Below are 230,686 nucleotides of genomic sequence, written 5' to 3'. Positions count from 1 at the left end.
AAATGTTATCGGCTGGTTTCTTGCAGGAGCATTTTTTGGGTTTATTGGTTTAATTATTCTTCTTCTTCTTCCTGCTCGTCAGAATAATAGTTCAGACAAGCTCCGAGAGGATCCTTTTGATAATTCCTACGTTTTTGATGATCTACAAAAAAAACTAGAAGATGAAAAAGCGACAGAAGAAGATAAATTAACCTCTGCTCAAGATCTTAAAGAAGTCATAATTGATACAGAGAAATGGTTTTATCTAGATAAAGCTAGAAAAACCGTAGGTCCTTTATCTTTTGAAAATTTAATTTTATTTTTAAAAGATCAGGATTATCACTCTAAAGCCAAAACGGTTCCGGAAGAAATTTGGGTCTGGAAAAAGGGAATGGAGGATTGGAAACGGACAAAAAACGTTACAGAACTACAGCAAGCCTTAAAAACATCAAAATAAGCCTCTCATGATTTTTAAAATTAACAATTCGAGGCTCGACAGAGATTAGAAAATAGGTTACCAGCTAGCCTTAATAACTCCAGGAATTTCTCCCATAGAAGCCATTTGTCTAAAACAAATTCTAGAAATAGCAAATTTTCTTAAAAAGCCCCTTGGACGACCTGTCAACAAGCACCTATTATGTAAGCGTGTAGGAGAAGTATCTCGCTTCATTTTATTTAAAGCAATGCGAGCATTCTCTTTTTCTTCTTCGCTAACAGATAAACTTTTTACGATCTTACGAAGGTCTGATCGTTTTTTAAAATTAGCCTCTACCAATCGTCGACGCTTAGCTTCCCTTGCTACTGATGATTTTTTCGCCATGCGTTTTTACCTAAATTTTTTAAATTACTTTTTACGTGCAGGTCCTGCTTGACGCTGCTTTCGATTTGGATCTTTCTTATTAATTACATAGAGGCGACCTTTACGGCGAACCAACTTATCACCTTTAGATGGATCAGCCTTAACAGATGAACTAACTTTCATGAAAATATTCCTTACTTCTCATAACAAGGAGAAGTATACTAAGTTACAATAAGGAACCAATTTAATCTCCCAGAAGCTTTTTTGACAATATTAGACTATCGTCTATTGTAATTTCTTAGATAAGTTTGAAGAAAGCTGATGTCTTCTTATTGATCTTTATTAATGTAATCCTCTAAAATTTTGGGGAAGCCTCTTCTAGTGAGACTAACAAATTACGAATAGAACGAGGTTAAGAATTATAGGAAGACATTGTGAAACGGACTTATCAACCTAGTAAAAGAAAACGTCGTAATTCTGTGGGTTTCCGTGCTCGTATGGCCACAAGAAATGGTAGAAAACTTTTAAATCGCCGTCGCCGTCACGGTAGGCATGCTTTAGTTGATTTATAATTAATATTTCGTGCATCAATTAACTTTACCCAAACATGCTCGTGTATTGAAAAGAAAGCAATTTCTTTATATCACACGTTCGGGTTTTTGTTGTCGTGGTAGCCAAGTGACTTTTTATGTCACCCCTTCTCGGTATTCTGGGAACTGTAAGGTTGGGATTACTGTATCTAAAAAATTTGGGAAGGCTCACGAAAGAAATTATTTTAAGCGTCTTGTTCGCGAGGCATTTCGACATGTACGCCATCAACTTCCTAACTGTCAAATTGTCGTTTTCCCGAAGGCACATAAGCACCAGCCTATTTTTTTTAAGCTTCTTGAAGATTTTGTAAGTCAGATTCCAGAAGGAATGAGTCGTTTCAAGAAAATTAAGGCTACGACTGGTGACGAATGTATTCCAAAGAACGAGAAATGTGCGAACGCACCTCATTAGGGGCAGCTTCAAATGCAACCTCTGCATGTTGTAGAGCATTGTGCCACTGATCAGAGTCTAAATAAAACTGAGCTATCATCATTTCTATACGCCACAAATTATCCTTATCTTGTTGTCCAAAGTGAGCAATATAACTCTCTAAAGGAGCTATAACTTGGCTAGCATCTTGGCGCACGCCTGCCTGCGATCTCTTTGCCAACTCTTGAAACTCAATAAGAGCTACAGTAAAATGTGTTTGCTTTTCATTTTTAGGATCTTTGCTAAGCAATCGTTTTTTAATTCTTTGGCACTCTTCAGAATCCATTTTACCTACTTCTACTAACATGCGGAATTGTTCAGATAAAAAAAAGTAGTCATCACTGCGTACACCAAGCTCAAGAGCATGGTTTAGGAATTCTTTATGCGAAAGTTCTTCAGCAAGTCGATAATACCTTTGTAATTCCGATAAAGATAAGGAGGCCATAACAGGGAAAACATTTCTTAATAAAGAATCACTTTCTACGATATGACAGAGATTATCACCTAAATTGGCACCAGTTTCATTTCCAAAAGAACCTATTCTGTAGATTTCTCTTTCTTCATGTGAGAGCAGAATGATGCTGGGAAGTTCATTAATTTTGAATTTAGATTTCAAGGCTGTATTTTGCTTACGGATACTTTCAACTTGAGATTGATGTTTAAGATAATCAACCTGTAAACAGATAAACTTACCTTGGACTCTTTGGATAAACTCTGGGGATTCTAGAACTTCTTTACGAATTTTCATCGAGAGGCCATTCCAGTCAGAGCCAGAGAAAACAATAAGTAAGGGAAGTTCTGTCTCTTTACTTTTTTGCAAGGCTTCCTGGTAATCTAGGTGCCAAACAATATTTTCTATATCGTTTTTAGTAGCTCCTTCTAAGGTGAGCATACTCACACTGAAAAAGAGAGTAGCCAATACCTTTAATTGCTTTAAGGAATGTCTCTTGATATTTTGTAACAGTATCACGCGCTACCTCCTCCTTTCCTAAGATTAGGACGCAATTTCTTTTCAGGATGGGCCAGATATGCCTTGAGAACATCTTTCTAGCGACTCTTGTTGTATAGTCTTTTTTTTATTAAAACGAAATAAAAAAACACTACTTAAAAAGGTTGAACTTCGCTACTAAAAAATGTAGCTTCTATTGCTTGAATAAATATGAAACTCTAAGAATATTTATGCGATTTTTTATTTCTTTTGAAAAGAAATAAATTTGCTATCTTTTCCTATGTTTCCAAATATGAAAACCATGGATGTAGAAAACTTATTTTGTTAGCATAGGCAGAAGAAACTAATACTAAGCCCTCTTTGTCTCTAAAATAATAAACTTCCAAGTCAAAAGTGATATAGCTATGGCACTTCCCGATATAGAGGGTCTCTATTTTTATAATACAGCATCTCAAAAGAAAGAACTATTCTCTCCGCGCCATAATCCGGTAAGGCTCTATACCTGCGGTCCTACGGTTTATGACCACGCTCATATAGGAAACTTCCGAACATATATTTTCGAGGATATTCTCAAACGTGCTCTATTATTCTTCGGCTATTCTGTAACACATGTAATGAATATTACTGATGTAGAAGACAAAACAATAGCAGGAGCCACTAAAAAAAATATGCCTCTGCAAGACTATACCCAAACCTATAGCGATGCCTTTTTTGAAGATTTAAATACTTTAAACATTGCTAAAGCGGACTTCTATCCGTATGCAACCCATTTCATTCCTCATATGATCCAAGCAATTGAAAAACTTTTGAACCAAGGGGTTGCTTATATAGGCCAAGATAAATCGGTATATTTCTCTCTCCATCGCTTCCCAAACTACGGAAAACTATCGAATCTTGATTTAAATAGCCTACGCTGCTGTGCTCGCGTATCTGCTGATGAGTATGACAAAGAAAATCCTAGTGATTTTGTACTTTGGAAAACATACAATCCTGATCGCGATGGCACAATTTACTGGGACAGTCCTTTTGGGAAAGGTCGACCTGGATGGCATTTGGAATGTTCCGTTATGGCTATGGAAATTCTTGGGGATTCTTTAGATATCCATGCTGGAGGTGTGGATAATATTTTCCCTCACCATGAAAATGAAATAGCTCAATCGGAATCGCTATCAGGTAAGCCCTTTGTCCGTTACTGGTTACATTCAGAACACCTGCTCATTGATGGGAAAAAAATGTCGAAGAGCTTGGGAAATTTTTTCACTTTAAGAGATCTTTTAAATCAAGGATTCACCGGACAAGAAGTACGCTATATGCTGATGCAAAGCCATTACCGTACTCAGCTAAACTTTACAGAAGAAGCTCTTCTTTCTTGTAGATATGCTTTACGTCGCCTGAAAGATTTTGTATCCCGTCTTGAAGACGTTGATCTCTCTGGAGAATCTCCTCTCCCTAAAACCTTGACCTCCGTAGACCAATTCCTTAAGGTTTTCTCAAGAGCTCTTGCTAATGATTTAAATATCTCTATAGGATTTGCAGCTCTTTTTGATTTTGTTCACGAAATTAACAGCTTAATAGACCGCGAGCCTTTTTCTAAGGCAGACTCTCTCTATTCATTAGATACTCTTAAAAAAGTCGATAAGGTATTAGGTGTGCTTCCTTTAAGAACAATGGCGATGATCCCTGAAACAGTGATGGAACTCGTTAGAGAACGTGAAAACGCTCGCAAAGCTAAGAATTGGGCGATGGCAGATACACTACGTGATGAGATACTCGCTGCTGGATTTATTATTGAAGATAACAAATCAGGCCCCAGGGTGAAGCCCCTTTAATTTTAGGGCTTATCACTATCTAAACGTCGCATCACAGGGAAATACAATACATCTCGAATAGATGCCGCATCTGTAAGAATCATGACAAGTCTATCTATACCTATACCAAATCCCCCTGCAGGAGGCATTCCCTGACACAGCGCTTCTAAAAATTCTTCATCAATAGGATGACACTCGCTATCTGGAAGTAGTTCTTTTCTTGCATATTGCTGTTCTAATAGCTCTCTTTGACGGATAGGATCATTGAGCTCAGAATAAGCATTACATAACTCCTTCCCTAAACAGAAGCTCTCGAAGCGCTCCACAAACGCAGAATTTCCAGAACGTAAAGTCTTGCATAAAGGCGTAGTCTCTACAGGATGATCTGTAATGTGATGAGGGGCTATTAAATTATCAGAGACTAGCTCATCAAATAACAAAGCTATTAACATGCCTCTGGGAGCTTTCTCAAATGTAGTTATGGGAAGATTTGTTTTTGTTTTTAATATTTCTCTAAGCTCCCGGTCTCCGTGAAGATCAACATTAATATTTCCATAGGTAGCTATACTTTCTTTCATTGTCATGCGAATCCACGGGGTTTTAAAGTCAACCTCTTGAGGGCCATGTTTCCAGTGGGAATAGACTAAAGATGTTTTATTATTGTTTAGAGCGCGCACAAGGTGCTCGACAAGATTTTCTACAAATGCCATAACCTCAAAGTAATCCATGTAAGCAGCATATGCTTCTATCATGGTGAATTCAGGATTATGGGTTCTATCAATACCCTCGTTTCTAAAAACTTTGCCAATTTCGTAAATGCGCGGAGTTCCTCCAACTAAAATCTTCTTCAAAGCAATCTCTAATGAGATTCTCAAAAACATATCGCAGTGTAGGGCTTCCATCGTTGTCGTAAAAGGCCTGGCTTCTGCTCCTCCATAGACATTTTGTAGTATAGGAGTTTCTACTTCTAAAAACCCATGGGCATCCATATACTGACGAATCAGCTTAATAATACAGCTTCTTTTAACAAAAGTACTACTGACATCCCTTGAAGAAATTAGATCCAACCAACGTTTGCGATAGCGGATTTCTTTATCACTCAGGCCCGCATGCTTATCTGGGAGAGAAAGCAGAGATTTAGAAAGTAAAGTTACGGCCTCAACAAGTACAGTAAGCTCGCCAGAATGCGTAAAGAATAAGTAGCCGTCAATTCCAAGAATGTCGCCTAAATCTAGCTTTTTTTCTATAAACTTAATTGGAGTGATCTCGGCTTCTTTACCAAGTCCGTTTACAGAGGTAAACTCACGGTTAAACATCACCTGAATGGTGTGATTATGGTCTAAAATCTGTCCAAAGGCATTTTTCCCCATAGGACGAAAAAGAATCAAACGCCCAGCTAGCCTGACTTTAGGTGTAAATTTATTCTGTGCAGCTTCACTGTTTCCTAGATCTTGATTAGCAAAATCTTTTTTTATATCTTCACACGAAAGAACTCCAGGAAAGTGATAAGGATAAGGTTCTATGCCCAATGCAGAAAGTTCCTGAAGTTTATTACTTCTATATAAAAAATCTTCATGATCTAAATATTCTGCTCTCTCCGTCATTCTTTCCTCTAGTGTGTTCGTATAAATACTGTTTTTACAACCTAAAACTTCAAAACTGTTCTATTCTAAAATCCCAAGAAGAAACCTATTACAAAAGACAGCGTAGCCGATGCTTAATTATGCCGCAAATTTTATGTAACTTGTTAAACCTTTCGAAGCGCTGAAACGAGCTTGAAATCTTAACGTGATAAAATACTAGTTTGCTACAAGGCAACGTTTCTCCTAAGATTCTGATTTCCTTGCTATTTTCTATCGCTAGCACTTGCCTATTGGAATAAAAATTGCTCACAATGATCTCGATATTTCATCTGATCAACTAAACTTATTTAGCTCCCTTGGTCCTCCAATTCATAACCATCCTGTTCATATATCTTTTATTAAATAATTTCTCTCTGTGAACAAAGATATAAGAACCGATAACAAACTTAGAGATCTTACTATAGAAACTAAGTTTTCATCGTAATATTAAATGCCAAGATAAGCAAAATCAGCCGTTTTTCAAAAATGCGTTATCTCATTATTTACAATATTTAGAGCTTCTTGTGAACGTACAGGTAAAGGTTTAACCCTATGTTTTCAGATAACATGCCTGGTATTTAAGAAAATATTTTATTTAAAAAATTCATTTTTTCATGAGATTTAATTAAAAATAGCTATTTTATAATTAAACAGTTATAATTTTTGTTATTTATTTTTAAATAGCATAAATATAAAATTTTATGAGTTCTTATTCTATAACAACCCCTCCAAGCAATACATTTGCCGGGGATATTTTAAATCCCTCACCACCTCCAAAAGCAACCTATTTTTCCTCGCACGGAGCTAAACAACTGAGCAATTTAAAAAAAAAACATCCTCTGTTTACAGAAATTGTTCAACTTATTGTTAAGATTTTTAAAATTCTAATAGGGCTGATTATCTTGCCTTTAGGAATTTACTGGTTGTTTCAATCAGTATGCGCAAACAGAGTGCTTCCATATGCTCCTAATAAAATTTTCAGAATTTTTAAGAAAAAAACCGATACTAGCGCTTTTAAACGAGCTGATTATCTAAGTGCTCTGGAAAAGTATTCTAAGAAACCTGAGGTTGCCTATATTAGAAGAACACCTATCGAACAAGATAATATTCTTATCGATACTCTAGAAATAAGTCTGCAAAATGCTAAACCGGATCGATGGTTACTCATTTCCTTAGGAAACGACTGTAGCTTGGAAGAAATAGTCCATAGTAAAATGTTCGTATCCTGGAGGGATTTAGCTAAATCAATACATGCCAATATCCTCATTTATAACTATCCTGAGATAATGTCGAGCACCGGAACAGTTGACCTAAAAACCTTGGGATCAGCTCATAATATATGTGCAAAATATCTCAAAGATACAAAACAGGGCTGCGGAGCAAAGGAAATCATTACCTACGGCTATTCTTTAGGAGGCTTAGTGCAATCTGAAGCTTTGCGAAATGAAAATTTGCTTGAGGATAAGGAGGTCCGTTGGGTAGCAATCAAAGATCGCTGCCCCCTCTCTATAGCGTCTGCTGCATTGCTTTACTGTGGGAAGTTAGCAGAAATAATAACAAATATTTGTGGGTGGGGTATAAGCACAACAAAAAATAGCTTTAATCTTCCATGTCCCGAGATTTTTATTTATCCTGCAAATCCCCTGGACAGATCTGTAATTCAGCACGACAACTATTTCCCTCCAGAGTTTACTCTGGCCCATGCGATAAAAAATTCTCAACATGCCAAAAACAAATATTTCATAGGAGAGGTAGGTTTATCTCATACGAGTCCTCTCGATACAAATACAATAGCTCATTTGTCGCTTCAAATTTTGGATAGCCTTTCGAGATAAAAGTATTAGAGAAAATCAACACTCCATTTATAATCTTCTCTGCAAACCTTGGATCTACCTATGACATATGTACCAGACTCACGCACACGCTTGAGCTATCCCATTAATATAACCGGATCTCAGCCTCCGGTAATAATGTTTTCCTCAAACAACGCTCGTATAGCTTGGGAAAGACGTTTGAACCATCCTAGGTTGTTTAAGATTATAAAGATAATCTGGAACATCGTCAAATTGATTATTTGTACCATTCTACTTATTCCTTTAGGAATATTTTGGGTGCTGGAAAAATTATGTCAATTTGCGATTCTCCCTGCTAGCTTTATATCTGAGAGACTATCACCAAAAACTGTAGAAAATATAAAAATATCCTCTAACTCGAATCTACAACATCTCCTGAACGTTAAGGAAATCTCATCATTCAAGCATGTTGTTATGCAATACGATGACCTAACTATAGACAGTTTGTCTATAGAGATCCCTAACGCTCACCCCAACAGATGGATTCTTTTCTCTCAAGGAAATTGTGGAACTATAGAAAAACACTTCAATGAAGAATCCGATGTACTCGAGCTAGCGAAAGCCACTCGATCTAATATTCTTATGTTCAATTATCCTGGCGTCATGTCCAGTCGTGGGTCAGTGACACGAGAAAACCTAATTAAGTCCTACCAGGCATGTGTACGTTATCTAAGAGATGAAAACCAAGGCCCTAAAGCTAATCAAATTATTGCTTATGGATATTCTCTGGGAACTAGCATCCAAGCTGCAGCTTTAGATCGTGAGATTACTGACGGCAGTGACAAGATAAAATGGATCCTTATCAAAGATCGAGGTCCCCGATCCTTTGCTGACGTAGCCTTTCAATTTTATAAACCACTAGCCTGTATCGTGAAATTACTAGGTTGGAACATCGATTCTACGAAGTACAGCGAGAAACTATTGTGCCCAGAAATTTTCATTTACAACTCTGATAATAACGACAACTTGATTGGAGACGGTCTTTTTAACAAGGAAACCTGTTTCGCTGCTCCTTTTTTAGACCCTGATAGAAAGAAGCCTCCTGGTAATAAAATTCCTGTACCAGAACAAGAGCTTCTTCACTATGATTCTCTTTCTACAAGTGCTCTATCGAGAGTTGCTAAGATTGTCTCTGAATACCTCGATGCTGAAGATTAAAAGACTTATTAGTCAGTTTTTTTTATGCACAAAATTATTATGTTATAAGGCTCTTAGAACAAATGAATATCTTGTCCTACAAAAAAGGCCCGGGCTTGACCTGAGCCTTCAAGGTTTTTATTAATGCATGTTAAGAGCAGACTTCACCTTCTTTATATAGGAATTTGCACCACCAGGTTCAAATCCCATACGAGCTAGTACTTCTTCTTCTGCATTTATAAAGACCATTTCAGGGAATCCAGTAACTTTATATTGAACTTTCAGTTCCCTATTTTGGTGACGGTGTTCTTCTGACTGGTTGTTCTTCTGAGGAAAATCAACTTCAACCATATGAAGATATTTATTGGAAAAATTTGCAAACTCAGAAGTTTGTAAAATTTCCTTCTGCATTTTCGTGCACCACATACACCAATCTGACCCTGTGAAAAACAGACACACAGGTTTGCCATCGTGTTTAGAAGACTGAAGAGCCCCCGAATAACTCTCCCATTTTATACTTGCTACTGCTACAGGGCGAGTTTGTGGAAAATTTTCTCCAGAAGCACGCTTTCGCGCAGCACAACAAGGTAGAGTCAATAACAGGCAACCGACAAAAGCACATCCTTGCAACCAAAATTTCATGTTACTATATCCTTTAAAAAACGTATGGTATAAGTTTGCTGAGTATGGTGATACTATTATCTGATTTAGGATAAAATAAGAATAGAAATTCTTCTTTATACAGAACTTCTCCATCAAAAGAAATCGAAAAATTAACCCTTTCTTTAGCATCTTCCGTTAGTTATGGAAAACTCTCAAAATCTTCATGACACGATCTGTGAACTTTTAAATCGTTATTTTGAGCAGCCTTACCCTAATCTTTCGTCTCTATTAGACTTAGAGCTTCGTGATACCCTAATAAGTCCCGAGGAACCTAAACTTACTTCTAAGCAGCCTCCGGAAATGCTTACTACAAAATCCTCTCCGATAGCATTGCCTCCACCTATGCATCCCGGTAAGGAACAATCTAAATCCACGGACTGGTATTGTGTCCCTCTTCATCCAGACCTTTCAAAAGATCATATTTTAAAAGAAAAGTATCATGTGTTACAGGGTTATGTTCTTCCCACTGCGAAAATTCCTTGTTCTATTTTTGTTTATGAAGACAACAACCAAGAAGTCCTTTTCTTCAATAGACTAGCAAAAATTCTTACCTCTCAGCTTTTTCCTACAAAGTTAACTTTGATTCATTCTAGTACTGATATTTTCCTAAACAGCACTAGTCTTTTTTTAGCTCTAGCTCCTTTAAATGTGATCCGCTATAAAATTCCTTCAACTGATTATCATCAATCTCTGAGACAAAATGAATGTATCTTTCTTCCACTTTATTCTTCACTAGAGTATGAAAAAGATGCTCAGCTAAAACGAAATCTATGGGCTATACTGAATCGCTTACCTTTCGCTTATACGCCGAAGTCGTCGTAGGTTCTAATATCAATAAGGTACTCGATTATGGTGTTCCTGAAAAATTAGAACACATCACTAAAGGAACCTCCGTTATTGTCTCGCTACGCGGAGCAAAAAAAGTCGGTATTGTCTATCAGGTAAAAGCAACTACGCGTTGTCAACAAGTTCTACCTATTTTAGGAGTTCCTGAATCAGCAATTATCCTTCCTCAAGACCTTCTTGACTTACTATTCTGGATGAGTCAGTACTACTTTGCTCCTTTAGGCAAGACTTTAAGGTTATTCCTCCCTAGCATTTCCTCAAATATCATCCAACCTAAACAACAGTATCGTGTTGTTTTAAAGGTGAGCAAAGCAAAAGTAAGGGAACTACTCTCGGAGCTAGAAGGTACTCATCCTTCTCAAGGATCTGTATTAAAAATTTTATTAAAAAATACATCTGCTTTAGGTTTATCCTCCCTTATGGAGAAAGCTCAAGTTTCACAATCTCCCATCCATTCTCTTGAAAAGCTTGGTATTGTTGATATCGTGGACGCAGGACAATTAGAACTTCAAGAAGACCTCTTAACCTTTTTTCTTCCTGAGCTTAAGGAATTACATCCTCAGCAGGAAGAGGCCTTAAATAAGATTTCTTATTCACTACAAACATCACAATTTCATACTCACCTACTTTTTGGAATTACAGGAAGTGGGAAAACAGAAATCTATCTTAGAGCAACCACCGAAGCGTTAAAGCAAGGGAAAAGTACTATTCTTCTTGTTCCAGAAATTGCTCTAACAGTACAAACAGTCACACTATTTAAAGCTCGATTTGGCAAGAAAGTAGGTGTGCTTCATCATAAGCTGAGCGATAGCGATAAAAGTCGCACGTGGCTTCGAGCTTCTGAAGGATCTTTACGCATTCTGATAGGGCCTCGCTCAGCTCTTTTCTGTCCTATGAAGAATCTCGGGTTAATTATTGTAGATGAAGAACATGACCCTGCCTATAAACAAACAGAAAGTCCTCCCTGTTATCATGCTCGAGACGTTGCTGTAATGCGTGGAAAACTCAACCGTGCTACTGTGATTTTAGGAAGTGCGACTCCAAGCTTAGAGAGCTATACTAACGCCCTATCTGGGAAGTACATCTTATCACATCTTTCTTCGAGAGCCGGAGCTGCTTATCCTCCAAAAGTTTCCCTTATCGATATGAACTTAGAGCGAGAAAAATCAAAAGCTAAAACATTATTTTCGCAACCTGCATTGCAGAAAATAAATGAACGCCTTCAAGTAGGAGAGCAAGTATTGGTTTTCTTTAATCGTCGAGGATATCATACAAATGTTTCGTGTAAAGTATGCAAACACACATTAAAATGCCCCCGCTGCGATATGGTGTTAACGTTCCATAAATATGCGAATGTTCTTCTCTGCCATCTATGCAACTCTTCACCTAAAGATCTCCCACAATCATGTCCAAAATGTCTTGGAACAATGACATTACAATATAGGGGCTCCGGAACAGAAAAAATAGAAAAAGTACTTCAACAAATTTTCCCCCAGATACGTACACTCCGCATTGACTCTGACACGACAAAACTGAAGGGAAGCCATGAGGCCTTGCTCAAACAATTCGCAACGGGAAAAGCTGATGTTCTTATTGGAACGCAGATGATCGCGAAAGGCATGCATTTCTCTGCAGTGACCTTGGCAATTATCCTAAATGGAGATTCTGGACTATACATCCCTGATTTCAGAGCTTCTGAGCAAGTCTTCCAACTTATCACACAGGTAGCAGGAAGATCCGGGCGTAGCTACTTACCAGGAGAAGTCCTTATTCAATCGTTTCTTCCTGATCATCCGACTATTCACTGTGCTATGCGTGAAGATTACTCTGCATTTTACAATCAAGAAATTTCAGGTCGCGAAGTTTGTGATTATCCTCCCTTTGTTCGCCTTGTCCGTTGCATTTTTATGGGGAAATGTCCCAAGCAGACCTGGAAAGAAGCAAACCGAGTTTATATAAATTTAAAAGAGCACTTAGAAAACACGAGTCAACTTATGCAAGTTACTCCCTGCGGCCACTTTAAAGTTAAGGATATATTCCGTTATCAATTTTTAATTAAGAGTACACATATAATTTCTGTAAATAAAAAGCTACACCATGCCTTAATGTTGGCAAAGCTCTCGCCAAAGGTGAAATTCATGATTGATGTGGACCCTACGACTACTTTTTTCTAAGTACTGTTTCATAATTTGGGCAAGTTGGCTCACTTCATCTACAGTATTATAGGCATGTAGGTTTACACGTAAGAAAGGATATTTAGCAAAAGCCACAAGACCGACACGTATATTCGCCTTTTCTAATACTGATATTACTTCTTCCAAACAGGTCTGCCTTAAAAATATAGGCTGGACACAGCCTGGAGCATGGGAGGAGAAATACCTACTAAAATGCTCTTTTAACTTGAAAAGCTGTTCGCGAGCTTTTTCTCCTTCAGAAGCTAGAAAGTCATAAGCGGTGTCTATAGAAATTAAGGCATATGGTGATAGACACGTAGAATAACGCAAAGGTGGGGAGTTGCACATCAGATCATATTTCACCTCTGATGAAGTTAATAAGGAGGCTCCCATTGTCCCCATAGCTTTCCCAAAGGTAATCAATACAGCATAAAAATTTTCGTAACCTAATGCATGGCAGAACCCTTTTCCCTGTTCTCCGAAAATTCCCATAGCATGGGCTTCATCTACGACTAGATGAGCGTGATATTTTTTTGAAAGTGTTATTATTTCCTCAAGAGGAGCTAAAGTCCCTTTAAAAGAATATACAGAAGATACAAAGATAAAAATTCTTCCTGTTGAGCCCGTTCTATAGCGCTGTAATAAGGACTCCAAGTGCTCCAGATCATTATGGTGAAAGGCATGGTGCTGTCCAGCAATTACCGATACACTGTGTACCACAGACATATGTACTTCTTCATCCCATAGAAGCACATCATTGGATCGGGATAAATGATAACATAGGCCAAGATTAGCCATATAGCCACTATTTACCAAAAACGCATTGGGAGCTCCGTGATAATCAGCTATTTTAACCTCAAGATCATCTATAACTCGAGAAGATCCTATCATAAGACGAGACCCACAAGTCCCTAATTTCTCATTAGGGAACTTATGGCAATGCACATAAAACCGCTTATTTACCTCACAACATATTGTGGGAGAGCGTGCAAACCCTAGAAAATCATTTGTTACAAAATCTACAACACCACTGGTAGTCAAAAAACTCTCCTTGCAAACTCACCATGTGTTAACCTATTTCAGAAAAAAGCTATCTAACCAAATAATGAAACAGCCAAAGCATTTAACGAAGCATAATCAGGTTTCCCAATTCCTAAAATAGGAATGCTTTTAATCTGATGTACATAGGATATCTTGACTATGCTACTAGTTTCAGCGTTTTTTAAGATATCATTTACTTTATGTATTGTTATAGGGAAGGTGGTAAATAAACATAATCTTACCTTATCTCCAGGGACACCACAAACTACTAGGGAGCCGTGATCATAATGAGACTGGTTATCTGCAAAATACTGATACAAAATACTTTCCAATGCTTCTAAACTTACCATTTCTCCGCCGATTTTTATAAATCGGCTGAGCCTGCCTTCTAAAAACAAATCTCCAGTAGGACCTACGTAACCTAAATCTCCAGTCAAATACCACCAGTCTCCTCCTAATAATACGAAGCCCTGGTGTTTGGGACTCCCTAGATATCCTGAAAATACAGAGCTTCCACGGACAACGATTAAGCCCTGTTCTCCTGAAGACATAGGAACATAGGTTTCTTCAGAAATGATTAGGACATCCATACCTAGGATAGGCAATCCGACGCATTCTTGTTTTCTAGGACTTTCTTTAGTAGTAATAGAAATAACAGGAGAACATTCCGTAGCCCCATATCCTTGATACAAAGCAATTTTAGGTTGTAGCCTTTTAGTTTCTTCGTAGAGATCATCTGTCAATGCGTCGCCACCAATAACAACAAGACGTAAGGATTCCAAAAAAGAATTTTGTTTTTTTGCTGTCTTCAAAATATAGTCGAAAAATACAGGAGTACTCCCCAATAAAGAAACCTCTTTATCATCGATAAGATCAACTAATTTTCTAGGATTCAAAGGATTAGAAGCAAATACTACAGGGAAACCAACCAATAAAGGAAATAAACCACAGCTATTGAAACCATAAGCATGAAAAGGAGGTAAAAAAGCCAGCATTACGTCATGTTTATTCGGATCAAAAAATTTCAAACACGCCTTCTGATTAGCGATTAGATTTTTATGCGTTAGAGGAACTGCTTTTGGAAGCTTCTCTGTTCCAGACGTAAACAAAATAACAGCAATATCACTGCTCTCCAATCTTGAAACTCCAAATATTCTAAATAACCAGGGAATTGAGCACTTAGAATATAGTCCCACACAACACTTCTCCCACAAAGAAAGCTGCTTACGCATATCTTCCATATAGATAAGATCAAAAGGATATTCTATAAACCCTTGGACTTCATTTAGATGTTTCACCAGCTGCTGAGAAGTTAGAACTCGAACTACTTGTGCTGTTTTTGTACACGCACGAAGTTCTCTAAGTCCCTGGCTCCAATTCATCATTACAGGAATTTTTCCTGCGAGTAGAATGCCAAAATAGGCAATATAGGCTCCTATAGATGCAGGCATCATAACCCCAATTCTATCCTCAGGGAATTTAGATACCTTGATTGCTACGGCAATCACAGCATTACGGATCTCTTGATAGGAAAGAGCTCCAAGATGTTCATCAAAACAGGCAATCGCCTCATCGAATTCAGAACATAATATTAAAAAACTTTCTAATACTGTAGATCCAGGCCGCAACCCTAAATGATGAGTGTTGTGACGCCTATTCCATTGACCGTGCATACCTCATGACTTCCTTGTTATGCATAAGGAACTTCTATTGGCAAATTGTCATCCTCTTGATTAAACCAGGACGCTAAAAAGGTATTTAAATCCTGCCTGGTTGGGAATTGCTTTAAGAAAAAGTGATCAACTTGACATAGAGTAATTCTTACAAACCTTTTAGGCATAAAAAAAATCCCGCGACGCAATAAAAAACGCAAAGCTTTTTTAAACACAGAGGCTAACTTAGGTGTAGAATCAAGCTTGTAACGAGAAAATGCACTCCCCCATAAACCTGCTATTCTTACCAAAACTACATTGCATTCCGCAATTTTATGTAATAACACATAAGCAGAATACTGATTAACAATTTCTTCCTTCCCTGTTCTTGATAACTTCCCTGAAGGATAGAGAAGAATACTTTCTCCTTTATTTAAAGCTACTGTTGCTTCCTCATAACACTTGTTTATACGTTCCAAAGTGCGTTTATTTTCTTTACCAAGAACAACTTGAGGAATAGGAATAGATCGCACAGAATTTAAAAACCACCGAACAATACGGCTATGGAATAAGTACTCAACAGCCATAGGGCGAACATAAAACCGTCTCCAGAATAGATATTCTAGGATAACAGGATCAATTTCTGCGACATGATTCGCAAGAAATAAACATCCTTGCTTAGGGTTAAGATTCAGGGTCTTCATGCCTTCAACTTGCATACGGTAACGCAACTTCAGCACTGCGCCTACTAAGAATGCATAAATGCCATTATAAGTAGCACGCCACAGCTTTATTAGCATAAGTTCCCCTTACTTATTAGGGAAAAGTTTCAACAGACAAGACCCAAGTTAGCTATAGGGCCCTCCCCTGAAGTTTAACATAATCCTAACTTTTGCTAACATTCTTATCTAGATACTTGAGGAAAATTCTATGCCCTTTCAGTTACCTAACTGTCAGAACATCGTAGAGTCTGTAGTTACGGAAATCATTACGGAATTGTTAAACTATCGAAAAGAACGTCCCCTAATCCCTTCTTGGGGAAAACCAGATGGATCCTTTATTACGGCTGCAGACTATGGCAGTCAATACTACCTCAAACGAGAGCTTGCACAAGCTTTTCCTGATATTCCCTTTATCGGAGAAGAGGTTTTAAGTCCTAACGAAGATCATAAAAAAATCTCAGAAATCTTAAAATTTACTCACCAGTTAGCTCCTCTGACCTCCAGTGAAGACTTATTTTCCAATCTAACTCCTCCCCCTTCTCCAACCTCTCTATTTTGGCTTGTTGATCCTATTGATGGAACGACGGGGTTTATTAAGCATCGTGCTTTTGCTGTTGCCGTATCCCTCATTTATGAGTACCAACCCATCCTATCTGTAATGGCGTGTCCTTCTTATAATTATACATTTAAGGTGTACTCAGCAGCCAAAAGCCACGGGCTTTCTATTTTACATTCTGAAAATTTAGGTAGACGAATACTTTATGATGGAAGAAAGCCGACAAGACAATTCTGCGAAGCTTCATTAGCTGCGTTGAATCAACAACATCATGCAACACGCAAGCTTAGCCTAGGTCTACCCAACACTCCAAGTCCTCGTCGTTTAGAAAGTCAATATAAATATGCATTAGTCGCTGAAGGTGCTGTAGATTTTTTCATTCGTTATCCCTTTATCCATTCTCCTGCCCGTGCTTGGGACCACGTTCCAGGAGCATTTCTTGTGGAAGAAGCTGGAGGTAAAGTGACTGATGCCTTAGGAGTGCCTCTGGAATATAACAAAGAAACTCTATTATTGAATAATCATCCTGTGATCCTTGCTTCTGGAAATCAGGAGATCCATGAGACAACACTAACGGCAATACAAAGCCAACTCAATATTGTCTTTTCCGATAACTTATTGCACTATGAAGTATAGGCTAATAACTTATCTTCTACAAAGGAATCGGATAAAGCTACCAGATCTTTTCCAGTTATCTTACTTTGATTGTATAGCTGACGAAGAACGATAGGAAGGTTTGCAACTTTATTAAGAACTTCTTTAGGCTCGTAGATTTTTCCTTCTATCGCGGCAGTGACATTAAGCAAGCCTCCAGCATTAACCAAATAGTCAGGAGCATAAAGAATACCTCGTTCATGCAGCATGACACCAATAGAGCTGTCCTGCAGCTGGTTGTTTGCTAAGCCTACAATCGCCTTACAACGCAAATCAGCAACATTATCTTTACGAATCACATTGCCACGAGCACACGGCGTGAAAATATCGCACTCTAATGCATGGATGTCTTCTGTAGGAACAATTTTAGCTCCATAGAGTTGCACGGCATCCAGAAGTACTGTTTCTAAAATATCAGAAATATAGAGTTCAGCACCTTCAAAAAAGCAAGAATGTAAGAGACGTCGCCCTACAGATCCAATTCCCTGGATAGCTATCTTTTTTCCTTGAAGAGATGGGGATCCCCAAAGATATTCTGCAGTTTCTTTTATGCATAAAAATCCGCCATGTGCAGTGTATATAGAGGGGTCTCCACTGATGTCAGCAATCCCACAAACATAAGGAGTCTCTTGAGCAATTATAGAAATGTCTTTTATAGACACACCAAGATCTTCAGCACATATATATTTACCCTCCAAGGCATCTACAGCTTGCCCGAAAGCTCTTAGCATGTCTTCAGTAAGATAAGGAAGGTCTTGAGGAAGAATGATCACACTTTTACCCCCTCCTGTATCAGTTCCACTAATTAAAGCCTTGTAAGTCATGCCCTTAGCTAAGCGAAGAGCATCTGTACATGCATCTTCAAAAGAAGAGTATACGGAAGCTCTTACACCGCCCAAAGCTGGTCCTACCGCTGTCTGGTGAATAGCAATAATTGCGTGAAGACGAACTTCTGAACATCTGACTTCAATAACACGTTCATAGTCCTCTATATTTAGCTCTTTGAAAATAAGCGAATATTTCATAAATTAGTAAGGGTTAATTAGCAGATAAAAGTATTGCTTACTTTTAATTAAAAGTCAATTAGCCCTGAACTGCCTCTTCTCTTAAAAATTCCTCCATGCTAGTCTAAATTCGCTAGACTGCTAGCATAGAAAATTTCACGTTGAGAGTTATTTATGTCTAAAAAAGTTTTATATGTTGCTCATCCTTGGCACAGCCCCTCGTTAACTCAGGATAACTATGAATCTCTGTGTTGTTACATAGAGATTACCCCTCATGACTCTGTAAAATTTGAATTAGACAAAACCACAGGACTACTTAAAGTAGATAGACCTCAAAAATTTTCTAATTTTTGTCCTTGTCTTTATGGTTTGCTTCCTCAAACATATTGTGGAGAAGCCTCTGGGCAATATAGCGGAGAGCAAATACGTCGTGAAGGGATCCAAGGAGATAAAGATCCTTTGGATGTCTGTGTGCTTACAGAAAAAAATATCCATCATGGGAATATTTTACTACAAGCACGTCCTATAGGAGGACTTCGGATCGTTGATTCTGGAGAAGCCGATGATAAAATTATTGCCGTTCTAGAAGACGACCTAGTCTTCGCAGAAATCGAAGATATTTCCGACTGCCCAGGGACAGTATTGGATATGATCCAACATTACTTCCTAACATATAAAGCTACGCCCGATCATCTAATTAAAGGTAGTCCTGCAAAAATTGAGATCGTAGGCATTTATGGGAAGAAAGAGGCTCAAAAAGTGATTCAGCTGGCTCACGAAGATTATTTATCCTATATTGGAGAAACTGCCGATGTGAACTAATTTTTAAGGAGGGGGAGATCCCCTCTCCTTAAAAACTAAGAAGAAAAAAGATAATTATTAATAAACTTATCTGCTTCTACAGTAAGATCTCGTAGTTCAGGAAAACTTAATAAGCGCAACCCCTCTTGTAAAGATAGCCACTGATTATCGCTAATTTCCATAGGATCTGCATGGACATCACCACGAACTTCAGCAAGAAAATAAGTCACTTCTTTACGAACGAAGATTTGATCTTCGTTATTGAACGAGTACTGCTCGATAAATACTTTAGGGAAGAAATTAACTATACTCAGTCCAGTTTCTTCTACTAACTCTCTTTCTGCGGCTTCTTGAGGACCTTCCTTATCTTCAGAATGTCCTTTAGGAAATCCCCAATGTTTCCCTCGAGTATGGCAAATAAAACAAGCCCTTAATGTGCTTTTATCAGGAGTCCCAAAAAATTTTATAGGAATAACACCAAAAGAATATTCATATTTTGTCTTCATCATAATTAGGGTACATACCTCGAGAATAATATCGTTGAATTATGTCCACCAAAACCAAATGAGTTGGACATTGCTACATCAATATCCCAATCTTGAGCTTTATTTGCAACTACATCAAAGTCTTCAATTTCTGTAATGGGATTATCCAAATTAATCGTAGGGTGAAGCTTCCCAGTGAGTATCGCTTGAATGGTAACAACTGCTTCAATACCTCCAGCAGCTCCGAGACAATGTCCTATTAAAGATTTAGTGGAGTTCATACGCAGATTTTTTATATGCGAACCAAAAGCTTTTTTCAAAGCTAGGACTTCAGAAATATCTCCTAAAGGAGTCGATGTGCCATGAGCATTCACGTAATTTACCCGTTCTTTAGGAATACCTGCTGAATCCAAAGCACCAAGCACACACGCAGTAATTCCTTCACCATCATCTCTAGGGGCGGTAATGTGGAAAGCATCACATGTGAGATAACTTCCTAAAACTTCCGCAAAGATAGGAGCATGACGACGTAGAGCGTTCTCTAAAGTCTCTAGAATAAGAATTCCGGCTCCTTCTCCTAAAACAAATCCATCACGATCTCTGTCCCAAGGACGTGAAGCCTGTGCTGGGGCATCGTTTCTTTCTGACAAAGCACGATTAGCAATAAAACCCTCTAAACCAATACGATTAACTGCAGCCTCAGTGCCACCACAAATGATCATATCAGCACGTCCAGATACTAAATGTTGATAAGCAGCGTCAATGCAATAATTTGCTGTAGCACAGGCAGTAGATATGGAATAATTAGGACCCATTAAACCAAAGTCCATAGCAATAAGTGCTGGAGCCATATTCGTAATGATATAGGGAATAAAGAAAGGTGAGAGTTTTTTATGAGTAACCAATAATCTTTCCATTCCTTGGTCTAATGTGGAAAGCCCCCCCATTCCAGAACCTATAATAGCGCCACAACGGACAGGATCTGCAGGCAAATGATCTTTATCCCAACGTGACATAGCAATTGCTTTTTTAGCGGCAACCATGGCGTATGTAATGAAAGGATCTACACGACGTGCTTGTTTTTTATCTAAATACGGCTCAGGATTAAATTCTGGAATCCATCCAGCAAAACGAGTAGCATAGTCTTCACAAGGAAAAGCTGTGATCGTACGGACACCACTAACTCCAGCAAGTAGGTTATCATAAAATGTATCTACTTCATTACCGAGGCAAGATACAACACCTACTCCTGTAACAACGACGCGTTTTTTACTCATGCAGGACCTTTTACTCCACTAAGAAGCCAAAAGCTTGGATGTGACAATTAAACCATCTTTCCATAGCTCTTCCAAACGATATTTTCCACGAATTGCACCAACAAATATATGGGTTACAATAAACCCATAATCTATCACAACCCAATTGCCATCAGCGAGACCTTCCACATGAAGAGGACTGACTTGCCACTTTTTTAACTCTTCTATAATAGTATTCGCTAAAGCCTTAACATGAACATTAACACTGCCTTCTGCAAAAACAAAATAATCGGTAAATTCCGAAATAGCTCTAACATCCAGAACTACCAAGTTATTTCCCTTTTTCTGTTCAATGGACTTGGCAACTACTTTCAATAAATTAAAATAAAATAAATCCATAAAAATCGACGTTAGAATACCCCATTATCCAAGATAAGGTCGAGCTTTTTTTTAAACACAATCAAACGATATTCCAATAATACTTTTTAGCCATTTTCTTTAAACGTCCCTGTGGACGAACAACGGTTTTTTCTTCTCCCAACATAAGGAAAGGTAGGTCTAGAATATGGTCAGAAAAAGTGTGGCTTTTTGCTTGATTGATTTTTTTTATATAACTCAAAATTTGAGCTTTTTTATCTCCTGTCAAACATTTTTTATCGATGGTCTGTTCTGCAGACTCATCCCGATAACAAGAGGCATACCATGAGCTAATGCCGAGTTGTTGCGCTATAGGACCTACAATAAAATCTGGAGAAGAAGAAAAAAGAATCACTTGTCCTGTAGTATCTGCAAAGGCTTCTTCTAATTTTTCTAAAACAGGGGTGTAAAAATCAGCTGGAGTCAAAGTATTTACAAAATCTAGTGCAACTCCATAAAGATCTTCAGAAGAAATTGGTGCAAGCAAATGAGTTACAATAGAATAATAGAAGGATGGAAGATCCCAAAAAAAAACTTAAATCTAAAAAAACGATAAATAGATGGGGGCAAAGTTTTATAAGAAAATAAACGCTGAAACAATGCGTAACGATAAAAAAGCCAACTACTATTACCTTTTAATAAGGTTCCATCTAAGTCAAACGCATATATACAATTTCTTCTCATAACAATTGTTGAATCTGTTGCTTCAATTCAAAAATACTCGCATCTAATTCTTCAATTGCACGTTTGTCTTCTTCAACAAGTGAACTGTACTGCATTGCGCGATCAAAATCTAATCCTGAAGAACCTAATAATTTTTTATCTTGTTCTAATTTATCTTTGAGTTCTTGGCGGCGTTCACGTCTTTGTGTAAGGACTTGACGCATATTTGCAAGCTTTTCTCGAGAATCTGGAGAAGAAAGAAGTTGTTCTTCAAAAAAATTTACAATAGCTTGAAGAGCAAGATTGAGTTGATTATCTAAAGAAATTTTTTCAGGAGGGGGTAAAAATGACATTTTAGCTAACGATTCTTTTAATGTTTGCCATTCTTCCCGAGATTCAGGAGTAATTTTTCCTTCAGAACAAGTCTTCGAGAATACTGCGATACGCTCGGCAAGAGAACGAGCAGCCTCTCTTTTTGTTTGTTTATCCTTTGCTAATTGTTCTTGATAGGACTTTTCTATCGCGTCTTGTTTCTCTCGCAACTGATCAAATAACCCCTGAAGATCTTTTTTTAAGAAGATTACGTCATCATGTGTGAGATCAAGAACGCGAATTTTTTTAGAAATGGTATCTAAATCTTTTCGAACTTTGATCAAATCGTTCCCGTCTGCAAGAAGGGAAGCAACTTGCTTCAACATTTCACGGACTTCTTTTGAATTTTCAGCAGATACGGCACGTAAACGACCTTGTTCTTGACGAATTTCTTTTTCCATACCTTTCAGTTGATCCCAGCACTTGCTAAGCTTCAACCTTGTGTCAGAAAAAACATGAGATGAGACAAAAAGCCTTTTTGCTGCATGTTGAAGACTTTTTATTTCCTTTCTTAAAAAAAAAACGGTTTTTTTTAACGAATCTTTATCAGATCCAATAAAATATCTAGAAACAAATGCGTCGACATCTCCGGCAAATGTTTGACTCACACTTTCGATAAGTTCCTTACGTTTGGGAAATACCTGATTCCCTAGAGCGGAAAGGCGTTGAAAAAATTTACTTTTCATCCGCATTCGCATCCCAACATTCATAAGTTCCTTACGAAGATCTATAATTTTTGAAGAGAAACTGCTTAACCATAGTAATAACATATGGTTTTTCTTATAAAAATCCAGATGCTTATTTAAAGCTGTGCTTTCCAAAAACTCATGCTTTTCCTCTTGTTGAGAAATTTTATCCTCTATTCCTTCCTGAAATTCAATAATGTCTTTCTCTAAACACGCGATTGCCAAATCGATTTGGTCTATAATAAAAGACCCTTCTTGATCTTGAAGACTCTTAAGATGACGACCTTCTTTAGTTAGCGCAATATAACGATGCCAGACCTCTCCGCGTTTCACTATATCTTCGATATCATTAAACAGAGGCAAACATTGTTTTCTTAAATCCCAAAATAATCTCAGATCTGGAGATGTTGCAGTTAAAACTTCCTCCATTCTATCCAAGATAAAAGAAACTTTTTGTTCTGGAGAGTTCAAGTCTTTAAACTCTTTAGCAAAAGATAGTAGGGCCGCATTAGAAACGTCAGAGCTTTCTATAGAAGCAACTTCTTCAACTACAAAATCATCGTCCACAAACGATTCCTGCTCTGTTTCCAAAGTATGAAAGCTGTTGTCGGAATTATCCATAATAACAACTTAGGTGTGAGGCTTGACAAATAAAATTGTTAAAAGTTAAAGTCTGCTTTTCGCAATCTTTAACGTCAATTGTTTTATGAATTTATATAAAAGAATTTCGTTTGAAGAGGGCTTAAAAATGTTCCTTTCATCTCCTTTAAATGAGCTACAGGAACTTGCAAATTCTATTCGTCAACAACGATATCCTTCAAATGAAGTTACTTATGTTCTTGATGCTAATCCAAATTATACTAATATTTGCAAAATAGATTGTACTTTTTGCGCATTCTATAGAAAACCTAAATCCGCTGATGCCTATTTGTTATCTTTCGATGATTTTCGTAGCTTATTACAACGCTACACAGAATTAGGAGTTAAAACAGTTCTAATTCAAGGTGGTGTGCACCCAAATTTAGGAATTAATTACTTTGAAGAATTGATTCGAATTACTATTCAAGAATTTCCTTCCATTCACCCCCATTTCTTTTCTGCAGTAGAAATTGAACATGCTTGCCGGGTTTCTGGCATCACTACTGAAGAGGGTCTTTATAGATTATGGAATGCGGGCCAACGCACGATTCCTGGTGGAGGAGCAGAAATTCTATCAGAGAGAGTTAGGAAAATCATTTCTCCAAAAAAAATGAGCCCTGGGGGTTGGATCAATCTACATAAGATGGCTCACCAAATAGGGTTTCGTACAACAGCGACTATGATGTTTGGGCATGTCGAGAATCCTGAGGATATTCTTATACACCTTCAAACAATACGAAATGCTCAAGACAGCTGCCCTGGATTTTATAGTTTTATTCCTTGGAGTTACAAGCCTGGCAACAACCCTCTCCGTTATAAAGTGCCTCAACATGCATCCGCTCAAATGTATTACCGAATATTAGCTCTTGCAAGGATTTTTCTCGATAATTTTGATCATGTCGCAGCCTCATGGTTTGGGGAAGGTAAAAGTGTAGGAGGCAAAGCTTTACATTATGGGGCTGACGACTTTGGGGGAGTTATTTTAAGCGAAAGCGTTCATAAGGCTACAGGATGGTCTATACAAAGCTCTGAGGAAGAAGTTTGCGATATCATCCGATCTGAAGGCTTTATCCCTATCGAAAGGAACACGCTGTACGAGCATATTAGCTGTAAAGGAGGTAGTCTTTAGCTATTTTTTGAGCAATAGCTTCTGAAGAGAGGCCTAGCGTAGGAAGTTCTCGAAATATCGAGCACCGTTTAAACCACGTCTTTTGTTTTTTTGTATAATGCCAACTATTAGATATAAATTTTCTTTTTGCCAAGGCATAGTCCTCATGGTGCTCACCTTGATCTATAAACTCTATCCATTCGCGATAACCAATTGCTTTTGATGCTGAAGGGTTTCCTCGTATACCTTGAGATAATAAGATTTTTACTTCATCTAGTAATCCTGATTCAATCATAGTTTCGCAACGCATTTGAATACTGTTCCGCAAAAATTCGGTTAGAGGAGAGAGAAACCAAGCGCGACAATAATATTCTCTTGAAGCCTTAGGAACCACATCCCATTCATGATCGCTGACTTTTTTCCCCGTAAGTTGAATGATTTCTAATGCTCGAACGATTTTATTTTTATCATTCTTAGTGATTGTTTGAGCATAGTCCGAGTCTTTAAGGCGCAGTTCTTCATAAAGAGCAGTAACTCCATGCTTCTTTATTATAGACTCAAGTTGTTCGCGTATTTGCGGATCTGCAGGAGGGCCTTTAGGGGGGCCAGAAAGAAAAGTATAGAAATAAAATCCTGAGCCACCAACTAAAATAGGCACTTTATTTCTTGATAAAATGTTTTGACATGCCTGAATAGCTTCATAATAGAAATCTATGACATTAAATGGCTCTTGAATATGACAAATATCAATTAAATGATGAGGAATTACTTGTCTGGCTTCTAGAGACACTTTTGCAGTTCCAATATCCATTCCTTGATATACCTGCATAGAATCTACTGATACGATCTCTCCATCAATCATAGGGGCGAGTGCTAAAGAAATTTCTGTTTTTCCAGATCCTGTAGGCCCTGCAAGTAAGATGATTGTGCGCTTAAATAATTTTATAAATAACTTTTGAGGATCAAGACATACATCACATTCAGGAGTAGAGGTTGTACTAGATTGAAATTCAAAAGGAAGCATAGGGATAAACTATAACTTACTAAAACATTCCTGTTCAGACTGACACAATAAAATCATTTGGTCTAAACCTGCAATTCGCATTACCTCTGCTACAGCTGCTTTAACACAGCACAGACACATTTTCCCTCCTAACCCTTGAATTAATTTAAAACTAGATAACAATAGGCGAATACCTGCACTGCTGATATAGAAAACGTCCTGCAAATTCAGAACGATTTTAAGATTGTTATTCTGGACAAACTGATTCAAAGATTGTTGAATATTAGGCACTGAAACAGCATCTAAAGAGCCTTTTAAATAAATAACAATGATCTCTCCATACTGTTTAGCTGATAAGTCCATCAATCATCTCTCCAAGAGTAATCTCGTAAATATTACGGATATTATTTACGATGATAATAAAAAACAATGAACTCATGATAAGACGTTTTCTTAAAACGCTTTTCTCTCCAGGCCCTCAATACACTTTATGTTATGCTGCGACCCTCATAGCACTGAGCACTGTTGTTTGCGTTCCTATATTTTGTTGGTTACTTTTACCTGAAATTTCTTTATTTAAACCCCATCCCTCACCTATTAGGAACTTATTTTTAGTGTCATCGACTTTATCGAGAGTTCCTCCTACTGCAATTGCAGAGCGTTTACATCTTTTTGCAGATTCTCCTACATATCTACACGAATTCTCTATCAAAGAAGCAGAATCTATATTGAATGCTCTTGGAATTTTTTCCTCTTTAGCTATAGAGAAATCACCTGATAATAAAGGGATTATAATTTTCTATACTCTACATACACCGATTGCTTATGTTGGCAATCGATCCAATATGCTTTGTAACCTTGAAGGAAATTATTTTCTTTGCCAACCTTATTTTCACTCTCTTAACTTACCTCTAATTTTTTTTTCTGAAGAAGACTTAGCTATGAAAAAACTACCTGCAGAAAAAATGTCTCTTGTTACTATTCTTATGCAAGAATTAGTTACAGAGTCCCCCAAAATTATAGATCTATCCTTATCCGATTTCTACCCTGGAGAAATTGTAGTTACACTTTCTTCAGGCAATCTTTTAAGGCTTCCAACTAAGACTCTTAACACTGCTCTAGACCTTTATAAGCATATACAAAAAAGTTCTTTAATAGATGTCGAAAATCAGTATATCTATGATTTGCGTTTCCCTAATTTTTTATTATTGAAAACATTATGACTCCTATTCTTATTCTTACATCCTTCCCTTCTCAACAAAGTGCTGAATCTCTAGCAACCTATCTTATCACAAAGCATCTTGCTCGCTGTGTACATATCTTTCCTAAAGGACAATCCATGTATCTGTGGAAAGGCAAAATTTGTAAGTCTGAAGAACACCATATACAAATTAAAACAACGGACTTATGTTTCCCTAAAATTTGTAAAGTTATCAAAGAATTCTGTGACTATGAGGTTCCAGAGATCTTACTCTTTCCTATTCAACACGGAGATCCAAAGTACCTAAGTTGGTTAACTATGGAGACCTGTTCAGAGAATTTTCCAAGGCTAGATTAGACATTGACTTTTTCATTTTGAATATCTACACTTTTGTAAGGAACTTTTAAAGACATAGGATTATGTTTTTGGTTTTCTACATCAATTTAATTTGGACTTTATGGAAGAGTTTGTAGCATATATTGTTAAGAATTTAGTTACTAATCCTGAAGCCGTTGAAATTCGTTCAATCGAAGACGAAGCTAACGAATCTATCAAATTAGAAATTCGTGTTGCAGCTCAGGATATCGGAAAAATTATTGGAAGAAGAGGAAACACAATACATGCGCTAAGAACTATTCTTAGGCGTGTGTGCTCTAGATTAAAAAAGAAAGTACAGATAGATCTAATTCAACCTGAAGATGGAAATGACGTCATTTGTAATGAAGACTATATTTGCGATGACGTCTCTTCTATGCCTATTGAAGATGATTTTCTTATATCTAAAAAGTGTTGTCAAGGGCACTGTAATTGCGAAGATCAAGAAGAAGATCCCGTTATACATCATTCTTGTGAATGTAGTAATCATCACTAGTCTTATTCTATCTCTATAAAAGAAGTGCTAGAGGTTCTTGAATTAGAACGCTCTAACACTTTTTTTAGTTTCTAATCAAGGTTTTGTCTTTATTAAACCCACATTCGACCATCTGTTTCTTATCAAACTTATGTAGAGCTTCGATAACAAGGAAATTGACAACTTGTTCTTTTGTCCACCCTGCACGAACAAAGGCCTGTAAAAATGGGCTACCTGCTGTCATTCCTGGAATAGGATTCACTTCTGATAACCAGTAATTTCCTTCTTCATCTAAGAAAAAATCTATTCGAGATAAGCCTTTTCCATGCAGAGCTCGATAGAGACGGTCTGCAAATTCCTTAACACAATCTAAAGACTCTTGAGAAAGCTGCAAATCAAAAGTAATTTTAGCACTATCAACACCACCAAACCCATACTTCTCTTGGTAGTCAATAAACCCACTAGCACCACGACGTTCATTCGGTCCTTCAATACAATACCAAGTAGAAGAGTCTCCAATACAAGATAGTTCTATTTCACGAGATCCTAAGCGACTTTCCTCAACAAATACGTCAGTATCATATAAAAAAGCCTCTGAGATCTTTTCTCGTAACTGCTCTTCATTATGAACCAAGAATATCCCGATACTAGATCCCAAATGAGAGGTTTTCACAATCATAGGAAAAGCAAAAGTTGCTATAAGGTTATGTATGCATAATTCAGGATTACGCTTCCATAAAGAGAGATTTAAAGGTTGGTAAGGAACTACAGGGATACCAACTGCAGAAGCTATACGTTTTGTTAATAGCTTATCCATTGCAATTGCTGCTAAAGGTAGATTAGGTCCAATATAAGGTTTACCTAAGATTTCAAAAAATCCCTGGATAGCACCATCTTCTCCCAAAGGGCCATGCAAAACAGGAAATAAACAATCGACTTGTGATAAAGCTAAGGTAATTTCTGTCGAAAGTACAGAATAACTCTGAGATTCTTCAATAAGATGAGCAAAATTCTTTCCGGTTCTCCATAAGCCCTGGCGATCTATAATAAAGTAAGTCACATCGTAGAGTGTAGGAGAAATATATCTAGAGATATGTTGAGCAGAAAGTAGAGAAATATCGTGTTCACAAGATTTCCCACCACAGACTAATCCTAAAGATAATTTTCTAGGATTAAAGTCTTTCAAAGAATCTCCTATGGTATAGATATTCCCAGCTCCTAGAGAGACACAAACATCATGAATACGAGTATATGCTTTTAGATAATCTACTAGGTCTCCGTAGGAGATATAATGACAGCGTACATGAGAAGATCTAGCAATATTTTTAGCAAATTCGGCAAGTATTATAGACTGTGTATCTTTTTCTCCAGCGCTGTAAACATCAGTAAGGATGACTTCATCGGCTTCCTGGAACGCAGTTGGAAAGCTATTTAAGCATTCCTGAAGACGAGAAAACCTATGCGGCTGAAAAATTGCGATTACTCTTCGCAAACCTACGGCATCACGCACAGCTCTTAAAGTACTTGCCACTTCTACAGGATGATGAGCGTAATCTTCTAAGAAAAGAAAGCCTTCAGAGTTATTCTTTTTCTCCAAACGTCGACACACTCCTACGAATTCTTTCAGAGCTTTTCGAATGATAGTAATCTCTATACCAAAGGTAAGTGCAATACCACAGGCTGCTGCTGCATTTGCAGCATTATATTGTCCAGGCAAATTGAGTTCGATATCTCGATATTCTTGGCCCAAAAATATAAAGGAGAATTGAGACTGCCATTCCTTCTGAGAATAAGAGACTATACGTAGCTGACAGTCTGGAGAATACCCGAAAGAAATCCCTTTAATCTTTCCTCTTAAAATCGGACAATCGCCATTATAAAATACCTTATTAGAGTCTTGAGCTTTGCTAGAAAAATCCTGAACTACTTTCAAAAGACGTTCAAGACTTCCTCCATAATTGCTTAAATGTTCATTATCTAAATTTGTAATTATCAATGCATCAGGATTATAGTAGTATTTTAAGGAACCATCACTCTCATCTGCTTCGGCAATGAAGACATTTGAAGATCCAGAATAACCATTCAGGCAATTTGAAGTCACCCCCCCAATAGCGTAAGAAGGGTCTTTCTGAGCTTCCTGGAAAATAGCACGAATTAGAGATGATGTACTTGTTTTTCCATGACTTCCTGACACTAGGATGCTTTGATAACCTTCCATAAGCTGACTTAGGAGCTCTGCTCTATGAATTAAGGGTAAGGATTTTTCAACAGCCGCTAGATATTCTACATTATCTGAGGCAATACTGGAGCTATAAACAACGGTGGTACCATCGGAGATATGAGTCGCATCGTGACCTAAAAAACACTCTGCACCTTTAGCTTTAAGCGTATTGATAGTATATCCTGCACTCAAGTCACTGCCAGATACATAATACCCACGATCCAGCAGAATATGTGCTAAGGCACTCATTCCTATCCCACCTATACCAATAAAATGATAATGAGGATTCTCTATCATATGCTTCACCTATAAACATTCACAAATAAACTCATACAACGTTTTTTTCGACCGTTGTTTACTGTAAGCCGCTAGAGAGTCACGTTGTTTTTCTCTAATATGAGAGTCTAAAGCAAACATCACTTTTTCTACCAATAGCTTCTCTGTTAGCTCTTTTTCTAGAATCATACTCCCACCCCCAAGGACCTCTACAAAGAATTTAGCATTAGCTTCTTGATGTCTATAGGCTCCTGGATAGGGAATTAAAATTCCAGGCACTTTCGCCCATAAGATTTCATCTAAAATTGTAGCACCAGACCTACTGATAACTAAATCTGCAGCAAGGAGCACATCGAGCAGCTGTTCTTCAAACTTCTTGACACAACAAAGCACCTCTCCACGATTATACACGTGTTGCACCTCAATAGCATCACTTTTGGGCCCTACAATATGGTGTACATACATGTGTGGGTACTTATTGACTAGTTTAACAAGAGCTTTAGGAACAAAGGTGTTTAAGACCTGTGATCCCTGAGATCCTCCTACTACACAAATTGTAGGGGTGTAGTTTGTACAGCGCTTCATAATAGGACTTCCTAAAGAAAAGCTCCGCTTGGGAAGAAAAACCTCTTCAGCAGGGCAAGAAAAGTATTTGATAACAGGAGAGAAATTTACTCCAACGCCTCGAGCATACCGAGAAAATAGTTTATTGATCTTCCCAGGAACAAGATTTTGTTCATGTAAAAATAAGGGGATCTTCTGAGATAATCCTGCCAACAATACAGGAAGAGAGTGATAGCTTCCAAAGCCTATAACCAAATCAGGATCAAAAATTTTAAGTTCCCTTCTTGCCTTAAGATATCCTGAACATATAGAATAACTTCTTGAAATTATTTTTATGGGATTAATGACTGTAGGGAGTCCTGAAGGAATTTCTCGATAATTGATTCCTTCTTGTAAAGAAGGATGGCGTTCCAGACCTTTTCCAAGTAGGAGCGCATCGATTCCTTCAAGATAAAAAGCTTCCTTTACTGCTAGAGCTGGAACGATATGTCCCCCCGATCCTCCTACAGCTAAGGCTACTTTTCGAATTTTCCTCATCATACACCTTTAATAACAAACTAACGCCACACATATTTGCAATAAGAGAGGATCCTCCTTGGCTAAAAAAAGGAAGGTTTACTCCTTTACTAGGAAGAAGTCCTGAGACTACACCTAAATTCATAAATGCCTGCATACTAATAAGTAAGGTAACAATAATCGCTAAGGTAGCTCCTTCTAATGACGATGCTTTTATAGCGATTGCATAACCTCCGTAGACAAAACACATATACAAAAGTATAAGCAAAAGAATACCTAAAAACCCAAACTCTTCAGCGTATATTGCAGCAATATAGTCATTTTGAGCTTCTGGAAGATAAGTAAGTTTCTGGAGGCTTGCTCCAGGTCCTTTTCCTAGTAATTTTCCAGATCCTGCAGCAATTTTAGCCTGATAGGGTTGATGTCCCCTGCCCTTAATATCTAATTCAGGATGGAGATAGACGTTCAATCGATACCGTACATAAGGCATCCTATAGGCGAAAGCTCCCCCAACTATAGTGATACATAAAAGCGGGAGAAACCAGTAGCGTAACCGCACTGCGGTCATAATAAAAACAGGGATTAAGGATGCAGAAATAACAGCCGCAGAACCATTGTCAGGTTCTATCGCAATTAACAGGATAGGAATAAATAAAACAGCGATAAGTTTGAGAAACATTTTGGCTTGCTTTTGATATAAAGACGAAAATGTTAGGAATTCTAAAGCCACGATAGGAACCAAATACTTAACAAATTCTGAAGGTTGAATGGTAAGCTGACCGAACCCTAGCCAACGTTTCGCGCCATTACGGCAAATCCCCAAGCCTGGAACAAAGACACAGATTAAAGCTATAGTAGCTCCGGCCAATAACACGGGACTAATTTTTAAGAAGTCTCTCCATTCCATCATGTATAAAAGAGATGAGATCCCTATACCAAGGATAAGGTAAGTCACCTGACGGATGAGAGCTCTGTGTGTACTACATTCTAAAGAGCGGTCTAACACTTCTGCTGAAGAAGTATCGAAAACCATAATTAGTCCTAAAGAGAAGATAGCTAACAAACAAGAAATAATAAACCACTTCATGGTAGGAGCCTGCGAAGATCAACGTATACGTAACTGATCCCCAGGCTTAAGACGCCGTGCTTTATACTCATCAAGATCATTCATTTTGAGTAGGTCATCTAATCGAATGTGGTTACGGAGTGCTATTGTCCAAGGACTATCTCCTTCTTGGACTGTATAATAATTTTCGGAGTTAGAAACATTCATTTGAGAATTTTTTTGACTGCCTATCTCTTGAAGTATAGGTACTTTAATGACCTGTCCAATTTTAAGTTGAGTGGTAGTGAGATCATTGATCTGCATTAATTTCGCAACAGTAGTATGATTAGCTTTAGCAATACGCTCAAGAAAATCTCCCTTCTTGACTACGACGGTAGCATAAACTGCTTGTTCCTCTTTAAGGGTCTCGTTAACAGGCTGTGACGGAACAGTTGTAATAACAGACTCAGGAGATTCGCTCACTACAGGCACAGGAAGAGTCGTTACGATAACAGGTTTACTTTCAATAAATTGTGTAGCTAAAGTTTCCTTAACTACAGGACGGACAGGTGCTTCTATAACTGAAGGCTTTTCTAACACCTTTTCCTCAGAAACAAGGCCTTGTGCAACTTTTGTCGCAGCAAAATTACGGTATCCTTCGTTATAGTCTTTAACTCCAACCCGCTTTGATGTTACAAACAAAGCGATCAACAACATCGCATTTACCACGACAGCTGTTATTACCATATCCCTACGATTCATATTTACCTCACAGCCTCCATTTCTCCGATCAACAGCTTAAAATAAGCTCCCCTTTCTTCAAAACTTTGAAATTGATCAAAACTGGCACATCCCGGAGACAATAAAATAGTATCTCCATCCCGTGCTAGAGTTTGAGCTATATATACCGCTTCCTTTAAATCCTTGGCTAAAGTTAAAGGAATTGTTCCCGATAAAGCATGGGCTATCATCTCTCGGCATTCTCCCATAGCAACGACGTGTTTCGTTGTTTGGGACAACAAAACAGTTAGGTCAACGAAATTCCCGCCTTTATTTCTGCCACCTAAAATAACAATAATATTTTTTCCTATAGCCATAAGAGCCTTTTCTACTGCATTCACAGTTGTGGCTTTACTATCGTTAATGTAGTGCACACAATGTTTTTCCCCGAGATACTCTAGTCTGTGGGCAGGTTTTTTAAAGGTCTGAACTGCCTTTAGAAAGTCTTTCGAAGGAATACAACTCACTTCATTAGCTAAAGCATAGGCTGCGCAATAGTTATCCCTATCATGCAAGTATATTGGTTTTAATGCATCCCCTTTGTCTAAAATATTCTGAATTTCCTCAGAGTAGCTTTGATAAAGATTCCCAGAGGAACATTCCATTCCCAACCAGAACGCTCGCGCTTGTTTTAGACATTTTTTTATACGAAGTTTAGCATCTAAATAAGTATCTAAATTGCCATGATAGTCAAGGTGATTAGGAGAAAAATTCAATAATACAGCTCCAGACAATGTAGGGATGTCTTCATCTTGAGTTGCTAGTTGAAAAGAGCTAATTTCTACAACACGGATCCCTGGGTGTATCATCTGGTTCAATATAGGCAAGCCTATATTTCCCATAGCTAAAGCAGGGATTCCTAAAGTATTTAAAAGATGAACAAGAAACAATGTTGTTGTTGTTTTCCCGTTAGATCCTGTGATTCCTAGAGAGGGGTATTGTTGAAATTCTGGAGTTTTCAAAGCAACCTGGATATCGGTAACTACAGGGATATTAAAACGTAGCGCTTGTTCTACCCAAGGATGATATGGTTTAATTCCTGGAGAGCGTACTACAAGGTCGATGTCTCCAGGAAAATCATCTGTTTCTATAAACAGTCTTTCATGCAAACCCTCTGTTGACGTCAAAGATTCTAAAGAATTGTCTGCACCTAAAACATAATGTCCTTGCTTATATAAAAATTTCGATACAGATTTTCCGGTGATCCCAGTTCCCAAGACAAGAATGCGTTGATACATATCTACTTCCATAATACTGCGGCTATGCCTAAACCTGTGCAAATAAAACTGCAAATCCAGAAACGCATAACTATTTTAGTCTCTGCTATTCCCTGATATTCATAATGGTGATGTAGCGGAGAACACAAGAAGATACGTTTTTTCCTTAATCTAGAGCTAGCAACTTGCAAAATTACAGATCCTGCCTCAGCAACAAAGACTCCTCCAATGATAACTAAAATACATTCTGCACGCAGAATAACAGCACAACTACCTAACAGTCCTCCTAAAAGTAAAGATCCCGTATCTCCCATAAAGAGTTGGGCTGGGAAGCCGTTATACCATAAGAATCCTATACAACTTCCCAAAAGCGCAGCTAAAACATAGGCGATATCTTGAGCTATAGGCATTGTAATACTTTGCAGAGCAACGAAAATAAATCCGAGAGCAGCTAAAGACATTGTTCCAGCAGCAAGACCATCAAGACCATCAGTAAGATTTACTGCATTATTCGTTCCTATAATTGCAATAAGGGCAAGTCCTAAACAAAAGAATTTCCCAATCCAAAAAGGCATAGAAATTAGACCCGGGATAAAAGGAATCTTGAGAGCAAATAGAGGCTCAGTACTTCCATAGATATAAGGAAGGCAAATCAAGGTAAGAGACGCTATAAAAATTTGAACTATAAATTTATACTTAGCTTTTAGCCCGTGTCCTTTTTTTCTTTTTATTTTTATTCTATCATCATACCAGCCCAAAGCTGCATAGCAAGTCATAAGTATAATAAAAAACCACGTCGAAACCTTCCCCCAGGGCAACCAAAGGAGTATAGAGAAAAACAATGAAATAAAAAGCAATATCCCTCCTCCAGTAGGAACTTTAGCTTTATCTTTGTGAAGAATTTCAAGTTTTTCACAATGTTCTTTGTTTACATAATCACGATATTCTTTTTTTTGCAGCCATTTGATTATAGGCATTCCCAGAGCCAGAGTGAATAGAAGAGCTGTCATTACTGTTAGGGCTAAAGAAAAAAACAAAGATTGTTTTAAGAAAATAGGAATTAGGGAAATCATAGCTACGCGTAAAGAATTAAAAACAAGCTAATAAAGATTCCAAAGCGAGCGAGCGAGAACCCTTTAATAGAATTACATCTCCGTGTCGGACAACTGCCTTCAAAAGATCCTTGATATCTTGAGCGCTGGAAAAAAAATTTACTTCACAAGAATAGTTCTTTAAAAGGTGTTGCACTGGAATCCACTTCTCCCCAATAAAAAATATCATATGTCCTAGAGAGGCTGCTTTTTCAGCTATTAAAGCATGCCCTGCTTCTGAATATATACCTAATTCAGCCATATGACCTAAAATCAAGATAGTCTTTCCTCCATCACTTGGCAAAGGCAAAGAATCAAGAGCTGCCATCATAGCTTCTGGGCAAGCATTATACGCATCATTGATTACTTGTATTCCATTTCTTATGCTATGTTCAAAGCGCATTGGAGGTAACTTTAATGTAGAGAGAGAGCCTATAATACTCTCTTCTGGAATATCTAAAATCCAAGAAAGAGCTACAGCTATTAACAAGTTACTATACGCAGGTTTATAAGAGAACGCTATCGGGAGATGATAATCTTCATTAGGAGTGTGAATCACTACTGATTCCCTGCTCATAGCTTTATAGTAAAAATCTGCTAGAGGATCATTAAAAGAAAAAGAAAATTTCTCAGCACGAAAAGAACGATGCCATAGATCCGAAAAACATAAAGAATCTTTAGGCAATAGTTGCACTTTACTTTTTTCTAAAATGAGACTTTTTTCTCTTATAATTCCTTGGATGCCTTCAGGGAAGTTGACAGCATGCTGGTCATTTATCTGTGTAATGACAGCAATTTCTGGTTGAACAATGTTCAGAAGATCTCGCATATTCCCGGGCTCAGAAACTCCCATTTCTAAAATAATAAAATCTTCATCCCCCTCTGCCATTAATAAGCTTAAAGGTACAGTCAGTTGGGAGTTATAGCTTTTAGGACTTGCATGAATTTTATAAATAGAGCTTAAGAGTGTCTTCGAGAATTCTTTTGTTGTTGTTTTCCCTATTGACCCTGTGATCCCAATAAGGTTACCTCTGAATAAATTATACTGGCTATTTCCTGCTTCTTGCAAAGCACATTTAGGATCCTGAACACGGATTAGTAGTAAACCAAAGCTATCTCCTTGATATTCAGAAGATACAACAGCTGCAACAGCTCCTGATTGTGCCGCATGTTTTAAAAACTGATGACCATCTGTTCTAATGCCGGGCAGAGCGAAAAATAGATCGCCGGGTTGTACTTGCCTACTATCTATAGCGAATCCTGAGATTTTCTTGTTAGACTTTGGGCAAGAAACGTCTGATAGCATCAGGGATACCCAATCTTCCAGCAATACAGTTCGCATATATTTTGCCTAAAATCTACTATTTTAAAACTCTGAACCCATAGGGAAAGCTTGTCTCCACACTAAAAAAAAACTATATTTAATATGAAGAGAAGAATGCAAACAACCTTATCGGATTATTAGCAAACCTCTTTCTTAAGGAGATTAAAAACAATCTTGCTCTTTAAAAGCTAAGAAATTTTTCTCTCTCTTCTCTTAGAAGAGAATGTACTTCTCGCTTATCATAAAATCTTGTTTCGCTTAAACTAAAGGTTCTCATGGTTTGTTTTGGTGGCATCGCCAAGCGGTAAGGCCGAGGCCTGCAAAGCCTCTATCCCCGGTTCGATTCCGGGTGCCACCTTTCTTACTGAAGATATTGTGAACTAAAAAATGACTTGGTAGTGTAAGAATTTTATATCTACTGGGGGGTTTGCATGTCGGAACAGGGAAAATTATCTAACTATGACGCTAATAAAAAGCTTTTTTCAGGTATAGATAAACTTCTCCAAGTAGTAAAACCATCCTATGGTCCTAAGGGATTCCTATCTCAATCCTCTTTTTTTAAAGAGCGAGGTTTTAATGCTATTTCGCAAATAAAGTTTGCTAATCCCTATGAAAATATGGGTGTAGATTTTGCCAAACTCATGGCAAATAAAATCCATAAGCAACACAGCGATGGTGCCATCACTGGTCTTATTTTACTTCACGCGCTTTTACAGGAAAGCTACTTAGCTTTAGAAAATGGAGTTTCTATCCATAAATTGATTTCCTCCCTAAAATCTGAAGAAGAAAAACTCCAACAAGCATTACAAAAACAAGCTTGGCCTATTAAGGACGCCCAAAAAATTCGAAACATCATTTTCTCTACACTACAAATGCCTGTTATTGCCGACGACTTCTCCAATGCTTTCTCTGTTGTTGGTCCTCAGGGTCTCATTTCTATAACTATCCAAAAAGAAGCACAGAAATCTTCGATAGATGTACTCCAAGGGTTTAAAATTCCTTCAGGTTATGCTTCTAATTATTTTGTTTCTAACAATGCATCCCGTCTCACTACCATTTCTCATCCCCTAATCCTAATTACTGATAAAAAGATCTCTACTATCCATCCCTTGCTTCCGCTACTACATGAGATTTCGGAACGAAATCAACATTTACTGATTTTCTGTGAGGATATTGATAACGATGTACTTGCTACTCTCATTGTCAACAAGTTACAAGGACTATTACAAGCAACTGTAGTGACCATTCCTGAACTCTCTACTACGAACCAAGAATTAGCTGAAGACATTGCTTTATTTACTGGCACCCATATCTTCCCCAAAAATGAAGGAACTAATTTTCTAAATCCTGACATTACGACTTTAGGTTCATGTCTATCTATAGAAGTCTCTGACTCACAAACTATACTAATCGGGGGGCAGCATATTCCTGAGGTGCTTACCTTAAAAATCCGACAGCTAGCAGAAGAAATCCGTACAACCTCATGCCCTGAAACAAAAAAAAACCTCTTATATAGAAAAAATAGGCTGCAAAGTTCCATCGCTATTCTTTCTGTTGATGAAGATAATCAAGCTTTATACAATCTAGCTCTTAAAATTATAGACTCTGCATTAAGTCGGGGTTATGTCCCTGGAGGCGGAACTGCTTTATTTTATGCTTCTTTAGAACTAGAAAATTCTAACTGCAACAATACCGATGAGAATAAGATAGCAAGTTCTATATTACATAAGGCCTGTTGCGCTCCTCTAAAAGTCCTAATGAACAATGCAGATTTGAATGGCGATGCTGTTATTGCTAAGCTTTCTTCCCTAGCAACCCCAAGTTTAGGTGTGAGCGTATTGTCTAGAGAGATTGAAGATTTTATTGCTGGAGGAATTTTAGATTCACTAGCTAAAGTATCCACGGTTTTATCCTGTGCATTAGATACGGCTATTCTTGTTCTTTCTTCAAAAATTTTAATTTTTGAAAATGAACATGTAATCTCCACATTTTAGTTGTTTTTTCACTTAAAGAGACTCGATACAAACTTATTAAAAATGACTTCCGTTTAAATAAAAATACTCGCAGTATCTTTTTAATTCTATACCTTTGTTATTAGAATTTTTCCCTAAATTCTAATAAAATAGAATGCAAAAATAGGAATAGAGCAGCATATGGAAGAAAAATCACAACATGCGCACCGTCTAATTCACATTTCCGATGTACACTTTCATGTTCTTCCCTTGAACCCTCTGGACTGCTTGAATAAAAGGCTTAAAGGCCTTTTACGCAAGGTATTTGGTTTGGTACAATTCCAAGCTACAACGATAAGTCAACGTTTGCCACAGGTTATAAAATCCCTCGAAGCGAATAGCGTATGCATTACTGGAGATGTTTCTCTCACTGCTATGGACGCAGAATTTTTACTTGCGAAACACTTTGTGGATATTCTAGCAAAACACTCTTCTACTTATCTTCTACCAGGAAATCATGATGTCTATACTTCTAAATCTCTTGCAAAGCAAACATTTTATAAATACTTTCCCAATCAGAAACTCCAACACGATAAGGTTTCATTTCACAAGCTGACAGATTGTTGGTGGTTAATTTTATTAGATTGTTCTTGCTTAAATGGATGGTTTTCAGCAAATGGAGCTGTGCAATTAACGCAAATCTCAGCTATTGAAACATTCCTACTCTCTCTATCCTCAGAAGAAAATGTCGTTATCGCCAACCATTATCCTTTGCTCTCTTCACGACATTCCTACCATGATCTTATCAACAATACACTCCTAAAAAACGTATTGAACAAATATAATAAAGTAAGGCTTTATTTACACGGTCACGAACACCAAGCTACTATTTATAGCTGTGCGGATGCTTCCCCTTCATGTATTCTAAATAGCGGATCGATTTCTCTCCCTACTAATGGGCGTTTTCACATTATAGACCTATATCCTGAAAAGTATCAGGTACATACTATAGCTTTGAACAACCTATTGGATTTTGATTCTCCTTTAGAAATAACTAAGGAGGCTACTTTAGAAATAAGATTTTCATAGTTTATGAACTAATATATAAAAACAATTAAAATTCAGGTCTAGACGCCTTCTTCTAAAATCTTCTCAGCTATAATTTGAAATAATTTCGGGGTTTCTACAGAGTCTACTTTTTCAAAATCGCGAAAAGATTCGGGCATGGCTACAAGCTTTGCAACCCAAGTTTTGCGCTTGTGCTCTTCATCAACAATTTCAGCTTTGTCTCTAAGTTTCTTAAGTAGTTGAGCTTCTTTGGAAAGCTCTTTTGTTTTCTTTGCGTCCATATTGTGCACTCTAAGGTAGAGATGCTTTTCTTACAACGGCAATTTATTTCGAAACCCGAGATTCATAACTCCCCGTCCGAGTATCGACCTTCACTAATTCTCCCTCATCAATAAAAATAGGGACCATAATCTTAGCTCCTGTATTTGTCACAGCAGGCTTCAAAACACGCCCGGATGCTGTATCTCCACGGACTCCTGGGGCTGTCTCTAAGATACTAAGCTCCATAAAGATCGGAGGCTCAACAGCAACAACATCACCATTATATAAAACCAAAGTATAAATGATATCTTCTAATAACCACTGTCTAATATTCTCAAGTTTATCCCAAAATACGACTTCTTGCTCAAAAGTCTCATCATCCATAAAAGTGGCTCCTTCTTGATCGGTATATAGAAGGCGCATAGCGTGCTCCCGGATATCAGCAGTCTCTACAGATTCTCCAGACTTATAGGTCCGTTCAATTACCCTGCCAGTTAAAAAATTTTTTACTTTTATTCTATTAAAAGCTTGACCTTTCCCTGGTTTTACAAAATCATTCTGTAAAATTAGGTATGGCTGGCCATCAATTTCTATTCTTAATCCTACACGGAATTCACTAGTACTTACACGAACCATAAAACAATGTGTTTCTTAATTTTGTTTTATTTATGTTATCGAGGTCTTTCTCCTTTGTCCAGAAGAATATAACTTCAAAATCAAGAGGACCTATTTTGCATAGATGACTCTAATTGCATTGTATCTGGATTGCAACTACCTCTTCGAAAATTTTTTTAATGACCTAGAAACAATAGAATGATAAGAATCCAAGATAAAGTCAGACCAAGGAGAGGATGTGCCTCAATATAATGGCGAATCTAAAATAGCTCAAGATATGTTAGAACGTTATTCAGGTTCCAGCATAGAGCAATTTTGTCCTTATCTCTTACTCACAAATTTTTCTTACTATATTCAAACCTTTGCAAAACTACATGCAGTGCCTACCTTTGAAGGCTCTATGTTTGCTACTGCACATGCGCCTCACATCCATACCACGATGTTGGATTTTAAATTAGGTTCTCCAGGAGCCGCCTTAACTATAGATTTATGTGCTTTTCTTCCTAATATCCAGGCTGCATTAATGTTAGGAATGTGTGGAGGATTGCGCTCCCATTACCAGGTTGGAGATTACTTTGTCCCTATAGCTAGCATACGTGGAGATGGAACTTCGGATGCCTATTTCCCTCCTGAAGTTCCTGCTCTTGCCAATTTTGTTGTACAGAAAGCAACAACAGAAGTGTTAGATCATAAGAAAGCCAGCTATCATATTGGCATTACTCACACAACAAACATTCGTTTCTGGGAATTTAACAAAAAATTTAGACAAAAACTCTATGAAACTAAAGCTCAGTCTGCAGAAATGGAGTGCGCAACACTTTTTACTGCGGGATATCGTAGAAATGTTCCTATTGGAGCATTACTATTGATTTCAGATCTTCCCTTAAGAAAAGGAGGGATTAAAACAAAGTCGAGTGGAGATTATGTCTTTAATACCTATACTAAAGAGCATATCCTAACGGGGCAAGAAGTCATAGCCAATCTTGAAAAAGTCATGAAAAAACAAGCTGTTTCTGACCATAGGAAAGGCTTACCTCATATGGAAGTTGGAGAAGCTGATGACAAGATAAGCGAGGGATCTGGAACCTGTGATAGTGACTATTGAGATAGAATTCTCTGAAGAATTTGTTCTGTAGTAAATCCACATTCTTCAGCAACATCATCAGGAGCTCCTGAGTGTCCGAATCTATCCATAGCAATAGCTAAACCCTCTGATCCGATATACTTGTACCAACCTAAAGCAGATCCTGCCTCTATGGAGACACGGATTCCCAAATCTCCGCCCACAATGCTTTGTTTGTAGTCGATATCCTGAGCTTCAAAAAGCTCCCAAGAAGGAAAAGAAACGACACGGACATGCTTATCTAAATGCTCTAATTCTTTAGCTACAGAAAGAGCCAATGCAACTTCTGATCCTGTGGCAAAGAGAGTATAGTCTGGTTTTTCCCCTGATTCTTTTAACAAAATATAGGCCCCACGTCCTACGCCATCTTTAAAAGGCTTATGCGCACCAGGCAGAGTAGGCAATGCTTGCCTAGAAAGTACAATTGCTGTAGGACCAGAGTGTTGCAATGCTGCAATCCATGCTCCTTTGACTTCATTAGCATCCGCAGGACGTAAAACATGCAACCCTGGGATAGCTCGCAAAGACATCAATTGTTCCACAGGCTGATGAGTAGGCCCATCTTCTCCAATAAATATGGAATCGTGAGTGAATTGATAAATCACTGGCAACTTAGAAAGAGCTGCTATGCGAATGGCATTACGCATATAGTCAGAAAACACTAAAAATGTTCCACCAAAAGGACGGAATACCCGACTATAAGCCAAACCATTCATAATAGTAGCCATACCGAACTCACGAACACCATATTTAATGTTCCGTCCAGAAAAGTCATGAGTGTGAATTACTTGCGCCTCTCCAATCCAAGTGCCGTCTGAACTCGAAAGATCGGCAGACCCACCAATTAAATAAGGGATATGCTGGACCAAAACTTGTATCAATTTATTTGAAGCAGCACGCCCTGCTATAGAATCTGGCATTTCTACATTTTGTATCAGGACTTCTAAAGTTTTAGGTAACTTATGAGCTGTTAAGTCAAGAAATTCCTCATACAATTCTGGAAATTGTTTCGACCAAACACGAACTTCATCAAACCATTGCTCTTGTAGTTTGCGATCTTCTTGTATCTTATGAGAAAAGAAGTTTTTTACTGCAGGAGGAACAAAAAATTTCTCCTCAGGAAGATGCCAAAACTCCTTTGTTTCACGAACCCCTTCTATTCCCAAAGGAGAACCATGAGCTTTACTCGTCCCTTCCTTGGGTGAACCATGACCAATAATAGTATGGGCAATAATAATTACAGGTCGTTCTTGAGCATGTTTGATACTTGAAAAAGTCTCGTGAATATGAACCCAGTCATACCCATCAATTTCATATACATCCCATCCGTAAGCTTCAAAACGCTTTTTTGTATCCTCAACACTAGTTTCATTAAGATATCCATCAAGAACAACATTATTATAATCATAGATGACAACAAGATTGTTTAGGTTTAAAGATCCTGCAAAACTACAGGCTTCATGGCTAACTCCTTCCATGAAGCAACCATCGCCCGCAAGGCAGTAGGTTTTTCCATTAAAAATATTATGTCCCGGGCGATTAAATCGAGATCCCAGCATCTTCATAGACAAGGCAATACCAACAGCATTTCCCAGTCCTTGTCCGAGAGGGCCTGTCGTTGCTTCAACTCCTACAGTTTCACCATACTCAGGATGTCCTGGAGCTCGGGAGTGAATTTGACGAAATTCTTGAAGATCTTCTAAAGAAACATCAAAACCAGAAAGATGCAGACAGGAATAGAGGAGAGCAGAGCCATGACCAGCAGATAATACAAAACGATCTCTATTGATCCATTGAGGATCTCGTGGATTGTGTCTGAGTACATAAGTATATAAATAAGCAGCAAGCTCAGCGCACCCCAAGGGAAGGCCTGGGTGACCAGAAGATGCTTTTTGAATTGATTCGATACTGATTTGCTTAATTGCCCCAGCAATTTTATTTAAAATACCGACATCTAATTCTTTATTGATCATAAATCGACCTTAAAGACTTTCTATATAAAAGCGCAAATTATAGGTCATCCCCAAGCAAAAAGCAAGTAACTCTTAATTTCGCAAATCTTCGAATAAGAGCCCCAGTCCTAAGCACAGATCACTCACATCAATAAAGTATTTTCAACTCAAAATTAGGGATAGAGACGAAAATAAAGAACTCTCCTATAATGCTCAAGAATCTGAAAAATCGTTTTCATTAAGAGTTTTTTTTCATGTTAAGCAATACTATCCGCTCTAATTTTTTAAAATTTTATGCTAATCGCCATCATACTATTCTTCCCTCTTCTCCAGTATTTCCCCACAATGATTCCTCCATCCTTTTTACCAATGCAGGCATGAACCAATTTAAGGACATCTTCTTAAATAAAGAAAAGGTAAGCTACTCTCGAGCTACAACATCACAAAAATGCATTCGTGCTGGAGGAAAACACAATGACCTAGATAATGTCGGTCATACTTCAAGACACCTCACGTTCTTTGAGATGTTAGGCAACTTTTCTTTTGGGGACTACTTCAAAAGCGAAGCTATTGCCTTTGCTTGGGAAGTTTCTCTATCCGTTTTCAACTTTAATTCCGAAAGAATTTATGCTACAGTGCATGAAAAAGACGATGAGGCGTTTACTCTTTGGGAAAAGTATCTTCCTACAGACCGTATTTTTCGTCTTACAGATAAAGATAATTTTTGGAGCATGGCGAACACCGGCCCATGTGGCTATTGTTCAGAACTTCTCTTTGACCGCGGCCCAACCTTTGGGAAAGCATCATCTCCTCTTCAAGATACTGAAGGAGAGCGTTTCCTAGAGTATTGGAACCTAGTGTTTATGGAATTCAATCGCACAAGCGAAGGTTCTTTACTCGCTTTGCCTAGTAAACACGTAGATACGGGAGCAGGTCTTGAAAGACTTGTATCTTTAATTGCCGGAACGAATACTGTTTTCGAAACTGATGTATTACGAGAATTGATTGCTCGAGTAGAAAAACTATCTAGGAAAATCTATCACCCGGATGATAGTGGTGCGCCTTTTCGAGTGATTGCAGATCACACGCGCTCTTTATCTTTTGCTATTGCTGATGGTTTGCTTCCAGGAAATACTGAGCGAGGCTATGTATTAAGAAAAATTTTAAGAAGATCTGTAAACTACGGACGACGTCTGGGTTTTAATGCTCCCTTTTTGGCAGAGATTGTTCCTGTATTAGTAGATCTTATGGGGGGGGCCTATCCAGAGTTAAAAAATTCATTATCTCAGATTCAAAAAGTGATTACCTTAGAAGAAGAGACCTTTTTCAAAACTTTAGATCGTGGAGGGAACCTCTTGCAGCAGGTTTTGAAAAGCTCATTTTCTTCCTCCTGTATATCTGGGGAAGATGCCTTTAAACTCAAAGATACCTACGGTATGCCTATTGATGAAATTGCTTTATTAGCTAAAGACTACGACTATAGTGTTGACATGGATACATTCCATGAATTGGAAAAAGAAGCTAAAGAACGTTCTAGAAAAAGTGTTGCTAAGTCTGTAGAAAATTCTGAATCCGTCTATAACGAACTAGATTTAACTTCAGAATTTATAGGTTATGATAATCTCTCGTGTGATACCTTTATTGAGGCAATCATTTCTAAGAACAACCTAGTTTCTTTACTCCAAGAGGAGGAAGAAGGCGCTATCGTTTTAAAAACCTCTCCTTTTTATGCAGAAAAAGGAGGGCAAATAGGCGATTCTGGAGAAATTTTTTGTAGTGAGGGCACGTTTATTGTTACACATACAGCATCCCCCAAGGCTGGTTTAATCGTACATTACGGAAAAGTTTCTCAAGGAACTTTAAGTGTAGAAGCTGCTGTTACTGCCCAGGTAAATTGTGCTCGTAGAAAAAAAATCGCTAACAATCACACTGCTTGTCACCTATTGCATAAAGCTTTGGAAATAACTCTAGGTGATCATATCCGTCAAGCAGGCTCTTATGTTGACGATACAAAAATCCGTTTAGACGTTACTCATCCTGAAGCAATTTCTCAAGATGATCTTATATCTATTGAGACTCTAGTCAACGCAAGCATCCGTGATAATTATTCTGTAAATATTCGTGAGTCCCTTTATTCTGACGTAATGAATTCCTCTGAAATCAAACAATTCTTTGGGGATAAATATAGTGATGTTGTCCGCATCGTTTCTGTAGGTCATTCTCATGAGCTTTGCGGAGGAACTCATACAGAAGCAACAGGAAATATTGGTTTCTTCCGTATTGTTAAAGAGCATGCGATAGCCATGGGCATTAGACGTATTGAAGCAATTACTGGAGAAGAAGCTGAGTCAGCAGTACATGAAGAAAGTCAATTGTTAGAAGAGATCGCTGTATTATTACAAGTCCCTAAAGATCAGATTTTAACTAAACTAAGTGCAACCTTAGGAGAGCGTAAACAACAACAAAAACTTTTAACTGAACTAGAAAGTACTTTGATCTACACTAAATTAGATAAGCTGATCAATAATTGTCATCAACGTCAGGGAATTACTTACCTTGTGCATCATCTAGAGGAAAATGAGAATCATCGTTTGCAACAGTATGCGCAGTGCTTACATCAGAAGATACCTGAAAAATTAGTTTCTCTATGGACGACAGAGAAAAATGGAAAATATATTATACTATCCCGAGTTTCTAATGACCTTATTACACAGGGAGTCCATGCTCAGGATTTATTGAAAACAGTCCTTACTCCTTGCGGTGGCCGTTGGGGAGGCAAGGATCAGTCTGCTCAAGGTAGTGCTCCCACACTCCCAACAATAGAAGTATTAAACGAAACTTTATGGCAATGGATTTCAACCCAGTTAATTTAGATTTTTCTATTTCCAAAGAATTCAATGGGGGATCTCTTCCCTTACTACTAGAAAATATTCATCTAGGAGCCACAGCATTTCTTGCATCCAAGATGTTTCGAGACAGCCGTCGTTCTATAATTATGATTACGACGCCAAGGCGTCTCGATGATCTCTTCGAAAATTTAAAGTCATTTTTAGAGAAACCTCCTATAGAATTTCCAGCTTCCGAAATTGATCTTTCTCTAAAATTAGTAAATATAGATGCAGTGGGGAAGCGAGATAAGGTCCTGTATGAACTGAGTCAGGAAGATACTCCGATATTCTGTATAACTACATTGAAAGCTCTTTTAGAGAAAACCCGTTCCCCAAAAGCAACAAGCCAACAACATCTTGAACTTCAAGTTGGAGATATTTTAGATCCAGAAACTTCTATAGAACTATGTAGGAATTTAGGATACTCTCACACAACGCTAACTAGTGAAAAAGGAGAGTTTTCTCATCGTGGGGGCATTATTGATATTTTTCCTTTATCCTCTCCCGAGCCTTTTCGCATAGAATTTTGGGGAGAAAAGATTATCTCTATCAGGTCTTACAATCCTTCTGACCAGTTATCTACAGGAAAAGTCTCAAAAATTTCTATCTCTCCAGCTTATCTAGAGGAGTCTGGAGAAGCAAAGTATTCTCACTCTCTGTTAGACTATTTTAGATCTCCTCCTCTCTATCTATTTGATAACCTAGAGATTTTAGAAGACGATTTTGCTGATATTTCTGGAACACTTTCTTCTCTTCCAGATAGATTTTTCTCTATAGGATATCTATATGATCGCATTGCAACGTCTCGTCAAGTCTATTTCTCTGAAGCTCCTTTCCCTAATGTAAAAATTCTGAAAGAAAATCGAGTAGTGATCGAAGCATTCCACCAAAATATAGAAGCATATCGCGAGTCTCTTCCTATAATTTACCCGACACACATCGTTCAGGATGCGAGTAATCCTCTACTGACCTTTTTAAAAAATATCCAAGAATATATTCCGCCCCATGGGAAACCATTAAAAATAGCAATTTACAGTACAAAAACTAAATCTTTAAAGGAGGCGCGAACTTTAGCAGAAACTATTAGTAGAGCTGATATTGAGATCTATGAACAAACAGGAAATTTGACATCGAGTTTTGCATTAGTAAACGAAGCTTTTGCAGCAATTTCTCTATCCGAGTTTGCTTCTACAAAAGTACTACGGAGACAGAAGCAACGCTCTCACTTTTCAGTTACTACTGAAGAAGTTTTTGTTCCGATACCAGGTGAAACTGTTGTTCATCTCCATAATGGAATTGGCAAGTTTGTTGGAGTAGAAAAAAAACCTAATCATCTCAATATTGAAACAGACTATCTTGTTCTAGAGTACGCGGACAAAGCTAGACTTTATGTTCCTTCGAATCAAGCATATTTGATTTCACGTTATGTAGGTGCTTCTGATAAATCTGTAGATCTTCATCATTTGAATAGTTCGAAATGGAAACGCTCTCGAGACCTCACAGAAAAATCTTTGATCGTTTACGCAGAAAAGCTTCTACAATTAGAAGCTCAACGTTCGACAATTCCCGCCTTTATTTATCCGCCTCATGGAGCAGCGGTGATCAAGTTTGCCGAAACTTTTCCTTATGAAGAGACTCCCGATCAATTAAAAGCTATTGAAGAAATTTATAATGATATGATGTCCCCTAAGCTCATGGATAGATTGATTTGCGGGGATGCTGGCTTTGGGAAAACCGAGGTAATTATGAGAGCTGCTGTAAAAGCAGTTTGTGATGGTCATCGTCAAGTTATTGTTATGGTTCCTACAACAATCTTGGCAACGCAACATTACGAGACCTTTAAACAAAGAATGGCTGGGTTACCGATAGAAATTACCATGCTCTCTCGCTTTTCCCAACCCAAAGCACAGAAAATGATCTTTGAAAAAATGGCATCGGGACAAATTGACATTATCATTGGGACTCATAAGCTGATTAACAAAAATTTGGAATTTAAAAACCCCGGTTTATTAATTATTGACGAAGAACAACGTTTTGGAGTCAAGGTTAAAGATAGTCTTAAAGAACGCTATCCTACTATAGATTGTCTTACAGTATCGGCAACTCCTATCCCACGAACATTACACATGTCTTTATCTGGAGCTCGAGATTTATCTGTGATTGCTATGCCTCCCTTGGATCGGTTGCCTGTAAGTACTTTTGTCATGGAACATAACAACGAGACATTAACCGCTGCTTTAAGGCACGAGCTTCTTCGGGGAGGACAAGCCTATGTGATTCACAATCGCATTGAGAGTATTTTTACTCTTGCTGAAACAATCCGTAATCTTATTCCTGAAGCTCGAATTGGTGTTGCCCATGGTCAGATGGCTGCAGAAGATCTATCTAATATCTTTACAAAATTCAAAAATCAACAGACCAATATCTTAGTCGCAACTGCATTAATAGAAAACGGTATTGACATTCCTAATGCCAACACCATCTTGATAGACCATGCGGATAAGTTTGGAATGGCTGATCTGTATCAAATGAAAGGACGTGTGGGACGTTGGAATAAAAAGGCATACTGTTATTTTCTAGTTTCTCATCTAGATAGATTATCGGGACAAGCGGCTAAGCGACTTGCCGCTTTAAATAAGCAAGAATATGGTGGGGGGATGAAAATAGCTCTTCATGATTTGGAGATCCGTGGTGCCGGAAATATTCTAGGGACAGATCAATCTGGGCATATAGGAGCTATAGGATTTAATCTCTATTGTAAGTTATTAAAAAAAGCTATTGTAGCTTTGAAAAAGCACACTTCACCTTTGCTATTTAATGACGATGTAAAGATAGAGTTTCCCTACAATTCGCGTATTCCGGATACTTACATCGAGACAGCATCGATGCGGATTGAATTTTACCAAAAGATTGGCAATGCTGAAGATGATGAAGAGCTCGCCGCAATACAAGAAGAAATGCGCGATCGCTTTGGTCCCCAACCTCAAGAAGTCTCCTGGCTTTTTGCCTTGGCCCAAGTACGCCTATTTGCTCTACAGCATAGCATTTCCAGCATCAAAGGAACTCCCAATGCTTTGTATATCCAAAAATGCCTTAGTAAATCTGAACAAACAAAGAAGACACTCCCCTATGCTCTATCTCCGACTCCTGAACTTTTAGTCAAAGAAGTTATCGAGTCTATAGAAAGGGGTCTCTTAGTAAAAGCTTCGTAATTAGGAGATCTATGTCTGCCTTTTTTAATCTTTTAAAATCTAAAGTTTCCTCACGTCCTCCTGTATGGTTTTTAAGACAGGTAGGAAGGTATATGCCTCAATATCGGGAACTAAAGGGATCACAACCTTTAAAAGACTTTTTTCATAATACCGAGGCAATTATAGAAGCCACTCTCCTTGGGCCTTCTTTACTTCATGTAGATGCTGCTATTCTTTTTGCTGATATTTTATCCGTTCTGGATGGTTTTAATATACCTTATGATTTTGCTCCTGGCCCACGCACACAATTCTATCCAGAACAACCTCTGACTTTCACTTCAGATCCTCAAGCTACTTTCAGCTACCTTTTAGATGCTATCAGAAATCTCACTAAGAAGCTTTCCGTTCCTCTCATTGCCTTTGCAGCATCTCCTTTTACCCTAGCCAGCTACCTAATCGATGGTGGTGTTTCCAAAGACTTCTCAAAAACGATGTCTTTTCTATACTGTTACCCTAAAAAGTTCGATGAGTTAATCTCTAAAATTATTTCTGGGACAGCAACCTACCTAAAAGCACAAATCGATGCAGGAGCCGCTGCTGTACAGCTTTTTGAATCTTCGAGTCTACGCCTGCCTACAGCACTATTTATACATTATGTGACAGAACCAAATCGTAAGTTGATAAAAAAACTTAAACAAGACTCTATTCCCGTGAGTTTATTTTGCCGCTGTTTTGAAGAAAATTTCTATACTCTCAGTGAGACAAAAGCTGATACTCTCCACCCTGACTATCATGTAAATCTTCACAGCATTCAAAAAAGTTCTATTCCGATGCCTTCTTTACAAGGGAACATAGATCCAGCATTATTTTTACTGCCCGAAGAAAAATTATTAAATTATGTAGAAAACTTCCTGATGCCTTTAAAAACATTTCCTAACTTCATTTTTAATTCTGGACATGGGATTCTTCCTGAAACACCTTTATCAAACGTTCAAGCAGTAGTTTCTTATGTTCAACGTCAACTTTAAATTTCTAGAAGGACTTCATCAACCGGCTCCAAGATACACAAGTTACCCTACAGCTTTAGAATGGGAGGCCTCGGATGAGTCCCCTATTTTACTTGCCTTTGAAAAACTCAGAAAATCTCCGCAACCCCTCTCTTTATATTTTCATATTCCCTTCTGTCAATCAATGTGCTTATATTGCGCATGTTCTGTTGTTTTAAACCGTCGTGAAGATATTGTAGAAGCTTATATTGATACCTTAATCCAAGAAATGGAACTTGTGATCCAGAATATAGGAAATAAGCCTCAAGTATCTCGTGTTCATTTTGGAGGTGGCACTCCTAGCAGACTCTCTAGGGAATTGTTTCTTAAGCTCTTTGATAAACTCCATAAGCTCTTTGATCTTAGCCATACAGAGGAAATTGCTATTGAAATTGATCCTCGTTCTCTAAGAAACGACATAGAAAAAGCGAAATTCTTCCAGGAATTAGGTTTTAATAGAGTCAGCTTAGGTATTCAAGATACCCAAGCTACTGTTCAAGAAGCTGTAAAACGACGTCAGTCCCATGAGGAATCTTTAAAAGTATACGAAAAATTTAAAGAACTAGGATTCGAAAGTATCAATATTGATTTAATCTATGGTCTCCCTAAGCAAACAAAAGAGACGTTTGGTAAAACAATTCAAGATATTTTAGTCATGCGTCCTGATCGGCTTGCTTTATTTTCGTTTGCCTCGGTTCCTTGGATCAAACTTCATCAGAAAGCAATGAAAGCTTCTGATATGCCCTCTATGGAAGAGAAGTTTGCGATCTATTCACAATCAAGACATCTGCTTACACAAGCTGGATATCAAGCTATTGGTATGGATCATTTTTCTCTTCCCCATGATCCTTTAACTTTTGCCTTCAAAAACAAAAGTTTGATCCGAAACTTTCAAGGGTATTCGCTCCCTCCAGAGGAAGATTTATTAGGGTTAGGAATGACCTCTACAAGTTTTATTCGTGGGATTTATCTACAGAATACTAAAACCCTTGAGGAATATCATAAAACTGTGCTTTCAGGAACTTTTCCTGTTATAAAAAGTAAAATTCTTAGTGAAGATGATCGGATTAGAAAATGGGTGATCCACAAATTAATGTGTACTTTTTCATTAGAAAAACAAGAGTTTTCAAGTCTTTTTGGGTGCGAATTTGACACCTATTTTATAGAAAGTCAGGATCGCTTGATAAGTATGGAAACCACGGGGCTCATTCATAACAATACGTTTGCCTTAAAGGTAACACCACTTGGAGAGCTATTTGTCAGAGTCATTGCTACAGCTTTTGATCGTTATTTTTTAGATAAAGTATCTAAAACACAGTGTTTCTCTGCTTCTATATAAAAAAGATGACGAGAGGTGTAAGTTATCCTTTTTGGAGGAGTGTTTGAATAAAGCAATCATTGTGGGTTCAGGAATTTCTGGCCTTGCTACAGCTTGGTGGTTGCAGCAAAAGTTTTCTGATATGGAAATACTTATCTTAGATAAGGCGGCTTCTCCGGGAGGTTTTGTTTATACTGAACATCAAAAAGGATTTTCTTTTGATCTCGGTCCTAAAGGATTCCTCACTAAAGGAGAGGGGAGGTATACCTTAAAATTGATCCATGAACTTGGTCTTCAAGATTCATTGATCTTTAGTGACCACGCTGCAAAAAACCGCTTTGTTCATTATAAGGGGAAAACCCGTAAAATATCCTTCTGGACTTTAATGAAGGGGGGCTTACTTCCTTCTTTAGTTAAAGATTTCTGTGCGTCTTGTTATACTAAAGATAGTTCTATTCAAGAGTTCTTAAAACGACATAGTTCCATAAATTTCACAAATTATATTTTAGATCCATTAGTCACAGCAATACGTGCAGGTCGGAGCCATGTTCTCTCGACTCACATGGCTTTTCCTGAACTCGCGAGAAGAGAGGCATGTAGTGGTTCTATATTACGAAGCTATCTTAAAAAAAGACGCCCAAAAGAGACTACCAAGTCCGAAGGATATCTTGCTTCTTTATCCCCTTCATTAGGGACTTTGATTACTACTCTTATGCAAAAACTGTCTGCAACATGGAAATTTTCAACTCCAGCAACTAATATCAACTGTTCGTCAGAAAAAGCTTATGTAACCACACCCTCGGGTATATTCTCTGGCGATCTTGTGATCTACACAGGACCTATGCACCAACTTCCAATACTGTTTCCTAATCACGGCACCGAAGATTTAGCAAAAAGTGTCCTCCCTTGGAACTTATCTAGCATCAGCTTAGGTTGGCATAAACCTAAATTTTCTCTTCCTAAAGGTTATGGAATGCTATTTGCAGATGAACCTCCACTCCTAGGCATCGTCTGGAATTCTCAGATCTTCCCACAATGCACTCCAGGAATGGCGGCCCTTTCCATCCTTGTTGAAGGAAAATGGCATGAAAGACAAGCCCATGCCTTTGCCATAACAGCTCTGTCAAAGTACCTAGGGATTAATCAATATGCTGATGCATTCGCCTTATTTTCTCCTCAAGATGGCATGCCTCAACATGCTGTAGGATTCCCAGAGGCGAGGCAACGAGTTATACCTTCTCTACCAAGAAATTTAAAAATTGTGGGGCAAAATATTGCAGGCCCAGGCCTCAATCGATCCATAGCCTCAGCCTACCATACTGTATATGACTTAAGTAGGTAGAAAACGTTGACATAATGCTGTTGTTCTTACCAAAGATTCTCCATAATACTGTCTGTAAGAACGTGAAGAAATCAAGCTCTTTCTTACATGTTCAAGAAGATGGTTTGAAAGGCGAGTTGTTTCATTTAACTGAGAATAACCGTAGGCCAATCCCTCTACCCACCGCAGCTCCATAGTTAAATAACATGGCTCTCCTTTAAGGAAATATAATTTAGGATGACTACCAGCAACTTGCCAATCTTCTTTAATTTCTTCAAAAAGATGCACGGCTTTAGAGAAATTTCCTATAGCAAGATAGGTATCAGCAAGATCTAACTTCACCATATAATAGATATACGCCCATATTTTCATATGTTCTCCTGACCAAGAGATCTCAGAAAACTCTTCAAGGGCTTTAATAAACCAACTGATTTTTGTTAAAGCTACGGGTTCACTATAGCCCTGTAAGTAGTATGCAAGTGAGAGTAAAGATGACCTGGGGAAAAGGTCTGCAAATGAAGAAAGATGTCTCAACGCATCGTAATCCCCCATTAAATATTTTTGAAGATCATAAGCAAGAAAATATAAACAATCTCCATGGGGACGTAAGGGAAGTTGATCACAATATTTAGCTTGATCACGAGTTTCTTTAGGTCTTACCAATGTCCACATAAGTCGGAGAGCGGTTTGCCAAGAGTTACATTCTTGAGAAAAAGCTTCAGGAAGAGTTTCTACAGCTTTGGAATCTCCGAAATATAGAGCTTCGTAGCAACGCATAGTTATCCTTGCTTCATTAATATTAGAAAGTTGAAGGAGAGATATTTCGTTTGGAAGTCCTGACTCTAAGGCCTCCAAAAAAGCAAGGGCTTTTTGATACTCTATATCTTTAGTATATTTACAAATTGCTTTTAACTTGCTGTTTTCTAGATGGCGAAGAGAGTTATAAGCGAGTTCTATGATAGGATGGCTATAAGCGGCATTTCTATATTTAATCATATCATAGATACAATGACTATAAATCTCGGAAAGCTGAGGTAAAACTTTGTGATTCTTTGTATTTTGCAAGATATTTTCTGAATCTACATAAGATAGAGAATAGAGAGAATCTATCAAATGGCGATAGGTAAAAGAAAATTGAGGTTGATAGAGCATGCTTTCACATAAAGTTTTTTTCTTTTGTGCAGTATAAGCTAAAAATAACCCGATACCAGATTCCTCGCGTCCCCAATTCTTGTAAGCACGGAAGAAAAAATCCTCTGCTTCTTTATAATCATTCTGGATATAAGCAATACACCCTAAAAACTCATATACCCTAGCAAAAGTAGCTCCTAGCTTTACAGCTGGCTTTACAATCTCTAAGAAAGCATTTCGAGCATTCTTATAGTCCCCCTTAGCATACAGGTATGCACCTAGAAAAAATCCATATTCTGGAAAATATGGATCACCTGGCATAAAAATAGTTTCCCCCTTCTGTAGCAAGCGCTCCATGGACACAAAGTCTTTATTTTGGTGATACAGTTCTAACAAAGAAAAATAGGCATAATATAATAAAGTTGACTGTAGATAATCTCCATGGTCTATAAGAACTTCGAGCTCTTCAACCGCTTTGTCCTTTGCAAAAGGCACGTACTGCAAGGCATGGTTTAATAATACGATATCCACTTCGTGAGAACGCGAAACCTCACCTCTAGCTATACGCCCTACCAAGGAATCTACTGCTTCACGATAGGTAATTTCAGATAAACAATAGGGGGTGAGCAAAGCGTCACAAGATACTGAGGTTTGGTGATATAACTCTATTTGCAAAGCAAGTACTGTTTTTTGTAAAAAACTTTGTTCTATTTCTAAAATCTCTAGATTGGGGCTACAGGATCCCTTTTCTAACTCCTCGATGAGTTGCTTAGCCAATCGTAATGCCTTTTCATAATCACCTTGTTCTTTCGCTAATAGAATATCTTGCTTACGGTCTTCGTAACTGCTATGCAATGTCATTTTGTAAATTTCAAAGAGTAAATGGTCTTGCAACGATTCGTTACACCCTACATCCAATAGCTGTTGAACGATATCTCGAAGTGGAGCTTGATCAGGATTTAAACGTTGCCACAATATTTGTAATTCTTTTCTCATATCTTTCGGCACACGTAGTGTTAATAGCGTTTCAAGAATTTTTTTTCCTCTTTCACATTCTCCTTGACGAATACACTTTAGCAAATATTGACGAACCAAGACTACGACAGTTCCCCAGTCACGAACCGATAAGTTATCTTTGTCTATAAGAATTCGTTCGATAAATTCTGCAAACAGTTCTTCATAATTTTTTCCTGCTGTCAATGCAGAGTGCATATCCGCACAGCAGTGACCAAAAGACTTTTTTTGAGGATTATTTCCTGAAATCAATGTAAAACTTAACACTAAAATTAGGCTGAGCCGAACTAAAGGTTGTAGTAGAATACGGTAGTATATTTTCATCCAAATATTTCTATTGCCATTACAGTAGGCATTTCGCAAAGATCAAGAATCCTGGTTTTTTATTCTATCTATGACAAACAAATTTTAAGTTATCAAAGAAAGATGTGGCGCTTATTTTTTATATGCCCAACAAAGTCGATACAAACACTCTTCTTATTCTACTCAAAATCCACAAAAAAACCCAAAATCCTCATAGAAAGTTCCATTCTTTTTGAAAGTAATTTTCTAATCTTTTTATAAATTAACACGTTGATAAACAAAGAAGTGTGTTCTCATAACAAAATAAAAACAACTTGAGAAAGTCTTAATTGCATCTAAAAAATGGTTGCATGAATTTGAACAAAAAAACTAATTAAAAATTAAAACAAGTAAAAATAGTTTAAAACAGCAACTAGAGGACGCTTTTCATGGCGCTAAAAGATACGGCAAAGAAAATGAAAGATCTGCTGGATAGTATCCAGCATGACTTAGTCAAAGCAGAGAAAGGAAACAAAGCAGCAGCTCAGAGAGTACGCACAGACTCTATAAAATTAGAAAAAGTTGCAAAGCTTTACAGAAAAGAATCTATAAAAGCAGAGAAGTCTGGATTATTAAAACGCAAGCCAGCAGCTAAAGCTCCTGCCAAAGCAAAAAAAGTTGCAGTAAAAAAAGCCCCTGCTAAAAAATGTGCTCCTGCAGCTAAAATGAGTAAAGCTCCTAAGTCTGCGCCTAAAAAGACAGTAGCAAAAAAAACTAAAAAAGCTCTTAAAACACGCGGTTTCAGAAAATAATTTGCGCTAGCTTTATTTCATTTAGAGGATAAGTAGTAAGTACTATTTATCCTCTTTTCTTTCTAAATCTCCCTGATTTCTTTCTCAAAAAGGTAGAGATATAATTTTTTTTCATGGTAAAATTTCTTCCTACTGTTTGAGTCACTAGAGAAATGTTTCTAGAATCCCACTAGAGGCTCGAAATAAATGTCTCTACAAGTTGTTTTATCTAATTCACTGTAATTCCTCTCTAACTAAAACGAGATTTGTGTCTTAACTATGTCTACAATGCAAAACTGTCCACATTTTGGTTTATGTGGAGGATGCTCATCTCCTCAATCTGAATATATTGAATCGTTAAAGAGAAAAGAAGAGCTCCTTCACGATTTATTTGCTTCTTTAGTGTCCACGGATATCATTGCTCCTATCATTCCCTGTTTCCCTCCTTTAAGAGGAAGAAATAAAATGGAATTTTCATTTTTCCAAACCCCTACAGGAGAAAAAAGCTTAGGATTTATCAGCTCTACAAAACCAAAGAAAGGCATCCCTGTAACCACATGCCTCCTTATTCATGAGCATACCATGGACATTCTCAAGCTTACCCGACAATGGTGGGACCAACATCCAGAGCTTATCGCCTACTTTGCTCCTAAAAATAAGGGCTCTTTGTGTACGTTAGCTGTACGTATCGGCAGCCCAGAGCACAAATTTATGGTTATTCTCACTACATCAGGAGCTCCAGAATACAGAGTAGAGGAAACAATTATAAATGAGTGGAAAGATATTCTACTCTCATCTTCTTTAAATATATCTTCGATCTATTGGGAAGAAAAAATAGCTAACCGAGGTATTTCTACGTATTATAAAACCAGATTATTATATGGAGAACCTTGCATTCACCAACAACTTTCCCTAACTATTGATGACAATTCAGCAGGTTTCAGCTTACGCCCTAGAAGTTTTTTTCAACCGCAAAGCGTCCAGGCAGTGAAAATTATCGAGACTGCGAAAGAATTTATAAACCCACAAGGATCAGAGACTCTTTTGGATCTTTATTGTGGAGCAGGGACTATAGGAATTATGCTGTCTCGTTATGTGAAAAAGGTGATTGGCGTTGAAATTATTCCTGATGCTGTAGCTTCAGCTCAACACAACATCAAGGCTAATAACAAAGAAGATTGTATAGAGGTCCATTTAGAAGATGTAAAAACCTTTTGCAAAAGGAACGAAAACTCGAAAGCTCCTGACGTTATTATTATTGATCCGCCACGTTGCGGCATACAAAACAAAGTACTTAAATATATTTTACGTATAGGCTCTCCAAAGATTCTCTATATTTCTTGCAACCCTAAAACACAGTTTCAGGAATGTAAAGATCTGATTGCTGGGGGATATGAGATAAAAAAAATGCAGCCTATAGATCAGTTTCCGCATTCGGCGCATTTAGAAAATATTATTTTATTAGAAAGAGAGGTTAATCTCTAGGAAAAGCATTGAATGCTCGCTTCCTATTATGATAATCTTACTTCGAATTAACCCAAGCTAAGGTGATTTCATGCTTTCTCATATCGTTACGTGTTTTCTATTTTTATTGAGTACTTTTCCATTACTTGCAGAAGAAGAAGTAGCTCAATCAAAAAATACTTTTGTGCAGCCTGCCATTATGTTGGCAATTGCCATTTTATTTTTCTATTTTATCTTATGGCGTCCAGAGCAAAAACGCAGAAAAGCGATGGAAAAACGTAAAAATGATCTTGCTAAAGGAGACAAAGTCACAGCCATGGGAATTATCGGTGTTGTAGATGACATCCGTGAACATACGGTAATTTTAAATCTTGCTTCTGGAAAAGTCGAAGTTCTAAAAGCAGCGATTTCTGAGATCCTGAAGCCTGGAGATAACAAAGCATAAAGCAGGTTATTCGAGCTCTTATCCCACGATTTTCATCGTGGGATTTCTTATTTATTCTAAGGTTTATTGATTTTTTATGTGGTAAGTTATAATTTGGCTCTATGAGCTTTTCATAAAGTCTAGGATTTTTATCATTATGACTTGGCTTTCAGGCCTCTATTTCATTTGTATTGCTAGCCTTATCTTTTGCAGTATTGGTGTAATCCTTGCGGGAGTAATTCTTTTATCGCGTAAGATTTTTATCAAAGAACATCCTTGTGAATTAAAGATAAATGATAATAAGGAACTAACAAAAACCGTTACTAGTGGTCAGACCCTCTTAATGTCTTTATTAAGTTCAGGAATTCCTATCCCCTCTCCTTGTGGAGGTAAGGCCACCTGTAAACAATGTAAAGTTCGCATTACTAGAAATGCTGATGAGCCCCTAGAAACAGATCGTTCTACATTCTCGAAAAGACAATTAGAGGAAGGGTGGCGTCTGTCCTGTCAATGTAAAGTTCAGCACGACATGAGTTTAGAAATTGAAGAGCGGTACTTAAATGCTTCTTCCTGGGTAGGCACCGTTATTTCGAATGACAATGTAGCGACCTTTATTAAAGAACTTGTTATTGCTGTAGATTCAAGTAAGCCGATTCCTTTTAAGCCTGGAGGGTATTTGCAAGTTACAGTACCAAGTTATAGAACTAACTCTTCGGATTGGAAGCAGACAATGGCTCCTGAGTATTACAATGATTGGGAACACTTTCATTTATTTGATCAAGTTATAGATAACAGTCAACTTCCTCCAGATTCTGCAAACAAAGCGTACTCTTTAGCCTCCTATCCAGCAGAGCTTCCTACAATCAAATTTAATATACGTATTGCTACCCCACCTATGATCAATGGCAGACCTAATCCAAATATTCCTTGGGGGATCTGTTCTTCGTATATTTTCTCCTTGAAACCCGGGGACAAAGTTACTGTTTCTGGCCCTTATGGAGAGTCTTTCATGAAAGATGATGATCGCCCTTTAATTTTTCTAATTGGGGGAGCAGGTTCATCTTTCGGTAGGAGTCATATTTTAGACTTACTTCTAAACAAACATTCTCACAGGGATATTAATCTTTGGTATGGTGCCCGTTCATTAAAAGAGAACATCTACCAAGAAGAATACGAGAAATTAGAAAAGCAATTTCCGAATTTCCACTACCATCTGGTGCTTTCAGAGCCTCTTCCTGAAGATATTTTGGCAGGATGGAATAAAGATGACCCTATAAAGACAAATTTCCTATTTCGAGCATTTAACCTAGGACAACTGAGTCAGCTGGAGAATCCGGAAGACTATCTCTACTATGTATGCGGTCCTCCCCTACACAACAGCAGCATTCTTAAGCTCCTGGATGATTATGGAGTGGAACGCTCTTCAATTATTCTTGATGATTTTGGAAGCTAAGATAATAGTTGATTTGTTTTAACTAAAGAAAAGTATGATAAACCAAACGTAGTACGTAAATATAACTAGTATGGAACCTTAGAGCACGCAATATCAGAATCTAAAAACACCGACTATAGAATAGTTCATTGAATTCTCAATTCATTAAAAGTTATCCTTAATTCTATAAACCTAAAAATATATGGTCTATCTTTGTAAGATTCCTATAAGGATAGTGCGATACACGCACCTTATTTGCAAGATCAAACAGGTATACTTCAAGGGGCTTGCTGCTCACATACAATCTAATCTTTCGGTATTGTGAGACTAGAATTTCATCATTTAGCAATTGACTTAAGTGAAGCATTTTGTCGATATGTACAAGAAGGATTTGAGTAAAGCTTGTACATTTGATAATAAGTGGCTGAAAAGTAGAGTCTTCAAGCGATGAAATTCGTCCTAGTGATTAGAAAATTATAAAAAATGCTTTCCTAATTGAGTTCCCATAAACATTCTTAAAGATAAAACTCTATTTCTATTTAATGAAAGTGTCATTGTAATCTAAGAAAAAATTTTAGCAAAAAAAAAGAGGGTAAAAACTTACCCTCTTTGAAACTCTCAACTATAGATTAAGAAAAATATAATAAAAAGCTTGGCAATGACTTACTCTCCCATACTCTTGTGTATAGTACCATCAGCGATAAAAGGCTTAACTTCTGAGTTCGGAATGGTATCAGGTGTATCCCTTTCTCTAGTATCACCAAGCTAAATCTTGTAACGTATTTTCACGTATACTAATAGACGCTTAAGAAGAGTCTTTAGTAAACTTGCATAAATCGATTAATTCAACAAAAAAGCCTTTTGAGCTTTTTATATGATAAAAACCAAGTCTATGGACTTATTAGTATTGGTTAGCTAAACACATTACTGTGCGTACACACCCAACCTATCAACCACGTAGTCTACATGGAGTCTCATAGGGATACCTTATCTTAAGGGAGGCTTGGCATTTAGATGCTTTCAATGCTTATCCTTTCCGAACGTAGCTACTCGGCTATGCTTTTGGCAAAACAACCGACACACCATTGGTTCGTCCATTCCGGTCCTCTCGTACTAGGAACAGCTCCTTTCAAGTATCCTGCGCCCACAAAGGATAGAGACCAAACTGTCTCACGACGTTTTGAACCCAGCTCGCGTACCGCTTTAATTGGCGAACAGCCAAACCCTTGGGACCTTCTCCAGCCCCAGGATGCGATGAGCCGACATCGAGGTGCCAAACCGCCACGTCGATATGAACTCTTGGTGGCGATCAGCCTGTTATCCCCGGAGTACCTTTTATCCGTTAAGCGACGGCGATTCCACTTTCCACCGCCGGATCACTAAGCCCGACTTTCGTCTCTGCTCGACTTGTAGGTCTTGCAGTCAACCTATTTTATACCTTTACGCTCTACTCGTGATTGCCAACCACGATGAAATAAGCTTTGGGCTCCTCCGTTACTTTTTAGGAGGATACCGCCCCAGTAAAACTGCCCGTCTGGCAATGTCCATTCTCCAGATTCATGGAGTAATGTTAGATTCCCAACTTGTTAAGACCAGTATTTCAACGATGACTCCCACCCTCCTAACGAAGGATGTTCATAGTCTCCTGGCTATGCTACACATAACAAATCAAAAATCAATACCAAAGTACAGTAAAGGTTCACGGGGTCTTTTCGTCCTTTTGCGGGTAAACAGCATCTTCACTGCTACTACAATTTCACCGAGTCTTTCGTTGAGACAGTGCCCAGATCGTTACACCATTCGTGCAGGTCGGAACTTACCCGACAAGGAATTTCGCTACCTTAGCACCGTTATAGTTACGGCGGCCATTCACCAGGGCTTGGGTTCAATGCTTTGCCTTGCGGCTGACATATCCCTTTAACCTTTTGGCATTGGGCAGGCGTCACACCATATACTTCCCCTTAGAGGTTTGCATAGTGCTGTGTTTTTGTTAAACAGTCGCCTGGGCCATTTCTCTGCGGCCCCCCGAGGCTCATACCGCTGGGTAATCACCTTAAGAGGCTCCCCTTATTCCGAAGTTACGGGGATAATTTGCCGAGTTCCTTAACGAAAGTTATCTCGCGCGCCTTAGAATACTCATCTCGCCCACCTGTGTCGGTTTTGGTACGGTCACCATCAACAGCTAGAAATTATTTCTTGAAAGCCTTGCGCCACACTATCAGTTCCTCCGAAGATTTCCCTTAACCACAACCTAACCTTATGTTAGCGGATTTGCCTACTAACCAGTCTCATTGTGATACGGACATTTCCAATCGTCCGCGTGCTTAACGTACTCCGTCATTCCATTGCTAAAGTTTTAGGTGGTACAGGAATATTTAACCTGTTGCTCCATCGTCTACGCATTTGTGCCTCGACTTAGGGGCCGACTAACCCAGGGAAGACGAGCTTGACCCTGGAAACCTTGGGCTTACGGCGAGGAAGATTTTCACTTCCTTTATCGTTACTTATGCCATGGATCTTCACTAGTATCCGCTCCAGTACTCCTTTCGGTATACCTTCACTGCTGAATACTACGCTCTCCTACCGCGTATACATAATATACACCCGCGATGTCGGTTTTATGCTTGAGTCCCGATTATTATTGGCGCGATGATTCTCGATTGGTGAGCTGTTACGCACTCTTTAAATGATTGCTGCCTCTAAGCCAACATTCCAACTGTCTTAGAATCATCACTTCCTTACTCACTTAGCATAAAATTAGGGACCTTAATCGGCGGTCTGGGCTGTTCCCCTCTCGACAACGAAGCTTAGCCCCCGCTGTCTATCTCCCGGACTCGCTTTTGGTATTCGGAGTTTGATTTCCGTTGGTAAGCCGGTAGGCCCCCGCTAGAATTCAGTGCTCTACCCCCAAAAGCTTAATATCCGAGGCTAACCCTAAAGTTATTTCGGAGAGAACAAGATATCTCCAAGTTTGATTGGCCTTTCACCCCTATTCACAACTCATCCAAACATTTTTCAACATGTACTGGTTCGGTCCTCCACAAAGTCTTACCAATGCTTCAACCTGGTCATAAATAGCTCACTTGGTTTCGTGTCTAAATCAAACGACTAAAACGCTCTTTTAAAACTCGCTTTCGCTTCGACTCCGGAATGTAAATCCCTTAATCTCGCCGTTTAACTTAACTCCCTGGCTCATCATGCAAAAGGCACGCCGTCAACCATCACTCCGAAGAGTTATAGGTCTCCGACCGCTTATAAGCTACTGGTTTCAGGTTCTATTTCACTCCCTTAACAAGGGTTCTTTTCACCTTTCCTTCACAGTACTGGTTCACTATAGGTCATTGACTAGTATTTAGCCTTGGAGAGTGGTCTCCCCAGATTCAGACTAGGTTTCACGTGTCTAGCCCTACTCAGGTATCGATTAGAGTCTTTTGTTTTTTCGTTTACGGGACTATCACCCTGTATCGTTCAACTTTCCAGAAATATTCAACTAAAACTTAAGATCCCACATTATCGACCCTACAACCCCACATTAAAAATGTGGTTTAGGCTCTTCCCCTTTCGCTCGCCGCTACACAGGGAATCTCTTTGATTTCTTTTCCTCCGCTTACTAAGATGTTTCAGTTCAGCGGGTGTCGCCTTATATGCCTATGTATTCAGCATATAATGATAGACTATTAGTCTATCGGGTTGCCCCATTCGGATACCTCCGGGTCATAGCTTTATACCAGCTCACCGAAGATTACTGCAGGTAAACGCATCCTTCATCGCCTGTCAATGCCAAGGCATCCGCCAATAGCTCTTAACAACTTGGTCTGTAAATTTTTTGATCCATGCAAGTTAACTTCACCTAAAGACAGATATTCTTAAACGTCTATTATTATATGTGAAAAATACTTGTTACCATGATTATTTACATAACATACTTGATCATATACTGAATGTCTTGAGAAAAAACTTAACAATGCAAAAGAAATAGAATACAGAGAATAAAATACTTGCCCAACCTAGTCCGGTTGTTACAAGAACAACCTTCCTTGTCCTTAAAAAGGAGGTGATCCAGCCCCACCTTCCGGTAGGGCTACCTTGTTACGACTTCATCCCAGTCATCAGCCTCACCTTGGGCGCCTCTCTCCTATAAATAGGTTGAGTCAACGACTTAAGGTAAAACCAACTCCCATGATGTGACGGGCGGTGTGTACAAGGCCCGGGAACGTATTCACGGCGTTATGGCTGACACGCCATTACTAGCAATTCCGACTTCATGTAGTCGAGTTGCAGACTACAATCCGAACTGGGGTTAGCTTTTAGGATTTGCTCCATCTCACGATCTTGCTACCTTCTGTACTAACCATTGTAGCACGTGTGTCGCCCTGGACATAAGGGCCATGCTGACTTGACGTCATCCTCGCCTTCCTCCTGGTTAACCCAGGCAGTCTCGTTAGAGTTCCCACCCTAAGTGCTGGCAACTAACGATAAGGGTTGCGCTCGTTGCGGGACTTAACCCAACACCTCACGGCACGAGCTGACGACAGCCATGCAGCACCTGTGTATCTGTCCTTGCGGAAGACTGTATTTCTACAGCTGTCAAATACATGTCAAGTCCAGGTAAGGTCCTTCGCGTTGCATCGAATTAAACCACATGCTCCACTGCTTGTGCGGGCCCCCGTCAATTCTTTTGAGTTTCACCCTTGCGAGTGTACTCCTCAGGCGGCATACTTAACACGTTAGCTCCGACACGGATGGGGTTGAGACCATCCACATCAAGTATGCATCGTTTACGGCAAGGACTACCAGGGTATCTAATCCTGTTTGCTCCCCTTGCTTTCGCGCCTTAGCGTCAGGTATAAATTAGAAAAGCGCCTTCGCCACTGGTGTTCTTCCACATATCTACGCATTTCACCGCTACACGTGGAATTCCCTTTTCTCCATCTATCCTCTAGAAAGATAGTTTTAAATGCTGACTTGGGGTTGAGCCCCAAAATTTAACATCTAACTTTCCTTTCCGCCTACACGCCCTTTACGCCCAATAAATCCGATTAACGCTAGCACCCTCCGTATTACCGCAGCTGCTGGCACGGAGTTAGCCGGTGCTTCTTTACCTGGTACGCTCAAATTGATTGGATATTAGCCAATCTCTCTTATTCCCAGGCGAAAGTGCTTTACAACCCTAAGGCCTTCATCACACACGCGGCGTCGCTTCGTCAGACTTTCGTCCATTGCGAAAGATTCTCGACTGCAGCCTCCCGTAGGAGTCTGGGCAGTGTCTCAGTCCCAGTGTTGGCGGTCAATCTCTCAATCCGCCTAGACGTCATAGCCTTGGTAGGCTTTTACCCCACCAACAAGCTGATATCGCATAAACTCTTCCTCAACCGAAAGGTCCGAAGATCCCCTTCTTTAATATATATTAGATGCCTAAATACACTACATTCGGTATTAGCGATCGTTTCCAACCGTTATTCCCAAGTTGAGGGCAGATTATCTATGTATTACTAACCCTTCCGCCACTAAATAACAACCGAAGTCATTATTCCGTTCGACTTGCATGCCTCATCCACGCCGCCAGCGTTCAATCTGAACCAAGATCAAATTCTCAGAAAAAATAAAAAAAATTAACGGATCTTTCAAAAGATCCTCACAAGCATTTTATACTGGCCTGCATTCTATCTCATTTGCATTGTTAAGAAGAAAAATTTAACAGTTCAAATAAAACTGAAAAACCTTCGTTGCATACCTACATCGAAGTGTAGGTTCTTCTTCTTTTTTTAAGAGTCGCACTCAAGAAGAAAGCAACATCCTATAAAAAATGATATTTTTTTAGCAACGCATTTCGCTCGACTTTTATTTTTTATTTTTTTACATAAAGCAATTTTAGCCCTCAGGGCGTAGTTTAAAGGGCAAAATTCGATAATAACAATAGCTTCAAAATAAATGCGCCTATTGATTTTTGATGAAGCCATTGTGAAAAGTTTCTATTAGCTAACGCTATCTTTCTCTTATTTCAAAAAATCTATATCAATCTTCTATCAGACTGGTCTTAGTTATGTATAGAATATTAAGATTCTTCTATCCGAACCTTTTTATCTTGGATAAATTTCATTCTAAAGCTAATATTTTTCCTAAATTTTGTATGGTTTGGCGAACGTAGCTCAGTTGGTTAGAGCGTCGGATTGTGGTTCCGAAGGTCGCGGGTTCAAGCCCCGTCGTTCGCCCTCTTTATCTTCTTTGTTTCTTTTGTTTTTCTTGATATAACGAAATCTATATACGAAGCCCGACAATACCTAGAATCTTATATAGCTTATGATAAGAGAAAGAAAAAAGAGCAGGCGCCCTCGTCTTCCATCTTTACCCTTAGCAGCAAAAGCAAGTTTATATTTGTTGTTTTCTTGTTTTTCTGCACTAAGCCTATATAGCTTCCATAGAGATCAACCGTGCACTCAAAATTGGATAGGTTTATTAGGCTGGTCCTTCAGTTCTTTTTTACTGTATTTTTTCGGTGTTTCTGCTTTTTTTATTCCTCTTTATTTTCTTTGGTTATCTTTTTTATACTTTAAAAAGACTCCTCGATCAATTTTGTTATATAAAAGTGCAGCTTTTCTTTCTCTCCCCCTTTGTACTTGTATCCTTTTATCAATGTCCTCCCCAGTAGGAACACTTCCTCCTATATTAGATACACGTCTTCCAAAGTTTATTTTAGGGAATAACCCTCCTGTATCTTATTTGGGAGGGATTCCTTTCTACTTATTTTATGAAGGACAATCTTTCTGCTTAAAGCATTTAATTGGTTCTGTAGGGACAGCTTTGATTTTTGGATTTTTAATGCTATTCTCATTACTCTATCTTTGTGGAGGAATTGCTTTACTAAAAAAAAAAACCTTTCAAGAAGGCATCAAAAAAAATTTTTTCTCTTTTTTCCGAACTTGTTTCAAGTTTTTAAAAAAACTAATAAATAAGCGTACTTATCTCCCTAAGCCTTCCGTTCCATTTATTACTAAAAACCTGTCTCCGTTCTCTAAACCACAATCTGTATCACCTCGAGTTTCTGAATCTATAATTTTAGACGAGTCAATTTCACCAACTGCTCAAAAAGAGAGTCCTTCTAAAAAAGAAGCCTTTTTCCTTACTCCTCATCCTTGCAAACGTTTACTAACGAAAGCCATAGAACCTCAAGAGACTAAAGTGAAAGAGGTTAAAGTCATACCTTTATCTCAAACTATGACTTTAACAGGGGACCCAAGGGGTAAAGAAAAGTTAATTCTTCCCAGACTAAAAAGTTTAGCTATTTCTGAGGAGAATCTTCCGCAATATCATTTACTTAGTAAAAATGAAGAAGCTCGCCCCGAGTCATTACAAGTTGAACTTCAAAAAAAAGCTGTAATTTTAAAACAGACTCTTACGAGTTTTGGTATTGATGCTGATATTGGAAATATCTGTTCGGGACCTACATTAGTGGCTTTTGAAGTTCTTCCTCATTCTGGCGTTAAGGTACAGAAAATCAAGTCATTAGAAAACGATATTGCCTTAAAATTACAAGCTTCAAGTATACGTATTATTGCTCCGATTCCAGGGAAAGCGGCTGTCGGTATTGAGATTCCTACACCATTTCCTCAAGCCGTTAATTTTCGTGACTTATTAAAAGATTATCAAAAGCAACACCGAAAGTTACAAATTCCTTTATTACTCGGTAAGAAAGCAAATGGTGATAACCTTTGGGCAGACTTAGCTACAATGCCTCACCTCATTATTGCTGGTACTACAGGATCTGGAAAATCTGTGTGCATTAATACGATTGTGATGTCGATGATCATGACTACACTACCTTCTGAAATCAAACTAGTTATTATTGATCCTAAAAAAGTAGAGCTAACAGGATATTCACAATTGCCCCATATGCTATCACCTGTCATTACGGAATCACGTGAGGTTTATAAAGCTTTAGTTTGGCTAGTGAAAGAGATGGAGTCCCGATATGAGATCTTAAGGTATCTGGGATTGCGCAATATTCAAGCTTTTAACTCACGCACTCGCAACAAGACTATAGAAGCCTCTTATGATAGGGATATTCCTGAAACAATGCCTTTTATGGTAGGTATTATTGACGAGTTATCAGATTTGCTTCTTTCTTCGTCCCAAGATATTGAAACACCAATCATTCGATTAGCCCAAATGGCGAGAGCCGTAGGCATTCATCTTATTTTAGCGACACAGCGCCCTTCAAGAGAAGTAATTACAGGGTTAATCAAGGCAAACTTTCCTTCTCGAATTTCTTTTAAAGTCGCGAACAAAGTTAACAGTCAGATTATCATAGATGAACCTGGAGCTGAAAATTTGATGGGGAACGGCGACATGCTTGTACTCTTACCTTCTATTTTTGGGACAATACGTGCACAAGGCGCGTATATTTGCGATGAAGACATCAACAAAGTTATCAAAGATTTGTGTTCAAGATTCCCGACACAATATGTGATTCCTTCTTTTAATACTTTTGATAGTTGCGATACTGATAACTCTGGAGAGAAAGATCCTTTGTTTTTACAAGCGAAAACTTTAATTTTACAAACAGGAAATGCTTCAACAACCTTCCTTCAAAGAAAATTAAAGATTGGTTATGCCCGCGCTGCAAGCTTGATCGATCAGCTTGAAGAGGCTAGGATTATTGGCCCCTCAGAAGGCGCTAAACCTCGTCAAATACTTGTAGAACATCCGCCTCGAGAAGGTTAGTTATGGAAGGCTTTTTTCCTCTAGCTTCTGGATCCAAAGGAAATTCTACTTATCTAGGTACAGCCTCTTGCAAGATTCTTATTGATTTAGGAGTCAGTAGACAGGTAGTTACTCGAGAACTACTCTCTATGAACATCCATCCGGAAGATATTCAGGCCATTTTTGTTACTCATGAACATTATGATCATATCGTTGGCATTAAGAATTTTGTGAAAATGTACAACACTCCTATTGTTTGCAACCTAGATACTGCCCGTGCTTTATGTCAACTTTTAGAGATTCATCCAGAATTTAAGATCTTCTCAACAGGATCTTCATTTTGTTTTCATGATCTTCAAATACAGACTTTCAATGTTCCTCATGATGCTCTAGATCCTGTAGGATTTCTTTTTAATTATCGTGAAAAAAGGATAGGCTTTTGTACAGATCTGGGTTGGGTGACCTCTTGGATCACTCATGAACTTTATGATTGTGACTACTTGTTGATAGAATCGAATCATGATCCCGAACTAGTTCGGCAATCTCAGCGTCCTGATGTCTATAAGAAACGAGTATTAAGTAAATTAGGTCATATTTCTAACTATGAATGCGGGAATCTTTTGCAAAAGATCATTACCCCAAGGTTAAAAAAATTATATCTTGCTCATCTTTCTAGTGAGTGTAATAATCCCGAGTTAGCGTTTGTTACGGTATCCGAAGCGATAGCTTCTCTGACTTCTGTATCTCCAGAAATTACATTAGCAAATGGGATTACCTCTCCAACATACTTTTCTCATTTAGAGGTAACATGTCCGAATTAATCACAGAATCTCCTACGTCTATATATCTTTCTTTGAACAGCAATTGGCTAGATAGTCAACCTTATTCTTTAGAACGAGCTAGTCAACTTCTTCGTTTTCGGTTACTTACTTCTCTAGTTTTTTTTGATTGGAGAGTAGAACAACAAATTCTCAATTTTTGTCATAAAGCAGAAAAACGACATTTAATTTCTCCTTTAGCTAAATGGCTAGGAAAATTACATAAACAAGATTTAATAAAACCGCCTACACCACCTGTTTCTATATGTTGGATTAACTCATACATAGGATATGGAGTTTTTGCATATGATGACATTCCTCCATGGACCTATATCGGCGAATACACAGGAGTTTTGCGTCGACGTCAAGCGATTTGGATGGATGAAAATGACTATTGTTTTCGCTATCCTATGCCTTTATTCTCTTGGAAATATTTTACTATTGATAGTGGGAGTCGAGGAAATATTACTCGCTTTATCAACCATAGTGACCAACCTAACGCAGAAGCTGTGGGAATTTTTAACAATGGATTATTCCATGTGATTATCAGAACAATAACACGCATACATGCAGGTCAGGAGATTTGTTATCACTATGGGCCATTGTATTGGAAGCATAGAAAAAAGCGAGAAGAATTCATTCCTGAAGAGGATTGATTTCTAACTTTTTTCATAGGTCCCCATTAATTCTGCTTGTTCTATAATATGATGCTCCATGGCTTCATACAATTGATTTCGAGTAACATTTTCTTCTTCTGGAAGAACGATATCAAGGGCAAATAGGGTAAAAAAATAACGGTGCTGTCTATCTGGAGGACAAGGACCTTCATAAGCAGCTTTTCCTGAGCTATTCAATCCTTGTACAGCAAAGATTTCAGCTCCTTCCGCTAAATTGGTAATTGTGGTGGATAAATTATACACTATCCAATGGATCCATAAACCATCGCTACGAATTTCCTTAGGGACATCAGGATCTTCGACAATCAAGGCAAGGCTGTTGGCAGCACTAGGAACATCCACAAAAGTTAGGGGAGGAGAGATACCCTCTCCTTGACATGTATACTTTTTAGGAATAGCACGACCATAAGCAAACGCTGGGGATAATAATTGCATTCTTCTCTCCGTTAAGCATCTAGATTACGCACAGGATCTGCAACATAGCTAGCCTGTTGTTTGAGCACAGCAACACTTTGATTTGTAGATACTACATCCTTAAATAGAGCTACTAAAGCTATACAATTAAGGATGACCATACCAGAAAAACCTGTGTCGGATAAAGCCCAAATCATACGCATATCAATAATTCCCCCTAGAGGAATCACTAAGACATATATAGCCTTAAGCCATAGATTCGCGCGTCTTCCTGGGATCATATATTCCAAACTTTTTTCTGCGCAAGCAAACCATGTCAATATTGTTGTATATCCGAACAAAGCCATAGCAAGGATAACTACGATACTGCCTATAGATCCTAAACTGTTTTTAAATGCACTCATTACCATTAGTGTCCCTTCTGCTCCAGAACCATAAGCCCCAGAAACAACAAGAACGAGTGTCGTGATTGAACAAACAATCATAACAATCACTGGGGGAACTAGAGTAACTAGTCCATCTACAACAGGATTCTTACTTTTTGTATTTGCTTGAAGAATAGAGACCATTCCACTTCCACAATCTGTAGCCATGACCGCACGATTGATTCCTGTAGCAATGACTTGAGCTAGAGTATACCCACCAAGTCCAGCAAGTCCAGCCTTAAGTCCGAATGCAGAAGAGCAGATTAGCTTAATTGCAGGGAAAATTTTTGCTGCATGTTGAAAGAGAATAATTCCACAAGAGATACAGTAAAATCCTGCAATGAAAGGGATTACACGAGCAGAAAACCTTAGTATACGGTTATTACCTCCAGATAAGACAGGAATCACTACTAGAGCCAATACAATTCCAACGAGTAATTTCTTTAGTATACCTTCTGCACAAAGAGGGACGATACAGCTCACTTGAACACAATTCCCCGCACAAAATGCAGTCATAATAGTGAATATAGCGAAGAGGCCTGCAAGGACCTTCTTCCGCATGCCAAAAGCAAGACAAGCTATGGGTCCTCCAATAAATTCTCCCGAATTTCCTTGAGATCGCCGATACTTGGATCCCAAATAAGAACCAGCGTATTGCACGATAGCTCCAAGCAAGGCTGCAAGCCATATCCAGACTAGAGCTCCCGGTCCCCCACAAGCTAAGGCAATCGCCATACCTGCGATATTTCCAGTCCCAAAATTACCTGCCAAGATTCCAGCTACAGCTTCATAGGAAGAGACTTCGCCTACTTTTGATGAATTATCGTCTAACTTATTTTGCAGCATTAAGTTAAAACCTAATTTTAACCCATGAAACTGCAATCCTCGTAATTTCCATGTTAAGAGTCCCCCTAATAATAATATTATGGGGAATACACAGAATGATGTACTGAATTTATTAAGCTGTTCTATAAAATATAACATTGTTTCTCCTGTTGTTATTGATTAAAAACCTCAGGAAGACCCAAGAGAAAACTATTAGGCTTCCTTTCCGACTCGTTTTGGGGAAAGGAAGCGCAGTTATAGAAAGCTCTGCAAGATTAAGTTATCACTATATCGACAAGCTCAGGCCACCTTTCCCCTTGGACAATGGACGCAACGGTCCCAGAGTCCAGGCCCAAGGTGGAAGCAAATGCGGCAATATCTTCTTCAGTGATAACTCCTTGAGATAAAGCTTGAGAAAATACTTCACTTAATTGAGTTAAGAAAAGATTCCAAATCCAATCACGACCCTGCATTTTTCTCATACCCTCTATCAACTCAGGGTTCTGAGCAAGAGCTTGCAATAAAGCTAGGGGGTGAACTTCTCGAATACGGTACAAAGCACTCTTAATTTCACTTTGAGACAAAGCTAAAGAAATAGACGATTTCTCTGCAGCAGAAGACACAACGAAAGAAAGGTCTCTTTCATCCTGTTCTGAAATTTTTTCTGCATAAGTCTTAAAGTTAGCTTCCACTTGCTGTGTGTCCTTCCTAGTTTTGTCACGTCGAGCAAAGAGTCTTCGAGAACGACGGGACAGCCTCTTGACAAGAGAAGGCGTTTCATGATTTTCCGTCAGTATACCAGACTTATCATTTAAGTCTCCCGAGTTTTTTGTTTCAAGGTTGTATCCTCTAGGATCTGAGCAACAACTACTCAAACTGGTAAGTAAAGTTAACCCGCAAAATATGGTTTTGTAAATGAATCTTTTCATTATTTTTTAGTTAAAATAAAAATTTAATTTAAAATATTATAGCATATTTCCATTTAAATACGCCTATTTTAATAAAAATTATTAGCAATAACTGTATTATCCTTAGTATCCTTTTAGGAACCTTGACCTCTTCTCCGAGGAAAACTTTCTTGTGTTTCTCGAGTTGATTTGTTATTGGGCATTTTGTTATCAAAATGGGGTTTTTAGTTAATATCTTTAAATTTAAAGATATTAACAAAGTGACATGATAGAGAAGAGGCTTCTATGTTAAAAAATCTTACAATCAAGGTCTTGATTTTCCCGATAACTTTGCTTATAGGAATGCCTTCTATCAGCTATGCTATACCACAGGCATCTACTCAGCATTCCCAATCAAAAGTTAAAATTGGCTCTGAAGCATGGATAGAACAGAAGCTACGCCAATATCCCGAGCTTCTTTGGCTCATAGAATCTACAGGGGCTCCCAGTATATCTCATCCTATTGACATGGTTTATTCTGAAAAATTTTTTAACAAAAAAGTCCCTGCTTTAGACATTGCTATTCGCAGTATCATTCATCTACACCTTTTGATCCAAGGATCCCGCCAATCCTATATCCAAGTTTCCCAGATTGCACCTACTGAAGAAGGAGGTATAACATTTAAACAATTCCAATCGGCTCACAAACAATTGCTTTTCTTTTTAAATTCTCCTAAAAGCTTTGACAATACACTTAGAATTTTAGAAACAGCAATCGTACTCAGGCATATTGGTTGTTCTGCAAAAGCTGTGTCTATATTCAAACCTTATTTTACAGATTCTTGCCCAGAGACTTTTTATACAAAATGCTTGCATGTCTTACGTACTTTCCCAGAACTTTGTCCCTCGTATGCAAGGTTATCTCCAGAACAACAAGACATTTTATCCTCCCTACGTGGCTTAGGAAACTATAATTCTCTTTTGAATTTAACAGAGGTTCCTAGCACCAAATTGCTCTCTACTTGGAGAACACGCCGATCTCTTGCCATCTTGGATCTGTATCTTTACTGTTTGGACACGTGTGGAGAAAAAAACTATTCTCAAGAATTTTATGTTAACTTTGCTCCTCTACTTTTAATGTTGCAACAGCATGCGACTGTAGAAGAAGCCTTTTCTCGCTATTTTACCTATCGAGCGAATCGCTTGGGTTTTGAAGGAGCATCGCGAACTGACATGACTTTAGTTCGCTTAGCAACTCTAATGAATCTCTCGCCAACAGAAGCGACTACTTTGGCTTGGAGTTTTAAAAATTTGCCTTCTGAAGAATCTGAGAGTCTTGTGAATAGCTTCTATACAGTACAGGGACAACATATTCCTTTAACATGTCGTGGTCTTCCCAGTTTAATTGCTGGGCTATCACTCGCTACTCATGGATCTACAGTAAGTCCAGAAAACCGGCTACGTCAAGTATACTCGACAATGCTGTCCTTATTAGTAAAGAGTTTGCGTTCTCATAAGGACATGCTAAACAAGCAATTACTTCCACAAAATACTGTTTTAGATTTTTCTGAGACTATGTCATCTTCAGGGGGCTTGGATATTTTTTCTGAAAGTATAGCTGTTCGCATTCATTTGAACGGAACTGTAAGCATAAACTTATAGAAAAATTTTTTTCAAATAGTCCCTGAGTTAAAAGCTATATCAACTACAAAGTTGTATTTAAGAACTAGATTTGAGAGAACAGCGTAGCCATTTCTATAGCTGTGGTCATTCCAGAAATGCCCAAATGGCAACCCTTAATACCAGCTCTCTCCCAAGCAATTTGAGGAGAAGGAGCAGTCACTACAGAAAAAGTTATCGGAAGGCAAAATTCCAGAGTAAGTGTAGCAATGCCTGAGGCCACCTGATTTACGATTTGGTTGTAATGATCTGTTTCTCCTTGGATAAGAACACCGCAAGCAACAATAGCATCAAATTTTTTCCCTGAAGATAAAAGTTTTTTGATTGTACAAGGGACCTCAAAAGCTCCAGGAACACGAATAGTAAGCAATCCATCTGCACTACCCCCGCATTGCAAAAAGGTTTGCTGAGCACCGGAGACAAGGGCATCAGCTATGGGTTGATTAAAGCAAGAGCCAACAATAGCAATACGTAAGTTCTTTGCTGATAAATGTCCTGTAAGTGTATCCATAAATATCCTTGAAGAGTTATCTTTTATTATCGCAGCATGGAAGGTCTAACCAATGTCCCATACGTTCTTGTTTTGTTCTCAAGTAGTGTTCATTCTCTTCAGAAATACGCACAGGGAGAGGAACTCTTTCGGTAATGCTAAGTCCAAAACCTTGAAGTCCAAAATATTTTTTAGGATTATGAGTGATTAATCTAATTGTTGACAACTTGAGATCAACAAGAATTTGTGCTCCTATACCATATTCCCTTGAATCTACAGGAAATCCCATAATTAGATTGGCATCCACAGTATCATAGCCATTGTCTTGAAGAGCATAAGCACGCACTTTATGGCCTAAACCTATACCACGACCTTCTTGTCCTCGTAAATAAACAATAACACCTTGGCCTTGTTCTGCAATGTAGCGCATTGCCGAATCTAATTGTTCTCCGCAATCACAACGTTTAGATCCTAAAATATCTCCGGTGATACACTCTGAGTGGACACGAACTAAGACATTGCTTTTTTGTTCAACCTCACCTTTAACCAAGGCTAGGTGATGCATACCATCTAATAAGGATTCATAAACATGAACAGTAAAGTCTCCATAAGTTGTTGGCAGGCGCGCTGATGAAATTTTAGACACAAGACGATCAGAGAGCATACGATGAGCTATGATAGATGTCACTGGTATGACGGAAATCTTGTACTTTTTTGCAAACTCTAAAATTTGTGGTAGTCGCATCATAGAATAATCTTCATTCACCAATTCTGCAAGGACACCACAAGGTTCAAGTCCAGCCAATTGCATAAGATCGACAGTAGATTCCGTGTGACCTGCCCGTTTTAATACCCCTCCTGGAGAACTCGCTAGAGGGAAGAAGTGTCCCGGGCTAATAAAATCCTCTGGTTTACTTCTGGGATCTGCTAATAGTTGGACTACTTTGGTTCGATCTGCAGCAGAAACTCCTGTAGTCACTCCATGAGCAGCGTCTACAGATACAGTGAAAGGGGTTTTAAAATGGCAACGATTATCTTTCACCATGGGAGGAAGATTCAAACGTAAAAGGCGTTCCTCACTTAAAGCAGCGCAGACAACGCCTGTAGTATGCTGAAGCAGAAAAGTCATCTTTTCAACTGTGATTTTTTCTCCAGCTATAATTAAATCTCCCTCATCTTCCCTTGAAGCTTCATCAATAACAATGACGAATTTCCCTGCTTGTAGATCTTGAACAGCTTGTTCTAACGAAACAAAATCTGGAGCACTCATATTTTCTTGAGTTTCTATCACTTCACTCCCTCGCATAAACAGATTTCTATGCTAAGTATGCTACTCTAAAAATCCTTTCCCTTCAATTTCTTATGGCATCACGAAAATTGGGTAAGGTTTCCCAGATTACCTTTAAAGAATTCCCTAAAATTTGAGACCGTCTTGGCTTCAAAAGATATGCAGAGTCCAAAAGTGCTCCTAATGATCCAATGAGAGGCTTCTTTTGGTCTCCAAGAATCATTGGCCCTGAATACAGAATAACCGAATTAACAAGTTTTTCTTTTAATAAAGATGTATGTAAGTTTGCTCCACCTTCCACAAGAATTTGTAATATTTTTTTATTTGCAAGATAGTCATAGAGGTGGTGAAGGTCAACTCCTGATGAAGTTAGTTCTGTTATTAATACCTCAATACCTAGTCCCTCCAAAATCTTTATATAATTTTTAGGACACCGTGTTGTGGTTACATAAAGGGTAGGACTTGCCTTATCAAAGACCTTGAACTCGTAAGGAATGTTTCCATAACTATCTAGAACAACACGTAAGGGTTGTCGAGAATATAAAGATCCTGAGGGTTGTCGTGCAGTTAGCCAGGGATTATCGAAACGAACTGTACGGGAACCTGCAAGAATTGCCTGGGACTCTGCGCGCAGCTTTCCGACATCGTTGCGTGCCTCTGGACAAGTGATCCATTGAGACTTGCCTTGAGAATCTGCAATTTGACCATCAATACTCGCAGCACTTTTAAGTATTATCCACGGACGATTATAAGTACGTTGATATAGATAGGGTTGCAGTGACGTATATGCCTCGGTCTCTCCAATACCCACATAAACTTGAATACCTGCCTGACGTAATATTTTTATTCCATGACCCGCAACCTTAGGATCCGGATCAACTAGAGAAACAAACACTCGCTTTATCTTATGTTTGATGAGTAAATTAGCACACGGAGGGCGTAATCCATAGTGAGAACAAGGTTCGAGAGAGACATATACATCTGATCCAAAAACAGATTCAGACGCATTGTTTATAGCGACTTCTTCAGCATGAGGTCCTCCAGGATAAGCATGGAAACCTTCTCCAAGAATACGATTCTCTTTAACAATGACACATCCTATCCAAGGATTTGGCGGAGCTGTGATTCTACCCCGTTCTCCAATTTCTATAGCACGACGCATAAAAAAGAGTTGTTGCTCAGAAAAATCTTCCATATAATCTATCTGTTCGAAAGCACTACTTAACAATGAGAGAAGAATGCTGGATATAAAAATTATACGCAAGATGCCTAAGGAATGTGAAGACCGTCTTCGGAAAAAAGATCCAAAAATTTCTTTAGATTTTATCCTATCTTTAGACCAAGAGGTTCGTCAGCTAAAAACGAAATCAGAAACTTTACAAGCAGAAAGGAGGGTACTATCTCAAGAAATCCATAAAGCTAAAACTCAGGGTGTAGATGCGACTAACTTAATTCAACAAGTAGAAGCTATTGTTTTCAATCTTCAGGAAGTTGAACAGGAACTCGATGCAAAGTACGGTAGACTACAAGAACTTCTTTCTCATCTTCCGAATTATCCAGCTGACGACGTCCCTATATCTGAGGATAAATCTGGCAATCAAGTAATCAAAACTGTTGGAGATCTTCCAACATTTTCTTTTCCTGCCAAGCATCATTTAGAGCTAAATCAGAAGTTAGAAATTTTAGATTTTCAAGCAGCGGCAAAAACAACAGGATCGGGGTGGCCTGCTTATAAAAATCGAGGAGTTCTGTTGGAGTGGGCTCTTCTTACTTATATGCTACAAAAACAAGCAGCTCATGGATTTCAGCTCTGGCTTCCTCCATTATTAGTAAAAAAAGAAATTTTATTTGGTTCTGGGCAAATTCCAAAATTTGACGGGCAATACTACCGTGTTGAGGATGGCGATCAATATCTTTACCTGATTCCTACTGCAGAAGTAGTACTTAATGGTTTCCATACTCAAGAGATCTTCGGAGAAAAAGACCTTCCGCTTTACTATGCTGCGAGTACTCCTTGCTTCCGTAGAGAAGCAGGGGCTGCAGGAGCTCACGAAAGGGGGCTTGTGCGCGTACATCAGTTCCATAAAGTGGAAATGTTTGCCTTTACAAGACCCGATCAAGATGATATTGCTTATGCAAAAATGCTGAATATTGTTGAAGAAATCCTTAAAGAGTTGAAATTGCCTTATCGTCTTTCCTTGCTTAGCACTGGAGATATGTCTTTTACCGCATCTAAGACTATAGATGCTGAAGTCTGGTTGCCTGGTCAGAATGCTTTTTATGAAGTTTCTTCTATTTCTCAGTGTACTGACTTCCAATCACGACGATCTGGAACAAGATATAAAGATAGCCAGGGAAAGCTACAATTTGTTCATACTCTTAATGGCTCTGGGCTCGCAACGCCGCGCCTTCTTGTAGCAATTTTAGAGAATAACCAGCAGGCAGACGGCTCTGTGATCGTTCCTGAAGTTCTACGTCCCTATTTAGGCGGTTTAGAGATTCTTTCTCCTCAAGATCATGGGTAAGCTACAATTACGGACACATGAAATTCAAAGTAGTATCAAGTTCTAAGGGAAATTATGACTAAAAAGGATTCTTACGATCACTTTAAATCACAAACCCCAGGCAACCATATAAAACATGTTAGAGACAAGCATGCACTATGTAATGGTGAACCTCATAAAACACGAAGCGGTTTTTTTTATCACCTAGCTAATAATGCTTTATCTACTGGTGTTTTTCTTTTTTTCATTCGCACTTTGTTCTTCCTTGTTCCTACAAGTCGTTCTATCCAAGCCAAAGCTTTAATTTCTTTAGGTCTCGGCTGGACATTTTACCATGGGTGCTTAAAAGCAAGAAAGGCTTGGGCCTATATTGAACTCACGCACCGTTCTATGCTCCAAGAAAAAAATGAAATTGAGGAAAACTTAAATCAAGAAAAAATTGAACTTCGCGTTTTATTTGAAAACCAAGGGTTTAAAGACCCTTTACTTCAAGAAATGGTAGAGCATGTTAGCTCCGACTCTACACTTTTGCTAGATACGATGATCCGTGAAGAACTCGGTATTCGCAAAGAAGATGTTCCCCACCCTCTGATTCAAGGAGGAACTAAAATCCTAGGAAGTATTTGTGGTCTTCTGATCTTTTTACCTCTTGTCTTATGCGTAAGCTATACTCTTGCAGGCATTTTTTCTACTGGTGTAATTTTACTACTTTCCCTGGTTAAAGCCAAGATTCTGGAAAATAATGAGATCTCTGAAATAGTTTGGGTATTAGGAATTTTCATTACTTCAGTAAGTATCATCTCATCATTAATGAAATTATTATAACAGGTTGTTAAGTGTTTTCTCGTTTGTTTTCCACGTCATTTTCTGCAGAAATATTAAATACATTTTTTGAATCAGGAATGACAGAAGATACAAGTCCCCTTTTGTCAGCTGAAAACCGTAGGTTAAGTCATAACCTTACTTTAAAATCTGCATATTTATCTTTAGGGACCTATTTGATTGCTTTATGTAGTTACTGGTTAAATGCAGTTAATCTTTGCAACTTATTTATAGTATTTACATTTTTCCTTGCTGGAACCCCAGCACTAATTAAATCGTTAGATAATATCCGCCAGAAAATAGTAAACATTGATATTTTAATGACCTCGGCAGCCTTTGGCTCGATTTTTATTGGAGGAGCACTAGAAGGGGCTTTGCTTCTCGTATTATTTGCGATTTCAGAAGCTTTAGGTCAGATGGTATCAGGAAAAGCAAAAAGCACTCTCGTGTCTTTAAAGCAATTAGCTCCTACTACAGGCTGGCTAGTTTTAGAGAACGGCAATTTACAAAAAGTCGCTATTAGTAAAGTTGAGGTTGGAAATATCCTACGCATTAAAAGTGGAGAAGTTGTCCCTTTGGATGGTGAAATTCTTCATGGATCCTCTTCTATTAATTTAATGCATCTTACTGGGGAAAAAGTCCCGAAAGCCTGCCATATAGGATCTATTGTTCCTGCAGGCGCTCATAATATAGAGGGCAGTTTCGACCTTCGTGTATTACGTATCGGATCAGATTCTACGATTGCGCATATCATTAATTTGGTGATTCAAGCACAAAACTCCAAGCCTAAATTACAGCAGCGTTTGGATAAATATTCTTCAATATATGCTCTCTCTATTTTTTCGATTGCCAGTGCGATTGCAATTCTTGTTCCTCTATTTACTTCTATTCCGTTTTTAGGACCTCAAAGTGCTTTTTACCGCGCACTGGCATTTCTTATTGCAGCCTCCCCTTGTGCCTTAATCATTGCAATTCCTATTGCTTATTTAAGTGCTATCAATGCGTGTGCAAAACATGGTATCCTTCTTAAAGGAGGAGTCATTTTAGATCGCCTAGTTTCTTGTAATTCTATAGTTATGGATAAGACAGGAACATTAACAACTGGACAGCTGACCTGTGTAGGTTGTGATTACTTTGGTCCTAAAAATAATAATTTTTTTCCTTCGGTCTTAGCTTTAGAGCAGTCCTCGTCTCATCCAATAGCTGAGGCTATTGTTACCTATCTCTCAGCACAAAAAGTATCGTCACTCCCTGCTGATCGATATCTTACTATTCCTGGAGAAGGAGTTCGTGGTTATTTCGATGAAGAAGAAGCTTTTGTAGGTCGGGTAGAAACAGGGTTAAAAAGGGTCTCCTCTGAGCATCTTCAAGAGATACAACAAAAAATCTATCAAGCCAAACGACAAGGAGAAATTTGTTCTATAGCCTACCTAGGGAAGAGCTTTGCTTTATTTTATTTTCGAGATATTCCTCGTCCTCAAGCTACTGAGATTATCAAAGATCTTAAAAAATTAGGTTATCCCGTAAGCATGCTCACTGGCGACCATAAAATTAGTGCTGAAAATACAGCGGAGCTTGTAGGAATTTCTGAAGTATTTTCTGATCTCTCCCCTGATCAGAAATTAAAGAAAGTACGAGAGCTTGCTACGGAACGCCAAATTATGATGGTCGGAGATGGTATTAACGACGCTCCTGCTTTAGCACAAGCCACTGTTGGTATTGCTATGGGTGAAGCTGGCAGTGCTACAGCTATAGAAGCTGCTGATATTGTTCTTCTTCATGATTCTCTTGCGGCTCTGCCATGGATCATTCAGAAGGCCAAGCAAACTAAGAAAGTTGTGTCACAAAATCTTGCACTAGCTCTTGCTATTATTCTTTTAGTTTCTTGGCCAGCATCTCTAGGGATCATTCCCCTCTGGCTTGCAGTGATTCTCCATGAGGGAAGCACTGTAATTGTTGGGTTAAATGCTCTTCGTCTACTCAAAAGCTAGTACTTAGCAAAGCGACGGCTATAGATACTTTGTAAAACGCCAAGAGAGGCCATCGTAGAGATTACCGAAGAACCTCCATAAGAGATCAGGATTAGAGGGACTCCAGTAATAGGCAGCAACCCACACATCATACTAATGTTAATTAAAACATGCATAGCTAGGTATACAGTAATGCCAGCGGCAAGTAGTTTCCCGAAATCATCTATAGCAACAGCAACGGTGCGACAACCAAAACATATAAGGAAATAAAAAAGGATAAGCATAAAGAGCAATCCTAGTAATCCAAATTCCTCTCCTAAAGCAGAGAAAACAGAATCTGTATAACTGTAAGGTAACCATCCACGACCTGCAAACTCTCCGGTCTTCCATCCACGACCCTTAATACCTCCAAGTCCTATCGAAATTAAAGAAGCTCTTTGGTGATGGTTAGAAGGACTGAGTCTCTCATATTGGTATTCTTTAATAACTTTCAGAGCATAAGGTTTAATTTGCTCATGAGAGACGATACCTGAGAAAATTAACAAAGAAGCTATGACCCCTATACTAGCGAGCACTGTACAAAACTTTACTAGTAGGGCGTGGACATTACTTAAATAGAAAACTGTTAATGTGACAGGACATAACACTAAAGCTGTCCCCAAATCAGGTTCTTTTAAGATTAGGAAAAAGGGAATTGCTACAATAAGACAGGCAAGAAAAGCTGTCTTTTTCGATGCAATATCCGCTTTTCTAGACTCTAAGATATAGCTGAGCATTATGACCACAACGAGCTTCCCGTATTCTGAAGGTTGCACACTTAGATGAATAAAGGGAATTCGATACCACCTGTGAACATTTTGTACTGATGGCACAAAAAAAAGACCAATGAGAGCACATATCATCAGAAAGTAGAGTAACCATGCCCAACGTTTAAATAAGTGGTAGTCAAAATAGGTGCAAACAAAAAAAGCCGTCCATCCTAAGGCAAAATGCCTGAGCTGCATGATACTTTTATTAGTTAACAATCCCCTAGATGAGTTGACCAACATAGATGTAGAATCCATAGAAGAGATAACTACGACACTGAGCAACATCAAAGTAAGCACAATAAAAAAGACCCAAAAATTCACATATCGAAAATATTTATGATATCTCATAATCATGTTCCTATTGAGCAAACTGTAAATTTTTAGAATATGAAAGTTATTTATTACGATATAGAAGAAACTCCCTCTACCAATACACTAGCAAAAACATATATGCATTTGTGGGACCCTTACGCACTAACTATAATCTCTACAACGAATCAAACTGAAGGTAGAGGAAAATTTGGTAGAACTTGGCAATCTTCAAAAGGGGATCTCCTGAATACCTTTTGCTTTTTTCTTACAGATTTCGATATCGATCCCTCCCGTCTATTTCGCTTAGGGACAGAAGCTGTCATTGCCTTATGTGAGGAATTAGGCATTACAAAAGCAAAGATAAAATGGCCAAACGACGTATTTATTGGGGGGAAAAAACTCTCGGGAATCCTTCCAGAGACGGTTCAAGTAGAGAACCTTCTCGGGGTTATACTTGGCATTGGCATTAATGGAAATACTCCTATCACGTCTTTGAAAGATGTAGGTCAATCGGCAACATCTCTTCAAGAGCTTATTGGCAAGCCTATAGATATAGAGAGTACTAGAGAACTTCTTGTCGATCATTTACTACGCATTCTTGATCAAAATCTTAAAGATTGTTTAGCGACTAAACTGGATGACGGGAAGGTCCAAAAAGCGAAATAGCGAACAAGCTAACCGTAAAGACATACGCTGTCGCAATTTTACATATTTTTCTACAGCCTGTTCATAAGCAAAGATTTCAAAATCAAAGAGGTTTTTGCTCGCCCAAAAATTTTCAATATAAAAGATTACTTGATCTTCGGATTGAATATTCTCGAGATCCTTCAAAAATATCTGCAATCTCTCAGGAAGAAGATCTTCCATTTCTTTAAACGTCGGAAGAATATCATGACTGTTTTTGAGAAACGAGCGCCATGGCATCTTATCACATTTTAACAAAAAATCTATCTCCCGTTTAGATTGAAAATCTTCTTCTCCTATAAGGTGTGCAAGAGAGATCAATGCATACCGTTTCTCCAAAGCATGTATCATTAATACATCCCAAGAACAGACAATACTTTTTACTGAATAATAGAGCTGGCAGTAAGCTCCTAAACAGGAGCCAAGAAGTATACTACTAACTATAACATAGAAAATACATCCCATAGATTTCGATCTATTGCAGGTTAGTATATAAAAAACAAGCTAGGGAGATGATTGTATATAAGTAGCAAGTTCAGAATCGGTAAGTTCACGATACTCGCCATAGCGTAAGCCTCCTAAAACTAAACTCCCTATACGGATCCGTTTGAGCTCGAGAATAGGAAGGCTTGCAGCCTCAGCAAATAAACGTATTTCGTGTTTTTTCCCCTCACGAACAACAATTTTCAACGTTCCGCGACGAATTTTAGTAACAGAAGCAGGAGCAACGTGTCTGCCATCTATAAGTGTTCCTCCCATTAATTTTTCTAAATCTTTAGCTGAAACATCACGACCAACCTTAAGGAGATACTCTTTAGTAATTCCAGAAGAAGGATGGATAATTTTATTTGCAAATTCTCCGTCATTTGTGACTAAGATTAACCCTGAGGTTTCTTTATCCAAACGTCCTACAGTAAACACCCTATAAGGAAGATGGGCAAAGAGATCTATGACTAGCTTAGTCCCTGGGAACTTCTTCTCAGAAGAACATAGGTACCCTATGGGCTTATGGACCATAAAATATACTTTCTTAGTAATATGAACATATGTGCCGCCAACCTTGACTTTGTCTTGTGAATCTACGAGAACAAAGGGCCCTTCAGCAACACGACCGTTTACAGTCACTGAGCCAGAAAAAATAATTTCATCGCACTTTCTTCGAGAAGCGACTCCCGCAGAAGCTAAAAACTTATTGAGACGCACTTTTGTCATTCTTACCCCATATAACACGTCTATTTTGCCTAAGCAGGACAATAGTGGTCCACTGTTCTTTGTTTTAAAAACTTTTTTATTCATATATTTTTTCTAGACAAAAGTTTTTTTCTTCCTATGCTTACTTTCTCAAGACAAATTCTCTAGGGATATATGGCTCTTCTTATTTTGTTACGTCATGGACAATCTGTTTGGAATGCAAAGAATTTATTTTCTGGATGGGTAGATATTCCTCTAAGTCAGCAAGGGATTGAAGAAGCTTTTTGTGCGGGAAGAATGATCCAAGATCTCCCCATAGACTGTATCTTTACTTCTACTCTGGTACGTAGTCTTATGACAGCATTGCTAGCCATGACAAACCATAGCTCTAGGAGAGTCCCTTATATTGTTCATAATGATCCTGAAGGGCAGGAAATGTCTAAAATTTATAACGAGCAAGAGGAAAAAAAAATGATTCCTCTATACAGATCTAGTGCCCTTAATGAAAGAATGTACGGCAAACTCCAAGGGAAAAATAAAGAAGAGACGGCGAAACAGTTTGGAGAAGAACAAGTGAAACTTTGGAGGCGTAGTTATAAAATAGCTCCCCCTGAAGGAGAAAGTCTCTATGACACGAAACAAAGAACACTACCTTATTTTGAACAGAGTATTCTTCCCCAACTCAAGGATTCAAAAAATGTTTTTGTATCCGCACACGGAAATTCTCTGCGTTCTTTAATTATGGATATAGAAAAATTAAGCGAGGAGGAGGTACTCTCTTTGGAGTTGCCTACAGGAAAACCAATTGTATATCAATGGACAAACCGCAAATTCGAAAAATACCAAGAACTTTTTGGCTAAACAACCAGCTAGCAATTCCTCCATCTGAGAAGGTCAAAGAAAATCATGCTCTACATGCAGATCTATTTTCCCTTGGGCCCTTCTCTGCTTTAAAACTGCTCGAAAAAAGCGAAAATAGTGTTCGAAAATTAGTAAGGTTAAAAGATTCTCACATCTTTCACTTTGTCTCAGATTTTTCACAAGTAGTCAAAATCATCATTTCCGCTCTTTTAGACAATCAGTCACTATTTCAAGGAAGAAACCACCTAGTTTTTCCGTCCCACGACCAACAACTTTTCATTAATGCTCTCCGTCACCATCCAGGATTAGCGACTACATATGATTGGGTAACCGTAAATCATGAAGGAAGAATTACAGAGGAACAGCTTATAGAAGCTTTAAGTCCTCGCAGTTTATTATTTTCATTATCTGCAGCTCATGGACTAACAGGAGTCATCCAACCCTTAGATGCTATAGTATCCTTATGTAAAGACCGCAAGATACTTCTCCACTTGGATATTTCTGACATTTTAGGAAGGGTCTCGCTGACTCCTGAGATACTTGAAGCTGATATTATCACATTTTCTTCAGCCGCGATTGGAGGGATTGGTTCAATAGGGGGAATCTTTATTCACAAATCTCTAGAAAAAGTCTTCTCCTCCTGGTTTCCCACTCATGTTGCTGGATCCCTATGTTTCAGTTCAGTAGCAGCGATGCAAATTGCTTGTGAGGAACGTCTTTCTGCACTTCCACTCTTCACGTTTCATACCTCTAGCTTATGTAACAAACTCGTTGATGAACTAAAGCAAGCTCATCCTTCTATCCAGTTAATATTTTCAGAAGTCGATAACCGCTTACCTAATATTGTTGTTGCTGCGATCCCCGATATGCCTGCAGAAAGTCTTGCCTTTTACCTCCACCAACAAGGAATTTATCCAGGATTAGGATATGAACGTTTCCAACCTCTAGCACAAGTTTTACAAAACTGTGGAGTCTCCCCATTTTTATGTCATAGTGCCCTACACTTCTCTCTTACGGAAAGAAGTAAAGACCTTGTTTTCTCTACACTAACTCGAGCACTGCACGATGGAATAAAGCACCTGAATCCCTTAGTTGGAAGTTCATTATGACTATACCTTTTGAACCGATCGTCTTTTGGTCTACTTTATCATCAAAAGTTATGAAAAAATTTCTTGCACCCCACTGTGCGGGAACATTTTCTGAAGAAGAAGCTGAACTCAAAAATGCTCACCTTATCATTGGAAAGCAAGGACACAAACTCATGGGCAACAGCCTAACTTTTTATTGGCTTGTGGACAAACAGAATGGTATTATCCTTGATGCAAAGTTTCAATACTTTGGTCATCCATATCTAATTCCCTTAGCTGAAACTACCTGTAATCTTGTTGCTGGAAAGAGCTATAGCGAAGCTTATAAATTAACTGTAGATGATATTGATAGATCGCTACGCACACAAATTCAGGAACCAGCTTTGCCTAAAGATAGTCTTTCTTTATACCATTTTGTTATCGATGCACTAGATGCTGCTGTTGAACAATGTCTTGAAATTCCTTTAGAAGATGGCTCCTTTCCTTTGGAAGAAGCCTCGTTTAGTCCTAATTTCGAAGATGCTGACCCCTATAATCAAAGTGATTGGGACGCGCTAACTCATGAACAAAAACTCTATGCTCTTCGCAATACTATAGAACAAAAAATTGGTCCTTATATTGCTATGGATGGAGGACAGGTGACTGTAGAATCTCTAGAAGATCTTGTCGTGACCATTGCCTATTCTGGGAACTGTTCAGCATGTCCCTCATCACTAGGGTCTACTCTAAATTCGATAGGACAGCTCCTACGAGCCTATATCTATCCGGAACTTCAAGTTAAAGTGAATGAGTCCTCATTAGATCTTTCAAATCCTCATTATCCACCAGGCTCTCCTTTAACAGACTAAAAGTATAAGTATTAAAGTCAGAGGATAACGTTATAAAAACATTGCCACGATTTTATCACAAAGATTTTTACTTAAACTCGGCTATGTGAAAAGCACTTCTTAGAACTTCAAAATTAGGTGCGCAGAACACGAACTTGGAGCTCTAAGTAGAGAGATTGTTCTGCACTCAGCCCATAATTTTTGATTTGAAAAATTTTCAAGTCCTAAATCCTAAGAGGAGATGCAATTGTCAATAATTCATATTTTTTGATAGAGAGTCATATGATGGCAACAATGCCATAAGGTTTCGTTTATTTTTATGAAGGACTATTGTGTTTTTTCAAAATTTGACAAAAAAACTTACTACTCTAGGGATTTCTCCACTAGGCTGTCTTTTAGTCGTTGGAGCTGTAAGTTGTGCTGTCTTGTTTGGAAAGTCCTCAACGCGATCTTCAAATCCTAGCCATCCTAAAACAGAAACGACTTCTAGCAACTGGTTTAAACTTTCCCAAATGGGGAATCCTAGACTAATAGAATCTCTAGCAAAAAAAGAACAATTAGAAAAGGACCTAACTTCTTTCTATCCCATTGTTTCTTCCAAAGTAGCAATTGCATTCCCTGGGGAAGATGACATGGCCTCCCCTTTAAATCTCTCTGTAATTCTTACTTTAGCAAAAGAAACGTCTCTAACTCCTCCTCTTCTTTTATCGATCACGGAGTACCTTTGTAGTAGTCTTCCTGGATTAACAAGAGAGCATATATCTTTATCAGACAATTTGGGCAATCTCTACATGCCGACATCTATAACTATCAACTCTCTATTAATTCATGGATTAGAAAACTACCTCGGCAAACTTTTCCCCAAGGAACACTTCGCGCTTGCCTACCATTTACGAGAAAGTAAGCCTACGTTACAGCTTACTCTAAATCAAAGTTATCTCTCCCATTTATCTAAAGAAGAATCAGAAAAAATTATTACTCACACCTCACAGTATCTATATCAAAACTATCACGATTCCTACGATATAGTTATAGAAACTATTCCTTTTGCTCGCTTACAGAATAGGAAACCTTTAATATCAAAAGTTCTCATTGGAATTATGATCCTTATTATAAGTTTAACTATTGTTGCATTATCGAGTTTTTACCTTGCTAAGCATGCATACGAGAGAGTTTCTCCTGAACCAAAGAAAATAAAACGAGGCATAAATATCTCAAAGCTGATAGAGATCATACAAAAAGAATCTCCAGAAAAAATAGCTTTAATTCTTTCATATTTGGACCCTACCAAAGCAGAAGAACTATTAAGTAAATTGCCCGAAGATCTCAAACAACAAGTACTGAAATATAAACTTTAAGAATTAGGTATTTCTTGTGACAACACCACAATCTCCTGGTTCTCTTTCTCAGTCACATCTTGCAGATCCAAGTAGCTCCTGGGACAAAGAACCTCAAGACACTCTTCTCGAACATCCTATAAACGATCAGGCATGCCAAGAACTATATTCTCTGGTAAACCTGTTTCGAAAACTTTCTATCCACATGCTGGCAGAGGTAGAAAAAACAGTTCATCAGTTAAAACCAGATCTCCTAGAAATAGCTCTTCTCATCTGTGAAAAATTCCTCTATAAGAAATTAGAAAATCCTGAAGAGCTAACATTGCTTATCTCTACGGCTCTTCAAAGACATACAGCACTAAGAGCTTTAACTCCTATCAAGGTGTTCTTACACCCTGAAGATCTTAAAATGCTTAAAGAGTGGATCGCGACCCATGAATTCCCTATGATTAAACATGCTGAGTTTCTTTCTGATCCTTGTTGTAAACAAGGAGGATTTAAAATAGAAACACCTGAAGGCATTTTTAGACAAGAAATTGGAGAAGAATTAGACCATCTACTTTCTGTTTTGACAGCATGAATTATCTAAATAACGAGAAAATACACGTTCATAATTGGCAGCCTTACCGTACTTGTGGTTTATTATCAAAGGTTTCTGGGAATCTTATTGAGGTCCAAGGACTTTCGGCATGTCTTGGAGAGCTCTGTAAAATTTCATCAACAAAAAATCCTAATCTTCTTGCCGAAGTCATTGGTTTTCACAATCAAACTACGCTTCTTATGTCCTTGTCCCCTCTATATTCTGTAGCGCTCGGGACTGAAGTCCTCCCTTTACGCCGTCCTCCTTCTCTACATTTGTCGGACTATCTCTTAGGGCGAGTTTTAGATGCCTTTGGCAATCCTATGGACAATAAGGAAGATCTTCCTAAGACACATAAAAAACCTCTTCTTTCTATTCCACCATCTCCTATGGTGAGGCAGCCTATAGATGAAATCTTTCCCACCGGAATTAAAGCGATTGATGCCTTTCTTACCTTGGGGAAGGGACAACGCATCGGAGTTTTTTCTGAACCAGGCAGTGGAAAATCTTCCCTACTTTCAGCAATCGCTTTGGGATCGAAATCTACAATCAATGTCATTGCTTTAATTGGAGAGAGAGGGCGAGAAGTTAGAGAATATATAGAAAGGCATAGCACCGCCTTAAAACAACACCGCACTGTAATCATTGCAGCACCTGCTCACGACACTGCGCCAACAAAGGTAATTGCCGGACGAGCAGCGATGACTATAGCAGAATATTTTCGTGATCAAGGTCATGAGGTTTTGTTTGTTATGGACTCTCTATCTCGATGGATTGCGGCATTACAAGAAGTCGCTTTAGCTCGAGGCGAGACACTATCTGCACACCAATATGCTGCTTCTGTCTTTCACCATGTTTCGGAATTTACAGAGCGTGCAGGAAATAATGATAAAGGATCTATAACTGCATTATATGCAATTTTATATTATCCTAAGCATCCTGATATCTTTACTGACTATTTAAAATCACTACTAGATGGGCATTTTTTCCTTACAAGCCAAGGACAAGCTCTTGCTTCTCCTCCTATTGATATCTTATCGAGTCTTTCTCGATCAGCACAAAACCTAGCGCTTCCTCACCATTATGCTGCTGCGGAAAGACTTCGTTCCTTACTTAAAGTCTATAACGAAGCATTAGATATCATTCGTCTTGGAGCTTACACTCCAGGTCAAGATGAAGAATTAGACAAAGCTGTTCAACTTCTTCCAAGCATCAAAGCATTTCTAACACAACCTTTATCTAGCTACTGCTACTTGGAAAACACATTAAAGCAACTTGAGGCACTAGCTGAATCATGACCCGTCGACTTTCTAGTCTATCTTTAATCTTAAAAATTCAGATTTATAGATCTTTAGATAATGTACGTTATCATGAGAATTGTCTGCTGGCACTATCACAAACTATTCAAACCACGAAAAAAAGTATTTTAGATATACATCACAAGCGTTATCAGCGTTTTATTACTCGAGATAACACAGAACATTATGATATATTCTTAGAATACTTGAAAACATTACAAAGATCTCTTTATAAACAACAGAGCGAATCCCTCCAATTTCTTCAAATCCGTCGTCAGGAACTTCAGGGATTAATAAACCATAGAAAAATCATCGAAAAGATCAAGAACAATAAGTATTCTAAGAATCAAGAGATAGGAACGTAAGGCTAACTGTAATGACTGAATCAGTATATTCGCTCTCTGCTATAAATCTAAAAACCCTAGCAGATAAGCTCAAAGCCATAAACCAACATCATCTATTAGATATCTGGCCATCCCTTTCTCCCAAGCAACAACAAAGGCTTTTTCACCAACTCGCCTGTGTGGATGTGGATTTCTTTCATAAACAACAACAGTTAATCTCCTCGCCTACAACTATAATCAAAGATTTCTATCCCATAACATCATTTGCTTCTTCAGGAGAAGATCCAGAGAGAACTCATGTAGGGACCTCGTTACTAAAAGACAAAAAAGTTGCTTGTGTAGTCCTTGCAGGTGGACAGGGTTCAAGATTAAAATGCGATGGCCCTAAAGGTTTATTCCCTGTTTCTCCGATTAAAAAAAAGCCCTTGTTCCAACTGGTGGCAGAAAAAGTCTGCGCTGCAAGTAAACTTGCAGGCCAGCCTCTCCCTCTAGCATTCATGACATCGCCACTAAATACTCGACAAACCCGTTCTTATTTCGAATCCAACGATTATTTTCATCTTGATCCAAATCAGGTAGACTTTTTCTGTCAACCTCTCTGGCCCCTTTTAACCCTATCTGGGGATCTCTTTCTTGAAGACATGGATACCTTGGCTTTAGGCCCTAATGGTAATGGTTGCATAGCAACTCTTCTTTATACCTCTGGGATATGGGAAAAATGGAAAAATGCTGGCATAGAAATGGTCAGTGTCATCCCGATTGATAACCCTCTAGCTCTCCCTTTTGACGTAGAACTTTGTGGTTTCCATGCTATGACTAACAACGAGGTCACCATAAAAGCAGCCTTACGTCAAACTGCTATTGAAGATGTAGGTATTCTTGTAAAATCTCATAACTCTGGGAAAACTTCTGTTATCGAATATTCTGAAATTCCCAAAAATGAGAGATTTGCTCTTAATGAAGATGGCAAGCTAAAATACTGTCTTGCAAATATTGGACTCTACTGCTTGTCTATGGACTTCATCCGTCATGCCGCTTACCAACAGCTCCCCCTATATAAAGTTCATAAGCATGCCAAACAGTTAGGCCATTCTTCCCTAACTGAAAAAAATGCCTGGAAATTTGAAGAATTTATCTTTGATCTATTTTGTTATAGTGAGTGCTGCCAAACCCTTGTTTATCCTAGACAAGAGTGCTTTGCTCCCTTGAAAAATTTAGAAGGGAATCATAGTCCAGATACGGTGAGGCAAGCCCTCTCTGATAGAGAACGTCAACTTTTTCATAAAGTTACAGGAAAAAAGCTCTCTCCTAACACAACCTTTGAATTAGAAGCGGATTTTTATTATCCTTCAACATCTACTTCCGTACATTGGGAAAACAAAGCAGTTTTCGAGGAACCATTTTTTGAGGCCTCATGAAAGAACACGTCGGTTATTTAGGAATGGGCATCTGGGGATTTTGCTTAGCTTCTCTACTTGCTAATAAAGGGTATCCAGTTGTTGGGTGGTCCCGAAATACCAGCCTTATCAAGCAGTTACAAACAAAACGACGTCACCCACTAGCTCCTGATCTTGTCATTTCTCCGAATCTTTCTTTTACGACAAACATGAAGGAAGCTATTCATAATGCTTTTATGATTGTGGAAGGAGTGACTTCTGCAGGGATCCGCCCTGTTGCAGAACAAGTCAAACAAATCATTAATCTATCTGTGCCCTTTGTCATCACTTCAAAAGGAATTGAGCAAAATACAGGACTCCTCCTCAGTGAAATCATGCTTGAAGTTCTTGGAGATTCTGTAACTCCCTATTTAGGATATCTTAGTGGTCCTTCTATTGCTAAGGAAGTATTAAAAGGCTGTCCATGTTCTGTAGTTGTCAGTGCTTATGACTCACAAACTCTTAAGCAAATACACGAAGCTTTTTCTATCCCAACCTTCCGAGTCTATCCTAACACCGATATCAAAGGTGCAGCTCTCGGAGGAGCTTTAAAAAATGTCATTGCTATTGCCTGTGGAATCTCAGAGGGATTGTCTTTTGGAAATAATGCGAAAGCGGGACTTGTAACGCGTGGTTTGCATGAGATGCGTAAATTAGCTGCAATCATGGATTGTCGTCCGGAAACTCTAAATGGGCTTGCTGGACTTGGAGATCTTTGCGTGACTTGCTTCTCTGAGTCAAGTAGAAACCTACAATTTGGGAAACTCCTAGCTCAAGGCTTTACTTTTGAACAGGCGAAAGCAAAAATCGGAATGGCGGTAGAGGGGGCGTATACAGCACTCTCTGCTCACCAAATTGCCAAACATCATAAAATCGACATGCCTATAACTAGTGGGATCTACCGGCTTCTCTATGAGAACCTTGACCTCAAAGAGGGGATTTCTCTCCTACTACAGAGAAATACTAAAGAAGAGTTCCTATAATTTATCGCAATTTTAAAGCAACGAAGTAAATAAGAACGCTGAATCTATAAGATTCAAAGATCCTTCCCATCTCACTTTCTTTTCATTTGTACATTTTTATATCATATGGTAAAGAAGGCTTAATCATCAAAAGCAAATAAGGCTCCCTTTACATGAATAGCAAGATGCTAAAACATTTACGTTTAGCAACCCTTTTCTTCTCTATGTTTTTGGGGATTGTATCTTCTCCTTCGCTATACGCTCTAGCAGCTGGGAACCCTGCAGCCCCTGTATTACCAGGTATTAATCCTGAGCAAAAGGGGTGGTGTGCTTTCCAGCTTTGCAATAGTTATGATCTTTTTGCCGCTCTTGCAGGCAGTTTCAAGTTCGGATTTTATGGTGATTACATCTTCTCAGAAAGTGCTCATATTACTGATGTTCCTGTTATTACTTCAGTAACAACTACAGGTACTGGAACAAACCCTACGATTACCTCTACAACTAAAAATGTGGATTTCGACATCAACAATAGTTCTATAAGCTCAAGTTGTGTTTTTGCAACTATTGCTTTACAGGAAACGTCCCCAGCTTCAGTACCTCTTCTAGACATTGCCTTTACAGCACGTGTAGGAGGTCTAAAACAATATTATCGCCTTCCTCTAAACGCTTATAGAGACTTCACTTCAAATCCTTTAAATGCAGAATCTGAAGTAACAGATGGGCTTATTGAAGTTCAATCTGACTATGGGATTGTTTGGGATCTTAGTCTACAGAAAGTATTATGGAAAGACGGTGTTTCCTTCGTAGGGATTAGTGCGGACTACCGTCATGGCTCAAGCCCCATCAATTATATCATCGTTTATAATAAGGCAAACCCTGAGATTTATTTTGATGCTACTGATGGAAATTTAAACTATAAGGAATGGTCTGCTAGTATAGGAATCTCCACATATCTTAATGATTATGTACTCCCTTATGCATCAGTATCAGTAGGAAATACTTCAAGAAAAGCTCCTTCAGATACCTTCTCAGAACTTGAAAAACAATTTACAAATTTCAAGTTTAAGATTCGCAAAATCACTAACTTCGATAAAATCAATTTCTGCTGCGGAGCTACTTGCTGCCTCGCTGATAACTTCTATTATAGTATAGAGGGTCGCTGGGGCTATCAACGAGCTATTAATATTACTTCAGGATTACAGTTTTAATTTTTAAATCCAGAAATTACTGTGCTATACATACCATTTAATAGCTTCAAAGATGCAGCGATCAAGCTCCATTGTTGCTGCATAGCCTTCAACTCTAAATCCAACATAAGTTGTTGCGTCTGTGCTAAGTCTCCATAATTTTGTATATCAGTAAGCACCGTAGTAAAGAAGTTTAGTAAACCACCTTCTATAACTGCAGTCTTCACATCAATCTTACCATCTACAAGCAAGCTCTCGTTATTCTGTAATGATATGATGGTTAAATCCCCACCAACAATACGATAAGAAGGATCATACTTATCTAAACCGGGAACAAACGTAATTCCCGCTAGATTTATCATGACATCTGTTAATTGCGTTTTTATAATATCTAAAGATTTATTATATCCGTCAATAATACCCTGTATTTGCTTCTTCTGTTCGTCTGTCAGACTTGCATTTGCCTTAACAGAAGTAGAAATTTTAGCTAAAATAGCTTTGGCATTCGTTACGCTAGTGATGTCGGTTCGGCATTGAGAGATCTCATTGTTATACCGCGATAAGATCATCTCATAACCATAAGAGAAGTTCGCTGTGCCGCTAGTTTGAGAAATATAGGATCCTAGGTTATAATTTATAGGGGCTGAGTTAAAACTCTTGATAGCTTCCAAAAGAGGACTAAATAAGTTTTGAGCATATCCGGAGAGATTTAACTCCCTTCCAAGAGCATACAGCGCTTCCTCTTGTGCAGGAATATATTTATCAAGAAGAACGTAAGCAAATGCAGATTGTAGAGGCATCTTATCTGCAATAGGATCTACAGGAGGTGTAACTCCTGGAGTTGCTGTTGAAGCTTGCGGCAGAGCTTTCTCTAAGTACTGATGAAAAATCTTATCTTCCTTCTTACGTGTCTCACGACTACTCTGATCTGCAAGAATGGTTTGTATAATTGCTAACTCTGTACCGGTATTCACAAAGCTCTGCTTCATAGAAGTCATAAATGCCTTCCCTAAATCTAAACTTCTAGCTGCTTTAATGACATCTTTGAAAGCATTAAGATGCCGAGAGAGTTCTGTTACGTCTATGTAATCTACTGTTAATCTTGTAATAGAATGTTGAGGTTCTTGATACGAAGGAGCTACTTGTGTCAGCTGAAGACAGTTTTTTCTCTCTATTCTTGAATTCATAATGGTATTTCCTAAATACTAAGATTTAATTCTTCTCGCTATCTTAGAGACTAGCTGATTTAACAAAGCAAGGGCAGCACTTACGATGGTCCACTCCTGTTGCATAGCTGAAGATTCTAATTGTAAAGCAAGCTGTTGGTTCTGGTTAAATGTTGAGAAATCCTGTTGCGAAGATTCTAAAGCCTGTAAAACCTGCTGCTCTCCACCTGGGATAATTCCATTTTGCCCTCCCTGAACTACAAAACTTTCAAATGTTGCTAACTGGCGCTTCCATTGATCAAAAGGGGCGGAAAATACTTCTGCAGTAAATGCTTCATAAGTCTCATAAGGTTTTTCTACGTTCTTAAAACTCATTCCCGACAAATAACAAATTAAACAGGATAAATTGCGGATCAGATCATCGCTTTGAGATTTGAATGATGTTAAAGTATCTACAAGCTCTCTAACCTGAGACTTCGATAGATCTTTATCTGCCTTAATCTCACCAAGTATCTCATTAATAGTAGTTTTTATATTGTTGCAACGAGTAATGTCTGCTACTGCTCGCTCTTTTTCCCTATTCAAAACACCAATAGCCTTACCAATAGGGTCGACTAGAGCCTGTAAGTTCATCTGCTTCAAGTATATGGTTAAAGAATAATAGACATCAGCAGTCTGGAAAGTTGTAATCTGATTAATGAGTTTATTTAGGTATTTAGCAGCCTTATTTGAATAAGTCATCTGTATCCCTAACGATGCAATCACATTCTGCTGGGTAGGTAAAAACTTATCCAGCATTAATGAAGCATAAACCATCTGCAAAGGCGAAGTATCTACAAAGGTTTTTTTATTCGTCTTCATTGAGTCAAAATACTTCAACTGAGAAGGATCTACAGAACTTTTTTGGTTTTGGAATGTTGCTATCTGCGTATTCCAACCAGAAATCAGAGCCTCTAAGGCTGTAATAGATCTAATAGCAGCATTTTCCACTTGCTGATATAGGTCACGCGACATTAACACGTGAGGGCTTCGCAAAGCTGCTATGGCTTGACTTAAGAAAGTAGGATTGATTTGGTTTACCTGACCATTTTGAAAAATATGAATGTTCCTATACCCACTATTACTATTTATATCGTTAATAAATGAGTCAAACACACCGTCGCTAGTTACATTAAATCCGTTTGCTCGTGCCTGCCAGTAATTTTTTTCTTGATTAAGTACATTAACGTAATCCTGCCTAGATGGAGTCCAATTCCCATAACTTGTGCCAAAAAGAGTTGCGCAGCGCTGATATACATAGATTACCCCAATAAAAGAATCCAGTCTGAATTTAGTTCCTAAACTATCCCACAAAATAGCTATATCGTTTACACCCCTTTGAAAATTAACTATCTGGTCGATAATTTCCTGAGGAAGACTTGTATCCGTATTTCCCAGCATATTCTCAGTAAGCAGACGGTAATTGCCGCTTAAATTTAATAAACTTTGAATGATTCCAGAATCACGAGCATTATACTCTGTACCTGTTAGATAGGCAGTAGGTTGGGGGTCTGACCATATTGGATTTAAAATGTCTTTTAAGATGTTATAAAAATTCCGTAAGTATTGCTGCACCTCCTGAGCTGCAGCAATACTAAGAGAAAGGTCTGCAATCTGTACATTGAGATAATCAGCAACAGGATAGGAAATAACCTGCATGTTGTTATAAATTGTCATTATCTCCTGCCAAAAAGCATGAATTTTGCTTTTAGGAGGAGCATCTGGCTCTTTTAAAGCTTCTACTTCCTTCACAAAATCACCTGGCAAAGCATAGAGTGCCGTATAATCACTATCTGTAGGGGTCGTACTAGTAGCAAACTTAGGTTTGAGATCTTCCAATCGACGCTGATATGCAATTATAATAGCACTTTCTGGGTCCGAGGGATCAACACCTGTATCCGTTGATACAGACTTTAAATAGCCAGCAAATACCTTATCTAGGCCATCAATAAAAATTTTGGCCGTAGCAAAATTGGGATTTTGTATGATTGCCTGCACCTCATTATCGGTGTAGGTCGGCATAGTTCTATCTATCACTCCAGAAGAAACTACTGGATATGATGGTTCTTCCGGTATCTGATCTAAAAATAAGGTTTTGATTTGCGGTGAGGAGGTTTCTGCTTTGAGCTCTTTAACTAAGCCGAGGGCATGCTTTAGTCCTTCTGCCTTATCTTGAAGTTCCTGGAAAAATAAAGCACTGCAAGTCAGCTCTACAACTGATGTATCTACTTTACTACCAGCTAAAGCAGTAGTCACATTACGGGTAAAATTAATATAACTCGGTTGTAGTGTCACGGGACTTATTAGATAATAACAATCAATTATTCCTAATTTTAATTAAAAAATAATTTATAAAAAACAAGAAATAATCTTTATTGAAACTAACTTATAAACAACTAACGAGTTTAATTTATTATTTTGACTCTAATTCTGATTTAATTCGCAACAACTCATCAGTGATCTGTTGTGGACACTCTGCACCAAAGATCTTCAAATAGTCTTGGATATTTTCAACTTCAGTAAGCCAACCACATGTATCCAAAGAGAAAAGATCATGCAAAGCCTGTGCAGTAAGATTCAATCCTTCTAGATTGAACTTCTGAACATCAGGAAGATAACCAATAGGAGTCCGATAAGCAATATCCTGGACACCGTCTACCCTTTGAAATATCCATTCTAGAACACGTAAGTTCTCACTAAATCCTGGCCATAGGAACTCCCCTTGATTATTCTTACGGAACCAATTGACTCCAAAAATTTTAGGAAGTTTAAGATCTGTGTTCTCGGCAAAGGAAAGCCAATGCTGGAAGTAATCACCCATGTTGTATCCACAGAAAGGAAGCATAGCAAAAGGATCGTGACGAAGTTTGCCTAACTCGCCAACAATAGCAGCTGTTGTCGTCGACGACATTCCTGCTCCTATAGTGACTCCATGTTCCCAACTCAAAGCTTCATAAACTAAAGGAATCGTTTCAGAACGACGTCCTCCAAAAATAATTGCCTCTAAAGGAACTCCCTGAGGATTATTCCATTCGGGGTCTAAAGAAGGACACTGACGTAAAGGTGCAGTAAACCGAGAATTCGGATGTGCAGCAGGACTACCGCCAGGATGCCAAGGATTTCCAAGCCAATCTGTTAAGGATGCTGGGACCTGATCCGTTAACCCTTCCCACCAAACATCATTATTTGCAGTCAGTGCTACATTTGTAAAAATCGAATTGGACCTACAAGTACTTAACGCATTCGGATTCGTAAGCTCAGAAGTTCCTGGAGCAACACCAAAAAATCCATACTCTGGATTTACCGCGTATAATCTGCCATCATTACCTGGACGAATCCAAGCAATATCGTCCCCAATACATTCTATCTTCCAACCAGGAAGCTTAGGCATCAACATCGCTAAATTAGTCTTACCACAAGCACTTGGGAAAGAAGCTGAAAAGTATTTCTTCTTTCCTTCAGGATTGGTAACACCAATAATTAACATATGTTCAGCGAGCCAACCCTGCATTTTTGCCATATAAGAGGCTAAGCGAAGAGCAACACACTTCTTCCCAAGCAACGCATTGCCACCATAGCCACTTCCAAAAGACATCACACTACTATCATCTTGAAAATGTACAATTCGCATAGCCTGAGGATTACAAGGCCAAGGAACATCTTTCTCTCCTGGAGATAAAGGTTTCCCTACACTATGTAAGCACTTCAAAAATTTTCCTGAAGTGCCTAAAGAACGCAAAATATCATGCCCCATACGTGTCATGATCTTCATAGAACAAACTACATAAGGAGAATCTGTTAACTCCACACCTACAATAGAAAATGGAGAGTCTAAAGGTCCCATGCAAAATGGAACAATATAAAGCGTCCGTCTCTGCATACATCCACGAAAAAGTTGATGCAATTCTTTACGCATCTCTTGAGGATCTCTCCAGTTATTAGTAGGACCTGCTTCTTTTTGCGTCGGAGTACAAATAAAGGTAAACTGCTCAACACGAGCAACATCATTTGGGGAAGAGCGCACTAAAAAACAATTAGGATGTAAATCGGGATTCAAAGGGATCATAGTTTTTGTACTTTGCATCAAAGTACATAATTCAGCGTACTCCGAATCTGAGCCGTCACAAAGACGTATTTTCTCTGGATTAGTTAACTTAATCACATCACTAATCCATGATTTCAGACCTTCATGGTTAATGTTCTCAAACCATTCCATGACTACACCAAATTCCCTTTGCGTTTTTTAAACTGATCTAAATGCTCTAAAGCTTTACCCGTTCCCAAACAAACGGCTAGCAAAGGATGCGGAGCAGTAATCACAGAAAGCCCAGTATTCTTACTGAGAGCTTTATCTAATCCCTTAATTAAAGCCCCCCCACCTGCTAAAACCATACCACGCTCTACTAAGTCTGCTGAAAGCTCCGGGGGACACTTTTCTAAAGTCAACCGCACACATTCTATAATCTGCTGAATAGGCTCAGCTAAGCATTCTCTAATTTCTACAGAATTAATACGCTTCGTAATAGGCAGCCCTGCAACCTGATCACGACCCCGAACTTCCATTTCTAATTCTTGATCGCCTAAAGGGTATGCTGAACCAATGGTAATTTTGATCTCCTCAGCAGTGCGAGGGCCTATCATTAAATTATATGTACGACGCATGTAGTTAATGATGCACTCATCAAACTCATCCCCAGCAATACGTAAAGAACGAGATTCAACAATTCCTCCTAAAGAAATAATGGCAATCTCTGTAGTTCCTCCACCAATATCAATAATCATGCTCGCTGCGGGTTCATGAACAGGAAGATCTACACCAATAGCGGCAGCCATAGGCTCTTCAATTAAAATAACTTCCTGAGCTCCAGCATGTAATGCAGAATCCTCAACAGCACGCTTTTCAACACCAGTAATCCCAGAAGGAACTGCTATTAAAATTCTTGGGCGAAAAACGCTACGAGAAGGTGTAACACGCTTAATTAAAGCCTTTAACATTCCTTCTGCAATCTCGAAATCAGCAATGACTCCATCTTTCATAGGACGCACTGCCATAATTTTTCTAGGCGTCTTGCCTAACATCGCTTTAGCCTTATGTCCTACTGCAAGAACTGCGTGAGTCTGCGCGTCAACAGCAACTACTGAAGGCTCACTAAGAACAATACCCCGGCCTCGGACATAAACCAAGGTATTTGCAGTTCCTAAATCAATACCTACATTACCAGAAAAAAAATTAAAGACTTTGTCGAAGCGCCCTAAAGCCCTGTTATAAAGGCGATTAGAAAAATTTTTAAGCTTAAACAGATTGCGATGTGGGCTCATAAAATCATATCTGCAACAATTCCAATACTTCTTCCCAAGTTAACTTGGAGACAACCTCATCATCAGAGTTAATCACTTTCTTTACAAGGCTCTTTTTACGGTTTTGTAAAGTAAGAATCTTCTCTTCAATGGTATTCAACGTCACTAATTTATACGAGGAAACAGAACGACTCTGCCCAATACGATGGACTCGGTCAGTAGCTTGGTTCTCTACTGCAGGGTTCCACCACATATCATAGTGAATCACAGTATCAGCACCAACAAGATTTAACCCTGTTCCTCCAGCTTTTAATGAAATCAAAAAGACAAGCAAGCTAGAATCTTCATTAAACTGATTTACTAAGTCCAATCTGTTCTTGGTGGAACCATCTAAATATAGAAAAGGAATACCTTGGGCCTCTAAATCTTTCTTAATAATACCTAACATCTTTGTATACTGGCTAAAGACCACAGTCTTATGCCCAGAATCTACAAGGGAGGAAAGAAGATCCATTAACATATCATACTTTGCTGAATCCCCAGGTTCTGGAGCATCCTTAGCAAAGATAGCTGGATGGCAACAAATTTGTTTTAGTCTAGTTAAAGTCGCTAAAACATGAATATGAATGCGCTCAAAGCCCTCTTGTTTGACCAATCGAGAAAGCTCTTGTTTTGCAGAAGCCGCGTAAGATTGATACAGTTCTCTTTGGGAATCCGTAAGGTGACAGTGATACAGTATTTCAGAGACTGGAGGAAGATCTTTCAATACATCTTCTTTCATACGACGGAGAATAAAGGGTGAGACTTTTTTCTTAAGTGCCACCATATTATCCGCCTTATTACCCATATAGTTTCCGGTACGTATGTATTTTCCAACAAAACGGTCATAGGTACTCAATAAACCAGGCATTAAGAAATCAAAAAGACTCCATAACTCTTCTAAAGAGTTTTCTATCGGTGTACCAGTTAAAATTAAGCGATGATCAGATTGAATCATTTTAACAGATTTTGCATTACGTGTGGTACGATTCTTAATATGATGGGCTTCATCTAAAACAAGATAATCAAAACGAAAGTTCTTATATAACTCGACGTCTTTCTGCAATAAATTATAAGATGTGATCGCTACATCTTGGCAAGATAAAGAAGTTAGTTGCTTACGTCGCTGCGAAGGCACTCCATCAATCACCAAAGTCTTGAATTCAGGATTAAATTTACGAAACTCTTCTTTCCAGTTATAAACTAAAGAAGTAGGACAAACAATCAAGGAACAGCCATCGCCTTTCTCTAACTTACTCTGCGTAACTGCAATAATAGCCTGTAAAGTCTTTCCAAGACCCATGTCATCAGCTAAAATTCCATTGAGATGCATTTTTCTCAAACGCTCTAGCCAATGCACTCCTTCAGTTTGATAATTACGTAAAGTGGCCTGAATTTGTTGAGGAACTTCTTGAAAATCAAATTCTATCTCACCACGGATTTGCTTCTGAATCTCTAGAAGCCTATCAGACATAGAAAAATTCACAGGAAGTCCCTGAAACTGATCTATCGATATTCCTGTTAAACTCCATAAAGGACATTTTTGGGTCAAATCATCTAAAACCTTAAACCCTATTTCGTTAAAGATCTGAACTACAGGAGCAATTTTTTCTAAATCCAAAACTAAAATACAAGGCAACTTCCCTGCAATTACCTTGGCACGACGATTACCCTTAGATTGTTGTCCACCTTTAGGAATCTCTAAAAAGCGTTTTTTAGCGCTAATACAATCCCACAATAAATCTAAAGCTACTCCTTTCAATAAACCATGGACCTTAAGTTCAGCCTCATAATAGTTAATATCACTCCCCTCTCGAAATGACAATTCAAAGATCGTTTCATCATAAACAAATTGATCTGAAAGATTCTGAGGACAGTTAAAGGTAATTCGATGTTGATTTGCGGGGATCGTTTCTGTCATAAACTCAACGATTTTCTTTTCACTCTTCACATGAAAAGCTCCGTCACGTTCATCATAAATAAAGCCTGCAAAGACCTCTTCCAGCATTTTACGTTCTTCAACTAAATTTCTAGCTAAAATTCCCTCATCACTTATAAATGCACGGATATCTTGATACTGCAAATTTAATGATGCTGCAGGAATACGCAAAGACCCATAAAGAAAATGTAGTTTCGCTTCTAATTCACCATCCAAGTAACTCATGTCACAAGTCGCGCGAACCTCGTCTACATAAGGAAGTGTAACAAAAGAATTCAGAAGTCGAACATTAGTAATTTCGGCATACTCCTGAAACACAGGAAGAGCATTCTCACGGAATGAACCAAATAAAGCCTCAGGAATTGCAATATCTCGCAAACGACTGAAAGAACGTAAATGCGCACGCTTGATCTGAGGAGCAAAACGATGATAAACAAAACGGTGGATAATCCCTGGGGCATCAGACTCCAATAACATAGTATGCTCAGGCTGCACCTCATCATCATCAACAACAATGAGAGGGGTCATAAGCAAAGCTTTATATGGCATATCAAAGAAGTCTAAATTGAACTTCATTTTAGCAGGAGTTAATGACCAACACAGCGGTTCTTCAAGATTTCCACAAAATAATCCTGAAAAACTTTCTTTCTCTCCTAAACTTCCTCCTCCACGATCTGCCAATTGATGCTCAAACATCTTAGCAAGAATAACTCCTAAAGCAGGGGGCATCAAATACGCCGATTTTAACAATTTCTCTTCAGTAGTATGATTAGGATAACGGACATAACGAATCAATAAATCAATTAATTTGCGATCCGAAGCATTAAAAGATTGCATGGTGAAGAAAAAACGACGCCCATTTAATACGATCGGTTCTTGATATAGTACCCCTTCTAAAAACGTGCGAATATTAGAAATATAAAAAGGCTTAGAACGACAAGGCAATCTAAGCACTAATTGAAACTCTATAGGCTGATTACTCGGGGCAAATGTTTCTTCATTAGCAGCAACAAAAAGTACAGCAAGTTCAGCAGAATCTTTCTCTAAATACTCTAGAGGAAGAAAAAAAGGGTTCGCGCTTAAAGCATTTGCAGCATGAATATATTCTCTTAAAATCTCTTTTTGATGCTCACGATCCTTACGTTCTTCTTCTTTGGTTGCAGCAGCAACAAAAGTCTCCTGAAGCTCTTTTTTAACTTCTTCATTGATTTCTTGATCCGTTTCTAAATCAGTGCTACGAGAATAAGCTACTACCATCTCATTGAAGTACTGCTCTAGATAGAATAATAAAGCGACAATATGCTGACAGTCGTAATTATAAGAACAATCACAGTTAGAATCTACAGTATCAGATTCTGATCGGTCAACCTCGATCTCGCATTCATAGATGTTTTCATAGAGGCCTCGAATCTGAGCACTGATAGAGACGGTCTCTCCATTCATGGAGAGAATTTTCGCATCAATCACTGCCCCCTGCTCAAAAAGTTCCTTACCATCCTGTAAAATATTGGCTGAAAAATCCCGGCGCAACTTGCGAAAATTAAGCATTTCTCCTCTAAAATGAGAGTGGATAATATAATCTGCTTACTTGTACCTGTTTACCCATGCTAAATCAATGAAAAATTTTATCGAAATATTTCGGAGAAGTAAGAGAGCTATATTTCCATCATGCTAAAAACGCTAGCCATTGCTAAAAACTCTGTAAATATCTAAACTATCTTTTTCTTTGCGGGTGTAGCTCAGTGGTAGAGCGCCACGTTGCCAACGTGAAGGTCGTGAGTTCAAGCCTCATCACCCGCTATTCTTTCCGAATCTAATAAAAAGGGTCGTCTTGTGCCACGCAACCTCTCCAATGAGCAGTTCTCTGTCGATTTAGAAGAATCTCCTGGTTGTATTGTTTCAGCCTTAGTAAAAGTCTCTCCAGAAGTACTGAATAAATTAAATAAGCAGGCTCTTAAAAAAATTAAAAAAGAAGTTGCCCTCCCTGGATTTCGTAAAGGCAAAGCCCCCGACGACATTATTGCCTCCCGATACCCGGCTCCTTTAAGAAAAGAATTAGGAGAGCTATTAACTCAAGATGCCTACCATGCTTTATCTACAGTAGGAGATCGCAGGCCTCTGTCTCCTAAAGCTGTCCGTTCTGCTTCAGTAATTCAACTAGACCTTCAAGAAGGAGGAAAAGTAGAATTCAATTATGAAGCCTTCCCTGTAATTCCAGATATTCCCTGGGGGAATCTTTCTTTACCTGAAGAGGAACCTGTTGCAGAAGTTTCAGATGATGATCTGAAAAAAGGACTCGAAAATATTGCTATGTTTTTTGCCACGAAAACACCTGTCGAGCGCCCCTCTCAGGAAGGTGATTTTCTTTCTATTTCCTTACATGTTTCTAAGGACAACGAGCCAGCTTCTTCAGCAGCTATTTTTGAAAACAAATATTTTAAGCTGTCTGAAGAAGAGATGTCCGATGCTTTTAAAGAGAAGTTCTTGGGAATTCCTCCTGGTCACCAGGTTGTTGAGTCAATTGGTTCTCCTGAAATTCAATCTTTCTTAAGAGGAAACACTCTAACATTCACAGTCAACTCTGTAATAGAAGTTTCTATTCCAGAGATTGATGAGAAAAAAGCCCAACAATTACAAGCAGAATCTCTAGATGATTTGAAAGCAAAACTACGTTTACAACTAGAAAAACAAGCCAAGGATAAACAATGGCATAAACGCTTTTCTGCAGCTGAAGATGCCCTTGCTACGCTTCTAGATTTTGAGCTTCCTACAACTCTTTTTGAAGAACGTGTAACCGTAATCAAAAGAGAAAAACTTCTTAATGCACGTCTAATTCAATATTGTTCTGATGAAGAACTTGAGGCACAAAAATCAGAGCTGATAAAAGAAGCCTCTGAAGATGCTAAAAAAGCGTTGAAATTGCTGTTTTTAACCCATAAAATTTTTGCTGACGCAAAACTCACCATTAGCCGCGAAGAACTACAATACATGATAGATGTATGTTCAAAAGAGCGCTTCGGAGCCCAGCCCCCGAAAGACATTTCCAATGATACCTTACAAGAACTCGTTATGTCAGCTAGAGATCGACTGACCTATAGCAAAGCTATAGAACATGTTCTTCGGAAAGCAGAACAGTTAACAACAACTCCTTCTGCATAAATTTAGGTAGAGGAAAATACTTGACCCAAGAAAGTCTTAAACATAGAATTCGAGATTTTAATGTCTAAGCTTATTGTTAACCTAGACAGCTTAAAAAAGCTTTAGCTATCTTGTTAAAGTCGTTTCATAAGCTAGAGCTTATGACATAAAATGAAAATTATTTGATGAGGAAATGCAAATGACGCTAGTACCCTATGTTGTCGAGGATACGGGCCGTGGTGAAAGGGCCATGGATATTTATTCCCGCCTTCTGAAAGATCGTATTGTAATGATCGGTCAGGAAATCACGGAGCCCCTCGCAAATACAGTAATCGCTCAACTGCTTTTTCTCATGTCTGAGGATCCCAAAAAGGATATTCAAATTTTTATCAACTCCCCAGGAGGCTATATCACGGCAGGATTAGCAATCTATGATACCATTCGTTTCCTAGGTTGTGATGTGAATACTTATTGTATTGGTCAAGCTGCTTCCATGGGAGCTCTCTTGTTATCCGCAGGAACCAAAGGAAAGCGTCATGCCCTGCCGCATAGCCGTATGATGATTCACCAACCCTCAGGAGGGATTATCGGTACATCTGCTGATATCCAATTACAAGCTGCTGAAATTCTAACATTGAAAAAACATTTAGCAAACATTTTGTCCGAATGCACGGGCCAACCTATAGAAAAAATTATAGAAGACTCCGAGCGTGACTTCTTCATGGGAGCTGAAGAAGCGATTTCATATGGACTTATCGATAAAGTGGTAACCTCTGCAAAAGAAACTAATAAAGATACAAGTAGCACTTAGAGAGTGAATATGAATAAAAAAAATCTAACTATTTGTTCATTTTGCGGTCGATCTGAAAAAGATGTAGAAAAGCTGATCGCAGGTCCTTCCGTATATATTTGTGATTACTGTATCAAATTATGCTCCGGGATTTTAGATAAAAAGCCGACTTCTACAGTGTCCTCACCTGCAGTTTCAGAACCCCCTCTGCAGCCTTCGGACCTAAAGGTACTCACTCCCAAAGAGATCAAACAACATATCGATGATTACGTCATCGGTCAGGAAAGAGCAAAAAAAACGATAGCTGTTGCTGTTTATAATCACTATAAGCGTATACGAGCTTTGCTACAAAACAAACATGTCAGCTATGGAAAGTCTAATGTTCTTCTCCTAGGCCCGACGGGATCTGGGAAAACATTGATAGCAAAAACCCTGGCAAAAATTTTAGATGTTCCCTTTACAATTGCAGATGCTACGACCCTAACGGAAGCTGGCTATGTCGGTGAAGATGTAGAGAACATAGTCTTACGATTACTACAAGCTGCTGATTATGATGTAGCTCGTGCAGAACGTGGAATTATCTATATCGACGAAATCGATAAAATCGGTAGGACAACTGCAAATGTCTCTATTACTAGAGACGTTTCCGGAGAAGGAGTCCAACAAGCCTTGCTAAAAATTGTTGAAGGAACTACGGCAAATGTTCCCCCAAAAGGAGGACGTAAGCACCCTAACCAAGAGTATATCCGTGTTAATACTGAAAATATCTTGTTTATCGTAGGAGGAGCGTTCGTAAATCTGGATAAGATTATCGCTAAACGATTGGGGAAAACAACAATAGGTTTTTCTGACGATCAAGCAGATCTATCTCAGAAAAATCGAGATCACCTACTTGCTAAGGTTGAAACCGAAGACCTCATTGCGTTTGGTATGATTCCCGAATTTGTAGGAAGATTTAACTGTATTGTAAATTGTGAAGAGCTCTCCCTAGATGAGCTTGTTGCTATCCTTACAGAACCTACAAATGCTATTGTAAAACAATACGTAGAGCTATTTGCAGAAGAAAACGTTAAGTTAGTGTTCAAAAAAGAAGCTCTATATGCTATAGCAAAAAAAGCAAAGCAAGCAAAAACAGGAGCGCGTGCTCTGGGTATGATTTTAGAAAATCTGCTTAGAGACCTTATGTTTGAAATTCCTTCAGATCCTACAGTAGAAGCTATTCATATTCAAGAAGACACTATCGCAGAAAACAAAGCGCCAATAATTATCAGAAGGACCCCAGAAGCTATAGCATAACTTTATTTCCTTCACAATTTTCAGGGTGTGATGACAACAATTGCCGTAGAAGCTGCAAAAAAAGTTCTTACAAAGTTACGTAATGCAGGGTATCAGGCATATTTTGTTGGCGGTTGTGTTAGAGATATGCTCATGAATAGGCCTCTTGAGGATATCGACATAGCTACTAATGCTTCACCAACTATTGTCTCTACAATTTTCTCCGATGTTATTAGTATTGGCGTTTCTTTTGGTATTATCGTAGTAAAGCAAGACGGGCGCCTATTTGAAGTAGCTACATTTCGATCTGATGGAGAATATAAAGACGGACGTCATCCCGACCAAATCATATTCTCTTCTATACGAGAAGATGCCCTCCGAAGAGATTTCACCGTTAACGGAATGTATTACGATCCTTTCGAAGATAAGGTTTTTGATTTTGTGGAAGGAGCTCGTGATATTGAAAAGAGAGTTATTCGCGCTATAGGCCACCCCCGTTTAAGGTTCTCAGAAGACAAACTTCGTATTTTGCGTGCTGTACGCTTTTCTTCTACTTTAGGCTTTACCATAGACCCTGCCACAGAACGTGCCATTATCAAAGAAGCCCCAACATTGGTTAAGGCTGTGTCTCCAGAACGTATCTGGCAAGAATTAAAAAAAATGCTTAAAAGAGATCCCTATGTAGCCTTGTCTCTCTTGATTAAGCTAAAAATTTTAATGTTTATTTTCCCCGAGCTTAAAGACATCCCTTACAGTCTTCTAAGAACCACTACCGAATTTGCTCGCAAGTTAAACCCAACTCATTTTCCTGAAATACTCTTTTTATTACCCTTATTTCAAGGAGTAACTGAAGAAGCAGCAACAGTAGCGTTCGGAAGATTACGCGTTTCTAATAAAGAATTAAAATTCATAGAGTCTTGGTATCAAGTACTCCCTCATTTCCAAAACCAGTCTAGTAATCGTGTATTTTGGGCTCATTTTCTAGCCTCTTCAACAGCTCCTCTATTTCTTGAACTCTTCTCAGCTTTACAAAAAGATCCTTGTAGGCAGCAGCACTTTATCTCTCGAGTACAAGAACTTGAAGCCCGATTAGAACAGTTTATACTAAGAATAAAAACATCATCTCCTGTCGTTTCCGCTCCTGATTTGATTGCCAAGGGCATTGCCCCCGGAAGACTCCTCGGTGACCTACTCAAAGAAGCAGAGACTCTATCTATAGAAAATGAATGTCTCGACAAAGAAAAAATTTTGTTACTTCTACAAGAAAAAGGATTTTGGAAATAAGTTAATTTAAACAAAGTCTTTCCTTTACAACCCAAATACATTTATCTCTTTAGGTTTAATTTTTTAACTCCTATTATTTTCTGTGTAATTACTCAGAAACAACCAGAGACTGTTATGCTACGAATAGCCATCCTAGGAAGACCCAATGTAGGGAAGTCATCTCTTTTCAATCGGCTATGTAAGCGTTCCTTAGCAATTGTAAATTCTCAAGAAGGAACGACTCGGGACCGTCTATACGGAGAGATGCATACTCTTGGCGTCCCTGCTCAGATAATCGACACGGGAGGTGTCGATCAAAACTCCGAAGATTATTTTCAAAAGCATATCTATAAGCAAGCCTTGGCTGGTGCTCAGGAAGCCGATATCCTATTACTGGTGATTGACATTCGCTGCGGCATAACAGAAGAAGATGCCCGCCTAGCACACCTGCTTCTTCCCTTAAAAAAACCTTTGATCTTAGTAGCAAACAAAGCAGATAGCCGCGAGGATGAACTACAAATTCATGAGATCTATAAATTGGGAATTCCTTCTATTGTAACCACATCAACAGCTCATGATAAACATATCGATATACTGCTTGAAAAAATTAAGTCAGTAGCACCCAATTTACCAGAAACATCTCCTGACGAACAAGCAGAAGACGATATAAACCCTATGATTAATGATCAAGAAACCGAATTTTCTGACTTTTCCGAAGTATTTACTGAGGGTTTTTCTCTTGAAGAGCCAATAACTGCTCAAGCTCCTCAACATCATCATCATAAGACTCTCAAGATCGCCCTAATTGGCCGTCCTAATGTAGGAAAATCTTCTATTATCAATAGTCTCCTCAATGAAGAACGCTGCATTACTGATAACACTCCTGGAACTACACGTGATAATATCGACATTCTGTATGCTCATAAGGATCGTCAATACCTTTTTATTGATACCGCTGGTTTGAGGAAAATGAAGAGTGTCAAGAATTCCATAGAGTGGATTTCTTCATCTCGAACTGAGAAAGCTATTTCTCGTGCTGATATTTGTCTTCTTGTTATTGATGCAACACAAAAACTTTCTTCTTATGAAAAACGAATCCTTTCTTTGATTGCAAAACGAAAAAAACCGCATATCATATTAGTCAACAAATGGGACTTGCTGGATGGTGTACGGATGGAACACTACTGCAAAGATCTACGATCCACTGATCCCTATTTAGGACAAGCTAAGATCCTTTGTATTTCTGCCACTACTAAACGCAATCTTAAAAATATCTTTTCTACCATTGATGAGCTACATCACATTGTATCAAATAAAGTTCCTACACCGCTCGTAAATAAAACTCTTGCTTCTGCATTGCATCGGAATCACCCTCAAGTGATTCAAGGGCGAAGACTGAGAATTTATTATGCGATTCAAAAAACTACAACTCCTCTCCAATTTCTATTATTTATAAATGCAAAATCACTATTAACCAAACATTACGAGTATTACTTAAAAAACACATTAAAATCTTCATTTAATTTATATGGAATACCGTTTGATTTAGAATTTAAAGAAAAACCGAAAAGAAAGAATTAATTTGTTAAAAAATGATTCGAATCATATTAGAATAAAATAAAATGCAAATTAATTATTTCTCGGAGATTTAAAGTCATGAACTATGACCAATACGATACACCGGATCCACATCAAGATCAAATTTTTGAAAATTTACTCTGTAACTCTGAAGAAGCGATTTCCTTAGATAAATATCAAGAAACTGGAGTCTATGTCGAAGAAAACGCAGACCAAGGCGATCTTCTTATTGTTCTTGGTGAATCGGTTTTCAAAGACACTATACACCAATTCTACTTAAACGATGATAATTACGCCTATACAAGATATTATATCAAAAATGCCTGGAAACCTTGGTCTAATATTCCCCTAACTACAATTTCAGAACATTCTTATGACTGTGATAATCTTCTAGGAACACAATCTCTGCTTACTACAAATGTAAATACGTTGCTCAATGCTCCAGCAGAGTTCTTGCTCAATACAGAAAACCATAATCATATTCTTCTCTCTATAGCAAGTCATACAACAGATCACTATGTCCAGTTTTTGATTGCTCACAATCGCAGACAATTCTGGATCCGTTACTATAACGACGAAACGTGGTCAGAGTGGACACAATTTATTTAAGAGTAAAGCAACGAAACTAATCCATAAAATAAATAGTATCTAGAGGGAAGCTATCCCTCTAGGTTTCCTAATCTTGATCTTCAGAATCTGTAACTATGGTTAGCTCTAAAGGACCATAATTAACATTACTTTGGAAAGATGTCGCTACTGTAGGAATAACATTTTCTAACCGGTTATCTGGTTCTACAGTCAGTTCAAGACGGAAAAGATGACGCGCGATCATAATGCGAATATCGCGAATTAAACTCTCAAATAATAGGAAGGACTCGTGTTTAAATTCTAACAAGGGATCTTTCTGCCCTACAGTACGTAAGCCAACTTCACTACGCAGTAAGTCCATATCGACAAGATGAATACGCCACTGCTCATCAATGTGCATAATCATCACAGAACGAACTACATCTCCACAAATACTCAGTGCATCTATTTCTTCGCCTGCAGTATTCTTCAATTCTTTAATCATATGTTCAAAACGTGCTTGGAACTCGTCAATAAGGTCGACTGCAAGCTTTTCAGCAATAGAGTCTATATCTTTAAGTTTCCTCAGCTCTTGTATATCCAAAGCAATAGGGAAAGAATAGTTCATCCATTCTTTAAGATTTGGAGAAGTCCATCCTTGAAGCTGACGATCACTGATAATTAATGATGCAACTATAAGAGAAACATGGCACAAAATCTCTTTAGCCAAATCAAAGACATTGTCAGCATGTAAGACGTCATAACGAAAAGCATAAATCGCCTGTCTTTGCTTATTCATTACATCATCATACTCTAGGGTATGCTTACGAATCGTATAATTTCTTCCTTCTACACGTTTTTGTGCTGTTTCTATGAGTTTATTAAACATAGGATCCGACATGGCCTCTCCTTCAGGAGGACGGAAATGACGAATTAAAGCATTCAATTTAGGAGAAGCAAAAAGTCGCATGAGACGATCTTCAAAAGATAAAAAGAATTTTGCAGCTCCAGGGTCTCCTAAACGAGCGCAACGTCCTCGTAATTGTCTGTCAATACGACGAGATTGATGACGTGTGGTGCCAATCACATGTAGACCACCGACAATCACAGATTCATTATCGAGTTTAATGTCTGTTCCTCGACCTGCCATATTTGTAGCTACGGTCACAGCCCCTAATTTACCAGCTCCTGCTATAATTTCCGCTTCTTGAGCGTGATTCTTAGCATTTAATACAGTATGCTCTATGCGGTTCTGGCGTAAAATCCGAGAAAGTTTCTCAGAAACTTCTACTGATTCTGTCCCTACAAGAATAGGATTGCCTTTCTGATGGACACTAACAATCTCATTAACAATAGCATGATACTTTTCACGCTCTGTCATATAAAATTCATCATTGTGATCTATACGTAAACAAGGCTTAAATGTGGGAACTTGTAATACGTATAAATTATAAATTTCCTTAAACTCTCGAGACTCTGTAATTGCTGTTCCGGTCATGCCAGCAAGTTTCTCATAGAGACGGAAGAAATTTTGTAGAGTAACAGTAGCAAGAGTCTGAGACTCCTTACGGATAGTAACGTGTTCTTTTGCTTCAATAGCTTGATGTAGTCCTTCAGAAAAGCGTCGTCCAGGCTGAGGACGCCCTGTGTGCTCATCGATAATCACAATCTGATCTTCACGGACAATATAATCGACATCACGCTCCATAAGTAGTTGCGCCCGTAATAACTGTCTTAAGCCATGAGCACGAGACTTTCTTAAAGCATCTTCTTCAGAAACTGCGATTTTTTTATTAATTTTCTCATTAGGCGATAGGGTCTCATCGCTTTCTATAAGAGCGTATTCATGCCCCATATCCATCATAATAAAGTCTTCAGTAGAACCATCAGCATATTCTACCCATTGCTGCATGCCTTTATCTGTGAGTTCAAAATCATTATTGTGCTCATCAACGATAATGTAGAGCTCTGCAAGTCGCGCTAAACCTTCCTCTTTATTCTGCTCAGCATGATAATAAACATCCCATTTATCAATCATAGCACGGAGATCAGGATGCTCACGAACACGACGTAAAACACGATTCAGTGGCATACCCTTGCTTACCAACCAAAGGCTACGACAAAACTCAGAAATGGCCTCAAGGACTTTTTTATCTTTTGGAAGAATATCAGCATTTAAAAAGCTATCTAAACCGCGTCGCGCTTCTAAAGCAATACGACTACACAGCTCTTTTTGTAAATAGACAAGATTTGCGACTTTTTCTTTGAGTTCAAAATATACAGGATTATGTTTCTCTCCAGGACCTGATATAATTAAGGGCGTTCTAGCTTCATCTATCAATATCGAGTCAACTTCATCAATGATAGCAAAATAAAATCCTCTCCCCACCTGCTCTTCTATACGGGTGGCTATAGAATTGTCTCTCAAATAATCAAAACCAAATTCAGATGCTGTACCATAAACAACGTCACATTGATAGATTTGCTTTCGTTTTTCTAAAAGAGTGCCCGAAACTAAAACCCCAGTTGTAAGTCCTAGCCAACGTAATACCGACCCCACCCACTCGCAATCTCGTTGGGCAAGATAGTCATTTACTGTCACCAAATGAACTGGCTTGCCTGTCAAGGCATTTAAATACAGAGGCATAACTGCGGTGAGAGTTTTACCCTCTCCTGTCTGCATCTCAGTAATAAACCCCTTATGCATAGCAATAGCACCTAAAATCTGAACATCATAAGGCACCATATCCCATCTTTGATGGTAGCCAGACACTTCGACTGGGGTGCCTGCTAACCGTCGGCAAACATTTTTCACTACACCATAAGCTTCAGGAAGCAGAGCATCGAGAGACTCACCGTCCCGATAACGCTGTTTTAATTCCGTTGTCTTATTGCGTAATTCGTCATCAGATAAAGGAGTGAGCATTTCATCATAAATGTTCACCTTATCCACAAGTTTTTGAAATTTTTTTAAAGTACGCTCTTGAGAGGAACCAAAGAAGCGCTTAAGAAAAGCTAACATATATCGTTTAATTCACTGTAATTACTAGAATACCATCTTTTACGAGAACATTTCTCAACACCATACTCGATTTTACTTAATAAAACGAATAAAAGTTCCCAACAGATTAATTTCTGCGTTTTCTTACTCGAAGGGAACGACGATTTCTTTATCCAGACTATAAAAAATTTAATATATCGCGGGTTAAGCAGCAAGCAGAGCATCTACTTCCACAATATGATGGTCATCGAGAGGTAGTTTCTTACGTAAAATTCGTAAAATTTGCGAACGTCGTTGCTTTTCTTGCAAAGATGTATCTTGTAAAGAAAGAAAAGATTGAATTTCATAAGCTGTATCAAAATTCCCGCAGCGCGCTTCGCATGCACTTAATAATTCCAGTGTTTCAGAACTATGATCCAATTGGACAGCCTTTTTTGCATATACCAACCCTTCTTTTGAAGAAAGTATGGTTGCATATCCGACTCCACAAAGCCAAGCTAAAGCCTTACATGCTGTTAAGCAGTCAGGAAAATTTTTAATTATATTACAGTAAACGCGTTCCGCATCTTTATACTTACGTAATCGACATAAGCTAAATCCATAGCCTAGCGCACATTTATAGTCCGTAGCAAATGTAGAAGAACGTAATGCCAAATCCCAACAACGCTCGGCTAGTGTATAGTCTCTTTGATCCATAGCCGCCAAAGCTGCATACTTCATCAACAAAGCATCACCACGAGACCAGAGATCACTGCTTTGATAGATAAGTAATGCTTTCCCGGGTCTTCCTAATTTTTGTTCACAAAGTCCAATATTCAATAAAGCCTCTTCCTTGTAGAGAGAACTTGAAAGAAGTTTACGGAATAATTTGCCAGCCTGCGTATAGTTGGAAGTAATGCGATACGCTTGTGCTAAATTATAGGTTACCTCAATAGGGCAGGCATCCAAAGCCTGGGCACGATTATAAAAATCTATAGCATCCTGATAGCGCTTTGAAGTGAAATAAATATGACCCATAGTTATAAAGGTCTCTTGATGAGATAAGGGAGAAATCCAAGGCTCGATCAAACTACAGGCGGCATCCAAATACCCTAAGTGGACAAGAGCTGAAGCATACTTTGCTGCATCCTCTTCTTCAAAAAGCTCCTGAGGAACTGCCGCAAATGCTTGTGAAGATTCTTTAAACGCTCCATATCTGTACGCTTTGTAGGCAATTTCTAAGAAAAAATAAGGTCCACTTAATCGCAATTTTTGTGCTTCAGCAAGCAGTCTTTCAGATTCCTCAAAACGTTGCATTTTGCGCAGGATGCGCATATATTCAAATAAACACTGCCGTCGGTAGAATCGTTTTTTTAAGATAGGTAGGAGCTGCTGCTCTGCAAGCCCCCATTCTTTGAGTTCCATACTTAGGCGAACTTCTCGCATAACTTGCGTAGCATAGCGACGAAAATGAACAAAGCGATAATAACCTTTAACAACTAGCGCTATTACTAAACTTGCAGCTAGAGCCCACAAGATGACTAACCACATAATTCGCCATTTTTGACTTTTCTCTCTCTTTGCAATACCAAAAAAAATCTTTAAAGTCTCTAATTTTCTTCTCTCTGAGATCTGCCTAAAGACTGCCCCATAAGACAACGTGTTTCAAATCCCATTCGCGAATTCTTTAAAAGGTCACTATCAAAGCGTATTACATTGGGCAAAAAGAGCAAGATTACTGTAGAACCACCAAACTGAAAAAAGCCTTTTTCAGCACCTTTAGTATAGGTTTTGTTGGGGAGGAATGTTTGTACAATAGAGCTAACATTGAGAGCTCCAACTTCCAAATAAAGTATATTCCCGAACTGTTCTGTTTCAAGGACAGTAACGGTTCGTTTATTTTCACAAAACAAAATAAAATTATCTTTAACAGCCAAAGGATGGACAGAAAAAAGGGCTCCATTCAAACAACGAGTCTTTTGTGGAATACAATCACAAGGAAAATGAAAGCGGTGATAATCAAAGGGAGCAAGTCGAGCAAAAACAATACTACCGTGAGCATACAGTTTTGTTAAATTATGATCCCCCAATAGCTTCGGCAATGAAAATGATTTAGATTTCACAATAAACTTATCGAATTCTGAGAGATTAGGATAAACGAGATAACGTCCATCCACAGGAGTAATGCAGACCTCATTACCATCAATAATGGGACGAGATTCCGGCTTTAAGTTTCGTGTAAAAAAATCATTGAATGAAGTAAACGCAGAAACAGGTTTTGTTAATTCTTTTTCTGAAATTTTATATCGAGTCATAAAAGGGCGAATTTGCCAACGCGTCCAAGAACGCCTTTGAATCCAACCATAAATGCGAGAAAATACAGGATGTGTTGATAAAAATATTGAAAGCCTTTTTCCTAACTTAGAATTGTATAGGAACAACATGGTTTTTTCATAAAATATCGGCTCAACTACTTTTTTGTTGGTGAGCCGATCAATGTATTGGAGTTTCTGCACAAAACCTCTGGAATTACTAAAAAGAAATTATAAAAAGATTAATGAAAATATGCCAATTGAATTATCTGGAATACTTCTGCAAACACTTTTCACTTTTTTAATCTAAAACTTGGTATTCTATTCCAAAGTTCATTTAACTTTTCTATTTTTATGCTAAAGCACGACACTATTGCTGCCATTGCCACTCCTCCAGGGGAAGGGAGTATTGCTGTTGTACGACTCTCTGGTCCTCAAGCTATTGTCATTGCTGATCGGATTTTTTCTGGATCGGTGCCTAGCTTCGCCTCTCACACCATACATCTTGGTCAGGTTATTTTTGAAGGGACTCTAATCGATCAAGCCTTACTTTTAATTATGCGCTCACCTCGATCCTTTACAGGAGAGGATGTCATTGAATTTCAGTGTCATGGAGGATTTTTTGCTTGTTCCCAAATTTTAGATGCCCTAATTGCTATGGGAGCGCGTCCTGCATGTCCCGGAGAATTTTCTCAACGTGCCTTCTTAAATGGAAAAATCGACCTTGTTCAAGCAGAGGCAATTCAAAATCTCATTGTTGCAGAAAATATAGATGCCTTCCACATTGCTCAAAGTCATTTTCAAGGAAATTTTTCCAAAAAGATTCAAGAGACCCATACATTGATTATTGAAGCATTAGCGTTTCTTGAAGTCTTAGCCGACTTTCCTGAAGAAGAGCAACCCGAATTAATCCTTCCCCAAGAAAAGATTCAAAGTGCTTTAGATATTGTCACGGACTTTATTTCGAGTTTTGACGAAGGACAAAGATTGGCTCAAGGAACAAGTTTGGTTCTTGCCGGGAAACCTAATGCAGGAAAATCGTCTCTACTTAATGCACTAATTCAAAAAAATCGTGCTATTGTAACTCATATTCCTGGAACTACACGAGATATCTTAGAAGAACAGTGGCTATTGGAAGGCAAACGTATCCGCCTTATGGATACAGCAGGGCAAAGGACAACAGAAAACACCATTGAAAAGGAGGGGATCGAAAGAGCTATTGTTGCAATGGAAAAAGCTGAAGGAATCCTTTGGGTACTAGATGCTACTCAACCTCCAGAAGAACTACCTAAAGTACTTTTTTCTAAACCTTCTTTTCTCTTATGGAATAAAGCTGATTTAGCTTCTCCTCCCTTCCTAAACACTTCGCTTCCTGAGTTCGCTGTCTCAGCGAAAACTGGAGAAGGTCTTAGTGAAGTTAAGAAAGCTTTAGGACAGTGGATGCAGCAACAAGAAGGAGGAAAAAACTCTAAAATTTTTTTAGTCTCCTCTCGTCATCATACTATCCTAAAAAAAGTAGCTCACTATCTAAGAGAAGCACAAACAAATCTTTATCTCCAACCTCCAGAAATCATTGCTTTAGATTTAAGAGAGGCTCTTCAATCTATGGACACTCTTTCCGGGAAGGAAATCACTGAGACGATTTTAGGAGAAATTTTTAGTAAATTTTGTATTGGAAAGTAGATGCTTATGAAAGAATTTATTCTCATGACACTAAACTCTCTATTCCCAAATCCACAACCCTCTTTAACAGGATGGTCTACGCCTTTTCAACTGCTTATCGCAATTTTGTTATCTGGAAATTCTACAGACAAAGCCGTCAATTCTGTGACTCCTCAGCTCTTCTTAGAAGCTCCAGATGCTCAATCCATTTTAAAATTAACTGAAAGACGGCTCTATAATCTAATTGCTCCCTGTGGGCTCGGCGAAAAAAAAACATCTTATATTCGTGAACTATCCAATATCTTAATAAATGATTTTGAGGGAGAGCCCCCTGCGCAGATGTCGGATCTTATAAAACTACCAGGGGTTGGGCGAAAAACAGCCTCGGTATTTCTTGGTATAGCTTACAACGTATCTACTTTTCCCGTAGACACCCATATTTTACGTCTAGCGCACCGATGGAAAATTTCCGACAAAAGAAGTCCTCTTGCTGCAGAAAAAGATCTTGTCCGCTTCTTTGATAATGCGAATACCCCAAAACTACATTTACAACTCATTTATTATGCACGGCGCTATTGTCCTGCCCTAAATCATAAAATTCACAATTGTCCTATATGTTCATTTTTTGCAGAAAGAGTTCATAAAAAAGAAAATTGAATAACATGTAGCTTTGAAAAAAGTCTTAGTTACAAAAGAATTACAAATTTAAAGCTGTGAAATTCTTAAGTATTCGTGGCTATATCTTTTAGCACACGGTACAATAAACCTTGACTAGTAATGAAAATCATTTGATTTCTAAAAGAACAATTCTTTAACATTCTTCAATTAGCACTTTAATAATTATTTTGTTTAAAAGATGAAAAAAAACACCTTTCACAAAACCAATGATACAAAAAATTGGTCGATTTGGTCTATTGGAGGATCTATTTTTGCTATGTTCTTTGGAGCTGGCAATATTGTATTTCCCTTAGCCTTGGGTTATCATTATAACGCTCACCCTTGGCTTGCCTATTTTGGTATGCTACTTACAGCTGTGTGTGTTCCTCTTTTAGGTTTAGTTAGCATGCTATTCTATTCTGGAGATTACCAAAAATTCTTCTCTTCTATAGGAAGAATTCCAGGTATGGTTTTTATTGTGACTATTCTACTCTTAATTGGCCCTTTTGGAGGGATCCCTCGAGCGATTGCCGTCTCTCATGCCACATTGTCTTCGCTCTCTGAGTCTAAAAACACTCTGATTCCTTCTCTTCCCATTTTTAGTGCCCTTTGCTGTGTACTTATCTACGTTTTTTCTTGCAAACTTAGTCGTTTGATTCAGTGGTTAGGATCTGTATTTTTCCCTATCATGCTGGCTACCTTACTATGGGTAATTTTTCGTGGTTTTCTTATTCCTGCACACCAGATAACTCATGAGTTTATTCCAAATCGAAGTCAAGCGTGGCTAGCAGGATTCATTGAAGGTTTTAACACGATGGACTTGCTTGCCGCGTTCTTCTTTTGCTCGATCGTGTTGATCTCTTTACGTCAACTTGTAGCTGAAGAAAAACATCCTAATGACGACGAAGTTCCTCTAAGCTTCCAAAATGTTAGCAAAAAGAATAAACTGTCTCTAACAATGGGTTTTATTCTTGCAGCTATTTTACTGGGTGCAATTTATCTTGGATTCGTTTTAGTTGCTGCACGTCATGCTAGCTTACTTGTTAATGTAAGTAAGGGTCATATTCTTGGAAGAATCTCCGCTATTGCTTTGGGTCCAAATAGTATTCTTACAGGAGTTAGCGTTTTTATCGCCTGTTTAACAACAGAAATTGCTTTGGTGGGCATTGTTGCAGATTTTATAGCCCGAGTTGTTTCATTTAAAAAGTTAAATTATTCTATAGCAGTAATCTTAACACTAATTCCTACATATTTAATTTCTATTTTAAATTTTGAAACTATCAGCCATTTACTTTTGCCTTTGCTGCAACTTAGCTATCCTGCTTTAATTGTATTAGCTTGCGGGAACATTGGTGATAAATTATGGAATTTCCGCTATTCTCGAGTCTTGTTTTATTTAACCCTCTCTCTTACAATTGTTCTAAAGTTAATAAATTAAAATAATGACAGGGTTGCTAGCATAATATTATGGTTTTAGAAGCATTAGCAATCTTTCAACAGGATGCAATGCAACATCTCCTTAAGCACCGTCAGGAGATCATTGTAGACTTCTCTGAGGATAGTTACACCATCCGAATTCCTGATGAAGATGCTCCGGAAGGTTATTGGTTAAGCACCTTAAAGTTTCAGGATATTGATAAACTAACTTTTGCTTCTTGTAGTTGTCCTGATGGTGAGTGCTGTGTGCACCTTATGACTGCGTATTTCGCGGTATATGATAGTTCAGGACTGCGTCCTCTACACTACAAATTTTATCATTCCTTTTGGTATATCATTTTTTCTCACTTTTTCCTAGAGTCCATTTCACTGCAAGCTCTAGGAGAGATGATCTATACTCTAGAGTCTTCCAAAATTAGCCTAGAGATCATGTGCTTGTCTGAAGAGACATTCCAAGAGTGGCTTCGGATCATTCATGCTTCTGAAGAGCCTAAGATATCTACAAAAAAAACATTTTCACAAGCAACTCTTTATCGCATTGCTAAAAAATTCTTTTTCTTTAATGAAGAAGGGGCAGAAGTTATAGTCGAAGAGAATTCTCAGGGCTTTCCCTCTCACTTTTCCTTACAATGGAAAGGTCTTGTTTTCAAAGCAGAAGTCCTAGATTTTTCTACATTAGAAACGATATTTCCTAAACTTGAATTTGCTCACACTTCTTTAAACAATCTAAGTCGTGATATTGATATCACAAATGTGACGGTCCTTCCAGACAAAGCGAAAGTCAATTTCAGACTAAGTCCTGTCGTCAGTAAAAAAGACATAGCAGATCATCCGATAACTAAAGTAGGCTCTATAAGGTACGTTTCGAAATTGAAAGCAATTGTCCCAAGCTCGCAAGAAATTGCTCTTTCGATTTATGCAATCCCTTTGCTTAATGACAAAATCAAGGAACATCTACTCCCCTTACTATGCTATGACTCCTTAGAATATCGATTACGCTATGATATCCGACTTTTACGCGATGCCTCCTTCATGTTTTCTGCTTATCTCACGACTCCTGGAGATTTAGACAACGGAAGTTTAATTTACCCTAATTACTGTTATAGTCCTACGAAAGGTCTGATTCAAATTTCAGGTATGTTGCTTCCAAAACAGTCGTTTATCATTAAGTCTGAACAAGTTGAAGGCTTTTTAAATGAAATGGGTCACTTGATTCAAGAGCCTGGATTCCAAGTATTTATAAATGAACGTCCACAAGGACATCTTACTTATAACGTTACAGAACAAGGTGTTTTATTATTTCACTATGATGTAGGAGATCCTACATGCATAGAAATACGTTTTGGTACCTGGACATACTACACACAGCAAGGGTTCTTTCTACAAAAAAAAAATGATCTTCCTATTCAAGATGGCCTGATTGTAGAACCCAAAGATGTCGCTGGATTCATTATAACAAATGATGCAGCGCTAAGACGCGTTCCTGGATTTTTTTCAGCTTGTCCAAATTTAAAAGACCTGCTTATGGAAGTTCATAAGGAAGCTCATGGGAAAGGACTGGAGTTAAAACCTATTTTTGTTGGGATAGAGGAAAGTCATTGTCGGCTATTTGGTGTGTTTCTTTATCGTGAAAGTATAGGATTTTCTTTGATCCCATCCCCCCTACAAGGACTATGCTCTCTCCCTAGAACAATTCCCCCTGAACATGTTCCTCAATTTCTTACACAATATGCGCAACATGACCGCATTGTATTCTCAGATCCAGAGACATGCCCTCCACAAAACTATGAACTAATAATCAAGTCTATTCAACGTCCTCATCCTGCATCTCCTCTACATTTGCAACTAGAGCTAAAAACAGATCTCGGATCTATTCCCATAGGCGTTGCTTTACAAGGATTGAAAAGCAAGCTTTCATACTTATTTACAAAAGCTGGATTTTTAGATCTAAAACAAAACCTTTTTCAATTTTTGCAACAATTCCTATCTACACAGAAATGTGTGCTTACTGAAAACATCGTCATAGCAACCATTACTGATATTTTCAAGTTAGATGCCTTAGCTCCATTATCCATAACTGAAGATACTGTAGCCAGTCCTGAAGACCTGCTGTTTTTTTCACAATTAAAAGCAGCATGCCTACCCCCGATCCCACAAAATCTGTTTTCCTCTGATCATAAACTCCGTCCCTATCAAAATAGTGGTTTGCTCTGGTTATGGTTTCTATACAACCACAGGTTATCAGGACTTCTTTGTGATGAAATGGGACTAGGGAAGACACACCAAGCTACAGCTTTACTCGATATCGTATTCCAGTCCTCACAAGAATCAGCGCGCCCTAAATTCCTTATTGTATGTCCAACAAGTGTATTACCCCACTGGGAGCATATTCTCAGTAATCATCTTCCAGGGGTAAGTATCTTTGCCTTTCATGGACCAAATAAACCTAATTCCTTACCTCCTGCAGATATCCTGATCACTTCTTACGGCACCCTAAGGCAAAACTATGATAAATTTTACAAAATAGCATTCACAATTGTTGTCTTTGATGAGATCCATATGGCTAAAAATAAGAGTAGCCAAATTCACAAAATTCTTTGTCGTATAGATGCTCAAATGAAACTCGGTCTTACAGGAACTCCAATAGAGAACAATCTGCTAGAATTCAAAGGACTTCTGGATATTATCTTACCGAACTACCTTCCTTCTGACGCTTTATTTAAAAAGTTATTTACAAAACGATGCAGTTCTGAAGAACTTGAAGAAATTATTCCCTCCCAGGATCTTTTATTAAAACTGACTCGTCCTTTTATCCTCCGCAGAACAAAAAAATTGGTACTTCCTGAGCTTCCAGATAAAGTAGAGTCTATCATTTCCTGCTCACTATCTCCCGATCAGGAAAAATTATACGTAGCTACCTTAAAAAGAGAGAAAGGTCATATCCAACAACTTGAAGTTTTAGAAGAGCCTAATACCAATTTTCTACATATTTTTGCTCTTCTCAATCATCTCAAGCAAATTTGCGACCACCCAGCGGTGTTTTTCAAAGACCCAGATCAATATAAAAACTACGAATCTGGAAAATGGAATGCATTTACTAAACTTCTTAAAGAATCCTTAAATTCTGGTTACAAGGTTGTAGTCTTTTCACAATACATCCATATGATCCGTATTATCACACTTTATCTTGAAGAAATTGGTGTGAAATATGCTTCAATTCAGGGGAAGTCCCTGAATCGTAAGGAAGCAATTGAGACATTCACTACTGATCCTGAATGTCAGGTATTTGTTGGCTCTCTACTTGCTGCAGGAACAGGAATTAATTTGACTGCAGGCAATGTAGTCATCATGTATGACCGCTGGTGGAATCCTGCTAAAGAAAACCAAGCTCTAGATCGTGTGCATCGGATCGGGCAAAAAAATACAGTTTTTATCTATAAGCTTATTACTGAAGATACCCTTGAAGAACGGATCCATTATCTGATCGAGAAAAAGATTCGTCTCTTGGATAAAGTAATCGCCTCTCAAGATTCTAATATCCTACATATGTTGAATCGCGAGGATCTTATAACGATATTGTCCTATAAAGATGAGCGTGGAATTAGCGATAGTGAGGGAGCTCCTTTAGACGACGAAACGTCGATTCAGTTACCTCCTGATGAGCCTTAGGGATCAGAAGAAGTTCTATGGGATTTGTTTTTTGTCAGGGCGAAACCTTACGATATCCGAAATAAGCGACTAAGGCACCCACTAGGCCATAAATGTATGCTCGATGTTTAGGCCAAGTTAAAACCAAACCGTTATCTGTAGCAAAGAGCAAAATAAGAAAAGCAAATGCTAGTAAGCCTATCCCTACAAATAAAGCTATAAAAGGCCAAGATTGTAGCCATGTCCATTCAGGGACTTCTTGCTTCCTAGATTCCTGAGCAGTGTTCTGATCACTGAGAACAGCTTCCCAGTCTTCCGAAGAAACAGCAAATAGATCTTCTGCCTCTTCTTTAGAGGCACCTTCTGGAAAAGAAATATGGCAAGAGGAGAATCCTCCTGAAGATACTGGCGGGTCCTGAAGAAAGGCGCTGCAATAAGGACATTGAGGCACGTGCATAGATACACTACCTTCACACTTCCAACAAGTCCTTTGCATTCCAGTTTCTTTAGCAAATGGCATAGGCGTCTTTCACTTTTTTTCTTGATCATGAGGGAACAGAAATTTTTCCCTATCATTGCTATACTATACCTCTATAGAGTTATAGTTATGGCATTCTCCTATAAACCAATGCATTTGACAACCTTGTAAAGAACTCGTCTATAAAATAGGAAATCACGACGTCTTACATCGCCAAAATGCCATTATCGTAAGTATACTTTTCAATATTAAAAAAGAAAACAATATTTACCGAGATAGCTCTTGCTTTTTTTGAAACAGATATTCAGTCTTGAACACAAGATCAACAAAGAAAAAAGCAATGCTGAAAATTAATCTTTAAGTCTAGAATAAGTATAAGCTCTTCTTCTGAATAAAGCATATGCGTTTACGAAGATGATTCTTTTTTGGCATCCTGCATAAAGTGAGAATAAAAATATGATCCAAGAGTTTGACTGTGTTGTTATTGGCGCGGGACCTGGAGGGTATGTTGCCGCAATCACTGCTGCGCAATCAGGATTACGTACAGCTCTTGTTGAAGAGAGCCAGGCTGGAGGCACCTGCCTAAATCGTGGATGTATTCCTTCAAAAGCACTTATTGCTGGAGCAAATCTTGTCTCTCAGATTAACGATGCAGAGCGGTTTGGTATTCATATTGACGGTTATACAATCAATTATCCTGCCATGGCGCAAAGAAAGAATACTGTTGTTCAAGGAATCCGCCAAGGTTTAGAAGGGTTAATCCGCGGTAACAAAATTACTATTTTAAAAGGCAAAGGATCTCTAACATCATCTACGGAAATTAAAATTGTTGGAGAAGACACAACCGTAGTTAAAGCCAACCAAATTGTTCTAGCTACGGGATCGGAACCTCGTCCTTTTCCAGGTGTCCCCTTTTCATCTAGAATCTTAAGTTCGACAGGAATCTTAGATCTGACAGTTCTACCTAAAAAGCTCGCTATTATTGGTGGCGGCGTTATCGGTTGTGAATTCGCTTCCCTATTTCATACTCTAGGAGTTGAGATTGCTATTATAGAAGCTCTGGATCATATCCTGGCAATTAATAACTCCGATATTTCTAAAGCTGTAACCGATAAATTTAAAAAAGTGGGAATTAAGGTTCTCACACAAGCATCTATCTCTTCGATAGAGGAGACTCAAAATCAGGTCCATATAACTATTAATGGACAAGTGGAAAATTTTGATTATGCTTTAGTAGCAATCGGTCGACAATTTAATACAGCAAGCATAGGTCTTGATAATGCCGGGGTTATCCGTGATGATCGAGGTATTATTCCTGTTGATGAAACCATGCGCACAAATATTCCTAATATCTATGCTATTGGAGATATTACAGGAAAATGGCTACTTGCTCATGTAGCTTCCCACCAAGGGATTATCGCAGGGAAAAATATTGCAGGGTATCACGAAACTATGGATTACTCAGCAGTACCCTCTGTGATCTTCACTAATCCGGAAGTTGCGATGGTCGGTCTATCTTTACAAGCAGCTCAACAACAAAATCTTCCTGCTAAACTGACCAAATTTCCTTTCAAAGCGATTGGGAAAGCTGTTGCTCTAGGAGAGGCGGATGGTTTTGCTGCGATTGTCAGCCATGAGGTTACCCAGCAAATTCTTGGAGCCTATGTTATCGGACCTCATGCATCCTCTTTAATTGGAGAGATGACACTGGCAATCCGTAATGAACTGACTTTGCCCTGTGTATATGAAACAATCCACGCACATCCCACACTTGCTGAAATTTGGGCTGAAAGCGCTTTACTAGCCAACAATCATCCTTTACATCTTCCTCCTAAGTCATGAAATCTAGGGCCACTTTAACTATAAATCAATCAACAGTTCGAAAAAAACTTCCTAGCCGCTTCCCGAAGTGGCTACAAAGGCCATTACCTTCGGGTCCAATATTTGATGCTACTGATGCCACAATAAAACGCTCGGGAATGCCAACAGTATGTGAGGAAGCACTCTGTCCTAATAGAGCTGAATGTTGGTCTCGTAAAACAGCTACATACTTAGCCCTTGGAGATGTCTGTACTCGACGTTGTGGTTTCTGCAATATTGGGTTTTCTAAATGTCCGCCCTCTTTAGATCCTACAGAACCAGATCGTATTGCTTCCTCTGCTAAAGAGTTGAATCTCAAACATGTTGTGATCACTATGGTTGCCCGTGATGACCTCAAGGATGGTGGGGCACAAGCCCTAACTAAGATAATTCAAAAATTACGCGAAGAACTCCCTGAAGCTACTACTGAAGTTCTCGCCTCTGATTTTCAAGGTAATGTTTCAGCTCTTCATACCCTTTTAGATTCCGGAATTACTATTTACAACCACAATATCGAAACTACAAAGCGACTCTCTCCTCTAGTACGACATAAAGCCACCTATTCAAGGTCTATGTTTATGTTAGAACAGGCTGCACAATATCTTCCTAATCTCAAAATCAAATCTGGTATTATGGTAGGATTGGGTGAAGCAGAAGCAGAAGTCAAGCAAACGCTCAAAGATTTAGCCTCAGCAGGTGTTCGGATTGTTACGATTGGTCAATACCTACGTCCCTCTCATAGGCATATCCCGGTTAAAAGTTATGTTACACCAGAAACTTTTGACTATTATCGCCAAATCGGAGAATCAATGGGTCTTTTTGTCTATTCGGGACCCTTTGTACGATCTAGCTTCAATGCTGATTTAGTCCTTTCCTCTCTGCAGCACGAAAAATCAGCATAAACATTCAAGATCGCTTTTTTCCTTGCACAAAACAAATAAGTTCTCTTTTAAAGTGCATGGTTGCAATTTTATCCTATGAGTTATTCGAGCTAATAAGACATGAGCGTCTGAGACACCAGAAAAAATGATTAGCAGAATCTTCACAATCAACTTTAGAATTTTCAAACTAGAAACAATAAAGAGCGTGGCCTTACTAGGAATTATGTTATTTTTTCTTAATTGCTAACTGTAAATCCTTGAAAGTTCAAATTAAAAATAATTTTGAAAATTATAGCTATCATTGCTTTGCAGGTTGACCAACTGATATCAGGCCAAGGTTCACTAAAAAATTACGTCCGGAAGAAAAATATAGTAAAGGTAAAATAAAAATGACTAACAGAATTTTTAAAATCAGCATTAGAATTCCCAAACCAAGAATTTCTAGAATAGCAATCAATGTATGATAGATTTTCAAACAAATAGAATCCTTGGCATCTTTCACACCCCATACAGCACACATCCTACCTATCCCAAAACAGGTGTTTATAATAGGTAGCGTCAAAATTAAACGCAGACCAAGCAACCCGACACTCTCACCAATAAGAATACTATCTGGGTCAGAGATTTCAGTCCGTAGTACAGCCAGGTCTACGCACAATTGCTTTAGCTTTCCACCACAAGCATTAGGCTCTCGTGTAAGAGCTCCTGCATATAGAAAATGACAACGTGATCGCCCCCAAGCATGAAGCTCATCAGAATTTGCGAACTTCTGAATAATCATAAACTTTTCCTTAAAATAAAAAGAAACAATACAGAGAAATCTCTATTGGTGTGGCTAATTTAGTTTTTCTCAACACCCACCTATAAGCATGTGAGAATTTATCGTAAAAAACTAAGTCCAACCAAACATTATAACGAATTAATTATAAAAACTTAAACTAATTAAACGAGCATAATATTTTTAAAAATATAGATATCATTGCTGTGGAGCTGAAGCTGTTACCAGTGCCAAGTACGCTTACGAAAAAAACATACGCAAGGCGCGTAAAGAATGTTTAGCAAAATCGTTAGAGCTAAAATTAGAATGCCTAAACCAAGAATGTCCAGAATAGCAACCAATGTATGATAGATTTTCAAACAAATAGAATCTTTGGTATCTTCCACACCCCATACAGCACACATCCTACCGACACCAACAAAGATGCTTAATATAGGTAACACTTCTAAGAAACGGATAAAAAGAAACAACAAACTTGTCCTAACGAGAATAGGAAAAGTTTCGTCGCAGTGTTCAATTCTTAGTAAAGAGAGGTCTTCCCCCACTCGTAGTAGCCGTTCACCTTCAGGAGCAATCCTTCGTGCAATAGTTCCTACATATAGACAGAAACAACATGACTCCCCCCAAGCATGAAGCTCACGAGAATTTGCGAACTTCTGAATAATCATAAACTTTTCCTTAAAATAAAAAGAAACAATACAGAGGAATCTCTATTGGTGTGGCTAATTTAGTTTTTCTCAGCACCCACCTATAAGTATGTGAGAATTTATCGTAAAAAACTGAGTCCAACCAAACATTATAACGAATTAATTATAAAAACTTAAACTAATTAAACGCTTATAATATTTTTTATCACGTCTCCGGCTTCGGCTCGAAAGTTATTATTAACTTACATTTCACTAAAAAGGCACGCCCAGAAGAAAAGCAGAGTAAAGGCGTGACAAGAATGAGTAGCAAAATCCTTAGAATCAACATCAGTATTCCCAAACCAAGAATTTCTAGAATAGCAACGAAGGTATGATAGATTTTCAAACCAATGGACTGTTGTATATCTTTCACACCCCATATAGCACACATCCTACCAATACCAACAAGCGTGCTCCCAATAGGCAGCGAAGATATTAAGTAAGCAACAAGAACCTCTTTACACGTGCTAATCGGAATAGTTGGGTCGTTGGATGAAGTTTCTAGTAAAGAGAAGCTTCCACCAATTGATTCTATATCTTCAGCACATCCTAAAAGAGCTCCCATACCTAAAGGGTAACTTGTGGAATCCAACCACTCAGAAAACTCGGAACATTCAAACCTCTTAATAATGAACTTGCCCTGCACCCAATCGCTATCCTTATCTAGCATCAAATCCTTTTCATATAAAAAACTACGACTAGAAGAAAAACATAGTAAAGGTGAAACAAGAATGACTGCCAGAATTTTTAAAATCAGCATCAGTATTCCCAAACCAAGAATTTCTAGAATAGCAACGAAGGTATGATAGATTTTCAAACAAATAGAATCCTTAGCACCTTTCACACCCCATACAGCACACATCCTACCAATACCAACAAGGGTACCTAATATAGGTAGTGTTTTTATGCATTCAGAAAAAAAGAGTGATATACTTTCACTAATGAGAATAGGTCTTTTGCGGCTTTCATCAGTTACTAGTATACAGAAGTCCTGAGCCACTCCCATTAGATCCCCAGAGGAGTAATTCTCTCGTACATTAGCTCCTAAACCTACAAAATAACAACAAGACTCCGCCCAATTATGAAGATCTTTAGAATCTCCAAATCTTTGAATCATAAGACCCCCTTATTTTTTAAACATAAATATCATTTAATTATATTGCCCGAGGACCTCTAATTAATATCCGATGTTTCGCTAAACAAGCACGTCCAGAAGAAAAACATAGTAAGGGTGAAACAAGAATGACTAACAGAATTTTTAAAGTCAGCATCAGTATTCCCAAACCAAGAATTTCTAGAATAGCAACGAATGTATGATAAATTTTCAAACCAATGGAATCCTTGACACTTTTCACACCCCATACAGCACACATTCTACCAACACCAACAAGCGTACCAAATATAGGTAGTACAAATACTAAATGAGCAACAAGAGTCATTATACTCTGACCAACCAGAATAGGATAAGTTGGGCTAACGCGTTTACTTCGTAGTAAAGTGAGGTCTAAACCAGGTGATACTAGCTTGCCGGAATTAGAATCTCGTACGATAACTCCTGCTTTTAAACAGAAACAGGTACTGACACCTCTTGACTCCCCCCAATCACTAAGTTCTTGAGCAGTTTGAAACTGTCGAATAATCATGAATTCCCCCTTAAAATAAAAAGAAACAATAAAGAGCAATTTCTACTAGGGGGAGCAACTTAGTTGTTCTCTACATTCATAGAACCTAGCAGACTGAATATAAAGCAATTATGTTAATACATTGGTTAATAAAACTCAACCTCTATAAAATTATAATATCTGTTAATAAACCTTGTTTCAGAAACTATAGACACCAAGACCGTTCAAAAAACATAATAAAGATGATTATTTTTAAACTAAGAACTTCTAGAACTATCACAACCAATGTATGATAGATCTTCAGAGGATAGGTTAAATCAGTTTTAAACAGGTAGTTTCTAGTAAAGCAAGATCTAGACAACATGAATTTTAAACATCTTTACAAACTAGTTTTAAAATCAGACTTTTTAAAAAATAAGACACAAATATTAAGGTGGACTCCAGAAAAGGAGTGGAAATATCAGGACTATGGGCAACCCAAAGTAATTTATTTAAAAAATCTTCTGATAAAGACAACACTGCACTGCAGTTAGGGGTATAAAATAATATTTTAGTATCGTGCCTTGCACAAAAAGAAGAGAATTATTATCATTTTACGTTCGCGATTGGCACTAATCCTACCTTTTGTTATGGTGAATAAAAAGGTATGCGTGGATTATGTTTCGTCGATCTATTTCTTTGTGCTTTTTCTTTTTAATGACTTCCCTGTGTTGCACGGGTTGCAACAGCAGGTCTTTGATTGTACATGGCCTGCCTGGCAGAGAAGCCAATGAAATTGTGGTTCTTTTAGTAAGTAAAGGGGTGGCTGCCCAAAAACTACCTCAAGCCGCTGCATCTACAGCTGGAGCAGCTTCTGAACAAATGTGGGATATCGCGGTCCCATCAGCACAAATCACAGAAGCTCTAGCAATTTTGAACCAAGCAGGCTTACCGCGTATGAAAGGAACAAGTCTCTTAGATCTTTTTGCAAAACAAGGTCTTGTTCCCTCGGAATTACAAGAAAAGATTCGTTATCAAGAAGGCCTATCTGAACAAATGGCCTCTACGATTAGAAAAATGGACGGAATCGTTGACGCCTCTGTTCAAATTTCCTTCACTACAGAAAATGAAGAACACCTTCCTTTAACAGCTTCTGTTTATATTAAACATCGCGGAGTTCTAGATAATCCCAATAGTATTATGGTTTCCAAAATCAAGAGACTTGTAGCAAGTGCTGTACCAGGACTTGTTCCAGAGAATGTATCTGTGGTTAGTGACCGTGCTGCTTATAGTGATATAACGATTAATGGTCCTTGGGGATTAACAGAAGAAATTGATTATGTATCTGTCTGGGGTATTATTCTTGCTAAATCTTCTCTTAGCAAATTTCGTTTCGTTTTCTATTGTTTGATTCTCATTCTATTTGTAATTTCTTGCGGTCTTCTTTGGGTAATTTGGAAAACACATACTCTTATTATGACGTTGGGAGGTGCAAAAGGATTTTTCAATCCCGCCCCTTATACAAAAACTTCCTTAGAAGCCAAGAAAGTAGAGGGTTCTCCTAGTGACAAGGATAAGCAAGAAAACAAGGAAGGCTTAGATCAACCTGCTGGAAATAAAGGTGTTGAACCTAATGATAAGGCTCCTGCAGATAAAGATGCTCCAGAAGGAAGCAATGAAACTGAGGACGCCTAGTGACTGCGAACACTTTCGGAACTCTGGACATCTTGATCAAGCACTCAAAGGAAGATGATCTCTCACGATTTCTTCCCAAGGATCTTCTTATTAAATCTCCTCATCCTCAGGATATTCCTTTAAAATCTTTGTCTTTTACCCTGAGTTGGTTACCCACGGTTCATCCTTCATGGATTGCCACAGCTATGAAAGATTTCCCTCTAGAAATCCAAAGTCAATTATTATCGTGGTTACCGGATCTTTTGGTTCAAGAAGTCCTTCCTCTATTGTCAGGGATCCCCGTAGCAAAGCGTCGTTGCGCGCCTTTTGGCGCATTTTATCTCCTAGATATGTTAAGTAAGAAGATCCGCCCCCTTGGAATTACAGAAGAAATCTTCCTGCCTGCATCCTCAGCAAATGCTATACTTTACTACACAGGTCCCTTAAAAATCACTTTGATCAATTGCTTAGGTTTATACTCCATTGCTAAAGAGTTAAAAAATGTCTTGGATAAAGTTGTTATTGAAAAAGTGAAGAGTGTTCTTAATCCTACAGAGAAATTATTTCTTGCGTACTGCCAATCTCATCCTATGAAGCATTTAAAAACCACGAATTTTCTTACTTCTTGGAGTAGTGACCTGGAATTGCGGCAATTCATTCATAAACAAGGACTAGAGTTTCTAGGTAAGGCTTTAACAAAAGAAAACGCCTCTTTTCTATGGTATTTTCTACGTAGGTTGGATGTTGGCCGTGCGTATGTTATTGAGCAAACTTTAAAAGAGGAACTTGAGCATCCTTATGTTGAATATTTTAAGTTCCGCCTAGAACAATGTATGAAGATCTTAATAAAGTAAAAGCTAAATCAAGTCTCTATGATTGACAAAATTTAGCTTGGTCCAAGGTATAGAAAAATAAAACCACAATAAAAAGGAGCGGCATTTTTCTTTTCAGATGATTAACTCTCGAAGATACTAATGCCATATAAAGATGAAGTTTTTCAGCTTAATTTTTAAAAACGATGATATCTCCCCGAATAAGAAGGTTTTATCTCCCGAAGCTTTCTCTGCTTTCTTGGATGCTAAAGAGCTATTAGAAACAACAAAAGCTGACAGCAAAGCTTATTTAGCACAGACTGAAGAAGAATGTATTCATATTCGCCAAGAAGCTAAAGAACAGGGATTGAAAGAGGGTGCTGAATCCTGGAGCCAGCAAATTGCTTTTTTACAAGAAGAAACAAAAAACCTGCGCACTAAGGTACGAGAAGCCTTGGTTCCCTTAGCAATTGCTAGTGTAAAAAAGATCATCGGGAAAGAACTTGAAACGCATCCTGAAACTATCGTTTCTATTATTTCTCAAGCACTCAAAGACCTCACTCAAAATAAGAACATTCTCATTCATGTCAATCCCAAGGACCTGCCTCTTGTTGAGAAAAGCCGTCCTGAGTTTAAGAAAATCGTAGAGTATGCAGATGCTTTGATTCTAACAGCAAAATCTGATGTAGCTCCCGGAGGTTGCATTATCGAGACAGAAGCAGGAATCGTTAACGCCCAACTTGACGTACAATTAGATGCGCTAGAAAAAGCATTCTCTACTATACTAAAGTTGAAGGATCCTACAGACGAATATCCTGATACTCCATCATCCACGGATTCTCCCTCCTCTAAAGCTCAGGATAAGAAAGAATAAAGGTATTCACTATTATGCGATCTATTTCCCGAGTTGTACTTTGTCTCTTTATATTTAGTGCATCATGGTGTTTTGGCGATATAAACCTATATGAAAACTCCTGTCCTTCGCGTTGTCAGCCTACACCTCCAGCAGCTCCTCCTACTCCTGTTACAGTAGTAAAACCTGTTCCACCTGCACCCTCATATATGCCCCCTGTATCTGCTGATGACGTTCTCCCTAGAGAACACCTTTCGGATGGAAGTTTCTCAGATACTTACCCTGACATCACAACTCAAGCTGTCATCTTAATTTTCTTAGCCCTTTCACCATTCCTCGTAATGTTGCTAACTTCATATTTAAAGATCATCATTACCTTAGTCTTACTGCGTAACGCTCTAGGAGTACAGCAAACACCCCCCAGTCAAGTCCTTAATGGCATTGCTCTTATCCTATCTATTTATGTAATGTTTCCGACTGGGGTCGCCATGTACAAAGATGCAAAGCAGGAAATTGAAGCTAATAAGATTCCCCAAAGTTTATTCACTGCAGAAGGTGCGGAAACAGTTTTTGTGGCTTTAAATAAATCTAAAGAGCCCTTACGTTCGTTCTTAATTCGCAATACTCCAAAAGCACAAATTCAAAGTTTTTATAAGATTTCACAAAAGACATTTCCTACGGAAATCCGCGAAAATCTTACAGCATCGGATTTTGTAATTATTATTCCCGCTTTTATTATGGGACAAATAAAAAATGCTTTTGAAATTGGTGTTTTGATCTATTTACCTTTCTTCGTTATTGACTTAGTGACTGCTAACGTTCTTGTAGCAATGCAGATGATGATGTTATCACCGCTATCGATCTCATTACCTTTAAAATTACTTCTAGTGGTAATGGTAGATGGATGGACATTACTGCTCCAAGGGCTTATGATCAGCTTTAAATAAGGACACATGCCGTGTTAACTTTCTTCGCAACTAGTTTCAAGTCTGTTCTTTTTGAATATTCTTATCAGTCATTACTACTTATTCTAATTGTTTCAGCACCTCCTATTATCTTAGCTTCGATAGTAGGGATTATGGTGGCGATTTTTCAAGCAGCAACTCAAATTCAAGAGCAAACCTTTGCTTTTGCTGTGAAGCTTGTGGTGATCTTCGGTACTTTAATGATCTCTGGAGGATGGTTAAGTAACATGATCCTACGCTTTGCAAGTCAGATTTTCCAAAACTTTTACAAATGGAAATAAAGAGTTTATGGGAATTTCTCTACCTGAGCTCGTTTCCAACCTAGGTTCTGCATACTTAGATTATATCTTCCAACGTCCTCCTGCATATGTTTGGTCTGTTTTTCTACTTTTATTGGCACGACTCCTCCCTATTTTTGCTGTAGCTCCATTCCTAGGAGCAAAGCTTTTTCCCTCTCCTATTAAAATTGGTATAGGACTTTCATGGCTCGCAGTAATCTTTCCCAAAGTTCTTGCAGATACTCAGATTGCGAATTACACCGATAACAATCTTTTCTATATTCTACTCATCAAAGAGATGATCATTGGAATCGTAATTGGTTTTATTTTAGCTTTTCCCTTTTATGCTGCGCAATCTGCAGGATCTTTTATTACTAACCAACAAGGGATTCAAGGGTTAGAAGGTGCTACCTCTCTCATCTCGATTGAGCAAACTTCTCCCCATGGAATTTTATACCACTATTTCGTGACCATTGTTTTCTGGTTAGTAGGTGGCCATCGCATTGTAATTTCTCTACTACTACAAACTCTTGAAGTTATCCCAATTCATAGCTTTTTCCCTAACGAGATGATGAGCTTACATGCTCCAATATGGATCACGATCATCAAAATGTGCCAGCTTTGTCTTATTATGACTATACAGCTCAGTGCTCCCGCAGCTCTAGCTATGTTAATGTCAGATCTATTCTTAGGCATTATTAATCGTATGGCACCCCAAGTCCAAGTGATTTATCTACTTTCTGCTCTGAAGGCTTTCATGGGCCTTCTTTTCTTAACTCTTGCTTGGTGGTTTATCATTAAGCAAATCGATTACTTTACTCTTGCTTGGTTTAAAGAAGCTCCGATTATGCTCCTTGGTTCAAGCCCTCAAATACTCTAATCGCCCCTTATATTTTTTAGATCTTTTACTGAAGAGCATTACCTAAACGTTTTTACGATATATCTGTATTTCCTATCATTGATGAAACGAAAACACCTATCATTTTTGGGAGACGTTTATTTAAGACGGGGTTAATTGACTGAATCGAAACCTGAAGATATTTCTAAAACAAGGCAAGGGCTGAAGCAAGGAGAGCTTCAACATTTGCCTTTAGAGAAGGAGCAAGTTTTAAGAGGGTTTATTAGAAGAATCCTGATGCCTATCGCAATGATCTTTAGAACATGTAGAGCATGACGGAGCTGTTGTAATGAAGGACAGGATAACGCAGAGGACTATAAAGGAAACAGCAAAAGAGGGAATACTTAAGATAAAAAATAAAATTAAGCCACAGAGAATCGCATTCTTAATAGGACCGTTAGCCATGGAATAGTTTTGTAAGTTACTTAACATTTTACGAAATTCAACATGAAAACCTAAAACTAAACCGCAAGCGACAAATAGCCCACCCACCCAAGAAATAAAATCAGCAACAATACCAACAAGAACTAAACAGCCACCGATAGTTTCACAAGCTCGATGAGAAAGAAACTTCTTCCATTTTCCTACTTTAGGATTCGAGTTTAAATCTTTAACCTTACGTTTTAAAGAGTCAAATTGTGAGGACGATTTCTTGGAGGAGTTCTCTTTGGGGGTCTCGTCTACCATGGTCCTACCTATAGAAATATTTTTTATTGCATACTTATTAACACAATTATCAAAAAAAACTATTTAAAATGAATCACAAAATTAAATTATAATTTAATTCTCTTTGAAGGGCAACGACATCGAGAAATTGCCTTACTATCTGGATCTACTAAAAATAGGTAATCGCCAGTACTTCCCAAAGTATAATCGAACATTTTTTTATTCAATATAGGAAGTAAGTCATAGCGACTAAGAAGCAATTGCATTTTGTCTCTTAACTCTAAACGGAAATCTGTTCTTGTTTTGAAAAGTTCTAAAGCTGCAGCTTGTCCATGTTCTTGGATTGCATGTTCTTGACGCTTCACTGCTTCCCAAATCCCTTCGCGGAGTAATGAAATTTCCTGATAGGCAGCAGGATGATCTATAACGGCTTCCAAAAGTAAAGGGTCCATGAAAATGAGGTTTAACTTACACTGATTTAAGTTCTTCTCTTCATAGTGCAAAAAATTTAATAAAGGCTGAGAAGTTGAAGATCCTTTCAGCATCTTATAAAGAATCTCAGCTTCCTTACCGGGCAATGTTAAGGTTTCAATGATGTCGGGACCAAGCTTAGGTCCTCCCTCTATAATTTCTTCTTTTTTACTAATCAAGGCGTCAGTAACGAGATACTCAGATCCAGGAGGAACATTCCCAGTGTCTACATAGACATGTCGGAGTAATCGAACAAAAATGGAATACCATGAAGTCTTATTACTATATTGCTCAGGAGCTTCACTAAGTAAACTATAAAGATTATAGCGCGAATTATTGGGAGGTCTTGTGAAAGGAACCTGCAATAAACGATATTTTTGCTTTTTTTTAGTGATCACTTTTGCAATCTGATTTGGTGTCACCTTCCCATTATCTTTGGAAATCTTTTCAATTGCAGAGGTCTGTCGTGATCTTTCTTGATATTCTATCTCCGCACAAGCAGAGCGCTTTATAGACAAAAAGTTCTCACTACGTTCTATCATTTGAGCACATACACAACGTTTACGTGCATTAGCAGCATCAAAAGCTACCAAAGAGACCAATGATGTTAGACATAATAAAGTGAAGATATAGGGTTGCATAGACTTACTACTTCCCAAGAGCAAATTGATACATCAAAACCCGAGGCGGATATGCTTTAGGTTCCCGTGTTATGGTTAAAGCAACTTTCGTAGGTAGTTTGTCAACATCGGGATTTTTCTGATATGCAATTATAACATTCGTGATGTCGGATAGCAAAAGCTGTGTTTCAAAATATGAAGGCTCCTTAACATTATAAATACGAAGTTCAAGGCTGCGTTCTTTGGTGTCATGATAAAGAGAGGCTCCTACCACGCCTGCTAGTTTAGGATCTTTATAGACTTCCCGATCAAAAGTTAAGGAAAATAATGATCCAGGTTCCTGAGGATATGAAGACAAAGACATACTAAATAGCGTCCGCAATTGCTTATATGCTCGGCTTTCTTCTATATAAAGTTTATAAATGCGTTCTTTACGCTGTTGCACAGAATAAATTTTTCGATACCAAAAGCCTAATGTTCCTAATAGTAGCGCTATCAAAGTAAATGTCATCAGCAATTCCATAAGCAAAAAGCTGCGCTTTTTCTTCTTAACTATAGAGCTACACATAAGCATCTTTGCACCGATACTGCTTGTTTCTGATCTGGGAAAAGTTCCACAACAACATCTGCGAGACAAATCTTAGCTTTAAGACTATCGCCATGAACCTCCTTACGAATATTTATACTGTAGCCATAGGGTATATGATAACCTACACCTTGGCTTGTGTATGCCTGAGGAATGGCATTTTCTCTTCCTGAAGACAAAATAGTCCCTGTCGCCATTTGCTCTCGCATCTTTTCCTCAACAGATAGAAAACAGGAGTCAATGATAGCAGGTAATTGCAGATTGAAAATATCCTCCTCAAAAGATCTATGCACAGCATAATAGAATCTAACACAGGGCATCAGGACTATACAAACCAATGAGAGCGCCATTAATACTTCTATTAGTAAAAAATTACGCTTGACTTTACGCCGAAATCTCATAATTTTATTGTAAATCTATTTTTTAGCTAAACTTTGCGCACGCTTAGAAAAAATCACTAAGTCATCACCTTTATCATTCAATTGAACAACAAGATCTTCCCCCCAAGCATCCTTAAGTAATTTTTTACCTTCCTTGCACCACGAAGCCTCTTCTAAAATTGCTTCCTTATGCAACAAGATTTCCTTTAGTGAAGCTCCTCCTGTTGCATATTCCATCATCAGAATATCGTAAGCTTTTGCACAGTTTTGTTCGGATTGGAATACTTTGCCTTTATGGATGCTGCCTCTCATATTGAAAGCTAAAGCACCACCGATAATCCCTATCAGGGTAATTACAACCATCATCTCAATCAGCGTGATGGATTGCTTTCTCTTTTGTCTTTTCATACCAACTCCTCTGAGTACGCAATTTATAATGTTTGGATATTGCTTGTTAACGGGATCAATATTGCCAACATGATAACACCAATGATACCTCCAAGAAAAATAAGGATCACGGGTTGACACCACGACGTTATAGATGTTAGTGTTTTTTGCGTATCCTCGTTATAAATATGAGCCACGTATCCTAAAACATCGGCGAGATCCCCCGATTCTTCTCCCAGGGCAATCATACCTATAGCCAACTTAGGAACCCAAGTACGCTGAGTAAGCTCCTGACTTAAAGTCCCACCGCCAATTACTGCCTGGACGATCTCCTTCATATCTGATTTCAGCCTCTCATAAGGGACCGCATCACATCCCAAATCTAAACCTTCTATTAAGGAGCCTCCCCCTTTCAAGATTGCTGAAGCAACAGAACAAAATCTATTTAAAGCTACTTTAACAATAAATTTTTTTGTCCCTGGCAAACCAAACAATAGCTTTTCTAGAATTTGCCTCCACGGAATCCGATGGCGCATTATAATCCCTATAGTCGTTACGAAGCCCAGAACTCCTAAAAATAAATAGCCGTATTCACAAAGATAGTCGCTAATTCCAAAAACGATTTTTGTTAATCCCTTGACTTCCATGTTTTCAAAAGTTTCTTTTAAGGAAGGAATAACCCCGATTAAGAAAAAAAGCATCACAGCAGAAGAAAATACAAGGAGCACAATCGGATAACTTAAAGCTCCTGCGAGCTTCTTTGAAATCTGCGCACGTTCTTCCAAAACTACAATAATATTTTGCAAACATCCTTCTAAATTGCCTACGCTTTCTCCAGCAGCCACACCGCTACAATAAAAATGATTAAAAATATTAGGATGTGCTGCCATAGCTTGAGATAAAGCTCCTCCAGACCTTAGCACTTCCATAAATGAAGTCAGCAACAAACCAATTTTCTGCCCATGATACTGATCTCTCAGAGAAGCTAAACTTTCATATAGAGGTAATCCTGAACGCAATAAAAGGAGAAGCTGTTTTGTAAAAATAATTAACTCAGAGCTTTTAACGCTTATCCTCCGCAAAGCGACCTCACGAATACCTAGAACCTGGACATTGTCCTGAATCAACTTCTCTCTGGCCTCTTGTATATGAAGGGCTTCCACATAACTATGTTTTTTTCTTTCATTGGAATCTAAATATGCATACCGATATCGAGGCATCTGTCCCCCTAATCATACCGCTTGGTAACTCTTAAGACTTCTCCCAAAGTAGTTTCCCCAGATAAAGCAAGAGCAATGCCACTCTCTAATAACGGTAAGAAACCATATTGTTGAGCAGTTTCTCGTAAAATATGATAGGGACTATTCGAAGCAATTTGGGAGCGAAATAGTGTACTCGGACGTAAAAACTCATAGATCCCCTGTCTTCCTTTATATCCAGATCGAAAACACTGAGCACATCCTTCACCACGATATAAAGGAGCTTCAGTATCTTTACCTAAAGAGGCTAAGAGGGATTTTTCTTGATTGTCAGGGAGATAAGCCACCTTGCAGTAAGGACAAATTACTCGGACTAATCTCTGAGCGACAACACCTACAAGGGTCGCGGATAACAAGTAAGATTCTATACCCATATCAACCAAACGAGGAATCGCAGAAATCGCATCATTAGTATGAAGGGAGCTCACAACTAAATGTCCAGTGAGTGCTGCTTGTATTGCAATTTCTGCTGTTTCCTGATCACGAATTTCTCCAACCATCAGGATATCAGGATCTTGACGCAGTAAGTGCCGTAAACCTCGCGAAAAAGTCAGACCAATCTTAGGCTTAACAGCAATCTGAGCTATCCCTGGCAATTTATACTCTGGAGGATCTTCTATCGTCATGATGTTTGTTAGAGGTCCCTTAAGCTCCTGTAAAACACTATAGAGGGTTGTAGTTTTCCCACTGCCTGTAGGACCTGTAACAAGCAAAATGCCTTCAGGAGCTGTTATCGTATCTTTAAATAAGACTTCGATATTTTTAGGCATATGCAAGCCAGCTATATCCAAAATCACATTGCGCTTATCTAAAATACGCAGAACAATACGTTCTCCATAAATTACTGGGACAGTGCTCACGCGCATATCGACTTCCTGACCACCAATTTGGATCTTAATACGGCCATCTTGAGGGAGTCGATGCTCCGCAATATCCATCTTTGCTAAGACTTTAACCCGAGTTGTCAATGCAGAACGAAGCTGGAAGGGAGGAGAATGGCGATCATAGAGGACTCCGTCAATTCGATAACGGATCCTCATAGAGTCTTCACAAGGCTCGAAATGAATATCCGAAGCTTTCTCTTCAACAGCTTCTTTTAAAATAAGATTCAACAGACGAACTACAGGGACCGTATCAGTATTTTCTAGAAGATCTTCCTCTTCTGGAATCGATGCGGTATCTTCTTCCTTCATTGTTAGCAACATGTCGGAAACGTTACCTTCACGGTTGCTATAGAGCTGTTGTAAACGTTGTAAAATCTCTGTTTCATCTTTTAGTACGAAACGCACAGGCTTGTTTATTAACAGCTTGACTTCATCCTGAGCAATGACTGAAGTAACAGTCGCATGAGCTATTGTAATTATTTCATTGCTCTCTTCAATGGGGAGTAGACAGTGCCGCTTCAAAAATGTATAAGGAAGGATGTCCAGAAGCTCTTGAGATAAAAAACTAGTAGCCATCATATTCTCGCCCCTCTAGATAAGATAAGGGTAAACCTACTGTGGGGAGCATTTCTAATTTTTTATGTGCAGCTTTTGCTGCAGCTTCGCTAGCTAATAAAGCTTGCCGAAACTCCTCTCCCTCTCCAGGTCGAGAGGATAGCAAGGCTTCTTCTTTACGTTCTTGCTGCTCGATAGGATTCTCCAAAATTTTTGGAGTGATGAAAACGAACATCTCTGTAAGGCTATCTGATGTAGAGCTCATCCCGAATAATTTCCCTATACCAGGAATATCTCCTAAGAAAGGAATCCCATCATGAGAGTCTGACATCTGTTTACAACGTAAACCTCCAATAATGACTGTTTCCCCATCAGCAATGCGCACCTTATTAGTAATATTACGCCTTGTGACATCAGGACGATCATCATGATTCTTTCCCGTAGTATCAAAAGTAATGTCTGTTTCTAAAGTAATATAACTTTTGCCGTCTTCTTCTCCCATATTAATTACTGGAAGCATTTTTATCATTATTCCATACTGTGCACGATTATACTGCGACTTATCTTTATCTGAGGACACTGCTATGGACATCTCATCAACCACAGCAATTCTAGCTGGAGTCTGATTCATAGTTACTACAGAAGGACTCGCATTAATGCGTACATCCTCTTGAGCCATCAAGAATTGATAGGCAAGATCATATCCAGGAACCACTGAGCAACCTGTCGCTCCCTTAAATAGAAACTCTAAGATTCCCGTGCCTCCTGCCCAAGATATGGATGGACTACAACCTTTTTTACAAACTTCTTCCCCAAGACGGAGAAGGTTCAACCCAGATTTTTGTTCATGTGCGAGTTTTCTTTCAAATAGCAATACCTCAATGCGAACCATTTTTTTGGGAACATCTAGTTTTTTAAGTAGCATCTGAAGCCGAGGAAGAGCTTCCTTTTCTACAACCATAATCAGTGTTCCTGTCTTAGAATCTGCAATAAAGTTACCATACTTTACTGTACCATCTTTTGCTGAAGAACTCTCGGTAGTATCAATTTGGATGGAAGCATTTAATTGTGATCCACATGTCTGAGCAGCCCCAAAATTACTCTTAGTCTCTCCAGAGAAGACGTCATGGACTTGTGAAAGCAAGACAGCTAGTTCTTGAGGATCGGAGTGTTTGACGTTATACCAAAAGATTGTTTTATCTGTAGGATTCTCAATACCCTCTTCAAGGTCTCGAATCAAAGTAAGGGCTTGTTGTACTAAAGTGGATGTACCACTTAGGAATAGTGAGCGTCCTTGATACTGTAGAGGCACTACCCGAAGGCCCAAAGATTCCTCGCCTACATCTTTAGTCAAATCCTCGCGAAAGGCTGCATTGAGGATAGAAATCATCTCTCCTGCATCAATTTTAGTTAGCGGAATAATCCGATACTCTTGACGTATACTATCTGACTGGACAAAACTATAAATTTTAAGGAGTTCGTCTACTTCGCCGGCAACACCAAAAATCCACACACGCCCTGCAATCACATCAACATGTGTTGTTTCTGGGTTAATGAATTTTTTTAACACATGTTGATTCGTATGAGCATCTATATTCGAATTTAAAATGAAACCAATATACGCAGTTTCTGGAAGTGACTCCAAATCTTTCCTAGAAGAAAAAACTCCCGCTACACCACATCCTTCCTTACGCATCATATACAGTTCCTTGATCCAAGGATTTACTTGACGCACTCCAATTCCTAAACGAGATAAAATCTGTATTAGACAATCTTCAAAAGATTCCTTAGGAACTACAAATTTCGATAATGTCGCAATTTTAATTGCGCCAATGTCTTGAGGCACCAAGTAAACAGTGTCCTCAACTCCATAATCAGTAACAAGATTATAAATGGTAGTTTCTGGATGATTCCAAAGAGCATAATCTTCAAGATTACCACCTTTATCATGGATTTCTGCAGCCCAAAGTTCCTCTATCTCTCGAAGATGCCTTCGCACGTCACTAATCCGAGTCAATAAGTCCTTCCAAAGGACTTCAGACTCCACTCCAGCAGCACGTAGATTACGTGCTTCATCATATAACGTTTTAAGCTGAAGGCTGTATTCTCTCATATTCGAGTTAAACGAAGTTACTCCAGGGTAGTCATCCGATGTGTTCCGTGCTTGTTCTAAAGAAGCTATTTTTTCTGCTATTGTTAAGGCCATTCCGCAAGGACAGTAGAACATCCCTGATAGGACAACTAGGTGTAGTAAAGAATTACGTCGAAAAACCATTACGATCCCCCACGGTTGGCCGCACTTTGATTTGTTGTACCAAGACGTGTATTCGGAGACACTTCTTGAGAAGCAACACTAGGCTCAAATCCTTGTTTTAATGGCAAACTTATTGTTTCTACTAGAGTCCTTTGAGCGTTAAACATGTGTCCTCGCAATACAAAGCCTCGAAAATCTTTTTCTAACTTCTCAAAAACTAAAAGAGGGCCGGACACTTTCCCCGAAACATAGTTTTCGATTTGATCTGATCTGGCAAGTTTTTCCCAGCCAGTTGCGGTTCTTAATATCCAATCATCAGGAGAAAGAATAAGCCTTTGACCTCCAGCTATAATTATTGGTTTTGACCAGGAACGCATGCCAATGAACTCTACTTCACGAATGACTTCACTGACTTCTATAGGAGAGGGCAACCCCTTAACGAGACTTATGGTTTGACGTTGAGTCCCTCCCACATTCCATAAATCGGCAATCATTACTTTATCATCTATTCTCTTCACCTCAAAAAGAGGGACTTCTGCACTCACTCCTTGAAATTCCCCACATGTCTGCCAAAAATTGCCATCCCAGAGAAGAATATCTCCTACAGCAAGATAACGACTATAATTCTCCTCTTCAGCAGAAACAAAATCGACTCGCTCTTTTGTTGCCTTATCAGCGTATTCAGATCCCCCGTGCATGAATAAGAACTTATCAGCCCCGATACGACGTATCTTTTGTTTTACTGGGAAACTTGCGTCCACCCTAATTCCCCCGATCTCCCAGCAATCTAATTTGGTAGCTGGAGGATTTAAAAATAAAATTTCATAATCTCGTGGCTTGGAAATGAGATGTTGATTTAAACCCTGAAGCCGGACTCTAACTTCCAATCTACCGTTCATATCGACAGAAAAACATTCTATCCACAGGGGTGTCGGCACCCCTTTAGGACTAAAGGAATAGACTGGACCTCGAGAAGAAGCGCTGACATTCAAGTAAACTCTCTCCTTGAGAGCCGCTATATAACGCTCTTGCGAAGAGCCTAATTGCAACGCAAACTTTCCACCAAAAGCATCCGGCCTATCGTTACTACCTAGAAACATTAGCTCTTTTCTTAGATCAGGCAACCTCTCTTCTAAATCTGGGAAATCTAATGCCCAGGCTCCCTCTAAAAGATTCTCTGCCTGTGGAAACGCCTTTATCTCTCCAAAATTTTCTTCAGCAACTAAAGAAATATTATACAAATCTGTTGCGTAGTTAGGAGAATAGCACAGCATCCAGAGAAGCGCGATGAAACTCACAAAACTGTAACCTATGGAAAGAAGCTGGTACATAGTGGGGGCAGGCTAAAAATAAAGTTATAAGATAACTCAAAAAACAAAAAAAATCAATTTATAAAAATAAAACAAATCAATTTAAAGTTAAAAACTAAATCGAATTTAATTTATAAACAAATTAACTCTGAGGTTACAGGACGCGCGGTTAAACTAAAATTTTTATCTCCATTTATGCATAGAGTATCTTCGATACGAATCCCTCCAACACCAGGAAAATAGATTCCAGGTTCCACGGTAATAGTCATACCAGACTCTAGTTTCACTAAACTCCCTTTGGGAGAACAGGGATACTCATGAATATTCCGCCCAACACCATGCCCTATCCCATGAACAAAATAACTACCAAGATTGTGTTCCTCCAATACACAAACAGCTTCTGCATGGACATCTCCCCAAAGAACACCTTCCTTACAAAGAGCAACTGCCCTCTTTTGGGCTTCCACAACAATAGGATAACTCTCCATAAGCTTAGGATCAGGCATTCCTAACGCCGTCATCCGAGTCATGTCAGAACAATACCCATTAAGAAGAACGCCTATATCGATCAGAACAATGTCTCCTTTTCTTAAAGGACGATCGGTAGGAATCGAGTGAGGAAAGGCAGAATTTTCTCCAAAAGCAATAATTGGAGGAAACGAAGGACCCTCAGCACCCGCTTCAGCCCAAAAGACACGTAGCTTCTTGACCAATTCTTTTTCTGTGACTCCCTCTTTAAGTAGAGTCAATACATAATCATATCCTGCAGATCCTAGAGATGCAGCTTCCTGCATCCGTCTAATTTCTTCTGGAGACTTTATACTACGCAGTTTTTCCGTAAAGCAATCTAAAGGCTCCCAACGACAAGGTATTACCTGTCTTTGAGCGAACTTATGATAAACCGTGAAAGCACTATCAAATCCGATCACTTGGTATCCATTCTTTTCGATATAAGAACTTAGATCTGCAACAACATCGTGGGTCAGAAAAGTGATAGGGACTGATTGGATATGATTGTAGAGATCTTTATCCATTCTGTAGACAAAGAATCTTATCTCCTCTCTTCCTATCAATAAGATGCCTGCAATCGCTTTATCATTGAGAAAATAAGCAATATCTTCGCTTTTTTCCACAAGAACAGCATCAAGATTATATTCTGCAAGAGCTCTTTGAGCACGTAAAATGCGATCATCAGACATAACATTATCCTTCAATAAAATCGGAATCTAAAATTAACCGACGAATTCGTGTACCGTCAAATGCTTTTTCAGGTTTCCCTAAGCTCCAAAGAAGTATCAACCATGAAGAGTCAAAGACATGTACACATTTAGAAAACATAGTTTGCGCTAATGTTGCTTGTATCAAAGAAGCTAATGTCTCCTGATTTATCTCTTTGGATCCTGTTGCTGCCAATAGCAACAACCAAGCCTTCAGCTCTTCTTCACCGATCAAATTAGGAGCACTTTCTATAGAAAAAGTACACGGCCCCACCTGAGATATTTCTATTCCTAAATGGCATAACACTTCCTTATGGTCAGAAAAAAAAGCCGCTTCCTGCGGTGTAACCTGAAGGCATATTGGAATAAGTAGTGTTTGGGATTGATGTATCTGCTGATTGCTTTGCATCAAAGATAGAAAAAACAGTTGCTTTCGCGCTGCTGCGGTAAAAATAGCATGTACTCCCTCTAGATCTTCAGCAAGCACAACACGACCTAGAGAAGTCAAAAAACGAACATCCCTAGAATGTGTCCAATCTATTTCTAAATTGGAGACATGTGGTTTATTGTTTTTTGTCTCTAAACAATAGTTTGCCCCACTTAGTTGAGAGATATTTTGAGAAAATTCAAGAGTATTGCTTTCTTCCAGATCTAAATGATTCGTTTGCAATATAGAAAATGTAGGCAACTCGATTGACTTAACGTCGTTATGAACTCCATGTACCATCGGGGGGCGAGTTAAAGTCTCTAATACAGCTTCTTTGACGTAGTTCCCAACAATTGTATCCTTTAGAATCCGGGCCTCTATTTTTTGAGGGTGCACATTAAAATCACACCAAGCAGCAGGCAAGTAAAGTTTCAAAATAAAAACAGGGTACCTTTGAAGAGGCAAAAGCAATGAGTAGGCGTCTCCCACTTGCCTAGAAATAAAAGAAGACTCTATAGGACGATCATTAATAAAAATTTTCTGTCCCTGACGCGTCGGACGATGGAAGTTCGGTGAACCTAAAAAACCTATAATACGGATAAAATCATCTGTTTTATCTATAGTAAGGGCATCCCGCATGAAATTCTCTCCCATTACATAAGCAACTCTTTCTTGGAATCCCTTTTGTTTAGAAAAATGCATTTCACGCTTCCCTTCACTAATCCAAGACCAACCTATGTTGTCTTTAGCTAAAATCCCGTTCTCTATCAGCTTTCGGATCCCTAAACGATGGGATTGAGGACTTTTCTGGAATTGACGACGTACGGGGACATTATAAAAGAGAGAGTTAACAATGATTGTCGTGCCCATTTGACGGGCGCAAGGCTCCGAAGAAACAATATCTCCTCCATGAATAATAGACTTTACACCTGTGTTCCCTGCGACCGAAGAATGTATTTCCATTTTAGAAATAGAAGCGATGGAAGGAAGCGCTTCCCCTCGAAAGCCAAAGCTATTTAAAGAAAAAATATCAGAAAATTCTGCTATTTTTGAGGTTGCATGACGCTGTAAAGCTAAGGGAATATCTTCGGGTTTGAACCCATAACCATTATCTTTAACGATAATTAGGCCTTGTCCCCCACCTAAAGTCTCAATTTCTATCTCATCAGCTCCAGCATCTAACGAGTTCTCTACAAGTTCTTTAACAACAGAAGTAGGGTTTTCAATGACTTCACCAGCAGCAATTTGATTGATAGTGAGGGGATTGAGTAACTGAATAGGCCTTCTCACAGAAGTAGCTGCCTTACTTAATTTTTTATGAAAGAAAATTAAAATACCCCACAGCTAATGTCAAGAAAGCTTCAATTCAAACGGCTTTTTTCATTGATAATTAACGGCTTAAAAATTCATAAAATAAATAATAAAAAATATTATTAATAACAAGCTTGTTTTTAGAAAAAGATTAATTCTAAAATTGATTAATAAATACAAAATAATTTTATTTTAGGAATTAGATCGATGAGCAAACCATCTCCTCGCAATGCCAATCAACCTTACAAACCCTCAGCCTCTTTTAATAAAAAAACGCGAAGCCGTTTAGCAGAATTAGCGGCTCAAAAGAAAGCGAAGGCCGAGGACCTATCGCAGGTCCATCCTGTACCTACTGAAGAAGAAATCAAAAAAGCCTTGGGGAATATTTTCGAAGGACTGAGCAATGGAGTTAGCCTGCAACAGATCCTAGGACTTTCAGATTATCTTTTAGAAGAGATTTACACTGTTGCTTATACCTTCTATTCCCAAGGCAAATACAATGAGGCAATAGGACTCTTTCAAATACTAGCAGCATCAAAACCTCAAAACTACAAATATATGTTAGGGCTAAGCTCATGCTACCATCAACTACATTTATATAATGAAGCTGCCTTCGGATTTTTCCTAGCCTTTGATGCTCAACCTGAGAACCCTATCCCTCCGTACTATATTGCTGACAGCTTGCTAAAGTTAAAGCAACCTGAAGAATCAAGCAACTTTTTAGATATCACTATGGATATCTGTGGTACTAAACCGGAATTCAAAATCTTAAAAGAACGTTGCCAAATCATGAAACAGTCTATCGAAAAGCAAATGGTTGGAGAAGATAAGAAGTCAAAGGGAAAAAAACCTGCTGCAAAAGGTAAAACAACTGCAAATAAGAAAAGCGGGAAAAAACGTTAATTTTAGAGATCACGAGGTAAAATCACTATGAACAGAAAGCAAAAAAAAGCAAAAAAACCAGTTAAATCTAAGGTAACACCTGTACAAGGTACTCAAGAAAAGTCTCAAGAAACTGCTATTGAAGAGTTAGAACTTATAGTCTCAGATCTTTATAAAGAACTACCTTTAGTTCAGACATTTGCAAATCTTACTGATAAAAATCAGATCAATACTATCATCTCAGCTCTTTCTGGGACTTTAGAATCTTTACATCTCGAAGAATTAACCCAAGGCTTATTCCCTTCTAAAAAAGAAGATGCTGATTTTGCTAAGGAATTATCTTCCGTAGTACATGGATTAAAACATCTTACATCTGTTGTTAATAAACAAATGGTGAAAGGCGCGGAATAGTGCCTTTTCAGAATTAAACCTATTAGGATAACACCATGTCTATTTCATCTTCTTCAGGACCAGACAATCAGAAAAACATCATGTCTCAAGTCCTGACATCAACACCTCAGGGCGTCCCCCAACAAGACAAACTTGCTGGAAACGAAAATAAGCAAATACAGCAAACACGCCAAGGTAAAAATACTGAAATGGAGAGTGATTCAGCGATTGCGGGCACTGCTGGAAAAGATAAAACTTCCTCTGCTTCAAAAACAGAAAGCTCTCCTCAACAAGGAGTTGCTGCTGGAAAAGAATCTATAGAAGGAGGAAAGGCAAGCAGTGATGGCTCAGGAAAAGTATCTGGAGCTGCTGCTACCGATGCATCAAAAACGGCGACTAAAATTGCGATGCAAACCTCTATAGAGGAAGCAAGCAAGACCATGGAATCAACTTTGGAGTCTCTTCAAAATCTAAGTGCGATGCAAATGCAAGAAGTTGAAGAAGTGGTTCTCGCTGCGCTTTCAGGAAAACAGACTAATTCGGCAAAATTAGAAACACCAGAACTTCCCAAACCTGGAATTACGCCAAGATCTGAAGTTATTGAAATTGGATTAGCACTTGCTAAAGCAATTCAAACACTCGGAGAAGCAACGAAATCCGCATTATCTAACTATGCGAGTACACAAGCACAAGCAGATCAATCAAATAAATTAGGGTTAGAAAAGCAGGCTTTAAAAATTGATGCAGAACGCAAAGAGTATCAAGAGATGAAAGCCGCTGAACAGAAGTCTAAAGACCTTGAAGGAACGATGGAAACAGTAAATACTGTGATGATTGCTGTGTCTGTTGTCATTACCGTACTTTCTATAGTTGCTGCTATCTTTACCTGTGGAGCTGGATTGGCAGGGCTAGCTGCTGGAGCTGCTGTAGGGGCTGCAGCCGCCGGAGGAGCTGCTGGAGCTGCAGCAGCAACAACTGTAGCAACACAAATTACAGTTCAAGCTGTTGTTCAGGCTGTTAAACAAGCCGTTGTAGAAGCCATTAAACAAGCTATCTCTCAAGCCATTAAAGCTGCTATCAAGTCTGGAATTAAAGCTTTCATTAAAACTTTGGTCAAAGCTATTGCCAAAGCAATTAGTAAGGCAGTCTCTAAAGTTTTCTCTAAAGGGACACAAATGATCGCTAAAAATTTTCCTAAGCTATCTAAAGTCATGTCCTCTCTTACGAGTAAATGGGTCACAATCGGTGTTGGAGCTATGGTCGCAGCTCCTGCTCTTGGTAAAGGGATCATGCAAACGCAACTTTCTGAGATGCAAAACAAAGTAGCCGAGTTCCAAAAAGAAGTTGGGAAACTTCAGGCTGCGGCTGACATGATTTCCATGTTCACTCAATTTTGGCAGCAGGCAAGTAAAATTGCTGCAAAACAAACAGGCGAGACTGATGACATGACTGAGAAAGCTAGTAAGCTTGGCGGACAAATCCTCAAAGCTTATGCCGCTATCAGTGGTGCACTCGCAAGCGCAGCATAAAAATAAATAATTTTTAAAGGAGCATGTATTGCTATGACATCAGGCGTTAGTGGAAATTCTTCAAACCCAAACCCCGAATTAGCTGCCCATTTAGCAGAAGTCTCTCAAAAAGCAGGAGCTTTGCAAGGTGGTCATGATACCAAAAATGTATCAAAACAAGGAGCTCAAGCAGAAGCAGCTGCCGGGGGTTTCGAGGATCTTATTCAAGATGCGGCATCACAAAAAACTACTAAAAAAGAAAGCACCTCCTCAACTGCTAAAAGTGCCAAAGGAGAAAAAAGTGAAAAGTCTAGCGAAGCGAAATCCACAACTTCCGTATCTAGTGCAAATGAAACTGCAACAGCGCAAGCTGTACAAAGTCCTAATAAATTAAAGCAAAGCAACTATAGTTTACCCGAGCTTCCCCAGCCAGATACTCAAACTGTCAATGGGATTGTACTTAAAAAAAATATGGGGGCCTTAGCTCTTTTAGGTTTGATTATGACCTTAATGGCCAATGCTGCCGGAGCATCTTGGAAAGCTTCCTTCCAAGCTCAAAACCAAGCCATCCAATCGCAAGTAGAAGCTGCCCCAGCTATTGGAGAAGCAATTAAAAACCAAGCAAATGCCCAAGCTTCAGCTACAGAAGCTCAGGCAAAACAATCTCTCATTAGTGGGATTGTCAACATCGTAGGGTTTGCAATTTCTGTTGGCGCGGGTCTTTTCTCTGCAGCTAAAGGAGCTACTTCTGCTCTCAAATCGGCTGCCTTTGCAAAAGAAACAGGAGCTACAGCCGCTGGAACCGCTTCCAAGGCACTCGGCTCTGCAACCTCTTCAGTTCAGCAAACTACAGCTACAGCGGCTAAGTCTGTTTCTTCAGCAGCTGGATCTATGGGATCTACAGCAGCAAAAGCCGCTTCCAACCTAACTGATGATATGGCAGCAGCAGCTTCAAAAACAGTGTCACAAGCAGCAACAGGAGGTGGATCAGCAGCTTCTTCAGGACTCTTCGGACAATTCTTAAATAAACCAAACTGGTCTGAGAAAGTCTCTAGAGGTATGAATGTCGTCAAAACCCAAGGAGGACGTGTTGCATCCTTTGCAGGGAAAGCTCTTTCCTCATCCATGCAGATGAGTCAGTTAATGCATGGAATCACAGCAGCTGTCGAAGGAATTTCTGGAAGCATCACAGGAACAGAGGTAGCACATCAACAAAGACTAGCAGGAAAGTTTGAAGCCCAAGCAGAAGTGATGAAGCAAATGTCTTCGGTTTATGGGCAACAAGCAGGGCAAGCAGGGCAACTACAAGAACAAGCAATGCAATCATTCAACTCTGCCCTACAGACATTACAAAATATTGCTGACTCCCAAACACAAACATCAGCCGCTATCTTTAGCTAATCACAATTAGAGATTAATCAAGCTGAGTATTGTTACTCAGCTTGCTCATGTAAAGCGGCTGTACTTTATGAAAAAATATAACCCTGACGAAACTCTTCGTGATAGATGAGACGACAACCTGCCACCATAAAACTCACAGCTAAAATCAAACCCACAGTAACTCCTTTTTCCCCAAGCAATACCCAGGCATAAAATCCTGAATATAAGGGCATAATAAGATTACAAAACGAAAGGAATGTCGAAGAATATTTTCTCAATAGCTTAGCGTACATGTTATAGCAAATCAAATTAGAAACTACCACTAAAGCCAAAGTTCCATATAAAAATTGTGATACATCTCTTACTGGGCTAGGTTGCCATGATTCGACCATTATAGAATGAATCAAAGATAAGATCCCTGCGATTAACATAGCATAAGCATTGATAGCTGTGACTGACAGGGTTGTTTCCTTTTCAATTTTTCTGAGCAAGGTCCATCCAAAAGACGCTAAACTTGCTGCTCCCAAAATCAGCATTTCCGGCAAACCGATCTGCCATGTCCATCCACCCGAAGCGCCTCCTCCTCCAAAGGTTAGGTAGCAAATATAGCTCAATAAACCTAGTAAAAGTCCTAAAACCTTTTTTTGTGTCACTTTTTCCTTCAGCTGAATGTAGGAAAAAAACGCTGACATCAATGGAGAAAGCCCATAAATAAAGCACGCCTTAGACGCACTCAGGTGTTGCAACCCTATAAATTCACAAATGTTGGTAAGATAGAACCCTGTTACAGCTAATAGCAACACATAAACCAATATTTTTTTTGATACGGTCACAAAACCACCCCGCCACCAAGCAGCCAGGCCTAAAATAGCACCAGCAATTACCATACGAACTCCGGTAGCAAATATAGGAGAAGAGGCATTCATAGCCAACTTGCTAAGCGCAAAGGAAGAAGACCAAATAAATCCTGTAAGAAAAACCAAAATTAGCGACATATAGACTAGTTATAAGGACAGAAGCTAGTAGTATAAAAGATGCTTTTATTAGCTCCAATCCAAATCTCCTGAGACTCTTTAGTTTGTGGTGAAAAATAAAAGTTATTTATAAAAAAAAGCAGCTTGCCTTGATCCAAAAAAAACACTAAAGTACTAGCAACAAAAGTCTTCGAAATATGAAGACGTGGAGAGAAAAGATGATTCACGTAACTTGTGGTGAAAAAAAATTCGAGCTACCCGAAGGCACTACAGCAGCGGATGTAGCTAAGCAATTAAAAAATTCAATCGAATTTATTGGAGTTCTTATTAATGGCTCTGCTAAAGATCTTTCTACCCATCTAAAAACAGGAGACACCCTAGCCTTCCTCACTCCTGAAGATCCTGAAGGACGAGAAATTTTTCTTCACACTTCTGCTCATCTTTTAGCCCAAGCAGTACTGCGGTTATGGCCTAATGCCCTTCCCACAATCGGGCCTGTCATAGATCAAGGGTTTTACTACGATTTTGCTAACCTTTCAATTAGCGAAAGTGACTTTCCTCTAATTGAAGAGACAGTAAAACAGATTGTAAACGAAAAGCTTAAGATTTCTCGTTTTACATGTGAAAATAAAGAACAAGCTCTGGAAAGGTTCCCAAATAATCCATTCAAAACAGAATTGATTCGTGAACTTCCGGAAAATGAGGAGATTTCAGCCTATAGTCAAGGAGAGTTTTTTGATCTTTGTCGGGGTCCTCATCTTCCTTCTACTGGGCATGTAAAAGCATTTAAAGTATTACGCACATCAGCAGCTTATTGGCGAGGTGATCCCTCTCGAGAATCTCTAGTACGTATTTATGGGGTCTCCTTTCCGTCGTCTAAAGAACTCACAGCACATCTCGATCAAATTGAAGAAGCAAAAAAACGGGACCACCGTATATTGGGAGTAAAGCTAGACCTCTTCTCTCAACAAGAGAGTTCGCCTGGCATGCCCTTTTTTCATCCCCGCGGCATGATTATTTGGGATGCTTTAATTGGCTATTGGAAACAGCTACACCTAGCAGCTGGCTATAAAGAGATTCTAACACCCCAACTAATGAATCGTCAGCTATGGGAGGTTTCGGGTCACTGGACAAACTATAAAGCAAACATGTACACGTTGCAAATCGATGATGAAGACTACGCTATCAAGCCAATGAACTGTCCAGGTTGTATGCTATACTATAAAACGCGTTTGCATAGTTATAGGGAATTTCCTCTTCGTATAGCAGAAATTGGTCACGTGCATCGTCAAGAGGCCTCTGGAGCTTTATCGGGATTGATGCGTGTTCGTGCATTTCATCAAGATGATGCTCATGTCTTCCTTACTCCAGAACAAGTTGAAGAGGAAACTCTAAATATTCTTTCATTGGTTTCTAAACTATACAGTACATTTGGACTGGAATACCATTTAGAGCTCTCTACTCGTCCAGAAAAAGATACTATAGGCGATGACTCTCTATGGGAATTAGCTACAGATGCGTTGCATCGAGCATTAATCAAGTCGGGAACACCCTTCATTATCCGTGAAGGAGAAGGAGCGTTTTATGGTCCTAAAATTGATATTCATGTTAGAGATGCAATTCAAAGAACATGGCAATGTGGTACAATTCAATTAGATATGTTCTTACCAGAACGTTTCAAATTAGAATATACAACGCTTCAGGGAACTAAGAGTGTTCCTGTGATGCTCCACCGGGCTCTTTTTGGCTCTATAGAGCGTTTCTTTGGTATTCTGATAGAACATTTCAAAGGTAGATTCCCACTTTGGTTAAGTCCTGAGCAAGTGCGTGTTATTACGATTGCTGACCGTCATATTCCTCGAGCTAAGGAATTAGTTGAGGCATGGAAGCAGTTGGGCTTAGTTGTCTCCTTAGATGATTCTAGCGAATCTGTAAGTAAAAAGATTCGGAACGCGCAAAACATGCAAGTAAACTACATGATCACCCTTGGAGATCGTGAAATTAATGAAAATGTATTAGCAGTACGCACGCGTGACAATCGTGTGATTAGCGACGTCACCATAGAAAGATTCTTAAACACTATACTTGAAGAAAAGAACTCTTTAAGTTTAACTGCATTATTGTAGTTATTAAGGATTTTTAAGGATACGCATCAAGAATGAAGACGATCGCTGTCAACAGCTTTAAAGGTGGAACAGCTAAAACATCAACAACTCTTCATCTTGGTGCGGCTCTTGCGCAATATCACAAAGCCAAGGTTTTGCTTATTGACTTTGATGCTCAAGCAAACCTTACCTCTGGTTTGGGATTGGATCCTGATTGCTATGACAGCCTTGCTGTTGTTTTACAAGGAGAAAAGAAGATAGAAGATGTCATTCGTCCTATCCAAGATACTGGCTTAGATTTAATTCCCGCTGACACCTGGTTAGAGCGTGTAGAAGTTTCAGGAAGCCTTGCTGCCGATCGTTATTCTCACGAGAGGCTGAAGTATGTCCTTAGCTCTGTAAAAGACAAATACGACTATGTTATTATTGATACCCCTCCTTCGCTTTGTTGGCTTACAGAATCTGCGCTCATTGCTGCGGACTATGCTCTTATCTGTGCTACACCAGAATTCTATAGCGTTAAAGGCTTGGAACGTCTAGCAGGTTTCATTCAAGGAATCGCTGCTCGGCATCCCTTAAATATTTTAGGTGTTGCTCTATCCTTTTGGAATTGTCGAGGGAAAAATAACTCAGCATTTGCCAACCTTATTCAAAAAACTTTCCCAGGGAAGTTACTAAACACCAAAATACGTAGAGACATTACTGTTTCAGAGGCTGCTATTCACGGTAAGCCCGTCTTCGCTACATCTCCTAGTGGACGTGCTTCTGAAGACTATTTCAACCTCACTAAAGAATTGCTAATTTTACTAAGAGATATTTAACTCTATGGGCAATCTAAAAACGTTATTAGAAAGTCGTTTTAAAAAAAATACTCAAACTAAAATGGAGATTCTTGCTCGTAAGCGCATGGAAGGCGACCTCTCTCCTCTCGCAAATAGTTTCTCTAATCCAACCCTGTCATCCAAAGAAAAAGAACAAATACGTGACTTGCTCGAACATTATAACCTTCGAGAGCACCTTGAAGAGTCTGACCTTCTACACCTATGCACTCTTTCTGCTGAAGTGAAGCAAATCCATCATCAGTCTATTTTATTGCATGGGGAGCGTATAGCAAAAGTCCGTGATGTACTAAAAAGTTATCGTGAAGGAGCCTTCTCTTCATGGCTACTTCTAACCTACGGCAATAGACAGACTCCTTATAATTTCTTAGTTTATTACGAGTTCTTCAAGCGTCTCCCCGAGCCTTTAAAAATAGAAATGGAGAAGATGCCTAGACAAGTGGTCTATACCCTCGCTTCTCGTCAAGGACCTCAAGAAAAAAAAGAAGAAATTATCAGAAATTACCGAGGAGAAGGGAAAAGTGAGCTCTTAGACCTTATCCGAAAAGAATTTCCTTTAGTCGATACAGATTGCAGAAAAACATCTCCAGTAAAACAGGCTCTTGCTATGCTTTCCAAAGGCTCTCAAATCCTAAACAAATGTACAGAGCTCTCCTCTGATGAGAAGATCATTTTGGAAAAATTGATAAAAAAATTAGAAAAAGTTAAAAGTAACCTCTTTCCCAGTACAAAGGTATAATTTATGGCAGCAAAGACAAAAATATTAGAACTTGAAGACAATGTTTTTCTTCTTCTTGAAGGAAATTTGAAAAGAATTTTTGCAACTCCTATTGGTTACACAACATTTCGAGAATTTCAAAATGTTGTTTTTAATTGTTCTAATGGACAACAAGAAATCGCTAATTTCTTTTTTGAAATGCTGATTAATGGGAAATTAACTCAAGAACTCGCTCCCCAACAAAAGCAAGGTGCTCATAGTTTAATTGCCGAGTTCATGATGCCTATACGTGTTGCTAAAGATATTCATGAACGAGGTGAATTTATTAATTTTATTACCTCCGATATGCTAACACAGCAAGAACGATGTATTTTTTTAAATCGCCTAGCTCGCGTAGATGGCCAAGAATTCTTACTCATGACTGATGTACAGAATACTTGTCATTTAATCCGTCATTTGCTGGCGAGGCTTTTAGAAGCTCAAAAGAATCCTGTTGGAGAGAAAAATCTTCAGGAAATTCAAGAAGAAATTCATTCATTAAAAAATCACTTTGACGAGCTAATGAAAGCACTTCAACAGTAGACATTATGAGTAAAAAAAAGCGCGTACTTACAGGGGATCGTCCAACAGGAAAGCTTCATTTAGGGCATTGGGTAGGTTCTATAAAAAATCGATTGCAATTTCAAAATTGCGCTGAGTATGACTGTTTTTTTATTATCGCTGATCTTCACACTTTAACTACAAAAATTCGTAAAGAAGAAATTGTTGATGTCGACAACTATATTTACGAAGTTCTTGCAGACTGGTTAAGCGTTGGGATAGACCCAAAAAAATCTATAATTTATTTACAATCCGCAATTCCTGAAATCTATGAGCTACATCTCTTATTTTCTATGTTAATCTCAATCAACAGGTTGATGGGCATTCCTAGTCTTAAAGACATGGCCCGGAATGCCTCCATTGAAGAAGGAGGGCTTTCCTATGGCCTGATTGGCTATCCTGTTTTACAGAGTGCTGATATCTTGCTAGCAAAAGCACAGTTGGTTCCTGTAGGGAAAGACAACGAATCACATGTCGAGCTCACCCGAGATATTGCTAGGAATTTTAATCGATTATATGGGCAGGTATTTCCAGAACCTGAAGTCTTACAAGGAGAACTAACTTCTCTTGTCGGAATTGATGGGCAGGGGAAAATGAGTAAATCCGCGAATAATGCTATCTATCTTTCTGATAGTGATGACGAGATCACAGAAAAAGTACGTAAGATGTATACCGATCCTAATCGCATTCGAGCAACAACCCCTGGTCGAGTTGAAGGAAATCCCCTTTTTATTTACCACGATGTTTTTAACCCCCATAAAGACGAAGTTGAAGAGTTTAAAGCACGTTATCGTCAAGGTTGCATTAAAGATATTGAAGTGAAAGCACGCCTTGCTGAAGAGCTCATTCTCTTCTTAAAGCCTATAAAAGAAAAACGCTCCGAACTTCTATCCAACCCTCTGGCACTACAACAAATCTTAGAGGAGGGCACGCATAAAATGCGTGAAGTAGCGAAAGTTACTATGGAAGAAGTCCACGATAAACTCGGATTTAGTCATAAATGGCGCTCGTTACTTAAATAAATTTTATTATGTTCCAATTACATGCTCCCTTTGCTCCTTGTGGTGACCAGTCAGAAGCGATTGCTCAACTCTCTGCTGGTGTCCATAACCAAATAAAATCACAAGTCCTTCTTGGGGCAACTGGCTCTGGGAAAACATTCACGATTGCTAATGTTGTTGCAAATGTGAATCTTCCTACCTTAGTTTTGGCTCATAATAAAACGTTAGCAGCTCAGCTATATCAGGAATTCCGTGAATTTTTTCCTAATAACGCTGTTGAGTACTTTATCTCGTACTATGATTATTACCAACCTGAAGCCTATATTGCTCGCAGCGATACTTACATAGAAAAAAGTCTTTTAATCAATGATGAGATCGATAAATTACGTTTATCGGCAACACGGTCCATTTTGGAACGCAGAGACACTTTAATTGTTTCCTCGGTATCTTGCATTTATGGCATTGGTTCTCCTGAAAACTATACTTCAATGGCCTTAGTCTTAGAGGTCGGCAAAGAATACTCTAGGAACATTTTAACATCTCAACTTGTTAAAATGCATTATCAGGCATCTTCGATTCCGCAAAGAAGTGCATTTCGAGAACGTGGCAGCGTAATTGATATTTTCCCTGCTTACGAAAGCAACCTTGTCCTAAGATTAGAATTTATAAACGATATCCTAGCCTCTATAGAGTACAGCGATCCCCTCACTATGATTCCTAAAGATAGTGTATCCTCAGTAACTTTGTATCCTGGATCACACTATGTAACCCCTGAGGCAATTCGAGAGCAAGCGATCCGTACAATTCAAGAAGAGCTAGAAGAGCGTATGGCCTTTTTCGAAGATCGTCCTATAGAAAAGGAACGTATTTTCCAGCGTACGACTCATGACATTGAGATGATTAAGGAAATCGGATTTTGTAAAGGCATAGAAAATTACTCTCGTCATTTTACAGGAGCCCCATCAGGAGCGCCTCCTACATGTCTCTTAGATTATTTTCCAGAAGACTTTCTCCTAGTTGTAGATGAGTCTCACCAAACATTACCACAAATACGTGCTATGTATCGTGGAGACCTATCTCGAAAGCAATCTTTAGTAGAATATGGGTTCCGCTTACCTTCAGCTTTTGATAATCGTCCTTTAACCTATGAAGAAGCTCAGCGCTACTTTCGCAAGGTAATATATGTCTCTGCAACTCCAGGAGAAACTGAACTACAAGAGAGTGTGGGTCACGTAATACAACAAATTATCCGTCCTACGGGCATTCCTGATCCTATACCTGAAATTCGCCCAGCCACAGGTCAGGTTGATGATCTCCTTGAAGAAATTCGTATAAGACTTTCTCAAAAACATGAAAAAATCCTTGTGATATCCATAACTAAAAAACTCGCTGAAGATATGGCAGGGTTTCTTTCAGAGTTAGAAATTCCTGCAGCGTATCTACACTCTGGGATAGAAACTGCTGAGCGCACGCAAATCCTAGCGGATCTACGCTCAGGGGTTATTGACGTACTAATTGGAGTGAATCTCCTACGTGAAGGACTCGATCTCCCTGAAGTATCTTTAGTTGCTATTTTAGATGCTGATAAAGAAGGATTTTTAAGGAGTACTTCATCCTTAATTCAATTTTGTGGACGAGCAGCTAGAAATATCAATGGTAAGGTAATTTTCTATGCTGACCAAAAAACACGCTCTATAGAAGAAACTCTAAAAGAAACCGAACGCCGCCGTCAAATACAACTAGACTATAATAAAAAGCATAACATTGTTCCTAAGCCAATTATAAAAGCTATTTTTGCTAACCCCATTATACAAAGTTCTAGCAAAGATTTAGAATCTCCTAAAACATCCCAACAACCTTTATCTAAAGAAGAACTTGAAGAACAAATTAAGAAATACGAAAAACTTATGCAACGTGCGGCCAAAGAATTTCGCTTTGACGCTGCTGCAAAATATCGTGACCAAATGCAAGCTTGTAAAGAACAACTTCTCTATTTTTTCTAATAAATTTTGCTCAGTTCATACTAAACAAAGATATTCCTCTCCCCAAATTTGTCCATTTTTGTCATGATAAGGTTGATATACATCAATAAATTCTGACTGTTAGAATGTTGATGCATCATTTAGAAAAGAAAACGTGATCAGATAATCATGTGCTATTCTGCTAGCAAAGTTATAAAAAAGAGATAAACGTTATGTTTGAAGCTGTTATTGCTGATGTCCAAGCTAGAGAAATCTTAGATTCTCGAGGGTACCCTACTTTACATGTTAAAGTGACCACCAGCACAGGCTCTGTTGGAGAAGCTCTCGTGCCTTCAGGAGCATCCACAGGAAAAAAAGAAGCTCTAGAACTTCGTGACATAAATTCTCCTCGTTATCAGGGTAAAGGAGTCCTTCAAGCTGTAAAAAATGTAAATGAAATTCTTCTTCCTCTTGTGAAGGGCCAAAATGTTTTTGAACAAGCACTAATTGATTCTCTCATGATCGATGCGGACGGCTCTGCTAATAAAAAAAATCTAGGAGCTAATGCTATTTTAGGAGTATCTCTTGCAGCGGCACATGCTGCAGCGGCAACTCTTCGAAGGCCCCTATATCGTTATCTAGGAGGATGCTTTGCTTGTAGTCTTCCTTGCCCCATGATGAATTTAATCAACGGTGGTATGCATGCTGATAACGGTTTAGAATTTCAAGAATTTATGATTCGTCCTATTGGAGCATCTTCAATACAAGAAGCTGTTAACATCGGAGCTGATGTCTTCCATACTCTGAAAAAACTCCTCCATGAAAGAGGCCTTTCTACTGGAGTTGGTGATGAAGGAGGATTTGCCCCTAACCTGGGCTCCAATGAAGAAGCTTTAGAATTACTGCTCCTTGCTATTGAAAAAGCTGGTTTTGTTCCCGGGAAAGACGTGTCTTTAGCATTAGATTGCGCGGCATCTTCATTTTATAATGTAAAAACAGCTACTTATGATGGACGACACTATGAAGAGCAAATCCAAATTCTTGCTAATTTATGTGATCACTATCCTATCGACTCAATAGAAGATGGCCTTGCTGAAGAAGACTATGACGGTTGGGCCTTGTTGACTGAAGTACTTGGAGAAAAAGTCCAGGTTGTTGGTGATGATCTCTTCGTTACAAATCCAGAATTGATATTAGAAGGCATTAGCAACGGACTCGCAAACTCGGTACTGATTAAACCAAATCAAATAGGCACACTTACTGAAACTGCCTACGCGATCAAGCTTGCACAAATGGCGGGTTATACTACAATTATCTCTCATCGTTCTGGAGAAACAACAGATACCACAATAGCAGATCTTGCAGTTGCTTTTAACGCTGGTCAAATCAAAACAGGATCGCTATCACGCTCTGAGCGCATCGCAAAATATAATAGACTCATGGAAATCGAGCAAGAATTGGGATCTGAAGGAATTTTTACTGATTCCAATATATTTGCTTATGAAGAGTCTGCAGATTAATCTGACTGGATCTATATACTCTTTACAAATTTAAAATAATGATTCTCTGATCTAATTCCTTTTTCTAACTTAATGCCTATTTTTAAATAGGCAAAGTTTTCTTTTGTATTAAAAATAATAAAAAATACATCTACCTCCTTCAAAACTCCCAACAATTACAATACTTGTAATTCTTCATATATACTGCTATAAACTTATGGCTTGCAAATAAATTCTCCTTATAAATCTCGCAACCCAAAGGTAAATATGAAAGGAGTACAACACATTCTAACCTCAAGGTTATCTCAGATTAGTTTTTGGATGCTGATGTTTACATCGTATACTATTTCTGGTCTTTCCTACGTAATTACAGACAAACCAGAAAACAATTTCGAGTCTACTTCAGCTGTAAAATGGAATTATTGGGGGCAAACAACTTTATCAAGACTATCAAATAAAAAAGCATCTGCAAAAGCTGTTTCAGGAGATGGTTCTATAACTGTTGGTGTTGTGAAAGATATTTGGTCCCGCACTTATGCTGTCAAATGGAATTATTGGGGCACTAAGGAACTTCCTACTAGTTCTTGGGTAAAAAAATCTAAAGCAACAGGGATTTCTTCTGATGGATCTATAATTGCAGGGACTGTTGAAAATGAGTACGGTCAAACTTTCGCAGTAACTTGGAAAGATAATGAAATGTGTTTACTTCCTTCTAACTGGGCGGTGAAATCCCAAGCTAATGGAATCTCTTCAGACGGATCTATAATTGTGGGGACAGCTCAAGATGCTTGGTTACGAACATTTGCTGTAAAGTGGGAAGGAGGTGAAGCTAAGGTTTTACCTATAGGATGGTCCGTTAAGTCTATTGCAAATTCTGTATCCGCAAATGGGAAAGTGATAGTAGGATCGATAAAAGACTCTGCTGGAGTTTCTTATGCTGTGAAATGGGAAGGGAATACCGTTACACATTTGGGAACCTTAGGAGGGTACTCCGCAGTTGCCAAAGCAGTATCAGATAATGGAGAAGTGATTGTAGGGAGATCAGAAACATATTACGGAGAAATTCATGCTTTTTCTTGTAAAAACGGTATTATGAAAGATCTTGGGACCTTAGGCGGGAACTACTCTGCCGCTAAAGGAGTTTCAGCAACAGGCAAGGTCATTGTTGGGATGTCCACAACAACCGATGGGAAATTGCATGCATTTAAGTATGTCGATCATCAAATGATTGATTTAGGAGAATATAATTGGAAAGAGTCCTGTGCCAATGCTGTATCTATTGATGGAGAAGTCATTGTTGGAATAGAAGAGAATTAAAAATCTCTAGTTTATATTTATTATTAAAATTTTATTAGTTACGTGCGAGACAAAAGCTATCCGCTGGCCGTCTGTAAGAAGGGGAGTTAATTAGGGATGATTTATAACAACTCGTATCTTTAATATGCGTCATTAATATCGATTCACCTTGTTTAACTCCCTAACTTAGATTTATTCGTCCATATGAAATAGATATGCACGGTTACCTTGAGTCTTGGTTTCTAGGGAACCAACAATAGCTTTCCCATTACTAGATATTGCATAAGCTTGGGCTTGTTCTCCTCCAAAAGCTGTTAAATCAATCATTTGGCCTTCAATATATTTAAAAGGGTGTTCTTCTCCATTAGCAGTTGTTGAAAACCCTACAATAGTCTTTCCATCTGCGGAAACTCCTGTTGCTGTAGAATAGTCCCCTCCAAGGGTTCCTAAATCTGTCATAGTTTCATTTTCATAAACAAAAGCATGGATATCACCATTACTTATTGCAGACCACCCTACAATGACCTTTCCATTTGCAGATACTGCCTCTGCAGATGCTACATTACCTCCAAGAGTTCCTAGACTATATACAGAATTTTTTTCCCATTTTATAGCAACAATGTCATTACGAGCAGCTTGGCCTTTCCCTACAATGACACGATTATCATCGGAGATAGCATTAGCTTCAGCCCATAGGCCTAAGGGTAATAGCTTGAGTTTAGAAATTTTTCCTTCTTCCCACTTCACAGGCATCTGTAATCCTTTGAGTTCTCCGGAAGACGTTGCAGAGACTCCTACAACGACACGACCATCTCCAGATACCGCTTTTGCTATAGAATACGTTCCCCCAATGGTTCCGAGGTCTTCCATTATTCCATCTTGATAAATAAAGGCATGAATATGACCTGATTTCGTTTCTGACCATCCTACAATGACTTTTCCATTCTTGGATATTCCTTCTGCAGAAGAAGTTTCTCCTCCCAAGGTTCCTAAATGTATTAGCGATTGGTGTTCCCATCTTATAGCAGTTACACTATCGTAACTTGGACCGGACGCTCCTACTACAATATTGCCATTTCCGGAGACTGAATATGCTTCGGACCATCCTTCTTGACTAAGAATCTCAAGGTCGATAAAAGAATAATCTCTCGATATTTCTGTAGATTGCTCATACAATGATTTGTGAAAAGTATTTGCATACATGATGTTAGAACAAGCTATTACACAAAATATTGCTAAAAAAAGCGATCGCAATTGCAAATGACCTAATATTTCTATCATCCTACTCATATCTAAACCTAAATTTTTAAATATGTTAATCCAACTTAGAACCAACATTTGGTTAAACGGCTTATAGTTATAAAGATAAGAAACAAGAATTGCTAGAAGAAACTAAAAATATTTTTTGTCTTGCCACACTTTTGACATTCAAAAGATAAGAAGCCACAATCTACCGTTCGGTAGATTGTGGCAAACAGGGGTTTTCTTAATAAAGAATATTAGGTTGTTTAGAAATTAAGATTATAACTACTTTGACTGATTAAACTTACAGCCCCGGTAATAGGCTGTTGGTTCATAGATACCGATAATGTTACTAGTTGTTGTTTCTCTAATTCGTAGTACATAGCAAGAGAAGCAAAAGGTCGTAAAGCAACCCTTTCAGAATTCTCTAAAACAAAACTGCCTAAATCAGACACCGATCCTGCAAATTCATCTAGATGAACACTAAGATCTTGCTCTAAACCTAGGGTAGCTACTGTTCTTATTGCAGAATTCAACGAAGCAAACACCTGGGCACCGATAAAACCTGTAGCAGCCGAGTATCCTACAGATTCATAGTTTACAGGGAACAGTACATTCTGTTCAGCATACCCTTCCCTGTTGACATGAAAGGCTTGTATTCCCATGAAAGGTTGCATAACAACAGCATTCCCCATAGCGAAATCATAGTGTCCTAGCAATTGTCCTCCAAATCCAGAAAAAGTGCTTTTCCCTAAACCTTGTTCTGTATAAGGAAGAGTTGCACGCTCTACTATTGCATCTTGAGCACCATAGCTAAGAGCTACTTTGACACTGGCTTTGGGAGCCGAAGTAAAATACCAATCCATAAAAGCTCCTGTTAACAACTGTTGCTGTTGCCAGTTACCATATACTTGAGAATTATGGCGGACAAAAGTTCCGCTTTGTATATCGTTTCGCATCCCAGAATTATACTTTAAAGTCTTTGCTTTCACATATTCAAGAGATGGAACTACTGAAGATACACTACAGAGTTTCCTACTATGTTGTGTAAGTAACTTTTGGATTTTCACTTGATTGTTTTTCAATGAACAATATGTGTTGTCTACATCTATCATTTTAATCGGAATCTGACTAGTTACAACCCTATCATTTCCCTCTACAGGAGTGGGACTTGGATTTTGAAAACGACACATAAATGCGTGCCAGTCTCCCGATTGTGTTTGTGCTTTGCCAACCACTACACTACCGTTTCCAGATAGACCCTGAGCATAAGATTCGCTACCACCTAAAGTCCCTAAATCTACCATTTTACCATCTGCATATCGAAAGGCGTGACTCCTATAACTAGAATCGCTAGATACACCAACAACGACAGCACCATCTGAAGATACTGCCCGAGCTAAGGAATACGAACCTCCGAGTGTACCAAGATCAACCATATTCCCATTTTTACAAGCATAAGCATGTATTTCATGATCTGCAGTCTCAGCACCTCCTACAATGACAGTGCCATCTGTTGAAATGGCGTTTGCAAAAGATTTATTCCCTCCTAAATTACCAATAGGGGTGATCTGATCGTCTATCCACTTCACTGCGGTTTCTTGCCAGTTAATGTTTACTACAGTTCCTACAATTACAGAACCATCACCAGTGACTCCATTAGCATAAACATTTACAGAATCTACAAAAGCAGGAAGCTGTGTAATTACTTCATTATCCCATTTCAGAGCACTCGAAACTCCAAGATAGATATGACCATTACCGACAATAACGCTTCCGTCTGAAGAAACGGCTGCTGCTGAACCTTCAAGACCCCCTGGAGGCAGGGGAAGCCTTGAAATCTTTCCATTTACCCATTTTACAGGAACACTTCCCAACATAAAATTATAGCTTGTGCCTACAATAATACTTCCGTCCGGAGTAATTGCCTGAGGAAGCGGTGATGATTGAAGATCTAAAGCTTCTAAAACTTGCAATTGTCCATTTATGTACTGGAATCCAATACCAACCGCAAAGGGATCCTCAGAAGATTTCATTCCGATAATGATTTCGCCATTTTCAGAAACTCCTGTCGCTTGAGTAGACATCCCCGGAGCTCCCGCTATATCAACAAGATTGTTTGCAAAAGATGTGGGAACTGCTGTTAATACAAATGCTGTTACCCAAAGATCCCTTCGACAAATCCATCTATTCAGGATTTTCATAAATTTCATATGTAACCTAACTTTTTTAAAGGTTTCGGATCCGCTTAAACACCGTAATGGCAATGCAGAATTTTTGACTATACTCATATTAAGACAGGGCTGCAAGTACGAAGAATCCTTTTCATATGACATTGTAGGGTATATTTACATTAATAAATGTTTAACTTTTAATGATATAAACTACAAAAACAAAGTAAAATATTTTTTATTAAAATCCTAACGAATACCTGAGATCACTAGAAAAACCCATATCTCCTTTTAGAGGTTGCTGTGTGACCATCAAGGCAAGATTTATAGATTGTAGATGAGGTAGTTCGCAGTTTATACGCATTGCCGCGAATGCTCTTGTATTAGTGATATCTAGTTCTTCAAAAGCAAACTTACTAACAGAAGTTATAGATCCAGAAAATTTATCGCTGTGAGAAGCTAAATTCTGTTGTAGTCCCATACGTGTGTCTATATTTAAATGTGGCAAGAAAGCTATGTGAGATCCTAATCCTAGATAAGCTACCCCTGCCGCATATTTTATAGGATCATAATGGACAGAAAAATTAACATTGTTTTCAGTATATTCTGCTCTTTTAATCTGTACAAATTGCAATCCTAGGAAGGGTTGAAATTGGATTCCTCCGTTCAAATCTTGAGTATAACGTCCTTCTAACTGAGCTTTGACTCCTTCAAAATGACTTTCTCCTCTACCTGCTTCTGTATTTTCCAATTTCTCTCTCGTGATCGTAGCTTTCTGTTTACCATAACCAAAAGATGCTTTCAAACTCCATCCTAAAGCATCAAAATCACGCCAACTAATAAAGGCTCCCATCCATAGTCGATTATGATGCATATTAAAATTATTGGGAACATGGGAACTAAAATTACGATCTAGAAATAGGCCTAAACGATATTCTGGACGGATTTTGTATACTATACCGACATATTGTGCCGCTAAATTGCTAGGAATCTTTTGTAAAGCATTCACGTAAAGTCCAGCACCAAAAGCTATGTTATTCCTTCCAAACTCTGTACACTCATGATCCGATGTCGTCTGTAACATCATATTCTGTAAATTAAATAAGGAAATAAGCTGATGACGGTTTCCTCTCAAAGCCTCATAGGTATTGTCAAGATCAACAAGTCCTCCTGATGAGAAAACAGTATAACACATAAATGCATGCCAACTACCGTCAGCAATTGTTGATCTTCCTAAGATAACTTTACCGTCTGCAGATATTGCGTTAGCTGTAGAATTTGGGCCTCCTAAAGTCCCTAAATCTAACATGACGCCATTATAGTACTGAAAAGCGTGTGTCAGTTTTTCTGCTGTACTCGCACTTCCTATAATGACAGCACCATCACTAGACACTCCCGTTGCTGTAGAATTTGGGCCTCCTAAAGTCCCTAAATCTGTCATTTGGCCATCTTTATACATATAAGCATGTGATTCTTGAACTCCATCAATTACAGTCGTTGTATTAGCAGCGCCAACAATCACTTTTCCGTCACCAGAAATACTGAGTCCTACAGAAGCATCACCGCCTAACGTCCCTAGGGAGGTGGCAATATTGTTTTCCCATTTCACAGCAACGCTTTTACCTGTAGCTTTATTTATAGTCCCGACGATGATAGAACCGTCATCAGATACCGCATAAGCATAAGAGGCCTTAGAGCCTTCTGTAAGATCTGCCAATTGTGTAGGTGTGGTTCCTCCATTTTTCCACGCAACAGCCTTAAATTCCCCAGATGTATTATTGGAAAAGCCTACTATAACTTGTTTGTCTTTAGAAATTGCATGAGCTTCAGTATGAGTTCCTCCTGTGATTCCAGTTAGTGGTGTTAGAGTGCCGTCAGCAGCCCATTTAGCACCGTTGTACTTCCCTGCACCACCTATCCTACATGTCCCTACAATGACATTGCCATCGTATGATATGCCATACGCATAACCACTTTCATTGGACACCTCTACATTAAGTATTGATAGTGTCTGAGTAGACAAGTCATATTTAAACGGCTGATATTGTGCTGGATTCGATCCAACTTTACGAAGTGTGCCAACAGCAATAGAACCATCTCCTGAAACATATTCTATAATTGGTTCTGTATTTATGTTTAAATCTATCAGTTCATTTGCGAAGGATTGACAATTAAGAACTACTAAGACTAAGGTCCAAGCAAACCATTGACAAAGATGGTTGTGTGAAACACTTTTCCATAATTCTCGATGTAGGCTCACGATAGACTCCTTGTTTGTTTTCAGAATACAAAACAGATCTCTAAAAATACTAATACATACGTATTACAATTAAAAAATAAAAGCCTTAATGAAATTAATTTTCTAGATAATGGAATATCAACTTGAGTTGAAGCACGCAAAAAATAATATTTCTGTCGAATAGAAAATCAAAATAAAAATAAGATCTATATTGTAAATGCTTGGTGTCCTTAGCTCTAAAAAGAATAAAAGAAATAGTAGATGTCTCCTTAAGCAAATTTTTTTATACTAAGCAAGAAACAAAACACTAGAGGAAAGACGTTCCCTCTCAAGGACAAAAGCCTTAAGAATAGAACGCCGTAACACCCATGATCCCTTTTACTAAAACAATAGGGTTCCGTTTGTGGTTGGCTTGCGCCATTGCTATTATTGCACCTCTAGGGATCAATATTATCTGGTTAAATCTAGACCAATACCGCTCTACAGTAACTTCTATTTCTAATGCGCTAAGAGAAAACGCTGCCTTTAAAGCCAATACTCTAACTCAAATCGTGCCTTTAAATATTGATGTTTTGTCTCTGTTTTCTGATGTTTTAGATTTAGACGCTGGCATCCCCGACACACCAAACGTTCCTCTTAGCAATGAGATGAAAAAAGTATTTCAAGGAACCTATGATGAAATCTCTCTAGTTAAGATATTCCCTAATGGAAATAAGATTGTTGTTGCTTCTAGCGTTCCTGAATGTCTAGGAGAAAATTATAATCATAAAATAGACATTCCTGAAGGGTCTTCTTTTTTAGCAGCTCTAAAACAATCTGCTAAAAATCACGAGATCTTTTCTGTAATGCAAGCCAATCTCTTTGATAGAAAAACGCAGGAATTACAAGGAGTTTTATATACTACTTTCAGTGCAGAAAACTTACTCAAAGATCTTCTGATAAATAAACAGGATTATTTGACTGTAAAAACTGCTATTCTTTCAAAGCATGGAGTGATCTTAAAAGCTTCAGATCCTGCTCTATATTTACATACAGTCTACCCCGATGTAACGAAAGAGGAGTTCTGCCAAGTCTTTCTTAATGACGATCCCTGCCCTATAAATTTAGAGTTAAGCTCTCTAACCCTATCTCCTCTTGAAATTGGAAAAAATTTCTATTCATTTAAAATCAAAAATAAAGAGGTTTGGGGTTGTATCGAAGATGTGCCTAATATAGATATTGCAGTCCTTTCTTATGCTAAAAAAGAAGAGAGTTTCGCTCCTTTATGGCGTAGAGCTAGAATGTATACTGCATATTTCTTTTGTGTTCTTCTAGGAAGTTTTATTGCCTTTATTGTAGCAAAACGTCTCTCTCTGCCTATCCGCAAGCTTGCCACTGCTATGATAGAATCTCGGAAACATATCAATCACCCCTACACCGATGATTCTTTAGGCTTTGAAATCAACAGACTTGGCCATATATTCAATGCTATGGTTGCTAATCTCCATAAACAACAAGATCTTGCTAAGGCTAACTTCGCAATAAAAGAAAGTGCCCAAAACGCTCTTCTGTTAGGCGAGCAGGCACAACAGCGCCTTCTGCCTAACACCCTTCCTAGTTACCCTCATATAGAACTAGCAAAAGCTTATATCCCTGCTATCACTGTAGGCGGAGATTTTTTCGACGTTTTTGTTATAGGAGAAGGCATGGCATCACGTTTATTTCTTATTGTTGCTGATGCTTCAGGAAAAGGCGTGAATGCTTGCGGATATTCATTATTTCTAAAAAACATGCTAAGAACATTTCTTTCTTCCTGCTCATCTCTACAAGAAGCAATTCAAAAAACTTCTTATTTATTTTATAACAATACAAAAAGCTCTGGAATGTTCGTAACCCTCTGTGTGTATTGTTATCATCAAGCTCATAATACCATGGAATACTATTCTTGTGGCCACCCTCCCGCGTGTTACCTCAAACCTAATGGCGATACTTCATTACTATTTCACCCTGGTATGGCTTTAGGATTTCTTCCTGAAGTTTCTCATATTAACTCAAAGTCATTCCAGCCAGAACCAGGATCTCTCTTTATTCTATATTCTGACGGCATTACAGAGGCCCATAATAGTAGCAACGAGATGTTCGGTGATGAGCGATTACAAAGCTGCATTCAGACATTGAAAGGAAAGAGTGCTGCTGATGCTATGCAAAACTTGATGTTAAGCGTAAAAACTTTTGTAGGAAATTCACATCAACATGATGACATCACCTTATTAGTTTTAAAGGTATTAGAATCATGAAACAAACCTTTACAAAACGCGTCTTATTCTTTTTCTTTTTAGTAATCCCAATTCCTCTATTGCTCAATCTCATTGTTGTAGGCTTTTTCTCATTTTTTGCAGCTAAAGCAAACGCGGTACAAGTTCTCCACACCCAAGCCACTAATTTAAGTATCGAATTTGAAAAGAAATTGAGTATCCACAAGCTTTTTCTCAACCGACTTGCTAACACTCTAGCTTTAAAAGCGTATGCCTATGGTTCTGGAGAGCCTTATAATGAAGCATACAATGAAATCATGGCACTATCAGATACAGAATTTTCTTTATGCCTTATAGACCCTTTGGACGGATCGATAAGGACTAAAAGCCCTGGAGATCCTTTTATTCGTTATCTAAAACAACATCCTGAAATCAAGAAAAAACTATTTGCAGCTGTAGGGAAGGCCTTTCTTTTGACAATTCCAGGTAAGCAACTTCTACATTATCTTATCCTTGTTGAAGATATCGAATCTTGGGATTCTCCAACTAGCTCGGGGCTTCTCGTAAGCTTCTACCCGATGTCTTTTTTACAGAAAGACTTATTCCAATCCCTACATACTACAAAAGGAAATATCTGCCTTATAAACAAGTACGGCGAAGTCCTCTTCTGTGCTCAGAATTGTGGTACTCCCTCAGTATTTTCCCTAAATCTTCCTGGTCTACCTCAACTCCAATCAAGAAGTACCTTTGCTGTGGAGATTCAAAAAGCTCCCCCGATACTTGAGGGAGAGAACCTCGTCAGTATGATAATTAATAATAAACGCTATATAGGGCTGATTCTAAACAAAATTCCTATTCAAGGGACGTTCACACTATCTTTACTTCCTATTTCTGATCTTGTGTATTCAACATTGAAAGTTCCTCTCAATATTTTCGTATTTTATGTACTTGCCTTTCTACTCATGTGGTGGATTATCTCTAAAATCAATACAAGACTGAATAGGCCCTTACAAGAACTCACCTTTTGCATGGAAGCTGCATGGCGAGGAAATCATAATGTACGCTTTGAACCTCAACCTTATGGTTATGAGTTTAACGAACTAGGAAACATTTTTAACTGTACTCTCCTTCTTTTGTTAAATTCTATCGAGAAAGCAGATATTGATTACCAATCAGGAGAAAAATTACAAAAAGAATTGGGGATTTTATCTTCTTTGCAAAATGCTCTTCTAAGTCCTGATTTTCCTGTATTTGACAAAGTTACCTTCAGCTCACGACATCTCCGTGGCAAGCTATTATCAGGCCACTTTAATGGCTGGGTAATCCGAGATAATGGTCATATACTTCTGGGAAGTATAGGTCTCGCTGGTGATGTTGGCCTTCCTTCATATCTTTATGCTTTATCAGCACGAAGTCTTTTTCTCGCCCACGCTTCTTTAGATTCTTCATTACTAACAATCAGCAAAGACACTATTGAAAGTTTCTCAAAAACTACAGAAGGAAATGAGGCTACCGTCGCTATGACTTTCATTAAATATTTAGAACAGGATAGCTCTTTGGAGCTTCTTTCTTTAGGGGAAGGAGCTCCTACTATGTTTTTACAACGAGGAGAATCTTTCAGTCGCCTTCCTTTAGAAACTAAGCAAACTGTAGAACCTGGTGATCGTCTTATCTGTGTGACTGGCAGTCTAGATATTATCAATTACTTTTCTCATCTTCCTATTGAAGCCCTCTTAAAAGATCCCTTAGATCCCCTAAACACAGATAACCTGATTGATTCTTTAACAATGATGTTAAACAATGAAACGCAACACTCTGCAGACGGCACTTTGACTATCCTTTCATTTTCATAATCGCTATTTCGATTTAAAAATTACTATCCAAGCCAAGAAAAATAGTAGCATAGGATATCAGTGACAGAAACGCTTATTCGTGGTACAGAAAACTAATACCTCCAAAATTATCTTCTATATTTTATGTCTCGTTTGGATATTGCTATTTTCGATTCTATAATCTCCAATCAGCCTCAAAGTTCTCTTGAGGAAACTCTCTGTTCTGAAGATACTCTGTTGTTTAAAGCATACCGCACTACAGCGCTACAATCTCCTTTAGCAGCCAAGAACCTAAACACTGCTCGTAAAATAGCTAACTATATCCTAGCAGAAAATGGTGAAATCGACACAGTGAAGCTGGTTGAAGCAATTCATCACCTATCAAAATGCACCTATCCCTTAGGACCGCATAGACATAACGAAACAAAATCTCGAGAACATATTCTTAAGATGCTCAAATTACTAAAAGAAGATCCGCAATTAAAGGATAGCATCAAGACTCTGTTTATTCCTTCTTACACTACAATCCAAAGTTTAATTCGTCATACATTAGCTTTAGAGCCTAAAACAGTGCTCTCTACTATTCACGTGCGCCAAGCCGCACTCACAGCCCTCTTTACCTACCTTCGCCAAGATGTAGGTTCCTGTTTTGCTACAGCACCTGCAATTCTTATTCACCAAGAGTATCCTGAACGTTTTCTTAAAGATATCAATGACTTACTTACTAGTGGAAAGCTCTCTAGAATTGTAGGTACAAGAGAAATCACTGTTCCTATAAATCTATCAGGATGCATTGGAGAACTTTTCAAACCATTAAGAATTCTCGATCTTTATCCTGATCCCCTTGCGAAGCTTTCTGGATCTCCAGGGCTACAAAAGGCCTTTACAGCTGCGAATCTTATTAACACTCTTAGTGATCCTCAAATACAAATCCAGCAACTTCTATCTCATGAATACTTGATGCAAAAATTACAAAATATCCATGAAATCCTAACAGCACATGACATTATTAAATCAACATTACTACACTACTATCACCTTGATGAAAGCACTGTGCGAGTGACTTTCTTTAAAGAAGGCTTGTATAGTAAAGAACAAATACTATTCTCGACACAACATCCCCGAGAACTTTCAGAAATGCAAAGGGTTTATCATTACTTAAATGCTTATGAAGAAGCTAAGTCTGCATTTATCCATGACACTCAAAATCCCTTACTGAAAGCTTGGGAATATACTTTAGCAACTCTTGCTGATGCGAGTAAGTCTACAACCTCTGATCATATCCGCATTGCTTTGGGCTGGCAAAATACAGATCCTCATAGTCTTCTTGCTCTAATACAAAACTTTGTTGAAGAAGAAATAAAACACATCCAGCTTTTAGTACAACAGAGCGAACAAACCTATCACGAAGCTCGTGCCCAGTTAGACTATATTGAAAGTCGTATGCGCAATCCTTTAAATAATCAAGATAGCCAAATTTTGAGTATGGACCACATGCGCTTTCGGCAAGAACTCAACAAAGCGCTTTATGAATGGGATAGCGCTCAAGAAAAAGTAAAAAAGTTCTTGCATCTTCCTGATTTTCTACTTTCCTTTTATACAAAACAAATACCGCTATACTTTCGTAGTTCTTACGATGCTTTTATTCAAGAGTTTGCTCATCTCTATGCAGATACTCCTGCAGGATTTCGTATACTTTTCACTCATGGACGGACGCATCCGCACACATGGTCTCCTATCTATTCTATCAATGAATTTATAAGTTTTCTCTCAGAATTTTTCACTTCTACAGAGTCTGATCTTTTGGGCAAACACGCTGTTGTAAGTCTCGAGAAAGAGACTTCTCGGCTAGTTCATAACATTACTGCTATGCTACACACAGATGCTTTTCAAGCAGCCGTCCTTACGAGAATCTTAGAAGCTTATAAACTTCCTGTGCCTCCATCTATTTTACATAATTTAGATCAGCTATCGCAAACCCCTTGGGTCTATGTTTCTGGGGGAACAGTTGATACGCTTCTTGCTGATTATTTTGAAACTGCCGAGCCTCTGACTATTATAGAAAAGCATCCCGAAAATCCTCATGAATTAGCTGCTTTTTTTGCAGACGCTCTTAAAGATCTACCTACGGGAATTAAAAACTACTTAGAAGAAAGTTCCCACTCTCTGCTTGCATCATCACCAACCCATGTCTTTTCTATAATTGCAGGATCTCCCCTGTTCAGAGAAGCCTGGGATAACGATTGGTATAGTTATACTTGGCTCCGCGATGTGTGGGTAAAGCAACACCAAGATTTTCTTCTCAAGACTATTTTATCTCAGCAAAGTATTTATGCCTTTATAGAAAATTTTTGTAAAAAATGTGCTCTGGAAAATGTTGTACATGACTTTCATGATTTTTGTTCTGATTATACATTAACTCTTCCTGAACTCTATGATAAAGGAACTCGTTTTCTAACCTCCTTATTTTCTAAATATAAGAACGCGGCTCCAATATATATACGTCGTTTTTTACATCATATGGTCAATGAGGTTCCTTACATTTCAGAACAGCAACTGCCTGAAGTTTTAGAAAATATCTCTTCATATCTCGGAATTTCATCAAGAATTACCTATGATAAATTCCGTTCATTAATTGAGAAATCTGTACCTAAAATGACCTTACTTTCCTCAGCAAAACTGAGACACCTTTACAAAGGTTTATTAATGGAGAGCTACCAAAAGATCTATACCGAAGAAGATATGTATCTTCGGCTAGCCTCGGCAATGAGACACCACAATCTTGCCTATCCAGCTCCTTTACTTTTTGGTGATAGCAACTGGCCTTATATCTATTTTGGATTTATTCTAAACCCCGGCACAGAGGAAATAGATCTTTGGAAATTTAATTATGCAGGTCTGCAGGGACAGCCTTTGGATGATATCGAGGAACTTTTTTTAATATCTAAATCTTGGACTCTCTATGCAAATCCGATAGACTATGGTATGCCACCACCTCCAGGCTACCGCAGTCGTTTACCTAAAGAGTTTTTTTAAGTTATTTCTTCTTCTTAAAGAGAGCTGAAAGCAAATTTTTTAAAGAAAATTTTGAAACCTCGCGCCCCATAGCAGAAATACTCTCTGTTAAAGGAAGTTTTTTAGGACACACCCGCACACAGTTATGAGCTTGACCACAACCCTCAATCCCTCCTTTACCCATAAGAGTTCGCCATCTTTTTTCAGATTGCTTATCACCAGGATAAGTATTAAAATAACGAGCTTGAGAGATTGCTGCGGGACCTATAAAATCACTTTTATTGTCAATTTGAGGACACGCTTCTGTACAACAGCCACACGTCATACATTGCGATAAAACATAAAGAAGCTCCTGCTGTTCCTGAGTCACTTTTGGGCCAAAGGCCTCTCCTTCAATATCCGCAGCTACCCACCCCTGAATGCTTTGTAAGTTATCAAACATAATAGAACGATCAACAATTAAATCCCGAATCAAAGGAAATTTTGTAAGAGGAGCAAGTGTAATCTCACGGGATTGTGTTGCATCAATATATTCTTGAATAAGTGCTGTGCATGCTTGACGAGGCACTCCATTGACAAGAATAGAGCACGATCCACAGACTTCTTCTAAACATCCTTGTTCCCAAACCACAGGATCAACTTGCTTTCCCATCGTATTTATCGGACGCTTTTCAATTTCCATAAGCGCACTAATTACATTTTCCCCAGGGTGCAGAGTCAACTCGAAGCTCTCCCAGTATTGATTTCCTGGGATTCCTCTATAAATTTTTAAGATAAAGGTCTCAAAATTCTCCATGATCTTTCTCTTTCTATATAGGTAGACGGATGTTATCAGGAACATTCGTGAGTTCAATTTTCCCTACCGAAGATTTTGTATAGTCCCGAAGAGTAGGAGCTACGTGCCGAGTATCGACAGGAAGATAGGAAATTTCAGGTTCTTCAGGAGCATACAATGCTACTGTAGTCTTCAGCCAATGTTCATCATCTCGATTAGGAAACTCAGGTTTATAATGAGAACCCCGGAATTCATTACGTAGAAGAGCCCCCTTAGTAATCGCTAATGCTAGTTCTAACATCGGGCCCATTTGTCGCACAAAGTGAAATGACTTATTCGCAAATGGGGAGGAATCTTGAACAGAGACATTCTTCAATCGTTCACGAAATTCTTTTAGTTTGTCTATAGTTTCTTTTAGATCCTGATTATTTCGTTTTACTGTAACATTTCGCACCATAACTTTTGCAATTTCCTCATGCAAAGCAAAAATGTTCTCTTTTCCCGAAACAGATAAAAGACGTGAGTTTTCTTCTTTTTCCTGAAGTAAAGCACGATCAAAATCGCTGGATGTTGCCTGTGATCCACCAAAAGCCTCTATAAAACGAACTGCTTCATCCCCAGAAACAAGACCTGCAAACAGACAGGAAAGCAAAGAGTTAGCTCCTAAGCGATTCGCTCCGTGATACTGGAAATCAGATTCTCCGCAATTAAAACATCCAGGAATATTGGTCATCTGACGGAACCGACTGTCTCTGTCAGAATCATCAGCAGCAGGCCAATCTACCCAAGCACCACCCATAGAATAATGCACAGCAGGGAAAATTCTCATTGGCACAGTATTTGGGTCTTCTCCTGTGAATTTTTTATAGATATCTAAAACAACTTCCAACTTATGACGAGTTTTGGCAGGTAGATGAGTCACATCTAAATAGACTTCCATACGTCCATCGACCCCTAGTCCAGCCTCACATACACGTAAAATAGCCCGTGCACCTACATCACGGCTAACAAGATTGCCATAAGCAGGATACATATCTTCTAAAAAATACCATGGGCTTCCTGTCTCTCCACAAGGACGCTCAGAACCATCTGGAAATAAAATCTTTTTTGAAGAGTCTCCAGGTACCCAGACACGACCACCCTCACCACGTACAGACTCTGAGATTAACCGTAACTTATCCCTTCCAGGAATTGCTGTAGGATGAATTTGTATAAACTCTGGATTTGCATATGCCATCCCCTGTAAAAAAAGTCTACCGTTTGCAGCTCCTGTACAAAATGTAGAATTTGTCGACATCTTAAAAATAACTCCAGGACCTCCTGTAGCTATAATCACAGCATCCCCTTGTAAAACCTCCAAGCGATTATTAAATAGATTCATTAAAATAATACCACAAGCACGCCCAGAACAATCTTTAACTAAACGCACAAATTCATGATTTTCTCTTTTTATTACTCTACCGGTACTTTCTTTACGACGTACCTGCTCATCTAGGGTGTACATAAGCTGCTGTCCCGTAGAAGCTCCACAAAATACGGTACGATGGTATAATGTCCCTCCAAATCTACGAACATCTAAGTTTCCAGAGGGACCACGATTAAAAGGACAACCAAAATTATCTAGCATTTTAATAATTCGAGGTGCTGCAAGACACATTTCTAAGACAGGGGGTTGATCGGCAAGAAAATCGCCACCTTTAATCGTATCGTAAGCATGAACATAAGGAGAGTCCTTTTCTTCTGACTTCAGATTTAATGCAGCGTTGATACCTCCTTGGGCACACACAGAATGCGACCGCTTCACCTTAGTTAAGGATACGAGCTCTACAATAACCCCTAGGTTCGCTAACTGCATAGCTGCTGATAGCCCTGCCAATCCACCGCCAACAACGATTACTTTACGATTTTCATCCATATTCTATGCCACGTTATACAAATTCCAGATCACACTCAATCCCATAGCACTCACGACAACCATAGCGAGATAGCACAACACACGTACAAGTGCTTGCAACTTTAGAGAAATCACAATACCCCATCGAGAGCAAAAGGTCCACAATCCATTAAATCCATGAAATGCTGCTGCGATGACTAAAATAGTATAAAGTAATGCTACCGCTAGAGATCCTAGAGCATCACGAACTACATAAAGAAACGCGGTTCCTGCACTGGGAGTTAGCAGATAAAAGCTGTTTTCAGAAAATAACTGCATATCAACATCATCTAGAACAGCATGAGGCACCTCTATCATAGAAGCTCCTGGAGGAACATTCATAACTAAAAAATCTTTAGTTCCCTTGACAATAGCGTTATAGCGAGAGGGTTGTATAGCTACGGCATAATAGCTAGTGCCTTCAATATGCACATGAAGAGGATAACGAACAAACCGCAAATGGGCCACGTGAAAAGCAATCCCAAAGAGTAAAATCCAAGCTGTCCATCTTTGCCATGTGTAGGCATAATTTTTAGCATAAGGCAAATACGGTCGATTTCCTTCATTAACATAACAATTACTTTTGCCCTGAAAAAGATATACGGTACCAATAATCACATGACAAAGAAAAGGAAGGGCCAAGCAGACGACTTCGATAATTTTTAATCCAGGCACCCTATGGAAACTGTTCACCATAGCAATGAAACCCTTTCCTTCCGAAAAATAGGACGAGGCTAGCATATTGGTAAATAAATGCTCGCATAGGAATAAAGTAAAGGCTATGCCCGCTAGAGAGTGAACACAACGTAAAGCAAAAGCAAGATAATACTTAACTTTTTTTTGTGATGCCTCTGGGTAGATTTCGCGTCTCGACATTTTAAGCCTTTTATTCAAATGAAAATTAAACTCAACATAGAGACTAGTATCAAATTATGGGAAGTAATTTTTCATAAGAAACAGAAGCTTATAGGACAGAATGAAAAAATCATGTAATCCTGACAGGCTCCTAAAATTATTTTTAGCATCTTAAGAAGCGTAAGACATTCTCGTAAGCGATAGCTGCTAGTTCTTGTGAAGTTATCCCTTTTAAATTAGCAATGATATCCATTGTGTGGATCACATGAGCAGGCTCATTTTTCTTACCCCGATGAGGAACTGGCGAAAGAAAAGGGGCATCAGTTTCAATCAAAAGATGCTCCAAAGGAAGTTGAATAACTAGATCTCGCAAATCTTCAGCATTTTTAAAAGTAACGATACCGCTTATCGATATAAACCATCCCCACGAAATGAGCTCCTGAGCCTCTTCCAAGGTTCCCGTAAAGCAATGTAACATGCCAGGACATGCACGACTATCATTGTGATAATGCTGACTTAACATAGAGAAAAAATCACTAAAAGCACCTCGACAATGTACAACAAGAGGTAACTGATATTCTAAAGATAAATCTAAGTACCTTTGGAGAACTTTTTTTTGACGAGCCACTCCTTCTTCAGTAACTGCAAAATAATAGTCTAGGCCTACCTCTCCAATTGCCGCGAGTTTTTTACTATGAGCCGCAGCATGAAATGTTTTAAAGTTTTGTTCGATATCCTGATCTACATCTTGAGGAGGAGTCCCTCCCACATGGCAAAAGCGTATGTTAGAAAAACGTTCAGCATATGTAAAAGATCGACTCAACTCTTCTTCTGTTGTTGTGACATTAACAACTAAAGAAATTCCACAATCTTGGGCCCGCTGCAATACGGCATCAATATCTTGACAAAAAGCATCATCGGACAAGTGAACATGGGCATCAGCCAAATTCATGCGTAGTCCTCCTTAGTTAGACAAATTTTCAGAAAACTAGGGGTAGGGTACACTCTCTTGAAAATATCTTCACTAAAGAAGAATAATCTATAAAGAGCTAATAGCTTTTGAAAAACAATTATTACTATCTCAAGGTGAGGGCGCGTCTAAAAACCCGCCCCAAAATTTACCTTACAAATTGAAGAACTACATCCTCTAAAATATTCTGTGTAATTTTCTCAGGAAGCACAACAGGCGAAGAGTTGTCTGCTGGATAATAAACATAGGAAGGAACACTTGCTCTTCCCAAGCGAGCAAGTTCTTCTGTAATACCAGGATCTTTACGAGTCCAGTCTGCTTCTAAAGTAACAATGCCATGATTTTGAAATATTTTTTGAACACCATCTCCGTATAAAACAGGTTTATTCATCTGACAAGTCAGACACCATTTTGCTGTGAAGTTTACGAAAACAGGACGTCCCTGCGCTCGTAGTTTAGCAAGCTTTTCTAAAGAAAAGGGTTGCCATACGCCTTCCTCATCAACAATGACACTCATCTGAGGTTCGCTAAAATAACGAGAAGCTACCCAACTTAAAGACATCGCTCCCCCTATAAAGGCAAAAAATAATAAAGAAGCGCATAATCTTTGTTTTTTAGGAGATACAGGGCTCCCCCAACGACCTAAAATCCAGGCACCCAGTCCAGCAAGCCAAAGTCCTCCAAGAAGAACAACAACAGAAGTTGTACTTGTCTCGGAGCCAAAAATCCAGACTAACCAAGTGACTGTCGCTAATAACATAAACCCTGTGAGCTGTTTGAATGTGCTCATCCATCCTCCAGGTTTAGGAAGCATGGATAACATTTTTGGAAATACAGAAAAAACTAAATAAGGAGAGGCCATACCCAAGCCTATCGAGCTAAAAATCATAAGCTGAGAAATAAAAGATAACGACATCACTAAACCTAATACAGAACCTAAAAATGGTCCCGTACAAGGAGTTGTAACTAACGTAGCTAGAACACCATTAAAAAAAGACCCTACAGCCTTATTTTCCCTATTTTTAATCTCTGAAGACTGGAGCTTCCCTCCCAGATTTGCAAACATCGTTCCTATTTCAAAAAGCCCTAGTGAACTTAAAGCGAATAGGAAAAATACAATGACCAGTACGGCAACAAACATAGGTTCTTGGAGTTGAAATCCCCAACCTATATTATGACCTAAAATCTTAAGTAAAACAGCAATACCGGCTAATCCCCAGAAACAGCCTACAACACCTAAAGTAAACCATAAGCCATTAGCAATTACAGAAGACCGATGTTCTCCAGCAGACTTGATTAAACCATAGACCTTAAGCGTTACCAAAGGGAGAACACAGGGCATTATGTTTAAAAGTAATCCACCCAGAAATGCCATGATTAAAATCATTAAATACTGTGAAAATCCTGAAACAACAGCTCCCATTTCACCAAGAACCTCGCTATGAATTGTAAGCGATTCAATCGGACGCCCCTTATGGTCAGCAAGCAACAAAACTCCGTCAAGCTTCTCATTTTTTTGAAATTGAGGGAGATTTTTTACTTTTAACCTCCACACTGTTCCCTTTCCTTCACTATAAGAAGATTCTGCATAGGCAAAAAGTTTATCGGATTTTTCGGAAACAAACCAAGCTTTCGCAGCGTTTATCTTTTCAGGGATATTTAAAATGATCTCGTCCCCTTTTCTTGTTGCAACCTGAACGGAATGATCTTTTTCTAAAACACGAGGTTCTGCACGCAAAGTTTTACTAAATTCTGCATGTCTATCAGGATATAGCGAGGGCTCTTTCTCTTGATAAGGCAATGTTAACCTTAAACCTGCGTCTCCAGGTAAACAGCTATCCCCACAGGCCAACCATTCAACCCGAGCTCGTAATTCTACCTCTTGACCAGGAGTTAACCCCGGAGCAGGACGAATATCTGCGACAATAAGAGCCGAATCTTCGTAACCAAAAAATGTTGTACCATCTTCCTCAAATACCTTGGGAGTAGGCCAGTGCTCCTCTTCAACAACAAAATTCTCAGGTAACTGCCAGGAAATCTTAAGCGGACTCCCTACTTCTCCAGGATTCTTCCAATAGATATGACTCCCCTTAGAAGCGGTAATCTTGATTCCTACTCGAAATGTCTGTTGTCCAGGAATGTAACTGCCCTCCGAAAGAAACTCTGCACCTGGGTCAGCTAATTGCTGTCTAACTTCTTCACCATGGACAAACGCTAAACTTCCAGACAATACTGGAGAAGAAAGGAAGAGGGCTATCAATGCGGTTTGTAAAAATTGTTTGAATTTATTCAAAATAACACCGTGATTTGATAAATCAAGTTACTAATTATAAATTAATTATTAATTTAATTTTATATTCCATTTTATAAATCTTCTTTACACAACTTGCTTGGCTCTATAACAAAAATTTGTTAGGATCATCCTTTAAGATCCTCTTAATAAGTAAAGATTTTTATACTCCATGGTACACTTCCTTCATAACCCTATTATTCAGGCCTACACAGAAGCAGATTTATTCGGGAAAAGTATATTCTTTTGTCTGCTTGCTCTTTCTTTGTGTACTTGGACGATACTACAGCAAAAGCTTGCTGTTCAAAAAAAATTTTTAAAATCAGGAAAAAATCTTAAAGATTTCTTAATTAAAAATCGCCATGCCCCTTTATCTCTGGATATCCATCCTGAGCTCAGTCCTTTTGCAGATTTATATTTTACTATAAAACGAGGGACCCTAGAACTCCTGGATAAAAATCGACAATACACTCCGGATCTAGGTCCTATGCTTTCTTCTCAAGATATCCAATCTCTAGAAACTCTTTTAGGAGCCGTTATGCCGAAATACAAAGCTTTGTTACATAAAAATAACTTTATTCCAGCTACAACAATCACCTTGGCTCCTTTTTTAGGACTTTTAGGTACAGTATGGGGGATTTTGATAGCATTCACTCATATTAGTTCGGGAAACAGCGGGAACTCAGCTATCATGGAAGGACTCGCTACAGCTTTGGGAACCACAATTATAGGACTCTTTGTAGCTATACCATCACTGATCGCTTTTAACTATCTTAAAGCTCACTCCTCTGAATTAATTTCAGAGATAGAACAAACAGCATATCTTTTACTCAACTCTATAGAAATCAAATATCGCAATACGAATTTATGAAATATCGCTTGCTTGAAGAATTAGAAGAAGAGCCCACGGTGAACCTTACACCGTTAATTGATATTGTCTTTGTTATTTTAATGGCATTTATTATTACCGTCCCATTAATAAAATTAGACTCCATAGCTCTTGCTCCTGGCACACAGAATCAAGAGCTTCTTAATGACCAAGAAGCTTCTACAGCCGTGATTAAAGTACTCGCAGATCATTCCTTAACTCTGAATGACCATCCTGTTACTCTAGAAGATTTAACACAGCAACTTACCCTATTCCATAAGACTCATCCTGAGTATACTCCATTGTTACTGCAGGACGGGAGAACAACTTTTCGAACATACCAACAAGTAAAACATGCTATAGAAGCTGCAGGGTTTCATGAACTACATGTAGCTCTACAGAATTGAGTTATGATCAAATATCTTCCCTATATAATTAGCGCGACTTTTATTCATGGATTGACCTTTTTTCTTCTCTTTACTTCTCCTCTTCCTAAAAAACCTTTGTCCCCAATAGCATTTCAAGAAAAGCTTGTGACTCTCAAACCTAAAACTCCGGTGAATACGTTGCCACCGAAGACTCTGTCACCCATAATAATGCCTTCCTCAATAACTAAAACAACACAACAAGATTCCAAACCTTCTTCTCAAGAGATTTTGCCAACACCATTAAAACAACCAATTCCAAAAACTATCTCAAAAGAATCGCCTAAAAAGTTAGAAACATCTCCTGTAGCAAAAACACAACCCCCCCCTAAGACACCTGTAACACAGATCTCACAAACCCAACTTAAAGCACTATCTGATGTCGCGCAAGCACTTGCTTCTCATGTAGATAAAATTGAAAAAAGTGATGCTGCACTTAAGGACATTGCCTGGACACCCACCACACAGTTGACTATAAACTCGGAACTTGAAACCCCTCAAGAAGAAGAACTCTGCAAATTATTTCAGACATATGTGGTTTTGCCCTGCACAGGATATATTCGCATTAAATTAGTCTTAGCTCCTAATGGGAACATTGAGGAGTGTGTTTTTCTTTCTGATGTAAGTGCATCTGATCAACAACTGCTTTCCAAGCGCATTCAGGCAATACCATTTCAAAAATTTCTCGAAAAATACAAAGTCTCGAAAAATATCTCTTTTCATATTAAACTGCTCAGTAATGAGTCCTAACACCCTATCCCTAGGGTGAGGAGATATCGGCATGTTACGGCAATTATGTTTCCAAATTCTTTTTTTCTGCTTTGCGTCACTACTAAATGTAAATGCCAAAGAATTAGAAGTTCTGGTTCGCTCTGAACATACGATGCTTCCTATCCACATTTCTTGTTATACAGACACTAAGGACCCTAAAATACAAAAATATCTCCACTCTCTAACAGAGATATTTTCTAACGATCTCGCTCTAGGAGACTGCTTACAACCCGTAGCTAAATCTAAAGAAGCTCCAAACACTTTGACGTTATCATTACGTTTAGATTCCCCTCAATTATCTGTACTATTAGTACAATCTTCCAAAGCACCTGTAACATTATGTTCGTTCAGTATTTCTCAAAATCTCTCGATAGATCGTCAAAAGATCCATCTAGCTGCTGATACTGTTCATTATGCTCTTACAGGAATCTCTGGTATTAGCTCAGGGAAAATTATTTTTGCTTTAAGTAATACAGATAAGAATCAAGAACTGAAGCAAGGGGAGTTATGGACAGTAGACTATGATGGTAAAAACCTTGCCCCTCTAACTGCAGAATCTTCTCTTTCTATAACCCCAAAATGGGTCGGCATAGGATCGAGTTTTCCTTTTTTTTATGTTTCATATAAGTATGGTATTCCTAAAATTTTTCTCAGTTCTTTAGAGAACAAAGAAGGTAAGAAAGTCCTCCCATTGAAAGGAAACCAGTTTATGCCAACCTTTTCTCCAAGGAAAAAGCTTCTCGCCTTCATTGCGGATACTTATGGAAATCCTGATTTATTCATTCAACCATTCTCTTTAACCACAGGGCCTATAGGTCGTCCTCGTCGTTTACTTGATCAGAGTTTCGGGACTCAAGGCAATCCCTCTTTTAATCCTGAAGGATCAAAAATAGTTTTTATCTCTAACAAAGATGGTCGACCCCGTCTTTACATCATGTCTGTTGAACCCGAACCCCAAGCACCTCGCCTACTTACAAAAAAATATAGAAATAGCAGTTGCCCTGCATGGTCTCCAGATGGTAAAAAAATAGCATTCTGCTCTGTAATTAAAGGGGTACGGCAAATTTGTATTTATGATCTCTCTTCAGGAGAGGATTACCAGTTGACAACTTCTCCGATAAATAAAGAAAATCCTTCATGGGCTATAGACAGTCGCCATCTTGTATTTAGCGCAGGGACTCCTGGAGAATCAGAGTTATATTTAATTAGTCTAGTTACAAAAAAAACTAAAAAAATTGCTATAGGAACAGGAGAAAAACGTTTCCCGTCTTGGGGAGCTTTTCCTTCACTATCGACAAAGAGAATACTATGAACATAAATTCCTTATGGAAACTTTGCACTTTATTAGCTCTATTTGCATTACCGGGGTGCAGTCGACCTTATTATTACGGTTGGGATGAGGCAGGTACATATCACCATGCAAGAAAGAAAAAGTCTTCTTCTTTTGGTTTTGTTCCTCTCTATACCGAGGACGACTTTAACTCTAGTTTTGTTTCTTCTGAGTATGATTCCAAAGAAGAGAAACAATATAGGGCAAGCCATACTGCAACATTTCGGAACATTACCTTTGCTACAGACAGTTACACAATTAAGGGTGAAGAAAATCTCGCGATACTTACTAGTCTAGTGCATTATATGAAGAAAACACCGAAAGCTACATTGTATATTGAAGGTCATACTGATGAACGCGGAGCTGCATCCTATAACCTTGCCTTAGGAGCCCGGAGAGCAAACGCAATTAAAGAGTACCTAGTAAAGCAGGGGATTTCTAGTGATCGGCTATCTACAATTTCATACGGGAAAGAACAGCCTTTAAATACGGGTCATAATGAACTAGCATGGCAACAAAATCGCCGTACAGAGTTTAAAATTCATGCGCGCTAATTTAAAAATCTGTATCTTCACAAGCTTCGCATTATTAAAGATAAACTGTGGTTATTTAGATGCTGCAGGAAAAACACCTTCTTTTCAGGGAGTCCTTGCAGAAATTGAAGATATCTCGACAACATTAGCATCTCATGAAACTGAGATTGCTATGCTTACAGAACGCTTAGATGAGCAAGACTCTAAATACCAAAAAATAGTAAAAATAAAACCAGAAGCTTTTGCTCAAAAAATTCGTGAATTAGAATCCGATCAAAAAACTCTGGCAAAAACGATGGCAGTATTAACAACTTCTGTTAAAGACTTGCAAGCAAATTTACAAAATAAACTGCAGGAAATTCAAAAAGAGCATCAAGCGCTAACTCAAGACCTGCGTCTTTTGCGACGATCTCTACTTGCTTTAGTAGATAGTTCCTCACCTGGAGCATATGTTGACCTCTCAGATCCAGTTCCTGAACACATTTATATAGTGTGTGAAGGCGATAGTCTTAGTAAAATTGCAAAAAAATATAAACTTTCAGTAACTGAATTAAAAAAAATTAATAAATTAAATTCGGATGCTATTTATGTTGGGCAAAGACTTTGTTTACAAAGAAATAAGTAATTATAATCATCGTAGATTTATACATCTTCTTTCCAAACTAGGTTCTCTCTATAGATAATAAACAATCTCTCCTGTAGGATCCAAAATAAAAGTTAGATCTTATATTTCAAATGAAATTTACAATTGCTTTATTTGGGGAAGCGCAAAAAGGAAACTACGATACTGTATATTTCTGTCGTAGCCTTATAGATCTATATAATTACCTAGGAGATGCGAATAGCCCCGGCATTACTTTAGCTATCAGGGCACTATTAAGTAACTATAATGTAATGTATTTTAGAGTACGAGAAGAAGGTTATTGTGTTGATAGTTATTTTTTTGGCTTGCATTTCTTGAATGCACAAACAACACAAAAAAACATCATTGCCATTGGACTTCCTGGTGTTGGGAACCAACACATTATTGAAGCCTCGCGTTCGTTATGTCAAAAACACAAAAGCCTTCTATTATTTTTCGATCAAGACCTCTATGATCTGTTGACTTTCAACCAGTCCTTTTAGTCTATAGTTCCGAAATAACTCTGCAACCCTTCTTCATTTGGAGCCATTGCTAATTCTCCTTCATGCCAATTTGCAGGACAAACTAAACCATTAGCTTCAAAGAACATTAAAGCATCTAAAGTTCTTAGTTCCTCTTCTATAGAACGACCAAGAGGAAGATCATTAACTACAAGATGACGAATGATTCCACCTTTATCAATCAAGAAGACGCCACGAAAAGAAAGTTCCTCTTCGGGTTTTAAAACATGATAATTTTTAGAAATCACTTTATTTTCATCCGAAAGAAGAGGATAGGTAATGCCTTCAATACCACCCTGTTTTTTCTTAGTCGCCAACCATTGCTTATGGGTTGCAATGTCGTCCACTGAACAACCAATAACCTCGGCTCCTCGCGCATGAAAATGTGGTAAAGCATCTTGGAAGGCATGCAACTCAGTAGGGCATACATAAGTAAAATCTTTAGGGTAGAAGAAAAGCACTACATACTTTCCTAGATAATCTTTTAAAGATATAGTACGCGTCTCACCATTCACCACAGCTTGCGCAACAAAATTAGGGGCTTCCTTTCCAACTAACGACAGTGTCATAACAACTTCTTCTTTACCTCTTTTATTTTTCCGCACCAGAGAGGACTCGAACCTCTGACCACCTGGTTCGTAGCCAGGTACTCTATCCGACTGAGCTACTGGTGCCTACCTTCGCTCAAAATAGTTTATCCAAGACAGATCAAATGATCAACAACTTCTCCCTCTACTTAGGAAAATACAGCATAAATCTTTATTATTTCTTAGAGATTACTTCGTGCACACCTCACTAAGAGATGTTTTCAAAATAAGATTTTGATCAATCACATAGATTTTAGGCAATCTTTTTAGAAAACACACCCTATTATGCCTGTGTCTTTGAAGTAACAAAAAGGGAACTTGTTAACAAGAGACATGATATCGAAACTGCGCATTTTAATGAAGTGGATGTTACAGCTAAGGGATCACAAACCCCCGCAGCTACAAGATCTTCGAATGTATCTGTCATGGCATTATAACCAAACCTGGGATTTTCTTGTGAGAGAATAGTATCGAGTAACTCTTCTGGGGATCTACCACAATTTTGAGCCAAAGCCTTTAGCGGAGTTCGTACTGCCTGTAAAAGACTCTCAAAACCATATGCCATACTAGGAGATATATTTTCAGGAATCTCTATAGATGCTGCCGCGCGCAAAAGCGCAACCCCTCCTCCAGGAACAACTCCGCCCTTGATTGCAGCCTTTGTAGCTCGTAAGGCAGCCTCTAGCCTTAGATGGCGTTCTTTTTGTTCGATATCGGCATCTGAAGCGAGTTGCATTTGTGGAACATTTCCTACAAACATAGCTAATCGTTGTTCCAATTGCTGATACTCTCGTTCGCATGTACTTTCAGCAATTGCTAAATACAAATCGTGCTTTCTAGAATTTATAGCTTCTAAGTTACCATCACCCTGAAGAAACATAAATATTTCTTTGGTGATCATGACTTGTTGAACACGACCTAAAACATCTAGGGGGGCCTTCTTCTCAGAATTTTTTGGCCCTCCCCCTATAAGAGTTGCTCCAGTCAAAATGGCAAGATCTTCAAGAATAGATTCTTTGTACTCTCTTGATCCTGGAGCTTTCACAGCACAAACGGGAAGACCATTTTTAAGTTTATTTACAATCAAAGTCCTTATAACGTCGTGATCAAAATCTTCGGCAATGATAATTAAAGGATGGCTATTTTGTTCGGAGACATATTCTAGGCACTCGATTAACTCTTCATTTAAAGCAACTAGATTGTAAGAGAGAATTAATACAAAAGCTTCTTCCCAGATTACATCCATAGTCTCTGGACGAGTAACAAAATACGGAGAAATATACCCACTTTTTATCGTTTTCATTAAAGGAAGCCTATTAGATATTTCTACATCTTCGCTAAAGAACATCCCCCTAGGATTTGTTTGAGATATGGCGTCTACTATCATCTTACCTAGACTAGCATCATAACTCGCTGAAAGGGTAGCTACCTTTAGAATTTCTTCAGGAGACCGTAACTCTTTGACCTGTTTTTGTAATTTTTCATGAATTACTTTCACTGATGACAAAATACCTGCTTTGATTTCTTGAGGATCCAAACCTGCAGCAATTCCCCTCAAACCATGAGAAAAAATAGCATCGATAAGAACAAGGGCTGTTGTTGAGCCATCTCCAGCTTGCTCTATAACTTTAATCAAGGCCTCTTTAGCAAGTTTCAATCCAAGATATTCAAAAGAATCTTGAAGCATAATCTCTTTAGCAACTCGAATTCCACTTTTTGTGACTAATAAAGGAACTTTTCCTTTTTTAATTACAGCATTATACCCTCGAGGTCCAAAAGTCGGCATTACAGCTTTAGCAAGGGCATGTACACCCCGTTTTAATGCTGAAAGTCCTTCAAATTGACTTTTAAAAACCCAAACCACGCGACCCTCTGATGTCTAGTATTAATGCAAGAAAGGTTTCTACTATGAAAAGGTCATCTTAAAAACAAGAAATATTCCTGTCAAATCGTAGAGAATTGTCAAAATTACTAATAACATTCTGAGTACTCTGACAGCAAACAAGATCTACGCAATTCATAAAAATGTTCTCGAGATTCTTTACATAACCTACGTAATGGCCACACAACATAGCGCTCGTTGTGAGAGATTGTCAAAAAATCTTCCCCACCTAATAAACTACAGATAGAAGATCGTCGCGCAGGCACACGATCTAGGGACTTTAATGTCTGCTCAACTTGTTTGGGATATAAAGCTTTTAACACTCCCCAAATTGTGTACTGCGTTTCTACTGGATAGAAAATCTTAGGATCCTGAAGAACAAGGAGAACACCTGAGCACATCTCCATCTTATATTTACCAAAAAAAGGTTCATAAAAAAATGGAAGAAAAAGAATCCCTGGAAGTTGCATACGATTCAGCTCATCTGCAACTTTTACGCCATCCATCCAAGGAGCACCAAGCACTCTGAAAGGTAGAGTGTAACCCACACCAATACTTGCTACAGATAAAGCTCCTAAAATTCCTGTTGTTGCATAAAAAAACGCTGATTGTGAATCCGGTATTTGGGGACTGGTAGGAATCCAGATTAGGCCTGTCTCATCAAAGATCATCGAACGATTCCAACCTTTCATAGGGACCACGACTACATCAGCTTTAGAAGCATAAGTCTTTTTGAAAAATAAGGCTAATTCTCCTGGTGTCATGCCATAGCAATAGGGGATAGCTGGGGAATCCAAAAACGTTGTGTTCGGGACAGGTCCATCAATAATCATTCCTCCCATAGGATTTGGGCGATCTAAAATGATCAACTGCTTTCCATATTGCTCAGCAGCTTTTACAATTTGCATTAATACTGTGACAAAACTGTAGGAGCGCACTCCAATATCTTGAACATCGTAGACAAAAATATCACAATGCTGAGCAACCTCTTTAGGTAGCTCCTTAAGCCCATGTAAAGATAGGTGGGGTAAATTAGGGTATACCGATGGCTGACGTCCTAATGTTTCTATATATGTAGCTCCATAATATCCGTGCTCCAGGGTACAGAGTATTGACACTGTACACTCATTTTGACGAGCACAAAATACTGAGAGAGCATCTTTACCCTGACTATTGATAGCAGCATTATGAGAAATTAGAGCGATTTTTTTTCCTTGAATATAGCGTAGATATGGCTCTTCAGAAAAAATGCGATCTAAACCTACAATGACCTGTGCATAACTTTCGTAAGAAGATACAATACAACTTAAAAATAAGAAGAAGTAAAAAATTCTCTTCATTTTGAAACTCAAAATTGAAAAAATATCGCAAGATACTCATAAAAGTTCTTTAAAGCAAAAATAAACGACACTGTCTATTCGACTAGCGATTGCATACATACAATATATATCGTAGTTTAACTAGGAGGATTTTGATTAACTATAATAATTAGGGATTACATTTCCTTACTTTGTCTTTATAAAAAGCTCTAAAACTCAAAACCTTAAGAAAGATTATGAAAATCGTTATTGCCAGTTCTCATGGTTACAAAATACGCGAAACTAAGACTTTTTTAAAACGCTTAGGTGATTTTGATATCTTTTCCCTTTGCGATTTCCCTGGCTATAAGCTTCCCCAAGAAAATGGAGATTCTACAACAACTAATGCTCTTACTAAAGGAATTCACGCAGCAAATCATTTAGGTTGTTGGGTCATTGCAGATGACACAATGTTAAAAGTGCCTGCTTTAAATGGCCTTCCTGGTGCTCTATCCGCCAGGTTTGCTGGTCCAGATGCTTATGATAAAGACCATAGAAAAAAATTACTTAATCATATGGCGTCTTTGGAAAGCATAGTAGATCGTGCTGCTTATTTTGAATGTTGTGTGGTCTTAGTCTCTCCTGATCAGGAGGTCTTCCAAGCTCACGGAATATGCGAGGGATACATCAGTCACCATGAAAAAGGTTCTTCAGGTTTTGGCTATGACCCTATATTTGTGAAATATGACTATAAACAAACATTTGCTGAGCTAACTGAGGAGATAAAAAATCAAGTTTCTCATAGAGCCAAGGCATTACAAAAATTAGCTCCCTATCTCCAGAATGTATTTGAAAAACACCTACTCTCCAGGAACTAAAGTCCGTAGAGACTGTTCTAAGCAGCTACGAATTTCTCTCATCTCTACTAAAAGAGCTTCTGCTCGTAAAAAGTCTGCTTCCAAATTAGCAAGAGAAGTTACTTCTTCTGCAGAGGATAGTTGTTCTGAGGTTAAGGACATCTCCATACTAACCACAGACTTCGCAGTTAGCTGGGGTGTCTTTTGAAAACAAACAGATCGAATACTTTCGTTCATGGGAGCTTCCAATTAATCATTGGTTTATTCAGCTTATTAAGCAGATAATTAATTTTTGAAAAGTGTGAACAACCAAAAAAACCACGATGAGCAGCTAACGGAGAGGGATGGGGTGATGATAAAATGGCGTGTTGATGTTTTGAACTAAATAACAATTTACATTTTGTTTTGGCAGCAGCTCCCCACAAAACAAAAATAATATGACTCCTCTCTCGGATCAGTTTACTCACAATCGCATCTGTAAAAAACTCCCAACCTTTGCCAGCATGAGAAAAGGGCTGCCCAGCACGTACAGTTAATACTGTGTTCAATAACAAAACACCTTGATGAGCCCAAGACTCTAAACAACCTGTATGATTATCTATCCCTAAATCTGCTTTTAACTCTCGAAAAATATTAACTAAAGACGGAGGCAAACGCAGACCTTTGGGAACACTGAAACTGAGTCCATGCGCTTGCCCTTCTCCTGGATAAGGATCTTGACCCAAGATAACAACACGAACTTTATCAAAAGGAGTGCTTTTTAAAGCAAAAAATATCTGTTTTTCATCAGGATAAATAGTTGCATTATCATACTCGTCTTTTAAAAAAATGAGAAGTTGCTGCATGTAAGGTTTAGACCATTCTTCTTTAAGTTGTTCATACCAACATGAAGGAAGCTGTTCTTGCCAAGACAAAGGGAGCTGATCTATAGTAACATTCTGCATAAACCACCTTTCTATAATAGAAAGGAAGTATACTCGCTTTTCATTTTAGCTCGACAGAGATTGTTGATCTCCAAGCGCAAAGCTAAAAATTAGGATTTATTATGATATGTATCTCAGAACTCAACGAAGCACAACGTAATGCTGTGACAGCCCCCCTAAAACCGACACTTATTTTAGCAGGAGCAGGAGCAGGGAAAACTCGCGTTGTTACCTATAGAATCTTACATTTAATTAATGAAGGGATTCATCCCCGAGAAATTCTTGCCGTTACTTTTACCAATAAAGCGGCTCGAGAATTAAAACAACGTATTGTTAGCCAGTGTGCCTCTATTTCTAGCCTAGATGTTCCTATGGTCTGTACATTTCATAGCTTAGGAGTATTTATTCTGCGACGTTCTATAAATTTATTAAATCGTGAAAATAATTTTATTATTTACGATCAGAGTGATGCAGAAAAACTAATAAAGCATTGTTTACAACAACTCAACCTAAAGCCAAACCTTGCCAGTAAGATACAGGCCCATATTTCACAAGCAAAGAACCGCTTGCTTTTCCCTGAAGACTTGGATCCGAATGACTATATAGACCCTGTTGTCTCTATTTACAAGGAATATCAAAAAAAACTCATTGAAGTAAATGCTTTGGATTTTGATGACTTACTATTTTTAACTGTTAGTCTGCTCAAAGAAAGTCCTGAAGCACAAGAAACATACAACAAATTATGGAAAGCATTATTGATTGACGAGTATCAAGATACCAACCATGCGCAATATACTCTAATGCAACTGATTTCAAAAAAACATGGGAACGTCTTTGCTGTTGGAGATCCTGATCAATCGATTTATTCGTGGCGAGGAGCGAATATTCATAATATATTAAATTTTGAAAATGACTACCCTCACTCGCAAGTATTGTGCCTTGAAGAAAATTATCGTAGTTATGGAAACATCCTAAATGCTGCTAATGCTTTGATCAAACACAATGTTTCAAGGTTAGAAAAAGAACTGCGAAGCATTAAAGGACCTGGAGAAAAGATTCGTTTTTTTCTAGGAAGTACGGATCGCGAAGAAGCAGATTTTGTTGCTGCAGAAATTCTTCAATTACATAGACAAGGAAAAGTAAGACTTCGCGATATATGCATTTTCTATAGAACTAATTTTCAATCCCGTACATTTGAAGATGCCTTACTACGCAGGCGAATCCCTTATGAAATTATAGGAGGCCTTTCTTTCTATAAACGCAAAGAAATTCAAGACATTTTGGCTTTTCTACGCGTCTTTATTTCCAAAAGTGATATTGTTGCTTTTGATAGAACTGTAAATTTACCCAAACGAGGCATCGGTTCTACAACAATATTTGCGCTTACACAATATGCTATTGCTAAAGATCTTCCTATTCTTCAAGCCTGCCAACAAGCTTTAGATACTAAAGCTGTCAAGCTATCTAAAAAACAACAGGAAGGACTTCAGGATTATCTTGCTCTGTTCTCTCAAATTGAAGATGCTTACCACACCCTTTCTCTTAGAGATTTTATAGAAGCTGTTGTTAGGATTACTAGTTATCTCGACATCTTAAAAGAAGATCCTGATACATTCAAAGATCGGAAAAGCAATTTAGAGGAACTTTATCATAAAGCTTTAGAAGCTGAACAACAAAATCCCGAGCGTCATCTAGAACTTTTTCTTGATGATCTTGCCTTAAAAGGTTCGGATGATGATCAAGATCTAACGGCTGATCGTGTCAATCTCATGACACTCCATAATGGAAAAGGCTTAGAGTTTCGAGTGTCATTTCTTGTAGGTTTAGAAGAACAACTCCTCCCACATGCTAATTCCCTAGGAGGAAACTACGAAAATCTTGAAGAAGAACGGCGGTTATGCTACGTAGGAATTACTCGAGCTCAAGACCTCCTCTATCTCACTGCCGCACAAGTTCGCAGTCTTTGGGGAACAGTACGGATGATGAAGCCTAGTAGATTTCTAAAGGAAATACCAAAAGATTATATGATTCAAGTGCGTTAGACATGTTTCAACAAAAGCAGCAGTTGTCTCTAAAGTATCTCCCCTCACTAAGGATGCAACAAGGCTTGCGAATGCTGCAGTCACCGCTTACTGAATTATCTTCATATATCACACAAGAAATCATTCATAATCCTTTTCTCGATCTCTCTTCCTTAGAAGACGAGGAAAGCTCTTTTTCTTCTCCATTTATAAGCTCTACATTTGCTTATTTAAATAATACCCCTGCACCTCAAAAATCCTTGTACACCCATATTCTCTCTCAAATTGATGAAATCTTCTCCACTTCCCAAGAACGACTCATTGCCCATCAAATTGCTGGCAACCTTTCTGATCAAGGACTATTTCTACAAAATCCTGAGGATCTTGCTGATCAGCTCGAGCTTCCCTTAAACGAAATCTATAGAGTTTGGAATACTATACAAAATTTAAATCCCTTAGGAATTGCCTCTCCCTCGCTACAAAGCTATTGGATGAGGCTCCTCCGAGACTCCTCTCACCAAAAAGCATATACTATCATTCGCGATTTCTATCCCCTCATTACCAACTGTGAGTTTCTTCCTATTATGAAAAAACTCCGACTATCTTTACCCGAACTTCTAACTATTTTAAAAAAAGCACTCGGAACAATCCCTTGGAGTCCTGCAGCTGCCTACACCATGAAACCTCTTGTGGCAACCCCGCTTCCTGATATTTATCTTTTTTATCACTCAGGATCTTGGGATATCAAAGTGAGTGCGCGAGGCCTTCCATCTATAAAGCTTAATAGAAAAACATTTGACTTCTACGAACAGCTGCCTAAAGAAGAACAAAATAACCTTACACAACAAATTTTATCAGCGAAGTGGCTAATTAAAAATCTTAGAAAACGAGAAGAAACGCTCCTTCGCATCATGGAGTCACTACTTCCCAAACAAGAAAAGTTTTTATTAGGGAATATTTCCTCTCCAGAACCTGTAGCAATTAAAAGTCTTGCCGAAGATCTAGCTCTCCATGAATCTACGATCTTTCGTGCTATAGAAAATAAAGTAATTGCTACCCCCATAGGTATTTTTCCTTTAAAACGACTTTTCCCTAAAGGAGTACATCAAGATTCCTCTCATTCTAAAGAGAAGATATTGCAGTGGATTTATCAATGGATCTCTACTGAACAAGCTCCTCTATCGGATAGAACTATCAGTGATAGAATTACTGCAAAAGGCATTCCTTGTGCACGACGCACTGTTGCAAAATACCGATCTCAGCTTAACATTCTTCCTGCGAACAAAAGAAAAATGCGACTCCGAATGTAAAACGGTTTTACATTGCAAGCAGACATAATTAAAAAACTTTAAGAGATAGTCCATGACTAAAGTTAAATAAAATACGATTGATAAATCTGCTTCCAACGTACATTTTCTAACTTTCGTTTTCTAGCATAATTCTCTAAAACAGGAATAGGCTCTCTAGCGAACATTTTAATTTCTCTATCTGTAAGCCTTAGCATTACCCATAGTGGAGGGATGCCCAACATTTTACGAATTTTTTTCATCGCACGATAAAAATAACTCTGGACTATACATAATCTTAAAAAAAAATATCCAGGTAAAGCCAACATCATGAGCATCCCCATGATAGGATACCATAAGGAGATCCCTAAACCTAAAATTGTGAAAAAGAGGAATAAATAACTTTCTCCTGGAGAACGAAATAACGGACCAAAAAATCTTCTCCAACCCCAACGAGAAGTGCGATAGGCTAAAACCTCTTCAAATATAGGTTCATAAAACTTCATTCTAGCAGCATGTACAGCTTCATGAGCTAGTACCTCATCCCTAGAGTATATTCCCAACCATCGAGAAGCTTTGAGTAAATGTTTCCGGATTTGGATCGTTACTTGATTTTTTAGAATCCATGTGCACCCTGCCTCCCAAGCATCCAATCCTTCATTGGAATAGAGAACCTCAACATGCATAGGAAGAACATCAAAAATTTCTTTCAGAAATGCAGGAAATGATGGAGGATTTTGAGGCCCTAAATCTATCATAGCATTACTACGCAAAAAGAAAGCTACAGCTTCTTCTTCGGGTCCAGGAATCAGGCCCTGTTTGTTAAAAGTAATCAAATCATCATCAGAAGGAGGAGGGCTAGCAACAAATTCGAGTTTTTCCACGTTTAGTTTCCTGATCTCTTGGCTCTGTTCGACCCTTTCTCGAACCTATTTCCTCATTGTTAAAAGAAATTAGAATCCTTAACAAGCAAAATCCAATAGGAGTCTTATTGGATTCCTACAAGCCTTGCCTCTTTTGATTTTAAACCTATGCGATTTTAAAACTCTTTATTAATCAAGAAAATCTAAACATTGAAAGTTCAAAATCAAACCTCAAAAGTTTCTAACATATTATTCCCTTGAAAAGAATTTGCTTCTTACTCAATAACCATAGGGACGTATCAAGAGTTCTCTAGGCTAACCCTTATAAAGACTAGCATTCCTGCTACTTAACGTTTAATAGAACGCAATAGTATGATTTGCACAAGCCAGATCTATTTTTCTCCTTTACAGAGAAACTATCGGCACACCCATAGAAAGGTATACTCTAGAGCAGCTTATTGTAACTGCGTTGGAAAATTTTGAGAAATTTGTTTTATTATTTCAGTGAAGCCTTGAAATAAATAGCATATATTTGCATGAAAACAAAGTTTTAGGAACTAGAAAATCAAATTAATAAAAGGGAGTCGCGTTTTCTCTAGGTAAAATATCCAGGGTCGCCACGCAATTAAATTAATGAAGAAGTCCTTAATTATAGTAGAATCACCTGCAAAAATTAAAACACTACAAAAATTATTAGGAAGTGAATTTGTTTTTGCCTCATCTATAGGACACATTGTAGATCTCCCAGCTAAGGAATTTGGTATTGATGTAGATCATGACTTTGAACCTCAATACGAAGTCCTTCCTGATAAGCAAGAGGTTATTAATCAAATTCGCAAACTAGCTGCAAAATGTGAAAAAGTCTATCTTTCTCCTGATCCTGATAGAGAAGGAGAAGCTATTGCTTGGCATATCGCGAATCAACTGCCAAAAGCTTCTCAAATCCAACGGGTATCCTTTAATGCTATTACCAAAAATGCTGTTACAGAAGCCCTAAAACATCCCAGAGAAATTGATATGGCTCTGGTTAATGCTCAGCAAGCTCGTAGGCTTCTTGACCGTATTGTCGGATATAAGATTTCCCCCATCTTAAGTCGTAAATTACAACAACGTTCAGGAATATCTGCAGGACGCGTACAATCGGTAGCTTTAAAACTGGTTGTAGATCGAGAAAAAGCTATAGATGCTTTTATTCCTGTCGAATACTGGAACTTAAAAGTCTTACTGCAAGATCCCAAAACAACTAAAACATTTTGGGCTCAACTCTATTCTGCCGAAGGGAAAAAATGGGAAAAAGAAATTCCTGAAGGAAAGACAGAAAATGATATTCTTCTTATTAACTCGGAAGATAAAGCTCGCTATTACGCCGAGCTTTTAGAAAAATCTTCTTTTACAATTACTCGTGTAGAAGCTAAAGAAAAACGTCGTTTTGCTCTTCCTCCTTTCATTACATCGACATTACAACAAGAAGCAAGCCGGCATTTTCGTTTTTCTGCTTCTAGAACAATGTCTATTGCGCAAACCCTGTACGAGGGCATTGATTTAGATAATGAAGATTCTACAGGTTTGATTACCTATATGCGTACAGATTCTGTACGCGTAGATCCTGAAGCCTTATCTTCCGTAAGACAGTATATAAATGAAACTTTTGGTAAAGAATATTTACCTGAAAAAGCTAACGTATACACTACAAAAAAGATGACTCAGGATGCGCATGAGGCTATCCGTCCCACAGATATCCGCTTATCTCCGGATAAATTAAAACATAAAATTTCTGAAGATCAGTTTAAAATTTACAACTTAATCTGGAAGCGTTTTGTAGCCTCGCAAATTACTCCAGCCGTTTACGATACTCTAGCTATTCAAATTACCACGAATACAGGTATTGATCTTCGAGCTTCAGGGTCTTTATTAAAGTTTAAAGGATTCCTCGCAGTATATGAAGAGAAGCATGATGATGAAAATGAGCAAGAAGAAAGTCACCCTCTTCCTCTCTTACATGCCCAAGATATCCTAATTAAAGAGAAAGTCTCTCCAGAACAAGCATTCACAAAACCTCTTCCCAGATTTACAGAAGCTTCCTTAGTGAAAGAATTAGAAAAGTCTGGAATCGGCCGTCCTTCAACCTATGCGACAATTATGAATAAAATCCAAAGTCGCGAATATACTACTAAAGAAAACCAACGCCTACGCCCTACAGAATTAGGCAAGATTATCTCACAGTTTTTAGAAACAAATTTTCCTAGAATTATGGATATAGGTTTCACAGCTCTAATGGAAGATGAGTTAGAACTAATTGCAGATAATAAAAAATCTTGGAAACTTTTACTTCAAGAATTTTGGACAACATTTCTTCCTGTAGTTACTACAGCAGAAAAAGAAGCTGTTATTCCTCGAATTCTTACAAATATAGAGTGTTCTAAATGCCACAAAGGGAAGTTGGTAAAAATCTGGTCTAAAAGTAGCTATTTCTATGGTTGTTCAGAATATCCAGAGTGTGATTATCGTACCTCTGAGGAAGAGCTCGCTTTTAACAAAACCGATTATGCTGAAGATACTCCCTGGGACAGTCCCTGTCCACTTTGTGGAGGTGTTATGAAAATACGCCATGGCCGTTATGGAACATTTCTAGGTTGTGAGAATTATCCTGAATGCCGAAGCACGATTTCTATTCATAAAAAAGGAGAAGAAATCGAACAGGAAGAACCTGTTCCCTGCCCTGCAATAGGTTGTAAAGGCAAGGTCTTTAAAAAACGCTCTCGTTATAATAAAATTTTCTACTCCTGTTCAGAGTATCCTGAATGCAGTGTTATTGGTAATTCTATAGATGCTGTAATGACAAAATATTCAGGTACAGAAAAAACTCCTTACAAGAAAAAAACCCAAACTAAGAAAAAGTCAACAATACAAACAGCTAAGAAGGGAAAAACAAAAAGTATTGCAAAAAAACCTTCGCAAAAAAAAACAGGCCCGCTGTTTATACCCTCTTCAGATCTCGCGAATATGATTGGAAACACACCCGTGTCCCGAGGAGAAGCAACAAAAAAAATCTGGGACTACATTAAAAAACACCAACTTCAGTCATCAGAAAATAAAAAGCTGTTAGTTCCTGACAGTAACTTAGCAACTATTATTGGTCCAAATCCTATTGATATGTTCCAACTATCTAAATATCTAAGTCAACACTTAACAAGGGTATCCAAGGAAGACTCTTCAGGTTCTTCATAATCATGCACACATTGGTATACTTCTTGATATGATGAAGCTTTCGCTAGCTGTGCACGAAGGAAGCGCACTTTCGCTGCAGAAACTAAGTAATGACCACATAATTTACGAGTTTCTGACAGAAACTTGATTTCATTTTGATAATAATCTTCTACTAAATGCATATGTTGAAGAAAAGCCTCTTTCCTTTTAATAAACGAGACTTTTTCATAACTTCCGGTAGCCAAATACTCCTGAATTTGTTTACCAATCCAAGGGGCACCCATAGTTCCTCTGGCTACAAGAACTCCATCACATCCTGTGCTAAGCATCTCTTTAGCAGATTCTGGAGAAAAAATATCTCCGTTACCAAAGACCAGAAAATCCCTTCCGGCAGCTGCTTTAGCCCTAGACACGTACTCTCGGTTCCCAGGCCCATGATACCCCTGTGCACGAGTTCTTCCATGAACAAAAACTGCACTTGCTCCAGAATCACGTATAATACGTACTGTATTCTCTACGTTAATGTTTGCTGCGTCCCAACCCGAGCGAATTTTTACTGTTACAGGAATCGAAACACTATTTATAATTTTTTCTAAAATCTTACCTATAAGATCGGGAGTTTTTAAAAGACCCGAACCGCTCCCGTCTTTGGTAATTTTATCTGTAGGGCACCCACAATTTAAGTCTATAAGATCGAAACCAAGGCCTTCCAAAATTTTAGCCGCCTCTGCAGTGGTTTCGGGATTACTACCACATAATTGTGCTCCTATAGGGCGCATGTTCTCATTATAATCTAAAAGCTTAAGAGTACGCTTCGGAGCATAGTGTATCCCTTCTACTTTGACCATCTCACAAAACATCAACCCTGGCTTATACAATGCAGACATCTGGCGATAAGGATAATCAGAAAAACCCGCTAGAGGGGCGTAAACTATAGGCGATCGAAGTAAAATATTTTTTATAAATATTGTAGAAGCCATGGAACATGAAAAATATTAAGAATAATAAAACGTACGACTCTTAATATAACAAAAGGAAGGATTCCAAGGCAAAGTAGACCAATAAAAGGGCTAAAGTCAATAAATCCAATTCTAGGGATAAATTTACGAAAGAGATTCAAAAAAGGGTCCACCCACCTAGACACCACTTGATACCAACGGGCACAGCGACAATCCGGGACCCAAGAGGCAAAAATATAGGCTAAAATTAGAAAGCTATAAACATTAACAGCTGTTCTTAAGAAATAAGATAGCATTATACTTTACTCTATTAATTACAATTAATATGTGTTTTCCTTGAAAAAGAGCCTTTTATCCATTAAAATGACTGCCTTTATATTTTAAGAACTCTTACGTTATGAAATTCAAGCTGCCTGTTTATCATATTGGACTAACCAAAGCTGGAAACAACACTATTAAAATAGCAATTTTACAGAAAACATGTAAAGGATGGATAGTTTGTCACTGTGAACAAATTGCTGAAGGAGAGACATGGCCTCTTCCCAAAAAATATTTCTCAGCATCCACTACTTTTTCTCTTCAGGGCTCTGATATTTTAGTTAAAGGCTCGTTTTCATCACTTAGAAACAAAAAAAATATTTTAAAAGTAGCCCTTACTAACTTAGAAGCAAGTCTGGCTCTTCCCTGGGAGTCTTTAATCGTGCAACCACAGTTAGGGAGTCCTACAGACAAAGGAGAAACTCCCCTAACACTATGGATTGCTCAGAAAAACACTTTGAAAAAGGACCTTTCTTTTTTATCAGAGGCTCAAGTTTTTCCAAATCAACTATCCTCTCGAACTGCTGACATCTTTTTTCTAGCAGAACAAAGTCCTTTAAAAACCTTACCTATCTATTTTCTTATTTATGTCGGCTCCGAAGAGACCACCTGTATTTTCGTAAAAAATCATGCTATTATCGTAGCACGTTCTTTCCCCAACTGTTCAATGAAAAAAAGTTGTGACGACATTTATGCCACATTACAATACATACAGGAAACATTCCCGAACACAGTTCTTTCTACGATTCACATAGCTCATGCTTCGCCTAGTCTAAAAAAATCTTTAGAACAAAAACTAACTTTGCCTCTTGTGATATGTCAATCTATGACCTATGGCATTGAGGACGAGGATTGGGAGATCTATGGAGACAGTATTGCTGCTGCCTATCATGGAGCCTCCAAAAAACCCCTCACCTTCACCTACGATACAACATCAATTTCTCGATCAGCAAAAAAACATTGGTTATTACGCTCTTCCCTGTTGATAGGGAAGTGTGCTCTTTTTGCGACAATTGTAGTTGGCATTGGATCAGCACTAAAACTCAAAGCTCTTTCCTCGTGCGCAGGCAACCACTTTTCTCTTGCCTGTCCTGAAGAAGGGAAACTACCTAAATCGCTGAAAGCTGCGGAGAAAAAAGTAGAGGCTGTGGCAATGAAGTATTCGTCCTTAAACTATCCTCTCCTCCCAACAATCCCTACAAGTGAACAAACACTAAAATTTCTTCTCGCTCTTACGAAAATAACCCCATCTGTAAAGTTCTCTTATTTTTCCTATACAATGACAAGCTATCCCTCACAAGAAAACCCCTCTCTTCCTTATACCGCTTTAATTGAAGTAAAAGGACAAGGTCTGTCAGAAGAAATTTCTCAATTTTTAAAAAAAGTATCAAGTCACCCTAAGTTACATCATTTTTCAGGGGCTCTTGAAGACGAGCAATCTTTTAAATTAAAATTTACATTAAGTTCTTAGGGTGTCTTATGCAAAAATCAATGTCTATACTGATTCTTAGTTGTCAGGCTCTCTTGAGTATCTTTCCCATTGCAGCGATTACTGCAAATCACATTAAGATTTCTAAACGATGGTCCGATTTAAATTCTCAAATTCTTACATTAAAAGCCACAAAAGACCATGAACATCTGGTGATCAAATATAACACACGAATTTCTAAAGAGCGCAAAAATCTTTCTTTAGACAACCTAAACAACTCTTGTAAACAGCTACGTCTACTATCCAAAGAACGTGAGCGCCTAAACACACTAAATTCTAACTCTCTTTTAGCCCAGAGTAAGGAAGTTTGGGAAAGAAAGCGCGCTTTAGAAAAAGCTAGTCAACAGCTTGTCTGGATTTGGGAACAAACTCATAGTGATTTTGTTTTTACGCGTCTAGCGCATGCCACTGAAATGGATCTCAACGATATTGCATCCCTATTCTCTCTTTTTAATCCAGAGAACCCTGGTACCCCATTAGCTTTCTTCACCCGTTGGAAAATGACAAAACAAGCTACACTTTTAGGAAATGAGATTTGGTTAACGCATGCGGAGGCTATAAGTCGATGGGTCTAAAAAAAGCATTCTACTTATTTCTATGTTCTTCTCTAATTACTATGTCCTCCCTATATGGAAGAACAGATGATTACGACAAACTTACCCTCACTGGGATCAATATTATTGATAGAAATGGCCTATCAGAAACCATCTGTGCTAAAGAGAAATTAAAAAAGTACGCTAAAGTTAATTTTCTTTCTCCTCAGCCTTATCAGAAGGTCATGAGGATGTATAAAAACAAGCGTGGGGATAGTGTTTCTTGTTTAACAGCATATCATACTAACGGACAAATCAAACAATATCTTGAATGTTTGAATAATCGAGCTTATGGCAGATATCGTGAGTGGCATATAAATGGGAAAATTAAAATTCAAGCTGAAATTATCGGAGGAATCGCTGATCTTCATCCTTCAGCAGAATCTGGTTGGCTATTTGATCAAACAACATTTGCCTACAATGATGAAGGTGCCTTAGAAGCAGCTATTCGTTACGAAAAAGGTCTACTAGAAGGTTCATCTATTTACTATCATACTAACGGGAAAGTTTGGAAAGAATGTTCTTACCATAAAGGGGTTCCTCATGGTCTATTTTTAACCTACACGTCATCAGGAAAATTACTCAAAAAACAAAATTATCATTGTGGTCGACAACACGGCTCTTCTCTTCGTTATAACGAAGAGTCAGAAGATATATTAGCATGGGAAGAGTATAGTGAAGGACGGTTAGTTCAAGCAGAATACTTAGATCCCCAAACTCAAGAAATCTATGCATTTATAAAAGATGGCGCTGGCACACGGGCAATTTATGGTAAATACGCTGTTATAGAAACCCAAACATTTTACCAAGGAGAGCCTCAAGGTAAGGTCACCAGATTTGATAATTCAGGGAAAAATATTATTCAAACATATTATCTTGTTCAGGGCTGTAAGCAAGGAGAAGAGTTCTTCTTCTATCCTGATACAGGAAAACCCAAACTGCTTCTCAACTGGCATGAAGGAATTTTGCAAGGTATAGTGAAAACTTGGTATCCTTGCGGCACATTAGAAAGCTGTAAAGAACTAGTGAACAATAAAAAATCTGGTTTATTTACTGTATACTACCCCGAAGGACAGATCATGGTTACCGAAGAGTATGATAATGATCTGCTAATTAAAGGAGAGTACTTCCGCCCTGGAGACCGTCATCCTTATTCTAAAGTAGAACGTGGTTGTGGCACGGCTGTATTTTTCTCTTCATCAGGAACTGTGACCAAAAAAATTCCCTATCAAGATGGCAAACCTTTAATCAATTGACAAAACTTCCTTTATGACCCATCTTAAAATAGAGAAAACCACGTTACGCAAAACTTTTGCCTCTATCCGCAAAAATCTCTCTGAAGAACGAAGACGCCAAGCCTCTTCAGCTATTTGCTCCTTCATTCGGTGTTTTCCTAAGGGAAGTGTTGTTCTTTCCTTTGTTTCTTTTAATCATGAAATAGACATGATGGAAGCAAATAGTATCCTGATTCAAGAGTATACATTAGCCCTTCCTAAGATAGACCAAACGAATCTTCATCCTGTTTTGATTTCCTCTATAAAAGATCTGAAGTGCATTTCTGGACCCAAAGATAAATTGCTTAACCAAGAACCAATTTCAACCAATAGAATTACTCATGCAATTGTGCCGGGTCTTGCTTTCGATGAACAAAGATACCGTCTTGGTTATGGCCAAGGTATTTACGATCGTTGGTTAGCAAAATACCCCTATTTCCCAACTATTGGAGTCGGCTATCTCGAACAAAAAATCAAGAAACTCCCTCAAGAAAATCATGATATTCCTCTCTCTCAGATCTATTTATGTTAGTAAGCTTATGAAAATTTCTACCATTTGATGGTTTTGTTAAAGCAATTAATTTATTAAAAGCATTTAATTTTCCAGATACAATTTAAGTATTATCTAAAACTAAAGTGCCTATATGCTAGTATAACCCCTAAATTGATAGAGAAACCAGGCAAATCAAAGTTACTTTTTGGCTTGACTGCCATAACAAATTCAAGTATGCATAGAGAGCAAAACAATACAGAATGTTACACATCATCTAAAACCTTCCATCCCAAATCTCTCAACTAATTATGAGAAGAGCCTTTTTACTTCTCTTGAGTCTCAGAGAAAAAGAACTATTTTCTGGGGAATATGGAAATAAGGAGCACTTACATGAATTTACCTGATAGAAAAAAGGCTCTAGAAGCTGCTGTTGCTTATATTGAAAAGCAATTCGGTACTGGATCAATTATGAGTCTAGGAAGACACTCTGCGACACATGAAATCTCTACAATAAAAACAGGAGCCTTATCTTTAGATTTGGCCTTAGGAGTTCATGGTGTTCCTAAAGGTCGGGTTATCGAAATCTTTGGTCCCGAATCTTCAGGGAAAACGACGCTTGCAACCCATATCGTAGCAAACGCCCAAAAAATGGGCGGGGTTGCTGCCTATATAGATGCAGAGCATGCTTTAGATCCTAGTTATGCCTCTCTTATTGGCGTTAATATTGATGACCTTATGATTTCTCAACCTGATTGTGGTGAAGATGCATTAAGCATAGCAGAATTACTCGCGCGCTCAGGAGCTGTTGACGTGATCGTTATCGACTCTGTAGCCGCCTTAGTCCCTAAAAGTGAACTTGAAGGAGATATCGGTGATGTACACGTAGGCCTACAAGCTCGTATGATGTCTCAAGCACTACGTAAACTTACAGCAACATTATCTCGTAGTCAAACTTGCGCAGTTTTTATTAACCAAATCCGAGAAAAAATTGGCGTCAGCTTTGGGAATCCTGAAACCACCACAGGGGGACGTGCTTTAAAATTCTACTCTTCAATCCGCTTGGACATCCGCCGCATAGGCTCTATAAAAGGCAGTGATAACTCTGATATTGGAAATCGTATTAAAGTCAAAGTAGCGAAAAACAAACTCGCTCCTCCATTTAGGGTTGCAGAATTTGATATTCTATTCAATGAAGGAATTTCCTCGGCAGGCTGTATCTTAGACCTTGCGGTTGAATATAATATTATTGAGAAAAAAGGTTCTTGGTTCAATTACCAAGATAAAAAATTAGGACAGGGAAGAGAATTTGTTCGTGAAGAACTCAAGCGAAACAAAAAACTTTTCGAAGAAATTGAGAAGCGTATCTATGAAATCATCACGACACCTAAAACACTCGCTGCTAATCCTATAGAAACAACTCAAGAAGCTCTTAATTCACCGGTAGAAGCTTAGAATATTCTCAATATAAGATAAACTCCCTTTCTTAGATCTGAAAAAAGGGAGTTTTGTTCTTCTAAAATTACTATTTTTTCTACCAGCAATGAAATACTATACTATGCACAAGAACAAGTCGTTGTTTTCGTTATAAAAGAACTTAAAAAGTTCCATAATGTGTTTAGAACTTCTTGTGATCCTTTTAAAACCATATCTGGATTCTCATTGCCTACTAAAGCTTCTAACATCTCTCTTTCTTCACTAGCGTGTTTAATATCTGCCTGTTGATGAACAGTAAAATATGCATATCCTCGGGAAGAAATTCCAAAGTGTTCTTTCAAACCTCGAATTTTTTCTACACAGATCTCAGGAATCTGACTTTCATAAGTATAGAGAGCACCTACGCCAATCGCAAGTGATGGCATGTTACATAAACAACGAAATGTTGTTACCATTTCTTGAGCAGCTTTACTAAATTGATGGTTGGTCATTTCTTCTTCAGAAACCCCTAAAGATAAAGCAAACTGCCTCCATAGATCTATATGATTAGGGTTTCCAGATTCTTCATCCATGAGGTTTTCAAGGATGTGCTTGCGAATTACTAAATCGTCACAACGCGCATGAAGTGCTGATAGGTAACAAGGAAATGCCTTAATGTGTAAGTAATAATCTTTAGCATAAGCCTGGAGTTTTTCTTTCTCTAATGTCCCTTCAGACCAACGCTGATAAAACGGATGCTTTAGCATATGTTGATCTTTAATTTGCTTATCGAGTAACGCTATCCATGACGTCATAATACCTCTAAAGGTTTATATTAATGAGTTTTCCATTCCATAGATTGTAACAAAGGACCATATAAATCTTCATCTTGAGCTATTCCTAAAAGGTTCATGTCTTCTAATGTAGTTGGAGAAGAATGAAAAACAACTTTAGGAGCATCTTCAATAATAGCAAGAGGAGTGTGTTCTGCTCCCTCTCCCATACAAAGAACAGCCGCTGCCGATAAACCATCTAAAAGATTGCTATAGGTCATTCTTAACGGATGACCAAAACAGTCTGGTTTTCCTATATAATTATACAATGGAGAAAAGCCATTCCAACATAACCCTAAACCCATAGTTCCTCGACGCAATGGCGTCGTATGACTATCGGATATAATTACCCCACAAGACTCTAATTGATAAAAACTTCTTAACCAATCTCCAATAGCATTCACAGAAGTCAAAAGATCCCTAGGATACAATACAAAATAACCTTCGACATTAGATTCATCAATCCCTGCTGAAGGAATAAGTAGTCCCCATTTCTTAGTTAGATAAATGCCATACTTCTCTATAAATAAGTGCGCGTCTGCTTCTTGTTTTATTAATTGATCCTTAGAAATACTATTTATATCTACTACAGCGCCTTCACACAAAGAGACAATCTTAGACGTAATCACGAGAATAGAGCCCTCTTTAAGAGGCGGTAATGAAGACTTTAAAATATAGTACAAATTATCAAAAGGATATATTGTTGGTGTTTTTACTACAGAGATTTTCATAATGACATATTGTGATATCTTGGGTATTTCTAACCGTAGTCTTTCTCCAGGTCTCTAACCAAGATAAAGGGAAAAAGGTATCGCCTTCATATTTTTTTTTGATATGAGAAACAAAAAAGTCTTCAACCATGTGATTTTGTAAAAAAAGTGAATAAATTTCAGCTCCGCCAATTAAAAATATCGGAGAAAGAAGATTAAGCAGCATAAACTCTTCTAAAGACCTCACCCAAGAAATTCCTTTTAGGGTTTGCTGATTTTTACGAGAAAATACTGCGGATTGCCTTCCATCAAAATACTTTCTAGGAAGCGTTTCCCAAGTCTTTTTCCCCATAACAATAGGGAACTTTTGTATTGTCTCAGAAAAAAATAGCAAATCCTCGGGATAATGCCAAGGAAGCTTTCCTTTTGAACCTATCACTCCAGAAGGATCGCAAGCTACGATTCCAGTTATCTTAGCGTTCATAAATAAGATTTGTATTTAAAAAGCTATATTACGAAGGATATCCACAAGTTTCAAAAGAAGCGGCAGCTGACAATGCCTTTTGATGAGCATTGACATTATGAACACGCAAATAATCCACTCCCTGTTTTTGTAAGAGCACCGACAAACCTATAGTTTCCCAATCACGATCCTTGGGATCGTAATTACCAATTAAAGATAAAAATGATTTCCGAGAATGCCCAACAAGAATGCGACACCCCAATTGTCTAAGTTTAGCAATCTCACGCAGCATTGTTAGAGATTGCACAGCACTTTTCCCAAAACCTATTCCAGGATCAAAAATAACCTGATTAATATCAAGTCCTATATAAGAAAATTTTTCAAGCTGCTCTTTCCCCCATCTTAGCAATTGCTCCGAAGTAGGCTTCGCAAACAAAAGCGTATTTTTAGGATTCAAAGGAAGAGAGGATGAATGATTCATAACCAAGCATAATCCACAGTCTTTAGCAATTTTTGCCATAGACTCAGATCCCCCTGTTACATCATTAATCCATTGAATTGGATAAATATCCATAGCTCTAAGAATAATTTCTGGATAAAATGTATCTAAAGAAATTATTGGGTACTGCTTTTTGTTTGACCAGGTCCCTGCTAGTAATTGCAAAATAGGTTCTAAGCGCTGCCATTCTTCATCAACAGATAGAAATTGCTTTACCTTAGGATTTGTTGCCTGAGCACCAAAATCTATAACTGCAGCACCTTGCATAAACAACTCTTCAGCATGAGCAACGGCTTTTTCAGGCTCTAAAAACAGCCCCCCGTCAGACATAGAATTATTAGTAACATTGACGACACCCATTAAAAGGACATCTGGAGATAAACTTCTACGAATAGAACTTGGATCGGAGGGAAGATTATGTGCTAATTCAGCAAATGTAAAATTATGATATGGGGAACATTTATTATAAAATTTTCGATAAGGGCAAAGTGATGCTATTAAAGAAATCAAAAAAGGACGCGACAATAAACTGGGATGAGGAACTTGAATTTGATTATTGTCACAACAAAAAGACTCTTCTCCATAAAGCAAAATATCAATATCCAAAACTCGAGGAGCCCATCGAGGTTCTCCTTCCGCTCGTCCCACTATTTTCTCTATCCGTTGTACTGTAGACAGTAGTTCTAGAAGCGATAATTCTGTGTTTCCTACCAGAACAGAGTTAAAATAAGGCAGGTTCCACTCTCTAGGAGCTCCTGGCAATAACAAAGCCTCTGTTTCCAGAATCACGGAGCTACGTAAATCTGCAATCCCATGTTCACTCAATAAACTACGAGCACGTTGTAAGTTTTCAAACCGATTGCCTAAGTTTGAGCCTAAGCTTAAACAGACAAAAGAGTGCTTGGACATATTTCCTTACTGATTTTAAACTTTATAGGATTTAATAAGTTAGGAACAGGAGGTCGTTCTTTTGCGACCTCTAAATCTATCTTGGATATCTTATCACCAAAAGATATCACTAAACTATCTAACAACTCCTTAGCAAGATGCTCTATTAAAGTATAAGCTTTGGCAGTAGCAACTTCTTCAAGAAGAGAAGTCAATTCCACATAACAACAAGCATCTGCAAGTTGGTCAGATACACAAGCTGGTGGCATCAGACCACAAGAAAGGGTCACTGAAATAAGAACAGGTTGTTTAAAATGACGTTCTTCAAGAGAACATCCTAAAAATAACCAAACACGAAAATTTGATATAACTAATTGATAACGTTCTATGGCAACCACCAAATCAAGATCTATTTATACAAGGCTGCACAAAGGAAGCATTTCCTGAGCTTATTTAGCTTTTACGCTCTTCACTTTGCTAGCACTTGTTTTCTCTTCTTCTAATAAGTCTAGGAATGCTCTTAATTGTTTAGAGCGGATAGGATGTCGCATCTTCCTTAAAGCTTTTGCTTCAATTTGACGAATACGTTCACGCGTTACATTAAAAGCAGAACCTACCTCTTCTAATGTCTTGGGTTTACCGTCAAGAAGACCAAAACGATGAATTAACACGAACCGTTCACGATCCGTAAGGGTCTTCAAAACTTCCTTCATCTTATCTTTAAGCATTGAATAACCCGTCGCCTCAGCAGGAGATTCTACAGCAGTATCTTCTAAGAAATCTCCAAAAGAACTTTCACCTCCTTCTCCAACCTCAGCTTGGAGAGATATAGGATGCTGAGCAATCTTATAAATCTCTCGAACACGATCAGGGGTTAACCCTAATTCTTCAGCTAATTCTTCTGGGGTTGGCTCTTTTCCTGTTTCCATCATCAACTTCTTCGCTCCGCGAAGAACTTTGTTGATCGTCTCAATCATATGTACAGGAATGCGAATTGTCCTTGCCTGATCGGCAATAGCACGAGTCACAGCTTGACGAATCCACCAAGTAGCATATGTCGAAAACTTATATCCTCGACGATATTCAAATTTTTCCACAGCCTTCATTAGTCCCATATTCCCTTCTTGAATCAAATCCAAGAAAGAAAGACCTCGGTTTGTATACTTTTTAGCAATGGAAATCACCAACCGCAAATTAGACTCTACCATCTCCTTTTTAGCTTCTTGGCTCTTATCCATCCAACGCTGCAACATACGCACGTCTTTTTTAAACTCTTCTAAAGTCCTTCCAGCTGCGACTTCTCTTTTATAAAGCCTACGCTTAGCCGCAGCTAACTTTGCTGCTGCAAACTTATTTCTTTCTGCGCGAACTTTTAAATCATTGATTTGTTGTTCCAATTGTAAAAAAGAGTCGTAAGCTTTGAAAACAACTTCTCCAAAATCCTCAGTCACATTATGGCGACAGTGAAAACAACGTAAGTATGCTTGAGTCCGAATGCGGCATTTCTCTAAATCGTCATTTAATTTAACAACCTCTTGTTTAGATATATCGGGCTGTCTTAAAGCTAATAATAAATTTTCTAAATAAGAATCTTCTTCCTTAAGCAAGGTAATCAGTTTAGGAAGCAGTTTAAGAAAATGTGTTTTATCCTCGACTTCTTTTTCAGATATAATTTTATCAAAACGCTCTTTACCACTGATTAAATAGTGCGCTATAGAAATTGCTTCTTTAGCGGAATAACGAAAACGCAAAATGATACGTTCAATCTGTACCTGAGCTTTTTCTATTCTCTTAGAAATTTCCACCTCTTCTTCCCTAGTAAGAAGGGGTACTGTACCCATCTCTTTCAAGTACATGCGAACAGGATCATCAGGAGTTCCTTCAGTCCTCCTAGCCAACCCTTCAAGCTCTTTGGCTTCTTTTTTCTTCTCTTTTTGTCGTTCAACATCAACTTGGTTTAGAACTTGAATGTCCATGCCTGTTAAGAAAATCAACACCTGGTCTATTTGCTCAGGGGTATCAAAGGACATGGGAAGAATTTCATTGATTTCTTCGTAAGTAATAAAGCCTTGTTCCTTTGCAAGAGCAACTAGCTCTTCCAATTTCTTTTGAGACTCTTCTTCTGAAGAAACTTCTGTAGCTGGGCTATTCTGTATATTCATGAACAACTTTCTTACTTGGAACAAAACAAGGGGATTTCTAGCCTTAGAGGATAGTTTAGTCAAAGGAAGATAGGAAATCTAGGCATTTTTATCATAGGCACTAGAGAAAATCAACATCTTATCAGGAATTTCACAAAATTTCTCTCCTAGAAAAGAAAATGATATCAGCTCTGGATCACTTCTTTATGAATAGGATAAAGGACTCCCAAAACATGATGCTGAAGAGGACCTTTATTTAATGCCATTAAACAATAACGAAAAGGAAGAGGACCGTGTGATTTTGTTTTAATAACTAATTTTCCTGAACAATTTTCTTTAGAAGAGAGAAGGTCTTCCATCCATAATCTTCTTCCAGAAATGACAATATCACTGTCAAATTTTAAAAAATCTTCTACACAATACCCTGTCCACGCTTTAAATAACGTATTAGCAAACACGGCTTTTTGAGATTGACGAGCATAAACGAAAAGCATACCAAGATTTTCTTCTCTTAAACTATCAAAGAGCTGGCGACATTCCAAAGAATAGTTATGCAGAGTAGTATCCCGATGAATATAGCGAGAGGCTGTTAAAGAAGAGGCTGCCTCTATATTTTCAGCTTTAAAAGCTATTTTTTTTAATTCGTTTGATAGCTGGAAAGAAATGTCTCCTGTAAAAGCATTTGCCTCCTGAGAAGAAATGTTTTCTGCGATGTCGGATTCCAATTGGAGTAGATTGCGAATCTCGTACATTAAATCCTGAACCTTATTTTCTAGCTTCCCAATATAAACTTGTCGTTTGTCTAACATATTGCGCTGCTCAGAAAAAGTTGCTTGATACTCATCGTTTAAGGCTTGCTGATATGCTAAAGCCTCTGTCAATTCTCGATTTAAGTTTTGAACTTCCTCTGTTTTCTCACTACATTCCTGCATTAAAGAATCTATTTGTATCTTTAAACATTGATTTTCTTCAGTTCTATGAACTAAAAGGGCTTCTAATTTTTGATTCTCTCCTTTAGTCTTCATAAACAAACCCTGAAGACGCAATAAGTTATTTTTAATCTTTTGATTTTGAATTTGCAGTTGAACCGTCTCTTGTTGGCGTTCTTCTAAAGATGCGCGAATCTGTCGTAAGCCTTCATTATTTTCTGTTAGTTTTCGAATTTTTGTTTGAAGAAGTTGGACTGCAGCTGTTTTTAATTGGTTTTCTCTACGTCTTAGGGCAAGAAACCAACCCAAAGAAGAGGTCATAGTAAAAATAAAATAACCATTAATTTTTTGATTTGTAGAAAGAAAAGGATAGCAAACCAAAGGAAGAAGTAAAGTGATTACTGGAAGAAAATAAATCCAATATTTGAAATAAGTATTTAACCATTTTTTCACCAACAACATAAAAAATAAATCCTTATATCAAAAAAATAAGAATAAATTGGTCTTCATAGTCAAAAGTTCTGTTTGATTAGAAAATTATTTCTAAGACTATATTCTTATTGTTATGTTCGCATAAAACTTTTTTTATTTCTCATAAATTCTCTTTTTTCTTAATATGTGCTTCGAAAATAAGGAAAGCTTTTCTTTCTATTCTTAATTGATCTACACGTAATCCTTGTAGTTTATTTTCAACTAAAACTATTGTCTTGTCTGGAGATACTATGGCGCCAAAAAAGCCCAACAAAAAAAACGTTATACAAAGAAGACCTTCCGCAGAGAAACGTATTCTAACCGCACAAAAAAGACAGTTAATTAATCACAGCTTTAAATCTAAAGTGAAAACAATAGTAAAAAAGTTTGAAGCATCTTTAAAACTCGATGACCCTCAACTTACTCTTAATCATTTGCAATCCGTCTACAGTGTAGTAGATAAAGCTGTAAAGCGCGGGATTTTTAAAGACAATAAAGCTGCTCGTATTAAATCTAGAGCAACTCTAAAAGTTAATGCGATAGTATTATAGTATTCTTAAACAATCTAATGATTAGGTAGATTATGGCAACACTTCATCTCGGTAGACAAATCCTGCTACACGCAAAATCTTGGGCGCCTACAGCCAAAAGTTCTGGGGATCTATTCAGGATGCAGTCCGCCTCCCTATATAATAACGTTATGTTAGCTAATGATCTCATAGGGCTAACCAACAGTTCTGTAACAATTTCTAAGTATGCTCTAGGCAATAATCATCCTTCATACCATTCTTTAGAAAGAGCAGAGGCCTTTCTTTCTACCACTGATGGAGTGAACAATGCAGTAGCAGGAGTTACATTATGGGCTCAATTACTTAATGGTTCGATGCTCTTTAAGACTAACGAGAGCGGTGAATTTATTTACGCGAATCGAGAAAATGAGGATGGCTCTGTATCTCAACATTTACAACGACAATCAGCTTTACATATTACAGGAAAGGTTTCTCGTTTGGCAGCAAAAACTCTTGGAACAGTCACGTTCTTGGATAGTGTTAACGTCATTCAATTAGGTAAACACGCTAGCTCAGTTGGGTGTAAGGTTACTTCCTGTCTTAACTTAGTTGCTACAAGCTGTTCTCTCACAGAAAGTTCGATAGAATTGTATAAGGTTATCAAAGAAAAACCAGAAACAATAACAGATCCAGAAAATCCAAAATCGCCTTCTGCTGACTTTGCTGAACGTTCTAGGCGCTTAAGGAACTGTTTCATAGCTTGGTTGGGAGATATGGTCGATTTTGTTGCTGATATTCTTTTCACAGTCTGTGCATTTGCTCCTGCTCTTCTTGGACCTCATGGCATTTTGATTCTGGCTATCATTAGTTTGCTTAGCTATGTTATTAACCTTATTAAGGATTATACTAAAATAGGATAATCTAAAAACTGTCATCAGGTAACCCTCAAGGTTATTTCCATGAGGGTCTCTATTGTTAAAAACAAATCACTCATCATATTTTTTTACTATCCTATGTAAAGTATCGGGATCCGCCCAAATTGAAACTTTATGTTTTGCTCGAGTAATTGCAGTATAAAGAATAGGTATGCCAAATACCTCGGTGCCTCTAGGAATAATTACAATAACCTCATCATATTCACTTCCTTGACTCTTATGAACAGACATAACGTAGTTATAGGTATATTGAGAAATAGCTCCAGAGTCTATAGGTTCGCGTTGAGGAAAATGTAATTTCTGTGTTTTTAAACAAAGCCATCCTGTGTCTCCATTAAATAATTCCCAAGTATCGTAACGACTTGTTATCATAATAGGAATCAGTAAATCAGGGTGACTTTTTGCCAGCCCCTGATGTATTTTTTTGTTTAAATTGAGAAATCCCCAAGGACCATACCGCATAGGAGTAAGCACACACAAACGCATTTCTAAACAATCTAGAGATTCTACGAAACGATTCCTTAACATCTTTATAACTGAAGATATAGACAGAAGAGGGAGAAAAGGTACTACTTCCCTACGCAACACCGATTGAGCAAGTTGATGAACCTCGTCTGTTTTTACTCTATGGGATGCCTTTAAAAAAAATGTGTTTTCAGGAAACTGTGCTACCAAATCTTGAAGAGGGTTTCCGACTCCTATTCCAATAGGAGGTAGTTGATTAGTATCACCTAAAATAATCAAACTAGAGCTATAGAGTTTCCCGTCTTTCTCATATCCCTTTAATGTTTGTACCAAACTATGCAATAGATCAAAAGTCACCATAGAACCTTCATCTACTAAAAGAACATCTATTGAGCTGTAGCCACGATAGGCATATTCCTGTAAGAAATGATGGACAGTTTGAATCGTAACCATATCCTCACAGATATTGTATCGTATAAGAATCTGTCGAATATGAGATGTAGCTTTACCTGTAGGAGACACTATAGCAATACGTAGTTTGGGTTCCTGTTTCACTAAAGAGAGTATTAATTGTGCCGCCAGAAAAGTTTTTCCTGTTCCTGGTCCTCCAGAAACTATAGAAAAACACTTCTGCGTGATTTTATTAAAAACAAAATTTTGCTCCTCAGAAAGCACGCATGAATCTATAACAGGAAGAAAATAACTAGGGACCGCCGAAGTAAGTAAAGAGAGTTTTTTTAGTAATATAGACCTTATAATATATTGAGAACGTAAATATAAACGTTCTGAAACAGTAATAAATAATTTCTTTCGTACATCTTGAGGAAGACTAGCAAACCCTTGATATAATTCAGCTTCCGAAACTCCTGTTACGGAGGGGCGGATACTATTTTCATAAAGAACAAGAAAAGGATGACCACAACGCCAAAGAGCTGAAGAAACCGCAAGAAAAACAAAAGACTCTTTAAGATTTGGTGAGATGACGTACTTATGAGCAAAAGCTATATCTAGGGGAGATACGACCTGTTGATTCAATAAGTCTTCTAAAACAGGATAGAATTTTATATCGACCGTCACTTTTCATTCCCTCATTACTTTTAGCTATAACCTAGAATAAAACTTTCTATTTTCACTGAATTACACTCTAGCATAGCAGGAGACTATGGGACTGGAAAATCTTTTTATGAACACCCTTACAATACTGACTATTTTAAGAGATAGGATTGTATACAAAATTGGTAAGAAACGGAAGGCTATATTCTCAACACGAAGGCATATAAAATTTCTAAGAGAAATCACTATCTTTAGATTGATATTTTTGACAAAAGGCCAACGCTTTTTGCGTCCTATGATCGTTAAGACTGTCAGTTAGCGGTAGCATACATAAGAACTCCAAAGCTTGATCATAACACTTATTTTCCATAAGGCATAAACCTGCTAATCGATAAGCTTGCGATGAGGGGGCTATTTTCGTAAGCCAAAGACTATATAGGTAACACTTATTATAGTCTCCATGAGCAAAGAGATATTCAGCATCAGCTAAGAAATTTGCTTTTTCAGCTTCACTAATTACTACAACTGGAAGTTTTGTTTCAGATATGAAATTCTCAAGTTTCAAAAGACGCGAAATCGCATGAGAAGACAATGCTTGCTTATATACCTGTTTCACAAAAAGAAACACAACACTTTCGCATTCTATATCGTAACCTGTAAACTGTAAAACAAGATGCAGTAAGTTTAATGCCTTTTCATCATTTCCCCCTTGCTGCCAAAGATCTTTCGCACCATGAACTAAGTGCTGGACTAGCTGTTGTCGATCGATATCATAAGATTGTATCGCTTTCCAAAGATCGAGATAATTCTGTAATTTTGTATGTTTCTCGTCGTCCTTGGACACTATATTGTTTAGTGTATCTGAAGAGAGGGCCAACTTTTCGCTAATTGAAATAGAAGGATCTAAAACATGGAGAATCGCGACGCATTGTTTAGCTTCTTCTGTTTCTATTTGTTGTACTTTATTTGCAAGTAAACTCCCAAAAGTCATAACGACTTGCTGACGAAGCTCTTCTAGCCCAGGGAAAGAAGTTATAGCTTCACAAAAACTGATCACCTCCTCGATACGATGAGAAAACTGAGTTACTAAAGTTTGTACTATTAAAGCACTATCAGGATTGACATAATGTTTCTGCCAAATTTCTAAAATTTGAATTAGAGGCTGCAATTTCTCTTTAGGTAAGATAAAAATATGCTTCATAATTAAGGAAATCAATTCTTGCTCTGGGAGGAACTCTGCATAGGGACTTTGTTCTAAAATATAAATTTTCTTTAGATAAAAAAGTACCATCTCATAATAATCAGAGTAGATGTGCTTAGAATCTGATTCCAAGAGCTCTAACAAATAACTTCGGCAAAGAAGAAGTACGATACGGTCATAGGTCTTCGCATTCCATTCAGATTCGTGTTTTAATAACTTATTAATATTACGGTTAAGAATCACCCGTCCTTCAGCGAACATTTTTTGTTCTATTTGGGAATGCGCGAAAATATAATCTAAAAAAAAATCGGATAGTAAGTGTTCTAAACTTAAATTCAGTAAAGGAGCCATTCCTTTTTCTTTTTCTTCTTGCCAACATGTTAATTGATGGGTAACTTCACTAAAACGATGTTGTTTATAGCACAACAATGCCTTAAATAAATGGTAGTAGGGAGAATTTGGACAACACTGATGTAAAAGACAAAGAACGGTTTCCATTACATCTATTTTCTCTAAAAAAAAACTGTTAATCAATCTCCCGCCTAAAATTTCCTCCCTAAAAAGAAAAGGACCATCCTTTACTTCGTCATAGAGTTTAGAAAAAATCCTATCTGCTTGAGAAAATTTTTGTTGCTTCTGCAATAAAAATCCTTGAAAACAAACAAGATGAGAACGTTGTTGTTGCGCTGGCAAGTAATGCAATACGGAATCTGACAGTTCTTTTTGTCGCTCATTCCATATGGATTCTGATTTCTTATCCTTAAGTCTTTGAGAAAAATCATGACAAAAACACAAGTAATATAGAGCTCCTCCAGAGGAAAAACACGTGAAGAGAAAAACACCAAATAATATGTAACGAAACATTTACGTCCTGAACGACTTTCAAGGAATTGAAAAACAAAGCTGTTTCTAAATTATTAAATTTAAATTATATATATAGTCTTGTGTTTATGCAAAACTATTTTTCAGAAAAGAAAAAATTAAAAAATGTAAAGGACCTTTGAAAAATAACTCATTTTATATTACGTATTCATTTATATAATCGTGTTTGTTTTCATATGCTCGGTGATAAAAGAATACTATTTGTTACTGAAGATTTCAATTTATCTTCAAAATTAAAAGACTTAGCATCAGAAAGATCTGATTATCAAATAATTATATCACCAACATTTACTACATCTTTTGAAGTTATTCTCATACTTTGTGAGTACCTATTATTGCCAGAAGTTCTCTTTTCTAATGGAACATTTCAAGAAGAGAATTTCATTGTGTTATTCGATACGTTTGAAGAAGAGGCGATTGCAAAAGTATTGAATCAAGGAGCAAGTGGCTACCTTCTTCGTCCCATTACTGCAAAGGTATTAGATGCGGTGATCCTGGCCATCCTTCGGGAACACCAAGCTATTGAACATAGTTTCCCAGATACAATTGCTTTTGGAGATCACACATTTCGTGTCACAAATCTCATGATAGATTCGCCACAAGGAAAAGTTTACCTTACCCCTTCAGAAGCAGGTATTCTTAAAAAACTTCTTTTAAATCGTGGACAATTATGCCTAAGAAAAAATCTTCTAGCAGAGATTAAAGGGAATACTAAAGAAATTATTGCTCGCAATGTAGATGTTCATATTGCATCTCTAAGAAAAAAATTAGGTCCATATGGATCTAAAATTGTAACTGTTCGCGGTGTCGGTTATTTATTTTCAATAGATGACAGTTCTATACCTTCAAACTAAGAGTGAAGTAATTTCTTTATTACTTGTCAGTAAATCTTCGGAGTATGAAAATGCTGAGGTAAATAGCTCTGGTGCGCTATGACCTATCTAGCTTCTTCTATATTTTCCCCTGAAGACTTCCTTTATCCTGAGATAATATCGAAAGCTCACTACACTTGGGATATTCTTTTTTTTCTAGAAAATATGCTCTCTAACCATGTTTTTTCCGGTATTCACGGAACCATAGAATCCGGTGTGACATTAAAAAATACAGATAAAATTGAAATTGCTAAAGGTGCCTATGTAGAATCTGGAGCTTATATTGTAGGGCCATGTATTCTTGGGCCACAAACTGAAGTTCGTCATGGGGCATATATAAGAGGAAATGTTATTACAGGAAGTCAATGTATCGTGGGCCACTGTACTGAAATTAAGAGCAGTTATTTAGGACATCAAGTAAAAGCAGCTCATTTTGCTTATCTTGGGGACTCTGTTTTAGGCTCAAACGTAAATCTTGGTGCTGGAGTGCGTTGTGCTAACTTCCGCCTAGATGGAAAGAACATTTGTGTTTCTTCCTCGGATAAATCAAAAAAAATCAATACAGGACGTCGTAAAGTGGGTGCTTTTTTAGGAAAGAATGTTGCTATAGGATGCAACGTTGTTATCAATCCTGGTCAACATATCCTTCCTAACACTAACATTCATCCTGGACAAGTCATTTAAAAAGAGAACTCTATCATCGTGATACATATTTTAGATACCTATCGACCTAATATAGAAATTGCCATAGAAAATGCCCTCGAAGAATTCGGTCCTGTAGGGCATCCAATTCGCTCTCCTGTAGAATACGCTTTAAAAGGAGGCGGAAAGCGGATACGGCCTTCATTAGTGTGCATGATCGCACAAGGATTAGGGCTAAATTACGAAGTTATGGATTCTGCTTTAGCTGTAGAATTTGTCCATACTTCAACTCTTATTGCTGATGATCTTCCTTGCATGGATAATGACGATGAACGTAGAGGTCGCCCTACAGTACACAAAGCTTTCGATGAAGCTACAGCCCTACTTGCATCCTATGCATTGATTCCTGCTGCTTACTCTCACCTTCGCTTAAATGCTAAAAAACTCAAAGAAAAAGGTTGTGATCCTAAAGATGTAGATGTTGCTTATGACATTATTGGGGATATTACAGACAAAAATATTGGCTTTTCTGGAGTTTTAGGGGGACAGTATGACGACATGTTTTTTGCAAACAAAGGTAAAGAGCATGTACAATCTATAATGATAAAAAAAACAGGAGCCCTATTTGAAATTGCCTGTATTTCTGGATGGTTGTTTGGTGGTGGGGATCCAAGTTTTACACCTTTAATTACAAGTTTCTCTAATAATTTTGGTTTACTCTTTCAAATCAAAGATGATCTTTTAGACATCCAAAGAGATTATCAAAAAATCGGATTAAACTACGCTTTACTTTTCGGAGAAAACGCCGCTCTAGAATTGTTAGAAACATCTAAAAATAACTGTTTAGAATTATTAGATCGCCTCACTGGGAGCGGATTAAAAACTAATTCAGAGTTAGAAATAATTATTTCTAGTTTGGGTTCTTTCTAAAATTCCCAATATTTTTATTTGGTATTCTAAAAGTTTTTTGCTTCTAGAACAATTCGGTTCCAGTTGCTGTTTAAGATTAGGAAAAGCGGAAAAAAGAAAAGAAATCTGGATGAGAGGATTTGAACCTCCGCCCCCTTGCACCCCATGCAAGTGCGCTACCAGGCTGCGCTACACCCAGATAAATAAATTGCTAAAGACAGGTAATCCCTTCAAATTGGAATTCACATTTTTGAAATTCAGAAACTCCGATTTGAGCACATTTTTCTATAATAACCTCCATAGAATCTCCTGAAGATAAATCTGCAGAGTCTATGTCTACGGCTATAGAGGCTGTAAAGGAAGCTCCTCCTTTAACACCTTTTACTTTAAAGTTCACAAAAATCCCTTCTTTAGTTTTAGAAATATTTTTAAATCTAACCAAGTTATTGTATATAAGATCTTTCATTTTCTGATCTCTTCTTGAAAAAAGAATAAAAATAGCAGCAGAGAATGTTCCTGTAAATGCAAAGATTTTCTATTTCTTATTCTATATCTTAAGAATATCGTGAACCAAAAATTAAGATACTTAAGTCATGGTTTCTTTTCGCATTTCTTGATTTAATCTTCCAAGATCTATATCGGAATAATCCACGAATTTAAAAAATAATTCATACAAAGGATTAAACTTCACTATTTCTTTGACTAAGCCAGTAGCTATAGCGCGATAATTTTGATGGCCTTGGGGCTGAGAACGCAACTCACAAAGCCACTGTAAAGCCCTTGCGTTTATATGGAAAAACCAACGTATGTTATAGGCCATAGGAACTACATACTGAGCTTCTTCGGGAAAATCTTTAGATATCTCGTTATAGGTATCATTAGCTTTATCCATAGCATCTCGATACAATTTCTCCATAGGAGTGTCGAGAAGCTCTACAGGAAAGTTATATCCATGATGTGTGGAGAGTAGTTGTCGTTCTTGAGTAAGTGTTCGGTGTCTTTGTAAATCTCGATATGCCCCAAAATCAGCAAGTATATCAAACCCAAATTCTACACACTCTAAACCTCGAGGAGACTTATGCCTGCGGTTCTCTCTTGGAGAAACACTGCCTTCTAAAATTTGCATAAGATCTTCACAACTCATATTTTTACAATAGTCAATAAGATCTGAGAGTGAGCGATCAGAATAAGGAAAAAGAAACCCTGCAGCTATTTTATAAATCCCATCAGGATCTCCGTAAATTAACCGAACACCAGGTGAAGAATGTACGTCTTCAGTAAATGTTGCTTGTTCTGCGAGTCCCTTTAACTGCTCTTTTAGAGCTCTACGATATTGCATCATTCCTTGATGATGATGGTGATGTGGCTCTGCTCTGCTTACAAAAGAAGGTATAACTTTCATAAGCTCTGTTAAAGACTGCTCTCCTAAGCACCGGAGTTCTGAAAGATTGTGTCCTTGCAACTTATGAACTAAATTTTGCCAAAACCTACCGTTACCAAAAAATCCCAAGTTCGTAAAAGTTGCTGCAGGAAGCAATCCCCTTATACAATCTAAAACCTTGGCTCGTAACGAAGTAGCATATGCTGATGCGGGCGTCTTAGAGTCTTTAGGATAAAGTTTCTCAAAAAATGCACGAACCTGAGGAATTAAAGTAGAATAAGTATCGAATAAAAAATCACAAGTGCTCAAAAACACGTCTTTAAAGGCCGAGGTCATTAAAATGGGATCTCGGTAGTATAAATAGTCCCCTCGAACCTTTTGATCAAAATAAACGTATCTCGTGGACTTTTCTAAGGGTGATCCACCAATGCGAGCGTCTTCTAAAACTTTAGCAGCTAAAATAGAAACATTTTCCATTGCTAAGTGAGCGCCACCTAGTTCTCCTACAGAGTCATCTCCAAAATTATCAAGAACTCTTTGGTAAAAATCAGCAGCTTTTTCTACATTTGTTTCAAAGTCATAGACTTCTTTGCAAATCTCTCCTTCTTCCTCATTAAATAGAAACTCTTTTAATAGAAGCTCTCGTAAACCTAAAAGAGATCGAGAATATTTCGAAAACAAAGCTCCCTTAACAACTTCAGGAAGATTTTTTAAAGCAAATACATTGGACTCAAGATTGGTAACAAAATGCGTTAAGTACTGCTTTTGTTTATAAGTAAACTCGTCTTCTTTGCCCAACATGAACACCTCAAAACTGACATTTCCAAAAAATTTAGATTAGAACTTCCAGCACATTTGGATCATAAAAAACTTACCTAAGTAGGTTCCTGCTTCGACAAATGGTATGTCATCTTTTTGCAGGAGAGGACGACATTAAATGTCGCTTATGACCGCAAGCATACTTTAGCCTATGGTTTTTGTAACGAAGTATCGGAGAAAAATATATGCATTTTTAAGACCTATTTCCAAAAAATAAAGTAAGAAAATGTCGAACTCTTATTCTAATTTTAATAGGAAAATCAATGTAGAAAAAGGGTTGATCTTGTGTTTATAAAGGTGCAAAATCTGCTCTTATCAACAAATTGAACAGGGTTTTAACAAAGTTTTAAACAACAAAACCACATAAAACTCTCTCGAAAAACAAAGTTTTAAACACTTTCCACACCCCCTAAAGAAGAAGAATATTATATCTATAAATATAACAGTATATATTCAGAAGCTGTGGAAAATGTTGAAAGGATCTAAAAAATGAACCTATTAAATCTCGATAGACGTCCAAGAAGAAATAGAAAAACAGCAGCTATTAGAGATTTATTAGCTGAGACCCATTTATGCTCCCAAGATTTTATTGCGCCATTCTTTGTTAAAAGTGGAAAGAATATAAAAGAAGAAATACTCAGCCTTCCCGGAGTTTTCCGATGGAGTCTAGATTTACTTATCAAAGAAATAGAACGCCTTTGCAACTATGGCTTAAGAGCTATAATCTTATTTCCCGTTATTCCTAGTGATCTTAAAGATGCCTATGGATCTTATTCTTCAAATCCTAAGAACATTTTATGTCGTAGTATTTATGAAATAAAAAATGCATTTCCTCACTTATGTGTGATTAGTGATATAGCTCTAGATCCCTATACTACTCATGGTCATGATGGAATTTTCCTTAACGGAGAAGTTCTTAATGATGAAAGTGTAAGAATTTTTGGAAATATTGCAACCTTACATGCTGAAATGGGAGCAGATATAGTCGCTCCTAGTGATATGATGGATGGAAGGATTGGTTATATCCGCTCTAAGTTAGACCAGGCAGGTTATTCAAGAACCTCTATAATGTCTTACAGTGTGAAGTATGCTTCTTCTTTATATTCTCCTTTTCGTGATGCTCTAAGCTCACATGTAACTTCAGGAGATAAAAGGCAGTACCAGATGAACCCTAAGAATGTACTAGAGGCCTTACTTGAGTGTTCTTTGGATGAGAAAGAAGGTGCTGATATATTAATGGTTAAACCTGCAGGACTTTATCTTGATGTTATCTATCGTATTCGCCAAAGCACTCATTTGCCTTTAGCTGCTTATCAGGTAAGTGGTGAGTATGCCATGATTTTATCTGCATTTCAAAGGGGAGGAATCAACAAAGAATCACTGTTTTATGAATCTTTAATAGGAATTAAGAGAGCGGGAGCAGATATAATTATTAGTTATGCCACTCCGAGTATTTTAGAGTTGCTTCATTCTGGATTTGAATTTTAGGTTCTTTGGAGAACAAAAAATCAATAGGAATGAAGAGTGAGAATACCAGATTCTTTTGCGTACTCTATTAAAGCTTTTTTAATTATCGTAAGCATTTCTGTCTTAGATGGATCTATAAGAGTAGGTAGAGCAAAATCTTCATGGGAAACTTCTAAAAATCCTAGTTGGTTAGCCAAATCAAAATTTTTAGTCATAACAGCTTTAATGAGAGGGACCACAGGAATTCTCATTGGCATTACTTTATCATAGATGTCCGTATCTATGATAGGACGAGTTTCTCCATGTAGATTAGTATCCGGATTGGTATACGTGCGTTTTTTTCTGAAAAATCCTGAAAGATAGGCTTTTGTAAATGTAGGTTTGTTAAAACCAATTCTTAAAAAACTAAATAATTCGCGTTTGGTTGGGCTGTGTAAGATAGAGATAGTGTGATCTCTTAGCCCAAGGAAGGGTTCTTCCTCTTTTTTACACAGTCGTCCAGTTAGCGGGTCTCCAGAGATCAACGTATCATTATCTGAAATATCATTGAGATTAATCAGACTCGAGAAGCTAGCCCCTTTAGTAGTGATGACATAACGTCTTAAAGAATTTTTTAGTGCGGTACCTGCAAGGGCTGTTACCTGTTCATGTAGTATTCTTCCTTTTAAGAAAAGATGACCAATAGTAAGGACTTCTTGGAATGAAAGAGTAAATACAACTTCTTTTTCTTTAGTAATGGGTTTAACGTTATGAATGTGTATTGATGGGGATCCAGAAGGAAAAGGTCCTGAAATAGTGTGAAGGTGAGCAATTGTATTTAACTCTTGAGTGGGTAGGGTTAAGCGATCTCTAAAAACTATGTGGGGTCGAAGAGCAAAAAGCTTAGCGATAGCTCGAACCCCAACAACAAATACATAAAACCCTTCTTCTCTAGAAGAAAAGAGACAAAGATGTTTTTCTGGAGTTGGAGTGAAGGGACGGTTTTCAGCTAAATTGATAAAAACATCTCTTGGAGTTTGGATTGGGATAGCTGGAATATCAAACGGGCGTTGTTTAATTAGTGCAAACAAACCGTTTTTTTTGAAAATTTCAAAAAGTTCTGAGCGTGAAAGGGTTTGGAGATCATAGGTATACTCTGTAGATGTAGGTCCTGGTGTTTTCTTTATTACTACATCTAAAAGAGATCGTTTCTCTCCACGTCGTATAGCAGTAACCGTTCCTGAGACGTGGGAGGTAATATATGTATTAGGGAAATGTTTGTATTCTGCTACAGGAGACCCTGAGCAAATTTCTTCTCCCTGTTTTACTTTAAGTTTTAAGGGAAAGGACTTAAATGGCCTTAGGTCTACGGCAATAAATTCTGGATCTATTTTGTTATAGAAACCAGATTCTTTTGGAGACCCTTGTAAGGATAAATCTAAACCCCGGGTGACTGTAATTTTCATAAAAATCTATGAGGTGAAGTCCCTTGGACTCTGTCCTTAGGTGTTTCATACAATCGGGATTATAAGTGATTTTATAGAGGAATCCAGTTTTTTTTCTTATTTTTTTTAGAAACAGAAGATTTTTGTTTAAGGCGCTTTGAATCTTTTTCGGGATGCAAATCTTGGGTAATTTCGTTGATTAATTTTTCTGTCTCTTTTCGATATTCATCGCAAGAAGAACGGACTTTTTCTAGAGCAAGCCACTCTTCAGAAGAGAAGTTATCTGGATTATTTGCAAAGACTTCCATCTGTTCGCGAGACATTCCTGTTTGGGTTAGAATTTCTTGGGCTCTCTTGTCTAACTCTTGGATTTTTTCTTGAGTTTTTGCGATTAGATACTCGTAATCTCCATCAGAATCAGAAGATAAAGATGATCCGAAAGAAGAATCGAAGTCTATATTATAAATAGTTAGGATTTGTTTTATAGAATCTATAATTTTTTGTGCAGATTTACTATTCATAACAATCACCATGATTTTAGTTTATTATAAAATAAGTTTGATTATTTTGTATTGTGATATTGCTCTTTTTCATACGTAACGGTATATTTTCGGGTTAAAAACTGGAGCCATCGTGGACTATTTAGAAAAGTTGCAAGTCTTAATAGAAGAAGGGCAATCTGCGAACTTTTTAAGCCTTTGGGAGGAGTATTGTTTTAACGATGTAGTGTGGAGTCAGGAGCTTATTCAAATCCTAGAGAAAGTAAAATCTTCTTCATTAGCACCTTTGTTTGGAAAAATTGCCGATACTGTGGTTCCTCTTTGGGAGAAGATTCCAGAAGGCAAAGACAAAGATCGTGTTCTTCAACTAATTTTGGATTTACAAACATCTAATAGCCAAATGTTTTTTGATATTGCGCTTGCTTATGTACATAAAAAATACTCTGGAGAAGAAAATTTTAACGAAGCTTTGCGTGTTGTAGGGCTTCGTGATGGGCGTGATTTTCAATTTAGTCTTAGTCGTTTTGACTTTTTGATGCATTTGCACAAAGGAAATTTTGTTTTTCATCAAGGAGGTTGGGGTGTTGGTGAGGTTATGGGAGTCTCATTTCTTCAACAGAAGGTGTTGATAGAGTTTGAAGGAATTATGAGCGCTAAGGATATTTCTTTTGAGACGGCATTTAAAAGTTTAACTTCTTTAAGTAGCGATCATTTCCTTTCACAAAGATTTGGAGATCCTGATGGGTTTGAGGCTTTTGCTAAGGAGAATCCTATTAAAGTTATTGAAATTCTCCTTAGGGATCTTGGACCAAAAACAGCAAAAGAAATTAAAGAAGAGCTAGTGGATCTTGTAATTCCTGAGGTTGATTGGAATCGGTGGTGGCAATCGGCTAAAACTAAGATCAAAAAAGGCACTCAAATTATATCTCCCGAAAATCCCAAAGATCCCTATGTTTTATCTGATTCTGGCAATTCTCATATAGGGCAGTTGGAACATAAACTAAGTCTGACTCAAGATCATGCTGAGCGTATTTCTCTTATTTATCATTTTGTTAGAGATTTACATAGCGAGTTAAAAGACACGGTGACTCGTAATAAACTGATTAAGGTTTTACAGGATCTTGATATAGATAATGAGTCTTTAGCTTTACAAAGAGATCTTCTTCTTTCTGATTCTTTAGGGGTTGCGGATGCTAGTATAGATAAGGAATATATAATGTCTTTGTCGGAAGATGATGTCAGTCGCATTCTGGAAAAAATGCCTATAGTTGCTTTGCAGAAATCATTTTTATCTTTGGTAAGAAAATATTCTTCTTTATGGCAACCGATTTTTATTCAGATTCTTCTCTATACAACCTCATCAACGATGAGGGATTTTGTATATAAAACAATTAAAAGTGACTTATCAAGTATAGAAGTTTTAAAGAAAAGGCTTTTGGACTGTGCTCATCAGCCTATGATGTTTCCTGAATTATTTGTTTGGTTCTTCCTGAAACTTGGTAATCACGAAGACGGTCTTTTTAACCCTGAAGATAAAGAGGTTTTAAGGTTGTTTTTGGAGTCAGCCCTGAACTTTATGTATCTAGTGGCTTCTACACCACATAAGGAGTTAGGAAGGAAAATTCATCATTTTTTAGTGGGGCAAAGGTATCTTGCTGTGCGTCAGATGATAGAAAGTGCTTCTCTTTCTTTTTTAAAAGAATTTTTACTGCTTTCTAGTAAATGCCCGCAGTTTTCTTCTGGTGATTTGAATGTCTTTCAAAGTCTGGCCGAAGTTGTACAGCCAGCATTGAAAAAGAGTAAGTCTAGTATTGAGGAGGAGGATATTTTGTGGTCAACTTCTGAAAGTTTTTCTCGAATGAAGACCAAATTACAATCTTTGGTTGGTAAGGAGATGGTTGATAACGCAAAAGAAATAGAAGATGCTCGGTCTTTAGGGGATTTGAGAGAGAATTCTGAGTATAAGTTTGCTTTGGAAAAAAGAGCGCGCTTACAGGAAGAAATTCGTATGTTGTCAGAAGAAATCGGTCGGGCTAGAATTCTTACCAAAGATCTTGTCTTTACCGATCTAATTAGTGTGGGGTGTTGTGTCTCTTTAAAAGGAGTAGATGGAAAAGTTATAGAATTCACAATCTTAGGACCTTGGGACGCTGATCCAGATAATGGCGTGCTTTCTTCAAAATCTAAGCTTGCACAGAACATGTTAGGAAAGAAGTTGGGTGACGTGATAATTGTGCAAGAAAAGGAATATAAGGTTGTAAAAATACGGTCTATTTGGGAAGAACATGGAGCATAGCGGGGTCGAACCGCTGACCTCAACAATGCCATTGTTGCGCTCTACCAACTGAGCTAATACCCCAAAGACTACAAAAAAGTACCATGGTATACGGTTTAGAATCAATCTTTGTTGTAATTAGGTTTTATCATATATGAGTTTTTTTTATCACACGCCCACATTTTCTCCTGATGCTATTTTAGGTCTGCAAAACCTTTTTTTTGCAGATAAGCGTTCTGATAAGGTTAATCTTGTGATTGGTGTTTATGAGCATCCTCAAAAACGTTATGGCGGTTTGTCTTGCATACGTAAAGCACAAACTGTGATTTTGGAAGGAGAGCAGAATAAAAGTTATCTTCCTATTTCAGGTTTGCCGATATTTTTGGATGAAATGTCTGAGTTTGTATTTGGTCCTGTAAATAGAAGTAATGTGGTTGGGTTTCAAGCTTTAGGGGGCACAGGAGCACTACATTTGGGAGCTAAGTTGCTTTTTATGACAAAATTGTCAGGCAAGGTCTATATTCCTGAACAGACGTGGAGTAATCATGTACGTATTTTTTCTCAGGAGGGTTTTGAGGTTGTCCGGTATCCTTACTATAGTAAGGAACAGAAAC

The 230,686-nt window shown here is 38.1% G+C and carries 191 protein-coding genes, 6 tRNA genes and 3 rRNA genes (2 of these 200 only partly in view); 104 read left to right on the top strand and 96 right to left on the bottom strand.

Annotated elements, in window-relative coordinates; genetic code table 11:
- Positions 1–436 carry the 3' portion of a DUF4339 domain-containing protein gene (locus tag C834KP_RS04540; protein ID WP_108896979.1) on the top strand. Its footprint begins 89 nt before the window's first position, so only the last 436 of its 525 coding nucleotides appear in the window; the start codon falls outside the window, past its left edge; its stop codon occupies positions 434–436.
- A 57-nt stretch (positions 437–493) separates the two neighbouring features.
- Here the strand turns inward: C834KP_RS04540 and rpsN are convergent, their stop codons facing one another.
- Positions 494–799: a 30S ribosomal protein S14 gene (gene rpsN / locus C834KP_RS04535; RefSeq protein WP_108896978.1), complete on the bottom strand. Its 306-nt coding sequence runs from the start codon at positions 797–799 to the stop codon at positions 494–496.
- Positions 800–823: 24 nt separating this feature from the next.
- Positions 824–961, bottom strand: coding sequence for a 50S ribosomal protein L36 (gene rpmJ / locus C834KP_RS04530; RefSeq protein WP_010883571.1), 138 nt, complete (start codon positions 959–961; stop codon positions 824–826).
- A 251-nt stretch (positions 962–1,212) separates the two neighbouring features.
- Here rpmJ and rpmH point away from each other — a divergent pair, with 251 nt between their 5' ends.
- Together rpmH and rnpA are read left to right on the top strand one after the other, a co-directional pair.
- Positions 1,213–1,350 (top strand): 50S ribosomal protein L34, encoded by a 138-nt coding sequence (rpmH, locus tag C834KP_RS04525; RefSeq protein WP_100934197.1) that lies wholly within the window; start codon positions 1,213–1,215, stop codon positions 1,348–1,350.
- Between the two features lie 10 nt (positions 1,351–1,360).
- Positions 1,361–1,780 carry a ribonuclease P protein component gene (rnpA, locus tag C834KP_RS04520; protein WP_108896977.1) on the top strand — a complete coding sequence of 140 codons (420 nt, stop codon included), beginning with the start codon at positions 1,361–1,363 and terminating at the stop codon, positions 1,778–1,780.
- Here rnpA and C834KP_RS04515 read toward each other — a convergent pair.
- Positions 1,722–2,768 (bottom strand): thioredoxin family protein, encoded by a 1,047-nt coding sequence (locus tag C834KP_RS04515; RefSeq protein ID WP_108896976.1) that lies wholly within the window; start codon positions 2,766–2,768, stop codon positions 1,722–1,724. The two genes, rnpA and C834KP_RS04515, sit on opposite strands and share 59 nt — an antisense overlap.
- A 383-nt stretch (positions 2,769–3,151) precedes the next feature.
- Between C834KP_RS04515 and cysS the strand changes: the two genes are divergently transcribed.
- Positions 3,152–4,576 (top strand): cysteine--tRNA ligase, encoded by a 1,425-nt coding sequence (cysS, locus tag C834KP_RS04510; protein ID WP_108896975.1) that lies wholly within the window; start codon positions 3,152–3,154, stop codon positions 4,574–4,576.
- A gap of 2 nt (positions 4,577–4,578) precedes the next feature.
- Here cysS and lysS read toward each other — a convergent pair whose 3' ends face one another.
- On the bottom strand, positions 4,579–6,159 hold the full coding sequence (gene lysS / locus C834KP_RS04505) for a lysine--tRNA ligase (RefSeq protein ID WP_108896974.1): 1,581 nt from the start codon (positions 6,157–6,159) through the stop codon (positions 4,579–4,581).
- A gap of 719 nt (positions 6,160–6,878) precedes the next feature.
- Between lysS and C834KP_RS04500 the strand changes: the two genes are divergently transcribed.
- Positions 6,879–8,012, top strand: a complete 1,134-nt coding sequence (locus tag C834KP_RS04500; RefSeq protein WP_108896973.1) for a CPn0927/CPn0928 family alpha/beta hydrolase fold protein — start codon at positions 6,879–6,881, stop codon at positions 8,010–8,012.
- A 60-nt stretch (positions 8,013–8,072) separates the two neighbouring features.
- On the top strand, positions 8,073–9,188 hold the full coding sequence (locus C834KP_RS04495; protein ID WP_108896972.1) for a CPn0927/CPn0928 family alpha/beta hydrolase fold protein: 1,116 nt from the start codon (positions 8,073–8,075) through the stop codon (positions 9,186–9,188).
- Between the two features lie 120 nt (positions 9,189–9,308).
- On the opposite strand, the gene dsbH is transcribed toward C834KP_RS04495, so the two are convergent.
- Positions 9,309–9,809 (bottom strand): disulfide reductase DsbH, encoded by a 501-nt coding sequence (dsbH, locus tag C834KP_RS04490; protein WP_108896971.1) that lies wholly within the window; start codon positions 9,807–9,809, stop codon positions 9,309–9,311.
- A gap of 162 nt (positions 9,810–9,971) precedes the next feature.
- Between dsbH and C834KP_RS04485 the strand changes: the two genes are divergently transcribed.
- Both C834KP_RS04485 and priA read left to right on the top strand, forming a co-directional pair.
- The gene (locus C834KP_RS04485) at positions 9,972–10,652 is read left to right on the top strand and encodes a hypothetical protein (RefSeq protein ID WP_108896970.1); all 681 of its coding nucleotides are present in this window, start codon (positions 9,972–9,974) and stop codon (positions 10,650–10,652) included.
- Complete coding sequence (gene priA, locus C834KP_RS04480) at positions 10,601–12,850, top strand: primosomal protein N' (protein WP_108896969.1); 2,250 nt, start codon at positions 10,601–10,603, stop codon at positions 12,848–12,850. The genes C834KP_RS04485 and priA overlap by 52 nt, the downstream gene beginning before the upstream one ends.
- Here the strand turns inward: priA and C834KP_RS04475 are convergent.
- Genes C834KP_RS04475 through C834KP_RS04465 form a run of 3 tightly spaced genes read right to left on the bottom strand, consistent with a single transcriptional unit; the run spans position 12,779 to position 16,343 of the window.
- Positions 12,779–13,891: an aminotransferase class I/II-fold pyridoxal phosphate-dependent enzyme gene (locus tag C834KP_RS04475; RefSeq protein WP_108896968.1), complete on the bottom strand. Its 1,113-nt coding sequence runs from the start codon at positions 13,889–13,891 to the stop codon at positions 12,779–12,781. The two genes, priA and C834KP_RS04475, sit on opposite strands and share 72 nt — an antisense overlap.
- Positions 13,892–13,944: 53 nt before the next feature.
- Positions 13,945–15,564, bottom strand: coding sequence for an AMP-binding protein (locus C834KP_RS04470; protein WP_108896967.1), 1,620 nt, complete (start codon positions 15,562–15,564; stop codon positions 13,945–13,947).
- Positions 15,565–15,581: 17 nt separating this feature from the next.
- Positions 15,582–16,343: a lysophospholipid acyltransferase family protein gene (locus C834KP_RS04465; protein ID WP_108896966.1), complete on the bottom strand. Its 762-nt coding sequence runs from the start codon at positions 16,341–16,343 to the stop codon at positions 15,582–15,584.
- A gap of 130 nt (positions 16,344–16,473) precedes the next feature.
- Between C834KP_RS04465 and C834KP_RS04460 the strand changes: the two genes are divergently transcribed.
- On the top strand, positions 16,474–17,457 hold the full coding sequence (locus tag C834KP_RS04460) for an inositol monophosphatase family protein (RefSeq protein ID WP_108896965.1): 984 nt from the start codon (positions 16,474–16,476) through the stop codon (positions 17,455–17,457).
- Here C834KP_RS04460 and C834KP_RS04455 read toward each other — a convergent pair.
- On the bottom strand, positions 17,445–18,500 hold the full coding sequence (locus C834KP_RS04455; RefSeq protein WP_108896964.1) for a Leu/Phe/Val dehydrogenase: 1,056 nt from the start codon (positions 18,498–18,500) through the stop codon (positions 17,445–17,447). The two genes, C834KP_RS04460 and C834KP_RS04455, sit on opposite strands and share 13 nt — an antisense overlap.
- Before the next feature lie 153 nt (positions 18,501–18,653).
- Between C834KP_RS04455 and C834KP_RS04450 the strand changes: the two genes are divergently transcribed.
- A complete protein-coding gene (locus tag C834KP_RS04450) occupies positions 18,654–19,301 on the top strand; it encodes an inorganic pyrophosphatase (RefSeq protein WP_108896963.1) in 648 nt (215 codons plus the stop codon).
- 35 nt (positions 19,302–19,336) lie between these two features.
- Here C834KP_RS04450 and C834KP_RS04445 read toward each other — a convergent pair whose 3' ends face one another.
- The 5 genes from C834KP_RS04445 to C834KP_RS04420 all read right to left on the bottom strand — a co-directional run bounded on the left by C834KP_RS04445 (position 19,337) and on the right by C834KP_RS04420 (position 23,780).
- On the bottom strand, positions 19,337–19,789 hold the full coding sequence (locus C834KP_RS04445) for a bis(5'-nucleosyl)-tetraphosphatase (protein ID WP_108896962.1): 453 nt from the start codon (positions 19,787–19,789) through the stop codon (positions 19,337–19,339).
- Between the two features lie 2 nt (positions 19,790–19,791).
- The gene (gene fabF, locus C834KP_RS04440) at positions 19,792–21,042 is read right to left on the bottom strand and encodes a beta-ketoacyl-ACP synthase II (protein ID WP_108896961.1); all 1,251 of its coding nucleotides are present in this window, start codon (positions 21,040–21,042) and stop codon (positions 19,792–19,794) included.
- A gap of 18 nt (positions 21,043–21,060) precedes the next feature.
- On the bottom strand, positions 21,061–21,420 hold the full coding sequence (rsfS, locus tag C834KP_RS04435; RefSeq protein ID WP_108896960.1) for a ribosome silencing factor: 360 nt from the start codon (positions 21,418–21,420) through the stop codon (positions 21,061–21,063).
- A gap of 61 nt (positions 21,421–21,481) precedes the next feature.
- On the bottom strand, positions 21,482–21,925 hold the full coding sequence (locus C834KP_RS04430; protein WP_231911683.1) for an HAD family hydrolase: 444 nt from the start codon (positions 21,923–21,925) through the stop codon (positions 21,482–21,484).
- Positions 21,926–22,118: 193 nt separating this feature from the next.
- Positions 22,119–23,780 carry a hypothetical protein gene (locus C834KP_RS04420; RefSeq protein WP_108896958.1) on the bottom strand — a complete coding sequence of 554 codons (1,662 nt, stop codon included), beginning with the start codon at positions 23,778–23,780 and terminating at the stop codon, positions 22,119–22,121.
- An 85-nt stretch (positions 23,781–23,865) separates the two neighbouring features.
- On the opposite strand from C834KP_RS04420, the gene mqnC reads away from it, so the two are divergent.
- Positions 23,866–24,927 carry a cyclic dehypoxanthinyl futalosine synthase gene (gene mqnC / locus C834KP_RS04415; RefSeq protein WP_108896957.1) on the top strand — a complete coding sequence of 354 codons (1,062 nt, stop codon included), beginning with the start codon at positions 23,866–23,868 and terminating at the stop codon, positions 24,925–24,927.
- Here mqnC and miaA read toward each other — a convergent pair.
- Positions 24,902–25,930 carry a tRNA (adenosine(37)-N6)-dimethylallyltransferase MiaA gene (gene miaA, locus C834KP_RS04410; RefSeq protein ID WP_108896956.1) on the bottom strand — a complete coding sequence of 343 codons (1,029 nt, stop codon included), beginning with the start codon at positions 25,928–25,930 and terminating at the stop codon, positions 24,902–24,904. The two genes, mqnC and miaA, sit on opposite strands and share 26 nt — an antisense overlap.
- A gap of 9 nt (positions 25,931–25,939) precedes the next feature.
- Positions 25,940–26,272: an STAS domain-containing protein gene (locus C834KP_RS04405; RefSeq protein ID WP_108896955.1), complete on the bottom strand. Its 333-nt coding sequence runs from the start codon at positions 26,270–26,272 to the stop codon at positions 25,940–25,942.
- A gap of 74 nt (positions 26,273–26,346) precedes the next feature.
- On the opposite strand from C834KP_RS04405, the gene C834KP_RS04400 reads away from it, so the two are divergent.
- The 3 genes from C834KP_RS04400 (at position 26,347) to C834KP_RS04390 (ending at position 27,981) form a co-directional block, all read left to right on the top strand.
- Positions 26,347–27,132, top strand: coding sequence for a cell division protein FtsQ (locus C834KP_RS04400; protein WP_162295479.1), 786 nt, complete (start codon positions 26,347–26,349; stop codon positions 27,130–27,132).
- On the top strand, positions 27,129–27,467 hold the full coding sequence (cutA, locus tag C834KP_RS04395) for a divalent-cation tolerance protein CutA (RefSeq protein ID WP_108896953.1): 339 nt from the start codon (positions 27,129–27,131) through the stop codon (positions 27,465–27,467). The genes C834KP_RS04400 and cutA overlap by 4 nt, the downstream gene beginning before the upstream one ends.
- Before the next feature lie 100 nt (positions 27,468–27,567).
- A complete protein-coding gene (locus tag C834KP_RS04390) occupies positions 27,568–27,981 on the top strand; it encodes a KH domain-containing protein (RefSeq protein ID WP_108896952.1) in 414 nt (137 codons plus the stop codon).
- Between the two features lie 64 nt (positions 27,982–28,045).
- Here the strand turns inward: C834KP_RS04390 and C834KP_RS04385 are convergent, their stop codons facing one another.
- From C834KP_RS04385 to C834KP_RS04355, 7 genes are read right to left on the bottom strand one after another with little or no spacing between them, the layout of a single operon-like run.
- A complete protein-coding gene (locus C834KP_RS04385; protein ID WP_108896951.1) occupies positions 28,046–30,478 on the bottom strand; it encodes a bifunctional UDP-N-acetylmuramate--L-alanine ligase/D-alanine--D-alanine ligase in 2,433 nt (810 codons plus the stop codon).
- 9 nt (positions 30,479–30,487) lie between these two features.
- Positions 30,488–31,561, bottom strand: a complete 1,074-nt coding sequence (gene murG, locus C834KP_RS04380; protein WP_108896950.1) for an undecaprenyldiphospho-muramoylpentapeptide beta-N-acetylglucosaminyltransferase — start codon at positions 31,559–31,561, stop codon at positions 30,488–30,490.
- A complete protein-coding gene (gene ftsW, locus C834KP_RS04375; RefSeq protein ID WP_108896949.1) occupies positions 31,467–32,624 on the bottom strand; it encodes a putative lipid II flippase FtsW in 1,158 nt (385 codons plus the stop codon). Before ftsW ends, murG begins: the two co-directional genes overlap by 95 nt.
- A gap of 18 nt (positions 32,625–32,642) precedes the next feature.
- Positions 32,643–33,344 carry a lytic transglycosylase gene (locus C834KP_RS04370; RefSeq protein WP_108896948.1) on the bottom strand — a complete coding sequence of 234 codons (702 nt, stop codon included), beginning with the start codon at positions 33,342–33,344 and terminating at the stop codon, positions 32,643–32,645.
- A gap of 2 nt (positions 33,345–33,346) precedes the next feature.
- Positions 33,347–34,600, bottom strand: a complete 1,254-nt coding sequence (gene murD, locus C834KP_RS04365; protein WP_108896947.1) for a UDP-N-acetylmuramoyl-L-alanine--D-glutamate ligase — start codon at positions 34,598–34,600, stop codon at positions 33,347–33,349.
- A 2-nt stretch (positions 34,601–34,602) separates the two neighbouring features.
- On the bottom strand, positions 34,603–35,652 hold the full coding sequence (gene mraY, locus C834KP_RS04360; protein ID WP_108896946.1) for a phospho-N-acetylmuramoyl-pentapeptide-transferase: 1,050 nt from the start codon (positions 35,650–35,652) through the stop codon (positions 34,603–34,605).
- Between the two features lie 16 nt (positions 35,653–35,668).
- Complete coding sequence (locus tag C834KP_RS04355) at positions 35,669–37,012, bottom strand: UDP-N-acetylmuramoyl-tripeptide--D-alanyl-D-alanine ligase (protein ID WP_108896945.1); 1,344 nt, start codon at positions 37,010–37,012, stop codon at positions 35,669–35,671.
- Positions 37,013–37,281: 269 nt separating this feature from the next.
- On the opposite strand from C834KP_RS04355, the gene C834KP_RS04350 reads away from it, so the two are divergent.
- The 3 genes from C834KP_RS04350 to C834KP_RS04340 all read left to right on the top strand — a co-directional run bounded on the left by C834KP_RS04350 (position 37,282) and on the right by C834KP_RS04340 (position 40,035).
- Positions 37,282–37,352: transfer RNA gene (locus C834KP_RS04350), tRNA-Cys, on the top strand.
- Between the two features lie 73 nt (positions 37,353–37,425).
- On the top strand, positions 37,426–38,988 hold the full coding sequence (gene groEL3, locus C834KP_RS04345) for a variant chaperonin GroEL3 (protein ID WP_108896944.1): 1,563 nt from the start codon (positions 37,426–37,428) through the stop codon (positions 38,986–38,988).
- A gap of 159 nt (positions 38,989–39,147) precedes the next feature.
- A complete protein-coding gene (locus tag C834KP_RS04340) occupies positions 39,148–40,035 on the top strand; it encodes a metallophosphoesterase family protein (protein WP_108896943.1) in 888 nt (295 codons plus the stop codon).
- Positions 40,036–40,073: 38 nt separating this feature from the next.
- On the opposite strand, the gene C834KP_RS04335 is transcribed toward C834KP_RS04340, so the two are convergent.
- Together C834KP_RS04335 and efp are read right to left on the bottom strand one after the other, a co-directional pair.
- Positions 40,074–40,295 (bottom strand): hypothetical protein, encoded by a 222-nt coding sequence (locus C834KP_RS04335; RefSeq protein WP_162295478.1) that lies wholly within the window; start codon positions 40,293–40,295, stop codon positions 40,074–40,076.
- A gap of 43 nt (positions 40,296–40,338) precedes the next feature.
- Positions 40,339–40,911, bottom strand: coding sequence for an elongation factor P (gene efp / locus C834KP_RS04330; protein WP_108896941.1), 573 nt, complete (start codon positions 40,909–40,911; stop codon positions 40,339–40,341).
- A gap of 217 nt (positions 40,912–41,128) precedes the next feature.
- On the opposite strand from efp, the gene C834KP_RS04325 reads away from it, so the two are divergent.
- Positions 41,129–41,995 (top strand): AMP nucleosidase, encoded by an 867-nt coding sequence (locus tag C834KP_RS04325; RefSeq protein WP_108896940.1) that lies wholly within the window; start codon positions 41,129–41,131, stop codon positions 41,993–41,995.
- Here the strand turns inward: C834KP_RS04325 and tkt are convergent.
- Positions 41,989–43,986 carry a transketolase gene (gene tkt / locus C834KP_RS04320; protein ID WP_108896939.1) on the bottom strand — a complete coding sequence of 666 codons (1,998 nt, stop codon included), beginning with the start codon at positions 43,984–43,986 and terminating at the stop codon, positions 41,989–41,991. The two genes, C834KP_RS04325 and tkt, sit on opposite strands and share 7 nt — an antisense overlap.
- Positions 43,987–44,219: 233 nt before the next feature.
- Here tkt and alaS point away from each other — a divergent pair, with 233 nt between their 5' ends.
- Genes alaS through C834KP_RS04295 form a run of 5 tightly spaced genes read left to right on the top strand, consistent with a single transcriptional unit; the run spans position 44,220 to position 53,750 of the window.
- A complete protein-coding gene (alaS, locus tag C834KP_RS04315) occupies positions 44,220–46,838 on the top strand; it encodes an alanine--tRNA ligase (protein ID WP_108896938.1) in 2,619 nt (872 codons plus the stop codon).
- Entirely contained in the window at positions 46,814–50,065 is a 3,252-nt protein-coding gene (gene mfd / locus C834KP_RS04310; protein WP_174165557.1) for a transcription-repair coupling factor, read from the top strand. The genes alaS and mfd overlap by 25 nt, the downstream gene beginning before the upstream one ends.
- An 11-nt stretch (positions 50,066–50,076) precedes the next feature.
- Positions 50,077–51,072: a uroporphyrinogen decarboxylase gene (gene hemE, locus C834KP_RS04305; RefSeq protein WP_108896936.1), complete on the top strand. Its 996-nt coding sequence runs from the start codon at positions 50,077–50,079 to the stop codon at positions 51,070–51,072.
- Positions 51,053–52,429, top strand: coding sequence for an oxygen-independent coproporphyrinogen III oxidase (hemN, locus tag C834KP_RS04300; protein WP_108896935.1), 1,377 nt, complete (start codon positions 51,053–51,055; stop codon positions 52,427–52,429). Before hemE ends, hemN begins: the two co-directional genes overlap by 20 nt.
- A gap of 43 nt (positions 52,430–52,472) precedes the next feature.
- The gene (locus tag C834KP_RS04295) at positions 52,473–53,750 is read left to right on the top strand and encodes a protoporphyrinogen oxidase (protein ID WP_108896934.1); all 1,278 of its coding nucleotides are present in this window, start codon (positions 52,473–52,475) and stop codon (positions 53,748–53,750) included.
- Here C834KP_RS04295 and C834KP_RS04290 read toward each other — a convergent pair.
- Positions 53,739–56,198 (bottom strand): tetratricopeptide repeat protein, encoded by a 2,460-nt coding sequence (locus C834KP_RS04290; protein ID WP_108896933.1) that lies wholly within the window; start codon positions 56,196–56,198, stop codon positions 53,739–53,741. The genes C834KP_RS04295 and C834KP_RS04290 overlap by 12 nt on opposite strands.
- A gap of 407 nt (positions 56,199–56,605) precedes the next feature.
- On the opposite strand from C834KP_RS04290, the gene hctA reads away from it, so the two are divergent.
- The 4 genes from hctA to nqrF all read left to right on the top strand — a co-directional run bounded on the left by hctA (position 56,606) and on the right by nqrF (position 60,288).
- Entirely contained in the window at positions 56,606–56,968 is a 363-nt protein-coding gene (gene hctA, locus C834KP_RS04285; protein ID WP_108896932.1) for a histone H1-like protein HctA, read from the top strand.
- Positions 56,969–57,226: 258 nt separating this feature from the next.
- Positions 57,227–58,432, top strand: a complete 1,206-nt coding sequence (gene rlmD, locus C834KP_RS04280; RefSeq protein WP_108896931.1) for a 23S rRNA (uracil(1939)-C(5))-methyltransferase RlmD — start codon at positions 57,227–57,229, stop codon at positions 58,430–58,432.
- A gap of 70 nt (positions 58,433–58,502) precedes the next feature.
- Positions 58,503–58,856, top strand: coding sequence for a preprotein translocase subunit YajC (yajC, locus tag C834KP_RS04275; protein WP_108896930.1), 354 nt, complete (start codon positions 58,503–58,505; stop codon positions 58,854–58,856).
- Between the two features lie 136 nt (positions 58,857–58,992).
- Positions 58,993–60,288 (top strand): NADH:ubiquinone reductase (Na(+)-transporting) subunit F, encoded by a 1,296-nt coding sequence (gene nqrF / locus C834KP_RS04270; protein WP_108896929.1) that lies wholly within the window; start codon positions 58,993–58,995, stop codon positions 60,286–60,288.
- A 629-nt stretch (positions 60,289–60,917) separates the two neighbouring features.
- Here nqrF and rrf read toward each other — a convergent pair.
- The 3 genes from rrf to C834KP_RS04255 form a co-directional block, all read right to left on the bottom strand.
- A 5S ribosomal RNA gene (rrf, locus tag C834KP_RS04265) occupies positions 60,918–61,032 on the bottom strand.
- 115 nt (positions 61,033–61,147) lie between these two features.
- Positions 61,148–64,083, bottom strand: a 23S ribosomal RNA gene (locus C834KP_RS04260).
- Between the two features lie 231 nt (positions 64,084–64,314).
- Positions 64,315–65,868: ribosomal RNA gene (locus C834KP_RS04255) — 16S ribosomal RNA — on the bottom strand.
- The 16S, 23S and 5S rRNA genes sit together here, the layout of an rRNA operon.
- Before the next feature lie 537 nt (positions 65,869–66,405).
- Between C834KP_RS04255 and C834KP_RS04245 the strand changes: the two genes are divergently transcribed.
- The 4 genes from C834KP_RS04245 (at position 66,406) to C834KP_RS04230 (ending at position 70,441) form a co-directional block, all read left to right on the top strand.
- Positions 66,406–66,479 (top strand) — tRNA-His (locus C834KP_RS04245).
- Between the two features lie 88 nt (positions 66,480–66,567).
- Positions 66,568–68,988 (top strand): DNA translocase FtsK, encoded by a 2,421-nt coding sequence (locus C834KP_RS04240; RefSeq protein WP_108896927.1) that lies wholly within the window; start codon positions 66,568–66,570, stop codon positions 68,986–68,988.
- A 2-nt stretch (positions 68,989–68,990) separates the two neighbouring features.
- Positions 68,991–69,788 (top strand): MBL fold metallo-hydrolase, encoded by a 798-nt coding sequence (locus C834KP_RS04235; RefSeq protein ID WP_108896926.1) that lies wholly within the window; start codon positions 68,991–68,993, stop codon positions 69,786–69,788.
- A complete protein-coding gene (locus C834KP_RS04230; RefSeq protein ID WP_108896925.1) occupies positions 69,776–70,441 on the top strand; it encodes an SET domain-containing protein in 666 nt (221 codons plus the stop codon). Before C834KP_RS04235 ends, C834KP_RS04230 begins: the two co-directional genes overlap by 13 nt.
- A gap of 3 nt (positions 70,442–70,444) precedes the next feature.
- On the opposite strand, the gene C834KP_RS04225 is transcribed toward C834KP_RS04230, so the two are convergent.
- From C834KP_RS04225 to C834KP_RS04215, 3 genes are all read right to left on the bottom strand, one after another.
- Entirely contained in the window at positions 70,445–70,897 is a 453-nt protein-coding gene (locus tag C834KP_RS04225; RefSeq protein ID WP_108896924.1) for a YbhB/YbcL family Raf kinase inhibitor-like protein, read from the bottom strand.
- A gap of 11 nt (positions 70,898–70,908) precedes the next feature.
- Positions 70,909–72,285, bottom strand: coding sequence for an alanine/glycine:cation symporter family protein (locus C834KP_RS04220; protein ID WP_108896923.1), 1,377 nt, complete (start codon positions 72,283–72,285; stop codon positions 70,909–70,911).
- Positions 72,286–72,401: 116 nt separating this feature from the next.
- On the bottom strand, positions 72,402–73,055 hold the full coding sequence (locus C834KP_RS04215) for a DUF8085 domain-containing protein (protein WP_108896922.1): 654 nt from the start codon (positions 73,053–73,055) through the stop codon (positions 72,402–72,404).
- 264 nt (positions 73,056–73,319) lie between these two features.
- On the opposite strand from C834KP_RS04215, the gene C834KP_RS04210 reads away from it, so the two are divergent.
- Positions 73,320–74,675 carry a hypothetical protein gene (locus C834KP_RS04210; protein ID WP_108896921.1) on the top strand — a complete coding sequence of 452 codons (1,356 nt, stop codon included), beginning with the start codon at positions 73,320–73,322 and terminating at the stop codon, positions 74,673–74,675.
- A 64-nt stretch (positions 74,676–74,739) separates the two neighbouring features.
- On the opposite strand, the gene ribH is transcribed toward C834KP_RS04210, so the two are convergent.
- From ribH to ribD, 3 genes are all read right to left on the bottom strand, one after another.
- Positions 74,740–75,204 (bottom strand): 6,7-dimethyl-8-ribityllumazine synthase, encoded by a 465-nt coding sequence (gene ribH / locus C834KP_RS04205; RefSeq protein WP_108896920.1) that lies wholly within the window; start codon positions 75,202–75,204, stop codon positions 74,740–74,742.
- Positions 75,205–75,220: 16 nt separating this feature from the next.
- Positions 75,221–76,453, bottom strand: a complete 1,233-nt coding sequence (locus C834KP_RS04200) for a bifunctional 3,4-dihydroxy-2-butanone-4-phosphate synthase/GTP cyclohydrolase II (protein WP_174165556.1) — start codon at positions 76,451–76,453, stop codon at positions 75,221–75,223.
- An 82-nt stretch (positions 76,454–76,535) separates the two neighbouring features.
- Entirely contained in the window at positions 76,536–77,666 is a 1,131-nt protein-coding gene (ribD, locus tag C834KP_RS04195) for a bifunctional diaminohydroxyphosphoribosylaminopyrimidine deaminase/5-amino-6-(5-phosphoribosylamino)uracil reductase RibD (RefSeq protein WP_108896919.1), read from the bottom strand.
- A gap of 43 nt (positions 77,667–77,709) precedes the next feature.
- Between ribD and serS the strand changes: the two genes are divergently transcribed.
- From serS to C834KP_RS04180, 3 genes are read left to right on the top strand one after another with little or no spacing between them, the layout of a single operon-like run.
- A complete protein-coding gene (gene serS, locus C834KP_RS04190) occupies positions 77,710–78,996 on the top strand; it encodes a serine--tRNA ligase (protein ID WP_108896918.1) in 1,287 nt (428 codons plus the stop codon).
- Between the two features lie 54 nt (positions 78,997–79,050).
- Positions 79,051–79,800, top strand: a complete 750-nt coding sequence (locus C834KP_RS04185) for a VIT1/CCC1 transporter family protein (RefSeq protein WP_108896917.1) — start codon at positions 79,051–79,053, stop codon at positions 79,798–79,800.
- An 11-nt stretch (positions 79,801–79,811) separates the two neighbouring features.
- Entirely contained in the window at positions 79,812–81,788 is a 1,977-nt protein-coding gene (locus tag C834KP_RS04180; protein WP_108896916.1) for a cation-translocating P-type ATPase, read from the top strand.
- Here C834KP_RS04180 and C834KP_RS04175 read toward each other — a convergent pair.
- Positions 81,785–82,924: an FtsW/RodA/SpoVE family cell cycle protein gene (locus tag C834KP_RS04175; protein WP_108896915.1), complete on the bottom strand. Its 1,140-nt coding sequence runs from the start codon at positions 82,922–82,924 to the stop codon at positions 81,785–81,787. The genes C834KP_RS04180 and C834KP_RS04175 overlap by 4 nt on opposite strands.
- Before the next feature lie 39 nt (positions 82,925–82,963).
- On the opposite strand from C834KP_RS04175, the gene C834KP_RS04170 reads away from it, so the two are divergent.
- Positions 82,964–83,554, top strand: coding sequence for a biotin--[acetyl-CoA-carboxylase] ligase (locus C834KP_RS04170; protein WP_108896914.1), 591 nt, complete (start codon positions 82,964–82,966; stop codon positions 83,552–83,554).
- Here C834KP_RS04170 and C834KP_RS04165 read toward each other — a convergent pair.
- Together C834KP_RS04165 and C834KP_RS04160 are read right to left on the bottom strand one after the other, a co-directional pair.
- On the bottom strand, positions 83,510–84,037 hold the full coding sequence (locus C834KP_RS04165) for a hypothetical protein (protein ID WP_108896913.1): 528 nt from the start codon (positions 84,035–84,037) through the stop codon (positions 83,510–83,512). The genes C834KP_RS04170 and C834KP_RS04165 overlap by 45 nt on opposite strands.
- 39 nt (positions 84,038–84,076) lie before the next feature.
- Positions 84,077–84,784, bottom strand: a complete 708-nt coding sequence (locus C834KP_RS04160) for a pseudouridine synthase (RefSeq protein WP_108897150.1) — start codon at positions 84,782–84,784, stop codon at positions 84,077–84,079.
- A 153-nt stretch (positions 84,785–84,937) separates the two neighbouring features.
- Between C834KP_RS04160 and C834KP_RS04155 the strand changes: the two genes are divergently transcribed.
- From C834KP_RS04155 to C834KP_RS04110, 10 genes are all read left to right on the top strand, one after another.
- On the top strand, positions 84,938–85,624 hold the full coding sequence (locus C834KP_RS04155) for a 2,3-bisphosphoglycerate-dependent phosphoglycerate mutase (protein ID WP_108896912.1): 687 nt from the start codon (positions 84,938–84,940) through the stop codon (positions 85,622–85,624).
- On the top strand, positions 85,579–86,733 hold the full coding sequence (locus C834KP_RS04150; RefSeq protein WP_108896911.1) for an aminotransferase class V-fold PLP-dependent enzyme: 1,155 nt from the start codon (positions 85,579–85,581) through the stop codon (positions 86,731–86,733). The genes C834KP_RS04155 and C834KP_RS04150 overlap by 46 nt, the downstream gene beginning before the upstream one ends.
- Positions 86,730–87,560 carry an iron-sulfur cluster assembly scaffold protein gene (locus tag C834KP_RS04145; RefSeq protein ID WP_108896910.1) on the top strand — a complete coding sequence of 277 codons (831 nt, stop codon included), beginning with the start codon at positions 86,730–86,732 and terminating at the stop codon, positions 87,558–87,560. The genes C834KP_RS04150 and C834KP_RS04145 overlap by 4 nt, the downstream gene beginning before the upstream one ends.
- Before the next feature lie 311 nt (positions 87,561–87,871).
- Positions 87,872–88,897 (top strand): type III secretion system protein, encoded by a 1,026-nt coding sequence (locus tag C834KP_RS04140; RefSeq protein WP_108896909.1) that lies wholly within the window; start codon positions 87,872–87,874, stop codon positions 88,895–88,897.
- A gap of 16 nt (positions 88,898–88,913) precedes the next feature.
- Entirely contained in the window at positions 88,914–89,456 is a 543-nt protein-coding gene (locus tag C834KP_RS04135) for a FliH/SctL family protein (RefSeq protein WP_108896908.1), read from the top strand.
- Complete coding sequence (locus C834KP_RS04130; RefSeq protein ID WP_108896907.1) at positions 89,453–90,754, top strand: FliI/YscN family ATPase; 1,302 nt, start codon at positions 89,453–89,455, stop codon at positions 90,752–90,754. Before C834KP_RS04135 ends, C834KP_RS04130 begins: the two co-directional genes overlap by 4 nt.
- Complete coding sequence (locus C834KP_RS04125; RefSeq protein WP_108896906.1) at positions 90,751–91,119, top strand: hypothetical protein; 369 nt, start codon at positions 90,751–90,753, stop codon at positions 91,117–91,119. The genes C834KP_RS04130 and C834KP_RS04125 overlap by 4 nt, the downstream gene beginning before the upstream one ends.
- Positions 91,120–91,130: 11 nt before the next feature.
- Positions 91,131–92,516, top strand: a complete 1,386-nt coding sequence (locus tag C834KP_RS04120) for a UTP--glucose-1-phosphate uridylyltransferase (protein ID WP_108896905.1) — start codon at positions 91,131–91,133, stop codon at positions 92,514–92,516.
- Positions 92,513–93,517, top strand: a complete 1,005-nt coding sequence (locus tag C834KP_RS04115) for an NAD(P)H-dependent glycerol-3-phosphate dehydrogenase (RefSeq protein ID WP_108896904.1) — start codon at positions 92,513–92,515, stop codon at positions 93,515–93,517. Before C834KP_RS04120 ends, C834KP_RS04115 begins: the two co-directional genes overlap by 4 nt.
- Positions 93,518–93,669: 152 nt before the next feature.
- Positions 93,670–94,704, top strand: coding sequence for a hypothetical protein (locus C834KP_RS04110; protein WP_108896903.1), 1,035 nt, complete (start codon positions 93,670–93,672; stop codon positions 94,702–94,704).
- Here C834KP_RS04110 and C834KP_RS04105 read toward each other — a convergent pair.
- The 5 genes from C834KP_RS04105 to C834KP_RS04085 all read right to left on the bottom strand — a co-directional run bounded on the left by C834KP_RS04105 (position 94,701) and on the right by C834KP_RS04085 (position 104,712).
- On the bottom strand, positions 94,701–95,870 hold the full coding sequence (locus tag C834KP_RS04105) for a CT620/CT621 family type III secretion system effector (RefSeq protein WP_108896902.1): 1,170 nt from the start codon (positions 95,868–95,870) through the stop codon (positions 94,701–94,703). The genes C834KP_RS04110 and C834KP_RS04105 overlap by 4 nt on opposite strands.
- An 18-nt stretch (positions 95,871–95,888) precedes the next feature.
- Positions 95,889–98,183, bottom strand: a complete 2,295-nt coding sequence (locus tag C834KP_RS04100; RefSeq protein WP_108896901.1) for a CT620/CT621 family type III secretion system effector — start codon at positions 98,181–98,183, stop codon at positions 95,889–95,891.
- Positions 98,184–98,301: 118 nt separating this feature from the next.
- Positions 98,302–100,104 carry a phosphoenolpyruvate carboxykinase (GTP) gene (locus C834KP_RS04095; protein ID WP_108896900.1) on the bottom strand — a complete coding sequence of 601 codons (1,803 nt, stop codon included), beginning with the start codon at positions 100,102–100,104 and terminating at the stop codon, positions 98,302–98,304.
- A gap of 2 nt (positions 100,105–100,106) precedes the next feature.
- A complete protein-coding gene (locus C834KP_RS04090; protein WP_010883485.1) occupies positions 100,107–101,207 on the bottom strand; it encodes a rod shape-determining protein in 1,101 nt (366 codons plus the stop codon).
- A 4-nt stretch (positions 101,208–101,211) separates the two neighbouring features.
- Complete coding sequence (locus C834KP_RS04085) at positions 101,212–104,712, bottom strand: DEAD/DEAH box helicase (protein WP_108896899.1); 3,501 nt, start codon at positions 104,710–104,712, stop codon at positions 101,212–101,214.
- Between the two features lie 180 nt (positions 104,713–104,892).
- On the opposite strand from C834KP_RS04085, the gene C834KP_RS04080 reads away from it, so the two are divergent.
- From C834KP_RS04080 to C834KP_RS04050, 7 genes are all read left to right on the top strand, one after another.
- A tRNA-Gly gene (locus C834KP_RS04080) sits at positions 104,893–104,964 on the top strand.
- A 33-nt stretch (positions 104,965–104,997) separates the two neighbouring features.
- Entirely contained in the window at positions 104,998–106,323 is a 1,326-nt protein-coding gene (gene tig, locus C834KP_RS04075) for a trigger factor (RefSeq protein WP_108896898.1), read from the top strand.
- 178 nt (positions 106,324–106,501) lie between these two features.
- Complete coding sequence (locus C834KP_RS04070; protein WP_108896897.1) at positions 106,502–107,113, top strand: ATP-dependent Clp protease proteolytic subunit; 612 nt, start codon at positions 106,502–106,504, stop codon at positions 107,111–107,113.
- 9 nt (positions 107,114–107,122) lie between these two features.
- The gene (gene clpX / locus C834KP_RS04065; protein ID WP_108896896.1) at positions 107,123–108,388 is read left to right on the top strand and encodes an ATP-dependent Clp protease ATP-binding subunit ClpX; all 1,266 of its coding nucleotides are present in this window, start codon (positions 107,123–107,125) and stop codon (positions 108,386–108,388) included.
- Positions 108,389–108,418: 30 nt separating this feature from the next.
- Positions 108,419–109,651, top strand: a complete 1,233-nt coding sequence (locus C834KP_RS04060) for a CCA tRNA nucleotidyltransferase (RefSeq protein ID WP_108896895.1) — start codon at positions 108,419–108,421, stop codon at positions 109,649–109,651.
- Positions 109,652–109,765: 114 nt separating this feature from the next.
- Positions 109,766–111,211 carry a ribosome biogenesis GTPase Der gene (gene der, locus C834KP_RS04055; protein WP_108896894.1) on the top strand — a complete coding sequence of 482 codons (1,446 nt, stop codon included), beginning with the start codon at positions 109,766–109,768 and terminating at the stop codon, positions 111,209–111,211.
- A 75-nt stretch (positions 111,212–111,286) separates the two neighbouring features.
- Positions 111,287–111,817 carry a pyocin knob domain-containing protein gene (locus C834KP_RS04050; RefSeq protein ID WP_108896893.1) on the top strand — a complete coding sequence of 177 codons (531 nt, stop codon included), beginning with the start codon at positions 111,287–111,289 and terminating at the stop codon, positions 111,815–111,817.
- A gap of 67 nt (positions 111,818–111,884) precedes the next feature.
- Here the strand turns inward: C834KP_RS04050 and secA are convergent, their stop codons facing one another.
- From secA to C834KP_RS04035, 3 genes are all read right to left on the bottom strand, one after another.
- Positions 111,885–114,797: a preprotein translocase subunit SecA gene (gene secA, locus C834KP_RS04045; RefSeq protein ID WP_108896892.1), complete on the bottom strand. Its 2,913-nt coding sequence runs from the start codon at positions 114,795–114,797 to the stop codon at positions 111,885–111,887.
- Between the two features lie 183 nt (positions 114,798–114,980).
- Complete coding sequence (locus C834KP_RS04040; protein ID WP_108896891.1) at positions 114,981–116,306, bottom strand: tetratricopeptide repeat protein; 1,326 nt, start codon at positions 116,304–116,306, stop codon at positions 114,981–114,983.
- A 59-nt stretch (positions 116,307–116,365) separates the two neighbouring features.
- On the bottom strand, positions 116,366–117,271 hold the full coding sequence (locus tag C834KP_RS04035; RefSeq protein WP_108896890.1) for a phosphatidylserine decarboxylase: 906 nt from the start codon (positions 117,269–117,271) through the stop codon (positions 116,366–116,368).
- Positions 117,272–117,421: 150 nt separating this feature from the next.
- Between C834KP_RS04035 and mnmE the strand changes: the two genes are divergently transcribed.
- The 4 genes from mnmE to C834KP_RS04015 all read left to right on the top strand — a co-directional run bounded on the left by mnmE (position 117,422) and on the right by C834KP_RS04015 (position 124,492).
- Positions 117,422–118,750, top strand: coding sequence for a tRNA uridine-5-carboxymethylaminomethyl(34) synthesis GTPase MnmE (gene mnmE, locus C834KP_RS04030; RefSeq protein ID WP_108896889.1), 1,329 nt, complete (start codon positions 117,422–117,424; stop codon positions 118,748–118,750).
- Between the two features lie 6 nt (positions 118,751–118,756).
- Complete coding sequence (locus C834KP_RS04025; RefSeq protein WP_108897149.1) at positions 118,757–119,386, top strand: endonuclease III domain-containing protein; 630 nt, start codon at positions 118,757–118,759, stop codon at positions 119,384–119,386.
- A gap of 199 nt (positions 119,387–119,585) precedes the next feature.
- Positions 119,586–120,824: a branched-chain amino acid transport system II carrier protein gene (gene brnQ, locus C834KP_RS04020; protein WP_108896888.1), complete on the top strand. Its 1,239-nt coding sequence runs from the start codon at positions 119,586–119,588 to the stop codon at positions 120,822–120,824.
- A gap of 29 nt (positions 120,825–120,853) precedes the next feature.
- Positions 120,854–124,492: a DEAD/DEAH box helicase gene (locus C834KP_RS04015; RefSeq protein ID WP_108896887.1), complete on the top strand. Its 3,639-nt coding sequence runs from the start codon at positions 120,854–120,856 to the stop codon at positions 124,490–124,492.
- A 34-nt stretch (positions 124,493–124,526) separates the two neighbouring features.
- Here the strand turns inward: C834KP_RS04015 and C834KP_RS04010 are convergent, their stop codons facing one another.
- Entirely contained in the window at positions 124,527–124,991 is a 465-nt protein-coding gene (locus tag C834KP_RS04010; RefSeq protein WP_108896886.1) for a hypothetical protein, read from the bottom strand.
- A 414-nt stretch (positions 124,992–125,405) separates the two neighbouring features.
- On the opposite strand from C834KP_RS04010, the gene lpdA reads away from it, so the two are divergent.
- Positions 125,406–126,791: a dihydrolipoyl dehydrogenase gene (lpdA, locus tag C834KP_RS04005; RefSeq protein WP_108896885.1), complete on the top strand. Its 1,386-nt coding sequence runs from the start codon at positions 125,406–125,408 to the stop codon at positions 126,789–126,791.
- A complete protein-coding gene (gene lipA, locus C834KP_RS04000; RefSeq protein ID WP_108896884.1) occupies positions 126,788–127,711 on the top strand; it encodes a lipoyl synthase in 924 nt (307 codons plus the stop codon). The genes lpdA and lipA overlap by 4 nt, the downstream gene beginning before the upstream one ends.
- A 277-nt stretch (positions 127,712–127,988) precedes the next feature.
- Here the strand turns inward: lipA and C834KP_RS03995 are convergent, their stop codons facing one another.
- The 4 genes from C834KP_RS03995 to C834KP_RS03980 form a co-directional block, all read right to left on the bottom strand.
- Entirely contained in the window at positions 127,989–128,471 is a 483-nt protein-coding gene (locus C834KP_RS03995; RefSeq protein ID WP_108896883.1) for a hypothetical protein, read from the bottom strand.
- A gap of 218 nt (positions 128,472–128,689) precedes the next feature.
- The gene (locus tag C834KP_RS03990) at positions 128,690–129,136 is read right to left on the bottom strand and encodes a hypothetical protein (RefSeq protein ID WP_108896882.1); all 447 of its coding nucleotides are present in this window, start codon (positions 129,134–129,136) and stop codon (positions 128,690–128,692) included.
- A 184-nt stretch (positions 129,137–129,320) separates the two neighbouring features.
- A complete protein-coding gene (locus C834KP_RS03985; protein ID WP_108896881.1) occupies positions 129,321–130,271 on the bottom strand; it encodes a hypothetical protein in 951 nt (316 codons plus the stop codon).
- A gap of 37 nt (positions 130,272–130,308) precedes the next feature.
- Positions 130,309–130,797 (bottom strand): hypothetical protein, encoded by a 489-nt coding sequence (locus tag C834KP_RS03980; RefSeq protein WP_108896880.1) that lies wholly within the window; start codon positions 130,795–130,797, stop codon positions 130,309–130,311.
- A gap of 636 nt (positions 130,798–131,433) precedes the next feature.
- On the opposite strand from C834KP_RS03980, the gene sctJ reads away from it, so the two are divergent.
- From sctJ to C834KP_RS03950, 6 genes are all read left to right on the top strand, one after another.
- Complete coding sequence (gene sctJ / locus C834KP_RS03975; RefSeq protein ID WP_108896879.1) at positions 131,434–132,450, top strand: type III secretion system inner membrane ring lipoprotein SctJ; 1,017 nt, start codon at positions 131,434–131,436, stop codon at positions 132,448–132,450.
- Entirely contained in the window at positions 132,450–133,283 is an 834-nt protein-coding gene (locus C834KP_RS03970) for a hypothetical protein (protein WP_108896878.1), read from the top strand. Before sctJ ends, C834KP_RS03970 begins: the two co-directional genes overlap by 1 nt.
- 133 nt (positions 133,284–133,416) lie before the next feature.
- A complete protein-coding gene (locus C834KP_RS03965) occupies positions 133,417–134,115 on the top strand; it encodes an HrpE/YscL family type III secretion apparatus protein (protein ID WP_108896877.1) in 699 nt (232 codons plus the stop codon).
- Positions 134,116–134,129: 14 nt separating this feature from the next.
- The gene (gene sctR / locus C834KP_RS03960) at positions 134,130–135,041 is read left to right on the top strand and encodes a type III secretion system export apparatus subunit SctR (protein ID WP_108896876.1); all 912 of its coding nucleotides are present in this window, start codon (positions 134,130–134,132) and stop codon (positions 135,039–135,041) included.
- Positions 135,042–135,052: 11 nt separating this feature from the next.
- On the top strand, positions 135,053–135,340 hold the full coding sequence (gene sctS / locus C834KP_RS03955; RefSeq protein ID WP_108896875.1) for a type III secretion system export apparatus subunit SctS: 288 nt from the start codon (positions 135,053–135,055) through the stop codon (positions 135,338–135,340).
- Positions 135,341–135,347: 7 nt separating this feature from the next.
- On the top strand, positions 135,348–136,217 hold the full coding sequence (locus C834KP_RS03950; protein WP_108896874.1) for an EscT/YscT/HrcT family type III secretion system export apparatus protein: 870 nt from the start codon (positions 135,348–135,350) through the stop codon (positions 136,215–136,217).
- A 228-nt stretch (positions 136,218–136,445) separates the two neighbouring features.
- Here C834KP_RS03950 and C834KP_RS03945 read toward each other — a convergent pair whose 3' ends face one another.
- The 11 genes from C834KP_RS03945 to mutL all read right to left on the bottom strand — a co-directional run bounded on the left by C834KP_RS03945 (position 136,446) and on the right by mutL (position 148,541).
- The gene (locus tag C834KP_RS03945) at positions 136,446–136,922 is read right to left on the bottom strand and encodes a hypothetical protein (RefSeq protein WP_108896873.1); all 477 of its coding nucleotides are present in this window, start codon (positions 136,920–136,922) and stop codon (positions 136,446–136,448) included.
- A gap of 86 nt (positions 136,923–137,008) precedes the next feature.
- A complete protein-coding gene (locus tag C834KP_RS03940) occupies positions 137,009–138,013 on the bottom strand; it encodes a hypothetical protein (protein WP_108896872.1) in 1,005 nt (334 codons plus the stop codon).
- A 7-nt stretch (positions 138,014–138,020) separates the two neighbouring features.
- Positions 138,021–138,503: a DUF1494 domain-containing protein gene (locus C834KP_RS03935; RefSeq protein WP_231911681.1), complete on the bottom strand. Its 483-nt coding sequence runs from the start codon at positions 138,501–138,503 to the stop codon at positions 138,021–138,023.
- Positions 138,504–138,544: 41 nt separating this feature from the next.
- A complete protein-coding gene (locus C834KP_RS03930) occupies positions 138,545–138,928 on the bottom strand; it encodes a type II secretion system protein (RefSeq protein ID WP_420808675.1) in 384 nt (127 codons plus the stop codon).
- A 66-nt stretch (positions 138,929–138,994) separates the two neighbouring features.
- Positions 138,995–139,366: a type II secretion system protein gene (locus tag C834KP_RS03925; RefSeq protein ID WP_108896870.1), complete on the bottom strand. Its 372-nt coding sequence runs from the start codon at positions 139,364–139,366 to the stop codon at positions 138,995–138,997.
- 23 nt (positions 139,367–139,389) lie between these two features.
- The gene (locus C834KP_RS03920; protein ID WP_108896869.1) at positions 139,390–140,565 is read right to left on the bottom strand and encodes a type II secretion system F family protein; all 1,176 of its coding nucleotides are present in this window, start codon (positions 140,563–140,565) and stop codon (positions 139,390–139,392) included.
- Between the two features lie 8 nt (positions 140,566–140,573).
- Complete coding sequence (locus C834KP_RS03915) at positions 140,574–142,067, bottom strand: GspE/PulE family protein (protein ID WP_174165548.1); 1,494 nt, start codon at positions 142,065–142,067, stop codon at positions 140,574–140,576.
- Complete coding sequence (locus tag C834KP_RS03910) at positions 142,054–144,318, bottom strand: secretin N-terminal domain-containing protein (protein ID WP_108896868.1); 2,265 nt, start codon at positions 144,316–144,318, stop codon at positions 142,054–142,056. Before C834KP_RS03910 ends, C834KP_RS03915 begins: the two co-directional genes overlap by 14 nt.
- Positions 144,318–145,571: a hypothetical protein gene (locus C834KP_RS03905; RefSeq protein ID WP_108896867.1), complete on the bottom strand. Its 1,254-nt coding sequence runs from the start codon at positions 145,569–145,571 to the stop codon at positions 144,318–144,320. Before C834KP_RS03905 ends, C834KP_RS03910 begins: the two co-directional genes overlap by 1 nt.
- A gap of 167 nt (positions 145,572–145,738) precedes the next feature.
- Positions 145,739–146,806, bottom strand: coding sequence for a M24 family metallopeptidase (locus C834KP_RS03900; protein WP_108896866.1), 1,068 nt, complete (start codon positions 146,804–146,806; stop codon positions 145,739–145,741).
- Positions 146,807–146,810: 4 nt separating this feature from the next.
- On the bottom strand, positions 146,811–148,541 hold the full coding sequence (gene mutL, locus C834KP_RS03895) for a DNA mismatch repair endonuclease MutL (protein WP_108896865.1): 1,731 nt from the start codon (positions 148,539–148,541) through the stop codon (positions 146,811–146,813).
- Positions 148,542–148,769: 228 nt separating this feature from the next.
- Here mutL and C834KP_RS03890 point away from each other — a divergent pair, with 228 nt between their 5' ends.
- From C834KP_RS03890 to sctE, 4 genes are read left to right on the top strand one after another with little or no spacing between them, the layout of a single operon-like run.
- On the top strand, positions 148,770–149,465 hold the full coding sequence (locus C834KP_RS03890) for a SycD/LcrH family type III secretion system chaperone (protein WP_108896864.1): 696 nt from the start codon (positions 148,770–148,772) through the stop codon (positions 149,463–149,465).
- Positions 149,466–149,492: 27 nt separating this feature from the next.
- Positions 149,493–149,855, top strand: coding sequence for a hypothetical protein (locus tag C834KP_RS03885; RefSeq protein WP_108896863.1), 363 nt, complete (start codon positions 149,493–149,495; stop codon positions 149,853–149,855).
- A gap of 35 nt (positions 149,856–149,890) precedes the next feature.
- Positions 149,891–151,363: a secretion system protein gene (locus C834KP_RS03880; protein ID WP_108896862.1), complete on the top strand. Its 1,473-nt coding sequence runs from the start codon at positions 149,891–149,893 to the stop codon at positions 151,361–151,363.
- Between the two features lie 33 nt (positions 151,364–151,396).
- On the top strand, positions 151,397–152,743 hold the full coding sequence (gene sctE / locus C834KP_RS03875) for a type III secretion system translocon subunit SseC family protein (protein ID WP_108896861.1): 1,347 nt from the start codon (positions 151,397–151,399) through the stop codon (positions 152,741–152,743).
- A gap of 65 nt (positions 152,744–152,808) precedes the next feature.
- On the opposite strand, the gene C834KP_RS03870 is transcribed toward sctE, so the two are convergent.
- Positions 152,809–153,717 (bottom strand): DMT family transporter, encoded by a 909-nt coding sequence (locus C834KP_RS03870; protein ID WP_108896860.1) that lies wholly within the window; start codon positions 153,715–153,717, stop codon positions 152,809–152,811.
- Positions 153,718–153,914: 197 nt separating this feature from the next.
- Between C834KP_RS03870 and thrS the strand changes: the two genes are divergently transcribed.
- From thrS to C834KP_RS03825, 8 genes are all read left to right on the top strand, one after another.
- A complete protein-coding gene (gene thrS, locus C834KP_RS03860) occupies positions 153,915–155,822 on the top strand; it encodes a threonine--tRNA ligase (protein ID WP_108896858.1) in 1,908 nt (635 codons plus the stop codon).
- Positions 155,823–155,854: 32 nt separating this feature from the next.
- Positions 155,855–156,622 (top strand): ParA family protein, encoded by a 768-nt coding sequence (locus C834KP_RS03855; protein WP_108896857.1) that lies wholly within the window; start codon positions 155,855–155,857, stop codon positions 156,620–156,622.
- Positions 156,623–156,626: 4 nt separating this feature from the next.
- The gene (locus tag C834KP_RS03850) at positions 156,627–157,379 is read left to right on the top strand and encodes a pGP6-D family virulence protein (RefSeq protein ID WP_108896856.1); all 753 of its coding nucleotides are present in this window, start codon (positions 156,627–156,629) and stop codon (positions 157,377–157,379) included.
- A 3-nt stretch (positions 157,380–157,382) separates the two neighbouring features.
- Entirely contained in the window at positions 157,383–157,940 is a 558-nt protein-coding gene (locus C834KP_RS03845) for a CT584 family type III secretion system tip protein (protein WP_108896855.1), read from the top strand.
- A 5-nt stretch (positions 157,941–157,945) separates the two neighbouring features.
- Positions 157,946–158,980, top strand: coding sequence for a tryptophan--tRNA ligase (trpS, locus tag C834KP_RS03840; protein ID WP_108896854.1), 1,035 nt, complete (start codon positions 157,946–157,948; stop codon positions 158,978–158,980).
- Positions 158,981–158,988: 8 nt separating this feature from the next.
- Positions 158,989–160,962: an excinuclease ABC subunit UvrB gene (gene uvrB / locus C834KP_RS03835; protein ID WP_174165547.1), complete on the top strand. Its 1,974-nt coding sequence runs from the start codon at positions 158,989–158,991 to the stop codon at positions 160,960–160,962.
- 191 nt (positions 160,963–161,153) lie between these two features.
- Positions 161,154–162,440: a phosphopyruvate hydratase gene (gene eno, locus C834KP_RS03830; protein ID WP_108896852.1), complete on the top strand. Its 1,287-nt coding sequence runs from the start codon at positions 161,154–161,156 to the stop codon at positions 162,438–162,440.
- A 306-nt stretch (positions 162,441–162,746) separates the two neighbouring features.
- On the top strand, positions 162,747–163,736 hold the full coding sequence (locus C834KP_RS03825; RefSeq protein WP_231911680.1) for an HAF repeat-containing protein: 990 nt from the start codon (positions 162,747–162,749) through the stop codon (positions 163,734–163,736).
- 171 nt (positions 163,737–163,907) lie between these two features.
- On the opposite strand, the gene C834KP_RS03820 is transcribed toward C834KP_RS03825, so the two are convergent.
- From C834KP_RS03820 to C834KP_RS05390, 3 genes are all read right to left on the bottom strand, one after another.
- Complete coding sequence (locus tag C834KP_RS03820; protein ID WP_108896850.1) at positions 163,908–165,005, bottom strand: HAF repeat-containing protein; 1,098 nt, start codon at positions 165,003–165,005, stop codon at positions 163,908–163,910.
- 218 nt (positions 165,006–165,223) lie between these two features.
- Entirely contained in the window at positions 165,224–167,161 is a 1,938-nt protein-coding gene (locus C834KP_RS03815) for an autotransporter domain-containing protein (RefSeq protein WP_231911679.1), read from the bottom strand.
- Positions 167,162–167,369: 208 nt separating this feature from the next.
- Positions 167,370–169,388, bottom strand: a complete 2,019-nt coding sequence (locus C834KP_RS05390; protein WP_157951047.1) for an autotransporter domain-containing protein — start codon at positions 169,386–169,388, stop codon at positions 167,370–167,372.
- Between the two features lie 347 nt (positions 169,389–169,735).
- Between C834KP_RS05390 and C834KP_RS03805 the strand changes: the two genes are divergently transcribed.
- The 3 genes from C834KP_RS03805 to C834KP_RS03795 all read left to right on the top strand — a co-directional run bounded on the left by C834KP_RS03805 (position 169,736) and on the right by C834KP_RS03795 (position 176,469).
- Positions 169,736–171,643, top strand: a complete 1,908-nt coding sequence (locus C834KP_RS03805; RefSeq protein WP_108896849.1) for a PP2C family protein-serine/threonine phosphatase — start codon at positions 169,736–169,738, stop codon at positions 171,641–171,643.
- Positions 171,640–173,454, top strand: a complete 1,815-nt coding sequence (locus C834KP_RS03800; RefSeq protein ID WP_108896848.1) for a PP2C family serine/threonine-protein phosphatase — start codon at positions 171,640–171,642, stop codon at positions 173,452–173,454. Before C834KP_RS03805 ends, C834KP_RS03800 begins: the two co-directional genes overlap by 4 nt.
- Before the next feature lie 123 nt (positions 173,455–173,577).
- A complete protein-coding gene (locus C834KP_RS03795) occupies positions 173,578–176,469 on the top strand; it encodes a hypothetical protein (protein WP_108896847.1) in 2,892 nt (963 codons plus the stop codon).
- 1 nt (position 176,470) lies between these two features.
- On the opposite strand, the gene sdhB is transcribed toward C834KP_RS03795, so the two are convergent.
- The 5 genes from sdhB to C834KP_RS03770 all read right to left on the bottom strand — a co-directional run bounded on the left by sdhB (position 176,471) and on the right by C834KP_RS03770 (position 183,274).
- Positions 176,471–177,244, bottom strand: a complete 774-nt coding sequence (gene sdhB / locus C834KP_RS03790) for a succinate dehydrogenase iron-sulfur subunit (RefSeq protein WP_162295477.1) — start codon at positions 177,242–177,244, stop codon at positions 176,471–176,473.
- Positions 177,245–177,257: 13 nt separating this feature from the next.
- Positions 177,258–179,138, bottom strand: coding sequence for a succinate dehydrogenase flavoprotein subunit (gene sdhA, locus C834KP_RS03785; protein WP_108896846.1), 1,881 nt, complete (start codon positions 179,136–179,138; stop codon positions 177,258–177,260).
- 3 nt (positions 179,139–179,141) lie between these two features.
- Positions 179,142–180,032 carry a succinate dehydrogenase cytochrome b558 subunit gene (locus C834KP_RS03780; RefSeq protein ID WP_108896845.1) on the bottom strand — a complete coding sequence of 297 codons (891 nt, stop codon included), beginning with the start codon at positions 180,030–180,032 and terminating at the stop codon, positions 179,142–179,144.
- 142 nt (positions 180,033–180,174) lie between these two features.
- Positions 180,175–180,963, bottom strand: coding sequence for a TatD family hydrolase (locus C834KP_RS03775; protein WP_108896844.1), 789 nt, complete (start codon positions 180,961–180,963; stop codon positions 180,175–180,177).
- A 166-nt stretch (positions 180,964–181,129) separates the two neighbouring features.
- Positions 181,130–183,274: a protein-disulfide reductase DsbD family protein gene (locus C834KP_RS03770; protein ID WP_162295476.1), complete on the bottom strand. Its 2,145-nt coding sequence runs from the start codon at positions 183,272–183,274 to the stop codon at positions 181,130–181,132.
- Between the two features lie 169 nt (positions 183,275–183,443).
- On the opposite strand from C834KP_RS03770, the gene C834KP_RS03765 reads away from it, so the two are divergent.
- From C834KP_RS03765 to C834KP_RS03735, 7 genes are all read left to right on the top strand, one after another.
- The gene (locus tag C834KP_RS03765; protein ID WP_108896842.1) at positions 183,444–184,142 is read left to right on the top strand and encodes a MotA/TolQ/ExbB proton channel family protein; all 699 of its coding nucleotides are present in this window, start codon (positions 183,444–183,446) and stop codon (positions 184,140–184,142) included.
- Complete coding sequence (locus tag C834KP_RS03760) at positions 184,139–184,546, top strand: ExbD/TolR family protein (RefSeq protein ID WP_108896841.1); 408 nt, start codon at positions 184,139–184,141, stop codon at positions 184,544–184,546. Before C834KP_RS03765 ends, C834KP_RS03760 begins: the two co-directional genes overlap by 4 nt.
- A 3-nt stretch (positions 184,547–184,549) precedes the next feature.
- The gene (locus C834KP_RS03755; RefSeq protein ID WP_108896840.1) at positions 184,550–185,314 is read left to right on the top strand and encodes an inclusion-associated protein; all 765 of its coding nucleotides are present in this window, start codon (positions 184,550–184,552) and stop codon (positions 185,312–185,314) included.
- Between the two features lie 31 nt (positions 185,315–185,345).
- The gene (gene tolB / locus C834KP_RS03750; RefSeq protein ID WP_108896839.1) at positions 185,346–186,647 is read left to right on the top strand and encodes a Tol-Pal system protein TolB; all 1,302 of its coding nucleotides are present in this window, start codon (positions 185,346–185,348) and stop codon (positions 186,645–186,647) included.
- A complete protein-coding gene (locus C834KP_RS03745) occupies positions 186,644–187,219 on the top strand; it encodes an OmpA family protein (protein ID WP_108896838.1) in 576 nt (191 codons plus the stop codon). Before tolB ends, C834KP_RS03745 begins: the two co-directional genes overlap by 4 nt.
- Entirely contained in the window at positions 187,209–187,823 is a 615-nt protein-coding gene (locus C834KP_RS03740) for a LysM peptidoglycan-binding domain-containing protein (RefSeq protein ID WP_108896837.1), read from the top strand. The genes C834KP_RS03745 and C834KP_RS03740 overlap by 11 nt, the downstream gene beginning before the upstream one ends.
- Positions 187,824–187,933: 110 nt before the next feature.
- Positions 187,934–188,323, top strand: coding sequence for a hypothetical protein (locus C834KP_RS03735; protein ID WP_108896836.1), 390 nt, complete (start codon positions 187,934–187,936; stop codon positions 188,321–188,323).
- Here the strand turns inward: C834KP_RS03735 and C834KP_RS03730 are convergent.
- From C834KP_RS03730 to C834KP_RS03715, 4 genes are all read right to left on the bottom strand, one after another.
- Positions 188,320–188,910 carry a peroxiredoxin gene (locus C834KP_RS03730; RefSeq protein ID WP_108896835.1) on the bottom strand — a complete coding sequence of 197 codons (591 nt, stop codon included), beginning with the start codon at positions 188,908–188,910 and terminating at the stop codon, positions 188,320–188,322. The two genes, C834KP_RS03735 and C834KP_RS03730, sit on opposite strands and share 4 nt — an antisense overlap.
- 31 nt (positions 188,911–188,941) lie before the next feature.
- Positions 188,942–189,015, bottom strand: a tRNA-Arg gene (locus tag C834KP_RS03725).
- A 196-nt stretch (positions 189,016–189,211) separates the two neighbouring features.
- Positions 189,212–190,792, bottom strand: coding sequence for a chaperonin GroEL (gene groEL, locus C834KP_RS03720; RefSeq protein WP_108896834.1), 1,581 nt, complete (start codon positions 190,790–190,792; stop codon positions 189,212–189,214).
- Positions 190,793–190,899: 107 nt separating this feature from the next.
- Positions 190,900–192,150 carry a DUF1343 domain-containing protein gene (locus tag C834KP_RS03715; RefSeq protein WP_108896833.1) on the bottom strand — a complete coding sequence of 417 codons (1,251 nt, stop codon included), beginning with the start codon at positions 192,148–192,150 and terminating at the stop codon, positions 190,900–190,902.
- Positions 192,151–192,365: 215 nt separating this feature from the next.
- On the opposite strand from C834KP_RS03715, the gene rdgB reads away from it, so the two are divergent.
- Positions 192,366–192,986 (top strand): RdgB/HAM1 family non-canonical purine NTP pyrophosphatase, encoded by a 621-nt coding sequence (gene rdgB, locus C834KP_RS03710; protein WP_108896832.1) that lies wholly within the window; start codon positions 192,366–192,368, stop codon positions 192,984–192,986.
- On the opposite strand, the gene C834KP_RS03705 is transcribed toward rdgB, so the two are convergent.
- Both C834KP_RS03705 and ung read right to left on the bottom strand, forming a co-directional pair.
- A complete protein-coding gene (locus C834KP_RS03705; protein WP_108896831.1) occupies positions 192,969–193,202 on the bottom strand; it encodes a hypothetical protein in 234 nt (77 codons plus the stop codon). The two genes, rdgB and C834KP_RS03705, sit on opposite strands and share 18 nt — an antisense overlap.
- The gene (gene ung, locus C834KP_RS03700; RefSeq protein ID WP_108896830.1) at positions 193,199–193,909 is read right to left on the bottom strand and encodes a uracil-DNA glycosylase; all 711 of its coding nucleotides are present in this window, start codon (positions 193,907–193,909) and stop codon (positions 193,199–193,201) included. The genes C834KP_RS03705 and ung overlap by 4 nt, the downstream gene beginning before the upstream one ends.
- Positions 193,910–194,010: 101 nt before the next feature.
- Here ung and C834KP_RS03695 point away from each other — a divergent pair, with 101 nt between their 5' ends.
- Complete coding sequence (locus C834KP_RS03695; RefSeq protein ID WP_108896829.1) at positions 194,011–195,930, top strand: ATP-dependent helicase; 1,920 nt, start codon at positions 194,011–194,013, stop codon at positions 195,928–195,930.
- Between the two features lie 2 nt (positions 195,931–195,932).
- Positions 195,933–197,219 carry an RNA polymerase factor sigma-54 gene (gene rpoN, locus C834KP_RS03690; RefSeq protein WP_108896828.1) on the top strand — a complete coding sequence of 429 codons (1,287 nt, stop codon included), beginning with the start codon at positions 195,933–195,935 and terminating at the stop codon, positions 197,217–197,219.
- Between the two features lie 62 nt (positions 197,220–197,281).
- On the opposite strand, the gene C834KP_RS03685 is transcribed toward rpoN, so the two are convergent.
- A complete protein-coding gene (locus tag C834KP_RS03685) occupies positions 197,282–198,079 on the bottom strand; it encodes a hypothetical protein (protein ID WP_108896827.1) in 798 nt (265 codons plus the stop codon).
- 612 nt (positions 198,080–198,691) lie between these two features.
- On the opposite strand from C834KP_RS03685, the gene topA reads away from it, so the two are divergent.
- Entirely contained in the window at positions 198,692–201,286 is a 2,595-nt protein-coding gene (gene topA / locus C834KP_RS03680) for a type I DNA topoisomerase (protein ID WP_108896826.1), read from the top strand.
- On the opposite strand, the gene dusB is transcribed toward topA, so the two are convergent.
- Positions 201,238–202,245, bottom strand: coding sequence for a tRNA dihydrouridine synthase DusB (gene dusB / locus C834KP_RS03675; protein ID WP_108896825.1), 1,008 nt, complete (start codon positions 202,243–202,245; stop codon positions 201,238–201,240). The genes topA and dusB overlap by 49 nt on opposite strands.
- Positions 202,224–202,520, bottom strand: coding sequence for a YggT family protein (locus C834KP_RS03670; protein WP_108896824.1), 297 nt, complete (start codon positions 202,518–202,520; stop codon positions 202,224–202,226). The genes dusB and C834KP_RS03670 overlap by 22 nt, the downstream gene beginning before the upstream one ends.
- Before the next feature lie 101 nt (positions 202,521–202,621).
- Here C834KP_RS03670 and C834KP_RS03665 point away from each other — a divergent pair, with 101 nt between their 5' ends.
- The 5 genes from C834KP_RS03665 to recA all read left to right on the top strand — a co-directional run bounded on the left by C834KP_RS03665 (position 202,622) and on the right by recA (position 207,843).
- Positions 202,622–204,013 (top strand): hypothetical protein, encoded by a 1,392-nt coding sequence (locus tag C834KP_RS03665; RefSeq protein ID WP_108896823.1) that lies wholly within the window; start codon positions 202,622–202,624, stop codon positions 204,011–204,013.
- An 8-nt stretch (positions 204,014–204,021) separates the two neighbouring features.
- Positions 204,022–204,606, top strand: coding sequence for a hypothetical protein (locus C834KP_RS03660; protein WP_108896822.1), 585 nt, complete (start codon positions 204,022–204,024; stop codon positions 204,604–204,606).
- A gap of 41 nt (positions 204,607–204,647) precedes the next feature.
- On the top strand, positions 204,648–205,880 hold the full coding sequence (locus C834KP_RS03655) for a toxin-antitoxin system YwqK family antitoxin (protein WP_420808685.1): 1,233 nt from the start codon (positions 204,648–204,650) through the stop codon (positions 205,878–205,880).
- A gap of 13 nt (positions 205,881–205,893) precedes the next feature.
- Positions 205,894–206,430, top strand: coding sequence for a 5-formyltetrahydrofolate cyclo-ligase (locus C834KP_RS03650; RefSeq protein ID WP_108896820.1), 537 nt, complete (start codon positions 205,894–205,896; stop codon positions 206,428–206,430).
- A gap of 351 nt (positions 206,431–206,781) precedes the next feature.
- Positions 206,782–207,843 carry a recombinase RecA gene (gene recA / locus C834KP_RS03645; RefSeq protein ID WP_108896819.1) on the top strand — a complete coding sequence of 354 codons (1,062 nt, stop codon included), beginning with the start codon at positions 206,782–206,784 and terminating at the stop codon, positions 207,841–207,843.
- 101 nt (positions 207,844–207,944) lie between these two features.
- Here recA and C834KP_RS03640 read toward each other — a convergent pair whose 3' ends face one another.
- The 7 genes from C834KP_RS03640 to C834KP_RS03610 form a co-directional block, all read right to left on the bottom strand.
- Positions 207,945–208,619 carry a CADD family putative folate metabolism protein gene (locus tag C834KP_RS03640; protein ID WP_108896818.1) on the bottom strand — a complete coding sequence of 225 codons (675 nt, stop codon included), beginning with the start codon at positions 208,617–208,619 and terminating at the stop codon, positions 207,945–207,947.
- 20 nt (positions 208,620–208,639) lie between these two features.
- Positions 208,640–209,368, bottom strand: coding sequence for a putative folate metabolism gamma-glutamate ligase (locus C834KP_RS03635; protein ID WP_108896817.1), 729 nt, complete (start codon positions 209,366–209,368; stop codon positions 208,640–208,642).
- Positions 209,325–209,831 carry a dihydrofolate reductase gene (locus C834KP_RS03630; RefSeq protein WP_108896816.1) on the bottom strand — a complete coding sequence of 169 codons (507 nt, stop codon included), beginning with the start codon at positions 209,829–209,831 and terminating at the stop codon, positions 209,325–209,327. The genes C834KP_RS03635 and C834KP_RS03630 overlap by 44 nt, the downstream gene beginning before the upstream one ends.
- 28 nt (positions 209,832–209,859) lie before the next feature.
- Positions 209,860–211,218 (bottom strand): dihydropteroate synthase, encoded by a 1,359-nt coding sequence (gene folP / locus C834KP_RS03625; RefSeq protein ID WP_108896815.1) that lies wholly within the window; start codon positions 211,216–211,218, stop codon positions 209,860–209,862.
- On the bottom strand, positions 211,191–211,595 hold the full coding sequence (folB, locus tag C834KP_RS03620) for a dihydroneopterin aldolase (protein ID WP_108896814.1): 405 nt from the start codon (positions 211,593–211,595) through the stop codon (positions 211,191–211,193). Before folB ends, folP begins: the two co-directional genes overlap by 28 nt.
- Positions 211,596–211,646: 51 nt before the next feature.
- The gene (locus tag C834KP_RS03615) at positions 211,647–213,359 is read right to left on the bottom strand and encodes an RNA polymerase sigma factor (protein ID WP_420808674.1); all 1,713 of its coding nucleotides are present in this window, start codon (positions 213,357–213,359) and stop codon (positions 211,647–211,649) included.
- Between the two features lie 164 nt (positions 213,360–213,523).
- On the bottom strand, positions 213,524–214,729 hold the full coding sequence (locus C834KP_RS03610; RefSeq protein ID WP_108896813.1) for a hypothetical protein: 1,206 nt from the start codon (positions 214,727–214,729) through the stop codon (positions 213,524–213,526).
- A gap of 260 nt (positions 214,730–214,989) precedes the next feature.
- On the opposite strand from C834KP_RS03610, the gene rpsT reads away from it, so the two are divergent.
- Together rpsT and C834KP_RS03600 are read left to right on the top strand one after the other, a co-directional pair.
- Positions 214,990–215,289: a 30S ribosomal protein S20 gene (gene rpsT / locus C834KP_RS03605; protein ID WP_108896812.1), complete on the top strand. Its 300-nt coding sequence runs from the start codon at positions 214,990–214,992 to the stop codon at positions 215,287–215,289.
- A 32-nt stretch (positions 215,290–215,321) separates the two neighbouring features.
- The gene (locus tag C834KP_RS03600; protein ID WP_108896811.1) at positions 215,322–216,167 is read left to right on the top strand and encodes a hypothetical protein; all 846 of its coding nucleotides are present in this window, start codon (positions 215,322–215,324) and stop codon (positions 216,165–216,167) included.
- Positions 216,168–216,233: 66 nt separating this feature from the next.
- Here C834KP_RS03600 and recD read toward each other — a convergent pair whose 3' ends face one another.
- Both recD and C834KP_RS03590 read right to left on the bottom strand, forming a co-directional pair.
- Entirely contained in the window at positions 216,234–217,724 is a 1,491-nt protein-coding gene (gene recD, locus C834KP_RS03595) for an exodeoxyribonuclease V subunit alpha (protein ID WP_108896810.1), read from the bottom strand.
- 208 nt (positions 217,725–217,932) lie between these two features.
- Positions 217,933–219,765, bottom strand: coding sequence for a DUF1347 family protein (locus tag C834KP_RS03590; RefSeq protein ID WP_108896809.1), 1,833 nt, complete (start codon positions 219,763–219,765; stop codon positions 217,933–217,935).
- 194 nt (positions 219,766–219,959) lie between these two features.
- On the opposite strand from C834KP_RS03590, the gene C834KP_RS03585 reads away from it, so the two are divergent.
- The 3 genes from C834KP_RS03585 (at position 219,960) to C834KP_RS03575 (ending at position 222,227) form a co-directional block, all read left to right on the top strand.
- Positions 219,960–220,637, top strand: coding sequence for a winged helix-turn-helix transcriptional regulator (locus tag C834KP_RS03585; RefSeq protein ID WP_108896808.1), 678 nt, complete (start codon positions 219,960–219,962; stop codon positions 220,635–220,637).
- A 78-nt stretch (positions 220,638–220,715) separates the two neighbouring features.
- Positions 220,716–221,339: an LbetaH domain-containing protein gene (locus tag C834KP_RS03580; protein WP_108896807.1), complete on the top strand. Its 624-nt coding sequence runs from the start codon at positions 220,716–220,718 to the stop codon at positions 221,337–221,339.
- 12 nt (positions 221,340–221,351) lie between these two features.
- Positions 221,352–222,227 (top strand): polyprenyl synthetase family protein, encoded by an 876-nt coding sequence (locus tag C834KP_RS03575; protein WP_174165554.1) that lies wholly within the window; start codon positions 221,352–221,354, stop codon positions 222,225–222,227.
- 104 nt (positions 222,228–222,331) lie between these two features.
- Here the strand turns inward: C834KP_RS03575 and C834KP_RS03570 are convergent.
- The 3 genes from C834KP_RS03570 to C834KP_RS03560 all read right to left on the bottom strand — a co-directional run bounded on the left by C834KP_RS03570 (position 222,332) and on the right by C834KP_RS03560 (position 224,388).
- A tRNA-Pro gene (locus tag C834KP_RS03570) sits at positions 222,332–222,405 on the bottom strand.
- 12 nt (positions 222,406–222,417) lie between these two features.
- Complete coding sequence (locus C834KP_RS03565) at positions 222,418–222,672, bottom strand: hypothetical protein (RefSeq protein ID WP_108896805.1); 255 nt, start codon at positions 222,670–222,672, stop codon at positions 222,418–222,420.
- Positions 222,673–222,792: 120 nt separating this feature from the next.
- Positions 222,793–224,388 carry an FAD-dependent thymidylate synthase gene (locus C834KP_RS03560; protein ID WP_108896804.1) on the bottom strand — a complete coding sequence of 532 codons (1,596 nt, stop codon included), beginning with the start codon at positions 224,386–224,388 and terminating at the stop codon, positions 222,793–222,795.
- Between the two features lie 507 nt (positions 224,389–224,895).
- Between C834KP_RS03560 and hemB the strand changes: the two genes are divergently transcribed.
- Positions 224,896–225,894 (top strand): porphobilinogen synthase, encoded by a 999-nt coding sequence (gene hemB / locus C834KP_RS03555; RefSeq protein WP_108896803.1) that lies wholly within the window; start codon positions 224,896–224,898, stop codon positions 225,892–225,894.
- A 20-nt stretch (positions 225,895–225,914) separates the two neighbouring features.
- Here hemB and C834KP_RS03550 read toward each other — a convergent pair whose 3' ends face one another.
- A complete protein-coding gene (locus C834KP_RS03550; RefSeq protein ID WP_108896802.1) occupies positions 225,915–227,318 on the bottom strand; it encodes a Na(+)-translocating NADH-quinone reductase subunit A in 1,404 nt (467 codons plus the stop codon).
- A gap of 71 nt (positions 227,319–227,389) precedes the next feature.
- On the bottom strand, positions 227,390–227,818 hold the full coding sequence (locus tag C834KP_RS03545; protein WP_108897143.1) for a hypothetical protein: 429 nt from the start codon (positions 227,816–227,818) through the stop codon (positions 227,390–227,392).
- 112 nt (positions 227,819–227,930) lie between these two features.
- Between C834KP_RS03545 and C834KP_RS03540 the strand changes: the two genes are divergently transcribed.
- A complete protein-coding gene (locus C834KP_RS03540) occupies positions 227,931–230,093 on the top strand; it encodes a GreA/GreB family elongation factor (protein WP_108896801.1) in 2,163 nt (720 codons plus the stop codon).
- Here C834KP_RS03540 and C834KP_RS03535 read toward each other — a convergent pair.
- A tRNA-Ala gene (locus tag C834KP_RS03535) sits at positions 230,084–230,156 on the bottom strand. The two genes, C834KP_RS03540 and C834KP_RS03535, sit on opposite strands and share 10 nt — an antisense overlap.
- A gap of 70 nt (positions 230,157–230,226) precedes the next feature.
- Here C834KP_RS03535 and C834KP_RS03530 point away from each other — a divergent pair.
- Positions 230,227–230,686: the start of an aromatic amino acid transaminase gene (locus tag C834KP_RS03530; protein WP_108896800.1), read on the top strand. It continues 731 nt past the right edge of the window; the window shows 460 of its 1,191 coding nt (coding positions 1–460); the start codon lies at positions 230,227–230,229; its stop codon lies off the right edge, out of view.

It is taken from the genome of Chlamydia serpentis, from assembly GCF_900239945.1.
Classification (GTDB): Bacteria; Chlamydiota; Chlamydiia; order Chlamydiales; family Chlamydiaceae; genus Chlamydia; species Chlamydia serpentis.
Note: the sequence above shows the minus strand (reverse complement) of the source record. Positions and strands in the feature narration are given on the sequence as shown.

Excerpts from the sequence above, each read along its gene's own strand:
- C834KP_RS04090 (WP_010883485.1), bottom strand. The coding sequence starts at position 101,207 with ATGAGCCCACATCGCAATCTGTTTAAGCTTAAAAATTTTTCTAATCGC.
- topA (WP_108896826.1), top strand. The coding sequence starts at position 198,692 with ATGAAGAAGTCCTTAATTATAGTAGAATCACCTGCAAAAATTAAAACA.
- C834KP_RS03870 (WP_108896860.1), bottom strand. The coding sequence starts at position 153,717 with ATGTCGCTAATTTTGGTTTTTCTTACAGGATTTATTTGGTCTTCTTCC.
- C834KP_RS04470 (WP_108896967.1), bottom strand. The coding sequence starts at position 15,564 with ATGCACGGTCAATGGAATAGGCGTCACAACACTCATCATTTAGGGTTG.
- C834KP_RS04485 (WP_108896970.1), top strand. The coding sequence starts at position 9,972 with ATGGAAAACTCTCAAAATCTTCATGACACGATCTGTGAACTTTTAAAT.
- C834KP_RS03615 (WP_420808674.1), bottom strand. The coding sequence starts at position 213,359 with ATGAATATACAGAATAGCCCAGCTACAGAAGTTTCTTCAGAAGAAGAG.
- C834KP_RS03850 (WP_108896856.1), top strand. The coding sequence starts at position 156,627 with ATGGGCAATCTAAAAACGTTATTAGAAAGTCGTTTTAAAAAAAATACT.
- yajC (WP_108896930.1), top strand. The coding sequence starts at position 58,503 with ATGCTTTCTCATATCGTTACGTGTTTTCTATTTTTATTGAGTACTTTT.
- C834KP_RS04145 (WP_108896910.1), top strand. The coding sequence starts at position 86,730 with ATGACTATACCTTTTGAACCGATCGTCTTTTGGTCTACTTTATCATCA.
- secA (WP_108896892.1), bottom strand. The coding sequence starts at position 114,797 with ATGTTAGCTTTTCTTAAGCGCTTCTTTGGTTCCTCTCAAGAGCGTACT.
- C834KP_RS04385 (WP_108896951.1), bottom strand. The coding sequence starts at position 30,478 with ATGATAGAGAATCCTCATTATCATTTTATTGGTATAGGTGGGATAGGA.
- mnmE (WP_108896889.1), top strand. The coding sequence starts at position 117,422 with ATGCTAAAGCACGACACTATTGCTGCCATTGCCACTCCTCCAGGGGAA.
- efp (WP_108896941.1), bottom strand. The coding sequence starts at position 40,911 with ATGGTTCGTGTAAGTACTAGTGAATTCCGTGTAGGATTAAGAATAGAA.
- C834KP_RS03820 (WP_108896850.1), bottom strand. The coding sequence starts at position 165,005 with ATGAGTAGGATGATAGAAATATTAGGTCATTTGCAATTGCGATCGCTT.
- miaA (WP_108896956.1), bottom strand. The coding sequence starts at position 25,930 with ATGCTTCCTTTTGAATTTCAATCTAGTACAACCTCTACTCCTGAATGT.
- cutA (WP_108896953.1), top strand. The coding sequence starts at position 27,129 with ATGACTCCTATTCTTATTCTTACATCCTTCCCTTCTCAACAAAGTGCT.
- C834KP_RS03915 (WP_174165548.1), bottom strand. The coding sequence starts at position 142,067 with ATGATGGCTACTAGTTTTTTATCTCAAGAGCTTCTGGACATCCTTCCT.
- recA (WP_108896819.1), top strand. The coding sequence starts at position 206,782 with ATGAATTTACCTGATAGAAAAAAGGCTCTAGAAGCTGCTGTTGCTTAT.
- C834KP_RS03900 (WP_108896866.1), bottom strand. The coding sequence starts at position 146,806 with ATGTCTGATGATCGCATTTTACGTGCTCAAAGAGCTCTTGCAGAATAT.
- C834KP_RS04495 (WP_108896972.1), top strand. The coding sequence starts at position 8,073 with ATGACATATGTACCAGACTCACGCACACGCTTGAGCTATCCCATTAAT.
- uvrB (WP_174165547.1), top strand. The coding sequence starts at position 158,989 with ATGTTCCAATTACATGCTCCCTTTGCTCCTTGTGGTGACCAGTCAGAA.
- ung (WP_108896830.1), bottom strand. The coding sequence starts at position 193,909 with ATGCAGAATGTTACTATAGATCAGCTCCCTTTGTCTTGGCAAGAACAG.
- nqrF (WP_108896929.1), top strand. The coding sequence starts at position 58,993 with ATGACTTGGCTTTCAGGCCTCTATTTCATTTGTATTGCTAGCCTTATC.
- C834KP_RS03940 (WP_108896872.1), bottom strand. The coding sequence starts at position 138,013 with ATGCAACCCTATATCTTCACTTTATTATGTCTAACATCATTGGTCTCT.
- C834KP_RS04165 (WP_108896913.1), bottom strand. The coding sequence starts at position 84,037 with ATGGGATGTATTTTCTATGTTATAGTTAGTAGTATACTTCTTGGCTCC.
- C834KP_RS03910 (WP_108896868.1), bottom strand. The coding sequence starts at position 144,318 with ATGGTTTTTCGACGTAATTCTTTACTACACCTAGTTGTCCTATCAGGG.
- C834KP_RS03565 (WP_108896805.1), bottom strand. The coding sequence starts at position 222,672 with ATGAAAGATCTTATATACAATAACTTGGTTAGATTTAAAAATATTTCT.
- sdhB (WP_162295477.1), bottom strand. The coding sequence starts at position 177,244 with ATGGAGAATTTTGAGACCTTTATCTTAAAAATTTATAGAGGAATCCCA.
- C834KP_RS04110 (WP_108896903.1), top strand. The coding sequence starts at position 93,670 with ATGAATAGCAAGATGCTAAAACATTTACGTTTAGCAACCCTTTTCTTC.
- lpdA (WP_108896885.1), top strand. The coding sequence starts at position 125,406 with ATGATCCAAGAGTTTGACTGTGTTGTTATTGGCGCGGGACCTGGAGGG.
- C834KP_RS04460 (WP_108896965.1), top strand. The coding sequence starts at position 16,474 with ATGCCCTTTCAGTTACCTAACTGTCAGAACATCGTAGAGTCTGTAGTT.
- murD (WP_108896947.1), bottom strand. The coding sequence starts at position 34,600 with ATGTATCAACGCATTCTTGTCTTGGGAACTGGGATCACCGGAAAATCT.
- ribH (WP_108896920.1), bottom strand. The coding sequence starts at position 75,204 with ATGGATACACTTACAGGACATTTATCAGCAAAGAACTTACGTATTGCT.
- C834KP_RS04160 (WP_108897150.1), bottom strand. The coding sequence starts at position 84,784 with ATGACAAAAGTGCGTCTCAATAAGTTTTTAGCTTCTGCGGGAGTCGCT.
- hemN (WP_108896935.1), top strand. The coding sequence starts at position 51,053 with ATGTTCAACGTCAACTTTAAATTTCTAGAAGGACTTCATCAACCGGCT.
- C834KP_RS04200 (WP_174165556.1), bottom strand. The coding sequence starts at position 76,453 with ATGAGTGCTCCAGATTTTGTTTCGTTAGAACAAGCTGTTCAAGATCTA.
- C834KP_RS04355 (WP_108896945.1), bottom strand. The coding sequence starts at position 37,012 with ATGCGAACTGTATTGCTGGAAGATTGGGTATCCCTGATGCTATCAGAC.
- C834KP_RS04400 (WP_162295479.1), top strand. The coding sequence starts at position 26,347 with ATGATAAGACGTTTTCTTAAAACGCTTTTCTCTCCAGGCCCTCAATAC.
- C834KP_RS03995 (WP_108896883.1), bottom strand. The coding sequence starts at position 128,471 with ATGATTATTCAGAAGTTCGCAAATTCTGATGAGCTTCATGCTTGGGGG.
- C834KP_RS04445 (WP_108896962.1), bottom strand. The coding sequence starts at position 19,789 with ATGATGAAGACAAAATATGAATATTCTTTTGGTGTTATTCCTATAAAA.
- dsbH (WP_108896971.1), bottom strand. The coding sequence starts at position 9,809 with ATGAAATTTTGGTTGCAAGGATGTGCTTTTGTCGGTTGCCTGTTATTG.
- C834KP_RS04010 (WP_108896886.1), bottom strand. The coding sequence starts at position 124,991 with ATGCCATTTGCTAAAGAAACTGGAATGCAAAGGACTTGTTGGAAGTGT.
- C834KP_RS03590 (WP_108896809.1), bottom strand. The coding sequence starts at position 219,765 with ATGTTTCGTTACATATTATTTGGTGTTTTTCTCTTCACGTGTTTTTCC.
- C834KP_RS03775 (WP_108896844.1), bottom strand. The coding sequence starts at position 180,963 with ATGAATTTGGCTGATGCCCATGTTCACTTGTCCGATGATGCTTTTTGT.
- C834KP_RS03760 (WP_108896841.1), top strand. The coding sequence starts at position 184,139 with ATGAAATATCGCTTGCTTGAAGAATTAGAAGAAGAGCCCACGGTGAAC.
- C834KP_RS03815 (WP_231911679.1), bottom strand. The coding sequence starts at position 167,161 with ATGAAAATCCTGAATAGATGGATTTGTCGAAGGGATCTTTGGGTAACA.
- C834KP_RS04465 (WP_108896966.1), bottom strand. The coding sequence starts at position 16,343 with ATGCTAATAAAGCTGTGGCGTGCTACTTATAATGGCATTTATGCATTC.
- C834KP_RS03695 (WP_108896829.1), top strand. The coding sequence starts at position 194,011 with ATGATATGTATCTCAGAACTCAACGAAGCACAACGTAATGCTGTGACA.
- C834KP_RS03585 (WP_108896808.1), top strand. The coding sequence starts at position 219,960 with ATGCTCGGTGATAAAAGAATACTATTTGTTACTGAAGATTTCAATTTA.
- C834KP_RS04240 (WP_108896927.1), top strand. The coding sequence starts at position 66,568 with ATGATAAGAGAAAGAAAAAAGAGCAGGCGCCCTCGTCTTCCATCTTTA.
- rpsN (WP_108896978.1), bottom strand. The coding sequence starts at position 799 with ATGGCGAAAAAATCATCAGTAGCAAGGGAAGCTAAGCGTCGACGATTG.
- C834KP_RS03635 (WP_108896817.1), bottom strand. The coding sequence starts at position 209,368 with ATGAAAATCTCTGTAGTAAAAACACCAACAATATATCCTTTTGATAAT.
- der (WP_108896894.1), top strand. The coding sequence starts at position 109,766 with ATGCTACGAATAGCCATCCTAGGAAGACCCAATGTAGGGAAGTCATCT.
- C834KP_RS04170 (WP_108896914.1), top strand. The coding sequence starts at position 82,964 with ATGAAAGTTATTTATTACGATATAGAAGAAACTCCCTCTACCAATACA.
- C834KP_RS04210 (WP_108896921.1), top strand. The coding sequence starts at position 73,320 with ATGTTAAAAAATCTTACAATCAAGGTCTTGATTTTCCCGATAACTTTG.
- ribD (WP_108896919.1), bottom strand. The coding sequence starts at position 77,666 with ATGGAAGATTTTTCTGAGCAACAACTCTTTTTTATGCGTCGTGCTATA.
- alaS (WP_108896938.1), top strand. The coding sequence starts at position 44,220 with ATGTTAAGCAATACTATCCGCTCTAATTTTTTAAAATTTTATGCTAAT.
- C834KP_RS03950 (WP_108896874.1), top strand. The coding sequence starts at position 135,348 with ATGGGAATTTCTCTACCTGAGCTCGTTTCCAACCTAGGTTCTGCATAC.
- C834KP_RS03660 (WP_108896822.1), top strand. The coding sequence starts at position 204,022 with ATGCAAAAATCAATGTCTATACTGATTCTTAGTTGTCAGGCTCTCTTG.
- C834KP_RS03550 (WP_108896802.1), bottom strand. The coding sequence starts at position 227,318 with ATGAAAATTACAGTCACCCGGGGTTTAGATTTATCCTTACAAGGGTCT.
- C834KP_RS04225 (WP_108896924.1), bottom strand. The coding sequence starts at position 70,897 with ATGCAATTATTATCCCCAGCGTTTGCTTATGGTCGTGCTATTCCTAAA.
- C834KP_RS03945 (WP_108896873.1), bottom strand. The coding sequence starts at position 136,922 with ATGGTAGACGAGACCCCCAAAGAGAACTCCTCCAAGAAATCGTCCTCA.
- C834KP_RS04025 (WP_108897149.1), top strand. The coding sequence starts at position 118,757 with ATGAAAGAATTTATTCTCATGACACTAAACTCTCTATTCCCAAATCCA.
- mfd (WP_174165557.1), top strand. The coding sequence starts at position 46,814 with ATGGATTTCAACCCAGTTAATTTAGATTTTTCTATTTCCAAAGAATTC.
- C834KP_RS04120 (WP_108896905.1), top strand. The coding sequence starts at position 91,131 with ATGACTGAATCAGTATATTCGCTCTCTGCTATAAATCTAAAAACCCTA.
- rpmJ (WP_010883571.1), bottom strand. The coding sequence starts at position 961 with ATGAAAGTTAGTTCATCTGTTAAGGCTGATCCATCTAAAGGTGATAAG.
- C834KP_RS03670 (WP_108896824.1), bottom strand. The coding sequence starts at position 202,520 with ATGCTATCTTATTTCTTAAGAACAGCTGTTAATGTTTATAGCTTTCTA.
- sctR (WP_108896876.1), top strand. The coding sequence starts at position 134,130 with ATGCGATCTATTTCCCGAGTTGTACTTTGTCTCTTTATATTTAGTGCA.
- rlmD (WP_108896931.1), top strand. The coding sequence starts at position 57,227 with ATGTCTACAATGCAAAACTGTCCACATTTTGGTTTATGTGGAGGATGC.
- C834KP_RS03930 (WP_420808675.1), bottom strand. The coding sequence starts at position 138,928 with ATGGCGCTCTCATTGGTTTGTATAGTCCTGATGCCCTGTGTTAGATTC.
- hemE (WP_108896936.1), top strand. The coding sequence starts at position 50,077 with ATGTCTGCCTTTTTTAATCTTTTAAAATCTAAAGTTTCCTCACGTCCT.
- C834KP_RS03990 (WP_108896882.1), bottom strand. The coding sequence starts at position 129,136 with ATGATTATTCAGAAGTTCGCAAATTCTCGTGAGCTTCATGCTTGGGGG.
- C834KP_RS03730 (WP_108896835.1), bottom strand. The coding sequence starts at position 188,910 with ATGACACTGTCGTTAGTTGGAAAGGAAGCCCCTAATTTTGTTGCGCAA.
- clpX (WP_108896896.1), top strand. The coding sequence starts at position 107,123 with ATGAATAAAAAAAATCTAACTATTTGTTCATTTTGCGGTCGATCTGAA.
- C834KP_RS04130 (WP_108896907.1), top strand. The coding sequence starts at position 89,453 with ATGAATTATCTAAATAACGAGAAAATACACGTTCATAATTGGCAGCCT.
- C834KP_RS04335 (WP_162295478.1), bottom strand. The coding sequence starts at position 40,295 with ATGGACGCAAAGAAAACAAAAGAGCTTTCCAAAGAAGCTCAACTACTT.
- cysS (WP_108896975.1), top strand. The coding sequence starts at position 3,152 with ATGGCACTTCCCGATATAGAGGGTCTCTATTTTTATAATACAGCATCT.
- fabF (WP_108896961.1), bottom strand. The coding sequence starts at position 21,042 with ATGAGTAAAAAACGCGTCGTTGTTACAGGAGTAGGTGTTGTATCTTGC.
- tkt (WP_108896939.1), bottom strand. The coding sequence starts at position 43,986 with ATGATCAATAAAGAATTAGATGTCGGTATTTTAAATAAAATTGCTGGG.
- C834KP_RS04040 (WP_108896891.1), bottom strand. The coding sequence starts at position 116,306 with ATGTGGTTAGTCATCTTGTGGGCTCTAGCTGCAAGTTTAGTAATAGCG.
- folP (WP_108896815.1), bottom strand. The coding sequence starts at position 211,218 with ATGTCCAAGCACTCTTTTGTCTGTTTAAGCTTAGGCTCAAACTTAGGC.
- C834KP_RS04220 (WP_108896923.1), bottom strand. The coding sequence starts at position 72,285 with ATGTTATATTTTATAGAACAGCTTAATAAATTCAGTACATCATTCTGT.
- C834KP_RS03965 (WP_108896877.1), top strand. The coding sequence starts at position 133,417 with ATGAAGTTTTTCAGCTTAATTTTTAAAAACGATGATATCTCCCCGAAT.
- murG (WP_108896950.1), bottom strand. The coding sequence starts at position 31,561 with ATGATGAGGAAAATTCGAAAAGTAGCCTTAGCTGTAGGAGGATCGGGG.
- C834KP_RS03600 (WP_108896811.1), top strand. The coding sequence starts at position 215,322 with ATGGCAACACTTCATCTCGGTAGACAAATCCTGCTACACGCAAAATCT.
- C834KP_RS04390 (WP_108896952.1), top strand. The coding sequence starts at position 27,568 with ATGGAAGAGTTTGTAGCATATATTGTTAAGAATTTAGTTACTAATCCT.
- priA (WP_108896969.1), top strand. The coding sequence starts at position 10,601 with ATGGGCTATACTGAATCGCTTACCTTTCGCTTATACGCCGAAGTCGTC.
- C834KP_RS04150 (WP_108896911.1), top strand. The coding sequence starts at position 85,579 with ATGGACAAACCGCAAATTCGAAAAATACCAAGAACTTTTTGGCTAAAC.
- C834KP_RS03800 (WP_108896848.1), top strand. The coding sequence starts at position 171,640 with ATGAAACAAACCTTTACAAAACGCGTCTTATTCTTTTTCTTTTTAGTA.
- C834KP_RS04085 (WP_108896899.1), bottom strand. The coding sequence starts at position 104,712 with ATGCTTAATTTTCGCAAGTTGCGCCGGGATTTTTCAGCCAATATTTTA.
- C834KP_RS04125 (WP_108896906.1), top strand. The coding sequence starts at position 90,751 with ATGACCCGTCGACTTTCTAGTCTATCTTTAATCTTAAAAATTCAGATT.
- C834KP_RS03925 (WP_108896870.1), bottom strand. The coding sequence starts at position 139,366 with ATGAAAAGACAAAAGAGAAAGCAATCCATCACGCTGATTGAGATGATG.
- rdgB (WP_108896832.1), top strand. The coding sequence starts at position 192,366 with ATGAAAATCGTTATTGCCAGTTCTCATGGTTACAAAATACGCGAAACT.
- C834KP_RS03610 (WP_108896813.1), bottom strand. The coding sequence starts at position 214,729 with ATGTTGTTGGTGAAAAAATGGTTAAATACTTATTTCAAATATTGGATT.
- C834KP_RS04230 (WP_108896925.1), top strand. The coding sequence starts at position 69,776 with ATGTCCGAATTAATCACAGAATCTCCTACGTCTATATATCTTTCTTTG.
- thrS (WP_108896858.1), top strand. The coding sequence starts at position 153,915 with ATGATTCACGTAACTTGTGGTGAAAAAAAATTCGAGCTACCCGAAGGC.
- groEL3 (WP_108896944.1), top strand. The coding sequence starts at position 37,426 with ATGTCGGAACAGGGAAAATTATCTAACTATGACGCTAATAAAAAGCTT.
- C834KP_RS03780 (WP_108896845.1), bottom strand. The coding sequence starts at position 180,032 with ATGTCGAGACGCGAAATCTACCCAGAGGCATCACAAAAAAAAGTTAAG.
- C834KP_RS03745 (WP_108896838.1), top strand. The coding sequence starts at position 186,644 with ATGAACATAAATTCCTTATGGAAACTTTGCACTTTATTAGCTCTATTT.
- C834KP_RS03920 (WP_108896869.1), bottom strand. The coding sequence starts at position 140,565 with ATGCCTCGATATCGGTATGCATATTTAGATTCCAATGAAAGAAAAAAA.
- C834KP_RS03805 (WP_108896849.1), top strand. The coding sequence starts at position 169,736 with ATGATCCCTTTTACTAAAACAATAGGGTTCCGTTTGTGGTTGGCTTGC.
- ftsW (WP_108896949.1), bottom strand. The coding sequence starts at position 32,624 with ATGAAGTGGTTTATTATTTCTTGTTTGTTAGCTATCTTCTCTTTAGGA.
- rpoN (WP_108896828.1), top strand. The coding sequence starts at position 195,933 with ATGTTTCAACAAAAGCAGCAGTTGTCTCTAAAGTATCTCCCCTCACTA.
- C834KP_RS04115 (WP_108896904.1), top strand. The coding sequence starts at position 92,513 with ATGAAAGAACACGTCGGTTATTTAGGAATGGGCATCTGGGGATTTTGC.
- C834KP_RS03740 (WP_108896837.1), top strand. The coding sequence starts at position 187,209 with ATGCGCGCTAATTTAAAAATCTGTATCTTCACAAGCTTCGCATTATTA.
- C834KP_RS03980 (WP_108896880.1), bottom strand. The coding sequence starts at position 130,797 with ATGATTATTCGACAGTTTCAAACTGCTCAAGAACTTAGTGATTGGGGG.
- C834KP_RS04070 (WP_108896897.1), top strand. The coding sequence starts at position 106,502 with ATGACGCTAGTACCCTATGTTGTCGAGGATACGGGCCGTGGTGAAAGG.
- mraY (WP_108896946.1), bottom strand. The coding sequence starts at position 35,652 with ATGATTTCCCTAATTCCTATTTTCTTAAAACAATCTTTGTTTTTTTCT.
- C834KP_RS03630 (WP_108896816.1), bottom strand. The coding sequence starts at position 209,831 with ATGAACGCTAAGATAACTGGAATCGTAGCTTGCGATCCTTCTGGAGTG.
- C834KP_RS03705 (WP_108896831.1), bottom strand. The coding sequence starts at position 193,202 with ATGAACGAAAGTATTCGATCTGTTTGTTTTCAAAAGACACCCCAGCTA.
- rpsT (WP_108896812.1), top strand. The coding sequence starts at position 214,990 with ATGGCGCCAAAAAAGCCCAACAAAAAAAACGTTATACAAAGAAGACCT.
- C834KP_RS04290 (WP_108896933.1), bottom strand. The coding sequence starts at position 56,198 with ATGAAAATATACTACCGTATTCTACTACAACCTTTAGTTCGGCTCAGC.
- C834KP_RS04050 (WP_108896893.1), top strand. The coding sequence starts at position 111,287 with ATGAACTATGACCAATACGATACACCGGATCCACATCAAGATCAAATT.
- sctJ (WP_108896879.1), top strand. The coding sequence starts at position 131,434 with ATGTTTCGTCGATCTATTTCTTTGTGCTTTTTCTTTTTAATGACTTCC.
- C834KP_RS03935 (WP_231911681.1), bottom strand. The coding sequence starts at position 138,503 with ATGACATTTACTTTGATAGCGCTACTATTAGGAACATTAGGCTTTTGG.
- tolB (WP_108896839.1), top strand. The coding sequence starts at position 185,346 with ATGTTACGGCAATTATGTTTCCAAATTCTTTTTTTCTGCTTTGCGTCA.
- C834KP_RS04450 (WP_108896963.1), top strand. The coding sequence starts at position 18,654 with ATGTCTAAAAAAGTTTTATATGTTGCTCATCCTTGGCACAGCCCCTCG.
- C834KP_RS04185 (WP_108896917.1), top strand. The coding sequence starts at position 79,051 with ATGACTAAAAAGGATTCTTACGATCACTTTAAATCACAAACCCCAGGC.
- C834KP_RS04105 (WP_108896902.1), bottom strand. The coding sequence starts at position 95,870 with ATGAATTCAAGAATAGAGAGAAAAAACTGTCTTCAGCTGACACAAGTA.
- C834KP_RS04405 (WP_108896955.1), bottom strand. The coding sequence starts at position 26,272 with ATGGACTTATCAGCTAAACAGTATGGAGAGATCATTGTTATTTATTTA.
- C834KP_RS03985 (WP_108896881.1), bottom strand. The coding sequence starts at position 130,271 with ATGATTCAAAGATTTGGAGATTCTAAAGATCTTCATAATTGGGCGGAG.
- rsfS (WP_108896960.1), bottom strand. The coding sequence starts at position 21,420 with ATGGATTTATTTTATTTTAATTTATTGAAAGTAGTTGCCAAGTCCATT.
- C834KP_RS04095 (WP_108896900.1), bottom strand. The coding sequence starts at position 100,104 with ATGGAATGGTTTGAGAACATTAACCATGAAGGTCTGAAATCATGGATT.
- C834KP_RS03640 (WP_108896818.1), bottom strand. The coding sequence starts at position 208,619 with ATGACGTCATGGATAGCGTTACTCGATAAGCAAATTAAAGATCAACAT.
- C834KP_RS04215 (WP_108896922.1), bottom strand. The coding sequence starts at position 73,055 with ATGAAAAGATTCATTTACAAAACCATATTTTGCGGGTTAACTTTACTT.
- mqnC (WP_108896957.1), top strand. The coding sequence starts at position 23,866 with ATGAATTTATATAAAAGAATTTCGTTTGAAGAGGGCTTAAAAATGTTC.
- C834KP_RS04060 (WP_108896895.1), top strand. The coding sequence starts at position 108,419 with ATGACAACAATTGCCGTAGAAGCTGCAAAAAAAGTTCTTACAAAGTTA.
- sdhA (WP_108896846.1), bottom strand. The coding sequence starts at position 179,138 with ATGGATGAAAATCGTAAAGTAATCGTTGTTGGCGGTGGATTGGCAGGG.
- C834KP_RS03560 (WP_108896804.1), bottom strand. The coding sequence starts at position 224,388 with ATGTTGGGCAAAGAAGACGAGTTTACTTATAAACAAAAGCAGTACTTA.
- eno (WP_108896852.1), top strand. The coding sequence starts at position 161,154 with ATGTTTGAAGCTGTTATTGCTGATGTCCAAGCTAGAGAAATCTTAGAT.
- lipA (WP_108896884.1), top strand. The coding sequence starts at position 126,788 with ATGAAATCTAGGGCCACTTTAACTATAAATCAATCAACAGTTCGAAAA.
- C834KP_RS03655 (WP_420808685.1), top strand. The coding sequence starts at position 204,648 with ATGTCCTCCCTATATGGAAGAACAGATGATTACGACAAACTTACCCTC.
- dusB (WP_108896825.1), bottom strand. The coding sequence starts at position 202,245 with ATGGCTTCTACAATATTTATAAAAAATATTTTACTTCGATCGCCTATA.
- C834KP_RS04340 (WP_108896943.1), top strand. The coding sequence starts at position 39,148 with ATGGAAGAAAAATCACAACATGCGCACCGTCTAATTCACATTTCCGAT.
- lysS (WP_108896974.1), bottom strand. The coding sequence starts at position 6,159 with ATGACGGAGAGAGCAGAATATTTAGATCATGAAGATTTTTTATATAGA.
- C834KP_RS03795 (WP_108896847.1), top strand. The coding sequence starts at position 173,578 with ATGTCTCGTTTGGATATTGCTATTTTCGATTCTATAATCTCCAATCAG.
- C834KP_RS04235 (WP_108896926.1), top strand. The coding sequence starts at position 68,991 with ATGGAAGGCTTTTTTCCTCTAGCTTCTGGATCCAAAGGAAATTCTACT.
- C834KP_RS03755 (WP_108896840.1), top strand. The coding sequence starts at position 184,550 with ATGATCAAATATCTTCCCTATATAATTAGCGCGACTTTTATTCATGGA.
- trpS (WP_108896854.1), top strand. The coding sequence starts at position 157,946 with ATGAGTAAAAAAAAGCGCGTACTTACAGGGGATCGTCCAACAGGAAAG.
- C834KP_RS03905 (WP_108896867.1), bottom strand. The coding sequence starts at position 145,571 with ATGCTGTGCTATTCTCCTAACTACGCAACAGATTTGTATAATATTTCT.
- C834KP_RS04500 (WP_108896973.1), top strand. The coding sequence starts at position 6,879 with ATGAGTTCTTATTCTATAACAACCCCTCCAAGCAATACATTTGCCGGG.
- C834KP_RS03845 (WP_108896855.1), top strand. The coding sequence starts at position 157,383 with ATGGCAGCAAAGACAAAAATATTAGAACTTGAAGACAATGTTTTTCTT.
- hctA (WP_108896932.1), top strand. The coding sequence starts at position 56,606 with ATGGCGCTAAAAGATACGGCAAAGAAAATGAAAGATCTGCTGGATAGT.
- C834KP_RS03665 (WP_108896823.1), top strand. The coding sequence starts at position 202,622 with ATGAAATTCAAGCTGCCTGTTTATCATATTGGACTAACCAAAGCTGGA.
- C834KP_RS03855 (WP_108896857.1), top strand. The coding sequence starts at position 155,855 with ATGAAGACGATCGCTGTCAACAGCTTTAAAGGTGGAACAGCTAAAACA.
- C834KP_RS04455 (WP_108896964.1), bottom strand. The coding sequence starts at position 18,500 with ATGAAATATTCGCTTATTTTCAAAGAGCTAAATATAGAGGACTATGAA.
- C834KP_RS03765 (WP_108896842.1), top strand. The coding sequence starts at position 183,444 with ATGGTACACTTCCTTCATAACCCTATTATTCAGGCCTACACAGAAGCA.
- C834KP_RS03580 (WP_108896807.1), top strand. The coding sequence starts at position 220,716 with ATGACCTATCTAGCTTCTTCTATATTTTCCCCTGAAGACTTCCTTTAT.
- serS (WP_108896918.1), top strand. The coding sequence starts at position 77,710 with ATGCTGGATATAAAAATTATACGCAAGATGCCTAAGGAATGTGAAGAC.
- C834KP_RS04015 (WP_108896887.1), top strand. The coding sequence starts at position 120,854 with ATGGTTTTAGAAGCATTAGCAATCTTTCAACAGGATGCAATGCAACAT.
- C834KP_RS03885 (WP_108896863.1), top strand. The coding sequence starts at position 149,493 with ATGAACAGAAAGCAAAAAAAAGCAAAAAAACCAGTTAAATCTAAGGTA.
- hemB (WP_108896803.1), top strand. The coding sequence starts at position 224,896 with ATGAACCTATTAAATCTCGATAGACGTCCAAGAAGAAATAGAAAAACA.
- C834KP_RS04420 (WP_108896958.1), bottom strand. The coding sequence starts at position 23,780 with ATGGATAATTCCGACAACAGCTTTCATACTTTGGAAACAGAGCAGGAA.
- C834KP_RS04155 (WP_108896912.1), top strand. The coding sequence starts at position 84,938 with ATGGCTCTTCTTATTTTGTTACGTCATGGACAATCTGTTTGGAATGCA.
- C834KP_RS03735 (WP_108896836.1), top strand. The coding sequence starts at position 187,934 with ATGAAATTTACAATTGCTTTATTTGGGGAAGCGCAAAAAGGAAACTAC.
- sctE (WP_108896861.1), top strand. The coding sequence starts at position 151,397 with ATGACATCAGGCGTTAGTGGAAATTCTTCAAACCCAAACCCCGAATTA.
- C834KP_RS03880 (WP_108896862.1), top strand. The coding sequence starts at position 149,891 with ATGTCTATTTCATCTTCTTCAGGACCAGACAATCAGAAAAACATCATG.
- C834KP_RS03890 (WP_108896864.1), top strand. The coding sequence starts at position 148,770 with ATGAGCAAACCATCTCCTCGCAATGCCAATCAACCTTACAAACCCTCA.
- C834KP_RS03715 (WP_108896833.1), bottom strand. The coding sequence starts at position 192,150 with ATGAAGAGAATTTTTTACTTCTTCTTATTTTTAAGTTGTATTGTATCT.
- C834KP_RS04370 (WP_108896948.1), bottom strand. The coding sequence starts at position 33,344 with ATGAATCGTAGGGATATGGTAATAACAGCTGTCGTGGTAAATGCGATG.
- C834KP_RS03545 (WP_108897143.1), bottom strand. The coding sequence starts at position 227,818 with ATGAATAGTAAATCTGCACAAAAAATTATAGATTCTATAAAACAAATC.
- C834KP_RS04175 (WP_108896915.1), bottom strand. The coding sequence starts at position 82,924 with ATGAGATATCATAAATATTTTCGATATGTGAATTTTTGGGTCTTTTTT.
- C834KP_RS03825 (WP_231911680.1), top strand. The coding sequence starts at position 162,747 with ATGTTTACATCGTATACTATTTCTGGTCTTTCCTACGTAATTACAGAC.
- C834KP_RS03650 (WP_108896820.1), top strand. The coding sequence starts at position 205,894 with ATGACCCATCTTAAAATAGAGAAAACCACGTTACGCAAAACTTTTGCC.
- brnQ (WP_108896888.1), top strand. The coding sequence starts at position 119,586 with ATGAAAAAAAACACCTTTCACAAAACCAATGATACAAAAAATTGGTCG.